Raw genomic sequence first — 230,686 nt, 5'->3', positions numbered from 1 at the left:
TTATGACCAATCTCTGCTTGTTCTGCTAAAGCGACACCGGGTTTAATTTTAATATGTTGCATATGACTTCAACTCCATGTGATGTATATGAATCTGATCAATTCTCTGTTGTAGTTCTGAATCATTAAAAGATGAGACCAAGGCTACATTTTTCTGGTTAGAATAATTGTTTTTACCTTGTGTTCAAAAAACACCCTATCATATTCTGTTTTTTTGAAGCAATTTCTTTTCGATTCTCAACACATCAAATACACACGGATGGCAGCAAATATTTTTCTTTCACTTTAGCGAATTAGCCTTCCTATGTAGCCAAAGACAGTCAAATTTTATACCCTTAGGTAAAGGGTATTTATTTCAACCAGTAACTGAATAAGCAAAAATTACAACAAATGAGCTTCGATCCAAACATACGTCTCCCTTAAGCGATTTAAAGAAATCACATTAGTTAACGTTGGTTTATCAAGTTCTTGCAACAAGAAATACAGTCGATCTTTTTGCTGAGGATAAACCTGTACCGTTTGATCGATGGTGTCATTTAAAGCTAAGGGCCATTCCTCAATATGCCTCATAGTTAGAGGCAGCAGGCGAATCATTCTTTTAATTAAAGATTTTTTTAAGTTGAGCAATTCAGCTTGAGGCTTATCCTTTATTTCCAATAACTCAAAATATGTGTGTATCTCATCATTATAGCCCTGATTGATTGCTTGGATGACCTCTCTGTCAATCGTTATCTCTTGGAAAAAATGCGTTAAATCTCGCCCATAAATATTGGTACAAAAAAATTTAAGCCATACTCCCCAACGCTTCCTATTTTGTTCATGTAAAACATCTTTTAAATAACCAACATTCACATCAATCTTTGGAATAAATGGATAGCGAGTAATAAGCTTTATTTAATTTCAGCAATTTTTTGATCCAAATTCGTAATTTCATGCTTAAAAACCACACATATATCTAAATCAGATTGACCGATGACCGCATTGCCTTTCGCGACACTGCCATAAACATAAAGACTATCAAGCGCCGTCGTGAATTCTTCAGTAAAAGCAGAAACAACATCTTTTAAAATTAACTGATATTCCTTTTGAATCATATCTCTGTCTCTTCGCAGGCATCTATTCAAAAGACCATCACACTCTATTTTGATTGAATACATACCTTGTTTTAGTATGAGTAACTTTAAGCATCGCCCCACCGCTCATCTAAAATCTTTAATTCATTAAAGGCTTGTTCAAATTGTGCAAACTGAAATGTTAACTCTGGCGTAGTTTTAGGGAACTCCCAAATAACTGAAGTCACTATATCCTGAAGATTTCCAAAGGCTTGTCCAAATCTAACCCATTTGACTTCTGTCGCCGTAACAACTTGTTCAACCACAACGACACTGCATATTAAATCGAGATCATCTGGACAGACGAGAAGTGGAACAACGGTTGAAATTGGTCCATATTTACAATAATTCGGCTTTAAGAGCGCCCAAGCATTACTTAATGCAAGCTCATCATTAAATTCGTAAAGCCATCCTTGAGCGGGAACCAGATTATCTGTTCGCTCAAAGATATTCGTATTCTCATTTATCCATAAATTCAAAGGGATATTGTCAATTGCAAGAATCGGAAAAGGCTTTAAATTATTGCTTGCGTCATGTATGCATCCATGAATTGGATGCTCTTGTAAAAAAATAGCTGAAACTGAATGCATATATTTATAAAAAGGAACTTTATAGGATATATATGAAACATTACTTGAATCATGCATGAATTTACAACAAAAACTTAACTTTGGTACATCTAAGAAAATTGCTTGACCACTTCAACTAGCCACCGCGTCTCAAATTTTGTAGAATACATTTTTTAAAACCATGGTGCTTTCTATGACCGCTTGGACACCTCATGTCACAGTCGCCACTGTAGTCGAAAAAGACGGACGCTTTCTGTTTGTTGAAGAGCACAGTGAGGGCTTTGTACATACCGTGTTTAACCAGCCTGCAGGTCATGTAGAATGTGGTGAAACCATTGTGCAGGCAGCGATCCGTGAGACCTTAGAAGAAACAGGCCATCACGTTGAAATCGATCATCTGCTTGGGATCTATACTTATACCCCGCCGATGTTTCCAGATCGTACCTACTACCGCTTTTGCTTTCTGGCGCATGTGACATCAGTTGAAGAAAATGCGCAATTTGATACAGGTATTGTTGCTGCAGTCTGGATGAATCTGGATGAGCTACAAGAATCAGCACGCGCGCGCAGTCCACTGGTTTTAAAAGCTGTTGAAGATGCCCTTGCTGGCAAGAAATATCCCTTATCGCTTATTTATGAGCACCCTTTCTCTCCCTCATTAACTTCTCATTTGGACGCTTAATTAGATGCAACAACGTGTCATCGTCGGTATGTCTGGTGGTGTAGACTCCTCTGTTTCTGCCGCACTGTTACTTCAACAAGGATATCAGGTTGAAGGTCTTTTCATGAAAAACTGGGAAGAAGATGATGGTACGGAATACTGCACTGCACTTGAAGATCTGGCAGATGCTCAAGCCGTTGCAGATAAAATCGGCATCAAATTACATACGGCCAACTTTGCCATGGAATATTGGGATCGAGTCTTTGAGCACTTTCTGGCTGAATATGCTGCAGGTCGTACCCCCAATCCGGATATTCTGTGTAATAAAGAAATTAAATTCCGTGCGTTCCTTGACCATGCCATGACCCTAGGTGCAGATTTCATTGCAACAGGTCACTATGCACGCCGTGGCGCAAGCATGCAAAACTCTCGTGGCGAAACTTACGCCCCCTTACTCCGTGGTGTCGATAACAATAAAGACCAGACCTATTTCTTACATGCAGTGCATGGTCGTGAAATTAACAAGACCCTGTTCCCTGTTGGTGAAATCGAAAAACCGGAAGTTCGTCGTATCGCAGAACAACTGGATCTCGCGACTGCCAAGAAAAAAGACTCAACAGGTATCTGTTTTATTGGCGAACGTCGTTTTACCGATTTCTTAAAGCAGTATTTACCTGCGCAAGCCGGAAAAATTGTTTTGGAATCAGGTAAAGAAGTTGGTGAACATCACGGCTTGATGTACTATACGCTGGGTCAACGTGGTGGTATCGGTATCGGAGGGATGAAAGGTGTACAAGAAGGTGCATGGTTCGTACTCCATAAAGATATTGCCAATAACCGACTGGTGATTGGACAAGGACATGAACATCCGTTGATGCAAAGCACACAGCTCTGGAGCGAAATGATTGACTGGGTGGCTGGCGAACAGGACATCCCGAGTACCGGTTTCCGTTGCACAGCAAAAACCCGTTATCGTCAACCTGATCAGGCATGTACAATTTACCGCGATGAACACACTGAAAATGGTGTGCGTGTTGAATTTGATGAACCGCAACGCGCTGTAACACCAGGGCAAAGTGTGGTGTTCTACTCAGGAGAGGTTTGCTTAGGCGGTGGTGTGATTCACCATACCAATGCACCTGAACCAGATTTTATTTAAGGAAATTGGAAGCGAAGCATGGTCGAGTTACCCTTTCAGCACACGCAAGCGTTGAATGTCAGACAAAACCGTGCTTTGGCATTGGCAGCGGTGTTCCAGGCAACCCAGCTGACGCATATGACGGCGATGGCTGGACAGCAAAGTATTGGCGATAGTGGTAACTTTTATTTCGAACTGCTCATCAAGGCCAGTCTGAATATTCGCCCGACGGCCAATAATGCCACGCAAACTCTCGATTTCTTTAATCAGCTGGCCGATATTTCTCTTGGCTTAAAAACACTGGAAGGCTGCATTACTCAGCCCTTTAATACGGCACCCAAATCCCGTGTTCCCAAAATGTCGACCGCTAAACTGCCAATGTCCTATGCAATGGCCTTATTGCAGCTGGAAAAGAAAGTCTACGGCAATCCTGAATACGTTAAAATCATTGAAACAGCCCAACAGAAAATCCTAAAACAACTCTCCTTTTTTGATAATAATTATTTGCATCCCAGCATTATTGCCAATCTCGCACAAACCTATGTTGAAACTGCGGGCCAAATTAATCCGCGCATTTTAGTCCGTGGTAATGCGGAAGCCTTTAAAGATATTAATCATACTAACCGTATTCGAGCTTGCCTGTTTACAGGCTTGCAGCTGGCCCATTTATGGAAACAGTCCGGCGGCAGCTCATGGAGTATGATCTTTAGTAAACGCAAGTTATTGCAAGATATTCAAGCTCTCGCTCGTTTGCAGTATCAGGTGGTATAGCCGATATGCCAACGATTTTATTTTTATGTTTATTCCAAAATTAAGGAATCTGTATGAATGCTTTAACCGCACTCTCGCCACTTGATGGACGTTACGCTAGCAAATGCGATGCCCTACGCCCTTTTTTGTCTGAGTTTGGTTTAATCCACGCTCGTGTCACGGTTGAAGTGCGTTGGTTACAAGCACTTGCAAATCGTGCAGAAATCATTGAAGTTGCGCCATTTTCAAATGAAACTAATGCCGCACTCGATGCGATTGTTAGCAACTTCTCTGAAGAAGATGCAAACCGCATTAAAGAAATCGAACGCACCACCAACCATGATGTAAAAGCGGTTGAATACTTCCTTAAAGAAAAAATTGCCAACATTGATGAATTGAAAAATGCAGGCGAGTTTATTCACTTTGCGTGCACATCAGAAGACATTAATAACCTGTCTCATGCATTAATGTTGAAAAATGGTCGTGAAGTTCTCGTGGCAAGCATGAAGCAGCTTCTTACTTCAATCTCGGCTTTGGCAACTACCCATGCTGAACAACCAATGTTGTCTCGTACACACGGTCAAACAGCAAGCCCAACTACGTTGGGTAAAGAAATGGCAAACGTTGCTTACCGTTTAGCACGTCAAATCAAGCAATTTGAAAATGTTGAGTTACTTGGCAAAATCAATGGTGCAGTCGGTAACTACAACGCTCACCTCTCTGCTTACCCTGAAATTGACTGGGCTGCGCATGCACAAGCATTTGTTGAGTCTTTAGGCTTGGCATTTAACCCATACACCACGCAAATCGAGCCACATGACTACATGGCTGAATTGTTTGATGCATTACGTCGCTTTAATACGATTCTGATCGACTTTAACCGTGACGTTTGGGGTTATATCTCTCTCGGTTACTTCAAACAGAAGTTAAAAGATGGCGAAGTAGGTTCTTCAACCATGCCGCATAAAGTCAACCCAATTGACTTTGAAAACTCTGAAGGTAACTTGGGTATTGCCAATGCAGTATTGGGCCACCTTGGTGAAAAACTTCCTGTTTCTCGCTGGCAGCGTGACTTAACCGACTCAACCGTATTACGTAATATGGGTGTTGGTTTTGCACAAAGCTTGATTGCTTTTGATGCTTGCTTAAAAGGTGTAGGTAAACTTGAACTCAATGCTGCACGTTTAAATGAAGATTTAGACCAGGCGCAAGAAGTTCTTGCAGAACCGATTCAAACCGTGATGCGCCGCTATAACGTTGAAAAGCCATACGAGAAACTAAAAGCCCTGACTCGTGGTCAAGCCATGACACGTGACATGATGGTCAACTTCGTGAAAGGTGATGAACTAGCTCAAGTTCCAGAAGACGAACGTACTCGCCTTGCTGAGCTTACGCCTGCAACCTACACAGGCAATGCGGCTGAACAAGCAAAACAGATCAACGATTTGATCAGCAAAATCTAAAAACGGATGCCATAAAAAGCAGAGCCTCGGCTCTGCTTTTTGTTTTTAAACGGGGTCAGATTTTATCGCAACTGCGCAACCCTGCTTAAACATAGTCCATAGGTCTGGCTTTTAGCAGGTCCAGCTCCAGCATCTTTTTCTTTTTACGACGATAGGCAATAAATAGACCAAAAAACCAGATGGGTGAAACTGCCAAGGCGATCAAGGTATCATGATCCAAAGCTAGAATAACGATGGTAAACACTAAAAATGACATGGTAAACCAAGCCATAAACAGGCCACCCGGCATTTTAAACTTAGATTGCTGATGCAACTCAGGAAACTTCTTACGATAGCAAATATAAGAAAGAATAATCAGTATAAAGGTAAAGACACATAAGATCGAAGTCAGCGCTGAAATGATGGTAAACGCTGTCATGACATTCGGTACAATAAATAAAATTGAAGTACCGATGGTGACACAAGCCATAGAGAAAACCAAACCGCGAATCGGCACTTTTCTTTTCGATAACTTACTAAAGCTTTTAGGTGCATCATTGTCCAAAGACAAACCATAGAGCATACGACTGGTCGCAAAAATACCGCTATTGGCAGAAGAAAGTGCCGAAGTTGCCACCACAAAATTGACCAGACCCGCTGCAATCGGTAAGCCAATTAGTGAGAACATTTCAACAAATGGACTTTTTTCTGGTGAAATTTTTGCCCAAGAAGTGACCGCAATAATACAGACCAATGCGCCGACATAAAACAACAGGATACGAAACGGAATAGAGTTAATGGCTTTAGGCAGTGATTTATGCGGATCTTTAGTTTCAGCGGCTGTAGTGCCGACCAGCTCAATTCCGACAAAGGCGAAAATCGCGATCTGGAAGCCAGCCAAAAAGCCGGTAAGGCCATACGGAAACATCGATTCAGTTTCAAATACATGACTCATCGACGCTTTGACACCACTTGGAGAAGTAAAGCCTGTACTAATCAGATATATCCCTGCAAGGATAAACAGGATAATGGCAGAGACCTTAATGAGAGAAAACCAGAACTCCAGTTCACCAAACATTCGAACCGCAACAAAGTTCAAAATCGTCAAAATCGCCAGCGAGGTAAATGCCGGAATCCAGACCGGTACATCGGGGTACCAGAACTGCATATACCCTCCAATCACGATCACATCTGCAATGGCGGTAATAATCCAGTTGCCCCAATACGACCAGCCCAGAAAAAAGCCAGCCCAAGGACCGATATATGCGGTTGCAAAATCGGCAAAGGTTTTAAAATTGGTATTGGCTAGCAACAGTTCACCCATTGCCCGCATTACAAAGAAAAAGAAAAAGCCGATAATTAAATAAGTTAAAACAATAGAAGTACCCGAAACACTTAAGGTTTTGCCAGAACCCATAAATAAACCGGTACCAATTGCACCACCAATCGCAATCATTTGAATATGACGATTGGTCAAAGAACGCTGTAACTTTTCCTCATCCTGCGGGTTCCCGGGCAGGTCTTCATCCTGAAGTTGCTTTTCTTTATTTTGACTCATGTAATCCTTACTCCAACTTACAACAACCGTTATAAGCACTTGATAAAAATATAATATTTTTAAACTGCTTTAATATAAAAATTCCATTTCGTTCAATAAAATTATTTTAAAATGAATGTATTAAGTCGTATTCACCTCACCAATCATCCTTTTCCATGTATGTGTTATCAATGCACTAAAATCTATTGTTATTCGCCAAAAGTCCTTTAGGCGCATGCATCATATCCTATTCCCTTGTCACTTGAAGGCGAACGCACATCTTTCTGCTCAATTTACAAGCAATTAAACGTGAAATATATTTAATTATAAGGAGATTTTTTATGTAAATAATCTTTATAAGCCTTTACTGCAAAGAACTTAAAATTTAATACCTACAGATTAAGCTCATAAAAAATGCAATATAAATCAAATAAAATTCACGCTTAAAGATGCTGCAATATGCAAAAAGTCATTCTTTAATGTTTATGATGAACATTGATATTTAATACCCGAACCGAGTCACTATTTTTGACATGCAGCTGACGGGCCTGCTCTTCGGTCAATTTCACCAGACCATGATGTGGAGGGTTATAAATCAGGATTGCGCGATAATTGTCATAATCATCATTGGCAACGATATACGGCTCATCATCTCCCGAAACCGCATCAGATGGCTCAACCTGTACCTGCACCACATGACTGTCCTTAATCGCCCTTAAATTTTCGATATCAGCCTGTAAGGTTGCGCCCCCATCAAAGATATCGACATAACCCTTATAACGCAGCCCCTCTTCAATCAGGAGGTTATATGCAGGAACAGTATTCGGATGTACGGCACCAATCACGGCTTTGGCTTCATCAGGCAGCATATCGACATAAAGCGGATGGCGTGGCATCAATTCTGCAATAAATGCCTTTTTGCCAGTCCCACTGAGATAATCCGCTTTGGTAAAGTCCATATCAAAGAATCTATGACCGACTGCATCCCAAAAGGGTGAACGCCCATTTTCATCCGAAAAACCACGCATTTCGGCAACAATGGTTTCTTCAAAATATTGTCTAAAGGCGGATAGAAATAAAAAACGGACTTTGGACAGAAATTTGCCATTTTTATTTAAGCGATAATCAGGATCGAGGAATAAAGTACACAGCTCACTACAATTGGTATGGTTATTACTGAGATACAAGGTCGGCAGTGCTTTATACACATTCAAAGGCTCGGAGGAATGAACTTGTGTCCCGACATGGAAATTATACCAAGGCTCTTTTAAACCAAGTGCCACCTCAATACCACAAACACCGACCACTTTATCCAGTTCGGTATCTTCCAGTACAAATAAATAGCCCTGCTCCGATTTATCTAATTTGCCCTGTACCGTTTTTACAGCCCGATCAATACGGGCAGCCAGCATTTCCATATCAGGCTGTAAGGAGGTTAAACCAAAGCCTGCTTTTTGTGCTAAGCGGTAAAGATCATGAATATCTTTCTGCTCTATATAACGGATAATCATCATGCGATTGGGTCCTTATTTTTAGAACGATCTTGATGATCTTCATGAATCACCTCATCCCAATGACGCTGTCCTTGCTGAACCATGCACAATAGCAACATTTCTTATTCCTTAATTATTAAATTTTCCCTAGCCAGACCAATTTTCGGCTGAGCTAACTTTCATTATGCAAGTCTTTTTTTGACCACTTTCATCAACCTGAAACCCAATGCAAATAGCATGACGCCAGGTATATTCAGGTTGCTTACTCTATTATTCAAAAACTAATTGCCATACAAAATTTAAAATTAAGCAAAAAATGAGCTGTTTTTTAGCAATTTATTCATTGACAGTGACAATGTGAAAAATTTTTATCATTAGAAAGCCATACCAAAGACCTTGAGCGAAACATCATTAAATCGCTTAACTAAAAATTTCGATCAAGAGCATTAATATCGGGATTGCACACAACATCCAACTCATTTCTATCGCATAATATGCCGATCAGAAATTAAAGGTTCATATGATGGTTGAAAAAGCTGACAGTCAAATACTTGATACTGAAATCGCTCGTTTGCTGCTGAAGCAAAGAAAAAGTAAGGGATGGACGGTTGCTGAATTAGCGCAATATTCAGGTGTCAGCCAAGCCATGATCAGCAAGGTTGAGCGCGGAGCATCCAGTCCCAGTGCAGCCATTCTCAGCCGCTTGGCCAGTGCGCTAGGGATTACCCTATCCAAATTATTTGCAGAAGCTGAACTCAGCCAAAATACACATGTATTGGTCTCTAAAAAATCGCAACAACACTATTGGACAGACACACAATTGGGACTTACCCGCTGGTCAATCTCGCCCGCAGGCGCAAATCCGGAAATGATTAAAGTCGAAGTTCCACCGGCAGGACAATTCAGCATTCCCGCAAGCGCATACCAGCACCTGAATGGTCAAACCATTTGGGTATTAAGCGGACAACTTGATATTCAAGTTGATACACAACGTTTTCATCTGGAAACTGGAGATTGCATCGCTCTCACTCAACCTGCAGATTGCCAATTAACCAATCCTGATAATCAACAACCTTGTGTTTATATGGTGAGTTTTAGCCAGAAACAGAGTTAGCAATAAATGGTCAAAACCAGCTTTTCCCCCATTCAGCTAACCCAATATCAATGATTTAATAAAAATAGCATTAAGCCTTGGGTTTAATCGCAAGATGCAATAATGGATAGGCTCGGCCTTGACTATCAAGTTCTGAGCGTCCTGTTACCTGAAATCCGAGATGTTGATAAAACCCAATTGCCTGCTGGTTCTGCTCATTCACATCAATGGTGAGATTAGGATATAGCGTTAAAGCATGGGACACCAAAAACTTTCCAACGCCTTGTCCACGAGCTGTGGCATCAATGAATAATGCTTCCATATGCCCTTCATGCAAGAACATAAAGCCCAGCGGTTGATCATCCGGATTTACAGCAACCCATACTGGTGTCTCCGAAAAAAAACCAATCACCTCTTTTTCAATTTCAAGACGATCTTCAGGCTTAAGAAATTGGTGAGTTGCATCGACCGAACTTTTCCAGATTGCAACCACCTTAGCGCCCTCATCCGGACGCGACATACGAATGTCTAACATTTTATATCTCTTCACATTAACTTAAAAACTGGGCAAAAAATTCCTCTAGAATGAATCATCCACCATGAATTTAATTTACTATAGTGAATAAATAATTACAATAGTGGATAAAATTAAATAAAAATAGGTTCTCTTAGCTGTCATTTATTGATAGTTGCAAGGTACAAAAAATTTAAATAATAAATCTATTTCTTCTAAGAATCATTTTACAATTATATTGCCTTGACCTGATAAATTATCCTAAATTAGAGGGATTCAGCCTATACCATTCTTCGTGCAGAAAATCTGTTACTACAATATCACCGTTTTTTTCTATAATTAGATCTCTAAATTTATGCTTAAAAGAATACTCATTTGGTGATGTTTCTAAAATTAATTTTGATGCCATAATACACTGATTTTTATTAATAAATTCTAAATATAAATTAAATATTTTTACGTTTAGTACACATCTCAAACGTATTACTCCCCCGCCAAGTTTTTTCTTTTTATGAACCCAAGTACATTCATAATTTAACCTCCTGAACTCTTCCACTCCCTGTAGGATGACTGCAACAATTTCAGGATACTCCTCTTGAATTCGTAACATTCCCTCTTTTAATCTAGAAATTAAATATTCATTGATTTCTCTTGTATTCTCTTTGGCTGGATAGCTTTCTTCGGGAAAATCAATCTCTAAAATTAGTAAGTTATTAACACAATATGGATCTTTGGATTTCTTCGCACTTTTAATATAGATGCCATGAAATGTTTCCGCTTTAATTTTTTCTTCTTTTAGCCTCCTCTCCAGAAAGACTCCCAAGCTTCTAGACTCATCTCGGATTCTTGTATTGTTTTCGTGGTTCCATAAGCCTAATTCAGGTTGTATCAGCAGATATTTTAAATTTTTCATAACGCGCTACACACCTATACAGTATTCTATGAATATTAATTATCTAATTCTTATATCACTATTTTTAAGATTATTATCAATAAGCTTATTACATTGAATCAATTTATTTAGAAAAAATAGATCAAATACTTTGATTCCCCACCTGAGGAATAGACCCATTTTAATAATATATTTTAATATTCCTGCTTTACGTTAACAAATCAATTATTCGCATAGCATATAATAAAAAAGCCCTTGTTTTCACAAGGGCTTTTTTATTTATTTGGCAGAGGATCAAGGACTCGAACCTTGACGAACGGTTTTGGAGACCGTCATGCTACCATTACACCAATCCTCTATAACAGCATGATTAACGCCCGACAGGCTTAACCATAAAAAAAGCAAGATGGCCTTGCTCTTTTAAATTTGGTGGGGGCGAAGAGACTCGAACTCTTACACCTTGCGGCGCTGGAACCTAAATCCAGTGCGTCTACCAATTTCGCCACGCCCCCGATGGGTGTGTATATTAGAGAGAAACTTTGCTCATGACAAGCCCTTTTTATAAAAAAAACATGTCTATGAAACCTAATGCTTTTTTAATATACAACTGAGAAAATAACAGGCATAAAAAAAGGACTTTATAAAAAGTCCTTTTCAGATTTGGCAGAGGATCAAGGACTCGAACCTTGACGAACGGTTTTGGAGACCGTCATGCTACCATTACACCAATCCTCTATAACCGCATGATTAAAGCCTAAAAGACTTAACCATAAAAAAAGCAAGATGGCCTTGCTCTTTTAAATTTGGTGGGGGCGAAGAGACTCGAACTCTTACACCTTGCGGCGCTGGAACCTAAATCCAGTGCGTCTACCAATTTCGCCACGCCCCCGATGGGTATGCATATTAGAGAGAAACGTTCTTCATGACAAGTCTTTCTTTTAAAAAAACCACTCAAATGAACATATAATATTCAAATCAAGGTGTTATGTTTACTTTTAAAGCAAATTTAGCGTATTGAGGCGAGTTTTTATCGCATCAACAGAACCAAATCGATGTTGAACATGTTTTTCCAGCACACCTTTTAACACAGGATAAAAACACTGTAATTGCTCGGGAAGCTGGATCTGGAGTTGCTGACAATGCAATATCGCCCAATCATGATAGCTTTTGGCGTGCAATCTGCTTTGGGTCAACCATTCATAAACAATAATACCGAAAGCATATAAATCGCTTTGCACGCTCTTGCCTGCGCCCTGAAACAGTTCTGGGGCCATATAATGCGGTGTTGCATCCAGCATTGTGGTGGACTGCCCTATCCTAACGGTCTGTTCAAAGTCGATCAGCCTGCAACCGTTATCATATAAGCGAAAATGTTCTGCCTTTAAATCACCATGAATCCAGCCCGATTGATGCAACTCATTTAATGCATCTAAGGCCTTCAGCAGCTTTTGCCGTAGCTCTTCAATATTGCTCAGATCCTGTATAGGTGTAAAAAAATCTTGTGCGGCAAGCGTGATCAAGCCTATTTCATCACCCTCACAATCCAATAGGGGTGTGAACGGGTTAAGCTGAACGATCTGATGCGGTAATAAAAAATGTTGCCCGGCTTGCTGCTTATAAAACTCCAGCTCGTTTAATAAAGCCTGTTTTAAACCGGTATGCGTATTTGAACGATGGAATTTCAGCCAGTATTGCTGCTGGTTAATTTCAAAAGTATATAAACGACGCCCAAAGGCATAGCTTTGGGCTTTGGTCACTAAAGTTAAGTTTTCAAGTTGAATCTTGGGATCACAGATCCACGTAGTAAAACTCATTCTGCTGCTTTTCTTCCTGCTTTCGCAATGATGTTAAACAATGCTCAATGGTTTTACCAATCCGCGCATGGGTTTCAATGGCAGAAACTTTGGGCCAGGTTGCCCGCTCACCTTCTCGCTGCAAGATTTTGAACAGTTTTGGCCGTGGATTTTTCAGCATATAGCTATAGTGCCTTAATCCATATTTGGCAATGATATTCACATCACCATAATAACGTTGTCCCAGAATACCGTAGCCATGATCCAGCGCACGGCGGATCGGGAAAAAGCTTCCCGCATAATTACGTGTCAGATCCATCACTTCCAGTGCAATCGCTTTGCCTTGACGGCGCACAATGCGTTCAGGCCAGCTCAAGACATCTCTACGGAACCGTTCAGAATCACTTTGCATAAACGGCACAATATGCGGATTGACCTGACTGGCGATGGTGTAATTAATATTATACAGCCGTGCCATTTTTTCCTGCGGGAAATCGCTACGCATGCTGCCATCCACCCATTTGGTGTTGGCCAGATATGGGGTATGCTGCCCATCATAACGTTTACTGGTCAAATGCACAGGTGGAAATAACACCGGGACAGCACAAGAAGCCAGTACTGCACTCCATACCAACACATTCGGCGCAGTTAATGCATTCATGATCCGCGGGCTTTGCGCCGTGTTATAGGGAGCAATCACAATATTAATATGACGGTTGGACTGCTGATAAGCTTCAGCAAAGGTGACGTCGCCCAAGTTTTGCATCAGGAACTGTTTTAAATACATGACATCGGCGAAACCGCCACGTCCCTTGACCAGTTCACTTATTTTCCTGAACTTGAATGCATCACTAAAAAAATGCTCTCCTTTGAGCAAGTCGGGCACCTGATCCGAGGTGGAGACGCCTAACATGCCAGTCATGATGGCCCCCGCACTGGAGCCGGACAATACCCGTGGCATTAAATCCTGCTCGAGCAAGGCCTTACAGACACCGGTATGAAACAGTCCCAAGGTAGCGCCACCAGAAAACATCAAGGCTGGCTGTCCATAGGCTTTCTGGCATTCTTCAAAAAACTGGATTTTTTCCTTTAACTGAAAGGTAATACATTCACTAGAGGCAAGATAACGAAAACAGTCACTCATTTCCTCGACATAATTTTCAATAATCTTTTTTGTTCCGATATAGGTTTGCGCAAATAACATTGGATGACCAATATTGGCAAAGTCATAAGACAAGCCTTCTCTTAATACATAAATCAGATCAAGTGTCCGATGCTGAGTGCGATACTTTTTTAATAGGTTATAACGCTTGGATAAAATTTCTGCATCAAAATAAGGCGACTCATTGTCATATTTCCATACTTCATGACCCGATTCCTCGTCCAGTTTTAGTGCAATTTCCTTCCATTCATCATAAGAGTTTGCGTGCCGTAAGTGTTCTTGCAACACATCAACCCTATGCGACTGATATGTATTCTTTTTTTCCTGAACTCTATTGAACATTCGCGATCCTGTTTTTCAGCATATTTTTTGAATTCTTGCACCTATACAATGCAAAAAGCTGCTGTAACAATCAAGGGTAAAATCGATTTATTTCGATATTTCTGATGAGATCTTCTTTCTTTCAGAAATAGCAATGTTAGTATCACTATTCATCATTAAGTTTGGTTTGTATTTATGGCGATCCTTGATTTACCCGAATCTATTCTCCAGTCTTTATCGAATGTCCTAACACAACTGCAGCAAGTTCTTCCTGCACCAAGACAGCCGACTGATTTTTCTGCGACTGCCTTTCGATGGGAAAATCAACAACTGGTCGCCATACAACAGCCCAAGCAGATGTATCTGGAAGATTTAAAAGGGATTGAACGCCAGAAAGAGAAGATTATCCAGAATACCTTACAATTTCTGAATGGTTTACCTGCCAATGATGTATTGCTCACCGGCTCTCGAGGCACAGGGAAATCGTCGATTGTACGTGCCCTGCTTACCGAATATGCAGCGCAAGGTTTACGTTTAATTGAAATTGAACGTGATGATCTGTCAGACTTGCCTAAAATTCAAAAGCTAATTGAAGGGCGACCTGAGAAATTTATTGTCTATTGTGATGATCTGGCTTTTAACGCCGAAGATGAAAACTATCGCAGTCTAAAAAGCGTTCTGGATGGTTCCCTGCAATCGGGCTCAAGCAATTTTATTATTTACGCCACCAGTAACCGCCGTCATTTATTGCCTGAATTTATGCATGAGAATACCCCGGTACGCAAAGTCGATGTGCCGCAATATACGGAACTGCATCCACAGGAAGCCATTGAAGAAAAAATTTCACTTTCGGATCGGTTTGGTTTATGGCTATCCTTCTATCCTATGGATCAGCAGCTTTATTTAGAAATCGTTGAACACTATATCGTGAAAGCCAATCTGGAATATAACGAGCTGGTACGCGGTGAAAGCTTAAAATGGTGTCAGGCCCGTGGCCAACGCTCTGGGCGTGCCGCATATCAGTTCTCAAAACATTGGATTGGTTCACAAAATTTAGAAAAAATTACCTAAAAAGTTAAATAGTGACTTGTCCCCTAAAGCTTTGGTTTTGTCCTTATTTCCGCTTAGCAGGGGCAATTGTTTCTCCTACTCTAGCTTGCACAGCATGGATTGAGTTTAGGAAACAAGATGAAGAAACAATTGCCACCAACCTCCCTGACCAGCAAAATCTTGGGCAAAAGCTTATTACTGGCTCAAGGCTCATTAGACAAAGCCGTAGAATATTCAACAATTCCGTTCTCTACACCTGAAATCATTCGTCCAAGAACAGAAGAAAAATTTTATACCTGGACGCATTATGGAATTTTCTTTCCTTTATTGCCTGAACCACATCGTTATTTAAATATCATGATTTTATTAGGTACGCCTGGTGCATTGGCCTTTGACCATGACGATATTACAGTGGGTGATCCAAGACAAAGTGCAACCTTCTTTTCCAGTACCGCGGCTGTTGATGAACATTTGCTAAAAGCCTATATCATGCCCGAAACTGCCAACATTCAGGAAGATGGGTCCTTGATCGAATTGGGTGAAGAGGTTTCAATTCAAGGCACATTACCGAATATTCAGCTCAAAGGGACTTATCATGGCCTCAGCTTTGAATTTGAGCTGGATGTTACCAATCAAATTTCATGGTTTATCAAAACCCCGATTTACGATCATTTTAGTTTACTGGCTCGCTTTAAAGGCCAACTTGAGTATAAGGGCATAAAAACACCTGCTGAGGGCTTATGTACTTATGAATATGCCCGGGCAACAGGTGCACATGGCGTAGTGAAAAAACTCCTGCCCGAACCCTATAAATTACCGCTTGATTTCTTTACTTATCAGATTATTAACTTAACCGAGACCACGCAATTACTGCTGACTAAAGCCGATATTCTTGGGCAGCCCGCAGCCTATACATTGCATGTTCGCCATACCGATAAGCCGGCTGAAGTCTATACCGATGTTGAGTTCAAGGTGATTACTCATCAACCTGATCGTCATGTTTCACCAAGTGGCAAGAACATGCGTCTGCCCCAACAATTTAGCTGGTCTGTTAAAGATAATGTCAGTCAGAAGATACTTGAGATCATTGCGGAAATTGACAGTCCGTTCCGTTATGGACACGGTGTGGGTTATGCCAGCGCCTATACCTATACAGGTGAATATCTAGGTCAGCCAGTTCAGGGCCGTGGTTATATCGAATATGTGGATGTCGAAGACCAGAAAGCATTTCAATAAACCTTCTATTTAGCAGTTAATATAGCAATAAGCCTTTGAAAATATTAAAAGGCTTATCTACTCTCTGATTTCTTTCGCCGCTTCATCGCTGAAAAAATTGCTGTCTGTTTAAGAATTCATACTTGCGAATAAAATAATTTTTACCTAATATTAGGTAGGTCGGTATACATAAGTAATTTTATGATGAGTTCGAAATCAGCAAAACAAAAAATTCTGGATGCAGCGTCCACCCTGTTCTATAACGATGGCATCAGTAATACAGGCATCAACAGCATTACAGAGAAAGCCAACGTGGCGAAAATGTCTTTGTATAATAATTTTGCCACCAAATCAGATCTGATCACCTGCTATATCGAAGCACGTCATCAGGAATGGCTCGACTTATATGAAAAACGAAAAGTCCAGATTAAAACCCCTCTAGATGGAATTCTGGCCGTGTTTGATGCCTATCAGGATCATGCCGAATTTGCCTATGAAAACGGTTTTCGTGGCTGTGGCTTATTGAATGCGGCAGCAGAATTTCCTGCTTATAGCCCTGAGCGATTAGCTGTCAAAAACCATAAAGACGAAATTGAAGCAATTTTAGCCGGCCATTTAAATCAATTAATTCACGATGCTGAGCGAGTCAAAGAACTGGCATTACTACTCTCTTTTCTTCTTGAAGGATCGATTGCCCGCGCAGGTTTGGAAAGTTCCAGTGACAAGGTATTTGCAGCCAAACACATGGCTCAGCGTTTATTAGAACAAGAGATCACAAATTGAATAGCTCAATCAATATAAAAGCTCATTACGGCTTTATTGCGGTGTTAGTGGCCTCTATTTTATGGGGAACCACAGGTACGGCTGCTTCCTATGCACCGAATTTAAGTCCGTTGGCCATCGGCGCAATTGCCATGGGTGGCGGTGGGTTGTTACAAGCCTTACTTGCCCATAAAGATATTCGCAACCATTTACCCCACATCCGCGCTTACTATCCATTATTATTGATCGGTATGGTCTCAGTCGCGATTTACCCATTAGCTTTCTACTCATCGATGCGTATGGCGGGGATTACCATTGGCACCGTGGTTTCAATCGGTTCAGCCCCTTTATTTACCGCATTACTGGAAAAGTTTTTTGATAAAAAAGCACTTTCTGGCAAATGGTTTATCAGTTTCGTTTTTGGTGTAGCAGGCGTTTTACTATTATCGATTGGCGAATCTCATTCTCAAGGATCAATACAGACCATTGAGACAGACCGGAAAAGCATTGGCATTATTCTCGGACTGATCGCTGCCCTGACCTATTCTCTATATTCCTGGGCTGCAAAAAAGATGATTGATCGCGGCGTCGACTCCAAAGCCTCTATGGGCCTGATTTTCGGTTTTGGGGCCTTAATTCTATTACCGACCCTATTTTTTACCGGCACCAACCTGTTTGATGAACCGGTAAATCTTTATGTGGTAGGTTATATGATGCTGATCCCGATGTTTCTCGGCTACCTATTATTTGGTTATGCGTTAAAAACCATTTCAGCCAGTACCGCCACCACATTGACCTTATTTGAACCCCTAGTTGCAGCACTATTTGCCGTCTTGCTGGTTGGCGAACAACTGGCACCTATTGGCTGGCTGGGGATGGTGTTGATTTTTGTGTGTCTGGCAGTGTTGTCTAAAGCTGATCGTTCAAAACAAACGAGCTAAATCATTTTCTAAACTATTAAAATCACGAATAGGAACATCGTACCAACCAAGTTAAATGCAATGATTTTCCCATTAAAGAACAATGCTGCTTTTGCTGATTCTTTAATGGGAGGTTCATCCCCCATTGCAATCGCCGACAATATCATGCCGATTACATTACAAACGATCGAGACGATCAGCATCAAGAAAAAGAATAAATGAATGGGTGGCATTTCACAGATTCGATCATTTGTACAAGGAATACTGAGAACATAAATTGAAAAAATCACTGCCGCAGCAATCACAATGATACTTAACCATGCACAGCCCTTGGCTGCTTTAATCACCCACATTATTGGTTCCTTTTTATTTATATATTATTAAAAAACACTGAAATTATTTGATCATTAAAAATATTGAGCAATATCGATGCAAAAAAAAATTTCTGCATCGACCATCCAACTGAAAGATTAATACTCTCTTGCTAACTTTTCTAAAGTGGTTAGCATTTTTCTGACCACACTTCTTTTATGATGCAACATATTCTTAATGTTACTTGGATTAAAACCCGTCAATTTTGCGATACCACGACTGGTCATGTATTCACCAGTTTTCGCAAAGTGCTTTTCACTTAACTCGGTTTTCGCATTAGAGAAACGAACTGCCAGCTTATAATCATTAAACTCAGACCATGCACCTGTCTTATATTCATCCGCATCAAAATTGCTCTTCTGCTGAGTCGGTTTCTCGCGCAGAATATTACTTAAACGATTAATGATAATTTTTTCTTCAATTTGTTCAAGCAATTGATAAAGCTCAGTTTCTTCAAATGGTCGGCCTAAAGCGATATCTTTCCGATATTGTTCAACGATTTTTTCTTTTGATGCAACCTTGTCCTCACCTTTTTGAGTGAGGCATAGAATCTTGAATAAAGATTCTAATCGGCCACATGTAAAAATATAAGAAATTTTCAACTTTTGTACTCCACAATGAGTTTTAGCTCATCAAAAATAAATAATATATCCAATACTTTATAGCATAGCGCGGGCCTCAAACCTGTGCCATGTATATCAATCAAGAATCTGATTTTGTAAATATAAGAATAGTCCAGTAAATCCAGAGATCTCTGGATTTACTCATCGCTCCACAACCAATTAAAAGGAAGCGTTTAATTTAAGTCGGTTTTAACTCAGTCATTGGCCAGCGTGGTGTGGTGGTCACCGCTAAACCATCCTGTTGCCCAGCTTTTAAACGTTGATATCCAGCAAAGGCAATCATGGCGCCGTTATCGGTACACAACGCAGGCTCGGCATAATAGACTTGAGCCTTTATCTTCTTCAGTGAGGTCTCTAATTGCTCACGCAAACGCAGATTGGCACTGACACCACCAGCAATCACCAAACGCTTTAAACCTGTTTGTTTTAAAGCTTTCACAGATTTTTTAACCAGTGTATCGACCACCGCTTCTTGGAAAGAGGCAGCCACATCCGCATCCCGATTTTCTTCACCCAGCTTTTTCAGTTGTACCGAAACTGCTGTTTTCAGACCGCTAAAAGAAAAATCCAGACCTTGATGCAAGATTGGGCGCGGGAATTCAAAAGCTTGTGCATCGCCCTGTAACGCCAGTTTCGCAATATTCGGTCCGCCCGGATAAGGTAGCTTCATCATTTTTGCGACTTTATCAAAGGCCTCACCCGCAGCATCGTCAATTGATTCACCGAGTAATTCATACTGACCAATACCATAAGCCGCCATTAATTGGGTATGCCCGCCAGAAACCAGTAAAGCCACAAACGGAAATTCCGGTGGAGTTTCCGAAAGTAATGGTGCCAGCATATGACCTTCCATATGATGTACACCGATCGCAGGCTTATTCAGCGCAAAGGCTAAGGTACGACCAAATAACGCACCCGTCATAAGCGCGCCCATGAGACCTGGGCCACGGGTATAAGCCACTGCGTCAATCTCTTGCTTGGTGACACCACTTTGCTCAAGCAGTTGATTCATCAAGGGAATCATTTTACGAACATGGTCACGCGAAGCCAGTTCAGGCACCACACCGCCATATTCAGCATGCAATTTGATCTGGCTATAGAGAACCTGTCCACGTAAGCCGAGCTCGCTATCATAGAGTGCTAACCCAGTTTCATCACACGAAGTTTCCAAGCCCAAAACAATCATTAAACTGCCTTTACAACGATCAAAAATAATATCCGAGCTATTATAGACTTGTGATCTGAGTTGTAAATGAGTAAAATACTGACCTTCACTTGCGATCTAGTGCATAGTGCGTTAGATCTTATCCATTATCTTAGAGGATTTTACATGCCACAAGTTAAGTTGAAAGAAGGCGAACCAGTAGACGTAGCTATCCGTCGTTTCAAACGTTCATGCGAAAAAGCGGGTGTTTTAGCTGACGTTCGTAAGCGCGAATTCTATGAGAAACCAACTCAAGAACGTAAGCGTAAAAAAGCTGCTGCAGTTAAGCGTTATCAAAAGAAATTGACTCGCGAATCTGTACGTACTACTCGCCTTTACTAATTAATTTGTGATTGACTGCTGAAGACTATGAATACTTTAAAAAACCAGATTACTGACGTGTTAAAAAACTCAATGCGTGCCAAAGATATGGCAACAGTAACGGTGATTCGTGGTGTACAGGCAGCAATTAAGCAAATCGAAGTCGATGAGCGCATAGAGCTTGACGATGCTCAGGTTCTTGCGGTCATTGAAAAGCAAATTAAACAACGTAAAGAATCGATCAAAGCCTTTCAAGGCGCTGGTCGTGATGATTTAGCTAGTAAAGAACAAGCCGAAGTTGAGGTTATTTCTCAATTTCTACCAGAAGCTATGACTGAGGAAGAGCTTGATTCTATCATTGAGCAAACGATTGCTGCTCAAGAAGCTACTAGCATGAAAGATATGGGTAAGGTGATGAATTCTCTACGTCCGATCATAGCCGGGCGTGCCGATCCTGCACAAGTATCTGCTAAAATTAAAGCAAAATTAAGCTAATCTGCTTAATCCCCCCCCTTTATATAATTTCTTCAATTCAAAAATTGGATTCATTTCTACAATGAACCCAAAGCCGCTGTTTTATTTAAAATCACACTGAACATGATATTTCGCGAGCATTTGCATCTCTTTCGATTCTGCAACCTGCTTGATGAGATCCTGTCTGGTCATACTGGCATATTGTGCCGGTAATGATGAGCGATTTTGTTCGATCGCATCCGACATATCCTGAATATAACGCTGATTTATCTGGCAATATTTGGCCTGCTGCTCAGGCGTAAATTGTGAGGTTTGGGGATTCAAGCTGCGTAAAAAACTCCGGATATCCTGTGCATAGCTACTACGAATTTTATCGACTGCATTTACATATTGCTCAACAGAAGCTGCTGAACTCATCCCCACTGCACTTAATGCACAAATTAAAACTAAAATCTTTTTCATAAATGTTCTAAATGCTCAGCCATTGCTTACGCAGGCCATCTTATCTTAATTCAATAAAATTTGGTTTATGCTCAAGAAAAAATTCTTCCTTCGGTGCAGGGATATCACCTTCCGTCACTGTACCCAGACGTAAACGGATGACATTCGGCAAATCAATACGATAAGAATAAAGCGGACTGGCACAGTTTTGACAAAATACACGCGCCTTGTTGGGCGTATGAAAGTATTCTTTCAGTTGCTCACGTCCGGCAATCAGCTCAAATTTACTTTGCTCAAGCGGGCTGTTCCAGCCTGCAATTGCACCTTGAGCCTGCTGGCAATGCATGCAATAACATAAGATGCTGTGTTCAATTTCCCCATGATATTGATACTGCACCGCACCACACAAACATTGCCCTTTGATCATTTTATTTTCCTTGGGATCTTAGCTGGTTTTAGATTTTCATACGCCGTTCATCTTGCATTTGTTTTAGGCGCGAGTCAATTTTGGCCGACATGGCCAGATTTCCTTTTGCCAAGCGCTGGGCATGCAGCATTGATTTAATCGCATTCTCCTCATATCCCGACCAATACTCGGCTTCTGCACGATAGCACAGCACATTAATCGCCTGCAGCGAAGAACTCTTATCCAGATTAGTGGCACGCTGCAATAATTGCCAGCCTTCAATATCTCTTTGGTTCTTATGAATAAAGCGTTGTACCAAAGCTTGTGCCTGCGCGACCTGTCCTTGACGAATCAACACCTCAGCCAGTTTATAAGACAATGCCCGGTTTTCAGGCATGGTTCTTTGTACTGAAACGATACTATTACTGGCCTGCTCTATTTTATTTTGCTCCAGATAAATATCCGTCTGGATCAAAGGAATCAGCACATGATTTTTTAATCTTGATTTAACCAGATCCAGATTTTCCTGAGCCTGCGTATAATCACCGCGCTCTAAATAGAATTTGCTGAGTGCAAGTTGTGCTGCAGTATTGTTCTGGTTGGCCAGTGCCTGTAACTGGATTTCTGTCGCCTGATTAGACACAACCAAGGTATAGAGTTTTAGAATTTCAAAATCGAGATCGTAAATTTTTGATTTAACTTTCGGCAGTTGATTCGCCCGCAATCGTGCTTCGCTCATACGCTCAGTGGTTAAAGGATGGGTAAACCAAAAGTCCGGTAAAAAGCTAACCCGACTGGTTGCACGATGCATGGTTTCAAAATAGTCCGCCATACTTTGCGGATTATAGCCAGCAGCATACATAAACTGCATACCGATACGATCTGCTTCACGTTCCTGATTACGACTATAACTCAGCTGCTTGTCCATTAACGCGGCTTGAGTTCCCAGCATGACCGCCGAACCCGCATTGCTATCTGCCTGAGAGGCAATGGCGGCACCGACAAGAATCCCCGCCAATGCCAGTAAGCCCTGCCCTTTAAATGCTTCTTGTGAACGGCTGTAGTGTCGCTGTGCCACATGCGCGATCTCATGCGCCATAACGCCCGCAATTTCATCCAGATTTTTTGCCGAGATAATCAGACCGGTGTTTAAGGCAAATAAGCCACCCGGCACTGCAAAAGCGTTAATCTGAGGATCTTTCACAATCACCAGCCCAATCGGCTGGCCCAGCTGGGTCTGGCTTAAAATACCTGAGAAAACTTGTAAAAACTGATCTTCCAGCCATGCATCCTGCACGGTTGGCATTTGACGATGGACTTCACGATACACCTTTTCGCCAATAAATTTTTCTTTTTGCTGGTCGAGTAAACCGATACCGCTGCCAATTTCAGGTACTTCCGTTTGCCCAGCCGTCACTGTCGGCAAAAACACCTCTGTATGACTCAATTGAGTTGTGGCCAGTAAGCCACATGCAAGCAGCAACGATCTCAAGGGGTTTCTCTATGATTTTAATAAAGAAATTTAATATAGCACTGAAAAAAGGAGAAATTTGCAACAATGTGTTATAAAAGGCAGAAAAATCCTGCCTTATTTTATGATTTTTGCAAGCAGCTTATTTATTCCGCTGTCATATAACGCTGGTCTACACTGAATTTTTCCGGAAATTTACCTTGAATTCCAGCATAAAAAGCCATGATTTCCGCCATGTCTTTTTCATAATCCCCTGTTGGATAAACAATTTTTCCTACCCCGGTCTTTTTCTTAGCATAGTCCATATAAGCCAAAGCAATCGGCACGCCCGCAGTGGTCGCTACATGATAGAAACCGGTTTTCCATTGTTCCTGTTTTGCTCGTGTTCCTTCAGGGGTCACCAGCATCACCAATTTAGGATGTGTCTTAAACAGATTACTCATGAGCTGAACCATACTTGGGCGCTCCTGACCTTGCTGCTTGACACGACGGTCAATCCCGATTCCGCCCATCGCACGTACAAAAGGACCAAAGGGTAATTTCATATAACTGTCTTTAATGGTGATACGTACATTAACCCCTAAGGCTTTTAGGGCCAGACGTGCATAAAGCGCATCCCAGTTGCTGGTGTGCGGGGCTGCAATCATGACACATTGATCAATATTCAGATCCCAATGATTGTCAATTTCCCAGCCCATTAACCCTAAACTTTGTTCAGCTAATTTCTCAAACACCAGACACCCCAAGACGAAGTCACAAAGGGCGCAAGTGTAGCAATATTCATCAATTTAGAAAGATCGTCCAGTACAATAATCCAGCGATTAAATGCTCAGCATTGTAAGCAATTATTCGAATTTAGGATTGACCAGATAACGTGGTGTACGGCCTTCTAAAGCCTCAATCAGGTTTTGATAAGCAAGATTCACCATCTTCTTGCGTGTCTCTGCGGTTGCCGAGCCCAGATGCGGCACAGTCACGGCATTAGGTAAGTCGAATAAAGGAGAAGTTTGCAAAGGTTCTTTGGTGTAAACATCCAGCCCCGCCGCAAAGATTTTGTTTTGCTGCAAGGCCTCGATCAATGCATTTTCATCGACCACTGAACCACGGGCAATATTGACGAATACTGCATGTTTCTGCATTAAATCGAACTGTTCCGCACCAATCAGGGCTTTAGATTCGGTATTTAAATCAACCGCAACCACAATAAAATCCGACTGTTGTAACAGTTGATCCAGCTCGCGATATTGCGCATTGAAAGCTTGTGCAACTTCAATTTTTTCACGGCGGTTATGGTACAGGATATTCATATTGAAACCATAAAAACCGCGACGGGCAATGGCAGCCCCAATATTTCCCAGACCAATAATACCCAGGGTTTTACCAAAAACATCGACACCAAACTGTTCAGTCGATACGGTCCGTTTCCATTGGCCCTGTTTGGTCCATGCATCCAGATAGGGAATTTGACGTGCCGCACTGAGCAATAAAGTAAAAGCAAGGTCTGCTGTGGTTTCAGTCAATACGTGCGGTGTATTCGCCAGCCAGATTTTTTTCTGATTCAGATAATCGACATCATAGTTGTCGTAGCCCACCGAAACCGTAGAAATCACCTTGAGTTTTTGTGCGGGTGCCAGATTACTTTCATTAAGTAAGCGCCCTGCGCCAATCATAGCATCGGCATCAGCCACTTCTGTTCGAATTTGTTCATTGATATCACCAAGCTTGGGATTTAGTACCACTACTTGATAATCTTGCTGTAACTGTCCGATAACATCCTGGTCGATCTGGCTAAATACAACGACTTTCTTCATTATTAAATTCCGCTCTTTATTGCATGAGCTGCCACAACCGTCTTTTGAGTAAAGGTTGAGCCAGCATTTCTTCCAAACTCGCTAAATGTAATATATTAGAATGCTGGATAAAGTCCAGTTGACCTAAGCATAATATTTTTTTACCAGTGGCGGTTGCATCCAGAAAGCCTTGAATATATGAAGACAGTCCTCGACTTTCCTGAAAAGCCGCCAGAGGAAATGGCCATTTCAGCTCGGCATATTGTCCCAGTCTGGCCTTTTGTATGTTTTGCCATAACTGGCGCTGTGCATCGTTAAGCTGACTGCTTTCCAATAAAATGGCGCAGTTTTCCAGAACATACATTTGCAATTCAAATGCCTGGATCTGGGTGCTAACAACGATCTGTTCTTTTTCAACGACCGCTTCTTTAACTGCAGGTTCTGCAACGACTTCTGCCTGTTGAGGACGTTCAATTTCAGTAACCAGCGCTGTCTGGACAGCTTTGACCTCAATATCTTGAACCATTGGTGCAGGCTCAAACACCCGTGCAGGGGTTTGTTGAAGCTCTTCAAGCACCTGATCCCGCCACAGGCTGGACGCAGTATTTTTTTGACATACGACTTCCCTAGGAATCCAGACATCTATTCCTAAACTTGCCAATATGTTTCTCTGCTGCCCGATCATGCTACCTACTCGTCGTCTCTACTTACAGTCATTTTCGATTCTGTAATGTGCGCTAGTCTAACACAAACCTACCCTGTCTAAATGGCTTCCTTTTGTTCAATCACATTTCTTCTCATGCCATAGAGCGCCAGATAAAAAGAACCGGTTTGATGCTCTGAAGCAAGGTTTCAATCAGAATAGCCCATCGTTCATTCATCGGTTTTCAAGTCTATTTCATCATTTTGTCGCTTTGACTTTTTATTAATGTCGTATCGAATGCTCAAATGAAATGGTTGACTGCATTTATGCTTATTGTTTTTGCGATCGCTGTGATGCTGCTTATTGTGAGCAGTTTTATTTATACGCAACACCCCTTATTTGGTAAAAGTCCCTCTGGCGAACGTTTACAATTAATCGAAAACTCTCCCAATTATCGGCAAGGTCAATTCCGTAATCTGATTGAAAAGTCAGGTATGAGTGAAGGATGTAGCATGGTTGTTGAACTCTATAAAACGTTTATTCAGACCATTCCCCATTGCAATCCAATTGATCCGATTCCTTCGATTAAGACCAATCTAAAAACACTGAATCCCCAACATGATGTCATGGTCTGGTTTGGACATTCCTCGGTATTTATGCAGCTGCAGGGTAAAAAATTCCTGATTGATCCGGTCATGAGCGGCAAAGCCTCACCTTTTCCATGGGGTACACGTGCCTATAAAGGAACCGATATTTATCAGGTTGAAGATTTACCCGATATTGATTATTTACTGATCTCACATGATCACTATGATCATCTGGACTACGACACCATTATCAAACTCAAAGATAAGGTCAAATACGTGATTACCGGTTTAGGGGTTGGAGAACATTTTGAGTATTGGGGCTATCCCAAAGAAAAGCTGATCGAGAGAGATTGGGGTGACCGGATCGAATTTGATGAGGGTATTTGTATTATCACTGAAACTACGCATCACGACTCAAGGCGGGCCTTTGAGGGCGGTAAAAATCTATGGGTATCGTTTGTGATCCAGTCACCAAATAACAAGATTTTCTATACCGGAGATGGCGGTTATGGTCAGCATTTTGCAGCGATCGGCAAAAAATATGGTCCCTTTGATTGGGCCTTGATGGAAAATGGGCAATATGATGCAGCCTGGCGTTCTGTACATTGTCACCCAGATGAAGTCGCTCAAGCAACTGAAGAGCTGAATGCACGCAATATGCTTCCAGTACATCATTCCAAATTTAGCTTAGCCAAACATGCATGGGATGAACCGATTATCCGTATTTCTGAATATTCAAAAACTCGCAATTATCGCCTTGCCACGCCAATGATTGGTGAACTGGTTGAACTTGATAACCAACAGCAAGTCTTTCAAGCCTGGTGGAAAAATATCCGTTAATTTCATCAAGTCATCATGCTCTATTCCAATAGGGTATTTTGTTTCACCTCTAAAAGTTAAAGTCTGTTTTAGTCGTTTGTGGACTTTTTTAGATAAAAAAAAATCGGACAATAGTTGGAACATTGTCCGATTCTGCCAATACGGCAGTAAGGGGATCAAATCATTTAAACAGCCATCTGTTGTGCTTTCAGATGCGCATCTTTCAAGGCATTAGTCTTTAATGCCGAAATATCCAGTCCTTCCGCATAGACAAAATCAACCTCATGAATGCCCATTAGACCCAAGACCGAACGAAGATAAGGTGTCACGGCATCGGTCATTTGCCCAAGATGGATACCCCCGCGACTGCTCATCACAATCGCTTTTACGCCTTCTACCAAGCCTTGTGGATAGGTTTCGGTATAACGGAAGGTATGACGGGCACGCGCTACCAGATCAAACCAGTTTTTCAATTGGGTTGGCACATTCAGATTGTACATCGGTGCACCAATCAACAATAAGTCTGCCGCTTTAAGCTCTACAATCAGCTCATCTGATAGTTGCACGATCTGCTGGACCGTGGCACTGACATTTTCGGCACCACGCAGAGCATGAAAAATCTCGGCATCCAGTACAGGTAAATTCAATGTGGTCAGATCACGAATGATGACTTCATCTTGTATACCGTTTGCTATACGCTGTTTTAAAAATGCATCAATCAAACGGCTAGTCTGTGATTGATCACCCATAATGCTTGATTTCAACACCAATATTTTTGCCATTTTTGTTCTCCATATCTTGATGGAGCTATATTACAATTAATTTTAATCACCAGTCGTGATACTATTTCAATCAATTGATTCCAAAAACTCTACAATAATGCAGACTGAATTAAATACCATTGCGATCTTTGTAGCAGTAGTCGAGGCAGGTAGCTTTAGCAAGGCGGCCGAACAACTGCATCTCACCCGCTCCGCAATAAGTAAAAGTATTGCCCGTCTAGAACAGCGTTTAGGTGTCAATTTATTTAAGCGCACTACCCGCACCCTGAGCTTAACAGCGGAAGGTACATTATTTTATGAACATGGTCAGCGTGCGCTTGCCGAGATAAACAGTGCTGAAAGCTTGTTAGATCAAGGTAAAATCACGGCAACGGGCCTGTTAAGAATCTCAGCGCCAGTGCTGTTTGGACAGCTTTATGTTGCCCCACTCATGGCAGGTTTTGCACAACAGCATGCCGATTTACAGATTGAACTGTCGGTTAATGACCGGACAGTTGACCTGGTTGAAGAGGGTTTTGATCTGGCCATCCGGATTGGAAATCTGCCCGACAGTCATCAACTGGTAGCCAGAAAATTAGGCATGCATCGCATGTTACTGTGCAGCACACCTGAATATCTTCAACGATCAGGGCCTGTCAAGGCGCTGGAAGATTTACAGCGACACACAACTATTGCCTACGCCTCCTCAGGACATCTGCAAAAATGGCAATTACAGGATGAACAGCAACAGCAATATACGGTCAAACCTAAAGCTAAATTTATGCTGAATGACATGCAAGCAATCAAGGATACGGTGTTATCGCATTATGGTATCGCATGGTTACCGGACTGGCTCATCCATAAAGAACTGCAAGAGGGTCGTTTAGTTCAGATATTGGCAGAATTTACCAGTGTGCATTTTCCAATTCACGTGGTCTGGCCTGCTTTACCTTACATGCCACTTAAAACGCGTTTGGCGATTGATCATGTGGTGGCGGCTTTACCTCAACAACTGAAAGCTTAAAACCTATGCCCATTCAAAAGCATTTTACCTATGCAGCCGGCTGATGAAGGTGATCGATATCGCAAGGTCGATTCACATGACTCTCAGAAGCTCATCCCAGCGGGTTAAATAACTCGGAGATTTATGGTTCTGAGTCATACGCCATGTTCGTCCATGCGGCGTAATCAAACGTCCTAAAGTCATGGCGTCCCGACCAAATTTCTGATTGATTTCATCAAAGGCCTGTGAGAGATGACGACGGGCAACCAGTTCATCTGTGTCATGGAATAAATCGACGGCATGACTATGTTGCGGAATAATATCCAGCAAGATGACTTCGGCTTTTTTATAACGATGTCCTGCCTGATAAATCCGATCTAAACCTTGCTGGACTGCTTTCATAATCTCCAGACGGTCATCACTATAATCCGCCAGATATACCACGGTAAAAGGGCGATAATAAGTTTCTTGATTAAAACGATTGGTACGAATCCCGACCCCGACCGCTTTACAGAGTAAGTTTTGTTGACGTAAACGCTCCACCGCCCGCAAGGTAAATTCAGTTAATGCTCCGCTTAGGCTATTTTTATCTTCAATCGGCTGCCCAAAAGAACGGCTACTCAGTACCTGCTGACGGTCGGCTATCACGTCTTCAATCTGCAGGCAGGCCAGACCCTGCAACTCCTTTACGGTATTTTCCATCAGTACGGAAAAATATTTTCCCATCATCTTTGGATCAGCTTGCAGCAAGTCTAGCACCGAGTAGACTCCCATTTTTTCCAGACGTTGCCTGATCTTTCGTCCGACACCCCACACTTCTCCTACCGGCATATGTTGCAGCAGGTCTTCAATTACGCATGGGTCTTCTGCAACGATATTACAGACACTATTAAAACAGGCATGGGTTTTGGCCAGATTATTGGCAAGCTTGGCCTGCGTTTTGGAATAACCAATCCCAATACAACACGGCATTCCCAACCATTGTTTTACGGTCCGTAGAATCTGTTGAGCATATTCATTTAAATCATAGCTGTGCTGATAAGCTGTCAATTCTAAAAAGCATTCATCAATCGAATAAATTTCCTGCTCGCATGGATCTACAAAGTTACCCAATATATTCATAAAACGGCGCGACATTTCCGCATACAAGGCATAATTACTTGAAAAGACTTCAACCTGATGTCGGCGAATAATCTCCTCAATCTGAAACACTGGCGCAGCCATCTTGATCCCGAGTTTTTTGGCTTCATAAGAACGCGAAACCACACAACCATCGTTATTGGACAGCACCACAACAGGACGATTTTCCAGTTTTGGATTGAATACCCGCTCACAACTGACATAACAGTTATTCACATCAATCAAGGCAAAAATACGTTGTGGAGGACTCATCCGCTTATCTCATCGGTTTCAGGTTATAAGTCACTACACCCCAGATCAGCAGCTCTTGCCCTTCTGTAATATAAATATCCTGATAGTCAGGATTCTCTGCCTTTAACCAGACTTTTGGCGGGCTAAAGTGATGGTCAACCATTAAACGCTTCACGGTAAAATCATTGTCGATCAAGGCAATCACAATATCACCCGATTTGGCAGACAAACTACGATCGACCACCAGCGGATCATCAATATCAATGCCTGCATCCAGCATTGACAGAGAGTTTGCCTTAACGATAAAGGTGGAATTTTCATTACGAATTAAAAACTGATTTAAATCCAGGGCTTGTTCAATATGGTCTTGGGCAGGCGATGGAAATCCGGCGGCGACGCGTTCTGTTGCCAGTGGAATATGGTAAATTCGATCATTATTGGCCTGTACATTTTGTATTTTCAGCGAGGGCGTCAAATCGGACCGTGTTCCGGTTTTGACATTATTCAGTAACCAGTTTTTGATGAAATCAACCTGAGACTCCGGTACACGGATCACCTTGGTCGGCTCACTGAACTGTGACTTACGTCCAGCATTGGTTCTAGCCCCACCATGTTCAAATTCCGTTTTTTTGGACATATCTCCCCCTTAGCCAACTCTAAAATGCGTTCAAATAATTTAACTTGAAAAAGTTACAAATTCAAGTTGACGCCTCATTAATTTTGCATAACAATAAATCCCATAGATCAGATTTTGGCTTGTTTAACTAAGACAAGGATGTAAAACAAACCAGATTCATATTTTAAATCAATGATTTAAATCTTTTAAAATTCTTTTTAAAAAATTAAGTAATTGATCTGATTCATGAATATATCTGATTACCCGGCAGTTAGGTTTTATTCAAGTATTTTTGATGTGGAGACATGAAAAATGAACAATCAACGTGATGCTATTTTAGGTTATGCAGACGAACAACATGCTTACTTTATTCGTCTAATTGAGAACAATACCGTGCTTGGCAATAGCTATGGACTGTTTTGCGAAAATCCTGACAGTGAAAATGCAGAGCATATTATGACCACACTTTTCCTGAAGAAATCCTTCTGGTTAAATGGCTCAGAATTTAAAGATATTGTAAAAGGTCTTAATCCAATTACCTGATCAATCCACACCAGAAGATAATGTTTATGTTAGACAAGGCCTAGACTTCTCACTCTAGTTAGTCGGCTATTTAAATTACCTCCCAACCCTAGCAGCAAATATTGATACGATAAAAATAGCCATGAAAAACGATAAATTTTTATGATGCGCAACAACACAACCCACTTATTTCAAGATGATAAGTGGGTTTTTTAGATGAGATGATACGGATGTTATTTAAACAAATCGTTGATCATCCACGGGTGCAACCAGTTTATAAATTTTTCCATCTGCTTCATTTTCAAACAGCCAGTCAATATTTGGATGAATAATCTGTCCTTCGACCTCAATATGTTCTACCCGTTTAAAAAACGGAATATCCTGATCTTCGAGATCATTTAACTGGGCCACGACAATAGACTCATTTTCTTCTTGATCTTTTACAATGACTGTAATTTTATCAATCTTATCCATAACAGTTCTCCCAATAATCTTGTTCATAGGACTATGGGAAATTTTCTATAAATTGTCGATAAAATGGTTGTAACAAGAGTTATAAGTATTATAGTTTTATTTTTTAAACTGCTAACTTATTGAAATTAACACCAAAATCAGCTTTTCCGTTAATCTTGAGTTAACTGTCGAGTTACAATGCACAGCATAAACGTTTCAAAATAATTCCACGCATGTCGGGCATTTAATGGGTAAAGATTGACTTGAATAGCCTGCTTCCCCTCACTGTGACACACAGACAATGTAGGCTCCCCTTCACGGAATAGCAAACAACTATTTACTTGCCACAATTTCCGCTACATTTTTAACTTTGGCTTTTTCTACCGGTAATTGTTGCTGACTTTGTTGTGCATCTTTTTTTAACTCAAGATATTCACGTGCATCCTCTCTACGATGAATTCCGCCTAGCTTTAAAGCCTGAGTGCCTACTTCCTCGTTAATGTCAGCTTTTTTTACCGATTGCTTAATCAGCGATTCTTTGCCTTTATCACTCGATGCTGTAGCACTCGCAACAGGCTCTGAACTCGGTAATTGTGCATCAGCAGCACAAGTCAAAGTTGATGCCATAAAAACAATCCCCAAACATAGCGTCTTTTTCATTCTCAAGCCCCATCGATTTTTAATTTTAGTGATGAATATTATCATGTTATGTTGCATTAAATGGCATAAAATTTAGCCGAATATTTTACGCCACCGAAAGCCTGCACATTGTGCTTTTCACACTCTGGTGTTGCCTTTTACCCCTCATTAGCAAAGCCATACTTTAGCTGAATGATGACCAAGAACAATCCAAAAATTTTCCAACTCGTTTTTGTTATTTTAGATTTTTACTTAACCCTATTATGTGGATAGGATTTTCTAGGAAACCCGATAGGTGGAGCACTCTACTTAAACAGAGCTACACGTTATCCAATAAAATCAAATATTCTTGATTTCGTCTGCAAAATCATCACTTCTAAAATATGAAATGATTCTTTCACCGCTATGCTGGTTACGTATATCTAGCACCACATTTGGATCACTCTGAAAGGTAAATTCAGGTGGGATATCGGTATGCAATGGCGCTAAGCGTTTCCCCCCGCCTTCAGTAATTCTTTCGATAAATCCTGCCAGCCATAACACAAATTCGTCCTTATGCTTATAGCTCGGGATCAAACTGATATCCAGAGTCATGCGTCTATCTTTTACAGGTTCTTCAAATCCTTCAACAAAATCAATATAGTTATAGATTAACTTAAGATCTGTATCGACAAGTTCCTTACGGATTTGTTTGATAATCAGATTCAAACAATCTTGTTTATTATCCGTAAACCGATCATTTTCCTTAAATTTTCTATATATATTTTCAGATATTCGTAAATATTGAGGCATTTCTATTTCCTTTAAGATGCAACCTACTATTCTTATTTTGAAATAAAAACTATTTTTACTTTGTAAGGATTGATACCTTACATGTAATTAGTGTAATTTTTGTGCAACATAGACATCATTGTTAACATTCTGGTTACTTGTCTTTTATCTGCTTTTTAATTCGAACCGGTTCAGCATATTTCTAAAACGATTATTCAGTTGCCTGAAAAACTTAAACTTTCTACTTTTTGTTCTTATCTAAGTATTGCCTATAGCTAAAAGATTTTATTCATCTTAGCTTACACATTAAATCCTTGTTATTTAATATTCTTTTAATACAACAAGAATTTCGTTTATCCTTCCAATCTAAGCTCTTTAACGGTTTAATTTAGATATTGAGACATCAATTTCTGCCACATCGACATTCACCAAAAATTTTATAAACAAATTTAGCTGGAGCATCTACCGGATAAACTTGCGTGCTTTTATAATGAAATATACGCCCCTGATCTAGAATAGTCAGAATATTTTTTCTAATTTTTAATATCACTCCTTTTCTAAATATTTTTCTAACCTTTCCAGCCTGTATATCATACTGGCAGAAGTACACAATTTGTCCTGACCTCAGGGTGTCGGGATAAAATCTTTTATACTTCCCGCAAGCTTTACAAATCCATGTAATCATTAAAAAGCTCTACAAATTAAAAATTATTATTATATAAATATATATATTAAAAAAATAACACTTAAACCACTTTAATTTAACATTTAATGCATTTATTCAAGAATCATGATTTTCAACATCTATGCTTATTAAAATATCAGCGATCAATATTTTTATTATTTAAATTTCAGCTTCAATACACTTTTAAAAAATTAATTTTGACAGAAAAAAAATCCCATCATCTTATGATCATGGGATTCTTTATACAGTCGAACAGGTAAACCCTTAAATAAGGCTATTAAAGTTCCTCTATAAATCGATAGATACGACCATCTTTGGGATTCTCATATAGAAGCTCCATATTAGGCAGCAGGATCTCGCCTTCAATTTCAATATGCTCTATTCTTTTGAATAACGGAATTTCCTGCTCATTTGCCTTCCGAATTAAGGCAAGGGCTATATTTTCAGCCTCAAACTGATCCTTTACTTTGATTTTTATATTGTTCATCAAATAACTCCATTTTAAAATTGGAAAAACAGCTAAATAAATTAGAAAATATCATTGCCGAATAAGCTAAAGGCATTGCAAAAAAGGTTAAAATAAAAGCAGCTATTCGTTGCAATTTTTGTTGATTTAACCAAACGATTTTATTAGAAATCAATATAGCTTCGAAAGCAATTCATAAAAAGGCATTACAGTAATCCCTATCAAAAATATTCCTCTGTAATTAAAATAATGATTCAGGATCAACGTTACTATACGTAAAAAGAATAATCCCAATAATAGTAAATAATGCTTTATCTATTTGTTGGACTAGGTGTAAACACAATCCTTGCACTCAACTCCATAAATAAAATGACGCCATAAGCAAATTCCTTTGCTAAGTTTGCAAGCGAATATCGCAAATAAATATAAAGTTTGTCGATCAAAGGGTTGTAACGAAAAATGTAGATATCTTTTAAAATATTAAAAAACAAAAGGTTATAAAATAAAAATAATAAATTAAAACTTTATGCAATCGAAAAAATATGTGATAAACATCACAATTAAAGAATAGCAAAGACATATATCCCAGTTTTATTTCATCCAATTGTTTGATTAATGAAGAAAATTATCCTTATACAATAACCTCCCCCCTACTTCACCCAGTATTTTATCCACTAAAAACCTATTTCACGCTCACAAAAATGATATCCAGATCTTGGGCTGGAATGAAGTTATGCTTGACCATCTGGAACTGGGTTGGGCTGATCTTTTCAACTTTGCCATTCCAACAGAAAGACACCAGCTCGTTATGATCACGCTCAACTGTCAATTTAAATTTTTCTATCGGTTTGGCCCAGTTTGCACCTGTCGTCAGGATATAGCTCAAGGCACTAAACGGTGAATGTTCTGCACTGGCTTTTTTCAAGCCCTGTTTAAATGATTTATCCATACAGAATTGCTGGTTATATTCATCTGGATAGAGCGCGACAGAACCACCGACCAAAGGTTTATATGCATGATAGATTTTAGTCACACTGTTGGCTTTAAAAGTCTGCTTCCAGCTATAGATCACTTGAGATGACCACGGGATCACATCATCTTTATTGAAGCCCGCCAGAATTTTCTGTATCTGTGGCTGCTTACATTGTCTCAATTTATCTTGATAGTATTCATAATCATCGTTATTTCTAGCCCAGGGATTGAGCATATCAACCTGACTAAAGCCACATTGTTGAAATGCCTCGGTGCTATCTATCAGCGGCCACTTCTCATCCCTTTGAATAAAGGTACGTACATGCATTTCAGGTTTTATATGTTGACCATCGACAATAATCTTAAAACTTTTTAACAGTGCTTCGGTATGGGCAAAATCAGCCTCAAAGAAATTATCGATACGCGGTAAGGGAAATAACACGGTTTCAGTAATATCGTGCTTACTTAAATTTTTATAGACATAATCCACCTTGATCAGCTTTTTGCTAATAAATAAATCTTCACTTTGCATGGTTATCTGCGCGTTTTTAAGATACTGAATACCGCCTGTTCCAATATAACCCGTAGAATCATTGGCTAGACTATAAGTTGATGATGAAGCTAAACAGACCAAAACCACTGTCATTTTTTTCATTTTTAACGGCTCTCACGGAACTTGTTATTATGAGATTTTCATTTATTAGAAATCATAGCGGTTATAACGCCACAATGTGAATTTTTTATTGGGATGGATGTGGGGGAAGCAAGGCCAAAAAAATTATGTTTTTCGAGGTGAAATGATGAGGTTTGTATCTGCTATTTTGGGGATGATACTCGCATTTATGTTGTCGATTTTTGCTCAAATGTTGATGTATAAAATGACAGGTCGTTATTACCCTACTGAAACTGCTTCAGGCACATATAGTTACGTGCATTTTGGCGTAATTTTTCTTACGCTTTTATTCGGGTTATTCTTCGGTTGGAAATATTGGAGTAGCAAACGCATTTCATTCCTATGGTTCTTCCCAACTTATTTTGTTGTAATGTATTTATTTCATTGGTACTCAGCAGTATATGCTGGGTATCCATATATTTCATAATATCAAAATGATAAATCATAACGTTTGCCCGCTTTTCCCCTAACAAAGTTTGGAAGTATAAGGACGTTATTTCGGACATCCCATACAGAAATATAAGGAGACCATTTTTTGGGGAAAATTTAGGAAGGCTATGTATACAGCAGATCAGCAAAATTATGTTTAAATATTTCGCAATTTTCTTTGTATAACTTCGCATTATTTTTAATACTTTCATTAGCTCAGCCACTTTTTAAAGAGACGGGTACATTGGCTATGCTACATAAACCGATTTGTCACCCACTTTGTCCTTACCCACTGATTGCACGTTACAACGGTCAAGGCGATAGTGAAAAAGCTGAAAACTTTAGCTGTAAATAAGTCGATTGCAACTAAAAGAGAGCTTATTTAAGCTCTTTTTTATTTTCAAGAATTATGTCCTTGAACAAAGACTAACTGCTGGTGAAAGAGCTAAATTAAAAATCTTCAAAAACTCAGTGTATATTACTGCGGATGATTACTTTTTTACTGCTGATATGAACTATACATTTTCTGATCACAAGCAAGTCGGTGTGGTGTCTACTTTCTCTGAACTGATTAACACTCATTTTCACGGAGAAATGAATGCGCTTTGCTGGCATAGAAATCCGGTTGGAGATTTTAAAGAAATTGTGACTCAGCTTCAGTTAAAAGAAAATGTTACCGAAATTTCGGCAGAAGACCTTTTGGCACTAAACCTTTCAGAACAAGGAAACCTAGCTAGAACAATGATCTTGCAGGATATACAGTTATTGACTGATCTTGGCGCCTTGCCCACTCTTAACTTAATTGAAAGTTACAAGCGCGATGACGAACTGGATTTCATTTCAACAGATGTCTATTCCTATCATGTCGATCGGTCGCCCATCGCAACGGACACATTTTTATGTACCTATCATGGTGCTGCTAGCGAAATCCTGCCCAATGATCAGGTTGAGCAAAAAATTTTAGTCCCGGAAATCAGAGAACAGCTCAGAAAATTACATGACGGGCCAGAAGCTGAATTTGAGCATTTCTTGCAAGAGTACTTTTTTGATTTGCATTATCAAGCCCGACCTGATGCACAACCAGTCAATTTAGGGATCGGACATCTTTGGCGCTTGGCTGTAGATCACCCAACCCAACAGGTCTTGCCTTGTGTTCATCGCGCACCGATTGAAAAAGAAGGCGAATATCGGTTGCTGTTGATTTGTTAGGAGACTAATGCACTAGATTAGACAGCTATTGTGTAAATATAGTGCATTTTTCATTTAAATTATCCAATAAAATCAAATTCTAGCGTGGCATAAAATTTGCTCTAAACATATCCGTTATTTTTTAAAATTCATTAGGATATGTTTTATGTTTAAGCGCTCGCTCCTCTCTTTTGTCATTCTCAGCAGTTTTGTGACATCAACGGTTTACGCAGAAAGTTTTAATATTCTTAAACAGATCTCAAATAAACCTGTCCAGCTAAAAGATGGTGACTATAAAGGCAATTATTATGTGCCTTCGACGTTACAGACCATCACTTGGGGCTATTTACCCAATAAAGATGCCAAGCCTGTTATTGCTGTTCCATCAGGAAGTGTGGTGACCTTTGATACGGTCTCACATGAAGGCTTGTTGGAGGATCAAGGGCGTGATGCAGAAAAATATTTTAAGTCGAAAGGTGTAAAAGCTGAAAATATTCTCGATGAAGCAAAAACAATTACGAAGTCTAATTTAAAACATGATTTTCATCAGGATGGCCCGCATATCGTCACAGGACCTATTGAAATTCAAGGTGCACAACCCGGTGATATTTTAAAAGTCGAAGTCATTAAAGTTGAACCTCGTGTTCCTTACGGCGTTATTTCCAATCGTCATGGTAAAGGAGCGCTGGTGGGTGAATTTCCTAAAAAACCTAAACAAGAAAATGCATCTACTGCTCACCCAGAACGCTATGGGAATGTTTCAGTATTTACCCCGATAGAAAAGAACGCCAAAGGTGAATACGAAGGTGTACTCAAAACAGAGTCAGGAAAAGCAATTCGTTTCCCGCTTTATCCATTCATGGGCATTATGGGAGTAGCGGCCAATACATCTGAGCCTGTCCATTCTGTCCCGCCTGCAATGTATGGTGGTAATATTGATATCAACGAGTTAGGCGCTGGATCAACCATTTACTATCCAATACAAGTTCCCGGTGCGCTGTTCTATACAGGCGATAGCCATTTTTCACAGGGCGATGGTGAAGTTGCGCTGACAGCGCTAGAAGCATCCGCTCGTGCAACCCTTAAATTTACCTTATTAAAAGCAGGCAAAGATAAAATTCCGGGTAAGGAAATTGTGCAGCCTTTGGCAGAGAATGCGGAATTCTGGATTACGCCAGGACTGGATGAGGATTTAGATGAAGCTATGAAAAAGTCGACTCGTGAAGCAATCCGTTTTTTAAATCAGGAATATGGCATTGATGAAGCGCTTGCTTATGCTTATCTAAGTGCAGCCACAGATTTTGAGGTTTCGCAGGTAGTGGATAAAACCAAAGGAATTCACGCCAAAATACGTAAAGCTGATTTTAAAGAATTTAATCAAGCAGCCAAATAATACAGTTAATTCCCTATTCGTAATTTTGCTCAGAGAGTCAGCGTGTATCGCTTGGCTCTTTGAGCTTTATATTTAATTGATAGGATGAAGATAGTATGGAAATTGATACTTCTACTCACGCTATATATTTATTCTCTACAATGACCAGTGGCAATGGAATAAAACACGTTCAATTGGTGAGGAATATCACCCAATATCTTAATAAAAGATACTAGATTGCTCAATAAAAATGATAATTAGTTAACACTTTATTAACATCAGTTCTTATGATTTCTTTTATGATGAGACTTTTCAATAATTGAGAAAACAAATGAAAAAAATCTTATTTATAGCATTAACAATAATTGCGCTAACAGCTTGTTCAAAAGACGCGAATAAACAGACTGAGACCAAACCCACAACTGAAGATAAATCTGTCACAGCACAAACGAGAGCAGAGCAAATGCCTAGCCGAGTTTCATATCTTGAGATTTCTCCAAAAATTCAAAAATGTGATGCTGGAGCAGGACAAATGGATTGCTTACAAGTTAAACAACTTGATTATAAAGATGGGCAAAAAACATATAAGAGCAAAGATTGGGAAAATTTCTATGCAGGAATCGAAGGTTTTACGCATAAGAGCAATGAACAAGTCCTCATTCGTGTTAAAGAATATGACATCCCGAATCCACCCGCTGATGGCTCAAGTATCCGTTATGTCCTAGATGAAGTCATTGAAACGGTTCCTAGCAAATAAAATTTTTAAAATAAAAAGCACTTGGTTTTAGTACCGAGTGCTTTTTATTTTTAAAACCTGAACTGTTTAGTTGGTGGCTCGCCTACATCTTTCTTATATATGATTTAGAATTTTGCTCGCAAAGACAAGGTTACATTACGGGGTTCTCCCCAATACACACCATTATAAAACCCTATTTCCTGATAGTATTTTTTATCAAATAAATTAGTAACTTGAATATTAGCACTCAGATCTTTACTTAATTCATAGCCAATATTGGCGTTTGCCAGAAAATATGCTTCTTGTCGAATAAAACCATCTGTATTCGATGGTGCTCCACCCCATTTGCGCTTTACTTCACTTTGCCAATTTACCCCAAAGCCTACGTTTACCTTATTTGCACCATCCCATAAATCTTCTGGTAATTTAAAGTTGGTATAAACCTTCGCTAAGTTTTGGGGAATAGAGGTAGAAGCGCTTACTTGTTCTGAACTTATGCTGTTTACATAGGTATAACCCGCTGTAATATTCCAATTAGGTGTGATCTGCCCAATAGCTTCGAGTTCAAAACCTTCAATTTTTAACCCCTCACCTGATGCTTTCATTGGGTCAGCACCATCATCTGTTTTAATACCCGCAGCGACTGCTTCACTATCAAGTATGGCAACATTCGATTTTTTAGACCAAAAAGCAGCAGCTGTTGCCAGTAATTGATTATCTAGCAAACTTGCTTTCAAACCTGCTTCATAACTTTTACCAACTTCTGGCTCCAAGAAACTATTATTACGGTCTTTTTGACTACTTGGATTAAACATATCGGTATAACTGGTATAGGCCGTTATAAAATCATTAAGATCATACGTCACTCCAAAGTAAGGCGTAAATGCATCAGCTTTTACATCACTTTTCGTTCCATTCGTCGCTGAATAATCACTATAGCGCCCACCTACAATTAATTTTAATTCATCGGTAACATTGAGTTTTAAAGTGCTATATACCCCATAATTACGTTGTTTGGCATCTTTGGTTGCTGGCGTAACGGTATAATCTGGTTTAATGGTTGCATTGCCATCCCATGTACGCCAATCATTAATCACGCATGTATCACCAATATTATTAGAAGGTAAAGTGACATCATTCACTTTTTTAGTACAGGTCAATTGGCCACTCGCCAAACCATTGAGCTGACCTGAAGGACTATCTGTAGAACGGTCAAAGCCATTAGCACCAATAATAAGTTCATGTTCGCGATTAAATAACTGAAAAGGACCGCTCGCATACAGCTCTAAACTGGTTTTTTTAGATTCTGATGTTGGATAGACTGTTGACCATACTCCTACTCCAGTCCCATCATTTTGATTCGGGAAACCAGAACCGCCATAGGACATCAACCAAAAACTTTTGGATAGTGAATACGCGGCAGCAGCCTTGATCATCCAATTATTATCAAATTTATAGGTCAAATCGGCAAATGCTGTTTTATCTCGTTGACTAATGGTGTTCCAGCTATTTGCCAAGCTAAAATTTCTTGGTAAATTGGCAAGCGAACCATCTTGATTCCAGTAAGGTACTGTTCCCCATGTCGAACCACGAGGCTGATTGTCTTGATACTGGAAGCCAACACTACCCGTTAATTTTTCTGTAATATCGGCTTCTACCATTGCCATTGCAGCCAAAGTTTCTAGAGAGTAGTAATCCATATATGAATCACCCTCAGTTCGGGCTGCCATCACTCGGCTTCTTACACTCCCGTCTGTAGATAATGGAATCGAAACGTCAACTTCATTACGAATTTTATTCCAACGGCTAAATGAAGTTGCTACATTACCCGACAGTTCTTTAGTTGGTCGTTTACGAATCATATTAATGGTTGCAGAAGGATTTCCCGTACTCCCTGTTAAACCCGTCGCACCCTTCACAACCTCAATACGGTCAAAGAAAAAACTATCTACACGTGGACTGTTTTCACCTATTGGCATTCCATCAATTTGTCGATTTGTAATTGCATAACCTCTCGCAAAATAATTTGAACGCTCGCTATCACTTTTAGTGACCGTTACCCCAGGTGTAGCAGCAAGGACATCATCGATAATATTTAGATTTCGCTGTTCTATTTGTTCTCGTGTAATCACACTGACTGATTGAGGTGTTTCTTTTAAAGAAAGTTTAAGCTTGGATGAACTTCGAGATGAGTTCGCTTTAAAACTTTTATTCCCTTCAGTTTTTTCATCTTCTTCTGCAGTAACTTTTATCGTAGGTAAGATTGAAGATGACTCCTTGGCCAAAGGCTGTTCTTCTGCAAGCGCACTGTTTGATAAAACGCCCCACATTAAGATTGACTTTATCACAATATTTAAAGCAGTTTTTCTGATCTGGCTGTCCATAATATTTTAACAAATAAACAAGAATCATTATTATTATCATTTAACCAACAAAAACAAACAAATTTAACTGATTTCTATTATTTATGAGTGATATAAGCAGCTCTTTATGATCCTTTCCATCTCACTAGGCCTGCTTAGCTCAAGTCTTTAACGCCCTTGCTTCAGCAATATTATGCTGTTCCACCAAAGTACGAATGGTATATTCATGACTGCTTTTCTGATCACAGGCAAATTCACATTTCTGATCCAGCGGCAAAGCACTTCCGCCTAATAATGGACATCCTGCAAACAGCTCCGCCACCCAGTCAACAAAAACCCGAACCTTGTGCGATAAATGTCGACTCTGCAAATATACTACCGAAATCGGCATCGGTGCAGGCGTCCATTTGGGTAATACTTCCTTTAAAGTTCCCGCTTCAAAATGATTGGTCAACATATAGCGTGGGCCTTGAATCAGGCCAAAGCCTTGCAGCGCCAAATCGATATAGGCATCGCCATCATTGACAGATACCTGCCCATTAACACTGACACTCTGGATCAGGTCATCGACCACAAAATCCCAGTCAAAATTACGTCCAGTACGGCTGGAGAAGAAATGAATGGCTTGATGATTTTTTTGTAAATCTTCAAGTGTTTTCGGTTCACCATATTTTTCTAAATAGCATGCTGATGCCGCTGTTGCACACTGAAACGTACCAATACGGCGTGCAATGAGACTGGAATCCTGCAATTCCCCCACCCGTATTGCACAATCTACCGCCTCACCCACCAAGTCGACCGGGCGATCATTCATGCCAATGACCAGATCAATATCCGGATAACGTTGATGAAAATCTCTCAACCTTGGAATCAGAATCAAACGACCAATCGACACAGGTACATCAATCCGTAATCGTCCTCGCGGTCCTCGTTCCTCATCATGGAAAGATGCTTCAATATCTTCCACGTCCGCCAAAATTCTCAAGCTACGGTCATAATAGACTGCCCCATCGGGGGTTAGGCTTAGTTTACGCGTGGTTCGATTCAGCAAGCGAACCTGTAAATGTTTTTCTAAAGCCTGAATCGTGGTCGTCACCGATGCACGTGGCAGCCCCAGACTATCCGCAGCCAGACTAAAGCTGTTGGTTTCAACCACTTTATTAAAGACTTTCATTGCATGAAATAGATCCATGGGCCACTCCCATTGATGCATTTTTTGGATTTTATGCATCAATTATTATAAAAATACGAATAGTGTTATCAAATTTAGTATATTTATTCGTAATTGACAAACTTTTATGCTCCTTCCATTCCATAAACCTGTTTCTCCCATACAGACCACAACAAAAAGTCTGAAAACAGGGATTCAAATAACCAGGAGCATCCCATGTCACTTTCCCGCAAGCAGCTGACGCTGTCTGCTGTCATAATTGCCGTTTTTGCAACAGGTGGCAGTTTTATTCTCTTCCAAGAAAATGCAGATGCCAAAGCGACTTCAACAGCAACTGCACCGCCTGCAGCAACCGTTGATGTGGCCCGTGTCGTCAGTCAGACCATTACCGACTGGCAAGAATATTCGGGACGTCTCGAAGCTATCGATCAAGTCGATGTCCGTCCCCAAGTCTCAGGTAAACTGATTGCCGTGCATTTTAAAGATGGCAGTTTAGTAAATAAAGGCGACCTGCTGTTTACCATTGATCCTCGTCCTTTTGAAGCAGAACTGAATCGCGCCAAAGCGCAACTGGCTTCTGCTGAAGCACAAGTCACCTACACCTCAGCAAATCTAGACCGGAACCAGCGTTTAATTCAAAGTAATGCGATTGCCCGTCAAGAACTTGATCAAGCTCAAAATGAAGCCCGCTCAGCCAATGCCAATTTACAGGCAGCCAAAGCCGCAGTGGAAACCGCCCGTTTAAATCTCGAATATACGCGTATTACCGCCCCTGTCAGTGGTCGTATTTCCCGTGCCGAAGTCACGGTGGGTAACGTAGTTTCCGCAGGTAATGGCGCACAGGTGCTGACCAGTTTGGTTTCGGTATCACGTCTGTATGCTTCTTTCGATGTCGATGAACAAACTTATTTAAAATACATCAGCAATCAACGCAATTCAGCCCAAGTTCCTGTCTATTTAGGTCTTGCCAATGAATCTGGTTTTAGCCGTGAAGGTTATATCAGTTCCATCGACAATAATTTAAATACCACCTCAGGCACCATTCGTGTCCGCGCTACCTTTGATAATCCCAAAGGCGTGATGCTTCCCGGACTGTATGCCCGCATTCGTCTGGGTGGAGGACAACCCCGTGCAGCGATTCTGATTAGCCCGACTGCGATTAGTGTCGATCAGGACAAACGTTTTGTGGTGGTGGTCGATGCCAAAAACCAAACTGCGTACCGTGAAGTAAAACTTGGCGCGCAACAAGATGGCCTACAAATCATCAATAGCGGTCTGCAAGTTGGCGACCGTATCGTGGTGAATGGTTTGCAACGTATCCGTCCGGGTGATCCTGTTAGTCCACATCTGGTCCCTATGCCAAATCCTCAAATCATTGCCGATAACACCGTACAACAACCTCAGCCTACAGATAAAACCCCAACTTCGGCAAAAGGTTAATCCTCATGAATATTTCCAAATTTTTTATTGATCGTCCGATCTTTGCCGGGGTACTGTCCGTCCTGATTCTACTGGCGGGCTTACTCTCCCTTTTCCAACTGCCAATTTCTGAATATCCAGAAGTAGTGCCACCCTCTGTCGTGGTACGTGCCCAATATCCAGGTGCTAACCCCAAAGTCATTGCTGAAACGGTTGCTTCTCCTTTGGAGGAATCCATCAACGGCGTAGAGAACATGCTGTATATGCAGTCTCAAGCCAACAGCGATGGCAACCTGACCATTACCGTCAATTTCAAGCTTGGGATTGATCCCGATAAAGCCCAGCAACTGGTCCAGAATCGGGTTTCTCAAGCTTTGCCACGCTTGCCAGAAGATGTACAACGTCTCGGTGTGACCACGTTAAAAAGTTCACCCACCTTGACCATGGTGGTGCACCTCACCTCTCCTGACAACCGCTATGACATGACCTACTTGCGGAACTATGCCGTGCTCAATGTCAAAGACCGTCTGGCACGCTTACAAGGCGTGGGTGAAGTCGGCCTGTTTGGTTCAGGCGATTACGCCATGCGGGTGTGGTTAGACCCACAGAAAGTGGCGCAACGTAACCTCACCGCCACTGAAATTGTGAATGCAATTCGTGAGCAGAACATTCAGGTTGCCGCAGGAACCATTGGTGCTGCACCCAACAATTCACCATTACAGCTCTCGGTGAATGCACAAGGCCGTTTAAGTACCGAACAGGAATTTGCCGATATTATTTTAAAAACGGCAGCAGATGGTGCCGTGACTCGATTGGGTGATGTGGCCCGTGTTGAACTGGCCGCTTCACAATATGGCTTGCGTTCATTACTGGACAATAAACAAGCTGTTGCGATTCCAATTTTCCAAGCACCAGGTGCCAATGCCTTACAGGTCTCTGACCAAGTGCGTAGCACCATGGCGGAACTGTCCAAAGATTTTCCAGCCTCGATTAAATACGACATCGTTTACGACCCGACTCAATTTGTGCGTTCAAGTATCAAAGCGGTAATTCATACCCTGCTTGAAGCGATTGCACTGGTGGTTGTGGTGGTGATCCTGTTCTTACAAACATGGCGTGCCTCGATTATTCCTCTACTGGCAGTACCCGTTTCAATCATTGGTACTTTCGCCTTAATGCTGGCCTTTGGTTATTCCATCAATGCCCTGTCCCTGTTCGGGATGGTGCTCGCCATCGGGATCGTGGTCGATGATGCCATCGTGGTGGTGGAGAATGTCGAGCGGAATATTGAAACAGGACTTAGTCCAAGGGATGCGACCTATCGTGCCATGCGTGAAGTCAGTGGACCGATTATCGCGATTGCATTGACCTTGGTTGCCGTGTTCGTCCCGCTGGCCTTTATGACCGGTTTAACAGGGCAATTCTATAAACAATTTGCCATGACCATTGCCATCTCCACCGTGATTTCGGCCTTCAACTCACTCACCCTGTCTCCTGCGTTGGCCGCTATGTTGCTGAAAGGTCATGATGCCAAACCAGACGTCCTGACCCGTGTAATGAATCGTGTTTTCGGACGCTTCTTTGCCCTGTTTAACCGCGTATTCTCACGCGCATCGGATCAATATGGTCGTGGCGTCAGTCGGGTTATTTCGCATAAAGCCTCAGCGATGGGTGTGTATGCAGCTTTACTTGGTCTGACCATCGGAATTTCTTATATCGTTCCGGGTGGCTTTGTGCCCGCACAAGATAAGCAATACCTGATCAGCTTTGCACAATTACCCAATGGTGCCTCACTGGATCGAACCGAAACCGTAATTCGGAAAATGAGTGATGCGGCACTGAAACAGCCAGGTGTAGAAAGTGCTGTGGCTTTCCCAGGCTTATCGATTAATGGTTTTACCAACAGTTCCAGCGCAGGGATTGTGTTTGTGACCTTAAAACCTTTCGCTGAACGCAAAGCGGCTGATCTTTCTGCCAATGCCATTGCCGGTGCTTTAAATCAGAAATACGCCGCGATTCAGGATGCTTATATTGCGGTCTTCCCGCCACCACCGGTGATGGGTCTCGGCACCATGGGCGGCTTTAAACTGCAGCTCGAAGATCGCGGTGCTTTAGGCTATGCCGAATTGAATAACGCAGCACAATCCTTTATGAAGGCGGCACAATCTGCACCTGAATTGGGGCCAATGTTCTCCAGTTATCAAATCAATGTACCGCAACTGAATGTCGATCTGGATCGGGTCAAAGCCAAGCAACAAGGCGTTGCCGTGACCGATGTATTTAACACCATGCAGATTTACCTCGGTTCACAATATGTGAATGACTTTAACCGCTTTGGTCGTGTCTATCAGGTACGTGCTCAAGCGGATGCGCCATTCCGTGCCAATCCTGAAGATATTTTACAGCTTAAAACCCGTAACAATGCAGGACAAATGGTGCCGCTGTCTTCTCTAGTCAATGTGACTCAAACCTATGGCCCGGAAATGGTGGTGCGCTATAACGGCTATACTGCTGCCGATATTAACGGCGGTCCTGCACCAGGTTATTCATCCAGTCAAGCCGAAGCTGCGGTTGAGCGCATTGCCGCTGAAACCTTGCCACGAGGGGTGAAGTTTGAATGGACTGACTTGACCTATCAAAAAATCTTGGCAGGTAATGCCGGATTGTGGGTGTTCCCGATCAGTGTGCTGTTGGTGTTCTTGGTTTTGGCGGCGCAATATGAAAGCCTGACCTTGCCATTAGCCGTGATTCTGATCGTCCCGATGGGTATCTTGGCGGCACTAACAGGGGTTTGGCTCACAGGCGGAGATAACAACATCTTTACCCAAATCGGCTTGATGGTACTGGTCGGGCTGGCCTGTAAGAATGCCATCTTGATCGTGGAATTTGCCCGAGAATTGGAAATGCAAGGCGCGACTGCATTCAATGCTGCGGTAGAAGCCAGCCGGTTACGTTTACGTCCGATCCTGATGACTTCAATCGCCTTCATTATGGGTGTGGTTCCACTGGTCACTTCAACCGGTGCCGGTGCTGAAATGCGTCATGCCATGGGCGTTGCGGTGTTCTTTGGCATGATCGGAGTGACCTTCTTTGGTTTGTTCCTGACACCTGCCTTCTATGTATTGATTCGTACCCTGAACAGCAAACATAAACTGCATTCGGCAGCTGTGCATGAAGCACCACTGCACAGTTCACACGATCACTAAGGAGCAGGATATGACAGGACTCAAGCCCCACTGGATACTCTCCTCACTCATAGGAAGCCTGCTGCTTGCAGGCTGCTCATTGGCACCGGAATATCAGCCTGCCAAGGCGGTTATTCCATTGCAATTCAAGGAAGCTGATGCTAAGTTGAACGATCCCAACTGGAGCATTGCCCACCCCGCTGATACACAGTCTCGCGGTGAATGGTGGCGTATTTTTAATGATCCACAATTGAATGATCTGCAACATCAGGCAATTGCGGGTAACCAAAATCTAAAAGCGGCAGCAGCCAATATTCAGGCCTCACGGGCCTTGAGGTCTGCTGCACAAGCTGAACGCTTACCTAGCATCGGCGCAGGTTTTGGGCCAACCCGCCAAAAACCCTCACCTGCGTCTTTAGGACTTGATTCGGATGCATCTACATCTGCACGTACTTTATGGCGGGCACAAGCCAATGTCTCTTATGAACTGGACCTATTTGGACGAATTGCCAGTAGTGTCAATGCGGCGACTGCAGATGTACAGCAACAGGAAGCCTTGTATCATTCGGCATTGTTAGCACTGCAAGCAGATGTGGCACAGGCTTACTTTCTGATTCGTCAATTCGATGCTGAGCAAGCCATCTATGCGCAAAACATCAAGTTACTGACTGAGAATCAAAATTTGATCCAAGCACGTTATCGCAATGGATTGGTCAGTGATCTGGATGTTTCTCGCGCACAAACCGAACTCTCGACCGCCCAAAGCAATGCGCTCAGCATTACACGGAATCGAGCCAGTACCGAACATGCGCTGGCGGTATTACTCGGGAAAGCGCCTGCCGAATTTAGCTTAGCGATTCAACCCTTGTCTGCTACGGTGATTCGCCTGCCTGCGGGTTTACCTTCGAGCCTGCTGGAACGTCGTCCCGATATCGCTGCTGCTGAGCGTGCCATGGCAGCTGATAATGCACGCATCGGTATTGCCCGTGCTGCCTTTTTCCCAAAACTGGATCTCACTGGTGCGTTGGGTTATGAATCAGCAAGTTTAGGAGATTTGGGCAAATGGTCGAGTCGAACTTTTTTACTCGGTCCCGTTGCTGGCACAATTTTGTCTTTACCGTTATTTGATGGTGGGCAACGTAAGGCGGGCATTGCTCAGGCACGTGCAGGCTATGAGCAGAGTATCGCCAATTATCGGCAGACCGTGCTGAATGCTTTCCGTGAGGTTGAAAATGGTTTGTCTGATCAGCGTATTCTGGATCAGCAAATACTGGCACAAGGTCAAGCACTTGCGTCATCCCGACATGCCCATCAGCTCTCACATTTGCGTTATCGTGAAGGCAGCATTAGTTATCTGGATGTGATTGATTCTGATCGGAGTATCTTGCAGCAAGAGCAACTCGCTGCACAGCTTCATGGCAGTCGGATGATTGCTAGTGTGGATCTGATTCGTGCTTTAGGTGGGGGTTGGCATACTGGGCAAGTAGAGTTGGTAAGGCAATAAAACTTAAATTGAGAAAATATACATGGATGTAGATTTTCTCGGTTATATCGGACAACTTAAATTTTATCTCAACCATCCTCAATCCGCATCTAGTCAAGAAAATGATTTGTTAGAAATATTTGAATGGATACAAAGTATAGAAATCTTTAGATATCGTACTCATTGTTTGCTTAAATTTTTCTTGTTCATCTTTACTTAAATTTTCATTTTTATCTAGTTCTTGTTCAAGTGCTTGATAGTGAAATGCCATTGTCAAACAATCAACTAACACTTTTTATCCCACCAACCCAGTAATGTTTCATCATCAAAATCTTCATAATTTTTATAAATATTAGTAAAAGCCCAGTTATTACCTGATATTTCACTGAAGTTTATAAAAAATTATTTACTCTTTGGATACCTTGAGTTGAGGAAACAATAATAGCCATATTATTCTCACTCAAACCATCTATAGTTCCTTCTAAATAGTCTAAAAGTTCATTCTTAAAATCTTCATAATCCTCAAGAGTTAAATTCGCCTCATAATCATGTATATTAAAATCCCCACCTCGATGTATAACCTTTACGGGTTCTTCGCTATTAAAAAATTTAAAAATATCACCTTTTGCTAAATTTAGAGCTAAGCCTAGGGCAGATAGTAGCTTATAAGTGTTTACATCTATATCTTCTACAAGGACTTCCTCTGCTTTAGTATTACCAGAGCTAGTTTTTCCTGCATAAATATTTAATACGTTTAAACTACGACCCATTTATCAAACACTTCCAAGCACACAATAAGAACCCAACAAATATTTACACCTACCTAATCAACATTAGATTTTAAAGCTATAACCCTCTTAAAAAGACCTTCTTTATGTTTCATAAAAAGTATAATTTTTCAGAAAACAACCTAAATAAAAGACTTAACTTTAAAAATAAAAAACAATTAACTTGCAGTATAATTGTTTTTACTCCACCAGTTCACTTTCAATTTAGCTCTAAAATTTTTTTATATATCACATCTGTATGTGGATCAATTGAAATTAATTTAAATGTATATTTTTTTGCTATAATTACAATTTGATAATCATGACTGTTAACAACAAAGCACCTATAATCTTTAATATTAACTTTAGAATATTCCCATTTCTCTCTTTTCTTTAAGTATTTCCTTATCACTTTAGAATCTAAAACCTCATATATAGATGATCTATACTCGGGCTCATCTACTAGGTAACTTCTAATTTTACTTTCAATTTTGACACTTAAGACATCATTAAATAAAATCTCTCCAAGTTTATTTTTTATCAGCTCAGCATTATCATCCCAGCATGTAAAATAGGTAATTAAATCATCCCGATAATGTTGAGTAAAAACATGACATTGGGGATCTTGCCAAAAGGGAATTTCTATTTCAACAATCATAACAACTCTTCTTTAAAACTAGTATTTTGGTAAGTTTGATGTACCTTGGCTCGGTAACCCATTATTTCTCAATCTCGAATTTAGATCTTTTCTTTTATCTAAACATCCTGAGTCATCTATAGCACTTATAGATGTAGCCTTGGTAGACTTTGCAATCAATAAACGACTATTACCATCTCTTGCAACCCATTGACCTTTTACATTAATTACACTAATAGGTGGAAAATTAGCAACTTGAGCTGCACCGTTATTAATTGAGCTTTGAATTGAAATTTTTCCATCTGGTGTATCAAATTTTGGGTTCACTGATCTTTGAGCAAAATTAATATCTTTAGGGTCTAATAGTAATATCCCCCCACAATCATCCTTACAATTATTTGTTTCTGATACATTGTTTTGCTTCTTCTTCTTAGCTAAACCTAAAGGATCAATCCAACTTACAGGATTCGGCGCGTAAGCATAAACGTTATTACCGCCCAACAACCCAATCGGATCTTTAGAAATAAAACGTCCTACATAAGGCGAATAATATCGATAACGGTTGTAATGTAAACCTGTTTCTTGATCCTTGCGCTTCCGACATAGCAATGCTCTGTCTTTGCTCATGCACCTTGAAAGCGGATATTATTGGTGACGATTTTTGAATTTTCAAAAAAGTTAGATACGGGCTTTGCTGCTTTGAACATATGAATCATATGACGCAAGGTCTTGCACTTGTGCAAAGCGTTACTTTGCAGAAACGAGTTAACCTCACGCCTTATATTCAGTTTCTAGATCAATTGACTCTTATAAAGCTAAATTAAACTCCAAAATACCATTCTAAGAAATCATTAAATGACTCCCACTTTTCAATAACATCTACTCCATTTTCAGAGTAACCAATTATTTCGACACTATTTTCCTCTTTATTATAAAAATATGCCCTTTCTCCCTCAAACTCTGAAATTACATAATAATTATCATTTAAACTCAAATCTCTTCTTAAACTATTATTAATAACTCTGTAATCACTATTTTCATACATCCAACATATTTGCCATAATTCAAAATTTTTTGAATAAAAACCTCCTGGATTTTCCTCTGCATGTGTATAGAAAATGCCAAAATCAGAGCTAGTATCCAAATTTAACTCTTTCAGAATCTCTCTATATCTTTCACAATCGATATCTACATCTTCAAACCAAGCATTTTTTTGCTTCAAATAATTAAATACTTTAAAACTTAACATAATTCCACCTTTATAAAGGATAGCCACTATTATTTCGGCTTTCTAACTCTTTATTGAAGTTAAATTATTCATACATAGTAGCTGCTAATAAAATTTTAGCTAAAATTTTCCAATCAATTTGATTTTTTTTAATTTTCTCTAATGCATCAAAATCTTTCATATTCTCAAAATACCCATCCATATCGTCCACCCAACTATTAAGACCTTCAAGATAATCAGCTAAATTGTTATTCTCCCATTTATTTAATGAGAGGTCCTCTATTAGTATTTGTGTAAATTCTAAAAAATCCTCTTTAGTATTGATTTTTTCAACTGTTTCATTCAGATTGTTCACTAGTTCACCACCGTAGATTGACCATTACCAAATTTTAATTTCATTGAAATTCCACCGTTTTTAGTCGACATTTCTCACTATTTCTAGTCTACTTCTTGAGCAAAAGCCCAAGTAATTGGCATACATTTCTTCGCCAAATTAATATCATCCAAAGCTAATGGGACCACTTTCATTTCAGGGTTATCTTTATAGAACTTTAATAATCTATCCAATAAATAGGCGTCCACCACAGCTTCCCTCTTCGATTGCAGGCTATTTGTTGCAAAACCTTAATTAAGCAGACTTTTAAGATTATTGAAATATTCGCTAAAATTATTAAATATCAAATAAAATTTCTTCCAAGATTTCTTTAGATTCTTGATCTAATTTATTGTTACCATTCAACTCAAGATAATATTTAATCAGTTCTTTTTTATCTACAGAAAAACCTATATTCACAGCATAAATATAAACATCATAAATAACAGATAGAGCATCCGATCTATTTTCCTTCTGTGGATTATTAATATATACATATACTAAAACATGCCACAATTTGATTAAAACATCATTTTAAAATATTTCCTCATTCAAATAAGGAGAAAACAGATCTGAAATCTCACCTAGCTCCTAAAATAAAGAATCTGTACTTAAATAACCTCCCACAAGCCTATTTAACTTATTAAGAATATTAAATTTCATCTTACCCCCTAAAATACCAACTTATTTCATGGAATTTTTATACACCCCAATTAAATTAATTAAATCATTCAACACCATTAAAATAAACAGACAACTCTTGAAATATTAAACCATCTATTTCAACAGAAAAAACAAAATCATCTTTATGCACTTTTAAAACAAAATAATTTCCTATATTTTCAAAAATCAACTCACCAAAACTATTTTTAATCTAATTTTCAATAGATATACTCCCCACCAATCGTGCTTTAAACTTTATAACAACAGTATTATAATCCTCTCCCCAAAAACCATATTTTTTAATATCTACATTTGGTCGTTCATTAACATGAAAATCGATATCACAATACCCAGATAGATCAACACTAAAGTGACCTACTTTTACAGGAAAAACAATACCATAAGGATAAAGTTTTTTAAAAAAAATGTTATTATCTATCATTCATATACCATTTTAAAACTTCCATTTTCCACCTCGAACATAACTTAAAAAATCCTCCATATTAGTGGTAGGTTCATTTTTAAATTTTACAATAGAATTAGGTGAACAATATCCTGTGATTATTGTTTGCAACTCATCCAAATAATCGAATTGATCTTGTAATTTCATATTTTTTGAATCATACTTTCTTCCATCAAAAAAATTTCATTTAAAGATTTATAAACTTCATTTCTCGTCACCCCTACATTAATATAGTCAGTTAATACATTATCAACATCCTCATCACCACCATTATTTTCTAACAGCCAAACTATTTTGTTTTTAAAATTTAATACACTCATTTTTTACTTCTAATCAAGTAATATCAATAACATTCAAACTATAAGAAGTATTGAAAAAGACAACCTTATTCCACACACCATCGTCATTAAAGCCCTCTAATTCAACCTTATCATCAGAGATATTTACAACCTGAATTAAAGTAAATAAATCTTTACCTTTATTTATTTCAAGTAAATCAAGTTGTTTGTATTCTTCAATACTACTATCATACATTTCAGCATTGAATGAAGTCCAATTTAGAAAAACCAACTCTACACTTTCTACATATTGTTTTAAACATATATCATAAGCTGCTGAAAATAAAATATAAAACTTATCACCATAAATCTTTATACTTTTTATATCCATATCTGCAGTTTCAATTTGTTCTAGCTTCATAAAAAAAACTCAACCATAACTAGACTAGCTCCACTCTTCATATAGAAAAAAACACAACACATCAATTAATCAACATCAACCAATTACTATTCATTAACAACACCCCCATAAAAGAATATTCCTTCTTAAGAAAAAATAACCTCAATTTTATTAACTAAACAGGCAATACAATTTTCATCACTAGGGTAAAAAAATCACTCCATGATTTTAAAAATACAAATTATGGAACAATTGCACAATTACACCTCCCCCAAAATAATATTAAATATGAAACCCCTTTTAGCTTTTCCTCGAAAAAACTTAAAGCCTCATTCTCATCATCAAAATCAAGTTCTTTTTTCTTTTAAGAAAAAATAATCTCTCCCAATATCCATTAGATTATTAAAAGGAAATAATGAATCCCAAAGTTTTTTTGATTCTTCACTCATTATAAAAAAAATTTCTTTCTTTTCTTTATCTGATAAAGAGCAATCATCAGAGTTAAAATGCTATGCTATTGGATATAGGTTTTCATCAAAAATCATTGAATTTCTACTTGCCATAAAAATTAAAATATTTAAATGAATATCCCTTTGCATGCACTTCAAAACAATGATCATATGTCCACAAAAGATATATATTTAATCCACTACTATCACTATTAGACTGATCAAAATTAAAACCAGAAACATTTGAAAATTTTCTTTCAAAATCATCATATTGAATCAAATTAAAACTCTTTACATTATTAAATCTTATTAAAAAAGGTTCAGATATTCTAAAATTACTCCCATCTTCATTTTTTAACTATACTAAAGTTAATATTAATCTCTAGACTATCCCCATTCACATCAAAAATAAAATTATTTAACAAAAAATCTGTTCTTGAACATAAAATTCCAAATTTTGTTTGTATGGGTAAGAATGTTGATTCGGACATATAGATTTACCTGTGTCTGTTGTTGAAAACCTACGTAAAGTTGCTTCTTTTTGTATCTTTTCGGGAATTGCCCACCTTACGCTCGGCCTTTAAAGGTATTTCTATTTAAAACTCACGAATTAAAATTAAATAAAAATCAAACATTCAGTTCATCCTTAAAAACATTTAATATCTCTAACATTTCATCTGTATTTTTTTCCAAAAAAGTAATACGGTCTACAACAACTTTTTCAAAGGAATTTTCAACACAAAAATTTAAATCTTCAACTAGCAAATCTAAAAACACCTTATCACCTAAAAAAAATAAATACAGATTTTCTTTTATATCAAAACCGAATAACAATCTTATACATGAATAAGAATCAACCCCAACATAACTTCCTTTTAGTAATAGCTTACTTTCACTATCACATTTAAAATCAATAATTTCCAGATAAATTCTTCTATCCTTATTATGAATTACCTTATAAAAAGTTTCCCAATCACTAAAAGGACCTACATAATGAGACAGATAAACATTTCTACCACCTACATCCCTTCTCAGATTTAAACTATTTTTCAAGGAAAAACCTTTAAAATCATTTTGCCCGAAGTAACCAATCTTATTCATAATAAGTTTACTTCTATTATAAACATTATTTTCAAAGCCAAAACCTACAACACTTAAAGCCCCATATTTTTCAATAATTTCTTGCAACAATAAAAAACAATTTTCATATTTTTCACTATCAGACTTTATATAAAAGAAATATTTTGACTGAATTTCCTCACCAGAAATGATTTTAAATAAACTTGATTTTTCTATGCTAGATATAATCATGTTGGGCAACCACCTATGTATTTATTAGTATTTCTAGGGTTTCCATTCTCGTATGAAAAATGCTCCCCATTTTTACCATGATAATGTGGTTTTTCAAATGTCTTATCATCATGAAACTCATGTCCATCTTTATGAACCCCAATTGTACCAACCTTTTGACCATCTCTATATATTTCTTCAACATGTAAACGCCCCGACTGCTTTAAAGATAAAGCCGATTGGGTCGAATCTTTATGTATTTGACTTTGATATGTTTGTGACGTTGGTATATTCTGTGAACGCATTGCTTCTCTTCTAGCTGCCCTTGAAGTTGTTAATGTTTTATCATTACCTGTCGCATTTCTTCTTGTATATATTTCTTTCGACCCAGATGGAGTTATTACTTCTTTTTATTCTTTATCTAAACCTAATGGATCAATCCAACCCACTGGATTCGGCGCGTAAGCATAAACGTTATTACCGCCCAACAACCCAATCGGATCTTTAGAAATAAAACGTCCTACATAAGGCGAATAATATCGATAACGGTTGTAATGTAAACCTGTTTCTTGATCCTTGCGCTTCCGACATAGCAATGCTCTGTCTTTGCTCATGCACCTTGAAAGCGAGTATTATTGGTGACGATTTCTGAATTTTCAAAAAAGTTAGATGCGGACTTTGCTGCTTTGAGCATATGAATCATATGGCACAAGGTCTTGCACTCGTGCAAAGGGTTGCTTTGCTGATACGAGCTCACCTCACGCCTTATATTCAGTTTTCTAGATTAGTTGGCTTTTATAAAGCTAAATTAAACCTCAAAATACCATTCTAAGAAATCATTAAATGATTCCCTATTTTCAACAACATCTACTCCATTATCTGTCAAATATTGACTTGCTTTAAGTGTTTCTTCATAAAAGAATTTCACTATATTTAATAAAAAAGCCAAAAATCAAATTTATGAAAATTTGGCTTGTGTAAAATTTTATGTAAAATATAGGAATTTAATCCCATTCATAACAACCAATATAAGTTAGAGTATTATACCGCTTATCTTTATCAACTTTTATTGGATCATCACCCCAGTAATAAAACATAGCATTAGCATTTTTTATTCCTTTATCCAAAGAGTCTTTTAACATTTTTTCATGATGATCAGGTTCAGGTGTCTCATCTATAATAGATCTTACATCATTAGCCTGCTCATCAAAATGATATCCCATAAAGTCTTGTTCTAACCAATCTAGACCAACCTCTTTGCAAAATTTTGGTAATCCATGTGAATCATCAAAATAATCCCAATACTCTTGTTCAGATATCTCTGTTAAACCCAACCATAGACGTAACTTTGTTTTAAAAGACATTTATAGCTCTCCTATACCAAATCGTTCCATATTGATATATTAATAGTTTAAACCAATGTCTGATCGATATGTTTGAGTATGACTTAATTGACCGCCTTCTGATCTCTGGCACTCTAAAAATTAATTTCCGTTGTCATTAAGTTATACAGTTAATTTCTACTTTTTGATCAGTGTTATAGCCTATAATTTCTTTGACAAGTATAAATATCTCACTACCCGATACTTCGTTGTAATATTTAAGGGTAATTTACTCTATAAGATCATAAACGATATCTATATTGTATTAAACAAAAACCCAGTAACTTATTCTGAGTTTTTGCTTTTTAAGATCAAGACCTAAATAATGGCAATGTAAATTTCAATATTCCATCCTCGTATTCAAGATAACCTTGCAAAATTAAATCAGTTATTTTTGATTTGTTGTATATATTACACTCAACAATAAACTCGCCATCCTCATCGGTATCCTCTATTTCAAAAATAGGTCTATTAGGAGATTTTACTTTTACACTTTCTATCTCGCTAAAGGGTATCAACGATAAAACATACGAATTATTATCAAAGTTCCGTTCTAATTCCTCAATAATTTCTTCATACATTGCTGATGACAACTCAAACTTTTCTTCAAGTTGATGCTGATCCTTTTGATTTAAATAATCTAAGAACTGATTTATCAACTGATATACATCTAACAATTTTTTCTCATTTATACTCATTTTTCAATATTTAACACAACCTGCATCCCATAATCTTACACATATATAGTTTCTCTTCAATAGTTACCACTCATGGAAATTTTCTTCTATTACATCACCCAAAGAATCCCCCAACTTATTATACTCACCATTATCTACATAATAAATATATACTTCTCCATTTACATTTATAAAAATAGGGTTACCTGCACCATCATCCGAAACTACTACTGATTTTAAAATATAGTTATCAACTTTCAAATCATCTAAAAGTTTTCTTGCTCTATTAGTTAATTCAATAACAGTTTCATCCCCCATCATCTCAGCATTTTTCAAACCATATATAGCTAAACCTGCGTATGAACCACCATATGTACTAACAAATAGCTTATAGTCCTCTGGAAGCTTTATTTTTAAGATATTTTCCACATTATTAATATCATCCAAAGTTAATGGAACCCCTTTCATTTCTGGGTTATCTTTATAGAACTTTGATAATCTATTTAACAAATCACTTTTCATTTTAATTTCTCAAAAAAATCTTAGGTTATATTGATGAATTACGCTTCTGTAATTCTCTTTGTGCTGAATCTTTCCAATACTCTTTTCTCCAATTATTAAAATCATCTCTCTCCTGACTTGTTAATCCTCCGCCTTTTTTCTTCCCACAAGGATGTTGTCCAGGATTTGTATGAGGCTTATCGTGGTGCTTTTGAGGCATAGCAACGATTGGACCTTTTGCATTTTGCTTATAATGGTGTAATACAATTGTATTTCCTTGTTTATCTTTACCTGATAAGCCAAAACCAGAGTTATTATTTGCATGATACAATTGTTTCAATTGTTTATCACTTAAATGGCTTAAATCTGTATATCCTGAAACTTGTAATTTTGTTCCACGACTGTCAGTGAATGAAATAGGGTTACGGTTTAAACCTAATGGATCAATCCAACCCACTGGATTCGGCGCATAAGCATAAACGTTGTTACCACCCAACAACCCAATTGGATCTTTAGAGATAAAACGTCCTACATAAGGCGAATAATATCGATAACGGTTGTAATGTAAACCTGTTTCTTGATCCTTGCGCTTCCGACATAGCAATGCTCTGTCTTTGCTCATGCACCTTGAAAGCGAATATTATTGGTGAAGATTTCTGAATTTTCAAAGAAATTAGACTTAGCATTTTTAGATTTACACTTAAAGCACGCTAGTTGATTCGCTTTGTGTAAGAATCACTGCTTCCGATCCTTGCTTGAAGCGACTTCTGCTAATAAATCTATGTCTTCAGGATCTCCATCAAATCTAATAATAGAAAATTTCGAAGTATCTCCTGTGATACCTGTCAAAATATCACTAATATAATAAAATCGTTCTTGATATGAAGAATTTCTTTCTACCGTAATATTCTCTTAAAATCTCCATCAGTGAATTATATGCTTCATAACGATTTTTTTAATAAACTATCAATCTAAAGATTAGTAACTTCTTCATTTTGGTGTAATGCTAATCACTTCATTTTAAAACTTATCATTTTTATCTTCACTACTATGGAATTGAATTTAGACTGATATTAACAAAATTTCATATCTTTAGCAGAATATATTGAAACATGCTTAAATAATCATTTTCGCAACTAAGCCCTGTCGGTAAAGTTGATGCATCAACTTTACCATTTACTTGTCTCATTCTTATCTGAAGCTCTTCTAAACTAGAACTTAGTCCTTGCTTCCCTGTTAAAAATGTCACCTCATGACTTAAACAAAGGATCAAAAAAATGTACATTACCATTAGTCAAATCAACATTCCCTTGAAGTATCAATGAAGTATCTTTTTCATAGTTATACACTTCACACTCTAAAATATATTCACCATCGTCCATTTCATCCAATTCAAATATAGGCATATTTTCCACTTCCTGTAAATGAATTTCATCAAAAGGAATCAATGATAGCTTATAATCACCATCAAAATAATTATTAAGAGTATTCTCTAACTCTTGATACATTTTTAAGGTAACCTCAAACTCAGATAACAAACTATTCTTATCTTTTTCATTAATGCATTTCAGAAAAAAATCTACAGTTTTATAGATATTAAATTCAATATTTTTATCTATCATTCATGTACCATTTTAAACCTTCCATTTCTCACCTCGAACATAACTTAAAAAATCATCCATATTAGTGGTAGGTTCATTTTTAAATTTTACAATAGAATTAGGTGAACAATATCCTGTGATTGTTGTTTGTAACTCACCCAAATAATCGAATTGATCTTGTAATTTTATATTTTTTTGAATCATACTTTCTTCCATCAAAAAAATTTCATTTAAAGATTTATAAACTTCATTTCTCGTCCCCTCTTCATTAATGTAGTCAGTTAATACATTATAAATATCCTCATCACTACCATTATTTTCTAACAGCTGAACTATTTTATTTTTAAAATTTAATACACTCATATTTACTTCTAATCAAGTAATATCAATAACATTCAAACTATAAGAAGTATTAAAAAAGACAACCTTATTCCACACACCATCGTCATTAAAGCCCTCTAACTCAACCTTATCATCAGAGATATTTACAACCTGAATTAAAGTAAATAAATCTTTACCTTTATTTATTTCAAGCAAATCAAGTTGTTTGTATTCTTCAATACTACTATCATACATTTCAACATTGAATGAAGTCCAATTAAAAAAAACCAACTCTACATTTTCCACATATTGTTTTAAACATATATCATAAACTGCTGAAAATAAAATATAAAACTTATCACCATAAATCTTTATACTTTTTATATCCATATCTGCTGTTTCAGTTTGTTCTAGCTTCATAAAAAACTTAACCATACCTAGACTAGCTCTACTCTTCATATCGACAAAAAATACAACACGTCAATTAATCAACATCAACCAATTATTAGTCATTAACAATACTCCCATAAAAGAATGTTTCTTCGTAAGAAAAAATAACCTCACTTTTATTAACTAAATAGGCAATACAATTTTCATCACTAGGGTAAAAAAAATCACTCCATGATTTTAAAAATATATATGGTGGAACAATTGCACAATTACACCTCCCCCAAAAGAATATTAAATATGAAACCCCTTTTAGCTTTTCTTCGAAAAAACTTAAAGCCTCATTCTCATCATCAAAATCAAGTTCTTTTTTTTCTTTTAAGAAAAAAGAATCTCTCCCAATATCCATTAGATTATTAAAAGGAAATAATAAATCCCAAAGTTTTTTTGATTCTTCATTCATTATAAAAAAAATTTCTTTCTTTTCTTTATCTGATAAAGAGCAATCATCAGAGTTAAAACGCCATGCTATTGGATATAGGTTTTCATCAAAAATTATTGAATTCTTATTCACCATAAAAAATATGTCCTTTTCCACTAGTTGGAGCTTTCTTTCCACCACTATAATCCAACCATTTTATATGTTGTAGATTATTTTGAGGTGCATTAATTGTATGAGATTCATTTGGATGATGCTCATATCCAACTTTATATTTTGTATCAGTATAAGTACCATATTCTGGTATATTCTTTTTTGAGTCATTTAAAAGCTTCTCTGCAGTTTCTTTATCCTGTACCCTAAAGTTAGGTTTACTTTTACCATCATTCTTTATACTATCAACGGCTTGTTTCCATTGTGGTGTATTTGGTTTAATAGTTGGTAAATTTGTTGCATCTCCAACTTCTTCTCCCGTCAAACCGCATCTCATCAGCCCTAATGGATCAGTCCAACCCACTGGATTCGGCGCGTAAGCATAAACGTTATTACCACCCAACAACCCAATTGGATCTTTAGAGATAAAACGCCCTACATAAGGCGAATAATATCGATAACGATTGTAATGTAAACCTGTTTCTTCATCAAAATACTGCCCTTGGAAGCGGATATTATTGGTGACGATTTCTGAATTTTCAAAAAAGTTAGATGCTGACTTTGCCGATACGCGCTCACCCCATGCCTTATATTCAGCTTTCCAGACCATTTGACCTAGAGCATCACTCATCTCCTGAGGCGTACCCAAATGATCACAATGATAGAAACAAATATCATCTAAGTTTTTTGCTGGGGCAGTCTTACGCCATAAAGGATCTTTGGCAATATGATAAGGCTGATCTGTCCAATCAGGTGTTTGTACAAGCTCAATCGGTTCACGATAGATTGCTTGCAGTAGAGGGACAAAACTATCCTTCTCATACACATAATGCTTGGTGATCTGTTCATTGGATTCGAATGCCAAAGTATTGCCACCCCAGCCATAAATCACATTCTGCTCTTCACCTGTATGATGGTGTTTACTACGTTTTTGAATACGCCGCCCTAAAGCATCATAACGATACTCCGCAGTGTATTCTGCATTACGACTCTTGATTAACCGCCCACAAGCATCCCACTCAAGGTACAAGTCCCCTTTAGATGACTTTTGACGCACCAATTGACCATAAGTATCGTACTGATATTGCTGATCTAGATATGCTTTAACAACATTATTCACCAAACGGTTATAACCATAAGCATGACTTGCTGTTGGGGCTGCACTCGGTTCTTGATGATGATTTCGATCAATAATGTTACTTGCAGGGTCAAAACTAAAGGTTTCTTTGCCCAGCTTACTATTGACTTCCAGTAAACGACCGACAGGATCGTATTTATACTGGATATTGCCACGGCGAGTATCTGCAATATTGAGCAATTGCCCCGTTTTATCGTACTGATATAAACGCTGAATCAACTGTTCAGTTTCTTGAATGGCATTGTTCTGTATTGCCTGCTGCGGCGATGTATATGCAAATTCATGCCCATTCAGCACGCGCTGCTGAGTCAGACGCCCCAGTTCATCATAATGCTGCTCTTGGCTAATCCCGTTGGCATAGTGGCGAACAGTTTCACGATGTAAATCGTCTCGTTCAAAACTGACAGTATCTTCACCATTCAGGACCAAACCATGAACATGCCCACTGCCATAGGTTAGCCAGTCGACCTGTTGTCCATCTGGACGTATGGTTTTAATCCGGTCATTAATTTCATCATAACTGTGTTTCCACACCGCAGTTTTATGCGTTTGATGATCTTGATGATGCTCTCTCACCAGATTACCGACGACATCGTAATACCACTGGAGATTGCTCTCATTATTTTTAGCCTGAATCAATTGGCCATTATTGTTATAGGCAAATTCTTCAACCTGTTTTTGTTCTAATTCCTGCTCGGTATAGCCATACCCTGCCTGACGCTGTTCCAGTCGTCCCATGCTGTCAAATAGGAATTGTTGAATACGATCTTTCGGTGCAGCCCGATCTTTTAAGTCCTGCCCAAATGCAGAGGCCACCTCAATACTGCTGGATAAATTACTATCTGTTTCATCGTATAGGCATCCGCTACATAGGTTAAACGGATATTTTCATCTCATGCCAATCAGCTTTCACATTTGCGTTATCGTGAAGGCAGCATTAGTTATCTGGATGTGATTAATTCGAATCGGAATATCTTGCAGCAAGAGCAACTCACTTCACAGCTTCATGGCAGTCGAATGATTGCCAGTGTGGATATTATTCGTGCTTTAGGTGGTGGATGGCATACAGGACAAGCAGAGCTGGTACAGCAATAACATACATTTAGAATAGATTAAAGCCCCATATATGATGGGGCTCTTTTAAACTTAAAATTTAATCTTGTTCATTTATTATCTTTCAGCATTGTCAGTATGACTGATTCTATCCCATGTTTTTCCATCAAACCGAATCAAGTGCTTATAGCTAAGGACCCAAAGAACTCCATCTTTTTCCTCAACAGAGATGACCCCTTGTATATCACTTAACTCAGGAACGATGGAGTATTCCGAATCTGCATATTTATATAACCCCTGCTCGCAAGCTATGTAAATCATTTCTTGATAAAAAGCTGCATTATAAAAAGTCGAATTTATACTTCTATTTTTTAGACTTTTAAATCCATCATCTATATTCCCTTTCAGAAGTGCGCCATCTTGCCCAGTAATTAAAATATTTTTCCCATCTGGACATAACGTAATCCCATACAATGCAGAGGTCGCAATTCGATTAACCTCTATCCAATTATTACCATTAAAGAAGGCCATAAACCCAGCTTCTTTTTGTGTTCCACACATATATAAAGCATTGTTATTAAATCCATTTATATCATAAAAGCATCTATTAAAAGCTAAGTCATTTTCATATTCTAAACAGGATAAATCCTGATTTTTCAATTCAATTGGGTCTTCCTCTAACCCTATTCCGATAGATTTCCATTCATTCTGGTTATTCTTATAAACTTGACTTCCATCTCCACAAGCATAAAGATCACCATTAATTACACGGACATGATTAAATTGCCCATAAATTTTTTCCTCTAATTTATACCTAATTTCTTGATGTTCATTATTATTTTGTTGAAATATCCCAACATCCCCTTCTTGATCAAGTGAAATAATGGAAGGTTCACCCTCTCTACTTTGATAAGCAACTGAAATAACTTTCCATCCTTCCAAATCCAAACATGACCAGTTTTGCTGTTCTAAATGTTTATAAATTATTGTTTTACTAAAGCAATCCCATGTATCCAATCCATCAACATTTGCTGATAAACAGAAACTATGGGCGCTAATAGCGCATCCTGAAGTAAATGTAATAGAATTTTTCATATATTTGATCTAATAAATATAACCATATCATTTTTTAAAAATATAAAATGACATAAAAAAAGCCCTTACGGGCTTTAATCATCTTTTCCTAAACCTTGCTCGTCCACAAACTTACCAATATCGAGCATCATTCTTGGCGTATCAAGAGAGGCTAACAATTGTAGATGTGAAATAATTGGTAGCTTGCGTACATTCTCTAGTTTAGCTTCCCCACCTAGAATCAAAGCGGGTTCAAAACCAAACATTTCATTCGGTTTTAATACACCATACTTTTTGACGGCTCTATCAAAAAGAGGTTTGTTCTTCCAATCATTTATATCTAAATTATCTTTTTCTTGTACAAGAATAAATGTTCTAATCAGACTATCCCAGTCCTCTTGAGAACTTGGCTCCATTTTTGGAAAAATCTGCGATGTAGTTGAAGAAATTGTTAAACATCTCCCATGAATTGTTCCCCACACACTTAAATCACCAAAAGCTGTTCGGGCAATCACAAAGTATTCCTCATGAGAAGGCAGTTCTACATGTTCTAACCAAGCATCAAGTACATCTTGATAGTCATCAGGATTAACTAACCAAAACAAGCCATTTCCCCAACCAGAGAAACCAAAAGCTTTCCAATATTCAAGTATCTGATTAGGTAATTTCCCTTTAAACTTAGCTAATATTTCCTCAGAAACAGAAATAGAATCAATAGGAGGGCCAAACCCTTCATCATTATAGAAGTAGTCAAATGCCTCATCCATAACATATTTTTCAGTCATTCTCATTACTCCTTACAATCTGGACTAGAATCTAATTTTACATTCATACCGGTAGTATTTCTTTCACTTTCTGGTATTTGTCGAGCAGCTGTATCTAAAGCTTCAACCTTTGACTTCCATTGACTGCCAATAGAAGAGTTAACATTTTTCAGCCCCACTGCTTTATCTTTAATCTCATTCCGTCCACTAGCAATCTGATCTGGATTATGAAGAGCAGCCATTTCATTCATAATTCGTCCAGATTTGGCTTTTGCTAATCTTCTAGCTTCAACTTCACTAATATTTGGATTTTGTTTTTTATATTCCCCTAAGTATTTTTCTGTCAAATCATTTCCATATTTTTTTCTGGCTGCTTCTGCTGGACCACTACCACCACGTCCTTTATTGTCAAATGCATCTCTCCCCTTTAAATAATCTTCAACAGACATCTCATTCAGACCCTTTTGTTGATTATCTAATTGCCACTGCATTTCTTTATCTAAATAGTCTTTTGATGATAACCCTGCACTACTTTTTGGATAACCTTCATTAGACATTTTAGTTGCACTAGAATGGGCTTTTTTGGTATTAACTGTCTTAAAGCAAATCTTTTTTTCCTTCATCTTTTTAGTGACAGGTTCTTTCACTTTTGGCTGATGTACATTTTCAGGCGTCTTAGTACCTGATGCACTTTTATTAGATGCGCCTGCTGTATGTACTACATTCGCTTTTGCAGTCTGAGGGTATGAAGGTCTAACCGTTTGTGTTGGTGTAGGAACGGGCTTTACCTTGGTTCCAACTGTAGCATAAGCAGGTTCATACTTGACCGATTGCTTTAATAAGTCCTGTAAATGTTCGTCAAACTCTTTAAAGCCCTGTTTAATTTTGATCGCTGATTTCTGAATCATTGAAATTAAAACCGCTTCAAATCGCTCCATTCTTAAGTAAATAGATTTGGCCCATCCTAAGCCCATCCAATTGATCTTTGCGCCGTAACTCAACAATGACTTAACACGTTTGACCAAACCAAGTAATTGATTAAGTATCGAGGTAATAATATTCGTAACAGCGCTAGCGTAATCTGAGTACTTTATCTTCTTCAATGTTGGAACTACATTGCCCTTCATAAAGCCATTGAGCTTAGAAATAATCGTTGCTAAATGAGGCGTTCTTTTAATAAGAAAAAGTCCTACACACTTAACAACATTTCCAATTTCGCTTCCGATAGCCCCACCAAGAACACCACCAGCTCCTGCACCTGGAGCGGCACCAACGCCTCCAAAAAATGCACCTCCAGCACCGCCTGTTGCAGCACCTGTCGCAGCAGTCGCACCAACTAAAACAAACGGTAGCAAATAAACAGCTAAAAGCATCCACTCCTGTACTTCATCTTGTTTCTTTGGATCATTTAGCATCCTCATGATAACCGCGATCGCATCTCGGGCACTAAATACAAGAACCGTCCCGGGAACAAAACCTGCGAGCATTTCAGTTACAATGACAGAAACAGGACGTTCATCTGTATTGAACTCACCATAAATGAAACTTTTAACCCAGCTTTGAGCGCCATCCAATGACTTACCATATTCTGCGATAAGTTCATTCAGCTCCTTCTCTACCCATTGTGCGGTTTGATTAAAATTGGATTGCAAACCATTGATAGATTGATTAAAGCTTCTCTGAAGCTGATTTTGGTAACCACTAAGTGTCTGTAACATATCCATAATTATTCTTCTGATTGATCGTCTACAAGTGGAAGTACAAAAATTTCAGTTTTAAATAAGTTATCTAACTCTTGCTCAAACTTCATTTCTAATGCTGACTCCAATGGATTTCTGTCATCACCATATTCGATAACAGCACGTCCATTTTTTTGATCAGCGTAAAATGCCATACCATTTGAATCCGTTTTACCTTGTTGCGTAGTTCCATCAGGTAAATGAATTGTATAAGGGATGTTAGGGCTAGGTGTCCCATCTGCATATACCTTTCTAAATTCAAGCAGATTCTTAGGCATTGAAAGAGCTGGAAAAATTGGCAAATTCTGTTTTACTGTACCTCCACCCATAAACAAATGCTGCCCCGCCTTCACCTCAAACTTGCCACCTGTGGTCGGAAAAATCCCTGAACCATTCAGCTTGAGTTGCGAACCTTGCGCAGTAAATACTATTTCTTTAGGACTGGTAATTTCTATACGATCTTCGGTCGAAATAATCTGAATCCCTTGCTTGGCAAGTAAGTCCATGCCATCCGATTGAACATGTACCTCAAACTTACCTTTGGCGGCGACCTGCTTGATGCCATTCTGCGCTGCAAACAGGCTAATCCTGTTCTGAACATGAGCAACCAGATTCTTTTGCGTACTCAGGTTAATGCTATCGCCCGCAATCTGATTGATCTGCCCATCTGCTGAAAGATGAATGTCTTCATTAGTGCTGAGGCCAATTCCGGCAGGTGAGTTCAATAGCAATAACGCTTTTTCAAATTTTGCGATCTTGTCCTGAATCTGATCAGCAAAGTCTTTTAGCTGATCAAGTGATTCAATTTCATCGGTTTGCTGGTTCTTGGCAACTTCACTTAAAGCTTTGGCATTGCTTTGGTTGCCTTCGATCTGTTGCTTGGCTGGCTGCGCATCGAGGTGTTCGCCTTGCGCCTGATCCTGTTTCTGCGTACTCAGCAACAAACCTTGCCCTGCACGAACCGCACCCCATTGATCGGTACGCAATTCAAAACCTTCACCACGATCTTCACTCTCAGCCTTGTCTTTGGGATGGCTGAGTTTACCGAGATTCAGTTGAGTGGCAGCATGACTGCTTTGTAGTTGCGCGCTGATTTGACCCGTAGTGTCATCAAAACGCAGTTGGTTAAAGCCTTCGCCTTGATATTCTTTAGATTTAATCCCGGCCAGTTTCTTGGTATCCGGCAGCTTGCCGGCCTTGTCAAATCTGGTTGGACTCCGTTGTGCTTCATGAATCCGCCCCACCACATAGGGACGATCAATATTACCGTCAAAGAAATCAATCACCACGATCTCACCAATTCTTGGCAAGAAACGTGCGCCGTAGCCTTCACCTGCCCACGGCGTCAGTACATCGATCCAGGCAGAATCAGTATCATTATCATTGGCACCTGCGCCACCATCATGACTATGGTCCTCTGTACGGGTAAACAGGAATCGAACTTTAATCCTTCCCCATTCATCGACATGGATTTCTTCGCCACTTGGCCCCACCACTTTGGCGCGTTGCGGATACGCTTCGGGACGATGCTGCTGAGGATTATATGCCGGAACGATCTTGATCTGACGGCGTTGTAGTGTGAGCTGATTGGCTTGGCGTTCTTCTGTGTTACCTGTATTGAACTGTTTAGGTTGCCACTGACTCTGTGCCAAGAGCTGATCAATTTGCTGATGCAGATCTTTAGGCAAGTTGTTTTGATTATAGAAATGCTTGGCTGTAATCAGGAATTCCTTGTCTGCCCCATCATGCTGATCAATTTCAGGATGGTCCTGCAACTCAAACCAGTAGCCCACTTGTGCGTCACGTAGAGTCGATTGGGCAATAAATTGCTTGGCCTGTGCATTATGGTAATGACTGAGATTTTGATTGAAACGTTCAACCTGTTGATTACCTGAAGGTGTTGCACCATCTTCCTTGTTCAGGTCTTGCATCCATGCAGGCGTAAAGTGCCATGCATCTTCCAGCGCCAAGCGGGTTGCATCATGCTGTTCTGAATGTTGCTGCGTGGTAAGGACCGAACCGGTGCCTTCATCCATATCTAAAGCATCAGGCTGCCAACGGTTCACATACACCGAAGTCGGTTGTAAGGAACGGTTGCCGATAAAACTGGTAATCGAGTCGAATTGTTCCGTTGCACTGCTACGATGGTACTGCACCTTGCGCCGATCCAGTGCCTGATACTGGGCATTGTCATCAATCAGTCTTAATCGCTGCGGCTGAATGCTGCTATTTGAATTCGGTACTATCAGTTGCGCTTCATCAATCAGCCAGTTGATCCCTTCACTACGCATCAGGCGGGTCAGAAAATCATAGTCGCTTTCATTCTGTGACATGATAAATGGGCGAATATCGTAGTCTTGACTCAGCCCGCTTAAATCTAATGTCAGACTGGCGGCAAAGAGCGGGCTTTTCTGTTGCCATTCCTTAAACACCAGTTCAACAACGTCCCGCACACTTTTATTCATGAATACACGGGAGTTGCGGCGTTTATGCCACAGTGCCGTCGGATCTTGCAAAGTCAATTTATAGACCGTCAGGCTACCATCCGATTGTCCTTGCAATGCTTGAGTAATAATGCCGGTGGTACGGAATAGTTGGCCTGTATCTGTGACCTGATCAACGGCAACCTGACTGCCAATAAATTGTTTGAGTGGAATGGTAGCATTGGTCGACAGACAGATGAGTTCAGCTTCAACCCCGGCATTGATTTGATGTTGCCCATCGATACGCTGCAAAAAGACTTGCGTATTTAAATCTTGATTGGAAAATAAAATATGTAAGGCACGTTTTTGTGCAGTAAGCCCTAAGCTGTCTAAGGCTTGAAATATATTGTTCAACATCTTGTTATAGGCTTACGCTTAAATTTAGTGCATTTTACAAAGTATCGCGTTGCTCTGTCTATACGGTTCTGTCTATTTGTGACAATTTACGTCACTGAATTCATTATGCCTGAGTCGCTCCAATCAAGATCAAGCTTAAAAATAAACAAGCCCACCATGAGATGAGCTTATTCATCCGATAAAATAAACTAACAGTTGCCCTTTTTGGCTTGTCCCGGAGGACAGAAACGACCATTGCCATGCCCGTCATAATAACGGCCATCATTGAGTCGTCCTTCCGGATCCACCACAATACTTCCTTCACGGGTATGTACAGCACAGGCAGTCAGTCCCAAGCTGCCCAACAAAGTCACGACTAATAAAAAATATTTCATAATCCACTCCTTTTTAATAAAAAAATAAAATTATTTTGTCCACTTTTCAATCCAGATTTTGTTATCAATATTTTTTGTATGATCTGTCACTCAAGTGCCTGTACAGGATACTGCTATTGAGGTAAAAGGGCGTAAGGACGAGACGCTAAGCATGGATGCGAGATCATCCAGTATGTATGTCATCTCCCTGAGATATAAGGCTAACTTACGCGATAAAAAAGTAGATTCTCATCGTGCATTGCCATATTCCTGATTGATGAATATCGGCTTGATTCGCTCTAGACTAGAACTCAGCGGCAACACGCATGCTGCAGCTAAGCGAATGACTTACATCTGGCGTTAAATTTCAATCTGGCTTCCCAACTCGACCACACGGTTGGTTGGAATATGATAAAAATCACTGACAGCACTGGTATTACGTTGCATCGAAATAAATAAACGCTCACGCCAAGGTGACATGCCTTCCCCCACGCTATGTACAATACGGTCACGTGAAATAAAGAAGCTGATTTGCATTACATCATATTCAAACTCTAATTGCTCATAGGCCTGAACCAAGGCTTGCGGTACATCCGGCTCATCTTTAAAACCATAGAAAATCTTGATGCGATAAAAATGCTCATCCAGGGTTTCAACGCTAATCCGTTGCTGTTGGTCAACGAAAGGTACATCTTCAACCACGACCGTTACCAGAATGTTGCGTTCATGCAACACTTTATTATGTTTAAGATTATGCAGCATCGAATGCGGGACTACATTAGGCGTTCCTGTCAGAAACACGGCATCGCCCGGTACACGAGGGACACTATTCCCGATACTTTTCACAAATAATTCCAGTGATAAGGTATCGTGCTCAAGCTTGGCAAAAGTAAGCTCCCGACCTCGCTTCCAGGTCATGAGAATGATCATTGCGACAGCACCAATTAATAACGGCACCCAACCCCCTGAGAATATTTTTAAAGAAGCCGCAGCAACCAGAACCGATTCAAGAATGAAAAATGGAATGATAAGCAGAAATACTTTCGGTAAGCTCCATTTCCATCCATAGTAAATAAAGACTGCCACCAAAATAGTGTCACACAACATGGTCAGGGTAACCGCAAGCCCATAGGCGCTAGCCAGATTTGAACTGGTTTTAAAAATCAAAATCAGCACCACGATGGCAACCAGCAGCAACCAGTTCAGAAAAGGTACATAGATCTGGCCCGCCTCCTGATCAGAAGTGTGCTTGATACTTAACCGAGGTAAATAACCCAACTGGATTGCCTGACGTGCCAGAGAAAATACACCGGAAATAACCGCCTGCGACGCAATCACAGCTGCCATGGTGGCGAGTATGATCATCGGATACAAGGCCCAGCCCGGAACCAGCAGATAAAAAGGATTTTCAATTGCAGTAGGATTACGCAACAGCAAGGCGCCTTGTCCTGCATAGTTTAAAACCAGACATGGAAGAACCACACTAAACCATCCAAAACGGATGGGTTGAGCACCGAAGTGTCCCATATCTGCATACAGCGCCTCGCCCCCTGTCACGGTTAAGACTACAGCGCCCATGATGAAAAAAGACTGTACCGGATGGGTAAAGATAAACTGTATCGCCCAGTGCGGACTAATCATCCCAAGCACCAAAGGCGTCTGTATCACGCTGACAATCCCGAGAATACCCAGTGACAGGAACCATAGCAGTGTAATCGGGCCAAAGAATTTACCCACAAAAGCGGTGCCCTGTTTCTGCATTAAAAATAATGTCAGCACGATGACCAGCGCGATCGGCACAATAAAAGGATCCAGCACATTCGTGGCAATAGATAAGCCTTCAACGGCCGAAAGTACGGAGATGGCCGGAGTAATGATCCCGTCGCCAAAAAATAAAGAGGCGCCGATAAAACCAATCGCAATCAGATAAATCTTTTTATGATCGGAGATTCTGGCCTTGCGAAGGTTCAAGGCCAGTAAAGCCATGATGCCACCCTCGCCATTGTTGTCAGCACGCATCACGATGGCAATATATTTAATGCTAATAATCAGCATCAAGCACCAGAAGATAATTGAAAGAATCCCCAAGACATTGCCGGGCTGAATCGCCAGTCCATGCGCGGCATGAAAAGACTCTTTTAAGGCATATAAAGGACTGGTCCCAATATCCCCGAAAACCACGCCTAATGCAGCTAATGCCGTGGCAGGCAATGCTGTCTTTTTTACAGTACTTTGCATATTCAATGTTCTATATCAGGTTATGGCAGGCAATATTTTTAATGACGCGTGTTGTAACTGAGCTCGGTTTATATGGATTTTGCCAGTGCTCAACTATTTTATTGCTTAAGCATCTGCTGGATTTCGATCGAGCTATAGCCTCTTTCTTTTAGAATCTGAACCATCATTCGTTGTATTTCAACAGATTCCTCAGGATACTTTTCAACCAAAGCCTCGGTTGTATAACCCGTAAAGACACTTTTTTGATTAAGAAGCATGTTATGCAGGTGATTACTTTGACTATCGGTATTAAATAAACCCATTAACCTACCTATAGGAACGATCTTCAAAATGATATTTTAGTAATCTTCAAAACTCGGCGGCGTAAAATTTGCGTAAATTTTTTATTCTATTGACCCTATTCTTAAATCAGCAGCATCTATTTATTATTGTAGCCAGACGACTCTAGGTTTCCATTGACCGACTTAAATTTAACGCTTGTTCGAGACTTCTCAATTCAGCAGAGCCAAATTCATTTAAAGCATGCGTTAAACTCAATCAGCCCAAAAAACGTAAGCCAACCCCTGCAATGGTATAAATATATTTGGGACTGAGGGCTGAATCGCCAATTTTTGTTCTGAGTTTTTTCACCAGGATCCTCAGATAATGAGTGTCTTCTTCATGAGTAATACCCCATAACTCGGTCATGATCTGTTTCTGCGTCACAATCTTGCCTTGGTGACGAATCAACAGCGCCAAGAGCTGAAATTCTTTTTTGGTCAAGGTAATTTCCTGACCTGCCAATTGCGCCGTATGCTCGGCGACATCGACCCAAAGCTGGCCATCATTAAAGACAATATTTTGCTCTAAGTGCTGCGGTTTATTGCGGAACATCACCCGGATACGGGCACACAGCTCCTGAATACTAAAAGGTTTGGTGACATAATCATTGGCACCGGCATCCAGCAACCTGATTTTTTGATTTTCATCCGGCCGCGCAGATAAGACGATCACAGGAATATCCGACCATTGCCGTAATTCTGTCAGCACTTCTTGTCCTTCCATATCGGGTAAACCCAGATCAAGAATCAGCAGATCTGCACCACGGCTCGCCAGACTTTCCAGTCCTTTGCCCCCATTCTCAGCGACATGGACCGAATAGCCTTGCGCGCGTAAGGCAATATCCAGAAATTTTCGAATTTGCGGCTCATCATCAATGATGAGAATAGAGGCATGCTGATTGAATGTGTGTGGCATAAAGAATGATTTTAATCCTGATGAAGTGGTAGGCGTATTCTAATTAAAGTCCCTTGAGCATGAGCTCCCGCTAAAGCTTCTATGCTGCCCATATGCGCCCCAATAATCGCTTTTACAATGGCAAGCCCTAAACCTGTTCCTGTTTTACCACGATCTCCACGTTGCATGGTATAGAACATATCAAAGATTTGTTCGCGTTCTTCTTCAGGAATGCCCACCCCTTGATCCATAATATCAATCTGAAGCGCGTTTTCCTCCTGCCGAATCCGTATTTCAACTGGCACATGATCTGGTGAAAACTTGACTGCATTTTCCAGCACATTAAAAATCGCCTGTTCGATCAAGGCAGGATGCACATACAGTTGCGGCAAGTCTTCCGGAATCTGAACTTCAATACTGACTTGGGGTTGATAGCGTTTCAGTCGCTGGGTCGCTGAACCAATCAGTTCTTCCACCGCAATCCAGTCGCGACTCAAGCTTAATCCCTGGTGTCCGAGCCGGGTCATATCCAGCAGGTTTTGAATATAGCGGTCCAGTCGTTCCCCTTCGACATGAATGGTGTCCAGTAAACTTTCACGATCTTCTGCGGATATCTGTCCGGCATAGTATTTCAGGCTATCCGCCGAACCGATCATCGCTGCCAAAGGCGAACGCAGGTCATGCGAGACCGACGACAATAATGCCGAACGCAATTTTTCAGTTTCGGCGACAATGCGGGAGTTTTCCAACTGCAAAGACAACTGCACCCGCGACGTGGTTTGGGCAATATCATCGATCATCAGTTCAGCCAGCCGCTGCTGCTCAAAACTGATGGTTTCCGTGTTTTGACTGAACCGCAGTGCAATCACACCATAACCGCCGACCAGATTCAGCGGATTAAACCACCAGTCCGATTGGGTTAAGGTATTGGTAAACCGTCCAGAGGCTTTGGCATTTTTCTGGGTCCAGTTTGCTGCAATCTGGTCTTTTTCATTCAATACACTGCTATCGCCTAATTCCTGCTCTCCGATTCTGAGCCAGACCGTCGCTGTTAAACAGCTCTCTAAATGTTGCTTGGCAACATTCATCACTTGCTCAATATCAACACAGCTAGACAGTTTACGTTCCAATTCCTGCATTTGTAAGGAAACCGAATTGGCTGCACGTAAACTCAGCACCTGCGCACGTAATTGATTGGCTAAACGCCCAACCAGCAAGGCTGAAATAATGAAGATAATGATGGTCATGACCCCACGCTCGGCACTAATTCGAAGCGTAAATCGTGGTTCAATAAATAAATAGTTATATAACAAGAAGCAAATCAGTACACTCAGAATGGTAATGAACATTCTGGCGCGCATCGCCACGATCAGCACGGTGACCACAAAGATTAAAGCCAGCTCGCTATAACCGATAAAATGATCACTCACGGTTGCCGCAATCAAGCCAAGTAAAACAATCAAAATGCTTTCGATTATCTCGCGCGGATTGAAAGCCAGCCCCTGTTCAAACCAGGATGAGCGGACATGATCACCCTGTGACCTGGCCTGATGATTTTGAGTTTTTAACGGTTGAACAAAGGTAATCTCAAAAGGATGCTGCTTTTCTAACAGCTGATCGGTAATATGGTCGGAAAACAGGCGTTGCCAGAGCGACTTGCTTTGACTTTTCCCCAACAAAATATTGGATGCACCATAATCATAGGCTGCCTGCAAAATGGCCGATGCAATATGATTGCTATACAGCAAATAGGTATCGGCCCCCAGTTTTCTGGCTAAATTAAAGGCTTTAGTCACTGCAAAGGCTTGGGTATTGGCGTTTTGGCTCTTTTGGATCGAGATTACGCTCCAGCTTGCATTGCGTCGTTCTGCAATACGATGCGCGCGTCGCACCAAATCTTCAGAAAACGCTGAACCGTCAATCGCCAACATGACATGATTTTGAATCGGGATGATCTGTCCCTGCGCAACAAACTTTTCCCGATAATCAATCTCAACCTGCCCTGCAACAGTCTGAATCGCCAAATCACGTAAAGCGGTTAAATGGGCAGGCTTAAAAAAACCCTGTAATGCATGGGGGGCAACATCGGCTAAATAAATCTTGCCATGGTTCATCCGCTCTAATAGCTCAGGTACCGGCAAATCGACCAGACGAATGTCTTTCAATCGCTTGAATAATGCGTCGGGAACGGTCTCAGCCACCCGAATGCCCGTAATCTGGTACACCACATCATTCAGGCTTTCCAGATGCTGAATGTTTAAAGTGCTATAAACATCAATTCCTGCATCCAGCAATTCATTAACATCTTGCCACCGAAATTCATGCCGACTGTTCGGTACATTGCGATGTGCGAGCTCATCCACCAGCACGATTTCAGGCTTTATTTTGAGGATCTGGTCAAGGTCCATCTCTTCCAATCGGCGGCCTTGATATTCTACCGCCTTTCGTGGAATTACATTGAGACCTTGAATCAGGCGTTCGGTATCAGACCGACCGTGGGTTTCAACCACGCCCACCACCACCTGCTGCCCTTGTTGCATCAGTTCATGGGCCCGGGACAGCATGGCATAGGTCTTGCCTACACCTGGTGCAGCTCCCAGGAAAATGGTCAAACGTCCAGACTGTTCACGTTGACTATGCGCCAACCATGCATCTGCTTTGTTATTGCGGTCAATCTGCATAAATATGACTCTATCAACGAGATGTAGATGACAATTGATCTAAGGCCAGATTGAGCTGTAGCACATTGACCCGCGCTTGCCCATAGACACCGAACTGGGCCGGCTGAATCTGTTGTTGCACCAAATCCCGCAATTGTTGCTCTGCCAAATGGCGTTGCCCTGCTACGCGTTTCACCTGTAACAAGGCACTTTCAGGTGAAATGTCCGGATCAATCCCGCTGCCTGATGCAGTGATCATCTCATTTGGCACCTGTTGCTCTGAAATATGATGACGATGAGCAAATTGCACGGTTCTTTGCTTAATCTGTTGTTGTAACTCTGGATTGGAAATTGCCAAATTACTGCCTGCCATTGCATCGACATTGTAACTTACCGCACTGGGCCGGCCATGAAAATATTGTTCACTGTTAAAAGGTTGTCCAACTAAACGCGAACCTACAATTGTTCCATTTAACTCAATCAAACTACCATTAGCCTGCGTAGGAAAAATCAGTTTCGCGATAGAAACACTGGCCGTAGTGTACAAAAGTCCAGCCATTAAAAATCCCACCAAAACAAGCCCCATACCCGGACGTAGCATTGATTGAGCTTCGGTTGATAAGGGCAGATTTTCTAATGTATTCATTTTCATCTCCTAAATCCACAATGACACAACAAGGTCAATCAACTTGATCGCAATAAACGGAAAGATCACGCCGCCTACGCCATAAATCAGCATATTACGGCGCAACAGTTGCAAGGCACTGGCAGGTTTAAACTGTACCCCTCTTAATGCCAAAGGGATTAACATCGGAATAATCAAGGCATTAAAAATCAAGGCTGAAATCACCGCACTGCTCGGACTGCCAAGTTGCAGAATATTCAGCACCGCAAGTTGTGGAATGGCTACCGCAAACAAGGCAGGCAGGATCACAAAGTACTTGGAAACATCATTGGCCAAAGAGAAGGTGGTTAAGGCACCCCGGGTAATCAATTGCTGCTTGCCAATTTCCACCACATCAAGCAGTTTGGTCGGATCGGAATCCAGATCCACCATATTGCCCGCCTCTTTCGCGGCCTGCGTGCCCGAGTTCATGGCAAGACCAATATCCGCCTGCGCCAAGGCAGGTGCGTCATTGGTCCCATCACCCACCATCGCCACCAGTTTACCCGCTGCCTGTTGTTTACGGATACATGCCAGTTTATCTTCAGGTTTGGCCTCTGCAATATAGTCATCCACACCCGCTTCTGCTGCAATCGCGGCGGCAGTCAACGGATTATCACCTGTCACCATGATGGTTTTGATGCCCATCTCACGTAACAGTGCGAAGCGTTGATTAATCCCTGATTTAATCACATCCGAAAGCTCAATCACGCCCAGAATGCTATGATTTGAAGCCACCACAAGCGGTGTCGCCCCTTTAGAAGCCACTTGTTCGACCCGGGTTTTAAGCTCGATGTTGTCTTTGATCTGTTGATGGGTAAAGTTCAGAATGGCGTCGACAGCACCCTTTCGAATCTTTTGCCCATTGGCCAAGTCCACCCCAGATAACCGTGTCGACGCACTAAACTGGATAAATTCTGCATCTTTTGGCTCCTGAATGCTTTCACCCAGTTCTTTCCCTAGGCTGATGACCGATTTGCCTTCAGGGGTGGGATCCGCAAAAGAAGTCAGCATGGCTGCTTGACGCAACTCGGTGGCTGTTACGCCGGCCAATGGATAAAAGGCGGTAGCCTGACGGTCTCCATAGGTGATCGTTCCCGTTTTATCCAGCAACAGCACATCAATATCACCCGCAACTTCAACGGCTTTCCCTGACTTGGCCAAGACATTGGCTTTTAAAGCGCGGTTCATTCCTGCAATCCCGATTGCAGGCAACAAGCCCCCAATCGTGGTTGGAATCAGACATACCAGTAGTGCGATCAGCAATACCATGCTAATTTTAATCCCGACCATAGACCCAATAAAAGGTAAGGTGATGACCACCACAATAAAGGTGATGGTCATGATGTTGAGCAAAATACTCAGTGCAATCTCATTCGGTGTTTTCTGGCGATTGGCCCCTTCAACCAAGGCAATCATACGATCCAGAAAGCTATGACCAGCTTCATTGCTGACACGAATAACAATCTCATCGGACAGAACCTTGGTGCCGCCAATTACCCCTGAACGATCGGTATGGGCTTCACGCAATACCGGTGCGGACTCACCAGTAACAGCCGATTCATTGATGGTGGCAAAACCCTGAATAATCTCACCATCCGCAGGAACAATTTCACCAGCTTTCACGATAACGAGATCATCTTTTTTGAGTAGATTGGCAGCAATGGTATTCGGTACCGCATTTAAATCGAGGATACGATTTGCAGTTAAATTTTCACGCGCCTGCCGTAAAGATGCAGCTTGTCCACGTCCTTTGGCCTCAGCAACAGCTTCTGCATAATTAGCAAATAACACCGTGACCAATAAAATCAGACTGAGGATCAAGCCAAAACCAAGACCGGCATGACCCAGCAAAGTCGCAACAATCGTTAAAATTGTTCCTACCCAGACACAGGCCATTACCGGGTTTTTAAAAGCATATTGTGGCAACAACTTATGAAAGGTCTGTTGAATAATTTCTTTATTCAAAATATCCATTTGTTGTGTCGCATGAGAATGTTTCATTGTGCTTGCTCCACACTTAAACCTTTAGGGATAAATAATCTGCAATTGGCCCGATCACCAACACGGGCATGAATTGCAATACGGTCAGAATCAGTACGATCCCGATTAAAGTTAAAGCAAAGGTTGGGGATTCGATCTGTAAAGAACCTTTATTTTCAGCAGCTTGCACTTTAGTTCCCAAACTGACTGCTATCAGTACAGGAATAATCAGTACGCTATAACGCCCTGCCAATAACGCTACACTGGCACTCAGATTCCACCACAGCGTGTTATCGCCCAGGCCTTCAAAACCTGAACCGTTATTGGCATAGGCCGAGACATATTCATAGAACACTTGGCTAATGCCGTGGAAAGCTGGATTTGAATTCCCTGTAAGGGATGGAAAGGCAATTGCGATTGCGGTCAAGCCCAGGATCACGACAGGTTGTAATAGAATTACCAATGCTAAAAGTTTGATTTCCCTGACTTCAATCTTGCGACCAAATAATTCAGGGGTACGCCCTGTCATCAAGCCTGCGATAAATACTGCAAGGAACAGATAAATAAAGAATTGTAATAGACCACAGCCGATCCCGCCCCAAATGGCATTGATCAGCATATTGCACAGTTCTACCAGTCCCGTTAGTGGTGAAGCCGAGTCATGCATCATATTGACTGAGCCATTATTCACTTGCGTGGTCAAACTTCCCCACAATGCCGATGCTTCGGCCCCGAAACGAACTTCCTTGCCTTCCATTAAGGCAGTATCTGGAATTAAGGAAGATTTTTCAGTCCACAGCGTCAACAAGGTTGAGGCCAGCGACATCAGGAACATGCTGACAAAAATCATCCACATCAATTTCTTACGTTGGATAAAACGCCCCACCATAAACACCACGGACAATGGAATCAGTAAAATCGCAATCATCTCGATTACATTGGACAATGGCGTTGGATTTTCTAAGGGCACACTGCTGTTCGGTCCATACCACCCTCCACCGTTGCTGCCTAATTGTTTAATTGCCACCATCGGAGCAACGGGTCCCAGTGGAAGATGCTGGGTTTTAACGTCTGCCGTTTGTTCCAGAACCTGTGCGGTTGGACCAGCAGATAAAGTTGCTGGAACGCCCTGAAATGTCAGCAACAAAGAAAAAATCAAGCCGAGTGGAATAAAGAACCGAAACAACGGGCGGATAAGATCCATCCAGTAATTTCCTAGATTGATCGTCTGCCAGTCTTTTTTATTTGCTCCGTCCTTAAGCCCCGATTGCAGAAACAAAGCCCTCAACATGGCGACCAGTAAGGCCAGTCCCATAATGGGCGACAAATACTGCAATCCCACAATCACGGTCATTTGCGATAGGTAAGACAGTTGCGCCTGCCCTGAATAATGTTGCTGGTTGGTATTGGTCAGGAATGAAATGCTGGTATGTAAAGCCAGATCCCAATTCATATTCGGAATATGATCCGGATTTAGCGGTAACCATGCTTGAGTCATCAAGATGGCGAGACTGGCTCCTAGCAGTAAAGCATTGCTGAGCACAAAAGCACCCAGATATTGCCGCCAGTTCATGCCGTTACACTTGACACCGAGCACAGCATAAATCGGCTGTTCAATCCAGTTAAACAGCGCATCACTTTTCATTGGCTTGGCCTGCATCACATCGGCAAGATAAGTCCCGAGCGGATAAGCCAGCAGTAATGAAAAGACAAATACAGAGATAAATTCCCACATAGCAGATGCCATTTAATAATAGGTCAGCTTTAGTATGGAAATTGAAGGCGTAAATTCTCTATATTGAAAAAAGCCGAACTCGTAAATTTTGCGTAAATAAAAACCTATTCTGGTTGATGAAAGCAGATCATGCTCTTTGTATTTATTCTGCGATGAGCTCAAGGCAGGTATGGCTATATTCTTGTCATACAACAGCGTAAACTGATCCTACCGATAGTGTTCTCATCCTATTGATAATGCCCATCATATTGATTAAATTGCTTCACTGAATAATCGGATGCCCACATATAAAAGAATATATTTCATGGAAATCAAACAAATAAAGTATTTTTTAACGGTGGTTGAGGCAGGCAGTATTGGTAAAGCTGCGCAAAAACTCGATGTCGGTGCTTCTGCAATCAGCCAGCAAATTAGTAAGCTCGAACAAGAGTTAAGCATTCGCTTATTACAGCGGAATGCTTTTGGCGTCACCCCAACTCCCGCAGGTCTTGCCTTTTTAAAACACTCGCAACTCATTTTGCGTCAAGTAAACTTTGCGGTCGATGCTGCACATTCGGCACGACTTTCAGGCCATGTCAGCCTTGGTTTTCCACCGACCATTACCGCATTAATTGGCATCCCTTTAATGAAACTGATGTCTGAACGCTATCCAGATATACGTTTAGAAATTGTGGAAACGCTGTCAGGCAACCTGATTCAGTCGATTAACTCGCGTCAGCTTGATATCGCCATTATTTTTACCAATGAAATTGATAAGCAGTGGTCGATCCAGCCCTTGGTACGCGAGCAAATGTATTTAATGGCACGTAAGGAAGTGCTCGAGAAATATGGTCTTGCCGACTGTATCAAAAGCGGAATGATTCAGTCGCAGCAAATTGGCGATATTCCTCTGGTGCTGCCGCGGCAGCGTCATAGCTTAAGAAAACTGCTTGAGCACAAGATTGGGCAGCTCAATGTGGTCTATGAAATTGATGGTCTACACTTACTTATGGACAGCCTGGTTCATCTTGAACTTGCCAGTGTCCGCCCCGGAAGTGCCTGCTTGCAAGAATATAAACACAAAATCCAATTACTAAAACTGATTGATCCGGAAGTGGAGCGGATCAATTATCTGGTCAGCCTTGCCGAAGAAGAGCTGTCACCTGCTGCACTTGCTGCAAAATCAGCAATCAAAGCCTGTGTCAAAGAGCTGATTCAAAACCAGATTTGGCCGTGTTCTGAAATTATTTTATAAATAGTCATTAATTTTATTAAATACCTCATTAATTGTGCCCTCTCACTACCACCTGCTTTTTAAGATTACATTTCCTTTCGAATGATAAGTGGATTTCTATTTATCAAATTATAGCTGTGTAGTTTTAACTGGAAACAAGGCATCACATTTTCTACGAAGGACACCTTTAAATCTCATCTCTAACCCATGTGCTATTTAGGTTTATTGAATGAGACGATTTAAAGCCCTCTATTGAAAATCGTGAATGTTTCCATTTTGTCAGGCCAAGGAGGTCTCCAATGGATGTCGTGAATAACCGTAGGGCTACTTTTAAAAAAATATTAAATGTAACGAGTGGCAACTTTTTAGAACAATACGATTTTTTTCTTTTTGGTTTCTATGCCACATATATCGCAGCAAAATTTTTCCACTCTGAAAATGAATATGTCTCTTTGATGATGACCTTTACCGTATTTGCTGCGGGTTTTCTGATGCGTCCTCTCGGCGCTATTTTCTTGGGCGCTTATGTCGACAGAGTGGGTCGACGTAAAGGTCTCATTGTGACTTTAAGCCTTATGGCAATCGGGACCATCTTAATTACTTTCGTACCAGGTTATGAAACCATTGGTATTATTGCGCCAATTTTAGTGGTGATTGGACGTCTATTACAAGGCTTCTCGGCCGGTGTGGAATCAGGCGGTGTATCAATTTATCTGGCTGAAATCGCAACCGATAAAAACCGTGGATTTATTACCAGCTGGCAGTCTGGCAGCCAACAAATTGCGGTTGTTTTTGCCGCATTACTGGGTTATTGGCTTAACACCATCCTAACCACGGCTCAAGTGGGTGAATGGGGCTGGCGTATTCCGTTCTTAATTGGTTGTTTGATTATTCCTTTAATCTTCTTGTTCCGTCGTACTTTAGAAGAAACTGAAGACTTTAAAGCGCAAAAAACGCACCCATCGACCAAAGAAATTTTCAGCACGCTTGCGAGTAACTGGCGCATCGTACTGGCAGGCATGATGATGAGTGCGATGACCACAACGACTTTCTACTTTATTACGGTTTACACCACAGTGTATGCAAAACGTACTTTAGAAATGTCGGTAACCGACAGTCTTTTAGCCACGGTATTTGTGGGTTTATCCAATTTCTTCTGGTTACCAATGGGTGGCTTGCTTTCAGACAAAATTGGTCGCCGTCCAGTGTTAGTCGGTATTACTTCCCTTGCCATCTTTACCACTTATCCGGTTTTAAGCTGGTTGGTCAGTGACATCAGTTTCTCAAACCTACTGATTACGCTTGCTTACTTCTCGTTCTTCTTTGGTATGTATAACGGCACCATGGTGGCAACACTTGCCGAAGTAATGCCGAAACGTGTACGTACCGTTGGCTTCTCTTTAGCGTTCAGCCTTGCAGCCGCGATTTTTGGTGGTATGACGCCAATGGCCTGTACTTTCCTAGTCGAAAACACTGGTAACGCAAGCACGCCGGCGTTCTGGCTGATGCTTGCTGCGGTCTGTAGCCTCATCTCAAGCTTGTATCTATGTCGCGGTTCTCAACAGAAAAATACTGACGCGATTGCTGAGCCTGCCAAGGTGAGCGCTTAAAACAACAACGACTTAACCTGAAATTTTAATGAACAGTACGGCGCATGTTGCAGCCGTACTGTGCTCTCCTATCATTAAAGCGAGATATTATGAAAAAGTCCCCTCTCTTTATGAGCATTTGCTTAGCTGGTGCAGGCTTAGGCTCAACGCTTGCTCACGCAGATACACTCGAAGTGATTAGCTCAGGCGGTTTCTATTCATCTATGGAAAAACTCATTCCAATATTTGAAAAGCAAACTGGTCACACGGTGCATCTTTCATCTGGTTCATCAATGGGCGCATCGCCAACTGCAATTCCAAATCGACTTGATCGTGGTGAACATTTTGATGTGGTGGTGTTGGCTGCTCCTGAACTGAACAAGCTTGCAGAAAAAGGTTATGTAGACCCAAGTTCACAACGTGCTTTAGTCAATTCAAGCATCGGCATGGCGGTACCTAAAGGTGCACCAAAACCAGATATTAGCTCTGCGGCAAAGTTTGAAAAAGTTTTACTCAATGCCAAGCACATCGGCTATTCGGCAAGTGCGAGCGGTACGCATCTTGAAAAAGATGTTTTCCCAAGCTTCCCACCTGTCGAGTACAAAGTGATTGCTGGTAAAGCAGAAAAAGTGGTCGGTGACCGCGTGGCAAAGCGTATTGCTGAAGGACAGTTTGATATTGGGTTCCAGCAAATCAGTGAAATCAAACCGTTTACTGGCCAATATGGTCAAGTTGATTTAGTCGGCCCAATTCCTGCGCCTTATCAAAAAGTCACTGTGTTTGCGGCGGGCATTGGTAAAAACTCTGAACATGCGAAAGTCGCAAAAGAACTCATCAAATTTGTGAAGTCACCACAAGCCACACAAATTATTGAACAACAGGGTCTTGAGCAGGTTAAACAATAAAAGCGTTAACAGGCGACATCTGGAAATGATGTTGCCTGTTCGCTTTGGACGTTTTACTGAGACGATAGAACAGAATCTATGTGACAAAGCAGTGTAGAATTCATCCATAAAGGACAATGTAGTATTTGCCGTGGAACTCAAACAACTCAAGTATTTTATTACGGTGATCGAGACAGGAAGCTTGGGCAAAGCTGCAAAAAATCTCGATATTGGAACTTCTGCATTAAGTCAGCAAATATCAAAATTAGAAAGCGAGCTTTCTATTCGCCTGTTACAACGTACCGCTTTGGGTACGGTTCCCACCCCTGCGGGTTTAGCTTTTTTTCAACAGGTTCAACTGGCACTTAGACACCTAGACCATGCCGTAGATTCTGCACACTCTTCACGTTTAAGCGGTCATGTCACCGTCGGTTTTTCGCCAAGTGTCGCGGCGGTGATGGGGACACACTTTTTAAAATTGATGCGAAACCGTTACCCCGATATTAAAGTCCGTCTCATTGAAGGCTTATCGGGTGACCTTAAGGCATTAGTTAATGCCAGGCAGCTCGATGTGGCCATCATCTTTAGTGACGATGTCGACCCACAGTGGGCCATACAGCCTTTAGTCAAAGAACAGATGTTTTTAATCTCGCCTAAAGAAGTGCTGAGTCAGTACCAGCTTGAAAGCTGTATAGATACTCAAACCATTACACATTCACAGCTTAAACAGCTTCCGCTGATTTTACCGAGTCAACGACATGGACTGCGCTTGTTGCTCGAACAGAAAATTCATCAGCTTAAAGTGGCCTATGAAATTGATGGGCTACACTTGTTAATGCAAAGCATTAGCCAGCTCGAAATGGCAACCATTCAACCTGCGGGTGCATCGTTAAACTCACGGCAAGACTTATGTTTATTGCGCATTGTAGAACCTGCCATTGAACGTATTAACTATTTAATTAGTCTGTCTGAAGAAGAACTCTCGCCTGCTACTTTAGCTACGAAAGTAGTGATTCGTGCTTGTGTGAGCAACCTGATGAATGAAAAACGTTGGCCCGGTGCGAAACTCATAAACACTTAAGCGCTAAGTGTTTATTTTTACTAAACACCCATTCAAGCTTAGCCTCTCACTTCACCCTCCCTTTTAAAGCTACATTAGCCTTAGCTGAGAAAGGGAGAAATCCATGCATGATGTGATTGTAATTGGCGGTGGGAATGCCGCACTGTGTGCCGCGCTCACGGCAAAAGAAAATGGTGCGTCTGTGCTTGTCATAGAAGCAGCGCCTAAAGAATGGCGTGGTGGTAACTCACAACACACGCGTAACCTCCGTTGCATGCATGATGCTCCTCAAGATGTATTGGTCGATGCTTACCCTGAAGAAGAATATTGGCAAGACTTACTTAAAATCACTGCGGGCAAAACTAATGAACATTTAGCTCGTCTGGTGATTCGTAGCACGGCGACCTGTCGAGACTGGATGCGTAAACATGGTGTGAATTTTCAGCCACCACTATCGGGTGCTTTACATGTTGCACGTACCAACGCCTTTTTTATGGGTGGCGGTAAAGCTCTTATTAATGCGTATTACCGGAGTGCCCAAGAACTTGGTATTGAGATTTTATACAACACAAAAATTAAAGAGCTAAAACTAAATCAAGGACATTTTGAAGCTGCAATTGCGGAAGATGGTCGTGTGTTTAAATCGAAAAGCTGTGTATTGGCCGCAGGTGGTTTTGAGTCAAATCTGGAATGGTTAAGAGAAGCATGGGGACAAAATGAAAACGGCGAATGGCCTGCCGATAATTTTATTATTCGTGGAACCCGCTTTAATCAGGGCAACTTACTCAAATTTATGATAGATCAAGGCGCCGATATTATTGGTGATCCATCGCAATCGCATTGTGTGGCAGTAGATGCACGAGCACCGTTATATGACGGCGGCATCTGCACCCGTATTGACTGCGTTTCACTAGGGATTGTGGTCAATAACAAAGCCGAACGTTTTTACGATGAAGGCGAAGACTTCTGGCCCAAACGTTATGCGATTTGGGGCCGCCTTGTTGCCAAACAACCGCAGCAAATTGCCTACTCCATTATCGACTCAAAAGCGATGGGTCGCTTTATGCCACCTGTGTTTGCGGGGGTAAAAGCAAATAGTATTCAAGAGTTAGCCGAAAAAATTGGGCTGGATGCAAAAACCTTCTGTCACACGGTAGCAGAATTTAATCAAGCCTGTGTGCAAGGCAGCTTTAACCATACGGTTTTAGATGACTGCACTACAAAAAATATTGTTCCTAACAAAACCCATTGGGCCGTTCCGCTTGATCAACCACCGTTCTATGCCTATGCGCTTAAACCCGGCATTACCTTTACCTATTTAGGCTTAAAAGTCGAAGACGATGCTGCGGTACGTTTTAACAATAAAGCCAGCCACAACCTGTTTGTCGCTGGTGAAATGATGGCAGGTAACGTACTCGGTCAGGGTTATACCGCAGGCGTTGGTATGTCGATTGGCACAACCTTTGGACGCATTGCCGGAAAAAATGCAGCCCACTATGCACTTTCACAAGGAGTTGAACATGAATGCTCATACTAAAGCCCTAATTCCAGTTGTTCAGCTCTCTGACCATGAGCAGGAAGTTCAAAGAGCGCTACAGATTTGTAATGCTTGTCGCTACTGTGAGTCGTTTTGTGCTGTATTTGCTGCCATGACCAAGCGCCTTGAGTTTAATCAAGCCGATATTCATTACCTCGCAAACCTGTGCCATAACTGTGGTGCTTGTTTACACGCTTGCCAATATGCCCCGCCACATGAGTTTGGTGTCAATATTCCAAAAGCAATGGCGCAAGTCCGTTTAGAAACTTATCAAGAGTTTGCGACCCCTCAGCCTTTAGGTCGACTTTATAAGTCTGTAGGTATTGCTTTTGTCTCGGCATTAACCCTTATTTTCTTTTTTTGCATGTTCGCTGTGGTGTGGTACAAAGGCACCGACCTGTTTGCAGGCTATCAAGGTAATTTCTATGCGATTTTCCCGCATAACTTTTTAGCGCTCCTGTTTGGAGCGACCTTTACAGTTGCGATTGTTCTGCTCGGCATTGGGATTAGTAAATTCTGGCGACAGACGTCTAAAGTTATTCATGGCAAAGTTGAGAAACCCGACCTAGTTCAAGCCACCCAAAATGTTTTAACGCTTAAATATTTAGATGGTGGTCATGGCAAAGGCTGTAATGAACAGGATGACCGTTATACACAAATCCGCCGCGTGTTCCATCACCTGACCTTTTATGGCTTTATGCTCTGCTTTGCAGCCACAGGCGTAGCGACTTTATATCACTATTTCCTTGACCTACATGCACCTTATGCTTTCTTTAGCATGCCTGTGATTTTGGGTACGTTGGGCGGGCTTGGCTTAGTGATTGGGCCATCTGGCTTGCTTTATTTAAACCTTAAACGCCATCCATTACATGGTGACCATGAGCAAAAACCTGTAGATCGGGGCTTTATTTTCCTTTTAATTGTAGTCAGTGCTTCAGGCTTAGCCCTTATGGCATTTCGCAATACACCTTATATGGCACTTTTACTGATTTTCCATTTAGCCACGGTCATGACGTTCTTTATTACCATGCCCTTTGGAAAGTTCGCACATGGTTTTTACCGCAGCGCTTCTTTACTCAAATTTGCCATTGAAAATAGGCTAACAAAACAATAAATCTGTATATGAATATAGGGCATGCATAACACATGTCTTATATTCAGCCATTCAGCGCCAGACCGAGAAGACTGTAGAATTGATTAGCAAGTGCTTAAATTACCTCAAGTAAACGCAAACTGGCAGATAGACCTATCACTTATAAATTTCATTTATTTTAAAATTAATACCGCCTTCAATATAATCTTTTAAGTATTTACCCAGCAAACGATGATCCTTGACGTTGGTCGGCCAGAAATGTTCCAGACCAATATCGCTAATCACGTTTAAAACAATATTAAAAGTAAAAAGAACTTTTAAGGAAAGAACATCAGGATCAGCCTCAGGAAGTGCAATCTGTAATAACGCTACAGCTTTCTTTGAAATAGGAACTAAAGTCTTGGCGACAATGGCACGCCCTTCATCTCCAGCACTTACCGTTTTAGAAAAAAATTTAATATAATGAATTCCATTTTCCTGCAAAAGTATTTGTACCATAGGCTTCGTTAAAGCCTCCACTACATCAGAAACTTTTATATTATTAGGCGGGATCTCATTCAGCAATTTCAAACTTTCCGTCATATAAGGTTGCATGACATGATCAAGAGCAGCTTCAACCAAGCCCCATTTGGACTTAAAGTGATAATAAAGGGCTGACTTATTTGCGACTCCTGCAATTTCATTGATCTTTTGCACAGACATTGTTTCAACATTGTTTTGTGAAAAAAGAACAATCGCTGCTTCTATCAGTTTTTCTTTAGTTTGTTTGCTCATTAAATCCTTCAATACAAAAGTTCAAATAAATCTGGAATTACTCTGGCAATTCAAAAAATAAACCAATCTTTTTAAGGGATTGGTTTATTTCTCTATTCTAGGTTATGCCTTAAGAACAGCCTTTTGTTTCAAAAGCTTCTTTAGAAGTATATTTTATATCTGGCAGATAATCACCCATCACCGCCTTTTCCTCTCCCCAGGCTTTTACATTCTGTACAGCCTGTTTAAATTCTGGATTCGGTAACAGATTACGCATGATGAAAATACCAAAATCAGCATGACCAAATGCCTTACCGTCTTCTGCCATATAGCCTGAACCACGTGGGCTTAATTCAAGGAAATATACCCCGCATTCTTCTCGAGCATTGGCTGGACGGTCTTCTGCCAATGAAGCAACAATGGTATAGAAACCATCTTTATCAACTTTCTGGATGTTCTCATCATATAAACAATAATTGGTTGCCGTACTGATGATTTCATTGCTACAGATAGACCAATACCGCACATCAGTTTTTTGCACAAATTGATCATTATTAAAGGTTTTTTCTGTATTCGGAACTTTACCCCGAAGCTCAATCACTTTACCTAGACGTCGGCTAGTGGTTGCAAAAACATATTCATTGTCAGGCGTGGCCCAATAGTTCAGCTTAGGCGTTACGCTTAGCCCTTCACATTTATCCAGCGGCTGTTTGGTGACCGGATCAAATTTATAAGTACATTTAAAATTGTCCAGCCCACTAAATGCCTTATACCATTTCGGTTCTAGCTGTGCGGGAAAACCGGTATATCTATTTTGGTTAAAAGCAGCCAGAGTGGCGGCCAATGGTAGGCTTGTGGTACGGTCTATCGGACCTTTTTTTACCTGTAAAATATTGCACACCTCTTGCCCGTGTTTAACTTCACCACTTGCAAGCTGTACTTTAAATCGGGGAAAACTGACATTACCTTTTTCATTCATATTTTTATTGGGTACATAAACCCGATATAGAATTGCAACCTTATTGTCAGCAGTTTTAGGTGCATACAGGGTATTTGTAGCAGGCTGTTCTGGTAAGTCTGCCAATTGTAATTGTGTTGAATAAGCACGCTCTTTATCTAAACGGTTATTTCCTACCAAAAATGGATTGGTTGAACCCTGATTCGGTACAATTGCCCGATCCAGCAATGAATTAACACGTTCACCTTGCGCGGTATAACTCACCAAAGAAAAATGACGTGAATATGGGTAATCTCCATCAATCATCACTTTGGCTCCTTCTGGAACGATAAATTCCGATGACCAATAGCTTACATTTGAGTCAGGAAAAGCAAAATTCAACGGGTCTTCCCCAGTATGGGTTTTACTGGTCACCGAATTTTGCCACATACAATCTGTTAATACTGAATCTGTATCAGATGGAGTGCTTACCCTATTAGTATTATCACTCTCGTTACACGCGCTTAGGCTTATTGAACCGAGAACCGCCAGTAATACGCCAACGTTTATTTTTTTTGATCTTTGCATCAGACATCATCCTTTTAAGCCTAATTATCAAACACTTTTTCTATCATTGTTGTTATAGACCTTGCACAATCCTAACAAGGACTAATCTATATAGATTAAATAATAATCCACTTAGATTAAATTGCAAGCATCTTTTAAAAATTCATGATTCACTTCGTGTCAGGGTTTATTTGCTGCAGCACAATATCGATAGGCTTTGAATCGCTCTAAACTGGGAAAGCATAAAAGGAATATAATAAAAAAGAGAATCAAAAACCTTTTTCTTTAGAACTATTTGGTCTTTGTCCAGAATATTTAAAGCTGAGTATTTATGAGCATGGCTGATGGCTGGAACGCTCAACCTATTCTGCTCGATAGCGTAAAAAGGCCAGCCCATTTCCTTTTGTTGCTTATTTCTGCATTCCCCTTGGCAATCCTTTTTGTGAATTTCCATGGATTTGTTAAGATGAGCTATGTGCACATCCAATCTCACCTCATATGCGTTTAACGTCATGTGACATAAAAAAGCTATACTTTTTTAAGCAATTCGGTCAGATTTGCACAGAATAATGAGGATGAATGATCACGCTCACCATCCAGAACAGATTTAACTAATTTTTAAGTTTCAAGGATTTAAAACGAATGAACAGCGCTGAAATCATGGCTGACCTAGATTCTCATACACCAATGATGCAGCAATACCTTAAAGTCAAAACCGACTATCAACATGCTTTGCTGTTCTATCGTATGGGAGATTTTTACGAGCTTTTCTTTGAAGATGCTCACTTGGCCGCCAAACTGTTAGGAATTACCTTAACTCATCGTGGTAAGGCCAGCGGACAACCGATTCCGATGGCGGGGGTTCCGTATCATTCAGCGGAAGGTTATCTAGCACGTTTAGTCAAAGCTGGCCGTACAGTTGCGATATGCGAACAAGTCGGTGAGGTTACTGGAAAAGGGCCTGTTGAGCGTAAAGTTGTTCGTATTTTGACGCCTGGGACCTTGACCGATGATGCCCTGCTGGGCAGTTATCAATCTTCAAATCTGGTGGCGCTGTGCATTCAGCAAAATCAGATCGGTCTGGCTTTACTTGATCTGAGTGCTGGTATTTTTAAAGTCCAGCAGCAAGACTATAAACCAGAGCAACTGGCAATTGAACTGGCACGTTTGATGCCGAGTGAAATCCTGATTGATGAGGATCTGATTGACCAAAATATTATTGAACAGATCAAGAAAAATCTGGACTGCCCGATTGCCAAACGTCCAAATGTCGACTTTAACTTAAATAATGCGCATAAGACGTTATGTGACCAATTTTCAGTATCGACCTTATCTGGATTTGGACTTGACCCATTCCCGCTTGCCAGAGCTGCCGCTGCTGCCCTGATTCACTACGCAAAAGAAACCCAAAAAACCGCGTTACCGCATATCCGCTCCATCCAGATTGAGCAAAGTACTGACTTTATTGCACTTGATCCGATTACGCGCCGCAATCTGGAGATCATTGAGCCATTATTTGAACATGGCACTTCACTGTTTCAGCTCATCAATGATTGCCAAACCGCGATGGGTGGACGTTTGCTGAGCCGAACGCTGATGCAACCGATCCGTGACACAGCCATTCTCGATGCACGTCTTGATGCGACTGAACAGTTATTAAAAGGCTTTCATGAAGCCCCTGTTCGGCTGGTACTGAAAGAAATTGGGGATATTGAACGTGTGCTCAGCCGTGTTGCCTTAGGCAGTGCTCGTCCCCGTGATCTGGTACAACTCCGTCATGCCTGTGCACAGATTCCGTTCTTGCGTCATGCCTTGGCACCTGTATTAAAAACCCAGCAATCTAAACTGCTAACACAGCTTGACCAAGAGCTTGGCGACTTTAAGAGCCTACATCAGCACTTGATGGCAGCGATTGTTGAAAATCCACCAGTGCTATTACGTGACGGCAATGTCATTGCTGAAGGCTATGATGATGAACTGGATGAATTACGAAAAATTCGTGATCATGCAGGTCAGTTCCTGATTGATTTAGAAATTAAAGAACGTGAACGTACCGGCATCAATACCCTGAAAATCGGCTATAACCGGGTTAGCGGCTATTATATCGAATTGACACGTGCACAAGCTGAACAGGCCCCTGCCAATTATATCCGTCGTCAAACCCTGAAAAATGCGGAACGTTACATCACACCAGAACTGAAAGGCTTTGAAGATAAAGTGCTTTCAAGTGAGTCGCGCGCCCTCGCCCGTGAAAAGCTTTTATTTGAATCCTTGCTTGATGAATTACGTCAGAATATTGCGCATTTGCAAATGATGAGTGCGGCGATTGCACATATCGATGTATTGGCAAACTTTGCCCATCAGGCCAGATTAAACAGTTGGGCAAGACCAGAATTTACCGCTGAAACCTGCATCAAGATTCAGTCTGGTCGCCATCCTGTGGTCGAAGCATTAAATAAAGCCCCGTTTACGCCAAATGATACTTTCCTTGATCCACAGCATCGTATGGCGATCATTACCGGTCCAAACATGGGCGGTAAATCGACCTTTATGCGTCAGACCGCCTTGATCAGCCTGCTTGCTTACTGTGGCAGTTTTGTTCCGGCCAAAGCTGCAAAACTGGGTTCGATTGACCGTATCTTTACCCGTATCGGCTCAGCGGATGATTTATCGACAGGTAAATCGACCTTTATGGTTGAAATGACCGAAACCTCACAGATCCTTCATCATGCCACCAGCCAGTCTTTGGTGCTGATGGATGAAGTCGGTCGTGGAACCAGTACCTATGATGGCCTTTCTCTGGCTTGGGCCTGTGTGGTTGACTTAACCAAAAGGGTTAAATGCTTATGCCTATTTGCCACTCACTATTTTGAGTTGACTGAGCTGGGTGGTGAAGCAGGCATTGACAATTACCATGTCACCGCACAGGAACTGAATGGCAATCTGATTTTGCTGCATAAAGTCCAGCATGGCCCAGCCAGCCAAAGTCATGGTTTACAGGTTGCGAAACTGGCCGGGATTCCCGCAAGTGTGATCAAGGAAGCCCAGAAACGTTTAAAAATTCTGGAAAAGCAACAGCATCAACATTTGCCTAATAGCATCCAGAATGACTTATTCAGTTCTGTTGAACATGAAATCGAAACGCAGGTGATTGAGAAAATTGTTGAGGTTGAAGCAAAATCACCAGCCTTAGAGTTGTTACAAAATATTGATGTCGATGACCTGACACCACGTCAGGCACTGGAACAGCTTTATCAACTCAAAGCCTTATTCAAAACCAGTCAGACACTTGAAAGTTAACTGTGCCCCAATCAGCTCTGGTGTTTGTACTAGAGCTGATTTACACAGATACCGTTTAAACAAACAATCCCTCACCCATTGCCTGATCTGATCATGTTATTTCTAATTCAGATCTATCAGTCTATGGAGGAACATGTCATGTCTCGTGGTGATAAAACTGCCTATACTGCAAAACAGAAACGACAAGCCAAACATATTGAAGAAAGCGAGCTAGACCAAGGCCGCTCTCAGGAAGAGGCTGAACGGATTGCCTGGGCAACAGTGAATAAGCAAGACGGCGGCGGTCTCAAGAAAAAGCATAAATAAGCGAATTACGGCTGTAGTTGAGACTTATTATCAACAAAAGTCATATAAATAAGTCCATTTCATTGATACGAATAATAAATATCAATAAAAGGAATTGTTTCTATCGGTATTTTTTGCCTAAAATACGCTATTCAAAATGAAAACCATATTTTTAGGTAGCTGCCGCCATGACCTTTGTTGTCACCGAAAATTGTATTAAATGTAAATATCAAGATTGTGTGGAAGTTTGTCCAGTAGACTGCTTCTACGAAGGTCCTAACTTCCTGGTGATCAATCCGGATGAGTGTATTGACTGTGCACTATGTGAACCTGAATGTCCGGCAAATGCGATTTTCTCGGAAGATGAGTTACCAGAAGGCCAAGAAGTCTTTATCGAGCTCAATGCCGAATTGTCTGAAAAATGGGCGGGCAATAACATCACTCAAATCGGTGAGCAACCTGCTGACCGCGAAGAGTGGAATGGCAAGCCAGACAAGCTGCAATATTTAGAAAAATAATGAAGAAAGGCCAGTTTTACTGGTCTTTTTTATACTTTAATCACACATTTCTTTGCAATTACCTCATTATTCAGGCGCCATTTTGCATTAAAATAATACGCCTATCGATTATGAACTGCGCTTTTTATGATTCGAAATAAATTACAGGGTCTATTATCATTATTTGTCATCCCTGTGATGATGGTGGGTTGCTCGAGTTCAACCCCGAAAGTCAATCAAAACCAAGGTAAAAGAATTTATATTCCTCAAGAACAAGTTACTTTTACCCGCCCTGTTCCTAATAAAGTCGAACCTGCCTCCTATCGCCAATGGCTCGGTCAAGGCGACAATTATGCACGTGTCCGCGAATATGAACAGTTTTTAGCGCGTAATAATGTTGCGCATATTGTGCCAAGTTTTGAATTGTTACGGACGGCACGCGACTGGCAGAAATGTGGCCGTTCTGAATATATGGTGCCAAACCGTGAGTTATGGGGAAATGCCCTGCCAACCTTACGTGTCTTTAAATATCTGGTCGCAGCAAAAGTCTTAACGGATTTTGAAGTTACCTCGGTTTATCGCGATTTACCATTGAACCAGTGTGCTGGCGGCGCAGGTTCATCCAAACATCTGTTTAACTCGGCTATTGATTTCCGCATCGGGCCTGAATATCCGCAGCCTCAAGACTATGCCTTTATTGAACAGACTAAATTCAAGTTATGCCAGTTCTGGGCACAGCATGGACAAAGTCTGGACATCGGCGTTGGTTTATATAGTTCCGGACAGATTCATATTGATACACAAGGCTACCGCACCTGGGGCCCTGACCTGACCCGTAATAGCTCGATGTGTAATTTCTAACAAACCTATATCCACTTAAAAAGAGATCAAATTGATCTCTTTTTTATTTCATTACACCAGATTAATTGAGCAATCAAATTGCACTCTGGTCATAAACGTTTAAAATGCAGCTAACAGATTCATAGGTAAACTTGATTATGCAACAGATGTGGACCGAGATTGATGACTATATCAATTCACATTTAATTCCCACAGACCCAAGACTTCAACATGCATTAGACAATACCGATACCCAGGGTTTTTCTAATCATTTGGCTGTTGCACCTAATCAAGGCATGTTTTTGCAGATGCTGATCCAGATGAACCAATGCAAACGTGTATTGGAATTAGGCACCTTTGGGGCCTACAGTACCATTTGGCTCGCCAAGGCATTACCGGAAGATGGTTATCTGCTCACTGTTGAAGGACGCGATACCCATGTTGTTATCGCACAGGAAAATATTGATTTTGCCAATATGCCCACCACCATCGAGCTAAAAAAAGGCCGTGGTGCAGATATCATGAATCAGTTGATTGCTGAAGGCAGCCAACCCTTTGATTTGATTTTTATTGACGCGGACAAGCAAAGTTATCCTGAGTATTTTGAATTAAGTTTAAAACTGGCTCATTCGGGCACCATTATCGTGCTGGATAACGTGATTCGTGCCGGGGATATTCTGGATCCGAATAACAAGAAGCCGAGTATTGAAGGGATTCGTGAGGCATTCACGGCGTTGAAAGGCCATCCTCAGCTTTTATCTTGCACCGCCTTACAAACGGTCGGCTCAAAAGGTCATGATGGCTTTGCAATTGCCATCGTAAAATAGAGATTAAAAAACAACCTATTTAATTTAGTTGTGTAATATCAACCAATTATATTTATCTCTTATGCTTTTCCATACAGTTATCCACAGGAATTGCGGATAACTATATGGAAAGAAATGAATCACTTAGCGACAAGTAACGGCACATTGGCATTCCGGAAGATCGTAGTGGTAATACTTCCCAGAAAGAACTGATGAATTTTACTATGGCTAAATGCCCCGAGTACAATCAGCTGAATATCGTGTTCCTTTTGATATTCAAGAATATTTTGCGCAACATCACCATAACGGTACACCGATACCACCTCTAAACCGGCATCGGTTAAGTACTTCTCAGGCTCTGCCAGCATCTCTGGATGATCACCGACGTAAAGCAGATGACATTGCAACAGTTTCAACAGATCACTTTTTGCAATCCGTTGCAGCATTTTCTGGCAAGTTGGGGAATATTCATAGGCAAAAATAAACCGTTTTGGTGGCTGGAAATGCTCGCCTACCGTAATGACGGTACAGTTTGCGCCACGGATAAAGTTTTCAACATTACTTCCAATCGGTTTGTTTTTCTCAGCAGCGCGCTCACCCACCCGACCAATAATCACGATATCGTTTTCATCAAGCAGGTTAAAACTTTGTTCAAGAAAATCACCTTTTTCCTGAATCTTGGTACTGGTCAGACCATACTGTTTCTCGATCAGCTCCGAGATATGTTTTAGTAAATTATTACTATAATCCAGGGCCAGCTCACTTTGTTTTTGTTCGAGCTCAGCCAGTTCTTTCAGTAACATGGCATTACTTTCAAAACCAATTACCCCACTGATTTCACCTAAATGATAGCTCGCTGGGTAATAGTCCAGAATTTGCAACAGTACCAATTCTCTTTGTGTCTGTTTAGCTACCCATACGGCCGCTTCAGCCACAGCATCAATGCAGGGTGAAGAATCGATACATGCAATTACACGGTTCATTTTCGCCTCTCTTTAGGTACATACCTTAGGTCTTCTACTTGTTTTTAACTTAACATAGATAAAAGTGAGGAAGGTTAAATTTATGTATCGAATCTCAGATGCTTTTTAATAAACCTTTATTCATTACGATAACGGATTATTTTTGCTGGATTCCCTGCCACAATTGCGTAATCGTCTACATTTTTAGTGACCATACTGTTCATGCCGACTACCGCATGATCTCCGATTTTAATCCCGTCCTTGATGCCCACATGTGCGCCGAGCCAGACATCACGTCCAACTTCAATTCCTTTAGAGCTAACAGGCTGTTGGTAAATGGCACGATCCATTTCCATACCATGATCAAAGGCATATAAATGACTATAGGCTGCGATTCTAACCTGATCATGTAATTTGATCCCTGCACGTCCCCCATCCAGAATACTGTGATGGTTAATCGCGACTTCATTGCCGATCTCTAATGGGCCATGCAAGGTACAATCCGCTGCAATAAAAGTATTATCTCCAATTGAAATCTTACGACCGCGTTCAGCAAAAATATGTGCCAATGGAGAAATGAAGCAGTTCTTACCGATTTCCACCGTCTCCATCTCCATAAGATAGGCCTGATATTCAGCTTGCCATGCTTCTGCCCATTCACGATGTTTCGGCTTGAGTGTCCAATACAGCCACGGCATATAATTAAGGCGCTGTTTATGCTGCTCTCGGTATTTTAATAAAGGATCATTCATTGTCTTGCTCCTCAACCAATACCAATTGCTCTCGACCTCTAGTGACATCTTGGAGTTTTAACCTTAATGGCTCAAGCTGATGCACTTGCAGTCGCGCCTGAACCGTAACACCGGTATCGGTATAAGCTTCCTGATACTCAATCTGTTGCTGCATCAATTCATACTGCATAATGGCCCATTCATTGAACAGACATGCAAAACGTATTTCTTTCTTTTCAATCAGTTCAATTTTTTCTGCTAACAATAAGCACTGGCCTGCGCAACCGCCATAGGCGCGTACCAAACCACCCGTCCCCAGTTTTATACCGCCATACCAGCGATTGACCAGTACAATCACATTGGTGAGTTCATTCCCTTCAATGGTTGCAAGTATTGGGCGCCCTGCCGTACCCGAAGGTTCGCCGTCATCATTAAAACGGACATGATGCCCAATTTTCCATGCCCAGCATTGATGTGTGGTTGAAGTATCTTTGTACTGTTCCAGAAAATCTTTAACCTGCTGTTCATTTTCAACAACAGCCGCAATCGCCTGGAAACGACTTTTTTTAATGTCTTCTTCAAAAGTTACCGTACTGGCAATGGTAAATGGCATAAAAAACAAGATAAAAACTGAAAAACAGATTATAGCTGCTTCACTGGCAAATAAAAAACCTCGCCTGAAGCGAGGTTTTCTCAATCCGCATCCCTTAGCGTTCGCGTAATGCTTCCTTGGCTTTATTAAACGGTTTCAACAGATAATCCATAATGGTTTTTTGACCGGTACGAATATCCACTGTCGCCACCATACCCGGGGTAATACTGAAGGCCTTACCCGCCTTGTTATAGAGGCGATCCGAATCTGTACGGATATAAACACGATAATAAAACTGATCCTGCTTGACTTCATCACGAATAGTATCTGGAGAGATGATGGTAACCTTGCCATCCAGACCACCGTAAATCGAATAATCATAGGCCGTAATCTTTACCAGTGCCTCTTGACCTGGACGAATAAAAGCAATATCTCGCGGTGAAATACGTGCTTCGATCAACAATTTATCTTCCAGCGGCACAATGGTCATCAATTTACCGTTTTGTGGAATCACCCCACCTAAAGTCGTGACATCAATTTCTTTGACCACACCACGTACTGGTGCTTTAAATACCGCACGTTGCAAGCTGTCAGCACGTCCATTCACCACCTGTTGTTGGGTCTGAATATCAGTATTGGCCTTGGAAAGTTCCTCTCGCGCTTTGACATAATATTCGTTACGCGTGTCATTGATCTTATTATTCAAGTCATTGGCTTCACGTTTTAAACGCAATACCTCAACTTCACTGGCTGCACCTTTGGCCACTAATGGCTCGGTCATGGCCAGTTCTTGTCGTACCAGCTTGGCCGCCTGTTCATAACCTGCGATGGATTGCTCCAGATTCTCACGGCGCGAATAATAAAGTGCGGTTTCCTCTTGAACCAGCTTAGGACTTTTCTTGACTTCCTCAGGAAAGGTCAGTGGCGTGCCATTCACTTCGGCACGTAAACGCGCTGCGGTGGCCTGTGCCGAAATCAGTAAAGACTGCGACTCGCCCACATTCGACGCCAACCGTGTCGGATCAAGTTGAGCCAGAATCTGCCCCTTTTCCACCACATCCCCTTCATTTACATCAAGCTTGGTTAGAATGCCCCCTTCAAGTGACTGAATGATCTGCTCTTTTGAAGATGGAATAACTTTACCAGTCCCCGTAGAAACTTCTTCTAAATTAAACAACCATGCCCAGATCAAGAGTACAAGTAAACCAATCCCAATCATCCAAACAACGAGTGTCGAACGAGGTAACTTAGGTTCCTTGTAAGTTACATTCATCGGACGACTACCCGTTTTTTGTTCTTCACTCATAAATTTGCCTCTATGCTCTAAGTATTAAACTATTTTTTGTTTTATTGCTGATTGTTGTAAGACTTGTTCCACTGGCCCATCCATCACGATCTTGCCTTCATTCATGACAATAATCCGGTCCACTAGTTCCAGAACGGCACGGCGATGGGTTGCTACCACCAAAGTCCGATAACCCAGCCAGCTTCTTAAATGGTCAATCAGCTGCTTCTCGGCCACATCATCAATGGCTGCCGTTGGCTCATCCAGCAATAGAATGTTCGGTTGGCGAATCAATAGACGTGCTAACAATAACGCTTGTCTTTGCCCTCCGGAAAAACCGACCCCACCTTCTAACACCAGATGATCCAGTCCTTCTTTCTTCTCATGCACAAAGCTCAATGCACCCGTTACTTTCAGTGCTTTTAAAATGTCTTCATCGCGTGCCAATGGTGCCCCTAACGTCAGGTTTTCACGGATCGTGCCATAGAATAAATGTGCATTCTGATTGAGTAAGCCCATATCACGACGGACATCTGACGGGTCAATCAGGCTAATATCCAGATCATCTAAATGAACTGAGCCTGCATTTGGAAATTGCATGGCAGATAAAATCTGGAGCAGTGTTGATTTGCCTGCACCATTACGCCCAAGAATGGCAATACGCTCACCAGCACGAATCTTCAAATGAGGAATAGACAGACTTGGACGTGGATCATCTTCGGAATATTGGAATACGACTTTCTTCAGCTCATAGTCGCCATGTAGCACTTCTTTATGTACCAGATGAGCCTGATCTGCCTGATCCACCGGCTTTTTCATTAATTCATCCAGACCTTTTTTCGCTACTTTAGCTTGTTGTAAACGCCCGAGAATCCCGGTGATTTGCGAAATCGGTGCCAGCATACGCGAAGACAAAATCGAACAGGCCACCAGTGCACCCGTCGTCATATCCCCTTTCATCACCGCAAAACAGCCCACCAGAATTACCGCGGCATAGGTCAGACCCTGAATCTTTTGTGTCCATGCCGTAAGTACCCCCACAATTTTACGTTGCTGCATACTAATATCGGCAGACACTTCATTCATGTGGTTCCACTGGTTCTGGAAACGCGACTCTGCACGTAATAGTTTGATATCTTCAATACCTTGCACGGCTTCAACCAGAATCGCATTGCGGATAGAGGATTCGCGCATCCCTTCTTGTGCCAGTTGCGCCAGTTTCTTTTGTGCCAAGATTGCAGGCAAAATCATTAAAGGTACGACCAGTAGCATGACCCAAAATAAATTTCCGCCAATCAGCGCAAAAATAACCAGAAATAAGAAGAAAAATGGTAAATCTGCAATCGCGCCCATTGTGGTCGAAGTGACCAGCTCTCGTACACCCTCCAGCTCCCGAATCTGGGAAATAAAAGTACCGGTAGATTTAGAGCGCTCACTATTTTTGATGCGCAGTGCATGACCAAATACACGGTCAGACACTCGTAAATCGGCACGTTTTCCAATAATGTCTGAAATGTAAATACGTGAAAGACGCAGCACAAATTCAAAAATTGCGGCGATAAGTACGCCAGCTGCCAGCACCCACAGCGTCGGAATGGATTGTGAAGGAACGACCCGATCATAGACCTGCATGGAGAAAATAATGGTCGCCAATGCCAGAATGTTGGCAATCATCGATGCCAGCATGATATCGATATAGCGCTTCCAGTCTTGTAAGGCAATCGACCAGAACCAGCTCGGTTGATAAGGCTTGATATATTCATCAACACGCGCATCAGGAACCGACTGTTCAGGACGCAGTACATAGACATTCTTAATGATGTGTCTTAGCGCGCCGACGGCAAATTTCTGTGACAGGCCCTGATCACCACTGAGCTGAATGCTGACATGTCCGGTACCATCCGCCTTATCAATCACACCAACCTGCCCGTCGGCCAGTTCGACCAGTACCGGTAGGCGCCAAGGGTTAATCACGTCATTGCTAAAGGCAACTTTGCGTAAGTTCAGGCCAATCTGCCGACTGATCAGGATCAAAACCTCATCCAGGTTCTGGTTCTGGTTCCAGTCCAGTTGTAAGCGAATCCGTTCTTCAGATGGTTCAATCCGGTAATGTTTGGCGATGGTTAATATTGCCTGTAACCATGGCTGATAATTTATTTTTGTAGTAATCATGGTTGTACCTCAAACCCTTGTATATTTAAATTATTGAGGTCATAGGCCTGACGAGAACGTCCTGTCGCAGCAATGTATTGTGCAATGCTGCTGTAAATATCATAACGTGCTGTTTCAGCCTCTGAGTTCGCACTATGAATCGCTTGTTCAGCATTGAGCAAATCGACTAGAGTCCGTGTTCCCAATTTATATTGTTCTTGATAAAGTTCTCTTGTACGTATTGTTGTTGCTTGTTGTCCTGCCAAAACCTGCATCTGGCGTTGTTTATTTTCAATCTGTTCACGACTGGTACGGATCTGGTCCAGCACCTTGAGATAAACCGCATTCACTTGCGCTCTTGCTGCCTCTTCAGCATAACTGGCGGCGCGTGTTCTGGAAGAAGTCGCTCCCCCTTGGTAGAACTGGCTACTGGCTTCCAGCATGATGGCGCTATCAAAGCCGCCTTCTTTATCATTTCCCGGGTTGCGTCCGTGTAAAGCCTGACTCAGTTCTCCTTTTACCGATAGTGTCGGATAATTACTCACCTGTGTCTGTAATTTTTGATTACGCGCCACTTCAATGCCCGCCTGTGCAGCAATCATTTGTGGAATGGTATTGAACTGTGGTGTTGCGTATAAATCTGATTGTTTTACAAAATCGTCAGGAATGGTCCATTGCACGTTACGGGTATCAAAACCAAGCAAGGTATAAAGATGTTGCTGGTACTGACTGAGTAAAGATTGCTGGGCAATCATCGCCGACTGTGCAGATTGTAAATAAGACTGGGCCTGGATCGGGTCAGCCTGACTACTGATCCCGGCATTGGCACGCAGATTGGCCATTTCCTGAATTCGCTTAATCCCAGCAATCTGCTGATTGGCAATCCGGATAAGCGTCTGATAACGCTGAATATTGATAATAGTTTGTGCCACATCCAAGGAGATATCGTCAATTTTGACCAGCACATTGGCCTGTCCAACCAACACCTTGGCTTTTTCTACATTGACACCCGATTTAACCTTGCCGAAATCATAAAGCATCTGGGTTGCACTCAAGGTCAGTAACTGCTGTCCACGTGTACTTTTCTTCCCCAGATCTCCTGTGCTGACACCACCGCCAATCTGTGGATAGTAGCCTGATTTTGCCACGTCGATATTGGCATTTTGCGATGCCAGTGCCGCGATTCCTTGTGCAATATCCGGATTACGCTGTACCGCTACCTGCACGGCATCTCTCAATACCTTACGCTGATTCTGCCAAAATGCATTTGCGACCGCCGTCTCTTGTGGACGTCCTGATCCAACAACAGGTAAATCATTGCCTAGTGAGGAATCGACCGAGAAGTTGCTCAACTTTTGCATTTGCGCAACTTTAAACTCATCACTACTTTGCGGAACAAACAGTCGAGACAAATTGTTCTTTAAAGTGTGATACTGTTCACTTGGTGTGGTTGCATGTGTCATTGGTACAGATAGCGTTGCTGCATAAAGTAACCACTTAAAACTCATACTTCTTTTCCATGATCCATTATTCACTTTTATATCGTTCTTTAAGTTCATATTTTTTCGTATTGTTATCATTTCAGCATTTTCATTTTAATCATTTTTTTACATAAAACACTATGTTCTAAACACGTTTTCACACATTTATAAGTGTTTATTTTTGTAAAACAGTTCTCATTTTTATAAAATATGCCAAACTAATTAAAAAAATAAAATAAATATTTATCAGCTAATTAGAATAAAATTCTCGCTATTCCCCACTAAATGAGTTGGGATTGAGCAATCTGATTTATATGCAGCCATAAAAAAAGAACCTTTCGGTTCTTTCTTCACATACACAGTTGATTCGAGGTTAAACGACGAAATCATCACCTAAATAGACTTTACGTACCTGTTCATTGTCCAGAATTTCTTGCGGTGTTCCCTCCGCAATGACTGAACCTTCACTAACGATATAGGCTTTTTCACAAATCGCCAGCGTTTCACGCACGTTATGATCGGTAATGAGCACCCCGATACCACGATCTTTCAGCGTCTGGATAATATCTTTAATATCACCTACAGAGATCGGATCGACCCCGGCAAACGGTTCATCCAGCAGCATGAACTTCGGATCTGCGGCCAAAGCACGGGCAATTTCAGCACGACGGCGTTCACCACCAGACACACTCATACCCAGTGAATCTTTAATATGGTTAATTTTAAAATCACTTAACAATTCGTTCAGACGTTGCTGGCGTTGCTGTTTGTTCAAATCTTTACGCGTTTCTAAAATCGCCATAATATTTTCAGAAATGGTTAATTTCCTGAAAATGGAAGCTTCTTGCGGTAAATAGCCGATGCCTTTACGCGCACGTTCATGCATCGCAAGGTCAGACATGTCGAGGTCATCTAAATGAATCTCGCCTTTATCCATCCGAACAAGGCCAACAACCATATAGAAGCTGGTGGTTTTACCTGCACCATTCGGGCCAAGCAGACCCACGATCTGCCCACTTTGCATGGTAAAAGATACATCTTTGACCACCCAACGTTTACTATAGTTTTTCGCTAAATGCTTAATACATAAAGTCTGGGGTTGTTGCACTGCCTGTTCCATTAATCACGTGCCCCTGGGAAGCTTTTAGAGCTTGATGGTGGAATAATGATTTGTACACGGTTACTCGATGAGCCCTGCGCCTCGACATCGCCTTTATTCATACTATATTTCAGGCTATTACCACGGATACTTGATCCATCCTGATACAGGTAAGCATTACCTGTTAGCGTAATAATCCCGGTATCTGCGTTATATACGATATTTTGCGCTTCACCACGTGCCAGACCTTTGTTGGCATCCATTTGTTGCTGGAACTTTGCAGGTCGTCCCTTTGCCGTAATGGTTTGAATTTCTTTCTTGCTATTCAGGTTAGCCACCAGTGAATCTGCTTGCAGTTTCATGGTGCCCTGCTCGATCACCACATTACCGGTATAGGTGGTTACACCAGACTTATCGTTATAGGTTGCGCGATCCGCAACCAGTGAAAGCTGTTGATTGCGGTCTGAAGGCAAGGCAAAGCTGGTGCTTGCAGATAATGCAACCACAGCCACACAGCCGACTTGTTTTAGGAAAGTGAGACGAGATTTAGAATTAAGAGCTTGGCGCATACTTTCCTCGAATTTTGTAAAATTCATATTGACCATTATTCATATTAGCCTTGAGACCTTGACTCACAAACTCGGCAGTCGGTGATTGAACCGTGACCTGATGTTGTGTTTCAAGTTCTCTTGTTTTCGGGTAACCCGTGAGCTCATCGGTATGAAACTCCATTTTACCCTGATCGGACAATTTCGTCGCAACGACATTACCAAGCAAGACAACTTTAGTGTTGTCATCATAGCCATTTGCCTGTTTGGCGTAAAAGGTTGCGTCTGCTTTGCCCTGTTTGTACATCACTGCATTCAGTTGATCAAGCCGAGAGGTTTTCAGTTGCATATTCTGTTGCAACTGTTTCACTTCAGCACGAATATATAAATTACCCTGCTCATCAGTTTGTGTTAAGTGAACACCCTGTGCGGAATAGGTCATATTCTTGGCTGAATCAACATCCAGCTTTTTTGCCTTGCCACTGTAATAATAATAGCCACCGCTCACCGCAGCGACTGCAACAGCAACAACATATAAAACTTTGGTATCCATAAACTGGGTTACCTAACCTTTGAGCAAATCAACACTATATTAATGTGGTACCGCAAGATATTTTTCAAGCAGTTCTTGGTAAACACCTTTTGCCATCAACAACATATCACAGACTTCCCGGACAGCCCCACGACCGCCCATCGCCTGTGTCACCAGATTGGCACGACGACGCACTTCCTCATGACCATTCGGAACAGTGACTTTCATTCCGGCAATTGCAAATGCAGATAAATCCGGCCAGTCATCACCCATATAGATGCAGTCTTCAGGCAATAAACCGAGTTGGGCGCATGCTTCACGTAAGGCCATGCCCTTATCTTCACGTCCCTGATAAACCAGATCGACTCCAAGGTCAGACATGCGTTTTTGAACGATATGGCTTTTCCGGCCCGTGATAATAATCACCTTCATACCCGCTTGCTGGACCAGTTTCATCCCCAGACCATCACGAATATCAAATGACTTAATTTCATCACCCGAATTGGTTAAGGTCACAAAGCCATCGCTTAAGATTCCATCCACATCAAGCACAAGTGCCTGTAAATGACGTGCTTGTTCTTGTAAAGCATAAGATGCCATGGCTTAGTTTACTCCCGCCTGAATAAGGTCATGCATACTGATCACACCAATCACTTTTTTGCTGTCATCCACCACTACAAACTGGTTAATTTTTCTCTCATGCATTTTTTCTAATGCTTCCACCGCACGGGCTTCTTGAGAAATGGTGAACGGATTTTTAGTCATCACTTCAGAAACCGCTAGATTGACATCAAAACCTTGTTGCTGGTCAATCATGCGACGTAAGTCACCATCAGTGAAAATACCCAATAAGGTGTCATGCTCATCAACAATCGTGGTTAAACCAAGACGTTTATCCGAGATTTCATAGAGCACCTTGTTCATCGGTGTATCAGGACGTACCTTGGGTAATTCTGAACCTGTATGCATCAAATGCTTCACATGCAACAGCAAACGTTTCCCCAATGCGCCTGCCGGGTGCGAACGCGCAAAGTCATCTGCGGTAAAGCCACGTGCTTCCAGTAACGCAACCGCCAAAGCATCACCAAGCACTAATGTTGCAGTTGTACTTGAGGTTGGCGCCAATCCGAGAGGGCACGCTTCGTCAGCAGCACCCAGTGTTAATGCCACATCCGCATTTTGTGGCATTGGCCCTTTATCATCACGACTAATCGTGATTAATGGCACACCTAAATGCTTGATCAATGGCATCAACATCATGATTTCATCACTCTTGCCCGAGTTTGAAATCGCAATAAGTACATCGCCACGCACCAGCATGCCCAGATCGCCATGCCCCGCTTCACCTGGATGCATAAAAAATGAAGGTGTACCTGTCGATGCAAATGTAGCTGCCATTTTACGACCGATATGACCCGATTTCCCCATCCCCGTGATGACCACACGACCTTGGCATTGCAATAATATTTCACATGCACGATCAAAATGTTGATTAATCTGGGTGGCAAGCACTTCAATCGCTTGCTGTTCAATACGCAGGGTTTCGAGTGCGCTTTTCTGGAAATTTATGGCGTGTGACATATGAGTTTGACTCAAAATAATACTCTATCTACCAATCGGCAGATGATTTTAATCAAAAGAATGAAGGCGATTCTAACATAACTGTGAATTCTGCACGTTTCTAAATGTATAAGTTTTCATGAAAAATGGAGAGACTTCTAGCAGCGTTCTTGCCTTGCCTTGTGCTATTCAATTTAAAAATTCAGCCTTATGCATCTATATAGAAACCTTGGCTAAATCAAAAATCTGGAATTTACCTTTTTTAACACAAATAAAATTGCTCACATATAAACCTAGTTGTATATACATATTCATATCAATATATACATGATCGTATTTTAATACTGCATGTATTTTTAGTGACAATCAATGCTCCAGGGATAAGGCGTATAAAAATGAGCTCATTGGATGAGAGAGAAAAACATCAATTTATTGAAAACCGCAGTATTGATTTCATTCCCGAACAAGAAAGACATGGCAGTGTTTTTGGGCAATTCACTTTATGGTTCGGCGCCAATTTACAAATCACGGCAATCGTTACCGGTGCTTTGGCTGTGGTTCTTGGTGGAGATGTTTTCTGGTCGATTATCGGTTTGTTGATTGGACAGTGCTTCGGTGCCATCGTGATGGCATTGCATGCAGCTCAAGGTCCTAAACTCGGCCTTCCACAAATGATCTCAAGCCGTGTTCAATTTGGTGTATATGGTGCCTGCATTCCAATCCTGTTGGTTTGCCTCATGTATATCGGTTTTACAGCCACGGGTGAAGTCCTTGCAGGTAAAGCGATTGCGCAACTTATTCATGTCAGCAATAGCACCGGGATTTTAATCTATGCGGTCTTTATTGTGATCTTTGCCACCATTGGCTATCGTTTAATTCACTGGGTTGGAAAAGTTGCAAGTATTATCGGGCTAATTGCCTTTGTCATTATTTTGACTCAAATTTTAACTCATTCAAACATTTCAGAGTTAATTGCTGTTCAAAAATTTAGCTGGTCCTCATTTTTACTCGCGATTTCCCTTTCGGCCTCATGGCAAATCTCATTTGGCCCTTATGTCGCTGACTATTCAAGATATCTACCCTCAAACCCCTCCTCCAGCCGTGTCTTTCTGGCTGTTGGCCTAGGTTCGCTGCTCAGTTCGCAAATCTCCATGACCTTAGGTGTATTGATTGCACAAATCTCACAAGGTGGCTTTGTTGGAAATGAAGTGCAATATGTCGTGGGGATGAATGCAGCCGCACTGATCATTACTTTCCTCTATTTCAGTATTGCCTTTGGTAAAGTGACCCTGTCCACCCTGAATGCTTATGGTTGTTTTATGTGTATTGCAACCATTTGGAATAGTTTCAAACCTGAATATCACATTTCAAGAATGACCCGTTTAGGTGTGGTACTGGCTATGGTTGCCATTTCTACCATCATCGCAATTCTGGGTGAACATACTTTTTTAAATACCTTTAAAGCATTCATTCTGTTCTTGCTCACCTTTTTCATTCCATGGAGCGCAATCAACCTTGTAGACTACTATTTCATCTCTAAAGAACAATGTGATGTTGCGGCACTCTACGACCCCGATGGAAAATATGGTCACTGGAATCGAATCGGCATTGGCTGTTATGTCATGGGCGTGTTATTACAACTCCCCTTTATTGACAGCAAGGTTTATACGGGTAGCATCGCGACTATGCTAGGTGGTGTCGATATCTCCTGGCTGGTGGGTATCTTGGCAACTGCTATGATCTACTATTATTTTGCCAAAAAGGCCCAACTTCGAACGCCCCGTCAAATCCGTTTTGAATAAAGAAAATATTGCAAACTAAAGCCATCTTTTTTCTGCTGATAACTTTATGAAATATGGTGCATACGTTATGATGAATAACGATTTTTGTAGAGTGTTTGAAAACCCTTATGCAACCTTTTGTTCTATATAACTCTGAGCAACGTAAAAAAGTTGAATTTGTCCCACGCAAAGAAGGTCAAATCGATATGTATGTCTGTGGTATGACGGTTTACGATTACTGTCATATCGGGCACGCTCGGGTTATGGTTGCATTTGACTACATCATTCGCTTCTTACGTAGCCAAGGCTGGAAAGTTCGCTATATTCGCAACATTACCGACATTGATGACAAGATCATTGCACGTGCCAATGAAAATGGTGAAAGCATTCAACAGCTCACCGCACGTTTTATCGATGCCATGAATGAAGATGCAGCCAACCTGGGCTGTGCGGCACCAGATGAAGCACCCAAAGCAACTGAATATATTGATCAGATGCAAAGCATGATTAACACCTTGGTGGATAAAGGTGCTGCTTACCCTTCCAGTAATGGCGATGTTTATTTTGAAGTCAGCAAATTCGATAAATACGGTCGTCTATCTGGCCGTAAACTGGACGACATGCAAGCGGGTGCATCTGAACGCGTTGATGTCGAAGTGGAAAAGAAACATCCCTTTGACTTTGTGCTGTGGAAACATGCCAAAGAAAATGAACCTGCATGGGCTTCACCTTGGGGTAATGGCCGTCCAGGCTGGCATATTGAATGTTCTGCAATGTCGACTTGCTGCCTAGGCAATCATTTCGATATTCATGGTGGTGGTTCAGATCTGATGTTCCCACATCATGAAAATGAAATCGCACAAAGTGAAGCCTCAACTGGCGAACAATATGTCAATTACTGGATGCATGTCGGTTTCATCAATGTCGATGGCGAGAAAATGTCTAAGTCTTTAGGCAACTTCTTTACCATCCGCGATGTGATGGAGAAGTTTCATCCGGAAGTGATTCGCTACTTCATTGTGTCGTCGCATTATCGCAGTCCAGTTAACTTTTCTGATGTGGCCTTAAAAGAAGCAAAAACCGCGCTCAGCCGTTTCTATCATTCTTTCAAAGCCTATCAGCAAGTCTATGGTCAAAAAACGATTGAGACTTTAGAACAAAACTTTGTTGAACGCTTTAACAATGCAATGTGCGATGATTTCAATACTGCTGAAGCCATGGCGGTGCTATTTGAACTCAATAAAGAACTCAACCGTGCGGTGAAAGAAGAGCAAGCGGAGCAGGCAACGGCTCTTTACTCTACCCTGCGTCATTTAACTCATATTCTGGGTCTGGTTCAACATGATGTAGATGAGTTCCTGAAATCGGATATTGGTCAGGAAGCCTTAAGCCTCTCTGATGCTGATATTGAAGACTTCATTCAGCAACGAGTTGATGCGAAAAAAGCCAAAGACTTTGCCAAAGCTGATGGTATTCGCCAGTCTTTACTTGATCAGGGTGTAGTTTTGGAAGATACACGCCAAGGTACAATCTGGCGACGTGCTGATTAATTCAACACTTAGCATTATAGAGAGTTGACACTTGAATGAAACTCTCTATAATGCGTCCTATTGCGGGAATAGCTCAGTTGGTAGAGCATAACCTTGCCAAGGTTGGGGTCGCGAGTTCGAGTCTCGTTTCCCGCTCCAAATTCAAAAAAGCCCTTATCGAAAGATAAGGGCTTTTTTATTGATATATTTAAATGCCCAGCCCCCATAACCAACCATGTATACATACTTTTGATCCAATACTATTGAAATCCGGATTTCAACAGTGCCTAGAGCATAGATATTAATTTTTATGTTTAGAGAACCGGTAACCCTGATCACATAACGCGGCAACCACAACAAAGACTGCTGCCGTAATTAAAATCATGATAACACTGGCTGTTGAATGTGTTGGCGATGCTGCAACCATGCTCAACGCACCTAATGGGGCCAATCCACCCGCAATAGCCGTACCAATTTCCCGGCTAGAACTCACGCCGGTAGAGCGGTTCTCCACTGAAAATTGTCGGCATAAAAATGAGCTCTGCGAAGCAAACATCATGGGCGCCAAAATACCGGTTCCTATCGCAATTGCCACATAAATAAAGATATCCTGACCTGTCTCCAGTAGTTTCATAAATGGATATGCAAATAATAGTGATAAAAGCCCACCTAAGATCAGAACTTTTTTACTACTCCAGTAATCGCATAGCCACCCAAACAATGGCACAGTAACAATGGCAACCAAACTGGCAATGGTAATCGACAAGGAGGTAACATGGGCTGTTACCCCTTTAAACTGTGTCAAATAAGCCAATGAGAAGGTTTTAAAAATATAGCTGAGCGCGTTATATCCAATTGCGACAATCAAAACCACCAAGATGCCTTTTAGATTCGCCTTCAGTAAACTTTTAAAAGGATTTTCAGTTCTAATTTCTGAATCATCATTAATTTTTTGTTCAAAATCTGGCGTTTCAGGTAAATTTTTTCTGACCCAAATCCCGACAAGTACCAATACAAAGCTGAGTAAAAATGGAATACGCCAACCGCCATTTAATAAAAACTCATCCCCGTTTAAAGTGAGTAGGAAAATAGTGAGTGAGGATAATAATAAGCCTAAATTCAGACCCAATGCTGGCCAGGCGCCCTGACGACCACGTTTTTCATCTGATGCATGCTCATAGGAGGTAATTGCCGCTCCGGCAAACTCAGCTCCTGCACCAAGCCCCTGAATAATCCGGAAAAAAACCAACAGGATCGGCGCCCAAATCCCGATCGTGTCATAACTGGGAATTAAACCGATAAAAACGGTACATAAACCCATAAGCAAAAAGGTAATGTAAAGCATTTTCTTACGACCATAACGATCGCCAAAAAAACCAAAAAATATACCGCCAAATGGTCGGGCAATAAATCCGATTGCAAAGGTTGCAAAGGCCGCGATTGCTGCTGTACTCGGATCAGATTTATCAAAAAAAACTTTACTAAAAACAATAGAGGCCATCGTGGCATATAAGTAGAAGTCGTACCATTCCAACATTGAACCCACAATGGTCGCTGTGGCCACTTTCTTCAGACGTTTGGCTTTTTCTTGTTCTGTTTCATAAACATTTTGCATATTGATAATCCTTTATTTAAGGCACATGACCCCTATCGCCTATAGTTTCCATCTATAAGACAGGTCATCATTCAAGCGGATAATTAAAAAATAAAAAGACGCGCTAATCTGGAGATCAACAATGGATAAGCATATCGGGATTCAGCTCATCACAACGATTAACACCTAACATTGCCATATTGCGATCGACTTCATCACGTAACAGGTTAATCGCATGCTCAACTCCCGCATCCCCTGCCACAGCAGCTGCATAATTAAAAGGTCGTCCAACGAAGACCATCTTTGCTCCTAATGCGATGGCTTTGAGCACATCTGATCCCCGTCTGAAACCACTATCAATCATGACCGGATAATCGGAACCTAATGCCTGAACCACATCTGGTAAAATTCGCATCGGTGAAGTGGCACCATCCAGCTGACGACCACCGTGATTAGATAAAATGATGCCATCTGCCCCCATGTCTTTGGCAAGACGGGCATCTTTAACACTGAGCACGCCTTTAATCACTAAATGTCCTTGCCAATACTCACGGATCTGCTTGAAATGTTCCCAGTTCAAATGATCTCTGGCAGAAAAATCACGAAGCACATTTGCAGATAAGATCGGCGCACCTCTTGTCGCAAAGGAGTTTTCAAAATGAGGCATTCCATGCTGCATCAATGTCCGGCAGAAAGTCCCAAATAACCAGGAAAGCCGGGTCAGCCCATCCCAAGCCAAACGTAAACTTGGGCGCAGAGGCGTCGAAAAACCTGTACGCACATTATTTTCACGATTGGCAGAAACAGGGATATCCACCGTGATCACCAAGGTCTGAAAACCTGCATGCTTTACCCGCTCCAGCAAGGCCAAAATACGTGCGGTATCCCCGGGAAGATAAGCTTGAAACCATGTATCTGGTGCAGCTTTTGCTACAGTTTCCAACGGAATCAAGGATGAACCACTCATAATTGAAACAATATTGGCAGCCTGTGCAGCCCGTGCTAACACCACATCTCCCCGATAAGTTGACAATGCATTTAAGCCCATGGGTGCGATGCCAAACGGAGCATGATAGGTCTTTCCAAACAGTTCTACTTTTTGATCTCGCCGAGAAACATCTGTCAAGACCTGCGTGATAAAACGATAATCTTTAAAAACTATACGATTATCCTGCAGGCTCGTATTATCTTCTGCCGCGCCAGCAATATAACCAAAGATCGGTCGAGGCAGTTTTCGACGTGCTTTTGCCTCAAAATCTTGTAAACATAAAATATCGTCCAGAATTTTAGGCTGGTGCTTAGAAGGCATCGCTCCTGCCTGAATATTTTGCTTATTTACGTCCATACATCGCTCATCCATATTCCACTATCTACTTTATAGTGATAGAACAACATAAAGAAAAGCGATATTATTTAAACAAGGTTATTCGGAAAAATCGAACAATGTCATCTCCGACCATCAAGCAACTGGAAGCTTTTTACTGGGCTGCGACATGTGATAATTTTGCAATCGCAGCACAACGCCTGCATATCTCTGTTTCATCGTTATCTCAAAGAATTCATGAATTAGAGTGTATTTTAGATCATCAACTGTTTGATCGACGTGGCCATCGAGCGGTTTTAACTGAGGATGGAGAGCGTCTTTTAAGCATGGCCAGTAATGTGCTTGAAGCCGTCATCACCCTACAAACCACCTTTACGAATCAACACAAAGGCTTGAATGGAAGATTGAAGTTTGGTGTGGGCGAATTATCTGCACTGACCTGGTTACCTAAATTTATTGCCATTGCCCAGAAACAGCATCCCCTATTACATTTAGAACCCTATGTAGATGTAGGTGCAGTGCTTGAACAGAAATTAGATGCAGGAGAACTCGATTTTGCCATCATGGCGGGCCGGGCTTCTAAAAGCAGTATTCTCTCTCAGTCTATTACCAAAGCTGATTTTGTATGGATGATCGCCGAGTCTTTACTCGATCAGGGCTCACCCCAAGATTTAATCAGTCTATTAACTCAACATACACTGGTTACACTCCCCGCCGGTGCGGGAACAACCCGTATTCTGGATGACTGGCTATTAAGCCAGAATATTCATGAAATTAAACGTATTACCTGTAATAACTGGAGTGCTGTTGCCGGCATGATTCGAGAAGGTGTTGGGATTGGTTTTTTACCCCAAGGCTGGATGGAAAATGGTGCAGATTCCACACTGATTCAACTTGAAAGTCATCCTCCACTCCCCTCACTGCATTATGCCTTTCAGTGGAGACGTGGCGATATTCGAAATATTATTCCAACCATGCAAATATTAGTACGTGAACACATCAATTTTTCGCTAAGACCGAATGATATTTTATAACACCTGTTCGCCTCCAAATTATGGATAAGAATTCAATATAGAGGCTCTATCAATTTATCTATAGCAATTTAAAAATAGCTAGTCCCCTTGCCAAACTTGGGGACGCGAGTTCATCGCTTGCTCTAAATTCAAAAAGCCCGTATTAAACGATAAGGGCTTTTTATTTCCAAGCTCCCTTTATTTAGACTTTCGACAATGAGATCAACTTTACAACACAAATCAAATGTAATATTATAACATTACATTAAATATAGAGAACCACAATGAAAGTCTGCTCATCCCTTAAAAGTGCCAAACGTCGTAGTGCTGATTGCCAGCTTGTAAAGCGTCGTGGCAAGTTATTTGTGATCTGCAAATCAAATCCACGCTTCAAGGTAAGACAAGGTTAAGCTTGTCTTGCTTTACCAAAGGTTAAACAACCCTTACATTCCCTTACTTCCATTTCTTTTTAAAATCTAATAACTTGGATATCAATACTTTCCAATAAGGTTCTATCCAAGATGAAAAAATCAATTATTGCCATTTCTCTAGCATCGGTTTTCCTTGTAGCGTGTAACAAGGCAGAAACACCAAAAACTGACGAGCAAACCCCTCCAGCTGCAACCACAACAGAAACAACGCATGAAGCTGTTGACAGTGCGCACACAGCGGAAAACTCACTCGACTGGAATGGTACTTATAAAGGTGTCCTTCCATGCGCTGACTGCGAAGGTATTGAGACTGAGCTCGAACTAAATCTAGATAAGACTTATGAATTAAAAGAAAAATATTTAGGCAAAGGTGATGGTAAAGCCTTCGAAAGCAAAGGTAGCTTCACCTTTGATAGCAAAAATACCTCAGTCATCACATTGGATAAAGCCGGTGATGGCCGTAAATATTTCGTTGCTGAAGGTTACCTGAAAGCTTTAGATACCGAAGGTAAAGAAATTACAGGTGAATTGGCAAGCAAATACGAGCTAAAAAAAGAAGCTGAATAAGCCTTAAATAATATTAAAAATGCCCATTTGATGAAGTGGGCTTTTTAATAGACAATAAAAAAACCCAGTCAAAATGACCGGGTTTTTTTTAGAAGATACAAATTACTTCGCAGCAGCCTGAGCAGCGGCAACTTCTTCTGCAAAGCTCATTTCAGCTTTCTTCTCAATACCTTCACCCACTTCGAAACGAACGAATTGAGCGACAACAGTACCAGTCGCTTTCAATACATCAGCAACTTTCTTGTCATTGTCGATAACATACATTTGACGATCAAGAGCAACTTCGTTCAAGTATTTTTCAACTGAACCAGTTACCATTTTCTCAACGATGTTCGCTGGTTTACCAGATTCTAATGCTTTCGCTTCAGCAATTTCTTTCTCTTTAGCGATCAAGTCAGCTGGAACAGCTTCTGCATTTACCGCAACTGGGTTGAACGCAGCAACGTGCATTGCAATACCTTTACCAGTGTCAGCATCACCTGTGTAAGAAACAACAACACCGATTTTTAAACCGTGCTTGTAAACAGCCAAGTTTTCGCCTTCAACGATTTGAGCACGACGAACCTGAATGTTTTCACCGATTTTTTGAACAAGTGCAACACGCGCTTCTTCTACAGTTGAACCGTCTTCAAGTTTAAGTTCAGCAATTTTCGCAGCATCAGTTTCGTTTGCAGCAAGTGCAGCAGCAGCAACTTTATCAGAGAAGTTTTTGAAGTTTTCGTCTTTTGCAACGAAGTCAGTTTGACAGTTAACTTCAACAAGAATCGCTTTGTTGCCTTCCTGGATGATTGTGATCGCGCCATCAGCTGCAATGTTACCTGCTTTTTTAGCAGCTTTTGCTTGACCTGATTTACGAAGGTTGTCAATCGCAAGTTCGACGTCACCACCAGCTTCTGTTAATGCTTTTTTGCATTCCATCATTGCAAGACCAGTACGGTCACGTAATTCTTTTACCATGCTTGCAGTAATTGCAGTCATGTTGTTCTCCTAAAATCGGTAGAAAATAAATCTGTTCAACAAAAACGGCCCAAAGAATCTCTGGGCCGTTTGCAATCTCGACGCTTTAATTTGCCACCATTACATGTCGCAAAAATGACAAGCTTGCGTCAAAACGCATTAAGCCTCAGAAGCGTCTTTAGCAGCGTCGTCGCCTTTTGCTTGTGCATTTGCTTGTGATTGAGCATATTCTTTACCAGCAAGAATCGCATCAGCCATAGCAGAAGCATACAAAGTTACTGCACGGATCGCATCGTCGTTACCCGGAATAACGTAATCAACGTTGTCTGGGTTAGAGTTTGTATCAACGATACCGATTACAGGAATACCTAAGTTTTTCGCTTCTTTGATTGCAATCGCTTCGTGATCTACGTCGATTACAAATAATGCGTCAGGTAAACCACCCATGTTTTTAACGCCGCCTAAAGCACGTTCAAGTTTTTCCATCTCACGAGTACGCTCTAAAGCTTCACGTTTAGTAAGCTTAGCAAAAGTACCATCTTGAGATTGAGTTTGAAGATCTTTTAAACGGTTGATAGATTGGCGAAGTGTTTTCCAGTTCGTCAACATACCACCTAACCAACGGTGATCTACATATGGTTGACCAGCGCGTTGAGCTTGTTCACGGATGATGTTAGAAGCAGCTCGTTTTGTACCAACGAATAATACTTTGTTCTTTTTGCTCGCCAGGTTGTTAACGAAGTTCAAAGCATCATTTAACGCAGGAACAGTGTGCTCAAGGTTGATGATGTGAATTTTGTTACGCGCGCCAAAAATGTATTGACGCATTTTTGGGTTCCAGAAACGAGTTTGGTGACCAAAGTGTGCGCCTGCTTGAAGAAGGTCGCGCATGCTTACGTTGTAATCTGCCATTTTCTTTACCTTAAAGTTTGGGTTAGGCCTCCATATATCCGCATTCTCCACCTATTGCTAGGCACCCAGAGTAATGTGTCGATATATGTGCGGATTTTTTTACGACTATAATTATCAGATAATTTCGTAAAATATATTCACGAAAAGCATTTGATAAAATAGGCGGCTATTTATACCATAGACGCTTGCAAATTACCAAAAGTTTTTAGAGATCATGAATACAACTTATACAGCCCCTCGTCGATTAATCAAAACACCTGAAGAAATTGAAAAGATGCGTGTTGCTGGCAAATTGGCGGCTGAAGTTCTAGACATGATTAAACCGCATATTAAAGCGGGCGTGAGCACACTAGAACTCGATACCATCTGTCGCAATCACATTGAAAATGTTCAGCAAGCAATCCCGGCCTGTGTCGGCTATGGCGCAGCACCAGGTCGCCCTGCGTTCCAGCATTCTATTTGTACCTCGGTCAACCATGTGGTTTGTCACGGTATTCCGTCTGAAAATAAAATCTTAAAAAACGGCGATATTCTTAATATCGATGTAACAGTCATTAAAGATGGTTATCACGGCGATACCAACATGATGTATATCGTGGGCGGTGAAACCTCTATTCTTGCAAACCGCTTGTGTTCAGTGGCCCAAGAAGCCATGTATCGCGGCATGGCCACGGTAAAAGACGGTTCATATCTGGGTGATGTCGGTTATGCCATTCAGCAATATGTGGAATCTGAACGTTTTAGTGTCGTCCGTGAATATTGTGGTCATGGTATCGGCAATGTCTTCCATGATGAACCACAAGTTTTGCATTATGGACAAAAAGGTACCGGTATGCGTCTGGAAGCAGGCATGACCTTTACCATTGAACCAATGGTCAACGCAGGTGTTTGGCAAACCAAGCTTTTAGGTGATAAGTGGACCGTTGTCACAAAAGATCACAAATTGTCGGCCCAATATGAACATACGATTTTGGTAACCAAAACTGGTATTGAAGTATTAACCGCGCGTCCTGAAGAAGATTTATCTCGTTTTATGTAATTTATTTTCTTTAATTTTTTTAGAAAAAAGTCACTTCGGTGACTTTTTTTGTATCTTCATAATTTCTTCATCAATTTATCTAAATCAAACAATTTTTTTCATAAGCATAACAATTATAAATTTTAACTAAACAAAGTAGGTCAAAAAAAGAGTTATCGTGGGCGCAAGAAAAATCCTTACAAACTTTAGGACATGGAGTCCCAAGATGATGAAGAAGTCATTTGCTTGCCTGCTTACAGGCTTATGTGCCCTACCAACAATTACTTTTGCAGACTCACCTTATTTCAGTCTAAAAGATGGTGATGGGTTTAAACGCTTTTCAGTTTCTGCTGGTTGGTTGCATGCCATGCCACAAGGAAAAGGCAATCCAATTGATATCAATACTGGTGTTGCTGAGGGAACAAAATCAAAAATTGGTGATATTTCAATAAAATCTGTTAAGGGTGCAATTGATCGAAGTACAACGAGTGGACAAGCTTGGTATAATCTAATTAATTTAGGTGAAAATCTGGGGATAAAAACCTTACCAGGCAGTATTGCTGGTACAGGTACCTTGAATGGATTATCAAATTGGCAAGCAGAAGGTACGGGGCTAGAAGCAGATGATGTAGATACTCTGGGTATCATGGCCAACTATCATTTTACCGATAACGTTTCTTTAGAAATTAAAGCAGGTATTCCTCCTAAAGTAGATATCCTCGGTAAGGGTAACATTTATGCCCCGTTATCAGGACATGCCACTCCTATTGACGATGGATCAAATTTGGGGAGTTGGCTTGGAAACATTATTAGTGAAGCTGGGGCCGATATTCCTCTAAAAAAAGATATCCCTATCACTAATTTATCACAAAGCAAAAAAGCGGCCTCCGCAACTGCATGGTTACCCGCTGCAGAAATTCATTACCAATTTGGTAAAACAGGCGTTAATAAATTTAGACCTTACGTTGGTGTAGGTGTCATGTATGCTCATTTCACCCATTTAAAACTTGATGATAATGTGAGTAATGATCTCGTTGCTGCGGGTCATATGATTCAGAATGTTCTCGATAATAAAGCGGGCGCTGCACTTGATGGCAAAACCTCCTCAGCCAATCCTAAAATTAAAGTTGAAGCAGATGATGCATGGGCTCCTATGGCAACACTAGGCGCAACTTATGATTTTAATCCAAACTGGTTTGCTGTCGGCTCTGTTACATATGCACCAATGAGTAGTGATGCAAAAATTACTATCTCGGACTCTAATACCGGTAAAGAACTCATTCGTGCCAATACCAAAATTGATATCGATCCATTAATTACCTATGTCGGTGTCGGCTATCGTTTCTAAGCATCCTAGTTCATAAAAAAAGCAGCCTTCGCTGCTTTTTTTATTTCCTGATATTTCTAATAGTAAAGAAATTACTCAAACAAATAGAACGCTAATCATTTTTTTAGAATCGAAATATAGACAGAAGTATTTTAAAATACTTTTCACTTATTCCTTGATCATAACAACAATGTCAAAGCCACAATTCTCAAAACAGTTGACCTATATGCTGATAGGAAGTGCACTGATCCTTGCACTTTCGCTGGGCGTACGTCATGGCTTCGGTTTATACCTGGTCCCGATGAGCGACGCATTTGGCTGGGGACACCATATTTTTAGTTTTGCCATTGCCTTACAAAACTTGATCTGGGGTGCGGCCCAACCTTTCACAGGTGCAATTGCCGATAAATATGGTACCAAGAAAGTGGTTGCAGCAGGCGGCGTGCTCTATGCGATTGGCTTGGTAATGATGGCATTCAGCTCAACCGGAGTTCTGCTAAATCTTAGTTTAGGGCTTGTCATTGGTCTGGCTTTATCTGCGACCTCATTTACAGTACTGCTTTCAGCCGTTGGTCGTGCAGCTCCGCCAGAAAAACGCAGTATGGTAATGGGGATTGCCAGTGCAGCAGGATCATTCGGTCAATTTATCATGTTGCCATCCACCCTACTGTTACTCAAAAGTATAGGCTGGTCCTCCGCACTACTCGTCAGTGCATTCGCGATTGCATTCATTATCCCGTTGGCATGGTTATTAAAATCCCCTACTTCGACCGCACCGAAGGCACTGAATCAACCCAGTCTCGGCTTTAAACAGGTTCTTAACATTGCCCGCAAACATAAACCGTTCTGGTGGTTATCCCTAGGCTTTCTGGTCTGCGGCTTTCAGGTGGTATTCTTAGGAGTGCATTTACCGGGTTATTTAATTGATCATGGCTTTGATGCCACCACAGGCACCATATTTTTAGCACTGGTAGGCCTGTTCAATATTGTGGGGACCTATGGGGCTGGCTGGTTAGGCGATCGTTATTCAAAACCGAAACTGCTGATGTTGCTGTACGGCTTACGTGGCGTCGCCATCATTGCCTTCCTGTTATTACCCCTGAGTATATTTACCGTTTATAGTTTTGGCATCATCATGGGATTGCTCTGGCTTTCAACGGTACCATTAACCAATGGTATTGTTGCGAATATGTTTGGCGTAAAATATTTATCGATGCTGAGTGGCATTGTGTTTTTTACTCATCAAATCGGTTCATTTTTTGGAGGCTGGTTAGGGGGTATCAACCACGACATGACCGGCAACTACAATATGATCTGGCTTGCCTGCTTGCTATTAAGTGCTTTTGGCGTGGTGATTCATCTGTTCGTCAATGAAGAGGCCATTATTCATGACTAATCTTGAACGAAATTTTAAAATTTTACTGATGGGCTTTATTCTTGGTTTAATTAGTCTTTCAATCTTGATCTGGTTTCAAACGCCTGATCTATTTGAATATTTCAATCAGGCATTTTGTGCCCACTAATTACGTATTTCCAAGTTTCACACTTGTCATTGAATCATCAAAAATTTGTCATAAAACGATAAAATTTGCATGATTTAATGAAAAATAAAAACACCTATAAAATGTAAAAAAGCTTGTTGGCCTTATCGTCAACAAGCTTTTTTATTGCAGCCATAAAAAGGGCCGCTTTAAGCGACCCTCTCTGGTAAAACCATCTTGATTAAGGATGTTTCGGTAAAGGTATATATTGAGATTGCGTATTTTGCTGTACTTTGCGCTCTCCCACCTTCACTTGGAGCGTTTGCTGCTTGCCTTCTCGCTCCACAATCACATCAATCAGACTACCCGGCGCTTGCAATGCCACATAATTAATTAAATGCGAAGCGGAAGAAATCTGTTCATTATTGACCTGGATAATTTTGTCACCACGTTTAATGCCTGCCGTATCCGAAGGTCCGTCACGCAATACATCAGCCACGGTAACCCCAATCGGTTTTGTTGCCAGAACATCCTCTTCAATGGTATTTGGAATCAGGCTAATCCCCAACCAGCCTCGTACCACACGGCCATCTTTCAAGATGGAATTAAGCACTTGCTGACAAACCTTGGCTGGAATAGCAAAGCCAATTCCCAAGGAACCGCCAGATTGAGAGAAAATTGCAGTATTGACACCGATCAGATTGCCCGCAACATCAATCAATGCACCACCCGAGTTACCCGGATTAATGGCAGCATCGGTTTGAATAAAGTCTTCGTAGGTATTGATTCCCAAGTCAGAACGACCTGTGGCAGAAATAATCCCTTGAGTTACGGTTTGACCGACACCAAATGGATTACCAATCGCAAGTACTACATCACCTACTTCGTTACCACTCAGCTTAAATGGTAGCACTGGCAGATTATCTAATTCGATCTTGATTACAGCCAGATCTGTATCTGGATCAGTACCAATTACTTTGGCTTCAGCACGACGGCCATCATGCAATGCCACCACAATATGTTCAGCCTGAGCAATCACATGATTATTGGTGAGAATATAACCGTCTGCACGTACAATCACCCCTGAACCCAGACTGTTTTCATTTTGAGGCTGTTGCGGCATTTGATTGCCAAAGAACTCGCGAAATACAGGATCATTCAATAATGGATGATTCATCTGTTTGACTTTCTGCGTGGTAAAAATATTCACCACAGCAGGTGCAGCCACTTTGACTGCAGCACTATAGGAAACCACCCCACCGGCACGTGATGTATCAATGAGAGGCTCAACCTTTTCTGCCGGCATTTTTACCCCATCAGCCGCAACAGTCGGTTTCGGTTGATGTGATTTCTGCCAAGCCAGAAAACTAACGATAACAAGAATGAGTAATACCCAAGGTAACCATGTAAATGCACGGCGCACGTCTATTATCCTCTAGGCGAAATTATGTAATGTACGTAATTTATTGAAGAACTGGAAGTTTCCACTATTGTAAAGTAAATTGCTTAAAATCAATGCAAAAGTTAAAAAAGTTTTGTCTAGCTTTAGTTACATTTAAAAATATGTTTTTATTGAGCTCTAACAAGCTGTTAATCATTTGAGGAATCGCATGGCAAATGTGCAAGATATTGTGCACTGGTGTAATCAGACTTTAAAAGCAAACGAGTTTAAAGACTACGCACCAAATGGCTTACAAATTGAAGGCAAAGCTGAAGTCAATAAAATTTTATGCGCCGTGACCGCTTCTGAAGATGCGATTGATGCCGCGATTGCTCAACAGGCGGACGCCTTACTGGTGCATCATGGCTACTTCTGGAAAGGCGAACCCTATCCGATTACCGGTATGCGTGGCAATCGCATTAAAAAACTGATCCAGAATAATATTTCCCTAATTGCCTATCACCTGCCACTAGACGCGCATCCGACTTTAGGCAATAACGTCGCCATTGCCGATTTGTTGGAGCTAAACGATCTGGAAGCATTAGATCCAAGTGAAAAGCACCCTATCGGCAACATTGGTTATTTAGACCATGCACTGAGCCCTGAGCAATTTAAAGCAAAGTTACAAGCTGTCTTTGATTTTAATGTAATTCATTTACCGAGTACTAAAACTACAATCAAAAAAATAGGCTTCTGCACAGGCGGCGCACAAGACTTTATTGCCAAAGCTGCTCAAGCAGAATGCGATGCTTATATTTCAGGTGAAGTCAGTGAACGCACTTTCTATGAAGCCAAAGAGTTAGGGGTTCACTATTTTGCTTGTGGTCATCATGCCACTGAACGTTATGGCGTACAGCGCTTGGCACAAGCCATTGCAACACAGTTTGCCATTGAATCTGAGTATTTTGAGCTCAACAATCCAATTTAAGCCGATGCACGGATAAAGGAGTGAAATTCATTTCATTCCTTTATCTGATTTTTATTTTCCAATTTTCTGCCTCCCCATCGATTCTTTCTGGTCGCTTAATGATGCAGGGTTCTCATTGCCTAGCTGCTCATCTCTATAGCCATAATTTTAAATACATAACCACTTCTAGATTCCTCACTCTTAATCAACTGATAAATAAAATTTATTTTTTAATTCATATCACATAGATAAAAGCAAATTAAAAGATATTGATTCTCATTTGCTTTTATATCAATAATGAAAGCGCTTAATTTCATCCTCATAAAACCACATTGATTACAAAAGGAATCAAACACATGGCTTATTCTTTACCTGCGCTGCCTTATGCCTATGATGCACTTGAACCCAATATCGATACCAAGACCATGGAAATTCATCATAGCAAACACCATCAGACCTATATCAATAATATTAATGGCGCAATTCAAGGCACGGTATGGGAAAAATTTCCTGTAGAGGAGCTAGTCGCCAAAGTGAATGAAGTTCCAGCCGAACTTAAACCTATGGTGATCAATAATGCTGGCGGACATGCCAACCATTCACTATTCTGGACCGTTATGAGCCCACACGGTGGTGGCGAACCGACAGGTGATATTGCAAAAGCCATTGACCAGCAACTCGGTGGTTTTGATGCATTTAAAGAGGCATTTACCAAAGCCGCGATTAGCCGTTTCGGAAGTGGCTGGGCATGGCTGAGTGTCACACCTGAAGGTAAAATTGTGGTGGAAAGCAGTGCCAATCAGGACTCGCCACTAATGCATGGTCATACCCCTATTTTAGGACTGGATGTATGGGAACATGCCTATTACCTAAAATATCAAAATCGTAGACCTGAATATATTGCGGCTTTTTATAATGTGGTGGACTGGGATGAGGTCAATCGCCGCTACCATGCGGCTTTAACAGCAATAAAAAATTGATTTTAAATAATAAAGTTAAAAACTTCTGCTTGATCAATGTAGATTAGAGCCAGCTCAAAGATAATCTAAAATAATCATTGGCTCTAATTCTATCTTGTGTATGGTATATGTCTCAGATGGAAATTTTTTGCATATTTTGTGTATTAAAAGACTGCCCTATTGCATGCAGAATCATTTACAATAAAAACACTTAATGTAAAACCCAGCAAATTTGCAAGGAATGAAACATGACAACCATTACTTTACCTGCACTTCCATATGGCTATGATGATCTAGCGCCACATATCACTCGCGAAACTTTAGAATACCATCACGACAAACACCACAATACTTATGTTGTTAACTTAAACAACTTAATCAAAGGTACTGATCTTGAAGGTAAAACTTTAGAAGAAATCATCAAGGCTTCTGCTGGTGATGCATCTAAAGCTGGTATCTTCAACAATGCTGCTCAAGTATGGAACCACACATTCTACTGGAACAGCATGAAGCCAAACGGTGGTGGTAAACCTACAGGCGCGATTGCAGCGAAAATTGACGAAGCGTTTGGTAGCTACGAAAAATTTGCAGAAGAATTCACTGCTGCTGCAACAACTCAATTCGGTTCAGGTTGGGCTTGGTTAGTTGCTGACGAAGTAAACGGTAAATTATCAATTACTAAAACTTCAAATGCAGACACGCCGCTTGCGCATGGTCAAATCGCTGTATTAACAATCGACGTTTGGGAACACGCTTACTACATCGACTTCCGTAACTTACGTCCAAAATACATCGCGACTTTCTTAGAAAGCCTGGTTAACTGGGACTATGCAAATGCAAAACTTGCAGGTCAACCAGCAGGTGTTGAGAAATAAGTTTTTATTTCTGCAATAAAAAAACTGCTCTTGATGAGCAGTTTTTTTATATCTGTTGATTGAATGATCGGTCTGCTGAACAGTTGATTTCAAAGAGTTCTATCTGAGACTTGAGTCTGCTGAACACCAGGTTAATCAACCATGCAAATAATAGAAATGGTTAAATAGATCCTACTCAATATAATTAAAAATAGAACAGTTTATTTTTTAGAGAGCCGGACATTTATCTGGCCTTAAGCAATGATTTAAACAATAAAAAACCCTGCTTGCGCAGGGTTTCCTTTTAAATCAGTTCAGTGCTTAGTGAGCAGCGAATTGGTTCATTGTGTTTTTAGCATCATCATGTGCTTTAAGCGCATTGTCACCAGAGAAGATTTCTTTGTGATCATCACCGATGTCAGACCCCGCCATTGCTTGGTGTTTAACACAAGCGATACCGCCACGGATTTCTTTACGTTGTACGCCAGCAACATAAGCCAACATACCTTCAGAACCGAAGTAACCTTGTGCAAGCTCATGTGTAGAAAGAGCAGCAGTGTGGTAAGTCGGAAGTGTGATCAAGTGATGGAACACACCTGCTTCACGAGAAGCATCTGCTTGGAAAGTACGGATCTTAGCATCAGCATCAGCAGCTAATTCAGTATTGTCATACTCAGCGCTCATTAATTTAGCACGGTCGTATGCAGAAACGTCTTTACCTTCAGCAACCCAACGGTCATAAGCTTGTTGACGGAAGTTTAAAGTCCAGTTGAATGATGGGCTGTTGTTATAAACAAGCTTCGCATTTGGCACAACTTCTTTAACACGGTTAACCATGTGAGCGATTTCTTCTACGTTTGGAGTCGCAGTTTCGATCCAAAGAAGGTCAGCACCATTTTGAAGGCTAGATACACAGTCAAGTACCACACGGTCAATTTGAGTGTCAGGACGGAACTGATATAAACCAGAAGCTAAACGCTTAGGACGGTGTAATTTACCATCACGCTTGATCAGGATTTCATCTTCTTGAGCATCAGCGATGTCAATTTCAGTTGTATCCAAGTAGCTGATGTATTGAGAAGCGATGTCGCCTGGCTCTTTAACCACTGGGATTTTTTGAGTCAAGTCAGCGCCTTCAGAGTCAGTACGTGCAACGATGATACCGTCATCAAGACCCATTTCTAAGAATGCATAACGTAATGCATGGATTTTAGCGATGAAATCTTCGTGTGGAACAGTTACTTTACCAGCTTGGTGACCACATTGTTTTGCGTCAGATACTTGGTTTTCGATTTGAAGTGCACATGCACCCGCTTCGATCATTTTCTTCGCAAGTAAGTAAGTCGCTTCTTCGTTACCGAAACCAGCGTCGATGTCCGCAATAATTGGCACAACGTGAGTTTCAAAGTTGTCGATTTGAGCAGTGATTTCAGCTGCTTTAGCAGTATCACCTGCTTCTTGTGCTTTTTTAAGTGCACGGAATAAATCGTTTAGTTCTTTTGCGTCAGCTTGACGTAAGAAAGTGTAGATTTCTTCGATCAACGCAGGAACAGAAGTTTTTTCATGCATTGATTGGTCAGGAAGTGGACCAAATTCTGAACGAAGTGCAGCAACCATCCAACCAGAAAGGTAGATATAGCGACGTTCAGTTGTACCGAAGTATTTTTTGTTCGCGATCATTTTTTGTTGAGCGATGAAACCGTGCCAGCAACCTAATGATTGAGTATATTTGCTAGAATCGGCATCATAAGCAGCCATATCACGACGCATAATCGCAGCTGTGTATTTCGCAATGTCTAAACCAGTTTTGAAACGGTTTTGTAGTTGCATGCGAGCAGCATCTTCAGGACTAATATCTGCCCAAGTGTTGCCAAATTTTGCTTTTAATTCGCGGATTGCATCAATCGCTGTTTGATATGTAGTCATGATCTATTCCTTTGAGGATTGGCATCGAACGGGGGCTAAAAATCCTGATTTTATTTAGTCTAGATTTCAAGCACCTCATCAACATGTCTCAAAGCTTAGTCTTTGGCAAGCGATTTAGCCAATATTCTAGCTTAATCTTCGGTATTTTCTTAGAAAATGTATGTATAGGCTTTTATCAAAAACTTCAAAAATAAAACATAAGCAATTGTATTTAATTAATTTTCAAAATACACTGAAATGCGTAAAAACCCTATTTTAGGCCATTTTTCTAGACTGGTCAGTTCAAAAAACACGGTAAAATAAGCGTTCAAATACTCAAAATATTTAATTTTTTAGCGTGTCTTACTGGTGTTACAAACAACAATTGTATCAAAGTTGAGCATGACCAGATCAATAAGTGCACCCGATATTTCAAGCGATGTTATATGCCTTGGCGCTGTTGCTTTTATGTAGGATTAAGTTACACAAAAGGCTTTATATATGTCATAATTCAACACAATTTAAGGATTTTATTTTCGGTATTTTTTTTATGAATCTGGAGCGGGTCGATCTTAATTTATTAATTTATCTTGACGTACTTCTTCGTGAAAAAAATGTCACACGCGCCGCAGAGCAACTCGGTGTTACCCAGCCTGCGATGAGTAATATTTTACGTCGTTTACGTAATCTGTTTAATGATCCCCTCCTGATTCGCTCTTCTGAAGGCATGACGCCGACTGAGCGTGCATTAGAATTACAACCACGTATTCGCGATGCGCTCTCAGATCTTTCCATGATTCTGGAGCCACGTACCGAATTCCGTCCTTATACCAGTACGCGCGTGTTCCGTATCATGACCTCGGATTATGCCGAAGCAACCTTAGTGCCTCGCCTGGTCAAGGCATTGCGTTCAGAAGCACCCAATGTGGTACTGGATTTCTTGACGCCGAGTGATGTGTCTTATCGGGACATGGAGCAAGGTAAAGTAGATCTTGCCATTAACCGCTTCAATGAAATTCCACAAAGCTTCCATCAGGTTCTGGTTTGGCGTGATAGCTTTAGCTGTATTTTAAATGACAAACACCCTGCTGTGACTCACTTAAACCTGAAAAGCTATTTAGATGCGCAGCATATCTGGGTCTCAAAAACCGGTATGGGGGTTGGTTTCGGTGTGAATCCGGATAAACAGGCGGGACTCGGCTGGATCGATCAGGCGTTGGAGCGTATTGGTCAACGTCGTAAAATTTCAGTGTTTACCCGTCATTATCAGATGCCAGCATTGTTAGCGCAAAATGTAGATTTGATTGCGACATTGCCAACCCGTATGGCGCGTTTGCAAACCCAAAATCCAAAGCTGGTTATAAAGGATCCTCCATTTTATATTCCTGAGTTTGAATTAAAAATGGCATGGTGTCCGTTATTACATCATCATCCTGCCCATCGCTGGTTAAGACAGCTGATCCTGTTTGTGGCACGCCAGATGATTGAAGAAGAGAATCGTGAATTTCTCTTAAATAACTCACAATTTTCACAATACTAAAAATATTGCTCTATAATCATATTTAATTTCGAATGGATATGCTTGTTTGCTCAGCAAAACTGTTATTACGAGGTAATGATTTGATTACCTCTGTTCTTTTTTGTGTTACAACATATTCATAATAATATGCAACACAGGTGATGTGTGAGTCTCTTCCAGAATATTATTGTTATCGCCCTGCTGATTTCAGCAGCAGGCTTTTTATCACTCACAGAAATTGCTCTCGCTGGCGCTAGAAAAGTTAAATTAAAAATTTTGGCCGAATCTGGCGAAACCCGCGCTCAAAAAGTTTTAGATCTACAAGAACAATCCGCTGATTTCTTCGCAGCCTCGCAAATCGGTTTAAATGCCGTTGCAATCCTCGGTGGTATTCTCGGTGAAGCTGCCTTCCGGCCATTCTTTGTTGATCTGATTGTGAAGTTTTATGCAGGTCCTTGGCTAGAAACCATTGGTTTTGCTCTCTCCTTTACCATGGTCACCTCTTTGTTCATTCTGTTTGCTGATCTGATGCCAAAACGTTTGGCCATGATTGCGCCAGAAAAAATTGCCATTAGCGTCATCGAGCCGATTCAGATTTTTATTAAAATCTGCAAACCTTTGGCTTGGGGCATCAATGCGATTGCCAATCTGTTATTCCGCTTATTCAAAGTCAATACCATCCGTGACGACAATATTACCTTTGATGATATTTCAGCAGTCATGGACGCAGGCGCACAAGCCGGGGTGCTACAAAAGCAGGAACATCATTTCATTGAAAACGTATTTGAACTGGAGGAACGTACTGTTCCTTCAAGTATGACCACCCGTGAAAATGTGGTGTTTTTCACCCTGACAGAACCTGAAGACAGTATTCGTCAAAAACTGGGTGAATACCCTTATTCAAAATTTCTGGTCTGTAATGAACATATTGATCAGGTGATTGGCTATGTCGATGCCAAAGATATTCTAGTGCGTATTCTGAATAAACAATCTTTTACACAACTGAATGAATCGACCATTCGTAATGTGTTAATGATTCCAGATACCCTAACCCTGTCAGAATTACTCGACCGCTTCCGCTCGACCAAAGAAAAATTTGCGGTCGTGATTAATGAATATGCGCTGGTAGTCGGGGTGATTACACTAAGCGACATCATGATCACCGTCATGGGCGACTGGGTAACGCCAATGGATGAAGAACAGCAGATCATTAAGCGGGACAATCATTCCTGGCTCATTGATGGGGGTACACCGATTGAAGACGTCAAACATGTTCTGGAAATTGAAGAGTTTCCTGAAAATGAGAATTATGAAACCATTGCCGGCTTTATCATGTATCGCCTACGCAAGATCCCGCGTCCTGCAGATGCCGTAGAATATGCGGGCTTCAAGTTTGAAGTGGTCGATATTGACCATTATAAAATTGACCAGTTATTGGTGACACAAGTTTTACCGAGTCAGGAAAATGATACGATTATCCAGTCTGAAGACTAAGTAAAAGTCAAAAAAAAGCCCGTTTAACGGGCTTTCTTTATTTCATAACAAACCAAATCAGAATGATCAGTAACACCACAATAAAGACCACAACCTTTACGCCACCACGGCTACGCTGTGCCACCTGCTCCTGCACACGTGCCTGTTCTTGTGGATGGGCTTGCAAATACTGGTCAATTAAATCCTTTGATTCCTTTAACCCCAACCCGGTTTTCTCACGGGTAATCTTGATGGCCTCAATCAGTTGCCCTTCACGTAACACTTCTAATGCTTCAGGTGGAATATGAGGTAATGAACTCATAAACTAACATTCCTTGTTATGTTTGATTGATGAGTAGAACTGGCGTTTATCCGCGCTTAGTTTCCACCTAGTTGTGCCAATAAGGTATCTAATGCCGCCTGATAATGGATGCTAATATCTTCGGCTAGAATCTTGTATGCATTGTCAAATTGAACCATTGGCCAGCCCTCTTTCCAGAATGGAAAAATATTGTGCAAGTCATGGGTCACCGTTGCATCTTCACGACCAATGGCCTGTGCAACCTGAGCCAATACCTGTGCTGTTTCTGCACCATCAATCGCTAAATAATCAATGCCACGGGCTTTTAAAATACGGATACGGTCTTTTTTATAACGAATTTTTTTAGCCTGACCTGAATTCAGACCCAATGCCAAAGTCACAGCTTCGACAAACTTGTCCTCAAAGCTGGCATTCAGTGCCACCAAAGCCTGTTTATGTGCTTCTTGACGCCCAGCTTTCCCCCCATTACGGATGATCTCATTTGCTTCCGTATCCAGCTTATCTTTTTTCATAGACTGTAAAATGTCTAAAATTTCGATATCGCTTAAAGATTCAGGAGATTGCTCAATCATGGGAGTCCTAATACACAAAAATAAAAAAACATTGTCTCATAAAAGCGCGATCAACGCAGAATAAAAATGAAAATTGGCATTCTATCTGCGTTATTTTTTAGATCAGTTTTCCAGAATTTAGCCTAACTGGCTTAAATCCCTTTTTAGAAAATGGGTCAATATGTTTGCTAATTTATTTTTACCCTGGTAATATTATTTTACCCGTATAAAAATATGTGAATAAAATGAATACTCAATCAACCTATACTGCTTTTTCAGGCTATACGCTGATTGCTCAAGCGCAACTTGCTGACATTGCATTAAAGCTCAAACAACTTGGTGAAACTGCCGAGACGATCCTGATTTTTAACGATCAAACAGGTCGACAAATCGACCTTGACCTTTCAGGTGCTGAGCAAGAGATTCAGCAGCGCTACAGCGAACCTGAACCGGAAAAGAAAGTTGGCCGTCCAAAACTCGGTGTGATCTCTCGTGAAATTACCTTACAGAAGAAACACTGGGACTGGTTAGATCAACAGAGTGCCAGTGCATCTGCAGTGATTCGCAAACTGATTGATAAGGAGCTGAATGATCCAGCCTCTGAAAGTAATATCATGCTGGCTAAACAAGCCACTGATCGCGTTATGTCGGCAATGTTAGGCAATATGCCCAATTTTGAAGAAGCAACCCGCGCGTTATATCAAGGTGATCAGGCGGTTTTCTTAAAATTAATTAAAGACTACCCTTTAGATCCGCAGCAATATATTCGTAGATTATCCATGCATGCCTTTTAAAAAAGCAGCCTTTATGTATTGAGAAGCCCCTATTGCAGGGGCTTTTTTTAAACTAGATTTTTCTTTTCTTTATATTCTTTTACCTTGCGGTCACTGACATCTTCCGGATAACAATAAGGTGTGTATCCGCCAGCACGGTTATAAGCACTACGTTTTCCACAGCGACTACCATTACGTGCAGTGTTATAGGGACACGGACAGTTACCTGGATAGCTCTCAATAGATTCTTGAATAATTTTTCGCTTAATTGCCGCTGTACTATTTTCTCCCTGTTTGGCCTCAACATTAAAAGCCAGACATAACCCCATTAAAAATAATATTTTTTTCATACACACCTCTCTAAGGAAGGCATTGTATAAGGAAATATTTTATGTGAAATATCACATATATTTTAAATGCTTCATTATTATGCGATTAAATCTGTAAGCATAAAAAAAACCCGCTTACGCGGGTTTTTTCAAATCAGTTCTGCCTATTAAAGACGAACCAACTCCACAACTTTCTCAGCTGCTTCTTCAACCGTTTCAGCCGTGATTTCTGTATCCGTACCTTCAACAGTTGTGGTAACAATTACCACACCTGTTTCACGTAATAATGCAATTTGCTCAGCCGTTAAATTGGCTTTCGCAATCGTAACCACACCTTGCTGAATCAATAAACTCTCTAAAGCTTGCGCTTTCTCGATCAATGATGCAGACACACCAATCACCGCAGGCTTTTGACCTAAACGGGCAGCACGATCTTCTGCAGTCACAGGATTGCTATGAGCCGTCCATTCAACTGCCGCTTCAACCATACCTGCACCAACCGTGACATTGCTTAAACGGTCAATAAAGATAAATGAACCGGTATAACGGCTTTCTTGATATTGGTCAAAGACCACGGGTGCATCAAACTCAACCACAACATCTGCAATGGCATTCAGCTCAAGTTCCTCAACCTGAGTATGCTCTAATGTGTTGACATTGACACGGAAATTAATCGCAGTGACTTTGGCAGGAACCGTCTGTGTACCAATTTTGACGTTGTACAGCTTGCCTTTCACCAATGGATGTTCATTCATCCAGACCACGGATGCACGTACACTACGTGAAATCAAAGGCTGCTCGCCCGCACGGACTAAAACGTTACCACGAGAAATATCAATTTCATCGTTTAAGGTTAAAGTCACGGCTTGTCCTGCAACGGCTTGCTCAAGGTTGCCATCAAAGGTGACAATCTCTTTTACCGTTGATTTCTTGCCTGATGGCAATGCAACAATCTCATCCCCCACATTGATTGCACCCAATGCAACCGTTCCGGCAAAACCACGGAAATCGAGGTTTGGACGGTTTACATACTGAACCGGGAAACGAAATTCATGTTTATTTGATTCACGTTTTATTTCCACAGACTCAAGAATGCTCATCAAGGTTTGACCCTTGTACCATGGCGTACTTGCAGAAGGGTTCACCACGTTATCGCCATTCAATGCCGAGATTGGCACGAACAGAATATTCTCAGGGCGACGATCACCGAGTTGGCTGACGAAAGCATCATATTCAACCTGAATTTCGTTGAAACGCGCTTCCGAGAATTCAACCAGATCCATTTTATTGATCGCAACAACGATATTTTTAATCCCGAGCAAGCTTGCAATAAATGAATGACGGCGGGGTTGGGTTTGCACACCATAACGCGCATCAATCAGGATAATGGCAAGATCGGCAGTGGAAGCGCCCGTCGCCATGTTACGGGTGTATTGTTCATGTCCAGGTGTATCGGCAATGATGAACTTACGCTTTTCAGTCGAGAAATAGCGGTAAGCGACATCAATGGTAATGCCCTGCTCGCGCTCAGCCTGTAGACCATCAACCAGCAAAGCAAGGTCAGGTGCATCACCTGTCGTTCCGACTTTCTTACTATCACGTGTTACGGCTTGCAACTGATCTTCATAAATCAATTTTGAATCGTAAAGTAAACGACCAATTAAGGTACTTTTACCATCATCGACGTTACCACAAGTCAAAAAACGCAATAAGTCTTTTTGTTCATGTTGTTTTAAATAACCCAAGATATCTTGGCTAATAAGATCTGATTGATGAGACATTGCTCAAAACTCCACATATTCTTTAGAAATCGCTTTTAATCTCCCTAAATCCCTCTTTAAAAAAGAGGGACTTGCTTAAGGAAATTAGAAATAACCTTCTTGCTTTTTCTTTTCCATCGAGCCCGCTTCATCGTGATCGATCATACGACCCTGACGCTCAGAACTGGTCGCTAAAAGCATTTCCTGAATGATTTCAGGCAAGGTATCTGCTTCAGACTCAACTGCACCCGTTAACGGATAACAGCCCAGCGTACGGAAACGTACCGATTTCATTTGTGGAACTTCGCCCTCTTTTAAGCGCATACGTTCATCATCGACCATGATCAACGTACCACTGCGTTCAACCACAGGACGAACTGCAGAGAAATAAAGAGGAACAATCTGGATATTTTCCAGATAGATATATTGCCAGATATCCAGCTCGGTCCAGTTCGATAACGGGAAAACACGAATACTTTCGCCTTTGTTCACTTTACCGTTGTAAAGGTTCCAAAGTTCTGGACGCTGGTTTTTAGGATCCCAACGGTGTTTACTATCACGGAACGAATAGACACGTTCCTTGGCACGTGATTTTTCTTCATCACGGCGCGCACCACCAAAAGCGGCATCAAACTGGTATTTATCCAAGGCCTGTTTTAGACCTTGGGTTTTCATGATGTCGGTATATTTTGAACTACCGTGATCAAACGGATTAATCCCCGCATCACGACCCTCTACATTTTGATGCACGATCAAATCGAAGCCGTGGGTTTTTGCCATGCTGTCACGGAACGCAATCATGTCTTTAAACTTCCAGCCCGTATCGACATGCAATAGCGGAAATGGAAGTTTTGCCGGATAGAATGCCTTAAGTGCCAGATGCAGCATCACGGCTGAGTCTTTACCAATCGAGTAAAGCATTACCGGGTTTTCAAATTCAGCTGCAACTTCACGAATAATATGAATACTTTCTGCCTCAAGTTGCTTGAGGTGCGTTAATCTATTTTCAGTCATGTACAATTCCTCCTTTATCCATGCTATCCATAAAATCTATAAGTGGTATCAAACCACCACTTTGAAGACTGTGTGGAGGAACGAGTGCCATAACAACTCCAATTTTTCATGATATCGAGATTCTTACTCGTGTTACTTTCACGATCGAGTAAAGGATATTCATTATAATAATTTAGATGCAGTTCTTTAGCTTGTTTTTTCATATTGATATGCAAAATTATGATATGAAAATAACAATCTGGAATATCAAAACAATCCATTTCACATGAATAAATAAAAAAAGAAGCCCATCAGGACTTCTTTTTTTAATAGCTCAGCTTTGTTTAGAAGCGGAACATTTTGGTTTCCAATGGAATTTCAACGCCTACAGAAACACCACCATCACGTCCATCACGATCTGAGTCGCTGACCCAGCCATTCACTTTTAATGGAATGGTTGGTTTTAGGTAGTGGGTCCAGGTTAAATCCAGACCTTTGATAGTATCGGCTTCAGGGAATGCAGCATTATTATCTTGAACGCGTTGGGTCTGGCTTACTTTAGCGTAGATCACGCGCCCACCTAGGCGATTCATCACATCAAAACGAATATCACCACCCACCGAATACATCTGACCATCACCGCCCATGGCATGTCCTAATGGGAATCCATGCTGATAGTAACCATCTTTATAGGTGGTATGGCTATATGAAATGCCTTTTGCTTCGCCATTGGTACGGGTATCTGCCCATTCCGCATAAAGCTGGTACGGCATATTGTTATAGCTTGATGAGTAATCAGCACCAGCAAGGTACATATATTTTGCAGGTAGACCACCCGCTTCATCTTCACCAACAAATTGCGTATACAAACTGACAGGTACATTAAATAAAGGTTGTAAGAACAAACGCCCATCAAAGCCTGCAATCTGGTTAGATGGATCTGCTTTACCTGTACCGCCATTGTCTTTGGTTCCTGTCCAGGCATCCCATAAAGAGCTTAAGCTTTCAGGACGTCCTTCACCACCCCACTGAATCGCGCGTGAAGCACCGAGTTCTAAAGCCGGGAATGGTCGTGCTGTTAAACGCAAACCAATCAATTTAGTGTCTGGAACGGCTTTATAGTCATCTAACTGTCCAGCAAAAGCCTGGTACTGCCACGGCCCGATCCAAGAGAGCCACTTGGTCTCAAATGCATTTTGTACTGCACGTTGCACGGTCACGCCATACACGGGACGACTGGCATCACCACGAATCAAGCTACCATCATGCCCAGGTCCCCAATAGGTTGGAATCTGACCGGCAATCACCCATTGGTTCCACAGTTTACCTGCGATATATGAACCTTCGACATTGGCATCATGACCATTATCAATCAATGGATCTTTCTCACCATTGACACGTAGTTTGGCGTCCCAGTTCTCGCCACCCGCATTAAATTCAGCAGCGATTTGATATTGGGATTTCTGATTATCACCAAAAGCTTGAGGAACCGTTTTAAGATCAGTACCTGCATGCAAGCCGACTTTGACGGTGGCATTATCTGCCTGTAATGCATTCAATACAGAATTAATTACTTTCTGCTGCGTATTATTGCTTACTTTTGCTTGGGATAATGCACGTTGAATCTCATCACCGCTCATTGGCCAAGTCGATGTGCTGATTTGAATGACACCTTGCTGGTTCAACCAGTTTAAATCTGTTCTTAAATTTTCATCGTTGAGTACAAGACCCTGAGCAAATACCGGGGAAGAAAGAGCAGCAAATAATGCGATACAAAGCGATTTTTTTAAAAACATGTCCAGACTGTTCTCAAATTTATTTATGCAGACATGATCGTTGGTTTAAACATACTTTTCAATCACCAAACGGAACAATTACATTTTTTAACATGCAAGATCAAATTGACAAAAATTATGAGTGATCAGTACCATTCATTTTACTTATAACATCAACGAAATTAAATCATGAAAAAATTGTTTATAACCTTTATTCTAGGCACTGTAATTTCCATACCCGCGTTTGCGCAACCGGCTTCAAAAGATTCTATAAAGCAGTTATTAAAAATCACCAAGTCAGAACAGTTTCTGGGCCAAATGAGTCCACAGATCAGTAACATGATGCATTCAAGTATTGAGAAATTCACTCAAGGTAAACAGCTCACCACAAAACAAGAGCTTGCTCTAGTCAATTATTCTCAGGAACTCGGCAAAATTATGCAAGAGGAATTGACCTGGGCAAAACTAGAACCAGAAATGATTAAAATTTACGCCGAAGAATTTACCCAAGAAGAAATTGACGGCATGATCCAATTTTATAAAACACCTGTAGGGCAATCGACTATTGATAAAATGCCAATCGTGATGCAAAAAAGCATGCAAGTGGGCTATAAACAAATGGATGCGATTACGCCTAAAATTATGCAGGCCGCAGAAAAATTTGCGAAAGAAATGCAAGCTGAATAACACATTCAAGCATAAAAAAAGCCACGCTAAACGTGGCTTTTTTAGAAAGAGGATTAGTCTTTACGGCGCATATGCGGGAATAACAATACATCACGGATACTTGGTGCGTTAGCAAACAACATCACCAAACGGTCAATCCCAATCCCCTGACCTGCTGTCGGTGGCAAGCCATATTCCAAGGCTTCAATAAAGTCAGCATCGTAATGCATGGCTTCATCATCACCGGCATCTTTTTCAGCAACCTGTGCCTGGAAACGCTCAGCCTGATCAATCGGGTCATTTAACTCCGAGAAGCCATTGGCTAACCCACGACCACCGATAAAGAATTCGAAACGATCGGTAATATGCGGATTGTCGTCATTACGGCGCGCAAGTGGTGAGGTTTCAGCGGGATATTCAGTAATGAATGTTGGCTGACGTAACTTGGTTTCTACCGTTTCTTCAAACACGATGGTTTGCAACTTACCTAAACCGAAACCAGGTTTCACCTGTTCTTTTAACACGTCCTGAGTGAATTTCGCCAAGAACTCACGGTCGTTGACATTTTCAGGCGTGAAGTCCGGGTTATGTTCAAGAATTGCATCAAACATTGAAATTTTCTTGAATGGACCTTTGAAGCTATACACTTCATCACCATACGGCACATCAGTAGTACCCAAAATATCAACTGCCAGCTTCTCAAGCATGTTTTCAGTCAATACCATCAAGTCTTTATAGTCAGCATAAGCCTGATAGAATTCAATCATGGTGAATTCCGGGTTATGACGTGTTGAAACCCCTTCATTACGGAAGTTACGGTTAATTTCGAACACACGCTCGAAACCACCCACAACTAGGCGTTTTAAATAAAGTTCAGGTGCAATACGGAGGTAAAGCTCCATATCCAGTGCATTGTGATGGGTTACGAATGGTTTTGCAGATGCACCACCCGGAATCACATGCATCATTGGCGTTTCAACTTCCATGAAACGTTCATTGGTTAAGAATGCACGGATACCTGCGACTACTTTGGCACGAATTTCAAAGGTCTTACGGGTTTCTTCGTTTACAATCAGGTCGAGATAACGTTTACGATATTTCGCTTCAGTATCGGTTAAACCATGGAATTTGTCTGGCAGTGGACGTAGTGATTTGGTCAGTAATTCAAAGCCTTCAAGGTGTACATATAAGTCACCTTTACCAGAACGGCCGATATAACCTTCAGCAGCAATAATATCGCCAAGATCCAGACTCTTGATCGTTTCTAAAACGTCTGCTGGTAAACCTTTACGATCGACATAAAGCTGGATACGGCCGGTCATGTCCTGAATCACGATAAATGATCCACGGTTCAACATCACACGACCCGCAACCTTGACATAAACTTTTTCAGCACCTTCGATTTGTGCTTTATCTTGATCTTTAAATTGTTCTTGCAAATCAGCTGTATAGTGTTCACGTTTAAACGTGTTTGGCCATGGGCTCTTACCCGTTTGTTTTGCAGTCTCTTGGATTTGCTTTAACTTGGCATGACGCTGTGCGATTAAATCGTTTTCGGAAAGTGTTTGTTCAGAAGTCGATTGAGCGTTTTGTTGCGTCATCTCTGCCTCGATTAAGTAAAAAATGAAGTGACATAGAATAGCAGATCACAACCCATTTTCGTATTATTTCAATCAGACAATTCAAAAAAATGAATATTTATCAATTTTGAATCGAGATTACGCGACAGTTGACCTTGTTAAATCAACCTCCTCAAGGCTTATTTTTCAGCCAGATGCTTGACCATTGCCAATCCCTGATCAAAGCCTTTATTCATGAATTCGGCATGCTCTGGCTGAATATCCACTTCAACATGTAACTGGGTTTCGCCGTTAAAATCAAACAGCATATATTTTTCCAAGGCACCCGCCCAAGTCTTGATCTCTTCACTTTCCAGATCTTCCTGACCATTCTGGATCATTCCCAGATGCTTAAACACAACTTGTTTCGGTTCATCCAGACTTTCAATGGTAGAGACCATGCCATTGCCCTTGCCATCACCAAAATAGGTTTTTCCCCCCACTTTCCAGTCGCTTTGCATAGTGGAGTCGCAGGCAAAAAATTTTGTCCATTCCGGATAGCTGTCAGGGGACCAAAGAACCTCCCAGACTTTTTCAGGGGTCGCATAAATTTTAATATTATAAGATAAGGTTTCCATGCGTTATTCTCCTTCCATCATTGTTTTCTTCATCATAACTTGATTTTGAATGTTTGTTTTTTATACATACTATTTTTATACGATTGGCTTTTTTCATTATATAAGTCCTGAACTTTCGATAAAATTTTAGAGCAATTGCTCAAATAACAAGACTTTCAGATAGAATTGCCATATCGCTTTTTGAATAAATGATTAAACTCTTGCATTTACTTTACTTAAATGTCGTTCTGCGTAAAAATCTAATTCCCGATTAACATAAGTTAGTTCCTCTTGCAGCGATCATAGCGACATTACGGAATAGTTTTACTGAAAGGCAACTTGAGCATACCGATCAGTTTGGAGAGTCACATGAAAAAATATCAATGTATCGTTTGTGGTTGGATTTACGACGAAGCAGAAGGTTGGCCACAAGACGGCATTGCAGCAGGGACCAAATGGGAAGATATTCCTGATGACTGGACTTGCCCAGATTGCGGCGTTTCAAAAGCTGATTTTGAAATGGTTGAAATCTAAAGATTAAAGAAAAAAAGACTATGAAAATCATGGTCTTTTTTTCTGAGCATTCATTTTTAAATAAGAAAATACTGGAGAATATAATGCACCCTATCGTCATCATCGGATCAGGTATGGCTGGATATACCGTTGCACGAGAATTTCGCAAATTAAGCCCAGAGCAAGAGCTGGTCATGATCTGCGCGGACGATGCGGTAAATTATGCGAAACCAACCTTATCCAATGCCTTTGCAGGTAAAAAAGCACCGGAACAGATCGCGCTCGGTGATGCGGCAAAAATGGCCACCCAATTGAATATGCGCATCGAAGCGGAAACCTGGGTCAAACAAATTCATGCCGAAAAACATGAAATTATTTTAGAAAAAAATGGCGAAAGCATTGCCCAGCCTTATTCAAAATTGGTCCTTGCAGTCGGTGCCAATCCCATCCGTTTAGCCATCGCTGGTGATGGTAGCGAAGACATTCATGTGGTGAATTCACTGATTGACTATCGTACTTTCCGTGAAAATCTGTCGAAACGTAAAGACAAACGTGTAGTGATTCTGGGCGCAGGTCTGATTGGCTGTGAATTTGCCAACGACTTACTGCACAGTGATTATGAAGTGACGGTGATTGACCTTGCGCCACAGCCTTTAGGTCGCTTACTGCCTAATCATGTCGCAAATGCATTCAGAACCAATCTGGAACAGGCAGGCATTAAATTTGCGCTATCAACCACGGTTGAAAAAGTCACGAAAATCAATGATGGCGAAGACTATGCAGTCACTTTAGCCAACGGCCAGACCTTGGTTGCAGATATTGTACTTTCGGCCATCGGTTTACAGCCAAATATTGCTTTAGCGAAAGCTGCGGATATTCAGACCAGTCGTGGCATTATTACCAATACCTTGTTAGAAACCAGCCAGGCGGATATTTATGCCGTGGGTGACTGCGCTGAAGTGAATGGTACTTTGCTCCCATTCGTCATGCCGATCATGCAACAAGCCCGTGCTCTAGCCAAAACACTGAGTGGTCAAACCACTGCCGTTCACTCCCCGGCTATGCCCGTTGCAGTAAAAACCCCTGCCGCACCATTAACCGTATTACCAGCGCCACTGGATGTTGAAGTGAACTGGGAAACTGAAGAGTTCGATGATGGTATGCTCGCGAAAGCAGCAGATGGCGAAGGCACCCTAAGAGGATTTGTGCTGTTAGGTGCAACTGCGGGTAAACAGCGTTTAACCTTGACCAAACTGGTTCCGGACTTGATTCCAGCACAGGTTTAGGGTTTAAATACGAGAGCTTGCTGAGAAAAGAATGTCCGGCAAGCCCTTAAGTTATAAAAAGAATTCAATTCGGAACCAAGATCATGAACAGTGCCCTCCAGTTTAATGTGTCGCCATACGCTTCCTTTATGCAAGAAACCAAAGTGACTTTGGGCAATGGCATTGAATTGCATGTTGAAATTGGCGGTAATCCTGAACACCCAACGATTTTACTGATCATGGGTTTAGGCGCACAAATGTTATTCTGGCCTGATTTTTTCTGTAAAGCACTGATTGATCAAGGCTTCCGAGTCATCCGTTTTGATAACCGTGACATCGGTCTCTCTTCTAAAATCCGCAATAAAGGCAAACGGCTCAATACCATGAAATTGATGAGTCGCTTTATGTTTGGTCTGGGGAATGAAGGTGCACCCTACACGCTGTATGATATGGCGGATGATGTCGCAATGCTGATGGATCAGCTTGGCCTGGAGAAAACCTATATTCTTGGCGCTTCCATGGGTGGCATGATTTCACAGATTGTTGCAGCAAAATATCCCGAAAAAGTAGAAAAAGTTGGATTATTATTTACCAGCAACAATCAACCGCTTTTGCCACCGCCCTACCCGAAACAACTTTTCAGCCTGCTCGGCAAGCCTGCCGCACACGATGAAGAAACCATTATCAATCACAGCCTGAATGTTTTCCGTATTATTGGTTCGCCAGGTTATGTCAATCCAGTTGAATCAATTCAAACCATTCGCAAATTATATCGTCGTAGTTTTTATCCAGCGGGTGTACTTCAACAGTTTTTAGCAATATTATGTACGGGTTCTCTGTTACCATTGAACAAAACGATGACTCAGCCGACGCTGGTTGTACACGGATCAAAAGATCGACTGTTACCGCCAAGTCACGGGAAAGCTGTTGCAAAAGCAATTTCTGGTGCTAAGTTTGAATTAATCCAAGGAATGGGGCATGATATTCCTGCACATTTCATTCCGCAACTTAGTGGTTTGTTTGCTCACCACTTTAGATCATCACACTAGGACTCTATGGCTGCATTACCCTCATTAAGACAGCTATCATATTTAGTTACGTTGTCAGAAACTTTACATTTTACTGAAGCAGCGCGTCGTTCCTTTGTCACCCAGTCGACGCTGTCTGGCGGCATCATGGAATTAGAGCGCTTATTAGGTGGCGTCTTAGTTGAGCGTGATCGTCAAAACGTCCGTTTAACACCGTTAGGTGAACAAGTGGTAGCGCGTGCGCGTGTACTGCTTGCCGATGCTCAGGATTTGATGCGCTTAAGTCGTGAAATGAGCGAACCGCTCACAGGTGATTTGCATCTTGGTATTATCCCAACCATTGCACCCTTTATCCTGACGCAGCTATTGGAAGAAGTCCATCAGCAACTGCCTAAAATTCAGCTGCATTTGCATGAAGCGCAAAGCGAGAAGATTGTAGAAAAGCTGGAACATGGCAATCTGGACATGATTGTACTGGCGCTTCCTTTCGATACACGCAGCCTTAAAGTTGCCGAAATCGCGAAAGAACATTTGTTCCTGGTGTACAACAAAAAAGATACCAATGCGGCGAATGCAAACTCTCTTGATGACCTTGATTTATCACGTCTGATGTTGCTTGAAGAAGGACATTGTTTACGTGACCATGCCTTAAGTGCCTGCCCGGTCGGTGAGCGTAAAAATGATCACCGCTTAAAAGCAAGTTCATTGCCAACACTGGTGGAAATGGTATCGTCAGATCTTGGCTTTACCCTGTTACCTGAGATTGCCTTGAAAAACAGCATGATTCACTTTAATGAAGACATTGATGTGAAATCAATCGAAGCTGCACCAAGCCGTACATTGGCTTTAGTGACTCGTAAAAGTACGCCGTTACAAAGTGAATTTGATGTGATTCTGCAAATTCTGCAAAAAATCACGGCTCACTTAGAATAATCAAATAAAAAGCCTGTAATTGATTACAGGCTTTTTTACACCAAACAAGAATAATTATTTGATATCCAGTAAATTGACCTGCTCAACCTGCACATCACTCATCCGCTGTCCCTGATCCAGTAATTGATCAAAATAGCTTTCAACGACTTTTGCCTGATCTGTGGTATTTTCTACTTTGTACATGTTCTGGCGGAACTCGTTACTTGAACGTAAACCTTTGGTGTACCAAGCAATATGCTTACGCGCGATACGACAACCCGAATATTCACCATAGAATGCATACAGTTCAGCCAGATGTCCCAATAACACTGCTTTGACTTCTGCAATATCTGGTGCAGCCAGATGTTCACCGGTTTTGAGGTAATGGGCAATTTCCCGAAAGATCCATGGTCGGCCCTGAGCAGCACGCCCAATCATAATGGCATCTGCACCAGTGTAATCCAGCACATATTTGGCTTTTTCAGGACTATCAATATCACCATTGGCAATCAATGGAATATCTATCAGCTGTTTCACCTGCTTGATAAGTTCATAACGTGCCGTATTTAAATACATATCTTCACGGGTACGACCGTGTAAGGCTAAGGCAGCAATTCCTGATTCTTCGGCACGTTTGGCCACACGTAAAATATTTTCATGACCATTTAAAAAGCCCAAACGGGTTTTCAAGGTGACAGGCACATCAACGGCTGCAACCACGGCATCCAGAATACGGGCGACCAGATCTTCATCTTGTAATAAAGCCGAACCTGCCAGTTTATTGCAGACTTTTTTGGCCGGACAACCCATATTGATATCAACAATTTGCGCCCCATTTGCCACCTGATAACGTGCCGCTTCCGCCAGTTGTTCAGGATCAGAACCCGCGATTTGTGCAGAGATTGGCGCCAGCTCACCGTCGAAATTGGCCCGATAAAGGCTCTTCTTGCTCATGCGCAAAGTCTTGTCTGCAGTCATCATTTCACTGACCGCATGTCCTGCACCAAAGTACTTACAGAGTGTTCTAAATGGACGGTCTGTGACGCCGGCCATAGGGGCAACAATCAAATTATTTGACAGTTGATATGAACCAATATACATATATTTTCTTACAATTTCTGACCAACATAGTATACTTCATTCGCCCGTTCGGCTCATCTTTTTGTGCGGTGTTGTCTTCATTATGAACAAATCTGTTTCGACTCGTCCTCTACTCAAAACATTTAGCCTGTTGGCAATCAGCATAAGCTTAACTGCTTGTGGGGATAGTTCATGGTGGTCAAATAATAAAGAGCCTGAAATGAAGGTAGAACAGATTAAAAAAGTTCTTCCACCACGGGTAAATGATCGGGAATCCTGGTCGCAAGATATTTTTGATATCATGCAACAATTAAGCATTCCAAAATCCAAGCAAAATGTATGTAGCATTGTGGCGGTCGTTGATCAGGAATCGAACTTTGTTGCCGATCCTGCTGTCCCGGGTTTAGGGCAAAAAGCAGTTCAGGAAATCAATACCCGACTTAAAGAGAAATTTGAAGCCAAATTAGGTGAAACCATTGGCGGTACGGTGGCAGGTTATTTTGAAGATGTGTTGAAAAATCAGCCCTCTCCTGAAAATAATTACATGAGCCAGATGCGCAGGGTAAAAACCGAACGTGAGCTGGATTTGCTTTATCGTGAAATTTTTGACTATATGTCAAAGCATTATCATGTCAGTGCTTTGACTGGTGCTGCAAAATTAATCGGCCAGGATATTGGCGAGAAAATGAATCCGATCACCACACTGGGTTCAATGCAGGTCCATATTAACTATGCCAAAGAGCATAAACGTCAAAGTGGCAATATTGCAGAATTACGTGATGACCTGTATACCCAATACGGCGGCTTATATTATGGCATTCATCGTCTGATGGAATATTCGGCGGATTATGACAAAGCCATTTACCGCTTTGCAGACTATAATTCGGGCATGTATTCCAGCCGTAATGCTGCTTTCCAGAAGATGCTTGAAGTGATACAAGATAAAGATCTTGATTTAGATGGTGACTTATTACTTTATAATAAAGATGGTAATCCGCAATCCGCCCTGAGCCAGTCAGAAAAAGAAATTATTGCTGCATTTACCAGCAATCGGGTGCTGGTCACGCCACGTCAGATCCGTGCGGATTTAAAGAAAGAAAAAGAGAGAAAATTTGAAGATACACAGACTTACCTAGCGGTTCAAAAACTCTATCAAACTAAAACCAATAAAGAACCAATTTATGCAATTATGCCAGAGGTGGTTATTTCAGGACCTAAACTCAGCCGTGATTACAATACCAATTGGTTCGCAAGTCGTGTAAATGGAAGATATGAAGCATGCATGCAAAGAGCGAAACGTATAAAACTATAAATCTTGCCTTATTTGATTTTGATGGAACACTTTATCCCAAAGACAGTTTTACGGGATTTATTTTCTTTGCGCTATCAAAACGTCATATTGTAAAACGAGGCCTGAAAATCCTGCCGTGGATTCAGGCCTACTATTTGCGTCTATACCCTGCGCATGCCATGCGGCCACGTCTATTCGAAACCATGTTTAAGGACACGCCGATCAACGTTGTGGAAAAATTAGCGCAGGAATATACTCAAAAACTATTCAAAAAATTAGATCCGGATTTACTTAATCAACTTCGGCAGCATCAACAATGCGGTGATCATGTGGTACTGGTCTCCGCTTCGGTTGACCTCTATCTCGCTCCAATCTGTGATGTGCTCAAGATTGACGTAATCTGCACCCAGACCGAAACCAAAGATGGACTGTTAACAGGAAAATATCGCTCCGAAGACTGTAGTTGTGAACAGAAGAAAATCCGCATTTTAGAAAAGTATAATTTAGATGATTATCATGCGGTTTATGCTTATGGCAACAGTGAAGAAGATGTAGAGATGCTTTCACTGGCAGATTATCCTTATATGATGGGCGAACAAAAAGGATTACCCATCCTAGATGCCAAATACGCAAAATCAGTCGACATAAAAAAGCCCGCCTAAAGCGAGCTTTTTTATCGGGGCCATTTAATAAATCGCCATATGGTCCCGATGAATCATTTCTAGCGAACGTGCTTCACCTAACACCTGATAGACTTTTTCTGATGATAAACCTTTGATCATTTCTGCCGAACGTGAACTGAAATTGACACGTCCAACCGCAATACGAGCACCGTTTTTATCAACACATTCCACCACATCACCACGATCAAAATGTCCTTCAATCGCTTTTACGCCGACCGGTAATAGACTACGGTGCTTGCGCTTGATCGCTTCAACCGCGCCATCATCAATCACTAAACGTCCAGCCGTTTGCAAATGCGCTGCCAGCCATTGCTGATGTGCCGTGACACGGTCATTGTCTGTGGTAAATAACGTGCCCAACATCTCGCCCGCCATTAAGCGTGCCAGTACATTGTCACTTTCACCACTGGCAATTAACGTTGGGCAACCTGATCTCGCTGCGAGACGTGCGGCACGGACCTTGGTGACCATACCGCCACGACCCAGCACACCACCGCCACCTGCCATTTCGAACAGGCTATCATCAAGCGCCCGAACAGCTGAAAACAGTTTCGCATTCGGGTTACTACGTGGATCAGAATCAAACATCCCCTGCTGATCAGTCAGGATAATCAGTAATTCTGCATGCACCTGACCCGCAACCATGGCCGCTAAAGTGTCATTATCTCCAAAACGGATTTCATCCGTAGAGACGGTGTCATTTTCATTAATTACCGGAATCACATGCCAGTCAATCAGGTTCTGCAAAGCGTCACATGAGTTGAGGTAACGACGACGATCTGCAAGGTCATCATGCGTGAGTAAAACCTGTGCGGTCTGGATACCATGTTGATCAAGTACACTTGACCAAGTATGGATCAGGCCCATTTGGCCAATCGCTGCACAAGCTTGCAAACTGGGTAGATCGGTGGGTCGACTCGCAAGTTTCATGCGTACCATCCCTTCTGCAACTGCACCTGAAGACACCAGAATAATCTCATGTCCGGCATTGTGTAGATCTGCAATCTGTTTCGCCCAGTGCGAAATTGCATTTAAATCTAGACCTTGCCCATTTGCAGTGAGTAAAGATGATCCGATTTTAACAACGATTCGTTTACACGCATTGAGCTGACGTTGCCCATCGACCACTTCTATCATTTTTCCCTCGGTTTACTAGTCACGAATGTAGATACTTTCTACATCGCCTTCATCCTCATCGTCATCAAAGTCTTCGTCATCGTCCAGACCAGCTTCACGCTGAGCTTTACGCATGGCACGATAGGCTTCTTTAGCTGCGATGGTTTGTTCACGTGTTTCAGCTTCAAGCTGCTCACGGAATGCTTTAACTTCTGCTGCGTATTCTGGATCTTCAACTTCGCGTTCACGTTGTTGTTCGATCTGATCCATTAAATAGTACACCACCTCTTTGGTGCCTTCAGACATCAAACCTGAGGTTTTAAATACAGGGCCTTGCCATTGCAATTCATCCAGAATGTGCTGACACCACTCTTCTTTAGATTCTTCAGGAAGCTGGTCAAGTTTGTTTAAAACCAGTACCACTGGAAGTTTTGCCAAGGTTGGTGAGAATTTAACCAATTCGCCCAGAATCGCTTTGGCATTATGTGCAGGATCTGAACCATCAATTGGTTGAACATCAACGATATGCAACAGGATACGGGTACGTGCCAAATGCTTAAGGAAGCGAATCCCTAGACCTGCACCTTCTGCCGCGCCTTCGATCAGCCCTGGAATATCCGCCATCACAAATGAACGGTGACGGTCGGCATCGACCACACCTAGGTTAGGTACCATTGTGGTAAACGGATAATCAGCAACTTTTGGTTTTGCCGCACTGACTGCACGGATAAATGTCGATTTACCTGCATTCGGCATACCCAATAAGCCTACGTCTGCGAGTACTTTTAACTCTAGACGGACTTCGCGGTACTCACCTTTAATCCCGTGTGTACATTTACGCGGGGAACGGTTGGTTGACGATTTAAAGTGAGTATTGCCTAAACCACCATCACCGCCTTGGGCAACTTTGACACGTTGACCATCAGCAACCAGGTCACCAATAATGTCGCCAGACTCAGTATCAACAATGGTTGTACCGACTGGTACTTTTAAAATAACGTCTTCACCGCCACGGCCTGAACAGTTTGCACCCGAACCATTTTTACCGCGTTCTGCGCGATAACGACGGGTATAACGGTAATCTACAAGTGTGCTGGTATCATCATCCGCCTGGATGTAAATACTTCCGCCACGTCCCCCATCACCACCATCCGGGCCACCAAAAGGGACAAATTTTTCACGGCGAAAACTGGCTACGCCATTGCCACCGTCGCCAGCCTCTACGGTAATGACTGCTTCATCAACAAAGCGCATGTGCCAATCCTCTGAATTCTTTAAAACGGGGTATTTTGCCACATTTTAAGAAAATTCTCGAATAGAAAAATCAGCAAATTGATTTTTTTAAATTTATTCTGGGTTGAATATTCAAATTGAACAATTCAGCACCGAAAAATATCAATTTAGGCAGAAGATTTACCACCTGATTTTTTAACAACTGGAAAATATCGATTACGGTTTTACATTTTTTAAAGGTAAGGCCATTTGCATATCCAGATTGGCTTTGGTCTGCTGTACCGAGTTATACATGATGGCATCAAAAGACGAAATTTTACTCATATTAATCGCATCATTCATATAGAGGCTGGGTTTAAACTGATGTTTGACCGGTAAGTTAATTGTTTCATCAAAGGCAAAATGCACCGGACCATCGAATACGATTTTTACCGGTACGGTATAGGTGCGTTTCAATTGAAACGGGATGTCCAGCTTTACTGGAATATTCAGGCTCAAAGGAAATTTCGGCAATAATTTATTTTGATAGATCAGATCGGTATTGGTCTCAATCGGTACCACATCATCAACTTTCAGAACGGTTTCATAGTTAATATCGACGGTAATCGGCGTTTCAACTTCAAAACTGAGATCAGCCAGATATTTACCTGATAAAGGCAAGCTTAAACTGCGATCAATATCCAGCACAGTATCCAGTTGGCCTTGAGACTTGGCGCTTAAATGATCTCCGACCTGAATTTTGGTCGCTAATGATTCAGGCAAGCGAATATCCGCCTGCTGGGCAGATACAATTAATGAAGCCTGAATATTCAGATAAAACCAGAATAAGATCGCCACCAAGGTCGTCACGATCACAAAACTGATCAGCATACTTTTTACTGACTTGGTGATATCCATCACTCACCTACCTTGACGTCAGTTGGCGTTGCGGGTTCATCAACCGCTTGGGTTTTTACACGTCCCAGATACATGCTGGATAGAGGAATCTTGAGTTCTCCCTGCGCAATTTTGACAGGCAAGGTATTTTTTACATCCACAGAAGCATTCAGTTCCGAAGTAATCGGTACATTTAAATTGCCCTGAATGGGAATATTGGCATTCAGTTGTGCTTTTAACGGAATATTTAAATTTTCCTTGAGCACTGTGCGCACTGGCGCATCAAACTTCAAATGTACCTTTTGTTGTAAAGGCACCTGAATATCAATCGGCACATCCAGTTGCAAAGGAATCGAGCCTTTTAAAGGCAACGTCACGTCCTTACCCAGAATTTTAACCTGTACCTTGGTATCGATCGGCAAACTTTGATTCACCTTGATGGTTTCTTTGACAGGAATGGTGGTACTGATTGGAACCTGACTATCGAAGTACACCCGTGGCGTCAGGGTCTGGGTCAGCGGTACATTCAGTTGTTCGTTAATTGGAATCTGGGCATTTACCCGCCCATTCACATCGACATTAAGCGCATCTTTCACTTTGACGCGAACTTGCAGCGGCTCTTGCAGATCAATCGCCACATCCTGATTCTTTAAGGGGATATAAATATTAAAATGCTTGAACACCCACATTGCGATATACACACCACACAAGTTGGCCACCACAATCAGAGCAAATACCACGAATAAACGTCTAAACTGCAACAATGATCTATCCTTTGTTTAATTATGTCCCTTTTCCTGCATTCTCATCGATTTTTATGTTTTATTCAGCATATATTCTGTACAGTCATTAAAAAAGCCCAGTTTAAAACCGGGCTTTTTTTATTGCGATGCAAACAAATTATGCATTTGTTTCAGCAGGAACTTTGGTATAGCTTACGCCACACATTTGTTCAGCAATACGTAATACCTGACAGCTATAACCGACTTCGTTATCGTACCAAACATAAGCAGTTAAACGTGTACCAGAAGCGATGGTTGCTTGCGCATCAAACACACCTGCTGTACGTGAACCGATAAAGTCACTTGATACCACTTCAGTTGAGTTGGTATAACCGATCTGACCTTGTAACTTCGAGTTGATCGAGATTTGACGAATGTATTCGTTCACTTCTTCACGATCAATTTCTTTCTCTAAGTTTAAGTTCAAGATGGCAAGCGAAACGTTTGGTGTTGGAACGCGAACAGAGTTACCTGTTAACTTGCCTTTTAAGCCAGGTAAAGCTTTCGCAACCGCTTTCGCAGCACCAGTTTCAGTGATGACCATGTTCAACGTTGCAGCACGGCCACGACGGTCAGCTTTATGATAGTTATCAATTAAGTTCTGGTCGTTTGTGAAAGAGTGAACGGTTTCAACGTGACCATTCAATACTTTGTATTTGTCGTCTAAAACTTTTAATACAGGGGTAATTGCGTTGGTTGTACAGCTTGCAGCAGAGATGATTTTATCTTCATCCAGGATATCGCCGTTGTTCACACCAAATACAACGTTCTTCATTTCGCCTTTACTTGGTGCTGTTAATACAACACGTGCAACTCCTGCACATTGCAAGTGTTGGCTCAGGCCTTCAGCATCACGCCATTTACCGGTATTGTCGATCAAAAGTGCATTTTCGATACCATACGCCGTGTAGTCCACTTCACTTGGGCTTGATGCATAAATCACTTTGATGAACTGACCATTGGCAATGATTGCTTCGTTTTCTTCATCTACAGAAATTGTACCGTCAAAAGTACCGTGAATAGAGTCACGACGTAATAATGAAGCACGTTTCGCCAAGTCACCATCAGATGATTTACGCACAACGATAGCTTTAAGGCTTAAACCACGACCTAAACCAGACTGGCTGATGATTAGACGAGCCAAGATACGACCGATACGACCAAAACCGTAAAGTACAACATCTTTAGGCGCGCCAGCAGTTGGGTTACCTTGAATTGAAGCAACAGCGTTAGCAACAAAAGCGTCTACATCACCACCTGCATTTTTATATTCAACCGCAAGTTTACCGATATCCACTTCAGCAGAACCGATGTTTTCAACTTTCATTAATGCTTCCAGAATCGGGAAGGTATTCACCACAGAAAGTTCAACATCAAGCATACGTGTACGACGATGCGTTTTTAAAATCTGGATCACTGAACGGTTAATTAAAGAACGGCCGTAAACAGAAACAACAATATTTTTCTCACGGTATAATTGACCGATTAAGGTAATCATACGTTCCGCGATTTCTTCACGGTTTTTCCAACGACCTTGGTGTTCTGCGTGTAGGGCAATGATAGTGTCTTTGCTCACTGTTACGTCCTCTAATTTATATATACTGGGCGTGAATTTTTAAAACGCCATAATTGTAATAGAATTATCATCAAGATTGAATCAAAAGCTGCTCAACGAGCTAAGATTTTGTCCTAATTGACTATAAATTCATAAAATACCTATAATTATTTTTGTGAATTTAGGTAAAAATCTTTTTCTTTCATCATAATAGCTGTGATTTACATCACAGCCATAACAGTTTTACTGATAATTCCTGTCGTATTCGCGGATTTTTTAGCTCTTATCGTTCAAATCGATACGTTTCGAATACTGCTGCAGATTGAGGGCCAACTGTTTCTTACGCTGATTTTGCTGATAAAGATGGACTGCACCCTCTATCACCAATACCAGCACCGCTAACCAGATGGGGATATAAGTCAGCCACTCTTCTGCGCCAATTTTCTCCCCCATGACCAAAGATGCCAGCGCCAGCAGCACCGGTTCCAGATAGCCCAACAAACCAAAAATAATCAGTGGCAAATAACGGCTGGCGAGAATATAGCTGCCTAGACCAATGGCACTTAACAATCCCAAACCAATCACGACAAGAATCAGACCTGGATGTTCGAGAAACTTGGCAAAAGAAGCATCGCCAGTTTGGGTCAAGAAGATGGCGACTGGAAGAATAATCAACAGATCCCACCAGAAGCCGCCCAGGTTATCTGTCTGGATTTTTTTACGCAGAATAAAATAGGCTGCATAACCCAGCGCAACAAGTGCAGTTTCCCAGGCCATGCTGCCTAGACGCCAGATCTCATGCCCCACTCCAAATACCGCAAAAGACACAGCGACATACTGGAATTTAGAAAGTTTCTCTCCGTACAGGAAACTTCCAGCAAGGACCAACACCAGTGGCAAAAGAAAATAACCTAATGACACCTGCAAACCCCGTCCATGCATCGGTGCCCACAGGAACAGCCATAACTGCGCTGAGGTCAGGACCGAAGTGGTCATTAGAAAAAGTAATAAAATCGGCTTTTTTAAAATTCTTTTAAAGATGGTTTTGATATGGATCAAATCGCCAGTCAACCACATAAACAGGGTTAAAACCGGCAAGGTCGCAATAATCCGCCAGCCAAAGGTCTGCTCACTGTCCAGTGCGCCCAGCAGTTGGGTATAAAAATATAACACCCCAAATGTAATAGAAGCCAAAACTGAATAAGCGATACCTTTAACCACTTTGAACCTCTATATGGGAAATTAAAAAAATACGTGATTTATCCACTATCTAAAAATAAAAAAACCATGCATGCATGGTTTTTAAACAAGTCTATCTTATTCTAACGATGTTCAGGATAAATCACATCACTAATATTATAGCCCAGTGATTTCGCGTAATTTAAATATTCATGAATGGTGTCTTTATGGGGGTTCGGTGTTCGCGACAATACCCATAAATATTTACGGCGCGGCTCTCCCACCAGCACGGTTTGATAATCATTATCCAGTTTCAAAATCCAGTAATCGCCACGTGCCATCGGCACCCAGCGCACCACCTCAGGTAAAAAACTGACCCGTAACTTGGTATTAAATGGTGCATTGGCAACAAAAGCTTCACCCACACTTTGCTGTAGATTTCCTTCACTGTCATAGCATTTATTATCAACCACAATATTGCCATTTTCATTGAGGGTATAAGTGGCAGTAATGTTATAGACACACTTTCGTTCGAAGAACATCGGTTTTCGGGCGACTTCATACCAGACACCCAGATATTTATCCAATTCTACTTTTTCAACAGTCGGTAAAGGTTTTGCCTGTGCATAAGCAATGGTCCCAACCGCTAACCCAGTTAAAACCACCCCACCCACTGCAATCTTTGTTAAACGCCAACTAGCTTTCGGGAAATTCTTAATCAATGGCATGAGAAATCCTCAAAACAAAATTTGTTATCAATAGTCATATACTTAGCACTTCAAAATAGCCTATTTAATAAACAAAAACTGTTGCGATATGTATCACTTTTGAGGGTTTCTCTGCGCAATTAAGATTGCAACATGTGTGCTTTTAAACGCACAATTTCATCACGCAATCGTGCTGCCTGCTCAAACTGTAGTTCTTTCGAGGCTTTCAGCATTTCCTTTTCCAGTTTGCTGATATGTTTTGCAAACAGTTTTGGATCAGACAATAAATGTCGTTCATCCGCACTGATCGCTTGCGCCTGCTCAAGTACATTTTCATCTATTTCTTCATCAGTCAGCACTTCACCGGTATCAATTTCCTTAATCGCCTGACGGACTGCACTACGCGGGGTAATGCCATGTGCTTCATTAAACTCGATCTGCTTGTTCCGACGACGTTCGGTTTCATCCATGGCCTTACGCATGGAGTCGGTAATCCGGTCTGCATATAAAATTGCTTTACCCTTCACATTACGTGCAGCACGCCCAATGGTCTGGATCAAGGATCGTTCTGAACGCAGGAAACCTTCCTTATCGGCATCCAGAATTGCCACCAGAGAAACTTCGGGCATATCCAGACCTTCACGCAACAAGTTAATCCCGACCAGTACATCATGCACGCCGGTACGTAATTCATGGATAATCTTGACCCGTTCCACAGTATCGATATCCGAATGCAGATAAGCGACTTTAATGCCGTACTCTTTGAGATAGGAGGTTAGATCTTCTGCCATACGTTTGGTTAAGGTGGTCACCAGCACACGTTCATTCAGCTGTTTACGAATATTGATCTCGGACAAGACATCATCGACCTGGGTCAACACCGGACGTACTTCAATCTCGGGATCAATCAGCCCCGTCGGACGAACCACCTGCTCCACAATTTGCTCGGATTTTTCCAGTTCATAATGTGCTGGCGTTGCGCTCACAAACACGGTGGTCGGAACGATTCGCTCCCACTCTTCGAATTTCATTGGACGGTTGTCCAAGGCGCTCGGCAAACGGAAACCATAATTGACCAGATTTTCTTTACGTGAACGGTCACCTTTATACATTGCACCAATCTGAGGTACCGTCACATGCGACTCATCAATAATCAGCAAGGCATCTTCGGGCACATAATCAAATAAAGTTGGCGGCGCCTCACCTGCGGTACGACCAGACAAATGGCGTGAATAGTTCTCGATCCCGTTGGTATAACCGAGCTGTTGCATCATTTCCAGATCATAACGGGTCCGTTGTTCAATACGTTGCGCTTCCAGTAATTTGTCATGATCCTTGAAAAATTTCAGTTGACCTTTCAATTCATCTTTAATGGTATCAATGGCACGGGTTAAATGGTCCTTCGGCGTAACATAGTGACTTTTTGGATAAATCGTTACCCGCGGAACTTTACGTACCAGTTTTCCGGTCAATGGATCAAACCAGCGAATCGAATCGACCTCATCATCAAATAATTCGACCCGAATTGCATCCTTATCCGATTCCGCAGGGAAAATATCAATAATTTCACCGCGAATACGATATGTACCGCGCAAGAATTCCAGTTCATTGCGGGTGTATTGCATTTCCACCAGACGGCGAATAATGTCATCGCGGCTGACCCGATCACCTTGCACGATATGCAACAGCATTTGCATATAGGCATTTGGATCGCCCAGACCATAAATCGCAGAAACCGAAGCCACAATAATGGCATCACGGCGCTCTAATAAAGCACGTGTTGCTGACAAGCGCATCTGGTCAATGTGGTCATTAATCGCCGAATCTTTTTCAATAAAGGTATCTGAGGATGGCACATACGCTTCAGGCTGGTAGTAATCGTAGTAACTGACGAAATACTCTACCGCATTGTTCGGAAAGAAGGCCTTGAATTCACCATACAGCTGAGCTGCAAGGGTTTTGTTGTGTGCCATCACAATGGTTGGACGTTGGGTTTGGGCAATCACATTGGCCATGGTATAGGTTTTACCTGAACCGGTTACCCCAAGCAGCAACTGATTACGAAAACCCTGGTTAATACCACTGACCAATTTCTCAATGGCCTGAGGTTGATCGCCCGCAGGTTGATAATTGGTGACTAACTCAAAAGGCTGGTTTTCGCTCACAAGCTCATTCCTACACTAAAACTTAATCTCTATTTATGGGGGAAAATGTTATTGATTTAAAGTGTTGCATCGATGATTTTATGAAATCTTTTGTGCCATGCAATTTGGTAGATTTTACTTGACCATCTGCCTAATCAACTGCAACATGAAGTTATACTCGATTTCAATGGTAAAAATATGTCTTACCAATACCACGACGAAACAATTGTAACGGAACTCCCAGAAGATACGGTCTTTGTTTTTGGCAGTAATCTGGCGGGTATACACGACAGCGGCGCCGCCCGTGTTGCAGCACAACACTTTGCAGCAGTCACAGGGGTTGGTCGTGGTTGGGCTGGACAAAGCTTTGCAATACCCACCCTGAATGAACATTTACAACAAATGCCACTCGCCCAGATCGAGCATTATGTGGATGATTTCAAAATCTATGCCAAGAACCATGCAAAAATGAAATACTTTTTGACGGCTCTAGGTTGTGGTATCGCCGGTTATAAAGTCTCTGAAATCGCACCATTATTTAAAGGCATCCATTCCAATGTGATTTTCCCCGAATCTTTCCGTCCTTATATTGAAGAAGATGCAGTTTCCCAGTTCCCCAACCTCACCTCAGCCACGGTGCAGGCCTTTATCAATGATGAGGTGATTTTCTACTTCAATCATGGTTATGAATCTTTTGAAGAGGCACTGGATAAAACCACTTTAACGGCAGCCGAAAAAGCCATTGCCCTGGTAGTTTTAAATGAAGAGCTTTATCCACGTGACCGCTATGGTCGTGGCCGTGAACATGAAATCAGCGATATTCTTGGCAAGCTCAACGGCAAGATTTTTAATTTCCATGACAAGTCAGAAGGTGCAATGATTTTTGTCAGTGTGATTATTGCCTTGATGGAGCTTTACGATATTGATGAATATGATTTTATCAAGCTGTGGCGTGGTGAACTAGAAATACAACATCCATTAAATCGCCATTAAAAACAAAAAAGCCAATCAGATTGATTGGCTTTTCTCTTAACGCTTCCCCATCGAACGGCGTGTGCCGCGTGGTGGCATCCAGGTACGATCTGCGTATTGCTCAGGTTTTGGACGAACCTGATTATGCGCCGCATCCTCAGAATCATCCTGAGCAGATGGCATCGGGAAGGGTAATTTCACTAAAGCTTTTTTTGCTTTAGGTTGCTGGGTACTCATTGAAATTCTCTCGAAATCTAGATTTCTAGCCGCTATTGTAATGGATTTTTAGGCATTTGATAAAAATAAAATATGTAAAAAAATAGAAAGCCTGCAAGAACTAAATTTTGGTAACTTTTTATGCGATTAAGGCAAGTTTCGGCCACAATGAAGTCTAATTAGGCTAAGATAAGCTGCTTTTTATTTTTTAATCCCATAAGAAGGAATAATGCCGTGGACGTACGTCTCTCTGATCGTGTCAATGCTATCAAACCGTCCCCTACACTTGCAGTAACCAACAAGGCTGCTGAGTTAAAAGCTGCAGGTAAAAACGTGATTGGTTTAGGCGCAGGCGAACCAGACTTCGATACACCTCAACACATCAAAGATGCTGCCATTGAAGCCATTAATAAAGGTTTCACCAAATATACAGCGGTAGACGGCACTCCAAGCTTAAAAAAAGCAATTATTGCAAAACTTAAACGCGATAATAATCTCGATTATCAAGCCAACCAGATTCTGGTGTCTTGTGGTGGTAAACAAAGTTTCTTCAACCTTGCACTGGCTTTGTTAAACAAAGGCGATGAAGTGATTATTCCTGCGCCGTTCTGGGTTAGCTATCCAGATATGGTAATCATTGCGGAAGGTACGCCTGTCATCGTGAAATGTGGTGAAGAACAACGTTTCAAAATCACCCCAGAACAACTAGAAGCGTCAATTACTCCAAATACACGTTTAGTGGTCTTAAACAGCCCATCGAACCCGACTGGCATGATCTACACCAAAGCTGAACTGGAAGCTTTGGCTGAAGTATTACGTTGTCACCCACAAGTATTCGTTGCCTCTGATGACATGTATGAACCAATTCGCTGGGAAGATGAGTTCTACAACATCGCAACAGTTGCGCCAGACTTATATGATCGCACCATCGTTTTAAATGGTGTATCTAAAGCTTATGCAATGACAGGCTGGCGTATTGGTTACGCAGCGGGTCCTGCAAAAATCATTGGTGCAATGAAAAAAATCCAGTCTCAATCAACGTCTAACCCAACTTCGATTTCACAAGTTGCGGCTGAAGCGGCATTGAATGGTCCACAAGACGTTTTACAACCGATGATTGAAGCATTCAAACGCCGTCATGACTTAGTCGTAAATGGCTTAAATGACATCAAAGGTATTTCTTGCTTACCTGCTGATGGTGCGTTCTATGCCTACGCCAACATTCGTCCATTGATTCGTGCCAAAGGTTTAAAATCTTGCACAGAATTCTCTGAATGGTTACTTGAAGAAACTGGTGTTGCCGTAGTTCCTGGCGATGCATTCGGTTTAGGCGGTTTTATGCGTATCTCTTACGCAACTGCGGATGAAGTACTGGTAGATGCTTTAGCCCGTATCAAAAAAGCAGCTGATTCAATTGAGGGCGTAGACGCTGCCATTGCCTCAATCGAAGCTGAAAAAGCGGCAAAATAAGTTCTGCTGTAAAAAAGCTTCCAGATGGAAGCTTTTTTTCTATGTGATTCTTTTATCCAAATATTCCGCCCAAGCTATTTTGAGGGCTCTTCATTAAAGAGTGCAATGACCTCTGCCTCTGTCATCTTCTTGGTCGGATTCTGAAACATATAAAAATCCGGTTTGCAATCAATATAAATTTCCAGATCCAAATTCAGATCTTGTGGTGGTTCATTCAGAGAAAATGCATTGATATTGCAATAACTTTGATCTTTAGTACGCCAAAACAAATTTGTTCCACACGCATTACAAAAACCACGCTCTCCCCATGCCGATGAGTTATAGATAGAGAGATGGTCTTGTTTTAAAAATTTTAGACTGCCCTGTTCGACATCAAGCGTCATAATCACGCCACTGGTCTGTCTACGACAAATGGAGCAATGGCAGGCATGTACATCATGATTACTTAATTCAACTTCAAAAGTGGTTTCGCCACATACACATTGTCCGTTCATTATAAATTTACCTTTTATTCAAAATTTTTATAAAGACATTTATAAACATCATAAAACAAAGCATTTCGCGAGTAACTTAGAATTTACAAAATACTCAGCGAATAGATGCGCAATATTGACAGCCTGATCTCTCAAGGCTATGTTATCAACAAGTTCTATTTTAGAACTCCAAAAGGAAATATAAGATGAAACATCCAAAAGAAATGAATGGACTTGAATTTTTAACTGCCATGTGTGAAGGAAAAATTCCCCCCGCCAGTATTAGCCAAACCATTCCCATGCAACCCATTGAAGTTGAGGAAGGTTATATCAAATTTGAAGTACAGGCCGATGAACGACACCTGAATCCTCTCGGAGGTGTGCATGGAGGTTTTGCTGCAACGGTTCTGGACTCGGTAACCGGTTGTGCTGTGCATACTCTTTTAGAAGCGGGTGTAGGCTACGGCACCATTGATCTCAATATTAAAATGTGCCGCCCTGTTCCAAGAAATCAGAAGCTCATTGCCACTGGAAATATAATTAATATCAGTAAAAATTTAGGCCTTTCCGAAGGCAAAATTGTTGATGCAGAAGGCAAGCTCTATGCCCATGCGACTGCAACCTGCATGATTATTCGCCCATAAACCGAAATAAAAGCCAATGGGCTATTTCATCATAGCCCTATGCAATGGCTTTGTTTTGTTTGAACAGCTTTGGTCGAATGCACAAATGGCTGAACACCGCATATTGCCAGATACTTTTCACTTGTACGCTAACCACCTTCTGTTCTGCGACCGACCATGCCAATGCGGTATTTGCGCCTAAAAAGAGTTCGCCACCCAATTGAAATAAATACAGGGGGGAATTCTGATCAAGTGTGGAGGTATTTTTTTGGGCTATCAGGTTATTAACATTCTGAATTTTCCATTTATTACCAAACCATAATTGCAATAAATCACCCAAATACAAGGCCTGTTGCTTAAAAGGAAAGGTATTTAAGAATGCATGTTCGACTGGCGTATAATACTGCGCCGGATCCTGAATGATTTCGAGATAATGGTCTTGATAAAAAGAAAAGTTTGAAAAAATAGATTGAATATTAAGAATAGTCATTTCGACCTCCGGTTTAGCCATTTTAGTGCTGGCAAGTAGGGTTAAATCCACACTGTTTAGATGAATATCTAAACGTTCTTTCTAATTCGAATCTAGCAACAGCCTGATCAAAGTTCAAGTTATTTTTCCTACTTTCGCGTAATTGTGCAAATAAAAAGCATACGACACAAAAATGAAGGAAACATGACATTTTTAGCTTGACCGATTTTAAAAGCTGCCTATAATGGCACTCAGATTCTCCCATAGCTCAGTCGGTAGAGCGACGGACTGTTAATCCGCAGGTCCCTGGTTCGAGCCCAGGTGGGAGAGCCAAGATTCTAAAAGCCCAGATCATTGATCTGGGCTTTTTATTTTTAAGTCTATAAAAAAATAATGCTTCATTTGAATTACGGTGAATCTGTTCATTTCATGTTGAATATCGTACAAATTTAAGCCATAGCTCTTTTTTTAATCTAAAATAAAATTTCATTATTATATTAGGGATAGCAAATAATGAAAAAAATCCTGTTGTGCGCAATATTTTTCTGTAGCCCGGCGATGGCAGCTCAAACCACCTGGTATGCTGGTTCCAGCTACAAAGGTACCGTAACCGTTTCGATTGAGAATGGTCCCAATGTGGTCTGGAAGTGTAATGGAAAGGTATGTAGCATGTCTGGCCCTTGGGGCAATGCTTTATCGGTAGATTCTTGTCAAAGCCTTGTGCTGCGTATTGGCAAGATTAGTTATTATAAAAACTCGGCAGGTGCAAGCTGGGATGCACGCTCTCCTGAACTGGCACAATGTAATCAGGTTGCCCGCTAATCCACAATATTTTTGTTAAGCGATTATTATTCATACTCATTTTACTTGACGGACCTGCATTTAAGCCCTAGAATTCGTTCCAGATTCTCCCATAGCTCAGTCGGTAGAGCGACGGACTGTTAATCCGCAGGTCCCTGGTTCGAGCCCAGGTGGGAGAGCCAAGATTCTAAAAAACCCACTCTTATCGAGTGGGTTTTTTCTTTGTACGCTATTAAATTTATGTTTCAATCGAATCATCTCCTGTTCCTGACTATTGGCTTGATCAGCACAGCTTGGCTGCTTTATAGCTGCCTACGCCCCTTCTTTCCCAAACAGAAATTTTTTGCACGTCCTGTCATTACAAATTTCGAATCACGGATGTTTATTCGTCTGCAACAAGCCTTTCCACAGCATCACGTACTTGCTCAAGTGGCCTTTAGTGCCCTGATTACCAGCGATCATTATAAAATTCGCAGTAAATTCAATCGTAAGGTCACCGACTTTGTGGTTTTAGATCAGGGTATGAAAGTACTGGCGATTATTGAACTGGATGACCCGAGCCATATAGGTAAGGAATCAGAAGATAAAAAACGTGATCAGATGTTGCAAGAGGCTGGTTATCAGGTTCAACGTTATACCCAAATTCCATCTGTAAAACAGTTACAGATGGATATTCGATAACAAGATATCTGGAAAGAAATTATTCAGCTTTTTCTGCTTGCTCAGCACTTTTCTGCTGTTCAAACTTTTTGGCGATTTCTGCATGTTGCTGATCATATTTCTTCTTGGTCTGTGCATCACTTTTTGCTGCCAGGAAAGCCATACCTACAATAAAAATAGGGATCAATAATCCTAACCCCATCAATAACCATGGGACTGATTTTTTTTCAACAGGTTGCTGGCTCATAGCGGTTTTAAACTCAAACGACATCAATTTTAAGAATGCAACAATATAACAAAAAAGAGCCTCGATAAAGAGACTCTTTTTTTTAAAGCAAATTTCTAGCTAAATGAAATTCTTAGAATTTACCCGTACAGTGAGGGCTTTGGCTGGCATCTTTCTGGGCATCCGTCAGTACAATACCCGTACCTGCCGACATATTCGCTTGAATAAATCCATATGCTTGAGCATTTTTGCATACAATAGCCTGTGTATGACTTGCTCCATCAACCCCTAAGAATTCAACTTTTGTACCTAAGGCTTTTAATCCATTTTGCAAAGCATTTGTCACGTCATAAGGAACAGCCATATCTAGCTTACCTTGAATAATCATGACAGGCGTATTAATTTTCTTGGTCGCAGGTTGGTTATCTGCTAGAAATTTTTTCACGGTTGGATTTTCTTGGAAGTTGCCTGCTAAGCCTGGATAATCTAAAACGGTCTTAGTGGTATCCTTACTGATAAAGTCACGAATATCCGCTGCAAACTTATTATGTAAATCTTCTAAACAGATGCCATTTTCACCTGTAGTACCTTCAGCAAACTCAGCAATTGCACGAGAGCGCTCCTGAAAAATTTCTCTATAGTTAAATTTAGGTTCATAAGCTGTAATACCAACAGTGGTATATGCAGCGTAAGCAAGTAGTTCCGCATATACTTCAACAGCTGTGCCTACTGGTGCAAGACCAGCTTGTTCCTGCTTAAGAATATTTGCAATTGCCTGTGGCGCCACAACAGAAATGATATAGCCAAGGCTAGAAGCAGGCGCCCCAGCGACAGCGCCTTTATAGTTGGCATCATTATTGGCAAACTCAGCCGTACCTAATGAAGCATGGCCACCTTGGGACTGACCAATAGACATCCATTGTCCGTTAAGTTTCGTTCCATAATGATCTTTGGCTGCTTTTACCGCTGCAATGGCAGACTTAGCTTCACTGCCTAAATTCAGATAAGGATGAATACCAGGGGTGCCTAACCCCTCATAATCAGGTGCAATGACGACATAACCTGCCGCCAATAAAGTATCAGCGAGGATTTTAAACCGCGGATTCACAGTATTGTTACTTGGGGCGCAGCTATCTCCTACCCCAACCGTACCATGCTCCCACACCACCACACGATAACCGTCAGCAGGCTGAGCTACTTTCGGAAACATTACCAATGCTGTTGCTTTGGCAGTCCGCCCTTGGACATTGACCATGTTATAAGTCATGATTTTGATTGATGAGGCATTATCCACTTTATCCTTGGAATAAGTGGTTTCCGATAAATATGTTTTGTTTGAATCCCCGCCCGTATAACTATCATTATCGTCATTACATGCGGTTAAAAATAATGCAGAAATTGAGAACGTCATTGCCAATGCAATCTTCGACCGTTTCATAAAATATCCTTTTAATGTTCGTGTTATTTTTGTGCATGAAACTACATGCCAGCTTATTAAGGCATAAAAAAAGTGCCCTGCATAGGACACTTTTCAACTATACAGTCAGATTAAGCTATTAATTCTAAAAAAATTCCAATAAAGATAACCAACCCGACCCAGCGATTGTGACGGAATGCCCAAAAACAGATTTGTGGATCACGATCTTTGGTTTTCATCGCCTGATAAATAAAATCAACGGCAACAATACCCAAGGCAATCAAGCCAAAAGGCAACAAAAGATTTTCGAGATATAAGGCACTGCCAATCAAAATCAGGCTCATTAACTGGAGCAGACCGATCATCTGGATATCATAGCGACCAAATAAAATAGCCGTCGATTTCACCCCAATCTTTAGATCATATTCACGATCGGTAATCGCATATTGGGTATCGTAGGCCACTGTCCAGGCCAGATTACCAAAATAAAGCAACCAGCAGGTTAAATCAGGCGTTTGCCCAACAGCCGTATACGCCATGGGAATGGACCACGAGAATGCTGCACCTAAAAATACTTGCGGTAAATTGGTATAGCGCTTCATAAAAGGATAGATAAACGCCAGGAATAAAGCCCCAAAAGACCAGTAAAATGATTCAATCGGCAGAAAAAATAACAAGGCAGCACTTGCCAGTACCAAAGCCAGAAAAACAAAGATAGCCTCTCTAGCACGGATCACTCCTGTTGCTAAAGGGCGTGTTTTGGTTCGCTCCACATGCGCATCTACCTTACGGTCAGCAAAATCATTAATGGCACAGCCTGCTGCACGCATAAAAATGACACCTAAAATCATCACAAGCAGGATTTTAAGGTCAGGCACTCCTTTAGATGCAATCCATAATGCCCACATGGTTGGCCAAAATACCAGCTCTGTGCCAATTGGCTTATCAAAACGACAAAGGTAGTAATAAGCCTCTAAACGTTGTCGCCAAGTCGTATGCTGCACTGTTTCCATGATAATCCTTAGCGTCAATGCTGTTGAATAAACTGTTCAAATGCGGGTAAAAAGGTTTCCTGCACGATAAATTTACAACCATGCCAAGTATAACAACTCTGACGCGTCCATCCCTCGTCAAGATAAATGACCCGTCTTTCACAAGCTGGACTGGTTCTGTGAAACAGGAACCAGCCAATCGGTTTGTTACCAATATGCTGAAATAATCTCGCCTTTTTTTGCAGGCTTAAGATGGGAAAAATACTTTTGGCTTTTACCCAGGCTTGCTCTTCGCTGCCATAAAGATGGGTTTCTCGCACCCATGCCACATGCTGGGGCGGCATTTTCATCCACTGACTATCATTCAAAGTCATTCGCTGATAATGCTCTTTAATACGTTCAACATGAAATTGACCTTGCCCTAAATCGGTCAATTGTTGGGTCAGTGATCCCGATGCATACAACCATTTTTTTAATACTGCAGGAAGCTCTTTTCCTTTTATTCTGTTTGGTCGTAAATTTCGCATGCTTGGCTCACTAAAAACATCGCGATTAGTTTACATTAATTTCTTACGAAAAAGAGTACGACTTTCAATCGAACCAAAAACATAAAAAAAGCTCGCCGAAGCGAGCTTTTCTGAATCAGGGATGTATTACAGGCTGTAGTACATATCAAATTCAACTGGGTGAGTTGTCGTGTTAAGACGACGAACTTCTTCAGTTTTAAGTTCGATATATGCATCAAGCATTTCTTTAGTGAACACGCCACCTTTCAACAGGAACTCATGGTCATTTTGAAGTGCTTCAAGTGCCATATCCAAGCTGTGAGCAACAGTTGGGATTTTTGCTTCTTCTTCAGGAGGAAGGTCATATAAGTTCTTATCAGCAGCTTCACCTGGGTGGATCTTGTTTTGGATACCGTCAAGCCCAGCCATTAACAATGCCGCGAAACCTAAGTACGGGTTCATCATTGGATCTGGGAAACGTGCTTCAATACGCTTGCCTTTCGGGCTAGAAACGTAAGGAATACGGATCGAAGCAGAACGGTTACGTGCTGAGTAAGCAAGCATGATTGGTGCTTCGAAATGTGGAACCAAACGCTTATACGAGTTTGTAGAAGGGTTGGTAATCGCATTCAATGCACGAGCGTGCTTGATTACACCACCAATGAAGAACAATGCCATTTCTGATAAACCAGCATATTCATCACCAGCAAACAGGTTCTTGCCATCTTTAGAGATTGACATATGCACGTGCATACCAGAACCGTTATCGCCTACCATTGGTTTAGGCATAAAGGTTGCTGTTTTTGCATATTGGTGTGCAACGTTCCAAACTGCATATTTGAACTGTTGTACTTCGTCCGCTTTACGAACTAAAGTGTTGAAGCTTACACCAATTTCTAACTGGCAAGATGCAACTTCGTGGTGATGTACTTCTACACGACCTGGGCCCATGATGTCTTCGATTTTTGCACACATGTCAGCACGCATGTCTTGTGAAGAATCAACCGGAGGAACCGGGAAGTAACCACCTTTCACACGTGGACGATGACCAGAGTTACCTGCTTCATAATCTTTACCAGTCGACCAAGCCGCTTCTTCAGCGATCAATGTGTGGCGCGCGCCAGACATGTCGATGTCCCATTTCACTTCGTCAAAAACGAAGAATTCTGGTTCTGGACCAAAGAATGCAGTATCACCGATACCTGTAGATTTTAAGTATTCTTCAGCGCGACGAGCAATTGAACGTGGGTCACGCTCGTAACCTTGACCAGTTGATGGCTCGATAACGTCACAAGTCACAACAACAGTCGGTTCAGCAAAGAACGGGTCAATAAAACCAGTTTCAGCATCTGGACGTAAGATCATGTCCGAAGCTTCAATGCCTTTCCAGCCAGCAATTGAAGAACCATCAAACATTTTACCGTCTTCAAAGGTATCTTCATCAATGGTATCAGCCGGGTAAGTTACGTGCTGCTCTTTACCCTTAGTATCAGTAAAGCGAAAATCGACCCATTTTGCGCCACTTTCTTTGATGAGTTGAAGGACCTTGTTCGCCATGCTCATTTGCTCCAATGAAATTTTTATGCACTTGTTAAGTGCGTGTTAGGTGTTGATGTATAATTAGCAATTATCATACCAACAATTTTAAATCCTACCTAAAATATTGAATTACTTATAAGTAATCATGATTTAGGTTCCTTGACTTGAACGCATTATACTGTTTGCTTATGTAAATGCACCATATTCACACATTTTCAAATTATGGCATATTTAAATAGTTCATTACCGCCCCAATTTGGTGCAAAATTGTTGCACTGATATAACGCACTGCATCAATTTCAAACAGCTGTTCATGATCATAATACTTTCTTATATAGAATGCTGAGATTCTTATCGGATGACCTGAAAGTAATCATATCTTTGATAATGGCTTACTCAATAAATTTTCGGGGTTGATTTGCACAACTGTAATCTGTTTCCAAACCTATTTATCAGTAGGCATTATGCTTCATTTAAAAAGGCAACCGATATCTTTCATTTTTATGAATTTTTCTAAATAGTTACACGATTTAAACACTGTCTGGCCAGCCGCTCAGAGCTATTGGCTTAGATCGGCCCCTCTTGAATACTCAACAAATTTTACTATTCATGTTCTTTTTCATTCACTTTTTTTATACAGGCTAAACTTGCTTTTACGATTAAAAAAACTAAAAATCGTATACATAAATTTTTATTATTAATAAACAAACCCAAAGTTATGTTTATAAAAACTTAAAATCATTCAAGGATTTGATTAATGAAATATGACTTTGAACGAGCGGATAAGGCTTTTTTTGGCCATCCTAAACCCTTACAAACGCTTTTTTTCACAGAGCTTTGGGAAAGATTTTCCTATTATGGCATCCGGCCTTTACTGATCCTTTATATGATTGCTATGGTCAATCAAGGTGGTCTGGGCCTTGATCGACCCACTGCTGCCGCGATTGTCGGATTGTTTGCAGGTTCGATGTATTTAATGACCGTTTTTGGTGGCTGGATTGCAGATAACTGGTTAGGTCAAGCGCGCGCTGTCTGGTATGGTTCTATTATTATTGCCTTGGGTCATCTTTCCATTGCCCTTACCCCTGTATTTAATCAGTCTTTCTTCTATTTAGGGTTAGTACTGATTGTTTTAGGTTCCGGCCTGTTTAAAACATGTATTTCGGTGATTGTTGGAACCTTATATAAAGCCCAGGATGCAAGACGTGATGCAGGCTTTTCCATTTTCTATATGGGCATTAATATGGGCTCATTTATAGCCCCGCTGATTACAGGACTATTGGTCAGAGATCATGGCTGGCATTTAGGCTTTGGTATTGGTGGCCTCGGGATGCTGATTGCCTTATTAATTTTCCGTTTTAGGGCAATTCCCCAGCTCGAAACTTTTAACGCGCTACGTCAAGAAAACAATAGCTGTAGCAAACCGGTGGTAGAAAATAAAAATGCACCTAAAATTGTATTTGGCTTTTTATTCACAGTTGCAGTCGTTATTGCACTAACGTTCGTGGGCATCATTCACATCAACCCTGTCGCTGTCGCCGCTTATTTAACCGTCGGAATTGGGATTGGAATTATTGCCTATTTTGCTTATTTATTGCTTTTCCTTAATTTAGACCAAAATGAAAAATTCAAAGTTATTATTTGTTTTGTGCTGTTGATTACTTCTGCCCTGTTCTGGTCAGCCTTTGAGCAGAATCCCACCTCCTTCAATTTATTTGCACAAGATCATACCAACCGCAATGTTTTAGGTTTTGAGATTCCAACGGTATGGTTTCAATCTATTAACGCGATTTTTATTATTATTTTTGCGCCAATCGCAGCTTGGCTGTGGGCAAGACTAGGCAAAGCGAACAAAGATCCAAGCTATATTTCAAAATTTATTATTGCACTTTTACTGGCAGCAGGCGGATTTTTACTGATGTCGTTGGCGAGTCATTTTGCCATTAGCGATGGTCTGGTTTCTCCTTTCTGGTTGGTTGGAGCTTTATTTCTGCTGACTTTAGGAGAACTCTGCCTCAGCCCGATTGGGTTATCGACCATGACCAAACTTGCGCCAAATGTTATTCGTGGACAAATTATGGGGCTATGGTTCACGGGTTCGGCTTTAGGCAACCTCATGGCAGGCTTGATCGGCGGTCAAATCGCCGCAGATGCTATCGAAAATTTACCCACCCTGTTTATGCGCTGCGTATTGGCCTTGGTTATTGGGGCAATCGTGTTATTTTTATTAAAGAAACCAATGAACAAATTAATGGGCAAAAGTACCAGCAAAGTTCAACCTGATTTGGAAACCATATGAACGACTTAACTGTTCCAGAAAAACTAGTTCAACTTCGTGAACTCATGAATAATCAACATGTTGATGCTTTGGTTGTCATGAGTGCAGATCCGCATATGTCAGAATATTTACCTGACCACTGGAAAGCAAGGCAGTGGTTAAGCGGTTTTAATGGCTCGGTTGGCACGTTGGTTGTGACCCAAAACTTTGCAGGACTCTGGGCTGATGGGCGTTATTGGGTACAAGCCGAACAACAACTCGCTGCAACTGGCTTTCAATTACAAAAACTGACCAGTGATGAATCTTCGACACATCTTGCCTGGATGGAGAAAAATCTACAGCCTGGTTCGGTCATTTCAGTGAATGGACAAACGCTTTCAATTCAGCAGTTTAAGGCATTGCAAAATACGGCAAAACAACGCGACTTTAAACTTGAAACACAGCAAGATTTAATCGGCTTAATCTGGTCTAATCGTCCAGAACTGCCCTCAGAAAAAATCCATTTGATGCCTGAAGGCTTAAATGTTCTATCCCGTAAAGAAAAAATCCAGGCAATACGGGAAACTTTAGATACTAAGGCGATTGAAGGACATTTTATTTCATCTTTAGATGATATTGCCTGGGTCTTAAATGCACGTGGTCAAGATGTAGAGTACAACCCCGTATTCCTTTCACACTTATATATCAGTGCTCAACAGGCTGTTGTATTTGTTGATCGCAATAAGGTAGATCTAAGCACACAAGAGGCATTCAAAGCTGATGGTATTGAGATTTGGAACTATCAGGATACAGCTCAGTTTTTAGCCAATATTTCTGATGCATCTGTCCTGTTAGATCCAGCCAAAGTATCGATTCACCATGAACAAGCGATCGCAAAGGATATTCAGGTTGTCTACGACATCAACCCAAGTACACTTTTTAAATCCCGTAAGCATGAAAGCGAAATTGCGCATATCCGCCATGCCATGCTTAAAGATGGGGTTGCCCTTTGCCATTTCTTCCACTGGTTAGCAAAAGCACTTGATCATCAAGAGAACATTTCAGAACTGACTATTGATGAGAAAATTACCGCCTTCCGAGCTCAACAAGACGGTTTTATAGGTCCAAGTTTTGCCACGATTGCAGGCTTTAATGCCAATGGCGCATTGCCTCACTACCGTGCAACGCCAGAACACTACTCATTCATCGAAGGTGATGGTCTACTACTGATTGACTCTGGCGGGCAGTACGTCGATGGCACCACGGATATCACCCGTGTTGTTCCCGTTGGGACACCGACAGAACAACAAAAACGTGACTATACCCTGGTTTTAAAATGTCATATTGCTTTGGCAAAAACTATTTACCCAGAAGGTTTGGCTGCACCGCTCCTGGATTCAATTTGTCGCCAGACTTTATGGCAGCAGGGTCTGGATTATCGCCATGGCACAGGACACGGCGTAGGTTTTGCGCTGAACGTTCATGAAGGACCGCAAGTGCTTTCGTATTACGCGCCAATACATGCCTATAGCAAATTGCGTGAGGGTATGATTATTTCCAATGAACCGGGACTCTATCATGAAGGGAAATATGGCATTCGCATCGAGAATCTGGTTGCAAACCAGCTGCATGCTGGCTTTGAAAAAACCTACGGTGAATTTCTAGAGTTTGAAACACTCACGCTTTGCCCCATCCATTTAGATTGCGTCGTTGTGGATATGCTCACGCAGGAAGAGAAAGACTGGTTAAATCGCTATCATCAAACTGTACAGGAAAGATTGGCCAAACATCTGTCTGGAGAGGTTTTAGACTGGCTGATTGATAACACCCGTAAGATTTAATCTTCTTCCATGACTGAGGCAGAGTGGTTTTTTATGTCTAAAGAAAAGCTGATTCTGCCTTGATTGGCGTGATCTGTGTGAATAATCATATGTGGCCCCCGTTAAACTTTTTTCTACAAAGTTTTAATGAATGAAATAGTTAAACTGGCCACTTCATTTTTTGTTATATTAGCCGCTTAAATAGCGGCTTTATTTTTACCAATGTTTTGGGGCACTTGATTCAAAACGGGTAACCAAACGGGTAACCTAAGAGACGAAATTTAAAAACACCTTAAACATCAAGAGGTTTATCTCAAAATGCTTCTAATGATCGACAATTACGACTCTTTTACCTATAACATCGTCCAGTATTTTGGCGAGTTAAATCAGGACGTAAAAGTAGTTCGCAATGACCAAGTCTCATTAGAGGATATTGAACGATGGCAGCCAAAATATTTAGTGATTGGACCGGGCCCATGTTCGCCAAGTGAAGCAGGAATTTCTATTCCAGCGATAAATCACTTTGCAGGAAAAATTCCTTTACTGGGGGTGTGCTTAGGTCATCAAGCCATTGGACAGGCGTTCGGTGGCAACATTATTCGTGCGAAAACCGTGATGCATGGTCGCTTATCCGACATGTACCATACCGATAAGGGAATTTTTAGCAACCTCCCTTCTCCATTCGCAGCGACACGTTATCACTCCTTGGTTATTGAGCAGGAAACACTACCAGAATGTCTGGAGCTCACTTGCTGGACCAATCAGGCAGATGGCACGATTGAAGAAATTATGGGTGTTAAACATAAAACCCTTCCTGTAGAGGGTGTCCAGTTTCATCCCGAATCAATTTTAAGCGAACATGGACATCAGATTTTTAAGAACTTTCTAGAGCAGTATGCTTAAAACCAAAACCTGATTTCCCATTTCGGCCTGTAAACAGCTTATTGCTTCCCAATAGGCTGTTTTTATTTTGAACATATAAAAACAATATACAACTTATACAAACTGCCTGTTTTTTAAGCTTTAAAATTAAATGATGAGCTATACCATTAACACAAATCATTCTTTTTCAATAATTAATCCACTTTTCACAGATTATAAAAAGTAAACCTGCGACGGGATTTCAGATTGAACAGCTCCCTTTTTACTTTTTTAGATTAACTATAGTCATAGGAATGATTAAGTTTCAGGGCAGCTGGATGGTAGAATCTATGCCATTATTTTTTAGCATCCCCCTGAAATATCAATCAGGACAACCTATAGTGAATACCTTGGTTTTATTGAATATTATTATTTTTGTCCTGCTTATGGCCGGATTGTTCTTTTCCTACCGAAAAGATTGGAGTCTTTCCAAGAAAGTTCTGATCGGTATGGTGGTGGGTATCATTTACGGCCTGGCGCTGAAAACCATTTATGGTGACGGTCAGATCATTGAACACTCAGTCGCGTGGTTCAACCTGGTAGGTAATGGTTATATCCAACTGTTACAGATGGTGATCATGCCACTGATTTTCGTTTCAATCGTCAGTGCCGTAGTGAAATTGCATCAGACCACGTCGCTTGGAAAAATTAGTGTTCTGGTCATTGGTATCCTGTTAGCCACCACGGCAATTGCCGCGCTCGTAGGCGCCACTATTACCAACCTGTTTGGTTTAACCGCTGAAGGTCTGGTACAAGGCACTCAAGAAGCTGCACGTTTAGCTGCGATCCAAAGTCAATATATTGGGCAAGTCACAGATCTCGACGTACCAAAACTTCTGCTTTCCCTACTGCCTCAAAATCCATTTGCTGATTTAACCGGTATTCGTCCTACAGCCATTATCAGTGTGGTGATTTTCGCTGCATTTTTAGGTGTTGCCGCTTTAAAGCTGATGGATAAAGACACGGTCAATGGTGAAAGAATCAAACATGGCATTGAAGCATTACAAGCTTTGGTGATTAGCCTTGTGCGTCTGGTGATGCAATTTACACCTTATGGTGTGCTGGCATTGATGGCCAAAATGGTTGCCACTGCTAATCTTGCCGATATCGTAAAACTTGGCGAGTTTCTGGTGGCCTCTTATCTTGGTCTTGCGATCATGTTCCTGGTTCACGCCCTGATTCTGGTCTTCGTACGCATCAATCCGGTCGATTTTTTCAAGAAAGTCTTTCCGGTATTGAGCTTTGCCTTTATTAGCCGTTCAAGTGCTGCCAGTATTCCGCTAAATATTGAAGCGCAAACCAAGCAATTGGGTGTACCCGAAGGCATTGCCAGCTTCTCGGCTTCATTTGGTGCGACGATTGGTCAGAATGGTTGTGCAGGTTTATACCCGGCAATGCTTGCCGTCATGGTTGCGCCTACCGTTGGTATCAATCCTCTTGATCCCTTATGGATTGCCCAACTGGTGGTTGTGGTCACACTGAGTTCAATCGGTGTTGCTGGTGTGGGTGGCGGTGCAACCTTCGCGGCTTTAATTGTACTGCCTGCGATGGGTTTACCGATTACCCTGGTGGCCTTGCTGATTTCAATCGAGCCATTGATTGATATGGGCCGTACCGCATTAAATGTGAACGGTTCAATGACGGCGGGTACAGCAACCAGTCAGTTATTGGGGGTCAGAAATCCTGACGCTGCGGATGATGCCTAAATTATCCTGAAAATAAAAAAAGCCAACTTTTCATAGTTGGCTTTTTTATGACGAGTAAATTACAACTTCAATTGCTGCACGATTGAACCATCCTGTTTTGCAACTAAGGATTCACACAGCTGAATTCGCTCTTTGGTCTGATTCAAACCTCGCTCGACTCCAACCAGCTCTTTGGTACGTGGCGCAAAGAAAGTGTTGAGCTGTGTTGCTTCCTGTTGCGTACATGCCGCGCCACTAAACAAGGCCGGAAAACGTCCAGCAGAAGACTTGCCCAAGCGATCAAACACTGCCTCATGATTGTCCTCAAACCATGCCCATAAACCGCCTTGTTCTCCGCTATAGTTATTGATGGCGTTAATCACGGTACGTACTTCACCGACTTTCACCCGCGGATCTAAAACCAGTTGCTGTGCCAATGGACGTGTTTCAGTCTGGTTGGCTGCACCTAAAGCAGACAGGATGGCCAGACGTTGTGTCGGTTGGGTGACACGTTGTAATTCCCCAGCTAAACGATCAAACGCAGGCTTGCCCTTTTCTTGCACACGGACTGCCAGAATCGTCGGTAATAACTCTGGCGTCAGCTGAGCAAAATTCAGTTGCTTCTGTTCAAATAAAGCATCAGATTGCTTTAACAGTTGCTGGCGTACTTCTAGTACCTGAATATCCAGTGCGAGAAACTGCGCCAACTCACTCCGCCATAAACTGTCTTCGGCAGACTCACCTGATTTACTGCTATAGCCCAATTGCTTCAACTTGGGCAGATATAAATTCGTGAGTACTTTTCTAAAATGTTCACGTTCCGTCGCGGTTTTTAACACATGCCGATGAATCGTACTTAATTGCGGGAATAATGCAGTACTGATTTGCCGGCTGTCTGAAGCAGCGAATTTCTTGGCGACATCCACCACTGCCAATAAATTAATATCACCATGATTAAACGCGGCTGAAACTGCATAGGCATAGGCCAATTGTTCGCTGTTAGATAATTTCCCTGTCGCAGCGGTTAAACGTGCCAACTCTTTTTCCGGCAAGCTGAACTGGTAATAGCCTGCCGCTCCGGCATTTGGAATATACCAGCTATTCACGGTTGCGCCTTTGAGCTCAATTTTGGCATGGGCCTGATCAATTAACTCACACTGAACGTTACTTGAACCATTCGGCACCTCGTAACGTACACATAAAGGTACGCCCCAAAGACTGTTGGCATCACCTTTAGAACCGACTGGGAGATAACGCGTTTGCTGCACATTTAAAAAGACTTTGTTCCCTTGTTGTTGTAATGAGGTGCTCAACAATGGCACCCCAGGTTGGTCAATAAAACTTTTCACCGCTTTGCTAAAGCGCTCGCCTTGACCCGACTGCTCTGCTAACGCGCTGATTAAATCATTGGCGGTAGCGCTGCCATATTGATGCTTTTTAATATAATTGCGCACCCCTTGTTTAAATTTTTCTTCTCCGAGATAGCTTTCAAACATATTTAAAACCGCTGCGCCTTTTTGATAGGTGATTCCGTCAAAAGCGGTTTGAATATCAGCATTGCTTAAAATCGGCTGGCGGATACGGCGTACACTGACCAGACTATCGCTCTTCATGGCACCCGCAGTATCAACAACGCGTTCCAGATCTGCATTAAATTCAGGGTGTAATTGTTGAGTGATTTTACTTTGCATCCAAGTGGCAAAAGATTCATTCAACCACAGGTCATCCCACCACGGCATCGTTACCACATCCCCAAACCATTGATGCGCCAACTCATGTGCATTGACATTAAATGAACTTTGTACAAATGACACAGGAGAGTCTTTATCCAGCAGCATCAGATAATCTCTGAAGGTGATCAGCCCCGGATTTTCCATCGCCCCAGCAGCAAAGTCAGGTGCAGCAAGTAAGTCCAGCTTGTCGAACGGATAAGCAAAGGCAAAATAATTTTCTAATGTTGTTAAAATTGCTGGCGTTTCAGACAAGGCATGCTGCATTTTTTCAGCCTTGCCATCAGGTGCCAGTCCACGTAATTTGATCGCTTCTTTACGCCACGCTGTTGCACCAATATCAGGGCCTTGTTGTACTTGCCATGGTCCAACTGCCAGTGCCAGTAAATAGGTTGGTAAGGGTTTTGTTGGAGCAAAACTGAGGGTTTTCCAACCTGATTTTTCGGTCTGTTCAGCAACCTGATTGGTATTGGCGAAGCCTGAATATTTACTTGGAATGGTTAAACTAATATTAAAGGGCGTTTTAAAACGTGGTTCATCAAATGAAGGAAAAGATTGACGCGCACTGATCGCTTCCATTTGAGTCATGACATAAGGTTTACCCTCAAATTCAATTTTATAAATACCATCCAGTTGCTGGTCATAATCGGCATTAAAATCCAGTACCAAGCTGTACTGACCTGCAGGTACAGCCTTGGCAAATTTAATTACACTCACCCCATCGACTTCTGACGCCTGCTCATATTGGGCCGGGGTTTTCTGTCCAGTTGCCGATAGGATATGGGCGTCTTTTACCGACAAAGATTTACCATGAATCCAGACATGATCGGTGGCTTGGGTCAGCTTTAAATGAATGGTGGTTTTACCGGTATAACTTTTTTGTGCAGGGTCAATTTTAAAATCCAGATCATAAGATTCCGGTATGGCCCATTCAGGTAATTTGCCGATTGGAATCTGTTCATTGCTGTTTGATGCAAAAATCTGTGTGACAGATAAAGAAAGTAATGTTGTCAGTAGCAATTGTTTTTTAAATGAAGGTTTGACCAACATAGGAGATCTGTCCTCTGTAGTTTTTAAAATAAAAAGATGCAGCAAATGCTGTACCACTTCGCTGCATCCGTAGATCGTTGTTAGAATTTGTAGTTAAACTCCAGCCAGGCCTGACGGCCGAATGGTGAATAAGATCCTACTGGATAATATGGCCAGCCGCCTGTGTCATCGTGTTTCACTTTATCAAACAGGTTATTCACAATGATTGATGCAGAGGCTTGGGATGAGATTTGATAGCTTCCACTCCAGTTCACTAAATAAGTCGGGCTTAGATAAGCCGTTTGATTACCGTTTGGAATCTTGCCATAACGATTGACGAGCACCGTTGATGACCAATCACCACGACTCCAGCCCAGACTGGTGTTAAAGCGGTCGCGCCAATCTGGAATGGTCAAATCTTTTAAATAGTTATCTTTCTCGCCATCTTTGGACTGTTGATATTCACGTTCAAGCACACGGCTATAATTCACAGTCCACAGGAAGTTACCCAGACGCTCTGTTTTCCAGCGCCATTTACTGGTGAAATCAATCCCGCGGGTATGGTCTGAAGCCGCATTGATCGGAACAATATTGATATTGTTGATTACATTTGGATCAACAACGGCATTTGCAGGGTTGCGCTCAACTCGTGCTAATGCATCGATACATGGCGCAGAATTGATATCTTGCGTCCCTAAACGACACGCAGCTTCTTGACGTAGAATTTTATCTGGGCTGAGATTGGTCACCAGATTATCAATTTTGATATCCCAGTAGTCGACAGAGAGGTCAAATTTATTACTTGGTGACCAGACGAAACCTGCCCCATAAGATTTACCCTCTTCAGGTTTTAAATCTTTATTGCCTGTTAAGGTGTAATTGGCACCCGGCGAATAATCTTTAAAACTACATTTGTCTAAAGGCTGGCCTGTTTGACTGCAACGTAAATAGTCGGTGGTACTTGGAAAATATCCCTTCTGTTTATTTAAAAACAGATAATTCATATCTGGAGCGCGGAAACTGGTCGCATAGTTACCGCGAACCAATAAGGTTGGATGGGGCCTAAATTCTAGTCCCGAACCGAAAGTGAACTTATCAATACTGTTATCTGACAAGGCATAGCGGTCGTAACGTCCAGATAAGGTTAAATTTAATGGCTTGGCTAAAGGTAAGAACAACTCTGCACCCAAGGCTTGACGGGGACGTGCCCCACCATATTCACCACTGGACGTCGCATTATAAAATTCACCATTTTCCACCGCTTTATCCGGTTTAATAGAAAAACCTTGACGACCAATTTCTGCCACTGCCGCAAGCTTGGCAGTTCCGGCAGGTAATTCAAACACGTCGCCATTTGCACTCAGGGTTAAACTTTGTGCCCATGACTTATCATTTTCCTCAGTCGTGCCTGAAATAGCTCTAAATTCACTGGCGCTCAGTGGTCGACTGATACGATCTAAATGCGGTGAATATATCGGAATGCCATCGGCATCTGTCCCCAATTGCCGGCCTAAGAAATACTCATCAACATTTGAACGGACCAGACCTTGTTTGCGTAATTGACTGGTATAAATCGAGCCATTATAGGCTGCTTCATAGCTCCAACTGCTGTCCCCAATATCGCCACGGATACCAAAGTTTAAATTGGAGGAGAGTTCCTTCCATTTTTTATTGGCTTGCTCAACGCCACCGAGTTCTTCTGGCGCAAAGCGTCGCGTCCAGATTTCATAATTTCCTGTGTCTTGATTGAGAAAATATCCACTACTCGCACCTAAAGAAGTCCATGTCGGTCCACGGGTATTGTTTTCAATTTGGTTGGCCCCAATCAGCACATCTGCGAATAACTGGGTTTTCTCATTGAGTTCATAATCCAGACCGAGATAGCCATTCTGGCTGCGATTCTTGGTCTGCACTGTCCAGTAGGTTGGTCGTGCCAGACCACTGGCACAATTATCAGCTCCCGCTTTTCCGATATTTTTTACTGAACCTTTAAATAGTCCATCAAATGCGTCACACCCCCCAATAGAAAGATACTGGCCAGTGTTGGCATTTTTACGCCCAACAATCGTGTCGGGCTTTTCTCCTCGACGGGTTCGGCTGGTCATAAAGTCCCGGTCTGCTGCCCAGATCGGTTCGCGTCCACTCAGCTCAAGTCCGTACACCAGATTGAGCTTATCCAGTGTTTTACTGCCACTCAGTTGTAGGCGTAGGTTCTCCCCACCTTCTTTGGTCCCACCTGCCTTGATATTGAATTGTGTGCCATCGGTTTTCTTTTTCAGGATGATATTCACGACTCCCGCAATCGCATCCGATCCATAAATCGCGGAAGCACCACCATTTAAGATCTCAATCCGATCAATAATCGCCGTGGGAATATTGGCTAAATTGACAAAATTGACCGCACCATCATAAGGTACAGGATAGTCAGCAACACGATGCCCATTAATCAAGGTCAAGGTATGGTTCGGTCCTAACCCGCGTAAACTGATCGCATTGGCTGCAGGTGTAAAGGTATTGCCATAGTCAGCCCCTTGTACAAAGCCGGTATTTTGGGTCAGGTTATTTAATGCGTCGAAGGCATTGCTATAGCCGTGTTTTTCAATATCGGCCGCAGTAATCACCGTCACACTGGTCGGACCATCCTTTTGAGCTTTGGAAATACGTGAACCTGTAACTGCAACACGTACCACTTTATCCGACGTCGTCTGGGTTTGTGGTTTTTCTACATTGGTCTCAGCATAGCTTTCTAATGGATGAAGGCATGCAAAAAAGACAAAAACAAAACAACCTTTGTTTTTCACGGCCCCAAGATATTTCAAGTAATTTAGATACATATTTATGGATGCATAAAATGAAGACCGACCTAATATATCCACTTTTATTTAGTTGATTTATACTCATTTTTTCTAGTGATATGTAGGATTAAGATATACCAAAAGGTTAATTCCTTATCATAAAAACTCAGAATAAATTAAAGCCTTTTTCCATAAAAAATTGGAGTGAACGCAACATACTCGATTGGTAAACCAGCAAATTTTTTAAAACTCTGATCGAACAACAAAAATCTTTGTTTATTTTCTGATAACATAGCTCACAACTTGTGAATCATGGATCACAAAAAGCCAATCCACCCAGACAACTGACCTCACTCAAAATTTCAATCATTAATGCTATAACTCATGACTATGAATATCCAACAGGCGCTGAACCACATTACCAAAAACATTCATCTGACCCAGTCTCAAATGGAAGATGTCATGCGTAGCATCATGCAAGGCGAAGCAACTGAAGCCCAGATTGGTGCGCTGATGATGGGCCTGCGCATGAAAGGTGAAAGTATCGATGAAATGACGGCGGCTGCACGGATCATGCGTGAATTTGCCATCAAGATCGATGTCAGTGATCTGCCTCATCTGGTGGATATCGTAGGTACGGGGGGTGACGGCCAAAACCTGTTTAACGTTTCTACCGCTTCAAGCTTTGTGATTGCTGCCGCTGGTGCAACCATTGCCAAACATGGTAACCGTGGGGTGTCGAGCAAATCAGGTTCTTCAGACCTGCTCGAGCAGGCCGGTATCCATCTTGACCTGGACATGCAACAAACTGAACGCTGTATTCGTGAAATTGGTGTCGGTTTCCTGTTTGCACCGAATCATCACAAAGCCATGAAATATGCCGCAGCGCCCCGTCGTGAATTGGGGATCCGCAGTATTTTCAACTTGCTTGGACCATTGACCAATCCGGCAGGGGTCAACCGCTTTGTAATTGGTGTGTTCTCCGATGAATTATGTCGCCCGATTGCCGAAGTATTAAAACAGCTGGGTGCAGTGCATGTTCTGGTGGTGCACTCTAAAGATGGTCTGGATGAAATCAGTCTGGCTGCACCAACCACTGTTGCTGAACTGAAAGATGGTGAAGTGACCGAATGGACACTCAATCCGGATGATGTCGGTATTCCTTCTCAAACTTTGTCAGGTTTAGTGGTCAATAGTTCAGAAGAAAGCTTAAAGCTGATTAAAGATGCATTAAGCCGTGATAAATCAGAGATTGGCGAAAAAGCAGCAAATATGATTGCATTGAATGCAGGTGCAGGAATTTACGTGGCAGGGATTACCAAAACCTATAAACAAGCGGTTGAGCTGGCTCAGGATATTCTTTATGGCGGACAAGCGCTCGAAAAAATGAGTATCTTGGCTGAATTTACCAAAACATTGAAACAATATCAGGCAGACTAAGGACTTCTCATGATCGATATTCAAAATACCATTTTAGGTAAAATTGTTGACCGCAAACATGAGGAGCTGGCAGCACGTTTAAAACAACGTAGCTTGCACGATGTTGAACAATGGGCAAGACAGGCAAGCCCTGTGCGTGGTTTTGCCAAGGCCTTGCAACATAAACGCCCGGCTGTGATTGCTGAAATTAAAAAAGCATCGCCGTCTAAAGGTGTGATTCGGGCGGATTTTAATCCGGCAGAAATTGCCCAGCAGTATGAACAAGCGGGTGCTGCTTGCCTGTCTGTATTAACGGATGTGGATTTCTTTCAGGGCGCCGATGAAAATATTGCAATTGCCCGTCAGCATTGTGCCCTGCCAGCTTTGCGCAAAGACTTCTTGGTTGATCCTTATAACGTGGTTGAAGCACGTGCTTTACAAGCCGATTGTATTTTATTGATCGTGGCCTGCTTATCCGATCAACAGCTGGAGGAAATGTCGAAAACGGCATTTGAACAACAGCTGGATGTGTTGGTTGAAGTACATGATGAATATGAATTAGAACGTGCTTTAAAGCTGTCTGAGCAATGTATTTTGGGTGTCAACAACCGCAATCTTAAAACCTTTGATGTAGATTTAAATACCTCATTGCGTTTAAAGAAATTATTGCCTGCTTCTCGTATCTTGGTCACTGAAAGTGGCATCGCTACACCTGCAGATATAGACATGATGCAAGCCAATGACATTTATACTTTCCTGGTCGGTGAAAGCTTTATGAAACAGCCTCGGCCAGATCAGGCATTTAATGAATTGTTTGGTCAGCCTGAACAGATTTGACTTTAAACAACATGAAAGCCCAATTCTTGATAATTGGGCTTCCTCTTTAAGACATATAAAGTTTAATAAATCTTTCCAATTAATTAGATGTTTCAAATTTAAAGCTCAGGAGTTCATTTGATCCATATCGGTAAGGAAGATTTTTCATTTTCTATTCTCAATATAAGTTGTCATAAAGATTTACTCTATCTTACCGTCAACATCAATGGCATTCCTTTTGGAACACTAGATTCTCCTACATATATGCCTAGCTTCATTGGAGCGTTCAAATATCTACTAACAAGCCCTTCATATTTTAATAATAATCTTACAATCGAAAACTTTCTTGAAAATTTATATCCCAATAATCAATTTATAAACTATTATCATTTAACATTAGAGGAAACATTTGATGATTTTACAAACCTTGCGGTAAGGAACAAGAAATCTATTTTTTTCATATTTCTTTTAAATACAAACCCTTTTTTCACTTATGAAAATCTGAAAGAAAATACTCTATATGCTGAATATGTACCAATTACTTCTGTAGAATTTGCCTTACAAGAATTAATAAAATATATAGATTCTCTTTCATAAGAATGTCTTTTTTATTAATTAGATAAGGCTTGATCAACTCGATAAATGCAAGACAGTTCAAATCATCACAGATTCAGACTATAATTTCACACCTCTCTGGTATCTTGCCTATTGTTCTAAAATTATGAGTAAACATGATTCATCGCTTTCTAAAGATCAGTTTAATTTACTGAAAGCCTTTAAAAAGCAAATCTCTAATCCTCAATCCAGCGCGATTGCGAAGCAAGCCGAATCAAAAAAAGCTCAAGCTGCTGAAGAGCTGGAAGATACAGAACTGTTTAAAAAAGCCCTGCTTGGGGTCAAACCGATCGACAATAACAATATTGCCGATACCAAAGTGACGCGTAGCAAAAAAGTTGATGCCCAAACGCTGGCAAAACGTGCTGCGGCAGAAGGTGGTGCTGAGCAAGAGCTGACCGAAATTTCGGATACCCAAGCGATCTTGAATCCGGTTGCAAGTCAGGCTGCTTTAAGCTATCGCATCGCCACCTTACAGCACAAAGTATTTGAAGATTTAAAAGCCGGTAAAATCCGTTGGTTTGAAGCAGTGGATCTACATGGTTGTACTGTTGAACAGGCACGTGCAGCGGTTCTGCAAATCATTCAAATGGCCAAAGACGAAAACCAGAATGTCATCAAGATCGTGCACGGTAAAGGCCCCGAAGCGATTTTAAAAACCTATGTCAACGGCTGGCTCAGACAACACCGTGATGTATTGGCTTTTGTCAGCGCACCTGAAAATCAGGGGGGAACAGGAGCAGTTTTAGTCTTGCTCAAACGTGCTGAAAAGAACCCTAAATTCAAACAGTAATCGGCATTTATATCAAAATTAAGATTTTTAATCGTTTTCTGATACAATTGCCGTTTTTGTTCAACCCACCTAAGTGAACATTGTTATGTCTATGCAGCAATCGTACGCAAATATCTTAACTGCCGTTGGCGAAGACCTGAATCGCCCGGGCTTACAAGATACACCGATGCGTGCGGCGAAAGCTTTTTCTTTTTTGACTTCTGGTTATAGCAAAACGCTTGAAGAAGTTACGAATAGCGCACTCTTCCCTTCCGATAACCATGAAATGGTATTGGTTAAAAATATCGAATTTTATTCGCTTTGCGAACACCATTTATTGCCATTTTATGGCCGTGTGCATATCGCCTATTTACCTGAGGGTCAGGTACTGGGTCTATCAAAATTTGCCCGTATTACTGAAATGTTTGCACGTCGCTTACAGGTTCAGGAAAACCTGACCCAGCAGATTGCTGAAGCTGTTGCTCAGGTCACTCAGGCACGTGGTGTTGCTGTGGTGATTGATTCTGCACATATGTGCATGATGATGCGTGGTGTGGGCAAGCAAGAATCGACTACACGTACGGTTTCTTTTATTGGTGATTTTAAAACTGATAAAGACACACGTCGTGAGTTCTTGAGCGCTGTACCAGAAAGCTATTAATCCGGATTTTGCATATGTCATCCATTCAGCTCGCCGGCTTCGGTCATTTAATACAAAGTGAAGCCAGCATTGATTATCCTCGGCCAGATCGTCTGGTTCAGGGTAATCCTGAACGGCTCACCTATGACCTGTATCAACATCCGCATATGGATTGTGGCATCTGGCAGTGTGAAGTCGGTGCCTGGAAAATTCAATTTGCTGAAAACAAGCAAGAATTTTTTCAGATCATTGAAGGCATTGTGCGTATCCACGATGCAAAAACCAATTCTTTTATTGAAGTCACTGCGGGAAATGCAGGCATTATTCCACCTGCATTCGCCGGAACATTTGAAGTGGTTGAAGCTGTGAAAAAATACTATGTGATTGTAGAAGTCTGATCAGTTATTTTTGAAAATAACTCTGGAAAACTTTGATATTGCGTCATTTCATTCAGGTCGATTTGATAAAGTTTACATAGAATTAAGGCCTCAAAGCGCCACTTTCCAAATAATGCAATGTGATGAAAAAATTTCTTTGACCAATACTTACCTTGTTGCTGGTCCCGTTCGATCTGTTCTACATACTCCCCTATGCTTGAAGCATCTACCTCTGTATTTAGGAGCTGATCGAGCTGTTGAAATGGATAACTGACCGCATAATCAGGACTTATTGATTCCACCTCAAGGTAAGGATAACTGATCAGGTCAATTAAACAATCTGAGGGATAACCCAGTAACCCATCAATGATTTTTACTATGTCGGTTTCATCGCCATAACAGATTGCACAGCACAGCAATAACAAGGCATGTGCATAGTCAGTGGTAAGTTGAATTGCAGTGATACCAGTCGAATGTCCCTGCTGTTGAATCAGAGAAAGTAAGTTTGCATAGGCCAACCAGAACGCATAGACAGACTGATAAATATCGCGGATCTGGTCAGCTGTCAGACCAAGGTCATAACCGAGACGAATCAGATAAGTGATCTCGAGACAGAAATTTTTAAAATAGATGTCCAGTTCTAATAATTGATAAATATCGATAGCTACTGAGGGAAAAAAATCAAAGAATAAATATTCGTTCTGTTTATATTCAATAATTTGCTCTTTAATACTATTCCAGTGATCTAAACAACCTGGCTGTGGCACTCGCCAGTTCTGTGCATCAGAAACTATGCCGTTTAGCACTTCAAGGCATTGTTGTAATTTTTCAAATTCATTAGCTTGATCAATATGATACATGATTAGAAAAACCGTATATAAGCTAAACCTACTTTATTCCAGTCTTTATGATCCTGCTGCTCAAAATCCCAATTCAAACGCATAGCATGATTGGCATTCAAACTATATTGCAGCTGGGTACCGACTCTTAGATTCCACTGACTTAAATCTTGCCAATAGGGTAATTCTACCTGTACCACACTGTTGATATTGTCTGACCATACATTCATACACCCCACTGTAGGCCCGACACCAACGCGCCAGCCTTTATCCAGCGCTTTGCCACCTTGAATATGACTTTGCAGCTGACCATAGCATATATGTCGACGGTCATAATCAGCCAGACTATAGCCGGCTTGCATATTCAGGTTCATCACGCCATGTTGTTTATCTTCACTAAACTTTCCGTTTTCAATAGCTTCCTGTTTCCAGCCCAGATTAAATCCCCAGCTTAAGGGCGATTTAAAAGGTTGAACCGGATTATATGAATTGACCGATAAAAAATCTAAGTGCTCAAGTTTAAGCTTGTCATCGCGATACTGCACGCTACCATCCAGAAACAGTAATTGAGTACCCGTGCGATAGCCTGCTTGTGGATCAATCAAATCGTGATAGGCCTGACGATGCCCAAGTTCGACAAAGCTCTGGCCTTGTATTTCACCCACATTGACTGAAATATTGCGTGCATGATGCCCTTCAACAGGCTGTTTCTGTGGTCGGGTCGGTTCCTGACGTTGTTTATCCACCTGAATCTGACTACGCTCAGCAAGGAGCTGGCGCAGTTGCGGTTGGGCAAAATCAGTATCAACTTTACGGCTAATAAATTGCAGATATAAATCGTCATAGGCCATTTCAAGAATTTTGGCCTGCTCAGACTGACTGTAATTTTTGAGAATTGGCTGTGTCTGTTCAACCTCGGTAAAGGCGACTTTATGTGCAACTTTAGCCAGAGCTGTACCATGCTGTTTGGCTTGAGCAAGTAACTGGGTTTCCAGTGCAGGTCGATAGACCACCTCTTTGACCAGATGTTGCTGATCAACCACCTTCAAGGTTTCAATCGGAATCGCAGCATAATTAAACTGCTGTTTTAAGTTTAAATTCGGACGTACCAGATCAATCAAGCCAAGCAAACGGTAAGCACAGTTATCGCTGACGAAATAGTAGGGAAAACTGACGTGCTGCATTTCCCAGATATGCTCGACCAGAAAGCGGGTTTCTTCTGGTGTCAGATTGAGTTCATATTCCCACAAATCACGGCTTTCAAAATCACCATATTCTTTGACTTTGCGGTAATACGGCATTAATGAATATTCACCGGGATACTGTCCGGTTAAGCCTTTCCATGCATAGGACCAGTTGTCCTCACCTTTCACGGTTGCGGCATAATTGACTGCGTATGACACCAGATTCAGCTGCTTCTGGTCTTTTGGGTCTAGGCGTAACAAGGTATGCCCAAACATCGAACTGGGATTACCCATAAAATCTGTTGCGTAAATCAGGGTGGCTTTATGCGGTTTAATTTGATTAATCCATTCATCAAATTCCACACAATTTACTTTCGGCAGTTGTTGAGGGTCAATCTGAAGCTGCTGCATCAACCAACGGCTGCGTGCAGGGAATTTACAGCGGATCGACTGATTATCTGCAGCTTGCTGAAATAAGGCTTTAATATCAGCTTGTAATTCGCTATTTAAATTTTTTTTACCGTCTTTGGCATAAAAATAACTGGCATAACTGACTTCACTATTTTGTTTTTGATCGGCATACATCAGACGTTGCCATGTAATGTTTTGATCTAATTGTTTTTTTTGAGCAAGGTCCAAATATTGCTGTAAATCCGTTTCAATCGAGGCATGTGCAAAATGACACATTAAAGACGCTATCGTAAAAGTTATTAATTTCATTCAGCAGCAAATATTTTTAAGTATAAGGAAAATAACGATAACAAAACCCTGCCATCAAGACAGGGTTTTATCATGCAGCAAATTAAACGTATGCTTTTAACACCGCATCTTTTGCCATTACACTTTGTAAAGAGTCTAATACCTGAAGGGTATTTTTGTTTTTGCTTGAGTAGATTTCAGCAAAGTTTGCTTTAGATACTGCAAAGAAACGTGCTTTATCATTGGCTTTGATCTGCATTAATTCAGCAAGTACATTCAGGCTCTCACCTTGACCAACTGACATATCACGCGCTAAAGATTCAGCATTTTCATTGGTAAACGTGACCACCTGAGCAGTCACTGTTCCACCCTGACGGCAACCTAAAGTACCAAATGTGATACCGAGTAACTGGTTAGTAAAGATACCATTAGTGGTAGCCGCAAGAATTTTCGGCACTACACCCTTTTGACCCGCCCAAACCTGTGTACCCACACCACAACCTACATCGTTATCAGCCATTGCTACACTTGAACCAGCGGCCAATAATGCAGCTAATGCAATTTTCTTTAACATAGGAACGATCTCCAGCATAAATTATTTAAATATTTGTTATCACTATTGTGTTGTGTAATTGTTTTACACACAAATTAAAATAACCAGCTTGGCTTGTTTTAGCAAATAAATTTTGAAATATATGTGAAATATTCATAATAAAATTTCAAATAATCGAAGATGGTGCTTTTAATTCAGCTGCCACGTCCCATTTTTATCACGATTACCCAAAATTTTTAACACTAAAACCAGACTGAGTAATAATAATAAATACCAAGACCCTAACTTACCCCACCCCACCATATGCCATGCATCCACCTGACTTGGATACAGCCAGATTTGATAGAAAGTACTAATATTTTCAGCAATCCAGATCAGGAATGCCAACAGCAGCAGAACCGGTAACATCGGCACTTTAAAACGATGCTGATGGAGCTGGAAATATAGTCGGGTCTTCCAGAAAATCAACACACTCCAGATAAATAAAGCCACCCGGATATCTGGAATAAAAAACTTAGTCATAAAGTTTAAATACGATAAAACCGCCAGACACAACATTGTGCTAAAACGTGGCAAATCTACCATTGAAACCTGATATAACCGTAACGAGCGCGCAAAAAAACTGCCCACAGCCGAATACATAAATCCTGCGAAAAGCGGAACAGTCCACAATTTAAATACGGCAGGCTGCGGATATTGCCAGGATGCAATTGCAGGATGGGTCAGAAAGATTTCCATCCCCATGGCCATGATATGAAACAAGGCAATGACCTTGGCTTCTGCCCATGACTCTAGTTTTAAATAGATCAGACAAACCTGAATGAGCAAGGCGTAAAACAGCAAATAGTCATAGCGAAAGAAGCCCCAGTATTCATGACTTCCCATCGGTGCCGTGACTGCAAATGCAATCAGCAGCAATAACCCAAATAAGGCAGCCGAAGCTGCCTTAGTGATAAAACTGAGTGGTAATACAATCAACTGCACGAAACTGATCCTAGCCTGTTTAACTTTAAATATCTGTTCAATATCAGCCTAGATATTTCGCACTGTATTCATGTACGGTATCCACAAAAATCTTCGGACGTGCCGGGTCAACCCACTGGGTAATACCATGCCCCAGATTGGCGATATACCCTGTTTTCTCACCATTGGCATAAGCATCATCCAGCATGGCTTTGACCGATTTCTCAATTGAAGCGGCTGAACCATAAAGCACAGCTGGATCTAGGTTACCCTGTAAAGCAGCACGTCCTGCAATAACCTCACGTGCAGTATAAAGCGGAGTGGTCCAGTCCAGTCCAAATGCATCTGCCCCCGTAGTCAGCATATTTTCCAGCCACTGCCCGCCACCTTTGGTAAAGACAATAATCGGAATACGGCGACCATCTTTTTCTCGCTGCAATCCGGCAATGATTTTGGTCATATAGTTCAATGAGAACTCAACATATTCTCTATGCGCCAGTGCGCCACCCCAACTGTCAAAAATCTGGATCGCCTGAGCACCCGCATCAATCTGTGCATTGAGGTAATCAATCACTGAATCTGCCAGATGATCCAATAACGCATGCAAGACTTCTGGCTGTGCATACATCATATGCTTAGTAAAACGAAACTCTTTACTTGAGCCACCTTCAATCATATAAGTCGCTAAAGTCCAAGGACTGCCAGAAAAGCCGATTAATGGTACCTGACCGCCTAAAGCAGATCGGATCGTCGATACCGCATTCATGACATAGGCCAAATCGGACTTGGCATTAAGTTTAGGCAGATTGGCAACGTCTTGTTCAGTACGTACTGTTTTATGAAACTTTGGGCCTTCACCAGTTTCAAAATACAGACCTAATCCCAAAGCATCGGGAACCGTTAAAATATCCGAGAATAGAATCGCCGCATCTAACGCATAACGGCGTAGGGGCTGTAAAGTCACTTCACAAGCAAAATCAGTATTTTTGCATAAAGAAAGAAAATCACCTGCCTGTGCACGCGTTTCCCGATATTCTGGTAAATAACGTCCTGCTTGACGCATCATCCATACGGGCGTGGTGTCTACAGGTTCACGTAATAAAGCTCGTAAAAAACGATCATTTTTCAACGTTGTCATTACCAATCTCTAAATTTTTTCATATAACGCGCATGATAACAAAGTTAGGCTGGAATTTATAATTTGAATTCCCTACAAAAATCCAGCCTTAAAATAAATTTTCGCTTTGACACAAAACTGCTACTGCAAGCGCGCTCATTTTCTGTAATACTTGCAATATCTTATATCTCAATATGAATAATTCATAAGGTTGAATTACATGTTTGTTCGCTCATTACTCGCTATGAGTTTAAGTTGTATTCTTGCTAATGTTGCTTTCGCTGCCCCAACAACTGAGCAACCATTAAATCCAAAAAAAATCGCTGGTTCAGTACAAGATCCGATTGATCCTCTGGCTATCGAGCGTCCAGCTTCAAGTGTTACGGCCCAGCCTGCTTCGAGTGTTGTCGCACAAGCGGCATCAGAACCACAGGTAAATACCGGGGCTGCTTCTGCTGTATCGCAAAAATTAGAAAACACCCCGGATTCAACGACAGCAACTCCCGCTCCCCCTGCCGCTAAAGTGTCATGGACACTGGACAGTATGAATAATGCCGAATGGCCTGAAGGTTTACCGAAAGGACAACTTCCGGCCTATGCACGTGCACATGTCATGCTCAACAATGCCCATGCTTCTCCTGGCGCGATTGATGGTTCAAATGGTAAAAACACCTTAAAAGCCATCGCTTCATTCCAGCAAATGAACGGTATTACCCCAACAGGTCAGCTGACCAAAGAAACATGGGATGCGCTCGTTGCCAAGCAAACCAAGCCAGCCTATGTAGAATACACGCTGACCGATGCTGACTTTAAAGGCCCTTATGCGGATTCAATCCCGTCAGACTATGCCTTACAAGCAAAAATGAAAGGTTTGTATTACACCCGCGTCACAGAAATGCTGGGTGAAAAATTCCATATGGATGAAGGGTTCCTGAAAAAACTGAATCCTACAGCAACCTTTAAAAAACCGGGTGAAAAAATTATTGTGGCCAATGTCCGCAATGATTTACCTGAAGATATTCATTTGATCGTGGCACACAAAGGCGCACGTCAACTGTATTTATTCAACAGCAATAACCGGATGATTGCCTCATTTCCTGCAACAATTGGCAGTACTGATACGCCTTCTCCGACAGGTACCTATAAAGTAGTGGGCGTAGCGAAAAACCCTTGGTATAGCTACTCTCCTTCAAACTTTGTACAAGGTAAGAACCTTAAACCGCTTTCTTTACCACCAGGTCCTAATGCACCTGTCGGTAATATCTGGATCGGTTTAAGCAAGAAATCGTTTGGTATCCATGGTACGCCTAATCCGTCTTTGATTTCTAAGACAGCATCACACGGTTGTATCCGTTTGACCAACTGGGATGCCAATGATCTGGGTGCAAAAGTACGTTCAGGTGTAACTGTAAAATTCCTGGAATAATTCAGAATCGTTCTAAACTTAAAAAACCGGCTATCAGTTTTGATATCCGGTTTTTTTATTGCTTAAATATTTTCTTCTACATGAGGTAAAGGCTGATAATAGATCTGGTTACGTCCAAGCTGCTTGGCTCGATATAACGCTTTATCAGCAGTATGGATCAGCATTTCCTGACTGATTTTTGCATTGCCGTTAAACACCGTAATCCCCAAACTAATAGTGACATAATGGGAAACCATCGATTTTTGATGCGGGATCATTAAGCGGTCAATCGCGCGATAGATATTGGTCGCCACCGCATAGGCCCCTTGAGCTGAGGTTTCAGGAAGCAACACCACAAATTCTTCGCCACCATAACGTGCTACAAAGTCCATATGTCGAATCGAGCCTTTGATCGTTTTGGCAATTTCAGAAATGACCTGATCCCCCATTTGGTGACCATAAAAATCATTATAGTTTTTAAAATAATCAATATCGATAAACAGCACCGACAAGGCGGTAAGCTCTTTACAGGCCTGCTGATAATAATAAGTACACATTTCCTCAAAAGTACGGCGGTTTGAAACATTGGTCAGTTCATCATGCTGACTGAGATGTAACAGTTCAGAGGCCTGCAGGCGTAAAATCTGCTCATCAATTTCCGAAATTTTTGACTTGATAAAGATTTTTCTCTCTTTGGAGGTCAGCATCACACTAATTGAAAAACCCAATAATAAACTGCCAATCAGGGTCCTGCCGATCATGAGAAAATCACAGGGAATATTCAATACATATAGAAATACAACAATGCTTAAGGCCGCAAAAGAACCGATCCACAGCATATGTACCGGTCGAATGCCACTCAGGATAAAACCTAACATGTACAGGAATGCCACCAGCACCATGGCCTGATTTTGCAAGACCACATTGGAGACACTCATCATTAACAATGAGGTCAATACGATGGTCAGAAAAACAATCACACAAACAGCCAGATAGAATACGGAACCTACTTGTTTAAAACGGGACACGGCCCAAAACAGGAACAGCGCAGTACCGACCACAATCAGGCTAAGGATGCTATAAATAAAATCCAGAACAAAATTTTCACTGTTACGAATTACAATGAAATTGGTGGGTAAAATCAGTAATACGAAAATCGTATAGGTAATGACACCCTGACCGAAAAATTGAATAGCATTCATCCGGGTCCGGTCGATATTGAAGTTCCAGAATTCATTTTCCAGATTTTGGGGTAAAGTTTGATGGGCATTTTTGGACTGGACATGTTGGGCAACAAGCTGCTCTAGATCTTCTTTTGACCTCCTTAATTGATCAAGATCATATTGCTTATCCATCCCGACGACTCTTTTTATAATGCACTGTTCTTGTGCCGCATAAAAATAACACAATTTCTCATTTTGTCATGTGCTTTGCTTAACCACTTATCCGTAATTGTAGTTACCATTTTCGCGGTTTATGCATTATTATTTGTATTATTTTTAAGTTTGAAGTAGACCTTGAATACTCTTACACTTTTACAACCCGATGATTGGCACGCACACCTGCGTGATGGTTTAGCTTTAAAACGTACTGTCCCTGATTTAGCCAAACAATTTGCCCGCGCAATTTGCATGCCGAATCTTGTTCCACCCGTTAAAACTGTCGAAGAAGCTTTGGCATACCGTGAGCGTATTCTGGCTCATGTACCGGAAGGCCTGAATTTTGATCCACGTATGGTGCTTTATTTTACCGATCACACCTCTCCGGATGAAGTTCGTAAAATCAAAGAATCTGAATTCGTCAATGCAATCAAGCTCTATCCTGCCGGTGCAACCACCAACTCCGATAATGGTGTCAGTGATATCCGTAAGGTATATGGCGTGATTGAACAACTTGAGGAACATCAGGTTCCTTTATTGCTCCATGGTGAAGTAACCCATAATCACGTCGATATTTTTGATCGTGAAAAAAGATTTCTGGATGAAGTCCTGTCACCGCTGCTCAAGCAATTCCCGCAATTAAAAGTCGTGCTAGAACATATTACAACAAGCGATGCGGCTAATTTTGTGCTTGAACAGGATCGTAATGTTGCTGCAACAATTACCCCGCAACATTTACTGTTTAACCGTAATGACATGTTGGTTGGCGGTGTTAAACCGCACTTCTACTGTTTGCCAATTTTAAAACGTCAAACTCACCAAACCACGTTATTAGAAGTGGCGACCAGCGGTAATCCAAAATTCTTCCTCGGCACAGACAGCGCACCGCATGCGCAAAATGCCAAAGAGAATGCATGTGGCTGTGCGGGCTGCTATAGCGCACCCAATGCCATTGAGCTGTATGCACAGGCATTTGACCAGGTCGGCAAGCTGGAACGTCTGGAAGGTTTTGCCAGCATGTTCGGTGCTGATTTCTATGGTTTACCACGTAATACTTCAACCATCACCTTGGTGAAAGAAGAAAATACGGTTGCCGAGTCTTTTGATTATCTTGAAGATCAAAAAATCATTCCACTTCATGCAGGTAAAACGCTGCAATGGAGAAAAGTGTGACACAAGAAGAAAACAAAGCGCCTGTAATTGGTCAGCGTTTTCGTGGATTTTTGCCTGTTGTGGTCGATGTCGAAACCGCAGGTTTTAACTCACAAACCGATGCACTGCTTGAAATCGCGTGTATTCCAATTGTTTACGATGAAAACGGTCAATTTGTACCGGGCCCATCGTTTCAAGCGCATATCAATCCGTTCGAAGGTGCCAACCTGGATCGCCGCTCGCTGGATTTCATTGGTATTGACCCTTCTAACCCAATGCGTATCGCCATGGCTGAAGATGAACGTACTGCTTTACGCCGTATTTTCAAATCTTTAAATGAAGTCCGCAAAGCGCAACATTGTACCCATGCCGTGTTGGTGGGTCATAATGCACACTTCGATTTAGGTTTCCTGCAAGCTGCGATTGCGCGTTCTGGAACGAAGAACCAGAATCCGTTCCATAGCTTTTCAGTCTTTGATACGGTGACGCTAAGCGCGGTGATGTTCGGTCAAACCGTGTTGGCACGTGCCTGTATTCAGGCTGGAATCGAGTTTGATGGTAAAGAAGCGCACTCCGCGTTATACGATACCCAGAAAACTGCTGAACTGTTTTGCTATATTTTGAACAAACTGTCTCCTCACCTTCTTGACACTTTGGTGACAGAGCCCTAATATACACCCACCTCAAGAAGTCCCTATCGTCTAGAGGCCTAGGACATCGCCCTTTCACGGCGGTAACCGGGGTTCGAATCCCCGTAGGGACGCCAAATTTGAAAAAGCCACTGCATCTTAAGACAGTGGCTTTTTTATTGCCCTAATAAAAAGGACTCCGAAGAGCCCTGACATAAATTACGCTGACTTACGCGAATTGACACGCCCTTTTACCACTGCCTTGATATTTCCTTTGGCATAATTCAAAAATACCAATAATGGAGACAGTTTTGGATTTGGTTTTTTGCCTTGTCCAATCGCCTTAAATTGTGCTGCATACCAGATGATTTCCATGATGGCCATTTTATCGACAAATGGAATTCCCGTTTTAATCTGATTCACTGCATAACGGACATCATGTCCTGCGATTAAACGTTCAGGTAAATCAACTTCAACCGCCAATGGACGCGCAATTCCAATAAAATCACATGCGCCACTTTGCAATGCAGCATTCATTCCTTCCACGGTACGGAAGCCACCAGTTACCATCAGCTTACATGACACATGCTCACGGATCTTTTCGGCAAATTCCAAGAAATAGGCTTCGCGGGCAATGGTACTTGCTTTGCGTTTTTCTGCTTTTGCACCTGCCATCGCAGGCGCTTCATAGGTACCGCCAGAGATTTCAATGATATCAACGCCAGCTGCATCAATTGCCTTAAATACGGTAATTACATCTTCTTCGGTAATTCCACCACGCTGGAAATCAGCGGAATTTAATTTGACCGAAATGATGAAGTTTTCGGAAGTGACTGCACGTACGGCCTTGTAGATTTCCAACAAGAAACGCATCCGGTTCTCGATGGAACCACCCCATTGATCAGTACGTTTATTGGTTAAAGGTGATAAAAACTGGCTGATTAAATAACCATGCGCACCATGGCATTGTACCCCTTCAAAACCCGCCTTTTCACACACTGCAGCAGCAGTTGCAAATCGCTGGATAATATCCAGAATTTCTGCATGCGTCAGCTCACGTGGCGTACCAAACATGGTGGCCAATACAGGGCTAAAAGGCACAGCTGAAGGTGCAACCGTTTCTTTATTTAAACCTTTAGGACACTGGCGACCAGGATGTGACAGTTGAATCAATTGCACCATTCCGTGTTTTTTACCCACGGCAGCCCATTGCTTTAACTTTTCCAGATCACGTTCGCTTTCAATTGCCACCACACCCGGCTCATTCTTGGCCCCGATATTGACCATCACATTGCCTGTAATGGCACAGCCTAAACCACCTTTCGCCCAGGCTTCATATAATCCAATCAGCACATCATTGGGTTGTCCTGCATCATTGGCAAGCGCTTCACTCATTGCCCCTTTAATGATGCGATTCTTAAATGTGGTATTCCGTATCTGGATACTGTCTGCAATCTGACTCATGGTCATCCTCTGCCTTAATTAGAGTGTTTGCTCTAATTTAATCTGATTATTATGGCTGTCAAGAGTTGTTCCGACAAATTGACAATATCACATGTCAGTTTATTTACAATGCTCGTATTGGCTGGCAGCAATGAGCTGACGGGTGTATTCAGTTTGAGGATGGGCAAATAAGGTCTCGGTTGCCTGATATTCCAAGGCTTTCCCTGCATGCATCACTAGCACTTGCTGACACAAGGCTTTTATGACTTGCAAGTCATGACTAATGAATAGATAACTGATCTGCTCTTGCTGTTGCAAACGCCGCAATAACTGAATGATGGCAAGCTGGGTAGATCGATCCAGCGCTGAAGTAGGTTCATCCAGAATAATCAGTTTCGGCTGCACCACCAGCGCACGTGCCAGTGCGACCCTTTGTCTTTGCCCGCCCGAAAGCTGATGTGGATATTTATGTTTATCCTCTGGCGACAATTCAACCTTGAGCAAAACTTCTGCAATTTTTGCAGCGTATTGTTGTGGGGATATGGACTGTAATTCAAGTCCTTCGGCAATACTCTGCCCAACCGTCATTCGCGGATTTAAACTACTCAAAGGATCTTGAAAGACGATTTGCAAGTCACGACGAACCGGTCGAAGCTGTTTCTGGTTAAGCTGGTTCAGGTCTTGGCTCTGAAAACTGATTTCACCTGTACTGGGAAGTAAACGGGCGATTGCCAAGGCAATCGAAGATTTGCCTGAACCACTTTCCCCGACAATGCCTAGCGCCTCACCTTGCATGAGCCGGAAGCTGATGGATTCAGCGGCAATTTTATAAGACTGAATCCGGTTCAATAAACCTCGTTTTAATGGATATTTTACTGTGACCTGTTTGAGTTCAAGCACAGGCTCTGTCGCTTGCAAGGTTAAAGCTTGCCCAAAATCGTGATTCAATAAATTTTGTGTATAGACGCTCTGAGGACAGCTAAAGATTTCCGCGCTACCGCCCTGCTCTTCTACACGCCCTTGATTCAGCACCAGCACATGATCTGCATATTGCTGAACCAGACTAAGATCATGGCTAATCAAAATCATTGCCATCTGTCGTTGTTGCTGTAGTTTTTTTAATAAGCTCAAGACTTGTGCCTGTAACACCACATCTAAAGCCGTGGTCGGCTCATCTGCAATTAAGATCTCGGGCTCTAAAGCCAAAGCCATGGCAATCATCACACGTTGACGTTGACCACCAGACAATTCATGAGGATAACGCTTTAAAATATGTTCTGCTTCTGGCAGACCCACCTCATGTAATAAGTGTAGCGTGTGCAGTCGTAGCGTAGCTTTTGTCTCACCCTTTAAAAGCAGGCTTTCGCCAAGCATTTTTTCCACGCTATGCAAAGGATTCAATGCCGTCATCGGCTCCTGAAAAATCATGGCAATTTTTTTGCCACGTATGTGCTGCAACTGCGGTTGGCTCAGTTTCAGTATGTCCTGACCCTGGAATTGAACGACTCCTGTCACTTGCAAGGTCTTCGGCAACAACCCCAACAATGCCAGCCCCGTGATAGATTTACCGGAACCACTTTCCCCCACGATGGCAAGCGTCTGTGTAGGGTAAATTTCAAAACTGACCTGCTCAAGCAGCGTTTCTGAACCATGACTAATACTGAGCTGCTGTACGTTGAGTAAAGGTTGCTTTAGAGGAAAATTATCGTCTTGGGTCAAATGCATCACGTGCCGCCTCCCCAATATAAATCAGTAAAGACAAAACCATCGCCAAGCTAAAAAATCCCGACAACACCAGCCACGGTGCATCCAGATTATTTTTCCCTTGTAATAATAGTTCGCCAAGCGAAGCCGAATCTGGTGGCAAGCCATAACCCAAAAAATCCAGTGCAGTTAAGGCAATAATATTGGCTGTCAGCATAAAGGGAATTTGGGACAGGCTAGAACTCATCGCATTGGGTAAAATGTGTTTAAAGATAATCTTATGCTGACTGACACCCAAGGCTTGCGCTGCACGAACATAATCCAGATTGCGGGCACGCAGAAATTCGGCACGTACCAATCCTACAAGCTCGGTCCAGCCAAAAAGCAGCATGATCACAAACAGCCAATACACACTCGGACTAAACATACTGACCAGAATCATCACAATGAAAAGCATCGGTAATCCTCCCCACACTTCCAGAATGCGTTGTCCAATCAAGTCAACCCAGCCACCATAGTAGCCCTGTATTGCCCCCATCATCATCCCGAGCACCGCAGAACAGAGTGTGAGTGCAAATCCGAACAGCAGCGAAATCCGCAAACCGTACAGGATTCGGGCAAATACATCCCGTCCCTGATCATCGGTGCCAAGCCAGTTCTGTGTGCTTGGGGCAGAAGGTACGGGTACAGCAAGGGAAAGATTCGGGGATTGATAGGAAAAAGCCACGGGGGGAGAAATCATCCAGCCCTGCGCCTGTATCAACTGCTTGACCACGGGGTCTTGATAATCCGTAGCTGTTTCAAATTCCCCGCCAAAGGTGGTTTCCGGATAATCTGTCAGAATCGGAAAATAGAATGACTGCTGATAACGCACCAGCAAAGGTTTATCGTTAGCAATCAGTTCCGCCAGCAAAGACAGTACGAAAATAATCAAGAACAGAATCAGGCACCGAAAGCCCAGCTTATTTTGCCGAAAACGATCAAATCGCGCTTGCATCAACGGTGATATCATTGCCCACCTCTTGATTCAAAATCAATTCGCGGATCAATGAACTGATAAAGTAAATCACCCAGTAAACGTAAAAGCATGCCGAATAGGGTAAATAAAAATAAAGTGCCAAAAATAACCGGATAATCACGTTGGGTAATTGCCTCAAAGCCTAATAATCCGATCCCATCCAGATTAAAAATGATCTCGATAAATAAATTACCGACAAAGAAAATCCCCACCAGCGTTTCTGGCAAAGCAGCAACCACAATCAGAATGGCATTACGAAAGACATGTCCATACAGCACCTGATTTTCACTTAATCCTTTCGCTCGGGCTGTTAATACATAAGGCTTGTTCAGCTCTTCTACAAATGCATATTTTGTCAGGTAAGTTCGTGCGGCAAAGCTACCGAGCAGCATACTCAAAATCGGCAAACACATGTGCCACAGATAATCTTTGATTTTTGCCAGGAAGCTTAACTGGGAGAAATTTTCAGACACCAGCCCTTGCAATGGAAACCATTGCAAATAACTGCCACCTGCAAAAAAGACAATCAATAAAATGGCAAAAACAAATGATGGAATGGCATAACTGACCGCCAATAATAACGATGTGGATTGATCAAACAGCAAGCCATTATTTTTTGCTTTTTTAATCCCGAGTGGAATGGCAATCAGATAAATCAGGAAAGTACTCCACAACCCCAAAGACAAGGTCACAGGCAGCTTTTCATAGAGCAGTTGCGTGACAGGTTTATCTTTAAAAAAACTGCTGCCAAAATCCAGATGCATATAGCCCTTCAGCATCAGCCAGAAACGTTCTGCAACAGGACGATCAAAGCCATACTGAGCTTTGATTTTTTCAATCATTTCGGGGCTTAAACCCCGTGCACCCTGATATTGTGCCAGATTCGCCAAACTCGTCTGTCCGCTTGCTCCTGCACCTAAACCTTGTGCATTTTGAATGTGCTGAATCGCCTGTTCAACCGGCCCGCCAGGCGCAATTTGTACAATCAAAAAATTAATCAATAAAATCAAAAATAATGTCGGGATCATCAACAACATTCTTTTTAGAATATAGTGCATCATTGAAATCGAACCCTTATTCATTAATTTACTCAGTTTTTATGAAATCTAACATGAGATAAAATACGCGGAAATGTCATCCACAAGCTGCGTGGTTTAAACAAGATCATGTTGTTGCGAAATAATAAAAGAGGTCCAATAAGTAAACAGGTTTTGTGGTGAGCTGCGATTATAGCAGCGTAACTTGTTATGAGGCGAAACCAAAGTCAATCCAGCTGAAAGCTTATCCTGAAATTAAGATGAGAACTCGGTAAGACACCGCCATATTAATCTAACAACTTCATCAAACGCTAGTCAAAAGCATGCTAATTAATGCTTTTGAACAGACTGCCCCTGTTTCTTAGCCTGATCTGCATCCACCCACCAATATTCCCATCCCACAGAAAGCTTTGGCTTCACGGACGGTTGCTGATAAATATCCCAATAGGCAAACCAGCGTTCAGGTTTTCCATAGGTCAGAATCTGGTAATAACCTGCACGTAACAAACGATCAAGCACACGGGTATACAGCACAACTTCTTCACGTGTTTTGGCCCTGACAATTTTTTCAATCATCTGATCAATGACAAGATTTTTAATCCCTGAATAGTTATAGTTACCCGCTTCATCTGCTGCTGCACTCCCCCAGAATTGCGCCTGTTCTTTACCCGGCGTTAAGGTCTGCGGCAATTTCAATACCATCATGTCAAAATCCTGACGGCGAATCCGTTCCATGTACTGAGGAACATCGACCTGTCTCAGATTAACCTGAATTCCCAGTCTTTTTAGGTTCCGTACAAAAGGCATCAGCTCACGTTGCGGATTTTCCTGCTGCATCAACAGTTCAATTTGAACGGCTTTGCCCGTGCGATCATATAATTTTCCGTCACGAATCACATAACCCGCAGCTTTTAAGAGCTTTTGCGCGATCAATAAATTGTTTCGGTTAAAGCCACTGGCATCGGAAACCGGATAGCGCCAGTCTGCCAATACCCCTTGTTGCATCAGCGGATTCAATTGTGCCAAATAAGGTTTGAGTATGTTTAACTCAGCGACACTCGGACGACCTGTGGCAGCCAGATCGGTATTGTCAAAATAACTTTGTAAGCGCTGATTTTGATTAAAAAATAACGCTTTATTCTGCCATTCAAAATCATAGGCATAGGTCAATGCCTGACGTAGATGAATGTCATTTAAAGGCGCGCGACGGATATTAAACACCAGACTTTGAATATCAAGCGGTGTGGCTAACCGTGCTTTGTACTTTTTTACCAAGCCGGCTTTCGCAGCCGGGAAACCATAGGAGGTGACCCAATTTCGGATATTTTTTTCTTCGTATAAATTAAATTGCCGTGATTTAAAGCCTTCAAAACTGACCTCTAAATTTCGGTAATACACGTATTTCAATCGATCAAAATTATAACGGCCTTTATTAACCGGTAAATCTTTGGCCCAATAGTTCGGGCTGCGTTTATAGGTAATACTGCGTCCGGCATCAATACGTTCCAGCATATAAGGCCCGGAGCCGACTATGGGGTGCAGCGTGACACGGCTAAAATCTTTATTTTTCCAGTCCAGTTTTGAATAGATCGGTAAGCTCGCCACGATCAGGGGCATTTCGACATTATGTTTAGATTTAAAAATGAATTTCACCTGATGCCGAGACAACACTTCCGTTCTGGCCAGATCAGACAAATACATTTGAAAGCCAAGATTGGCTTTGCTTTGGTAGGTGTCAAAGGTAAATTTAACGTCCTCTGCCGTTAACGGCTGTCCATTATTAAAACGGGCTTTTGGATTTAGATGGAAGGTGATCGACTGTAAATGATCCGGATCATAACTGACCTTTTCTGCCAGTAAGGGATACATCACCCGAGGTTCATCCAACGAACGATCCATCAGGCTATCAAACAGGTAATTCACTCCTTCAGTGGAACTGCCCTTGCCATTCATGCTATTTAAATTATCAAAGGTTCCCAGACTGGACTGACTCAGCACTCCACCTTTGGGCGCATTGGGATTGGCATAAGGCATTGCCTTGAGCTGGGCATATTTAGGCTGCACATGCATGGCCAAATAAGGGGTGGTGTGGATGGCGGCAAATGAAAGCGGAGCAAAAAGGCTTAGTCCATAGCATAGACTAAGCCTTTTTATGCAAAGCAATGAATTCATGCTGAATTACAGGCTAGGCACTTTAATCACATCACCAATGCGTAACTGAGTACTTGGGGTTAAGTCATTCATTTCTGCCAATGCATTGGTTTCCATGCCATAACGACTTGCTAAACCAATCAGCGTATCACCCCGTTTAACTTTGTACTCGGCAATGGTTTTCGGTACCAAGATATTTTGTCCACGTTGCAGACTGGTATTGGCTTTCAGATTATTTAAATCTGCCAACTCACGGCCCGACATACCAAAACGATTGGCAATACTGTTCAGTGACTCGCCTGCTTTTACACTATAGCGCTCGGTATTGCGGCCTGGTGCTGCAGCTTTAGGTGCTGTTTTCGCTGTGTCTACGCTTGCTGATTCAGCCTTAGGCGCATCTCCCGTAAGTTTCAAGCGTTGTCCGATACGCACGTTACTGCTACGGGTTAAACCATTTAGGCCTGCCACATAATCCAGCTGTAAATTATAACGGCTGGCAATATTGCCTAAGGTGTCACCCGACTTCACGGTGTAGACTTCTGGTGTGCTGTCCTCTCTCGTCTTGGTATTGCTGCCAGTCGCTGTTTTTGCAGGAACATCGCCTGTTAATTTCAAGCGCTGGCCTACACGTACGCCCGCAGTTCGTTCCAGACCATTCAGATCAGCCACATAGCTCAATTGCAGGTTATATTTGGCAGCAATCGCATTCAGGCTATCACCCGACTGAACCACATACTGGTCAGGCACGGTTGAACCTGCCGGAATCTTCAGGCTTTGGCCTAAACGCACACCGCTATTTGCCTTTAAATTATTAAGTTCGGCCAGTTCACTCAAGCTGATTTTTGACTTGGTCGCAATACTGGATAAGGTATCACCCCGTTGCACGGTATAGTTTTCAGTTTTATAACTGGTCGATGCCGTTACATTTTCATATTTAACCGTGTTTTTAGTCGGCTCGGCAGCTTCTTCTGTTTGCGAAACTTCATGTAATGGAACATTGATTTTCTGTCCCACAAATAAACTGCTGCCCGCAGTTAAGCCCGAGGTTAAAGACGCCAGCTCCTGATTCGATAATGCATAACGATCAGCAATCAGTTTCAAGTATTCGCCACGCTTAACTGTATAAGATTTTGTTGCGACCTTGGCTGTAGCAGACGCTTTGCTCTCGTTATTACGGGCGCTTTGCTGAGTCGTACGTGCATTATTTTTAGGCTCAAGCAACGTAAGTCGTTGGCCAACGAATAAACCATCCGTCACTGACAGGTTATTGTAATCGGCAAGCTGCTTCAGACTTAAATCAAAACGTGAAGCCAGATTGGTTAAGCTATCGCCCGATTGCACCACATAGCTGTCGGGTTTCTCTGCGGCTTTCGGTGCTTCCGCTTGTGGTTTGGCATTGTATAAATACAAACTTGCGCCAACAAACAAGGTTCCATTTGGATCAATCTGGTTCCATTGTGCGATATCGCGCCAGTTCACACCATTTTTCTGGGCAATAACCGCTAAGGTATCCCCAGGTTGTACCACATAGGTACTGCGTTTACCCTTCGGTGCGGTCACCACAACGTCAGTATCGGTCTTGATATAGGGCTTGCCCTGGTTACGTTTAGCATCTTCGCTATTTGCCGTGGCACTGTCTTCAAGCAGATTCTTTGGATACGCAAAGCCCTTACTGACTTCCTGCCCTTTTTCATCTGCAACCGATTGGCTGGTTTGAATCGCAGTTAATTTGATTTTGCCATCAAATGGATCGACAATCTCGGTCCCTTTCGGCGCAATTGCCTTAATTTCTGCAACCACCTGATCCCGTTCAGCCTGAGTCGCTTGTGGCTCTAAAGCCTGAGCAACGGTTTCCTTCTTGCCCTCTTCCTTGATCGCAGCCGTGATCTGCTCACGCTCTTTCAGTGAAATTGGTGGCTCTGTTTTCACAGGTTTGACATTTGCAGCAGGCGTAATTGCCACAGGAATACGTGGTGCACTTGGCACATCTGCGGCGGCTGCAAATGAAGCCAGCGCATCCGATCCTCTAGGCGTATTGACCTTTGACTTTGGAATGGTTGGCGTGGTGGTACGCGTGCTATTACTGGCTGTTAAATTCGGTGGTGTCTTGGTCGACGGACTCACGTTTTGTGGCGTGCTGGTTGTGGTCCGAATAGTGGTCGATGTACTCGACGAACTGTTTGCCATTGGCGGTGGTGTTTTATTGCTGGCCCAGAAACCACCTGAACCTGATTTGCCTGAACGTAGCTTGGCATCAATTGATGGGCTCAAATCCGCTGGGATTAAAATACGCATCGGGCTCATTGGATCAACCATTTCGCCACGATAGCCTGGGTTCAATGCATATAATTCGGCACGACTCAAACCGGTAATCGAAGCAATCTGATTTAACTCGAGTGGTGCTGACAAACTGACTTCACGGAAGTGAGGACGGTTGGCAATCGGCGGTAAACTCACACCATACGCCCCCGGATTTTTAATAATTTGAGCAACTGCCAAGAAACGCGGCACATAGTTCATGGTTTCTTGCGGCAGTTTTAAGGACCAGTAATCGGTTGGCAGGCCAGCGGCACGGTTACGGTTAATCGCCTGCTGAATACGGCCAGGGCCAGCATTATAAGCAGCCAGCGCGAGTTCCCATGAACCAAACTGGTTATACAGGCTTCCAAAAAACTCATAGGCAGCACGGGTTGACTCTACAACGTCACGGCGACCATCATACAGGCTGGGTTGTTGTAAACCATAAATACGTCCCGTACTTGGAATAAACTGCCATAAACCTGCAGCCGCAGCACTACTGGTTGCTGCCGGATCGTAAGAACTTTCAATAATCGGAAGTAAAGCTAGCTCGGTCGGCATACCGCGACGTTCTGCTTCTTTGACCGTATGATATAAATAACGACTGGCACGGGCGCTCAAACGGTCCAGGTAAGGTTGACGTGAAATAAACCAGCTACGTTGTGCTTCAATACGGGAATCCCAATGATTCAGGTCCATCTTGAAACCGACCGTCATGCGTTTCCACACATCACCATGTTTTAACACCAGTAAACGATCCCCTTCCACAGCACGCATATCGGTTGCAGAAAGCAAGTCTTCCAGTGAATCTAAACTGCTTGCGTCCAGATAGCCTGAACCGACCTGTTTAGAAGATGAGGTTTTTCCTGATTGAGGTGTTGAAGAACAACCCGTGGTAATTCCCAACGCGGCTAGAGCAGAAGTGAGTACAGTGATTTTGAATAATGATGTTGCAGATGTTTGCGACATCAATTTGCCCGATTTATACATAAAAACTTCCAGTCAACTCACGCTAGTTTTACTTTAGATTTGCCATTGTATTAAAGCATGTCACTTAGACAAGGTAATAATTTAACGTGATTTGCATGGAAATGTTACAAGAAATTAAAAAAGATGAGTTTTGTAACGTTCAAAAACAGAATTTGGCTTTACAATACCCCTTCGGGCATGGGGATGCTAAAATTCTCAAATGATCTGAACTCAAGTAAAAATCTGGGTTCTGGTTCATTTGCTTAATCCGCAATTGAAGATTAGCTTTCATTTTCGGATTCTAAAACTCAGATTTTTCACGCTGCTTATTTTATTGTTCAGGTTCAGATATGTCACAAACAATCACGCTTTATGTTGATGGCGCATGCAAAGGAAACCCAGGTCTCGGTGGTTGGGGTGCGTATGTCATTACCGAACAAGGTGAACACAAGCTTTGTGGCGGTGAAGCATTAACAACCAACAACCGCATGGAACTGCAAGCGGCTATTGAAGGTATTTCCTTTTGCCCGGTAGATGCGCATCTGATTATCTGGACAGACTCCAACTATGTCAAACAAGGCATTACCGAGTGGATTCATGGCTGGAAAAAGAAAAACTGGAAAGATGTTAAAAATCCGGATTTATGGCAAAAACTGGATGCAGTCTGTGCCAATCGAAACATCGAGTGGAACTGGATCAAGGGACATGCCGGCCATGAAGGCAATGAAATGGCCGATCAGCTGGCAAATTTAGGCGCAGAACAGACGGCTCAGCAATTAAAAAATGCAACGCAGGCTAACGCTGATACAAAAAAGCCTGAAGCTGACTGGCTCTTAAATGATCCTTTTGGCTTGGATATAGATGCAGAAGCGGATGAGCTTGAGATGCTTGAAGACCTTGAAGATGATGTTGCAGATGAAATTGAAACTTCAGAAGAGACATCCCCGGCACCGGTTTCCAGTCAACATCCACAGATTGTGGTCACTGAAGCAAAATTAAAGCTGCAAGGCCCCCGTCAACTGATTCTGGATACCGAGACCACCGGTTTTTACTTTCAGGACGGCGACCGGATTATCGAGGTCGGTGCGATTGAGATGATCAACCGTAAACTGACCGGTAGCTCGATTCATATTTATATCAATCCGGAAAAACCGGTTGGTGACTCTGAAAATGTCCACGGTATTAGTGATGACTTTCTAAAGGACAAGCCGAAGTACGCCGAAATTGCCGACGTTCTATTTGCTTACCTGAAGGGCGCTGAAATTATTGCGCATAACGCGACCTTCGATATGAACTTCCTGGATATGGAGTTCAAACGCACGGGATTACCTGCACTTTCAGAAGTCTGCGACGTCACCGATACCTTGGCAATGGCCAAAAACAAGCATCCAGGACAAAAGAACTCTCTGGATGCGTTAGTACGCCGTTATGAAATTCCGGCACGCGATCGTACTTTCCATGGTGCGTTACTCGATGCTGAGATTCTGGCAGATGTATACCTTGCCATGACCGGTGGGCAGGTCTCTTTTGATATGGATGCCCTGTCCCAGACTGAACAAAATCAGAATAAAACCACCCGTCAACGCGTGGAAGTCGATTTACCTGTCATCGAGCCTTCTGAACATGAGTTAAATGAACATGAGACCTGGGTCAAACAATTCGAGCAAAAACATGGCGAACCTTGCCTTTTCGCAAAATAAATTTACTGCTCAATGTAACTTTTTGTATTTCAAGTTTTAAAACTTACGTTATATTAACTCTTAAAGAATCAGGCCTTCTTTTTCAGAAGGCCCATGGATATAACAACTCAGGAAAGGTGTAGGTCATATGTCTTACCAAACCTCGATTCACTTCGACCCAACGGCATTATTAATAATAAAAAATGAGATCGATAATTCGATTAAATTGGTAGAAACAGCCGTCAATACCCTTGCCGAAGAACAAGCCTTACCCTTCGGGATTGATGATGCACTCAACCAGTTTGAACAATGTACTCAAGTACTTGCTCTGATTGATATGCCTCACTTATCACAAATTACTCAATATTCTGCTGAGTTGATGCGTAAAATCATGGCTCAGCCGCAACAGGTTCAGACCAGTGATGTGGTTGCCCTCAGTGAAGGCACCACCATGTTGAAGCGTTATATTGAGTTTATCTGCCTGCGCGAAGTGAAAGTGCCACAGTTCTTACTGGACACACTCAATCGTCTGGAAAAAGCATTAGGCAGACCGCTTACCAAAGAAGGTCAGACCGTTCAGCCATTGCTGGAATTGATTACCCCAAGTTTTAATTTGCCGCAGGCACCTACACTGGAGCAATCGCAATATATTCATCAGTTATATAAGCTTTGCCTGAACAAACTGATCAAACAATCTGAAACAGCACTTGACCTGCAAGGCATTAAATTAGTGGGTGTTTATCTTGCTGGTTTAGCAGCGGGCCAACCTAGCCAGCAGTACTGGCAACTGGTCAATGTCGGCTTAGGTCATATTGATGAGCTTTCGATTACCGAAGCTCGTTTACGCACCCTCATCCAGATCGAAACCAATATGGGTCAATTTCTGGCACAACCCCATGCTTTCAAAAATAGCATTGCTGATCTGGCCGATATTTTATGTATCTGTATCAGTCAGGAAGATGAGATTTCTGAACATATTCGCGAACAGTTGAATATTGGTGATGAGTTACTCAGCGATACCCAGCTTCAGGTGCTGAGCCGCCATCTATATGGTCCTGACTATGAAACGGTGCATACCATTAGCCAGTTAATGACCAGCGAAATGGTGCAAATCCGTAATGAAATTGAATACAACCATCAGAATATGTCGCCTGAAAAGACGCAGGAAATTCAGCAAAAGCTGACGCAGCTTTGCAATGTTTTCAAGGTATTGAATCTCAACGAAGCCGCAAGAGAATTAACCCAGCAGGCGGAAAAACTGAGTTTGCCAAATACCTTAACCGATGCAACTTCAGTGCAACAGCTCATGAACAGCATTCTGGCATCAATGAACTCGATTGGGATTCTGGAACGGAATTACACCTCAAGCCGTTTACAGTTACGGGTCAACAATATGCAGATCTCGCTGGACCGTTTGGATGAAGCGCATCAGGCCTTATTGACTGAAACCAAAACACTAGTGGAAACCTTGACACAAACGTTAAGCTTGTATGTTCAAGACCCGGCCTCCCATAGTCTAGAGGCTTTGCCAGGCTATTTGAAAGAGCTTGCGGGTGCTGCCCTGTTCCTGGGAAGTTCGGCGCAACAAAATGCCTTAATCGGAGCTGCACAATTTGCCCAGCATCGTCTGGATCAACATCAGGCCTTCTCTGCGGACGAAATTAATTGTGTTTTAAATGTTGTTGCCGGTCTGGATTTACTGGTGGATAACTTGAAGAACAAGCAACCCGTCTTGCAATCTATGTTTAATGTGGCATTATCGAACAGTCAGCAATTACAATCTAAAGCCGCATAATGACTCAATTATCACTTGCTTATATTTTTCAACACCAGAAACTTTTAGTAGACGAAAACTTTCAACTGCCTAAGGTTGAAAAGTTGGCAAGTGACCTCCCCATCCACCAGAATGATCAAGTCATCGCACGTGATCTTCTGGAAGATGAAGCCATTCCAGAAGGCTATCAACTGATTCCAATTCGGGAACTCATTCAAAGCTGGTCAAGCAGTGATTTTTTGCAAGCCAGCCGCGCCGTGCAATTACTGGAGTGGCGACGTAACCACAAGTTCTGTAGCCACTGTGGTCATGCAACCGAAGTGCATGCTAAAGAATATGCCATGGTCTGTCCTGCTTGCGCTTATCATCAATATCCACGTGTTCAGCCGTGTATCATCACGATTATCACCAAAGGTGACAATGAAGTGCTGCTGGCTAAATCAGCGCACAATAAAAGCAATATGTATGGACTGATCGCAGGCTTTGTTGAGGTCGGCGAAACCTTGGAAGAAGCCGTACAACGTGAGGCTTTTGAAGAAGTCGGTCTGAAACTGAAAAATATTCGCTATATGTCGAGCCAGCCTTGGCCATTTCCAAGCAACCTGATGATTGCCTTTCATGCTGAATATGAATCGGGTGATATCCAGCTACAGCTTGAAGAAATCAGTGATGCACAATTCTTTAAATTTGATCAGCTGCCAGAAATTCCATTCAAAGGCAGTATTGCGCATAACATGATCATGCAAATGATCGACAATAAAAAAGCATCTTAAACGATGCTTTTTATCCCTATATATTTTATTCATTCCTCTCCACACGATGCCCCATACCAAAACCATAATCTTTAGCCCGATATACTAAAATTAGTGCAATGACTGACAAGATTAACGCACTCCACGCAAAAGACTGAATACCCCATCAGTTAAAGAAAAGCCCCCCCACTATTCCACCTCCCGCAACAGCAATATTAAAAATGGTCACTAACATAGATTGGGCAGCATCAGTTTGTTCTTTTGCAATATCCGCCAGTGCCGTTTGTAATAGTATAGGAGCACCACCAAATGAGATTCCCCATGCAATCACTGCGGCACAAACAATCCAGATGGAATGCATAAAGATGCCAAAGCATAATGCTGAAAAAGCAAATATAACAAGACTCATCAAGGTTAAGTGGCGTAGATATTGATCAATAAAATGCCCAGTGACAAAAATACCAACAATCGCTGCCACACCAAAAACCAAGAGCATGACATCAATATGTTCTCCTAAATCAACTGCTATTAAATATAAAGAGATATAGGTATATAGAATATTATGTGCCAAGATCCAGACAAACAAAATCAATAAAATTAGGCCGACACCTTTTATTTTAAATGTTTGCCTAAATGCGACTTTTTGCTGTGTAGTATTGACAATAAAACGGGGAATAAACACTCTAACCCAAATTACCAAGATTAATGCCAAAACCGACATAATCCAAAAGACACTACGCCAATCAAATAAAGTTCCGAGAAAGGTTCCCAGTGGTACACCAAAACACAATGCTAATGGTTGTCCAATACCTGCAACGGCTAAAGCACGACCTTGTAAATGTGGAGCAACCAGATAACGAACATAGCTCACAAATATTCCCCAAATGACACCTGCTGCCATCCCTGCGCAAAAGCGTACAAACAAAGTCAAAATATAATGTGTTGAGATCGCAGCCAGCGCATTAAAAACACATAAGCTTCCTAAAGTGAATATCAATAAGCCACGTCTATCCCAATGCTTCGTAAGCGCGATAATAGGTATCGCAGCACAGACAGAACCTAAGGCATAAAAACTGACTAATTGTCCAGCCCACAGCTTTGATATCTGCAAATCATGGCTAATCTGAAGTAATAGGCCAACAGGCATGGTCTCCGTCATGATCGTAATAAATCCGATCCATGAAAAAGCCAATAATTTCCAAATAGGAAATTGTTCTGCTGATTTCTGAATGGCTAAAGTCTGTATAGATTGATTTGTATTGATTGTAGATGGACTTTTCATATAGCTACTCGAATAAAGGAACGATCATTCCAAAATAAAACAAATAAAAACTCACTAGTGGATGAAAGTAGTGAGTTTCTGGTTAATTAAAAAATGCGAAGCGCAATCTCAATAACATCCAATAAACACTGTCTACGCTGATGAGCTGGTGTTCCTTTTGCCAGAACTCTCATCCCCTGTATGGTATTTACGAAAAAAAATGCCAATGCTTGAGCATCGATTTCTTTTGAGATATCTCCTTGCTGCTGTGCTTTTTGCAATACTTGCAAAATCGCTTTTTGAATACGTTGTAAATTCGATGCGACTTTTTCTGCGATCAACTCATCTTGTCCTGCCAACTCCAGACTAGCATTGGCAATCAGACATCCTCGATGTAAAGGATCAGCCAACTCATCTTCAGCAATCTTCATGAGCAAGCTTTTAATTGCTGCTTGAGCACTATGTTCTTGTTGCAAGCAATATATATTGGCCGTTGTCACTGCATCGTATCGGTCTAATGCTTTTTGATATAAGGTATACTTATTTTCAAATGTTCCGTACAAACTACTTCTAGATAAGCCCGTACCATCAACCAGATCCTGAACCGAGGTTCCTGCATATCCTTTTAGCCAGAAAATCTGCATAGCTGCATCAGTCACTTGATCTGGGTCAAACTCTTTTGTACGCATTATAAAAGCATCCGGAATAAACGTTCCAATAAAAATAAGCAATATTTAACAAAAAGTCAAATGAGACTAAATCATAGGTCTGTAAATATGATCCTTTAAATTCCATTCAAAGGCAGTATTGCGCATAACATGATCATGCAAATGATCGAAAGTAAAACCGAAGCCTAATGGCTTTGATTAGGTTCAAACCCATGCACATTATCTAATCAATGGATGTCCTTCATTCCGGCAATAATCCGCTGCATGTGCGCTGAATCAATCTGTAATGCTTGTGATAAATGCTTCAGCACATCACGCACCTGTTCATCTGACCATTGTCGGAAAAACATCAGACTCAGGGTCTGCTGAATTAACCAGCAATGCGCCTGCTGATCGAGTAGATGTGAAATACTCAATAATTGCGGGCCAATATGTTGCAATCGCATGCTGGAACTTGATTGAAGTATCCGTTGAACCAGCTTCTGCTGTGCATCAGGATAATGCTTAAACAGGCATTGAATGACTGGCACTAGTCTAGCCTCACATTGCCCTTTTTCATTACGGATCAAATAATGAAATAGATTTGCCAATGTTGCAGGCACAACTTCTGGGGGAAATATCTCCGGATCAAGTGGTTGCGGCACTAACGACAACAGCTTCGGGGTAGACTCCTCTTTTAGCAACGCTTGAGCCCAATGTTGTATATCATTATTGCAATTCATGTCCGCCATACCATTGCTCCTGTTCTCGCGCTCCCTTTGCCCTCCAAGAAAACTCGCGGTAATGGCGGTTTTTTATAGCGACTGCCTAACATTCAATCCCCCTCAACCTGTGTAAATTTTTATTGATCTATGTCGCAACTTCAGATTTTTTTATGCCCAACCCGACATTAGATTTGTACCTATTTTGGGTAATTGAGTTAATTTACCATAAATAGGTACAATGACAAGTAGTATTCATACCGATGAAATGAACATTTTGTGCCATTGGCTTAAACAGCAGCGCACAATGCAACAATTGACCATGCGTGAACTGGCCTCACGCATGGCTAAGCCACATTCGTATGTACAAAAAGTGGAGCAAGGGGAACGACGGCTGGATGTGGTGGAATATGTCTGGTACTGCACAGCGCTGAACATTGATCCACACACAGGGATTCATCTCATTCTGGATGCCATGCAATCACACAAAAAATAAAGGCAGATCACCGAGTTTCAGTAATCTGCCTTGAATATCCAATGGATTGATCAGATGATTCCTGTTTTAAGGCTCCAGTGCCTCATCCAGAAAATGCAGGATAGTCCGCTTGGTCTTGAAATAATGGCTCATTAAGCTCGCCAGCGTCGCCACTATCGTGATATGACCTGTCTTTGGAATCACGGCGATATGACTATGGTTCCCCTTCGCTCTTAACGCCTTATCCAGATCAAAGCTATTTTCCTTCGCCACCAGTTGATCCTGTTCGGCCATCAATAAATAATGTTTAATCTGGTTCGGCTCAATAAAGTAATAAGGCATGACTTGCTGATAGGAAACTTTCTGGTCAAAAGCATGCTCTGCCAGCGGATCGCCCTTATAGTCGAAATGATAAGGACCAGCCATGCCGACAATGGCACGGATCTTATCTTTATATTTAAAATTTTGTGAGTAAGCAGAATACACCACAGACATCACATTAAAAGCGCCCGCCGAGTGCCCCATCAAAATGATATTATCGGTAGAAATATTGAGCTTGTCCTGATTCTGGCTCAGGTAGTGAATTGCTTGCGCAATGTCATCGATAAAGGTGGGAAAGATATGAGCCGGAGCAAGATGATAATTGATCACCGCAACATCATACCCCTCTCTGGCAAAACTTTCTCCAACAAATAAATAATCACGCTTATTGCCATGCTGCCACGAGCCACCATGCACAAAAACAATCAGTGGTCTTTGCTTTTTCGGGGTTTTGGTCCGATACAAATCCAGCCGCTGTCTTGACTTGAGCCCATAGGCCAAATGCTCGTGTTTTTCAAACGTATCTTTCGGGGTTAGATAATTAATCGAATAACTGGCAAAATCATAAAGGCGAAACTCCTGATAGAACGTTTTCGCCTTGATGACATTTTCTTGTACTTGTTGGATGAGTTGCTTCATAAATTAAGGATTAGTTGGAGTAATGGTCGCAGGGTCCGCCTGATCTGGATCAATTGCAACAGGTGTCTCAACTAAAGGCTGTGTCGTCGCAGTATCCACCATTGGTGTTGCTGCTGTTGAACTGGCGACAGTACCTGAAGGCTGGTCCACATTGTCAATGAGCGTCACAATTTTAGTCACATTTCCAACTTTTTGTAAGACGTCATCCAAATCTCGTGATTCAGCTGTATTTAAACGCCCCATCACATACAGCACACCATTTTCGGTATGTACCAGTACTTTGCTATCCGACACTACTGGCGCTTTCATTAACAGGCCACGAGTATTTGCAGTAACCGTCGCATCTTGCATGATGGTGTTATAGCCGACTTTGTCGCCCACCGTAATATAGTTGTGTACTGCTTTAACATCCGTCATTGAGCGCAAGTTGTCTTCAGCCAACTGTTTTAAATACGGATCAGGAACCTGTCCTGTCAATAAAACATTGCTGTGAAAACTTTCAATGTTGATACGTGACTGTTTAAAACGGTGATCTAATTTATACAAATTGATATTTGCAGTACGCTTGATTGAAGAATCAATAAAAATCTGCCCCAGACTACGCTCACCACTATTTGTTCCGACTGGTGACGTTCCCGTACCCCCAGAAATAAAACTCGCACATCCCGATAAACTTGCAGCGCAAAGCAACGTAATCGTTAAACGTTTTAACACTTGGCAAGACTCCCTAACTACAAACACATTTGTTCAATTTCAATATTCAGCTTCAGACCCGTGCATTCACCCGTCTAAAGTAAATGCATGTTCAATCCATTGCTGATCATACTGCAATTTTGAAAAATCTGGTTGTACTGTTTTTGCAAATTTCCGTGGAAAATCAAAACAAATCACATCAAAACGACAGTCAAAGTCATAATATTTAGGATATTTCTGTAAAAACAGCTGAGCCGTTTTAATAATTTTTTGTTGTTGAGCTGGGGAAATCCCCTCACAGGCTGCAGCATAACCCCCCGCCGATCTGGCTTTGACTTCGACAAAGACCAGTTCATGCTGGCGCTGTACAATCAGGTCAATTTCACCATAACGGGAATGATAATTTCGCGCGACACACTCATAGTGATGGGATTGGAGCAAGGCAAGTGCTGTCTGTTCAGCCCATTGCCCTAGATCCTGACATGACGGTTGCATGGATGAACCGTCTACTTCAATACCTGAATGCCATTTTTCTGTTGTTGATAACAATACGGCTGTCGGTAAATTTTACCGTCCTTCACCTCAATTGCCCCAGTACGACCTTCAAAATTAAATTTCCGGTCCGGACTATTTAGGAATTGCTGACTGATGCTCCAGGCATCTCCACCGAATGCCAGTAAGCGCTGGAACGCCATATTTTCAGGCTGCTCTTTATAAGCCTTGATGACATCAGCCCACTGTCCATTATATAAGGCCGGTGTATCACAAAAGCTGAGTCCTTTAGGTATCGGTTTATCCTGCTCTATACTTAGCGCTGTGGCATAAATATTCTTTTCTGGCAGTGGGCCCAGTTGTTCCAGCCATGGCTGGTCTCCGAGCAATAATAACCCTTCTTTACGTGCCAGTTTTTTCGGCAGTTCATTCACGACATGAATATCTGAACCAAACTCGGACATCAACGCCATCATAAACAGTTCTGTTGCAGACTCGGTTCCTGCCTGACGCAGCACCAATAGCTTTTTGATTTTATCTTTTTTCAACAATTGATTCAGTGCCAGTGCATCATGCTGTTTGGCCAGACTGAACTGCCAGACATTGGTCGCTTGAGTATTCATATCATTCAAGGCCAGCACCGGAATCGCCGGATTACGCTGCATCACATTTTCAATATCAGGTCGGGCCAATGGTCCAACAATCAAACGGGTCTTGTTATTAATCCGCTTTTTGAAAATGGTATCGATGTTATTTTTGGCGGAATCTACAAAAATGATTTTTTCTTTGCTACCAGATGCTGTATAAGCACTCAAGAAACCGCGTTTGATGTTCTGACCGGCTCGCGCCATCGCACCAGATTCGGGGAGAATCACCAGTACGTCCGCATAAACCGGACTCACAATTGCTGCCAAACTGAGTAGCAGCCAATATTTTTTGTAATACATGAGGGAGTTACCTTTTATGAGTGCTCAATTATTTGTTGTAGCAACCCCGATTGGGCACTTAGATGACATGACCTTTCGTGCAATTGATATATTAAAATCCGTTTCGGTGGTTGCCGCAGAAGACACTCGTCAATCTGCTCAATTATTCAAACACTATAATATCTCAACTCCACTAACCGCGTGTCATGATCACAACGAAAGTAACAAAATTGATCAACTTCTCCAAAAAATGTTAAATGGTGAAAGTGTTGCCTTAATTAGTGATGCTGGAACGCCCCTGATTAGCGACCCTGGTTTTAAACTGGTGCGTGCTGCACAAGAGCACGGCATTCGCGTGATTCCTGTACCTGGTGCCTGCGCTGCGATTGCTGCATTAAGTGCAGTGGGTTTACCCAGTGACCGTTTTAGCTTTGAAGGCTTTTTGCCATCGAAAGCGTCGCAACGGATTAGCCAGCTGGAAAAACTCAAAGATGAAACCCAGACCCTGATTTTCTATGAAGCCCCACACCGTATTCTGGCCTGTATTCAGGATATGGTTCAGGTCTTTGGTGAAGAACGTCCGGTCGGTTTTGCCCGTGAAATTACCAAGACATTTGAAACCATCAAGAAAATGACCTTAAAACAACTGGTCACCTTGATTGAAAATGATCACAACCAGCAAAAAGGTGAAATCGTGGTGGTGGTCGGCGGTGCTTCTGCCGAAAAAGATATGGAACAGGATAAACTGGATGAGTTATTAAAGCGCTTATTACAGGACTTATCCGTCAAAGCGGCATCACAACTGGCTGCTGATTTGACCGGTATTAAAAAGAAAGTGGCTTATCAACGTGCTTTGGAACTGACCCAACACGATCAATAAAACATAAGCGGGAGATTACAAAAAATCTCCCCCTTAACCGTTAAATATGAAATACCAACACTGTGTTTTAAGCCTTGGTAATGAGGTGAGCTTGATCCATTTTCCTCTCTGCTCTAGCCTGTTTAATCACGCTTAAACCCGAAGACACACCGAGATAAGCAATCACAAAAGCGACCAATAAATCAGGGAACATGGTGCCTGTACCAAAAACGCCAACAGCGGCGATAATAATCGCAATATTGGCAATTGCATCATTCCGGCTGCATAGCCACACTGAACGCATATTGGCATCACCGTCACGGAATGCATAAAGCATCAATGCTGAAACCACATTCACTGTCAATGCCAGTATACCGATTGCCCCCATGAGCATCGGCTCAGGGGTGATTCCCAGCCACCATGACCAGAACACTTTCACAATTACAAAAATACCAAAGGCCGCCATGGTCATCCCTTTCACCAAAGCTGCGGTCGCGCGCCAATACAAGCTCATAGAGAGTACGGCTAGAGAGATGGCATAGTTTGCTGCATCACCGGCAAAATCTAGCGCATCGGCCCATAAAGAAACCGAGCGTGCATGCGAACCACCAATAATCTCGACAAAGAACATCAGTGCATTGAGTACCAAAGCAATCCACAACGCTTTGCGAAACTTGGGGCTAATCTTTTGTGTTGGGGAACATGTTGTATTGCAACCACATCCTGCCATGACTTTTCTCACTTAATCTTTTATAGTGATTTAAAACCCTAGAGTAACTCCAGAGTCAAGCATGATAAATCTTACCATTGGACAACTGGCAAAAAGGACGGGCGTATCAGTAGATACCATCCGTTATTATGAAAAAATTGGGCTGCTTGAGAAAGCCAAACGCACGGCGGGCAATTATCGGCATTATTCTGAACAGATGCTGTCCGAACTTCTGTTTCTCAAGCATTGCCGCGAACTGGGCATTACCTTACAGGATATCCAAAAGCTCAAGGATATGTCAGAGAACCCCAATCAAACCTGCATGGAAGTCGATCATCTGATTGATCAATATCTGGCTGAGGTTTCCCAGAAAATTAAAAATCTGGAACATCTCAAACAGGATCTAACCCATTTAAAACAGCAATGCTCACAACATCGTACCATTGAACAATGCGGAATTTTAAAAGAACTCCATCAGCCACTGGAGTGCGAACACGAATCACACCAGCACAAAAAAGCACCACAATCGTGATGCTTTTTTGCTGTCTTTATTCGACTTAATCTTGATGTTCATCGGGTGGGACTTCGGTAATGCGTCCACCACGTGCAAGGAACGCAGCAACTTCATCTTCTAAAGCCTGGCGCTGTTTCTGCTTTGCCGTTACCGTTAAGGTTTCAGCCTCGGCAAGGTCAGCATCATTGGCGCTCGATTCTTCGCTATCTGCACCAGTTTCTGCTGCTTTCGCCTCATCATCGTCTACAGCAGAATCTTCTGTGTTGTCGTCGTAATCATTCATTTCCGTCATATTAATCTCCCCACAATGACTAAACTTCTCATCATCGCTATTTGGTCATCAGAACTTGATGAAATTTAGCAAGCTCTTTTCATTTCGCAAAGTACAATATTGCTAAAATCGTATTTTTTGCGACCAAATTCACTCTGATTTATAAATGATTGTTTAAAAAATATCTACTCTTTTTTAGCAAGCGTAACGGGTGTCTTTTAACACACCTAATCCGTTGGCCTGTTGCATGAAACGATCCTTAAACCCGTCAAATTGTTCGACCTGTTTTAAGCCAAAATTTCGCGCCCAGACCAAAGGAAACAACTCCGAACTTTCCAGCCAGCCAATCGCAGACATGCTATGCATCATGGCATCATTCTGACCTTTACGTTGGTGCTCGTAACGCAACAAGGTCTGTTCATTGGCCCATGCACCACGTTTTAAATCATGCAGTAACACATCACAAAGCACCGCGGCATCCAGACAACCTATATTCACGCCTTGTCCTGCCAAGGGATGAATCACATGTGCTGCATCACCAATCAATGCCAGCCCTGATTTAATATAGCGCTGTGCAGCACGTGCCTTGAGTGGAAATTGTGCTCTGGAACGCACCTCAACCACCTCACCCAGCATTTGCAGACTTTCCTGAGTCAGCAATTGCATAAAGTCTTGATCACTGAGTATCGAATATTCATCGGCATAGTCATCGGGCAATGTCCAGACGATCGATTGCCAGTAACCATTGTCCTGTGCATCCAGACTGGCCATCGGTAAATAAGCCAATGGGCCTGTTGGCAAGAAAATCTGGCGAGCCACATACTGATTCGGTTGTGTGGTTTTAATCGCACAACTGATGGCAGCCTGTTTGTAATCCAGTACATCTAGATCGATATAGGCTTGCTCACGTACAAATGAGTTTGCGCCATCTGCACCAATCAGTAATTTGGTTTTTAAGGTCGTACCATCCGCCAGCTGAATCGACCAGCCTTGGGGAATCTGTTCAATCCGAATGACTTTGACCTGGGTACGGTAGTCTTTAAGCTGCTGCAACATCTTTTGTTGAATGGCAACATTGAGGACACTCGGCTCGACCATTGAACCCAATGCTTGATCTGAGTGTGGTGGCTGCTCAGAAGCATGGCCAAAATTGATTTCGCCATAGCCATTTTTATTCCAGACCTGCATGCCTGAATAAGGCATTTGTCGTGCCAGATCATTCCATACATCAACCGTTTTGAGTAAATGAATGGTTGCCTGACTGAGTGCCAATACACGCGGATTCATGACCGCTAAAGTCTTGTCCTGATCAAGCACAGGCGCAGCATCCAGTACTGTGGCTTGTACGCCACCTTGGGCCAATAATAAAGCGCTTAGGCCACCTACCAATCCACCACCGACGATGACCACATCTAACAGTTCACTCATGCTTTTAGCCCCATCGCATAATTGGCAACCAAAGGCTTAACCCCCGGAATCACATCAAATGCAATCAGCCCAGTATTACGTAATAATTTAAGGATCGGATTCTGATTACTAAAACCACGCACCACCGAATCACAGAATTTGATCACACGTTGCTGATCCTTTAAACGGGATTGCTCATAGGCCAGTAAATTTTCAGGCGCGCCAATATCATCGGACTTCGCCAGTTGCTCCATCAGAAAACGAACCAGCACATCGGCATCACGCAAGCACAGGTTAAAACCTTGTCCTGCTACTGGGTGAATGGTATGTGCAGCATTCCCCATCAGCACGACACGTCCAACGGCCTGCTTATGCGCCAACACTTGTGACAATGGATAACTAAACCGCTTGCCGGTTTTTTCAAATTTACCCGCACGATCGCCATAAGTTTCCTGTAAAGCATCGAGGAAGTGCTGGTCGTTTTCTTCACCTAACCATTCTGCTTCTGTGCCCTTCTTCACCGGCCATACCACTGAACGACGGTATTCCCCCGGTAAAGGCAACAGTGCCAATGGCCCTAATGCGCTAAAACGCTCAAAACCAACGTGCTGATGCGGTTTAGAGGTTTGTACGGTCGTGACAATCGCGACCTGGTCATAATCATGCTCATCCACACCGACACCGATGGCTTGTCGACAGAAAGAATCTCGACCATCGGCTGCAATCACCAACTTGGATTTCAAGGAATGTATATACTCCCCATTGCGCATCGCTTCGATGTGAACCTCATCTTCATTTTGTGTGAGTGAGGTCACCTGCACCCCGTCAATCAGCTCGATTAAAGGCTGCTGACGCACTTGGGTCAGTAACACGCGTCCTAACCATGCATTCTCGATCACTTGTCCAAAGCTTTCTACTTTTTCTTGTTCAGCAACGAGGCGTGCCTTACCAAAACTGCCCTGCTCAGTAATATGCACTTGCAGAATTGGGGTGGCATGTTGCTGTAAAGCTTCCCACAGGCCTAATTTTTGGTAAATCTGTACGCTACGACGTGACAATGCGGTATTACGCGCATCAAAGCTGGAATGATAAGGGGCAACATTTTCATCGTCATAATTCGGATATTTCACAGCTTCTAATAGCTTTACCGCGATATTAGATTTTGCCAACATTAAAGCAAGGCTGAGTCCAACCATGCCTCCACCGACAATGATGACTTGTTGCTGCATAATATTATTCCTTATCAGTTTTTCATGACTTGCGTTTCGGGACTATCTTACTCTAACTCAAATCAGGAATGGAATTTGTACTTTGTTTGGTCTGTGTTTTTCAAATCACCCGAAAATAAAATGCAATATACACCACACTTATTTATTATTTTGTGATTACTATTGCAATTTAAGCTTTTAGTATTTTAGATGAAAAGAAATTTTATGATAGGAGCTTGAAAACATGAGATTGTTCCAATTCGAAACGCCCAATATCCACCTTATCTTAAGTATTTAGCGATTATTAGTATCGTTACAGCCAATTTATTTAAATTTCTTTAAAAATCAAATAAAGTAGACTATAGTTCACGTTTCAAAAGGGGGAATGACATGCGCTTTTTATTTTTATTAATCTTATCATTTTCAATTATTGGTTGTAGCTCGACTCATTTAAGACCTACAAAAATGTATAGTGGCGAAATTAAGCCAAAAAATGAAATAGCTATGGTTTATATCGACTGGTTAGGTGCTGGTCAGTATTTTAAGGCGGGTAGCGCAACAATACACGAAGTTAACGGTCAAAAAGTTTATAAAAATCATCATTTTTTGGAAGCAATCAATTAATAAGTGTAAACCCTGAAGAAATAAATATAACGGTACATTCACTAATTATAGGTAGTTTTTTTAGATATATACAGAGGATATGAAGCTTGGAATGTCTATACTCCAATTCCTTCTTTTAAAGCAGATGCAGGAAAAATATATATTTTATGTCCTCAGGGAAAAATAAGTAAAGGTCCAGAAGATATTAAATTTAATGTTCACCTATACCCATTTACAGAATATGAAATTTTCCAAAACAAAGGTTTGCCGGATTTCACTGCACGCCCTTGTAAAAACAGTGAAGAATTAAAAAACACTTCTAACAACAAGTAATTTTTATTTTATTAGATAGGATTAGCCAACAGTTCGACTAATCCTATCTAAACTCTTTTATCTAAATAAATATTTTCTATTTTACTGTATTCCACTATTTATATAATGGAACAAAATCGATTGAAGCAACTATTTTGCTTAAGTTTCAGCCATCAAGCTTTCAATCTCTTCAACAGTTTTAACAACATTTTTGGTCAGAACCAATGGACCATTTTCTGTCACGACAATATCATCTTCAATACGAATACCAATACCACGCCATTTTGCATCAACCGTTTCATCATCTGGCGCAACATACAAGCCAGGCTCAACGGTCACCACCATACCGGCTTCATAAGCACGCCAGTCTTCGCCATTCTTATAAGCGCCGACATCATGCACATCCATACCGAGCCAATGCCCTGTACCATGCATATAGAATTGACGGAATGCCTCATTTTCAACCAGCTCATCCACATTACCGTGTAGTAAACCAAGATCAACCAACCCTTGGGTTAAAATCTTTACCGCCACTTCATGCGGATATTTATAGTGATTGCCGATACGGGTTGCATCAATCGCAGCCAGTTGTGCTGCAAGCACCACGTTATATAACGCTTTTTGTTCAGGGCTAAATTTACCATTTACCGGAAATGTACGGGTAATATCCGATGCATAGAACTCATATTCACAGGCCGCATCGATCAGCACTAGATCACCATCTTTTAACGGCTTATTATTCTCAACGTAGTGCAAGATACAGGCATTTTCACCACCGCCCACAATACTGTTATAGGCTGGCACACAGCCATTTTGACCAAAGATATAATTCAGTTCCGCTTCAAGTGCATATTCCATCATCCCAGCTTTAACCGTTTGCATGGCACGGGTATGCGCTTCTGCACTGATATCCGATGCAATCTGCATCAACTCAATTTCTTGTGCTGATTTTTTTAAACGCATTTCATCAACAATACGATCAAGCTGTACGACTTCTGCGGGCGCAGTCCCCCCGCGATGTGCATCCGCCTTTTGCATCCATTGACTTACACGTGCATCAAATTCAGCATTCTGAGCAATACGATAGTAAAGACGGTGTTTACTTAATAACTTGTCGATGATTTCTTCATCAAGCAAATCAATTGCATAAGCTTCATCAGCTTCATAGATTTCAATCGCGCCATCAATTCCGGCACGATAGCCATTCCAGATTTCCATTTCACGATTGCGTTCACGACAGAATAAGCTATAGCTATATTCCTCACCCTCTTCAAAGGTTTCGATCACGGCAACCGCTTCTGGCTCTGCAAATCCGGTCAGATAATAAAAACTACTGTCGGCACGATATTTATAATCCGCATCGCGGTTACGATACATTTCTGCCCGCGTCGCAATAATTGCAATGCTATTGCTGCCTATATGTTGAGCGAGTAGATCACGACGTTGTTTAAAATCGGCCTGACTTAATTTCATATTGTCCTTCTGATGAAGATGAATGATTGTAAGTATCTTTATTTATAAAAGTTTAAGGCACCGCCCGAGTTAACTCGGACGATGTGGGGTAAACATTTCTACCACGGTTTGCGGATCGGAAGGGTTGTCTGAATTTCTGCTTTTAGCATGAAAATTTTGTAACAAAGAACTTTCAGCCACAGCAATCTTTTTACGGCCAATCGACAAGCTCACAGGAATCAGGCGTACAAACTCATACAACTCCTGATAGCTTTCTTCGCCTTCTTCATCATTGTCTGAATCTTCAAACTCAACCGCTGCAACATCTTGTAAATGTTCAATCAGCTCTTGCTCCTCGCCACGAATATGACCCGAAGCCAAACCGAAACCCAGCACCACTCCGGCACACCAGTCAGCCAATGCCTGCACACGATCGACCAGTAAATGACTGTCATCCGGGAGCATTGGTAAATAGTCTAATTCATCATCAGATAAAGCATGCGCCACATCCTCTGCTTCATCCGTCAAACTGTCCAGTGCTTGGGGTTGTAAAGCAGGTACATTAAGGGTGTTTAAGATTTGTGACCATTCATCTGCGGTTGGCGCTTGTGTCACACAAACTATACCAGTGAGTAAACCATGTAACTCACTTGGACTTGAAATTTCTTCAATCCCATCAAAATGGGCATTCCATTCCGTCCAACCTGAAATATCGTCTTGCATTCGTTTATCCAATCTCTATACTGCTGTATATATTACCTTTGATTGCAACTCTGTGCGACCTTCGTTATGTTAGAACAATTACAGCGTCTACAAGCGCATATTGGTGTTTTAAAAACACGCCTACATCACTTTGAGCGAGAAAATACATCGCTCACTGAAGCTAAACAATTAGCTGAAACTGACCATCATGCACAAGTTGTGCAGAAAAATAGCATCATCACGCAAAAGCAGGAAGAAGTTGATAACTTAACTGAACAACTGACTCAGTTACAAGATCAATTTAAACAACTGAATCAAGATGCAACAACTTTAGCGGAACGTTATAGCCGTTTAGAGAAAAGCACCACCGATTTAAAAAATCGTTTTCAGGAAATCTTGGCCGAGCGAAATGACTTGCGTGTCAACAAAGAAAAATTACAGGCACAGCAACGTCATAGCCAACAAGAAATTCAGGATTTACAACAGGATCGCGATCGTTTGTTGCAAAAAAATGAACTTGCAAAATCTAAAGTGGAAGCCATTATCCAGCGTCTTTCTATTTTAGGTACTGCCCAAGATCAACATGCACAAGAAATTCAGCAACTCGCTCATCCCAATGCTGAAACTCACGAGGAGACCTGATCATGAGTGAATCCATTGTTGTCGAACTTCGCTTGATTGAACAGACTTTCCGTTTAAATACGACTGAAGATAAACGTGAAGAGCTGGAACGTGCGGCTGAATTGCTGAATCAGAAGTTTCATGACATGCGTCGCAATGCGCCACGTGTAGAACATAACAAACTGGTGATCATGGTGGCCCTGCAAATGGCGCAGGAAGTGTTTAGCCTGAATAAGTCTTTACAGGAATATGCCCACTGCGAACGTCTGCTCCAGACCATTTTGGAAGATGTCGAACAAACTGTTGAGTAAAATTGCACAAAGCCCCATCAATTAGTAAGTATCTTTACAGATAACTGCCTTGCAAGGATTGTCATCGCGTAAAGATCAGTTATACTAAAACTGTCTCTAGGGTGTTCGCCAGTACGTCTAGTCCCCTGCCGATACTTATATTTATGGATGTGTTCTGTGTATTTTGAGTGTATGCCTGCCTCGAGTAGGAAACCCATTAAGTACGCGTCACCTCCACCTTGAACTCATCGGGTTCAGGGTAACGACCATGCAGCGGCACCTCTGGAGCATTATTTTAAGTATTCAATACTTAACCCATATAAAAACGATAATCTGGATTAAATCCTAACTCTCTTTTTGCTTTTTCATTCAAGTATAACTGTTCATTTTCCACAATCTGATAAACTCCATGTCCTTTCTCGATCGCGAGATAAGCAGCATGTGCAGCCGCATCAACATGAATTTTACAGAAATCCGCTGCGGTACATCCTGTCGCCTCTCCATATAATTTTCCATATCTTAGAATCACGTGATTTAGCCCACTGCTTTGAATCTGCTTTTCCAGTCCATCAATACTTTCTGCATTCAATCTCGATATAGGATTGGCTGAATTTAAATCTAATTCTGTTTGCTCATTATAGTATGGCTGGGCAGGGACACAGGCAAAAGCAATACTTTGGACAATCAGCTTACAGGCCTTGTTTGTAATAGCCTGAACAAGATTGTCAGTCCCTATTTTTCTGATTTTTGCATTTCTGATACGTGCCTGTTGCATGAACTTAGGCTGTAAACCATAAGGCAAATCCGTGAGTTGATGAATCACCACATCTGGCTCAATTTCACTTATGATCTGTTTTATTACTTCTCCATCGTAAATATCGGCAATCCGCGGTTCTACACCAATTGCTTGCAAAAACCTGGCCTTATCTACAGAACGCGTCATCCCATATACTGTAAAGCCCTTTTGCTTGAGAATAAGACAAAGCTTATAACCAATGGCGCCTGTTGCCCCTGCAATAAAGACAACAGGTCGATCTGGATGATGATTTTTCATTTAAAAAGTTTTTTAGTCAAAGGAGTAATAAAATAATGCCGATATTTTCGACACTATTCTACACTCTGGTTTTCTCAATTAAGCTTAATCACTCATCATTTAAAGCACATTCATAATTGCTTGGCTCTTGCGAACAACGCACCTGCTTCAACAACTTCATCATATCCTTGTCATAAAAACCTTCTTTGGTCATTTGAATCCGCGCTTCACGCATCAAACGCACATAACCTGGCTTATCACTTTCATTCAGTTTTAACCAGAACTTGCCTGGAATCTTGGCTTCGATTTTATCGACAAATTCAAAGGCTGGATTCAACTGTTTGGAAATCACTTCACGAGCAATCGATCCCATCCCTGCCGGAAACTTATTACGCTGCATAATCAAGGTTCCTGTCACCTGTATCACAGGAAATTTAATAATACCGCCAACCGCTTTACCTGATTTATCGGTCATGCCTTTTTGTAGTTCCAATGGCTCAAATAAAATCGCTGGTCCAGCCATGATATCGACTTCTTTATTATTAAACTTTCCGCCCACCGTCACCAGATCGACAGAAATCGGTTGTGCACCGACATTCTGTACCAGTTTCTTTTGCGTTTCATCAAACTGGAATACCGCGACCTTTTTACCCGCAGCTTTTGCCAAGGTATTAATATTACGATCGGTCACCATGATATAGGCGGCACCCAAAGGTACGATTCCCACGACTTCATAATCTTTATTGACCATCTTTTCATCGAATTTTGGATTGGCCAAAACCTGAATGACAGAACTGAGCTGCTTATAGGTTTGCAATGCACCAATCGCATCGATACTGCCGACGAATTTATTAAATTGTTTGGCACGGAGGTTACTGATTCCTGCCCCATCACAGCGCTTGCTACGGAAATCCTCAGTAAGCACCGCTTCATTGGTATAAACCTTGAGATTGACTAAGGTTGAGGCCTGTTTTTTTAATTTGGGATAATCAAAATCCAGTTTAAATTGTAAATGCGAAGGCCGGGTCACATTCATATTGACGCCGAACTGTTTTGCAACACGAACCATGCGCGGGATTTCAGTGATATAACTGGTGGCCTGCTCAAAGGCTTCGCTATGCTCGCCATTAGGTGAAAACACACATAAAGTGACTTGCTTGGGAATCTGTTGCCAGGTTTTCGGATCATTGAGCAACTGTTTGATCTTATTCTGTGAATGTGTCGAAAGCGTCAAGTCCAGTTTGCCTTCGGGTGCTGCATAAGCTGTATTCATCAGCAGAATTGAACTTGCCAAAGTACAATGCACCAAAAAGGATTTTGTAAATTTGATAAATTTATTATTTTGCATAGTCCGATCCATTTTTAGCTATTTCCCAACAGTTTTATTCAAGTTAAGGAGAAAAGATAAAAATAGAATTGACTGTATTTAGTTAGCCGATGTCAATTGAGTCAACATAAATCAGGCGCTTAAATCTAAGCGCTAAAAGATGCTTGGCAATGCAAGGATGTAGTCTTGAAACAGGAATTGCGCGTTTATCGGATATTTTTATAAATCGGTAGATTTAACTGAAATATGGTAAATAAGCTGCTCTTTAGCGCATTGAAACCAGCAGCTTATCCAAGGCTTTTTAAATTAAATAAATGACCAGAGCACATTTTCATCCTGAGGTTTTAATAAAAAGCTGGTCTGAGCATCATCTTCTACCACGATATGCTGATTCGAAATCATTTTGACCTTGAGCAAAGTATCATTTTCATAAACCAGATCACGTTTACCTTCTTTTTTTAAGACAAGCATTTGATCCAGAACAATGAGATTTTTTGATTCAAACATGTTTTTCCCCTCGTAAGCGATACCCGGTGAAACATTTTCACAAGCAACTATTTTCACATCGTGCATTTTAGATCATTAATTAAGCACAATTATGTATTTTGTCTAACAGTTCACAAAAATTTAACTTTTTGCCTTATCTGAAGCAAAAGTAATTCTGTTTGACTTAAAATGCTTGATGGCATCTAGCTGACTGATTTCATATAGAAATAAAAAATGGCCACTATTAAAGCAGCCATTCTTTTAAGATGAACTGTATTACCAGCTTACGTTAACGCGTCGGTTTGGTGCCAAACAACCCACAAGTTTAGCGTTGGCTTTGCTGCCTGCACATTGCTGATATAGGTCTGTCTGGCTATTTGCCTGGATCTGGATACGGTTTGCATCTACACCTTCATTTACCAGCAACTTCGCGACTGTATTGGCACGTTGTGCTGATAATTGATGGTTATACGCAAATTTACCTAATGGATCAGCAAAGCCAGAGACAAGGATTGGACCTGTCACATTACTTTGTTTAATACGTTGTGCAATTGCTGATACTGAAGCCGAACCTTGTTCAATGGCATTGGCATTGAATCGGTCAAAGGCAAAGAATACGCTACCAGAACGTGCCGTATTTACGTTTGCATCGCTCGGCACCTGATTATTTGCACCCCAAGCCATTAAACCCTCACAGGCTTCACCTTTCCATGACAATCTTTCTGACAAATATTTTTTGTCAAAATCGACGCGGAGTTGGCAACGTAAATAGTCTTGGCTATTTGGCTGGCGAATATCTAAAACATAGTTCCAGGTTTTTACCAAGAATAGGCCTTCGCTAAATTGAGGATTGCCCAATAAATGACGGATCTGGTCTTTGGTTAAACCTGTATCTAAACGGGCAACGTCATCATATTCATAACGCTTTACCTGTTTTAAATAACTGTTTTCAACCGCAGGAAACTTGATTTCTTCCTGTTGAACTACCGCTGTATCTTCATCTGCATAAGTCGCTACCGAGAAACCGGCAAGAGCTGCTACTGCCAAGCATTGAATCGTTTTTTTCATTTCATAACTCTCTTGATATGTTGAGTAAGGAGAGCCTGCGCTCCCCCCGCCAGTTTCTTAGTTAATGACACCACTTACACCGATACGTACGCTTGGCTCACCTTGCGATGCTGCAGCAACACCACCGGTAATTGACCAGCGACCATTATCCGAGGTTTTACGCAAGGTAACGCCGACTGCATTTTCACCGCCATGGTAAGCAGCACCCGCAGCATAGGTATATTTACCTGCAACGAACGGAGCTGCTTCCAATGCCATTGCTGCTGCAATACCCGCATTGGCTTTTTTCTCTACGCTATCAATACGCTGGTTCGTGTCGTAGAAGGCTTGTTGTAACTGATCACCCAAGTTCGTAATACGGTTACCCAATTCCTGATTTGACTGATTCAAGGTACCAATCGCATCATGGATATTGTCCTTACCTGTACCACCAATGTTGTTGGTTTTGATCGTACCGTCTTGGTTAACCGTGGTGTTACCGCCAATGCTGTTCTTGATGCTGTCAGAGATATTATGGATCTGACCACCATTCACAGCCTCTTTAGAGTCTTTGGCAATGGTTCCATTATCGACGCCCTTAATGACACGGTCGCCATCTTTACCTGCCATATTGACACTCTTACCGCCAGTGTCTTTACCAACCGTGATTTCGCCCTTCGAATCCTGTTGCTGAACAAGACCAGACTTACCATTGTTGATGTTGTTGATATTGTTCTGGATGTTCTGGATATCATTGGTGTTCTTGTCAACATTCTGTTTGACATCCCACAATTGACCACCATTCACCGCATCTTTAGAACCTTGCTCAACCTTACCATCAGCAACATTCTTCAAGTTCGTGCCCTTATCGCCACCACCTAAAGTCACTGAGTTTTTATCAACATTGCCATCTTTGTCTTTGTCATACTTCACAGCATTATCAGACAAATCACCAATCTCTTTACCGATTTGGTCTTTCACATCATTGATTTGCTTGTCCAGCTGGCCTTTATTCACAGCATCTTTCGCATTGACACCATCAGCAACATTGGTAATTTTCTTACCCCCAGCATCAACACCATTGATGGTGATACTTGGGCCACCTTTAATTACCAAGCCATTGTTGTTCAATACTGTATTACCTGTGGTAATGCTGTCGAATTTCGCGTCTTTCAACAATTCAATCTTGATGCCATCTTCAGTCGTACGGGTAATGACATTTTCACCACTGGTCTTGTCTTCTGCTGTTGCAGCATCAGCACCACCCACGATGTTTAACTTGTCACCCAACTTACGATGAACGTCTTTACCCGCATTGCCAGCAAAGTTTAGACCTTTATTGGTCAGGTCATTTACACCATTAGTCACCTTGTCATCGACTGACTTGATCGCATCATTGATGTTGTTTTTACCTGTACCACCAATGTTATTCGTGGTGATGCTACCGTCCGGATTAACCGTGGTGTTACCACCGATGCTGTTCTTGATGCTGTCAGAAATATTCTTGATCTGACCGCCATTCACGGCATCTTTAGAACCATTGGCAATTGAACCGTCAGCAACGTTAGTAATAACTTTATTACCTGCATTAATGCCATCTTTAGTGATGCTTGGGCCATCTTTGATGGTCAAGCCATTGTTGTTGAGTACGCTGTCGCCAGTCGTTACGCTGTCTAAGGTCAGGTCTTTCTTGGTCGATACTTCGTAGTTGGTACTGCCATCTTTATTAGTCGTTTCTTTAACAACAATGTTGTCACCTTCAGTCACTGTGGTTTTCGCTTTGGTTGCAGCGTCTTTCACATTGCTGATTGCATCATTGATGTTGTTTTTACCTGTACCACCAATGTTATTCGTGGTGATGCTACCGTCCGGATTAACCGTGGTGTTACCACCGATGCTGTTCTTGATGCTGTCAGAAATATTCTTGATCTGACCGCCATTCACGGCATCTTTAGAACCATTGGCAATTGAACCGTCAGCAACATTGGTAATGACTTTATTACCTGCATTGATGCCATCTTTAGTGATGCTTGCACCATCTTTGATAGTCAAGCCATTGTTGTTGAGTACGCTGTCACCAGTGGTGATGCTGTCGAACTTCGCATCTTTCAACAATTCGATCTTGATGCCATCTGCCGTTGTACGGGTAATGACATTTTCACCGCTGGTCTTGTCTTCTGCTGTTGCAGCATCAGCACCACCTACGATGTTGAGCTTGTCACCCAACTTACGATGAACGTCTTTACCTGCATTGCCAGCAAAGTTTAGACCTTTATTGGTCAGGTCATTTACACCATTAGTCACCTTGTCATCGACTGACTTGATCGCATCATTGATGTTGTTTTTACCTGTGCCACCAATGTTATTCGTGGTAATGCTACCATCCGGATTCACCGTGGTGTTACCACCGATGCTGTTCTTGATGCTGTCAGAAATATGCTTGATCTGACCGCCATTCACGGCATCTTTAGAGCCATTGGCAATTGAACCATCAGCAACATTGGTAATGACTTTATTACCTGCATTGATGCCATCTTTAGTGATGCTTGGGCCATCTTTGATGGTTAAGCCATTGTTGTTGAGTACGCTGTCGCCAGTCGTTACGCTGTCTAAGGTCAGGTCTTTCTTGGTCGATACTTCGTAGTTAGTACTGCCATCTTTATTGGTCATTTCTTTAACAACAATGTTGTCGCCTTCAGTCACTGTGGTTTTCGCTTTGGTTGCTGCGTCTTTCACATTGCTGATTGCATCATTGATGTTGTTTTTGCCTGTGCCACCAATGTTATTCGTGGTGATGCTACCGTCCGGATTAACCGTGGTGTTACCACCGATGCTGTTCTTGATGCTGTCAGAAATATGCTTGATCTGACCGCCATTCACGGCATCTTTAGAACCATTGGCAATTGAACCGTCAGCAACATTGGTAATGACTTTATTACCTGCATTGATGCCATCTTTAGTGATGCTTGCACCATCTTTGATGGTCAAGCCATTGTTGTTGAGTACGCTGTCGCCAGTGGTAATGCTGTCGAACTTCGCATCTTTCAACAATTCGATCTTGATGCCATCTTCAGTCGTACGGGTAATGACATTTTCACCGCTGGTCTTGTCTTCTGCTGTTGCAGCATCAGCACCGCCCACGATATTGAGCTTGTCACCCAAATTACGGTGAACGTCTGCACCTGCATTACCAGCAAAGTTCAAGCCCTTGTTTTGCAACTCGGTCTTGGTGTTGTCAATCTTGCTGTTTAGCTCAGTCTTGGTGTTATTGATCGTGTTATTTAACTCAGTTTTAGTATCAGTAATCTTGTTATCCAGACCATCTTTGGTTTTGGTTAACTGGTCAACATTGACTGCATCTTTA

Annotated in this window: 208 protein-coding genes, 8 tRNA genes, 1 other RNA gene and 10 pseudogenes (1 of these 227 cut by a window edge); 86 read left to right on the top strand and 141 right to left on the bottom strand. The window is 41.7% G+C overall.

Features of this window, described 5'->3' with window-relative positions:
- The 3 genes and pseudogenes from fmdA to J699_RS13835 form a co-directional block, all read right to left on the bottom strand.
- Positions 1–62, bottom strand: the beginning of a protein-coding gene (fmdA, locus tag J699_RS13830) for a formamidase (protein ID WP_005243017.1). Its footprint begins 1,114 nt before the window's first position; only the first 62 of its 1,176 coding nucleotides appear in the window; the start codon lies at positions 60–62; its stop codon lies off the left edge, out of view.
- Positions 63–380: 318 nt separating this feature from the next.
- Positions 381–1,093 (bottom strand): annotated as a pseudogene (locus tag J699_RS0218485) (nucleotidyltransferase family protein).
- Between the two features lie 86 nt (positions 1,094–1,179).
- Positions 1,180–1,701, bottom strand: a complete 522-nt coding sequence (locus J699_RS13835) for a hypothetical protein (RefSeq protein ID WP_005243019.1) — start codon at positions 1,699–1,701, stop codon at positions 1,180–1,182.
- A gap of 172 nt (positions 1,702–1,873) precedes the next feature.
- Between J699_RS13835 and J699_RS13840 the strand changes: the two genes are divergently transcribed.
- Genes J699_RS13840 through purB form a run of 4 tightly spaced genes read left to right on the top strand, consistent with a single transcriptional unit; the run spans position 1,874 to position 5,692 of the window.
- Positions 1,874–2,362, top strand: a complete 489-nt coding sequence (locus J699_RS13840) for an NUDIX hydrolase (RefSeq protein ID WP_032866564.1) — start codon at positions 1,874–1,876, stop codon at positions 2,360–2,362.
- A gap of 4 nt (positions 2,363–2,366) precedes the next feature.
- Positions 2,367–3,500, top strand: coding sequence for a tRNA 2-thiouridine(34) synthase MnmA (gene mnmA, locus J699_RS13845; RefSeq protein WP_032866562.1), 1,134 nt, complete (start codon positions 2,367–2,369; stop codon positions 3,498–3,500).
- A gap of 18 nt (positions 3,501–3,518) precedes the next feature.
- Positions 3,519–4,250: a high frequency lysogenization protein HflD gene (gene hflD / locus J699_RS13850; protein WP_005231407.1), complete on the top strand. Its 732-nt coding sequence runs from the start codon at positions 3,519–3,521 to the stop codon at positions 4,248–4,250.
- Between the two features lie 53 nt (positions 4,251–4,303).
- Entirely contained in the window at positions 4,304–5,692 is a 1,389-nt protein-coding gene (purB, locus tag J699_RS13855) for an adenylosuccinate lyase (RefSeq protein WP_005287287.1), read from the top strand.
- Between the two features lie 85 nt (positions 5,693–5,777).
- Here the strand turns inward: purB and J699_RS13860 are convergent, their stop codons facing one another.
- The gene (locus J699_RS13860) at positions 5,778–7,229 is read right to left on the bottom strand and encodes an amino acid permease (RefSeq protein WP_005231409.1); all 1,452 of its coding nucleotides are present in this window, start codon (positions 7,227–7,229) and stop codon (positions 5,778–5,780) included.
- 455 nt (positions 7,230–7,684) lie between these two features.
- Entirely contained in the window at positions 7,685–8,722 is a 1,038-nt protein-coding gene (gene astA, locus J699_RS13865) for an arginine N-succinyltransferase (RefSeq protein ID WP_005287293.1), read from the bottom strand.
- A 502-nt stretch (positions 8,723–9,224) separates the two neighbouring features.
- On the opposite strand from astA, the gene J699_RS13870 reads away from it, so the two are divergent.
- Positions 9,225–9,815, top strand: a complete 591-nt coding sequence (locus J699_RS13870; protein ID WP_032866559.1) for a helix-turn-helix domain-containing protein — start codon at positions 9,225–9,227, stop codon at positions 9,813–9,815.
- Positions 9,816–9,885: 70 nt separating this feature from the next.
- On the opposite strand, the gene J699_RS13875 is transcribed toward J699_RS13870, so the two are convergent.
- The 8 genes from J699_RS13875 to J699_RS13910 all read right to left on the bottom strand — a co-directional run bounded on the left by J699_RS13875 (position 9,886) and on the right by J699_RS13910 (position 14,497).
- On the bottom strand, positions 9,886–10,329 hold the full coding sequence (locus J699_RS13875; RefSeq protein ID WP_032866557.1) for an acetyltransferase: 444 nt from the start codon (positions 10,327–10,329) through the stop codon (positions 9,886–9,888).
- 235 nt (positions 10,330–10,564) lie between these two features.
- Positions 10,565–11,221, bottom strand: a complete 657-nt coding sequence (locus tag J699_RS13880) for a hypothetical protein (RefSeq protein WP_032866555.1) — start codon at positions 11,219–11,221, stop codon at positions 10,565–10,567.
- A gap of 263 nt (positions 11,222–11,484) precedes the next feature.
- Positions 11,485–11,558: transfer RNA gene (locus J699_RS13885), tRNA-Trp, on the bottom strand.
- 69 nt (positions 11,559–11,627) lie between these two features.
- Positions 11,628–11,712: transfer RNA gene (locus J699_RS13890), tRNA-Leu, on the bottom strand.
- Between the two features lie 149 nt (positions 11,713–11,861).
- Positions 11,862–11,935: transfer RNA gene (locus tag J699_RS13895), tRNA-Trp, on the bottom strand.
- A gap of 69 nt (positions 11,936–12,004) precedes the next feature.
- A tRNA-Leu gene (locus J699_RS13900) sits at positions 12,005–12,089 on the bottom strand.
- Positions 12,090–12,195: 106 nt separating this feature from the next.
- Positions 12,196–13,014 carry a protein kinase domain-containing protein gene (locus J699_RS13905; RefSeq protein ID WP_032866553.1) on the bottom strand — a complete coding sequence of 273 codons (819 nt, stop codon included), beginning with the start codon at positions 13,012–13,014 and terminating at the stop codon, positions 12,196–12,198.
- Positions 12,989–14,497 carry a DUF3336 domain-containing protein gene (locus tag J699_RS13910; RefSeq protein ID WP_032866551.1) on the bottom strand — a complete coding sequence of 503 codons (1,509 nt, stop codon included), beginning with the start codon at positions 14,495–14,497 and terminating at the stop codon, positions 12,989–12,991. The genes J699_RS13905 and J699_RS13910 overlap by 26 nt, the downstream gene beginning before the upstream one ends.
- A gap of 174 nt (positions 14,498–14,671) precedes the next feature.
- Between J699_RS13910 and J699_RS13915 the strand changes: the two genes are divergently transcribed.
- The 4 genes from J699_RS13915 to J699_RS13930 all read left to right on the top strand — a co-directional run bounded on the left by J699_RS13915 (position 14,672) and on the right by J699_RS13930 (position 18,444).
- Entirely contained in the window at positions 14,672–15,547 is an 876-nt protein-coding gene (locus tag J699_RS13915) for an ATP-binding protein (RefSeq protein ID WP_032866548.1), read from the top strand.
- Positions 15,548–15,664: 117 nt separating this feature from the next.
- Positions 15,665–16,762: a DUF6670 family protein gene (locus tag J699_RS13920; protein WP_032866547.1), complete on the top strand. Its 1,098-nt coding sequence runs from the start codon at positions 15,665–15,667 to the stop codon at positions 16,760–16,762.
- A gap of 183 nt (positions 16,763–16,945) precedes the next feature.
- Entirely contained in the window at positions 16,946–17,524 is a 579-nt protein-coding gene (locus tag J699_RS13925) for a TetR/AcrR family transcriptional regulator (protein WP_009514874.1), read from the top strand.
- Positions 17,521–18,444, top strand: a complete 924-nt coding sequence (locus J699_RS13930; protein WP_032866544.1) for a DMT family transporter — start codon at positions 17,521–17,523, stop codon at positions 18,442–18,444. The genes J699_RS13925 and J699_RS13930 overlap by 4 nt, the downstream gene beginning before the upstream one ends.
- Before the next feature lie 8 nt (positions 18,445–18,452).
- Here the strand turns inward: J699_RS13930 and J699_RS13935 are convergent, their stop codons facing one another.
- The 3 genes from J699_RS13935 to tsaD all read right to left on the bottom strand — a co-directional run bounded on the left by J699_RS13935 (position 18,453) and on the right by tsaD (position 20,604).
- Positions 18,453–18,776, bottom strand: coding sequence for a hypothetical protein (locus tag J699_RS13935; protein WP_032866542.1), 324 nt, complete (start codon positions 18,774–18,776; stop codon positions 18,453–18,455).
- 117 nt (positions 18,777–18,893) lie between these two features.
- The gene (locus tag J699_RS13940) at positions 18,894–19,397 is read right to left on the bottom strand and encodes a hypothetical protein (protein ID WP_032866539.1); all 504 of its coding nucleotides are present in this window, start codon (positions 19,395–19,397) and stop codon (positions 18,894–18,896) included.
- A gap of 199 nt (positions 19,398–19,596) precedes the next feature.
- The gene (gene tsaD / locus J699_RS13945) at positions 19,597–20,604 is read right to left on the bottom strand and encodes a tRNA (adenosine(37)-N6)-threonylcarbamoyltransferase complex transferase subunit TsaD (RefSeq protein ID WP_032866536.1); all 1,008 of its coding nucleotides are present in this window, start codon (positions 20,602–20,604) and stop codon (positions 19,597–19,599) included.
- A gap of 144 nt (positions 20,605–20,748) precedes the next feature.
- Between tsaD and rpsU the strand changes: the two genes are divergently transcribed.
- Entirely contained in the window at positions 20,749–20,964 is a 216-nt protein-coding gene (gene rpsU / locus J699_RS13950) for a 30S ribosomal protein S21 (protein WP_004652785.1), read from the top strand.
- Positions 20,965–20,991: 27 nt separating this feature from the next.
- Positions 20,992–21,438 carry a GatB/YqeY domain-containing protein gene (locus J699_RS13955; protein ID WP_004652784.1) on the top strand — a complete coding sequence of 149 codons (447 nt, stop codon included), beginning with the start codon at positions 20,992–20,994 and terminating at the stop codon, positions 21,436–21,438.
- Positions 21,439–21,519: 81 nt separating this feature from the next.
- On the opposite strand, the gene J699_RS13960 is transcribed toward J699_RS13955, so the two are convergent.
- The 6 genes from J699_RS13960 to J699_RS13985 all read right to left on the bottom strand — a co-directional run bounded on the left by J699_RS13960 (position 21,520) and on the right by J699_RS13985 (position 26,210).
- On the bottom strand, positions 21,520–21,879 hold the full coding sequence (locus tag J699_RS13960) for a hypothetical protein (protein ID WP_005231428.1): 360 nt from the start codon (positions 21,877–21,879) through the stop codon (positions 21,520–21,522).
- Positions 21,880–21,919: 40 nt separating this feature from the next.
- A complete protein-coding gene (locus J699_RS13965; protein ID WP_032866534.1) occupies positions 21,920–22,285 on the bottom strand; it encodes a GFA family protein in 366 nt (121 codons plus the stop codon).
- Between the two features lie 28 nt (positions 22,286–22,313).
- Positions 22,314–23,726: a M48 family metalloprotease gene (locus J699_RS13970; RefSeq protein ID WP_416202130.1), complete on the bottom strand. Its 1,413-nt coding sequence runs from the start codon at positions 23,724–23,726 to the stop codon at positions 22,314–22,316.
- Positions 23,727–23,881: 155 nt separating this feature from the next.
- Positions 23,882–24,469 (bottom strand): 1-acyl-sn-glycerol-3-phosphate acyltransferase, encoded by a 588-nt coding sequence (locus J699_RS13975; protein WP_005231431.1) that lies wholly within the window; start codon positions 24,467–24,469, stop codon positions 23,882–23,884.
- Positions 24,470–24,580: 111 nt separating this feature from the next.
- On the bottom strand, positions 24,581–25,546 hold the full coding sequence (locus tag J699_RS13980) for a 2-hydroxyacid dehydrogenase (RefSeq protein ID WP_032866530.1): 966 nt from the start codon (positions 25,544–25,546) through the stop codon (positions 24,581–24,583).
- Positions 25,547–25,562: 16 nt separating this feature from the next.
- The gene (locus tag J699_RS13985) at positions 25,563–26,210 is read right to left on the bottom strand and encodes a hypothetical protein (RefSeq protein ID WP_032866527.1); all 648 of its coding nucleotides are present in this window, start codon (positions 26,208–26,210) and stop codon (positions 25,563–25,565) included.
- Between the two features lie 284 nt (positions 26,211–26,494).
- Between J699_RS13985 and J699_RS13990 the strand changes: the two genes are divergently transcribed.
- On the top strand, positions 26,495–27,595 hold the full coding sequence (locus J699_RS13990; RefSeq protein ID WP_032866523.1) for an MBL fold metallo-hydrolase: 1,101 nt from the start codon (positions 26,495–26,497) through the stop codon (positions 27,593–27,595).
- 164 nt (positions 27,596–27,759) lie between these two features.
- On the opposite strand, the gene J699_RS13995 is transcribed toward J699_RS13990, so the two are convergent.
- Entirely contained in the window at positions 27,760–28,356 is a 597-nt protein-coding gene (locus tag J699_RS13995) for an FMN-dependent NADH-azoreductase (protein ID WP_032866521.1), read from the bottom strand.
- 97 nt (positions 28,357–28,453) lie between these two features.
- Here J699_RS13995 and J699_RS14000 point away from each other — a divergent pair, with 97 nt between their 5' ends.
- Entirely contained in the window at positions 28,454–29,359 is a 906-nt protein-coding gene (locus J699_RS14000; protein WP_005231441.1) for a LysR family transcriptional regulator, read from the top strand.
- 72 nt (positions 29,360–29,431) lie between these two features.
- Here J699_RS14000 and J699_RS14005 read toward each other — a convergent pair whose 3' ends face one another.
- The gene (locus J699_RS14005) at positions 29,432–30,730 is read right to left on the bottom strand and encodes a Y-family DNA polymerase (protein ID WP_032866518.1); all 1,299 of its coding nucleotides are present in this window, start codon (positions 30,728–30,730) and stop codon (positions 29,432–29,434) included.
- A 4-nt stretch (positions 30,731–30,734) separates the two neighbouring features.
- Entirely contained in the window at positions 30,735–31,346 is a 612-nt protein-coding gene (locus J699_RS14010; protein ID WP_005231448.1) for a LexA family protein, read from the bottom strand.
- 291 nt (positions 31,347–31,637) lie between these two features.
- On the opposite strand from J699_RS14010, the gene J699_RS14015 reads away from it, so the two are divergent.
- On the top strand, positions 31,638–31,868 hold the full coding sequence (locus J699_RS14015) for a hypothetical protein (RefSeq protein ID WP_032866516.1): 231 nt from the start codon (positions 31,638–31,640) through the stop codon (positions 31,866–31,868).
- 216 nt (positions 31,869–32,084) lie between these two features.
- Here the strand turns inward: J699_RS14015 and J699_RS14020 are convergent, their stop codons facing one another.
- The 5 genes from J699_RS14020 to J699_RS14040 all read right to left on the bottom strand — a co-directional run bounded on the left by J699_RS14020 (position 32,085) and on the right by J699_RS14040 (position 36,488).
- Positions 32,085–32,312, bottom strand: a complete 228-nt coding sequence (locus J699_RS14020) for a hypothetical protein (protein ID WP_032868186.1) — start codon at positions 32,310–32,312, stop codon at positions 32,085–32,087.
- 321 nt (positions 32,313–32,633) lie between these two features.
- Positions 32,634–32,927 (bottom strand): hypothetical protein, encoded by a 294-nt coding sequence (locus J699_RS14025; protein WP_005231451.1) that lies wholly within the window; start codon positions 32,925–32,927, stop codon positions 32,634–32,636.
- A 351-nt stretch (positions 32,928–33,278) separates the two neighbouring features.
- Positions 33,279–33,731: a hypothetical protein gene (locus tag J699_RS14030; RefSeq protein ID WP_032866512.1), complete on the bottom strand. Its 453-nt coding sequence runs from the start codon at positions 33,729–33,731 to the stop codon at positions 33,279–33,281.
- A gap of 941 nt (positions 33,732–34,672) precedes the next feature.
- Positions 34,673–34,882, bottom strand: a complete 210-nt coding sequence (locus tag J699_RS14035) for a hypothetical protein (RefSeq protein ID WP_005231455.1) — start codon at positions 34,880–34,882, stop codon at positions 34,673–34,675.
- A gap of 661 nt (positions 34,883–35,543) precedes the next feature.
- Positions 35,544–36,488 (bottom strand): DUF4424 family protein, encoded by a 945-nt coding sequence (locus tag J699_RS14040; RefSeq protein ID WP_032866508.1) that lies wholly within the window; start codon positions 36,486–36,488, stop codon positions 35,544–35,546.
- A gap of 721 nt (positions 36,489–37,209) precedes the next feature.
- On the opposite strand from J699_RS14040, the pseudogene J699_RS19930 reads away from it, so the two are divergent.
- From J699_RS19930 to J699_RS14055, 4 genes and pseudogenes are all read left to right on the top strand, one after another.
- A pseudogene (locus J699_RS19930) lies at positions 37,210–37,290 on the top strand (hypothetical protein); the annotation flags it as partial.
- Positions 37,291–37,445: 155 nt separating this feature from the next.
- On the top strand, positions 37,446–38,144 hold the full coding sequence (locus J699_RS14045; protein WP_032868180.1) for a DUF1826 domain-containing protein: 699 nt from the start codon (positions 37,446–37,448) through the stop codon (positions 38,142–38,144).
- A gap of 145 nt (positions 38,145–38,289) precedes the next feature.
- Positions 38,290–39,516: an acetamidase/formamidase family protein gene (locus J699_RS14050; protein ID WP_005231477.1), complete on the top strand. Its 1,227-nt coding sequence runs from the start codon at positions 38,290–38,292 to the stop codon at positions 39,514–39,516.
- Positions 39,517–39,826: 310 nt separating this feature from the next.
- The gene (locus tag J699_RS14055; protein WP_032866506.1) at positions 39,827–40,252 is read left to right on the top strand and encodes a DUF4377 domain-containing protein; all 426 of its coding nucleotides are present in this window, start codon (positions 39,827–39,829) and stop codon (positions 40,250–40,252) included.
- 104 nt (positions 40,253–40,356) lie between these two features.
- Here J699_RS14055 and J699_RS14060 read toward each other — a convergent pair whose 3' ends face one another.
- Positions 40,357–42,615, bottom strand: a complete 2,259-nt coding sequence (locus tag J699_RS14060) for a TonB-dependent siderophore receptor (protein WP_032866504.1) — start codon at positions 42,613–42,615, stop codon at positions 40,357–40,359.
- A gap of 139 nt (positions 42,616–42,754) precedes the next feature.
- On the bottom strand, positions 42,755–43,786 hold the full coding sequence (locus tag J699_RS14065; RefSeq protein ID WP_032868171.1) for a LysR family transcriptional regulator: 1,032 nt from the start codon (positions 43,784–43,786) through the stop codon (positions 42,755–42,757).
- A 195-nt stretch (positions 43,787–43,981) separates the two neighbouring features.
- On the opposite strand from J699_RS14065, the gene J699_RS14070 reads away from it, so the two are divergent.
- From J699_RS14070 to J699_RS14080, 3 genes are read left to right on the top strand one after another with little or no spacing between them, the layout of a single operon-like run.
- On the top strand, positions 43,982–45,205 hold the full coding sequence (locus J699_RS14070; protein WP_032866502.1) for an efflux RND transporter periplasmic adaptor subunit: 1,224 nt from the start codon (positions 43,982–43,984) through the stop codon (positions 45,203–45,205).
- Positions 45,206–45,210: 5 nt separating this feature from the next.
- Entirely contained in the window at positions 45,211–48,390 is a 3,180-nt protein-coding gene (gene adeG, locus J699_RS14075) for a multidrug efflux RND transporter permease subunit AdeG (RefSeq protein WP_032866500.1), read from the top strand.
- A gap of 10 nt (positions 48,391–48,400) precedes the next feature.
- Positions 48,401–49,873, top strand: a complete 1,473-nt coding sequence (locus tag J699_RS14080; RefSeq protein WP_032882731.1) for an efflux transporter outer membrane subunit — start codon at positions 48,401–48,403, stop codon at positions 49,871–49,873.
- 264 nt (positions 49,874–50,137) lie between these two features.
- On the opposite strand, the pseudogene J699_RS0218470 reads toward J699_RS14080, so the two are convergent.
- The 21 genes and pseudogenes from J699_RS0218470 to J699_RS0218425 all read right to left on the bottom strand — a co-directional run.
- Positions 50,138–50,622 (bottom strand): annotated as a pseudogene (locus J699_RS0218470) (DUF4265 domain-containing protein).
- Between the two features lie 217 nt (positions 50,623–50,839).
- A complete protein-coding gene (locus J699_RS14085) occupies positions 50,840–51,277 on the bottom strand; it encodes a hypothetical protein (RefSeq protein WP_032866495.1) in 438 nt (145 codons plus the stop codon).
- An 18-nt stretch (positions 51,278–51,295) separates the two neighbouring features.
- Positions 51,296–51,957, bottom strand: a pseudogene (locus J699_RS19320) (RHS repeat-associated core domain-containing protein); the annotation flags it as partial.
- A 119-nt stretch (positions 51,958–52,076) separates the two neighbouring features.
- Positions 52,077–52,505, bottom strand: a complete 429-nt coding sequence (locus J699_RS14090) for a hypothetical protein (RefSeq protein ID WP_032866493.1) — start codon at positions 52,503–52,505, stop codon at positions 52,077–52,079.
- A 64-nt stretch (positions 52,506–52,569) separates the two neighbouring features.
- On the bottom strand, positions 52,570–52,839 hold the full coding sequence (locus J699_RS0218460; RefSeq protein WP_032866491.1) for a hypothetical protein: 270 nt from the start codon (positions 52,837–52,839) through the stop codon (positions 52,570–52,572).
- Between the two features lie 892 nt (positions 52,840–53,731).
- Positions 53,732–53,962: a hypothetical protein gene (locus tag J699_RS19735; RefSeq protein WP_050441667.1), complete on the bottom strand. Its 231-nt coding sequence runs from the start codon at positions 53,960–53,962 to the stop codon at positions 53,732–53,734.
- A 164-nt stretch (positions 53,963–54,126) separates the two neighbouring features.
- A complete protein-coding gene (locus J699_RS19470) occupies positions 54,127–54,303 on the bottom strand; it encodes a hypothetical protein (protein WP_165569283.1) in 177 nt (58 codons plus the stop codon).
- A gap of 13 nt (positions 54,304–54,316) precedes the next feature.
- On the bottom strand, positions 54,317–54,682 hold the full coding sequence (locus J699_RS14095; RefSeq protein ID WP_032866489.1) for a hypothetical protein: 366 nt from the start codon (positions 54,680–54,682) through the stop codon (positions 54,317–54,319).
- A gap of 1,055 nt (positions 54,683–55,737) precedes the next feature.
- On the bottom strand, positions 55,738–56,421 hold the full coding sequence (locus tag J699_RS14100) for a hypothetical protein (RefSeq protein ID WP_032866488.1): 684 nt from the start codon (positions 56,419–56,421) through the stop codon (positions 55,738–55,740).
- A complete protein-coding gene (locus J699_RS19465) occupies positions 56,418–56,705 on the bottom strand; it encodes a hypothetical protein (RefSeq protein ID WP_079281771.1) in 288 nt (95 codons plus the stop codon). The genes J699_RS14100 and J699_RS19465 overlap by 4 nt, the downstream gene beginning before the upstream one ends.
- Positions 56,706–56,816: 111 nt before the next feature.
- Positions 56,817–57,088, bottom strand: a pseudogene (locus J699_RS19460) (RHS repeat-associated core domain-containing protein); the annotation flags it as partial.
- Between the two features lie 316 nt (positions 57,089–57,404).
- Positions 57,405–57,764 (bottom strand): immunity 22 family protein, encoded by a 360-nt coding sequence (locus tag J699_RS14110; protein WP_032866487.1) that lies wholly within the window; start codon positions 57,762–57,764, stop codon positions 57,405–57,407.
- A gap of 329 nt (positions 57,765–58,093) precedes the next feature.
- On the bottom strand, positions 58,094–58,459 hold the full coding sequence (locus J699_RS14115) for a hypothetical protein (protein WP_228129744.1): 366 nt from the start codon (positions 58,457–58,459) through the stop codon (positions 58,094–58,096).
- An 84-nt stretch (positions 58,460–58,543) separates the two neighbouring features.
- Positions 58,544–58,981, bottom strand: coding sequence for an SMI1/KNR4 family protein (locus J699_RS14120; protein ID WP_032866486.1), 438 nt, complete (start codon positions 58,979–58,981; stop codon positions 58,544–58,546).
- Between the two features lie 25 nt (positions 58,982–59,006).
- Entirely contained in the window at positions 59,007–59,378 is a 372-nt protein-coding gene (locus J699_RS19730; protein WP_416202129.1) for an HNH/ENDO VII family nuclease, read from the bottom strand.
- A 3-nt stretch (positions 59,379–59,381) separates the two neighbouring features.
- A pseudogene (locus J699_RS0218440) lies at positions 59,382–59,686 on the bottom strand (RHS repeat-associated core domain-containing protein); the annotation flags it as partial.
- A gap of 524 nt (positions 59,687–60,210) precedes the next feature.
- Complete coding sequence (locus J699_RS14125) at positions 60,211–60,582, bottom strand: hypothetical protein (protein WP_032866485.1); 372 nt, start codon at positions 60,580–60,582, stop codon at positions 60,211–60,213.
- A gap of 12 nt (positions 60,583–60,594) precedes the next feature.
- Positions 60,595–60,924, bottom strand: coding sequence for a hypothetical protein (locus J699_RS19455; protein ID WP_165569282.1), 330 nt, complete (start codon positions 60,922–60,924; stop codon positions 60,595–60,597).
- Positions 60,925–60,936: 12 nt separating this feature from the next.
- A complete protein-coding gene (locus J699_RS14130; RefSeq protein ID WP_032868165.1) occupies positions 60,937–61,302 on the bottom strand; it encodes a hypothetical protein in 366 nt (121 codons plus the stop codon).
- An 85-nt stretch (positions 61,303–61,387) separates the two neighbouring features.
- A complete protein-coding gene (locus J699_RS0218430) occupies positions 61,388–61,846 on the bottom strand; it encodes a hypothetical protein (RefSeq protein ID WP_171070829.1) in 459 nt (152 codons plus the stop codon).
- Positions 61,836–63,854: pseudogene (locus J699_RS0218425) on the bottom strand (RHS repeat-associated core domain-containing protein); the annotation flags it as partial. The pseudogene J699_RS0218425 and the gene J699_RS0218430, both read right to left, overlap by 11 nt.
- Before the next feature lie 33 nt (positions 63,855–63,887).
- On the opposite strand from J699_RS0218425, the pseudogene J699_RS14135 reads away from it, so the two are divergent.
- A pseudogene (locus J699_RS14135) lies at positions 63,888–64,094 on the top strand (RND transporter); the annotation flags it as partial.
- A gap of 75 nt (positions 64,095–64,169) precedes the next feature.
- Here the strand turns inward: J699_RS14135 and J699_RS14140 are convergent.
- The 12 genes from J699_RS14140 to kdpA all read right to left on the bottom strand — a co-directional run bounded on the left by J699_RS14140 (position 64,170) and on the right by kdpA (position 81,317).
- Positions 64,170–65,147, bottom strand: coding sequence for a hypothetical protein (locus tag J699_RS14140; RefSeq protein ID WP_032866481.1), 978 nt, complete (start codon positions 65,145–65,147; stop codon positions 64,170–64,172).
- A gap of 74 nt (positions 65,148–65,221) precedes the next feature.
- Positions 65,222–65,911: a GAD-like domain-containing protein gene (locus J699_RS14145; RefSeq protein WP_032866479.1), complete on the bottom strand. Its 690-nt coding sequence runs from the start codon at positions 65,909–65,911 to the stop codon at positions 65,222–65,224.
- Positions 65,912–65,916: 5 nt separating this feature from the next.
- Positions 65,917–67,614 carry a polymorphic toxin type 15 domain-containing protein gene (locus J699_RS14150; protein WP_032866476.1) on the bottom strand — a complete coding sequence of 566 codons (1,698 nt, stop codon included), beginning with the start codon at positions 67,612–67,614 and terminating at the stop codon, positions 65,917–65,919.
- A 2-nt stretch (positions 67,615–67,616) separates the two neighbouring features.
- Entirely contained in the window at positions 67,617–70,469 is a 2,853-nt protein-coding gene (locus tag J699_RS14155) for a type VI secretion system Vgr family protein (protein ID WP_032866472.1), read from the bottom strand.
- Between the two features lie 188 nt (positions 70,470–70,657).
- On the bottom strand, positions 70,658–70,843 hold the full coding sequence (locus tag J699_RS14160) for a hypothetical protein (RefSeq protein WP_009514884.1): 186 nt from the start codon (positions 70,841–70,843) through the stop codon (positions 70,658–70,660).
- 339 nt (positions 70,844–71,182) lie between these two features.
- Complete coding sequence (locus tag J699_RS14165) at positions 71,183–73,060, bottom strand: potassium transporter Kup (protein WP_032866469.1); 1,878 nt, start codon at positions 73,058–73,060, stop codon at positions 71,183–71,185.
- Positions 73,061–73,158: 98 nt separating this feature from the next.
- Positions 73,159–73,362 carry a hypothetical protein gene (locus J699_RS14170; protein ID WP_032866467.1) on the bottom strand — a complete coding sequence of 68 codons (204 nt, stop codon included), beginning with the start codon at positions 73,360–73,362 and terminating at the stop codon, positions 73,159–73,161.
- A 235-nt stretch (positions 73,363–73,597) separates the two neighbouring features.
- Complete coding sequence (locus J699_RS14175) at positions 73,598–74,296, bottom strand: response regulator transcription factor (RefSeq protein ID WP_032866466.1); 699 nt, start codon at positions 74,294–74,296, stop codon at positions 73,598–73,600.
- 11 nt (positions 74,297–74,307) lie between these two features.
- Complete coding sequence (locus J699_RS14180) at positions 74,308–76,956, bottom strand: sensor histidine kinase (RefSeq protein ID WP_032866463.1); 2,649 nt, start codon at positions 76,954–76,956, stop codon at positions 74,308–74,310.
- A 13-nt stretch (positions 76,957–76,969) separates the two neighbouring features.
- Positions 76,970–77,581, bottom strand: coding sequence for a potassium-transporting ATPase subunit KdpC (gene kdpC, locus J699_RS14185; RefSeq protein WP_032866461.1), 612 nt, complete (start codon positions 77,579–77,581; stop codon positions 76,970–76,972).
- A gap of 9 nt (positions 77,582–77,590) precedes the next feature.
- Positions 77,591–79,603: a potassium-transporting ATPase subunit KdpB gene (gene kdpB, locus J699_RS14190; RefSeq protein WP_032882730.1), complete on the bottom strand. Its 2,013-nt coding sequence runs from the start codon at positions 79,601–79,603 to the stop codon at positions 77,591–77,593.
- Between the two features lie 16 nt (positions 79,604–79,619).
- On the bottom strand, positions 79,620–81,317 hold the full coding sequence (gene kdpA, locus J699_RS14195; protein WP_032866457.1) for a potassium-transporting ATPase subunit KdpA: 1,698 nt from the start codon (positions 81,315–81,317) through the stop codon (positions 79,620–79,622).
- 304 nt (positions 81,318–81,621) lie between these two features.
- Between kdpA and J699_RS14200 the strand changes: the two genes are divergently transcribed.
- The 6 genes from J699_RS14200 (at position 81,622) to tcuB (ending at position 88,714) form a co-directional block, all read left to right on the top strand.
- Entirely contained in the window at positions 81,622–82,551 is a 930-nt protein-coding gene (locus J699_RS14200; RefSeq protein WP_032866454.1) for a LysR family transcriptional regulator, read from the top strand.
- 278 nt (positions 82,552–82,829) lie between these two features.
- Positions 82,830–84,140: an MFS transporter gene (locus tag J699_RS14205; protein ID WP_032866452.1), complete on the top strand. Its 1,311-nt coding sequence runs from the start codon at positions 82,830–82,832 to the stop codon at positions 84,138–84,140.
- Positions 84,141–84,229: 89 nt separating this feature from the next.
- Positions 84,230–85,024, top strand: coding sequence for a substrate-binding domain-containing protein (locus J699_RS14210; RefSeq protein WP_032866449.1), 795 nt, complete (start codon positions 84,230–84,232; stop codon positions 85,022–85,024).
- A gap of 130 nt (positions 85,025–85,154) precedes the next feature.
- Entirely contained in the window at positions 85,155–86,084 is a 930-nt protein-coding gene (locus J699_RS14215; RefSeq protein WP_032866447.1) for a LysR family transcriptional regulator, read from the top strand.
- A 103-nt stretch (positions 86,085–86,187) separates the two neighbouring features.
- Positions 86,188–87,600 (top strand): FAD-dependent tricarballylate dehydrogenase TcuA, encoded by a 1,413-nt coding sequence (gene tcuA / locus J699_RS14220; RefSeq protein ID WP_032866445.1) that lies wholly within the window; start codon positions 86,188–86,190, stop codon positions 87,598–87,600.
- Positions 87,584–88,714 (top strand): tricarballylate utilization 4Fe-4S protein TcuB, encoded by a 1,131-nt coding sequence (gene tcuB / locus J699_RS14225; RefSeq protein WP_032866443.1) that lies wholly within the window; start codon positions 87,584–87,586, stop codon positions 88,712–88,714. The genes tcuA and tcuB overlap by 17 nt, the downstream gene beginning before the upstream one ends.
- A 135-nt stretch (positions 88,715–88,849) precedes the next feature.
- Here tcuB and J699_RS14230 read toward each other — a convergent pair whose 3' ends face one another.
- Positions 88,850–89,467 carry a TetR/AcrR family transcriptional regulator gene (locus tag J699_RS14230; RefSeq protein ID WP_032866439.1) on the bottom strand — a complete coding sequence of 206 codons (618 nt, stop codon included), beginning with the start codon at positions 89,465–89,467 and terminating at the stop codon, positions 88,850–88,852.
- 109 nt (positions 89,468–89,576) lie between these two features.
- Entirely contained in the window at positions 89,577–90,971 is a 1,395-nt protein-coding gene (locus J699_RS14235; RefSeq protein WP_032866437.1) for a hypothetical protein, read from the bottom strand.
- Between the two features lie 621 nt (positions 90,972–91,592).
- Here J699_RS14235 and mutS point away from each other — a divergent pair.
- The 5 genes from mutS (at position 91,593) to J699_RS14255 (ending at position 96,699) form a co-directional block, all read left to right on the top strand.
- Complete coding sequence (gene mutS, locus J699_RS14240) at positions 91,593–94,250, top strand: DNA mismatch repair protein MutS (RefSeq protein WP_032866433.1); 2,658 nt, start codon at positions 91,593–91,595, stop codon at positions 94,248–94,250.
- A gap of 138 nt (positions 94,251–94,388) precedes the next feature.
- The gene (locus J699_RS19315) at positions 94,389–94,556 is read left to right on the top strand and encodes a hypothetical protein (protein ID WP_032866431.1); all 168 of its coding nucleotides are present in this window, start codon (positions 94,389–94,391) and stop codon (positions 94,554–94,556) included.
- A 167-nt stretch (positions 94,557–94,723) separates the two neighbouring features.
- Positions 94,724–95,053, top strand: coding sequence for a ferredoxin FdxA (fdxA, locus tag J699_RS0218415; RefSeq protein WP_004652744.1), 330 nt, complete (start codon positions 94,724–94,726; stop codon positions 95,051–95,053).
- Positions 95,054–95,179: 126 nt separating this feature from the next.
- On the top strand, positions 95,180–95,893 hold the full coding sequence (locus J699_RS14250; RefSeq protein WP_005231517.1) for a D-Ala-D-Ala carboxypeptidase family metallohydrolase: 714 nt from the start codon (positions 95,180–95,182) through the stop codon (positions 95,891–95,893).
- A gap of 137 nt (positions 95,894–96,030) precedes the next feature.
- Positions 96,031–96,699 carry an O-methyltransferase gene (locus J699_RS14255; protein WP_032866429.1) on the top strand — a complete coding sequence of 223 codons (669 nt, stop codon included), beginning with the start codon at positions 96,031–96,033 and terminating at the stop codon, positions 96,697–96,699.
- Between the two features lie 119 nt (positions 96,700–96,818).
- Here the strand turns inward: J699_RS14255 and J699_RS14260 are convergent, their stop codons facing one another.
- The 11 genes from J699_RS14260 to J699_RS14310 all read right to left on the bottom strand — a co-directional run bounded on the left by J699_RS14260 (position 96,819) and on the right by J699_RS14310 (position 107,640).
- On the bottom strand, positions 96,819–97,661 hold the full coding sequence (locus tag J699_RS14260) for a universal stress protein (protein WP_005231519.1): 843 nt from the start codon (positions 97,659–97,661) through the stop codon (positions 96,819–96,821).
- 116 nt (positions 97,662–97,777) lie between these two features.
- On the bottom strand, positions 97,778–98,392 hold the full coding sequence (locus J699_RS14265; protein WP_032866427.1) for an acyltransferase: 615 nt from the start codon (positions 98,390–98,392) through the stop codon (positions 97,778–97,780).
- On the bottom strand, positions 98,385–98,984 hold the full coding sequence (locus J699_RS14270; RefSeq protein ID WP_005231521.1) for an IMPACT family protein: 600 nt from the start codon (positions 98,982–98,984) through the stop codon (positions 98,385–98,387). Before J699_RS14270 ends, J699_RS14265 begins: the two co-directional genes overlap by 8 nt.
- A gap of 94 nt (positions 98,985–99,078) precedes the next feature.
- On the bottom strand, positions 99,079–100,269 hold the full coding sequence (locus J699_RS14275) for an HlyD family type I secretion periplasmic adaptor subunit (protein WP_005231522.1): 1,191 nt from the start codon (positions 100,267–100,269) through the stop codon (positions 99,079–99,081).
- A gap of 24 nt (positions 100,270–100,293) precedes the next feature.
- The gene (locus J699_RS14280) at positions 100,294–102,417 is read right to left on the bottom strand and encodes a type I secretion system permease/ATPase (RefSeq protein ID WP_032868162.1); all 2,124 of its coding nucleotides are present in this window, start codon (positions 102,415–102,417) and stop codon (positions 100,294–100,296) included.
- Positions 102,417–103,907, bottom strand: coding sequence for a TolC family outer membrane protein (locus tag J699_RS14285; RefSeq protein ID WP_005231524.1), 1,491 nt, complete (start codon positions 103,905–103,907; stop codon positions 102,417–102,419). Before J699_RS14285 ends, J699_RS14280 begins: the two co-directional genes overlap by 1 nt.
- A gap of 346 nt (positions 103,908–104,253) precedes the next feature.
- The gene (gene lptB, locus J699_RS14290; RefSeq protein ID WP_032866424.1) at positions 104,254–105,000 is read right to left on the bottom strand and encodes an LPS export ABC transporter ATP-binding protein; all 747 of its coding nucleotides are present in this window, start codon (positions 104,998–105,000) and stop codon (positions 104,254–104,256) included.
- Positions 105,000–105,548: a lipopolysaccharide transport periplasmic protein LptA gene (lptA, locus tag J699_RS14295; protein WP_005231525.1), complete on the bottom strand. Its 549-nt coding sequence runs from the start codon at positions 105,546–105,548 to the stop codon at positions 105,000–105,002. The genes lptB and lptA overlap by 1 nt, the downstream gene beginning before the upstream one ends.
- The gene (gene lptC / locus J699_RS14300; protein WP_032866421.1) at positions 105,532–106,080 is read right to left on the bottom strand and encodes an LPS export ABC transporter periplasmic protein LptC; all 549 of its coding nucleotides are present in this window, start codon (positions 106,078–106,080) and stop codon (positions 105,532–105,534) included. Before lptC ends, lptA begins: the two co-directional genes overlap by 17 nt.
- 39 nt (positions 106,081–106,119) lie before the next feature.
- Positions 106,120–106,659 carry a KdsC family phosphatase gene (locus J699_RS14305; RefSeq protein WP_032866418.1) on the bottom strand — a complete coding sequence of 180 codons (540 nt, stop codon included), beginning with the start codon at positions 106,657–106,659 and terminating at the stop codon, positions 106,120–106,122.
- A 3-nt stretch (positions 106,660–106,662) separates the two neighbouring features.
- Positions 106,663–107,640, bottom strand: a complete 978-nt coding sequence (locus tag J699_RS14310) for a KpsF/GutQ family sugar-phosphate isomerase (protein WP_005287734.1) — start codon at positions 107,638–107,640, stop codon at positions 106,663–106,665.
- Between the two features lie 374 nt (positions 107,641–108,014).
- Between J699_RS14310 and J699_RS14315 the strand changes: the two genes are divergently transcribed.
- From J699_RS14315 to J699_RS14325, 3 genes are all read left to right on the top strand, one after another.
- Positions 108,015–109,421: a purine-cytosine permease family protein gene (locus J699_RS14315; protein ID WP_032866415.1), complete on the top strand. Its 1,407-nt coding sequence runs from the start codon at positions 108,015–108,017 to the stop codon at positions 109,419–109,421.
- A gap of 107 nt (positions 109,422–109,528) precedes the next feature.
- Positions 109,529–110,950, top strand: a complete 1,422-nt coding sequence (cysS, locus tag J699_RS14320; RefSeq protein ID WP_032866409.1) for a cysteine--tRNA ligase — start codon at positions 109,529–109,531, stop codon at positions 110,948–110,950.
- Between the two features lie 62 nt (positions 110,951–111,012).
- Positions 111,013–111,088, top strand: a tRNA-Gly gene (locus J699_RS14325).
- A 142-nt stretch (positions 111,089–111,230) separates the two neighbouring features.
- On the opposite strand, the gene J699_RS14330 is transcribed toward J699_RS14325, so the two are convergent.
- Together J699_RS14330 and J699_RS14335 are read right to left on the bottom strand one after the other, a co-directional pair.
- Complete coding sequence (locus J699_RS14330) at positions 111,231–112,544, bottom strand: MFS transporter (protein WP_005231536.1); 1,314 nt, start codon at positions 112,542–112,544, stop codon at positions 111,231–111,233.
- A 115-nt stretch (positions 112,545–112,659) separates the two neighbouring features.
- On the bottom strand, positions 112,660–113,868 hold the full coding sequence (locus J699_RS14335) for an alpha-hydroxy acid oxidase (protein ID WP_032866406.1): 1,209 nt from the start codon (positions 113,866–113,868) through the stop codon (positions 112,660–112,662).
- 98 nt (positions 113,869–113,966) lie between these two features.
- On the opposite strand from J699_RS14335, the gene J699_RS14340 reads away from it, so the two are divergent.
- The 3 genes from J699_RS14340 (at position 113,967) to J699_RS14345 (ending at position 115,858) form a co-directional block, all read left to right on the top strand.
- Positions 113,967–114,881 carry a LysR family transcriptional regulator gene (locus J699_RS14340; RefSeq protein ID WP_032882729.1) on the top strand — a complete coding sequence of 305 codons (915 nt, stop codon included), beginning with the start codon at positions 113,967–113,969 and terminating at the stop codon, positions 114,879–114,881.
- A 263-nt stretch (positions 114,882–115,144) separates the two neighbouring features.
- Complete coding sequence (gene ykgO, locus J699_RS19050; RefSeq protein WP_079281770.1) at positions 115,145–115,270, top strand: type B 50S ribosomal protein L36; 126 nt, start codon at positions 115,145–115,147, stop codon at positions 115,268–115,270.
- Positions 115,271–115,381: 111 nt separating this feature from the next.
- Positions 115,382–115,858 (top strand): copper resistance protein NlpE, encoded by a 477-nt coding sequence (locus J699_RS14345; protein WP_032866401.1) that lies wholly within the window; start codon positions 115,382–115,384, stop codon positions 115,856–115,858.
- A 102-nt stretch (positions 115,859–115,960) separates the two neighbouring features.
- Here the strand turns inward: J699_RS14345 and tsf are convergent, their stop codons facing one another.
- Both tsf and rpsB read right to left on the bottom strand, forming a co-directional pair.
- Positions 115,961–116,836, bottom strand: coding sequence for a translation elongation factor Ts (gene tsf / locus J699_RS14350; RefSeq protein ID WP_005287814.1), 876 nt, complete (start codon positions 116,834–116,836; stop codon positions 115,961–115,963).
- Positions 116,837–116,974: 138 nt separating this feature from the next.
- Positions 116,975–117,727, bottom strand: a complete 753-nt coding sequence (gene rpsB / locus J699_RS14355) for a 30S ribosomal protein S2 (protein ID WP_004652723.1) — start codon at positions 117,725–117,727, stop codon at positions 116,975–116,977.
- A gap of 214 nt (positions 117,728–117,941) precedes the next feature.
- On the opposite strand from rpsB, the gene map reads away from it, so the two are divergent.
- From map to J699_RS14370, 3 genes are all read left to right on the top strand, one after another.
- On the top strand, positions 117,942–118,766 hold the full coding sequence (map, locus tag J699_RS14360) for a type I methionyl aminopeptidase (protein WP_004773623.1): 825 nt from the start codon (positions 117,942–117,944) through the stop codon (positions 118,764–118,766).
- A 205-nt stretch (positions 118,767–118,971) separates the two neighbouring features.
- Positions 118,972–120,093 (top strand): OmpW/AlkL family protein, encoded by a 1,122-nt coding sequence (locus tag J699_RS14365; RefSeq protein ID WP_032866398.1) that lies wholly within the window; start codon positions 118,972–118,974, stop codon positions 120,091–120,093.
- A 169-nt stretch (positions 120,094–120,262) separates the two neighbouring features.
- Positions 120,263–121,468, top strand: coding sequence for an MFS transporter (locus J699_RS14370; RefSeq protein WP_032866395.1), 1,206 nt, complete (start codon positions 120,263–120,265; stop codon positions 121,466–121,468).
- A 326-nt stretch (positions 121,469–121,794) separates the two neighbouring features.
- On the opposite strand, the gene J699_RS14375 is transcribed toward J699_RS14370, so the two are convergent.
- Complete coding sequence (locus J699_RS14375; RefSeq protein WP_005231547.1) at positions 121,795–122,976, bottom strand: trypsin-like peptidase domain-containing protein; 1,182 nt, start codon at positions 122,974–122,976, stop codon at positions 121,795–121,797.
- A gap of 187 nt (positions 122,977–123,163) precedes the next feature.
- On the opposite strand from J699_RS14375, the gene J699_RS14380 reads away from it, so the two are divergent.
- The 3 genes from J699_RS14380 to J699_RS14390 all read left to right on the top strand — a co-directional run bounded on the left by J699_RS14380 (position 123,164) and on the right by J699_RS14390 (position 125,735).
- Entirely contained in the window at positions 123,164–123,922 is a 759-nt protein-coding gene (locus J699_RS14380) for a Nif3-like dinuclear metal center hexameric protein (RefSeq protein WP_032882727.1), read from the top strand.
- A 335-nt stretch (positions 123,923–124,257) separates the two neighbouring features.
- Positions 124,258–124,881, top strand: coding sequence for a superoxide dismutase (locus J699_RS14385; protein WP_032866390.1), 624 nt, complete (start codon positions 124,258–124,260; stop codon positions 124,879–124,881).
- A gap of 227 nt (positions 124,882–125,108) precedes the next feature.
- Positions 125,109–125,735, top strand: a complete 627-nt coding sequence (locus tag J699_RS14390) for a superoxide dismutase (protein ID WP_005231550.1) — start codon at positions 125,109–125,111, stop codon at positions 125,733–125,735.
- Positions 125,736–126,035: 300 nt separating this feature from the next.
- On the opposite strand, the gene J699_RS14395 is transcribed toward J699_RS14390, so the two are convergent.
- Positions 126,036–127,640: an isocitrate lyase gene (locus tag J699_RS14395; protein WP_005231551.1), complete on the bottom strand. Its 1,605-nt coding sequence runs from the start codon at positions 127,638–127,640 to the stop codon at positions 126,036–126,038.
- 529 nt (positions 127,641–128,169) lie between these two features.
- Between J699_RS14395 and J699_RS14400 the strand changes: the two genes are divergently transcribed.
- On the top strand, positions 128,170–129,159 hold the full coding sequence (locus J699_RS14400; RefSeq protein ID WP_004773639.1) for a LysR family transcriptional regulator: 990 nt from the start codon (positions 128,170–128,172) through the stop codon (positions 129,157–129,159).
- Positions 129,160–129,303: 144 nt separating this feature from the next.
- Complete coding sequence (locus J699_RS14405; protein ID WP_005231552.1) at positions 129,304–130,632, top strand: hemolysin family protein; 1,329 nt, start codon at positions 129,304–129,306, stop codon at positions 130,630–130,632.
- Between the two features lie 37 nt (positions 130,633–130,669).
- Here the strand turns inward: J699_RS14405 and J699_RS14410 are convergent, their stop codons facing one another.
- A complete protein-coding gene (locus tag J699_RS14410; RefSeq protein ID WP_032866387.1) occupies positions 130,670–130,933 on the bottom strand; it encodes a ribosomal protein L7/L12 in 264 nt (87 codons plus the stop codon).
- 56 nt (positions 130,934–130,989) lie between these two features.
- A complete protein-coding gene (locus tag J699_RS14415) occupies positions 130,990–131,505 on the bottom strand; it encodes a hypothetical protein (RefSeq protein ID WP_032866385.1) in 516 nt (171 codons plus the stop codon).
- Between the two features lie 224 nt (positions 131,506–131,729).
- Between J699_RS14415 and J699_RS14420 the strand changes: the two genes are divergently transcribed.
- Complete coding sequence (locus tag J699_RS14420; protein ID WP_032866382.1) at positions 131,730–132,278, top strand: DUF2239 family protein; 549 nt, start codon at positions 131,730–131,732, stop codon at positions 132,276–132,278.
- 47 nt (positions 132,279–132,325) lie between these two features.
- Here the strand turns inward: J699_RS14420 and J699_RS14425 are convergent, their stop codons facing one another.
- From J699_RS14425 to J699_RS14440, 4 genes are all read right to left on the bottom strand, one after another.
- Positions 132,326–132,607: a hypothetical protein gene (locus J699_RS14425; RefSeq protein WP_032866380.1), complete on the bottom strand. Its 282-nt coding sequence runs from the start codon at positions 132,605–132,607 to the stop codon at positions 132,326–132,328.
- Positions 132,608–132,753: 146 nt separating this feature from the next.
- Complete coding sequence (gene cysN, locus J699_RS14430) at positions 132,754–134,367, bottom strand: sulfate adenylyltransferase subunit CysN (RefSeq protein WP_032882725.1); 1,614 nt, start codon at positions 134,365–134,367, stop codon at positions 132,754–132,756.
- 84 nt (positions 134,368–134,451) lie between these two features.
- The gene (gene cysD, locus J699_RS14435; RefSeq protein WP_032866376.1) at positions 134,452–135,360 is read right to left on the bottom strand and encodes a sulfate adenylyltransferase subunit CysD; all 909 of its coding nucleotides are present in this window, start codon (positions 135,358–135,360) and stop codon (positions 134,452–134,454) included.
- 323 nt (positions 135,361–135,683) lie between these two features.
- Positions 135,684–137,135 (bottom strand): capsule assembly Wzi family protein, encoded by a 1,452-nt coding sequence (locus tag J699_RS14440; RefSeq protein ID WP_005231560.1) that lies wholly within the window; start codon positions 137,133–137,135, stop codon positions 135,684–135,686.
- Between the two features lie 168 nt (positions 137,136–137,303).
- Between J699_RS14440 and J699_RS14445 the strand changes: the two genes are divergently transcribed.
- Positions 137,304–137,801 carry a DUF2059 domain-containing protein gene (locus tag J699_RS14445; protein ID WP_009510851.1) on the top strand — a complete coding sequence of 166 codons (498 nt, stop codon included), beginning with the start codon at positions 137,304–137,306 and terminating at the stop codon, positions 137,799–137,801.
- 53 nt (positions 137,802–137,854) lie between these two features.
- Here J699_RS14445 and lysS read toward each other — a convergent pair whose 3' ends face one another.
- Positions 137,855–139,381 (bottom strand): lysine--tRNA ligase, encoded by a 1,527-nt coding sequence (lysS, locus tag J699_RS14450; protein ID WP_032882724.1) that lies wholly within the window; start codon positions 139,379–139,381, stop codon positions 137,855–137,857.
- Positions 139,382–139,539: 158 nt separating this feature from the next.
- Complete coding sequence (locus J699_RS14455; protein WP_032866367.1) at positions 139,540–139,977, bottom strand: SRPBCC family protein; 438 nt, start codon at positions 139,975–139,977, stop codon at positions 139,540–139,542.
- Between the two features lie 348 nt (positions 139,978–140,325).
- Between J699_RS14455 and rubA the strand changes: the two genes are divergently transcribed.
- From rubA to oxyR, 4 genes are all read left to right on the top strand, one after another.
- A complete protein-coding gene (gene rubA / locus J699_RS14460; RefSeq protein ID WP_004678010.1) occupies positions 140,326–140,490 on the top strand; it encodes a rubredoxin RubA in 165 nt (54 codons plus the stop codon).
- Positions 140,491–140,573: 83 nt separating this feature from the next.
- A complete protein-coding gene (rubB, locus tag J699_RS14465) occupies positions 140,574–141,755 on the top strand; it encodes a rubredoxin reductase RubB (protein ID WP_032882723.1) in 1,182 nt (393 codons plus the stop codon).
- Between the two features lie 83 nt (positions 141,756–141,838).
- Positions 141,839–142,783 (top strand): esterase EstB, encoded by a 945-nt coding sequence (gene estB / locus J699_RS14470; RefSeq protein WP_032866363.1) that lies wholly within the window; start codon positions 141,839–141,841, stop codon positions 142,781–142,783.
- A gap of 6 nt (positions 142,784–142,789) precedes the next feature.
- Entirely contained in the window at positions 142,790–143,695 is a 906-nt protein-coding gene (oxyR, locus tag J699_RS14475; protein WP_004773664.1) for a LysR family transcriptional regulator OxyR, read from the top strand.
- A gap of 54 nt (positions 143,696–143,749) precedes the next feature.
- On the opposite strand, the gene dusB is transcribed toward oxyR, so the two are convergent.
- Positions 143,750–144,775 (bottom strand): tRNA dihydrouridine synthase DusB, encoded by a 1,026-nt coding sequence (dusB, locus tag J699_RS14480; protein WP_032866362.1) that lies wholly within the window; start codon positions 144,773–144,775, stop codon positions 143,750–143,752.
- 82 nt (positions 144,776–144,857) lie between these two features.
- Here dusB and J699_RS14485 point away from each other — a divergent pair, with 82 nt between their 5' ends.
- The gene (locus tag J699_RS14485; protein ID WP_032866361.1) at positions 144,858–146,066 is read left to right on the top strand and encodes a DUF1615 family protein; all 1,209 of its coding nucleotides are present in this window, start codon (positions 144,858–144,860) and stop codon (positions 146,064–146,066) included.
- Positions 146,033–146,707, top strand: coding sequence for an HAD family hydrolase (locus J699_RS14490; RefSeq protein WP_032866360.1), 675 nt, complete (start codon positions 146,033–146,035; stop codon positions 146,705–146,707). The genes J699_RS14485 and J699_RS14490 overlap by 34 nt, the downstream gene beginning before the upstream one ends.
- Before the next feature lie 24 nt (positions 146,708–146,731).
- Here J699_RS14490 and proB read toward each other — a convergent pair whose 3' ends face one another.
- From proB to uvrB, 8 genes are all read right to left on the bottom strand, one after another.
- Positions 146,732–147,865 (bottom strand): glutamate 5-kinase, encoded by a 1,134-nt coding sequence (proB, locus tag J699_RS14495; RefSeq protein ID WP_005231634.1) that lies wholly within the window; start codon positions 147,863–147,865, stop codon positions 146,732–146,734.
- A gap of 15 nt (positions 147,866–147,880) precedes the next feature.
- Positions 147,881–149,098, bottom strand: coding sequence for an Obg family GTPase CgtA (cgtA, locus tag J699_RS14500; protein ID WP_005231635.1), 1,218 nt, complete (start codon positions 149,096–149,098; stop codon positions 147,881–147,883).
- Between the two features lie 195 nt (positions 149,099–149,293).
- Positions 149,294–149,974 carry a hypothetical protein gene (locus J699_RS14505; protein WP_032866359.1) on the bottom strand — a complete coding sequence of 227 codons (681 nt, stop codon included), beginning with the start codon at positions 149,972–149,974 and terminating at the stop codon, positions 149,294–149,296.
- Complete coding sequence (locus J699_RS14510) at positions 149,974–150,717, bottom strand: hypothetical protein (RefSeq protein WP_032866357.1); 744 nt, start codon at positions 150,715–150,717, stop codon at positions 149,974–149,976. The genes J699_RS14505 and J699_RS14510 overlap by 1 nt, the downstream gene beginning before the upstream one ends.
- A 136-nt stretch (positions 150,718–150,853) precedes the next feature.
- A complete protein-coding gene (locus J699_RS14515; RefSeq protein WP_005231638.1) occupies positions 150,854–152,311 on the bottom strand; it encodes a glyceraldehyde-3-phosphate dehydrogenase in 1,458 nt (485 codons plus the stop codon).
- A 255-nt stretch (positions 152,312–152,566) separates the two neighbouring features.
- A complete protein-coding gene (gene rarD, locus J699_RS14520) occupies positions 152,567–153,511 on the bottom strand; it encodes an EamA family transporter RarD (protein ID WP_032866354.1) in 945 nt (314 codons plus the stop codon).
- A gap of 101 nt (positions 153,512–153,612) precedes the next feature.
- Complete coding sequence (locus J699_RS14525; RefSeq protein WP_005231640.1) at positions 153,613–154,197, bottom strand: lipocalin family protein; 585 nt, start codon at positions 154,195–154,197, stop codon at positions 153,613–153,615.
- A 119-nt stretch (positions 154,198–154,316) separates the two neighbouring features.
- Positions 154,317–156,341 carry an excinuclease ABC subunit UvrB gene (gene uvrB, locus J699_RS14530; RefSeq protein WP_032866352.1) on the bottom strand — a complete coding sequence of 675 codons (2,025 nt, stop codon included), beginning with the start codon at positions 156,339–156,341 and terminating at the stop codon, positions 154,317–154,319.
- 177 nt (positions 156,342–156,518) lie between these two features.
- Here uvrB and J699_RS14535 point away from each other — a divergent pair, with 177 nt between their 5' ends.
- A complete protein-coding gene (locus tag J699_RS14535; RefSeq protein WP_032866349.1) occupies positions 156,519–157,313 on the top strand; it encodes a hypothetical protein in 795 nt (264 codons plus the stop codon).
- 36 nt (positions 157,314–157,349) lie between these two features.
- Here the strand turns inward: J699_RS14535 and J699_RS14540 are convergent, their stop codons facing one another.
- Positions 157,350–157,529, bottom strand: coding sequence for a hypothetical protein (locus J699_RS14540; protein WP_005231643.1), 180 nt, complete (start codon positions 157,527–157,529; stop codon positions 157,350–157,352).
- 213 nt (positions 157,530–157,742) lie between these two features.
- Between J699_RS14540 and J699_RS14545 the strand changes: the two genes are divergently transcribed.
- Entirely contained in the window at positions 157,743–158,978 is a 1,236-nt protein-coding gene (locus J699_RS14545) for a pyridoxal phosphate-dependent aminotransferase (protein WP_032866346.1), read from the top strand.
- A gap of 74 nt (positions 158,979–159,052) precedes the next feature.
- Here the strand turns inward: J699_RS14545 and J699_RS14550 are convergent, their stop codons facing one another.
- On the bottom strand, positions 159,053–159,472 hold the full coding sequence (locus J699_RS14550) for a GFA family protein (RefSeq protein WP_032866343.1): 420 nt from the start codon (positions 159,470–159,472) through the stop codon (positions 159,053–159,055).
- A 185-nt stretch (positions 159,473–159,657) separates the two neighbouring features.
- On the opposite strand from J699_RS14550, the gene J699_RS14555 reads away from it, so the two are divergent.
- Positions 159,658–160,095: a PaaI family thioesterase gene (locus tag J699_RS14555; RefSeq protein ID WP_032866339.1), complete on the top strand. Its 438-nt coding sequence runs from the start codon at positions 159,658–159,660 to the stop codon at positions 160,093–160,095.
- A 37-nt stretch (positions 160,096–160,132) separates the two neighbouring features.
- Here J699_RS14555 and J699_RS14560 read toward each other — a convergent pair whose 3' ends face one another.
- The gene (locus J699_RS14560) at positions 160,133–160,564 is read right to left on the bottom strand and encodes a hypothetical protein (protein WP_032868160.1); all 432 of its coding nucleotides are present in this window, start codon (positions 160,562–160,564) and stop codon (positions 160,133–160,135) included.
- Between the two features lie 236 nt (positions 160,565–160,800).
- On the opposite strand from J699_RS14560, the gene J699_RS14565 reads away from it, so the two are divergent.
- From J699_RS14565 to J699_RS14580, 4 genes are all read left to right on the top strand, one after another.
- Positions 160,801–160,876, top strand: a tRNA-Asn gene (locus J699_RS14565).
- A 180-nt stretch (positions 160,877–161,056) separates the two neighbouring features.
- Positions 161,057–161,365 carry a hypothetical protein gene (locus tag J699_RS14570; RefSeq protein WP_005287919.1) on the top strand — a complete coding sequence of 103 codons (309 nt, stop codon included), beginning with the start codon at positions 161,057–161,059 and terminating at the stop codon, positions 161,363–161,365.
- A gap of 85 nt (positions 161,366–161,450) precedes the next feature.
- Positions 161,451–161,526 (top strand) — tRNA-Asn (locus J699_RS14575).
- 58 nt (positions 161,527–161,584) lie between these two features.
- A complete protein-coding gene (locus tag J699_RS14580) occupies positions 161,585–162,025 on the top strand; it encodes a DUF2726 domain-containing protein (protein WP_005231649.1) in 441 nt (146 codons plus the stop codon).
- Positions 162,026–162,044: 19 nt separating this feature from the next.
- Here the strand turns inward: J699_RS14580 and J699_RS14585 are convergent, their stop codons facing one another.
- The 5 genes from J699_RS14585 to glnA all read right to left on the bottom strand — a co-directional run bounded on the left by J699_RS14585 (position 162,045) and on the right by glnA (position 166,708).
- Positions 162,045–162,251, bottom strand: coding sequence for a hypothetical protein (locus tag J699_RS14585; protein ID WP_005287925.1), 207 nt, complete (start codon positions 162,249–162,251; stop codon positions 162,045–162,047).
- A gap of 112 nt (positions 162,252–162,363) precedes the next feature.
- Positions 162,364–163,668 (bottom strand): alpha/beta hydrolase family protein, encoded by a 1,305-nt coding sequence (locus J699_RS14590; protein ID WP_032866335.1) that lies wholly within the window; start codon positions 163,666–163,668, stop codon positions 162,364–162,366.
- Positions 163,669–163,778: 110 nt separating this feature from the next.
- Positions 163,779–164,660, bottom strand: a complete 882-nt coding sequence (gene ubiA, locus J699_RS14595; protein WP_032866333.1) for a 4-hydroxybenzoate octaprenyltransferase — start codon at positions 164,658–164,660, stop codon at positions 163,779–163,781.
- Between the two features lie 14 nt (positions 164,661–164,674).
- Positions 164,675–165,166 carry a chorismate--pyruvate lyase family protein gene (locus tag J699_RS14600; protein WP_005231653.1) on the bottom strand — a complete coding sequence of 164 codons (492 nt, stop codon included), beginning with the start codon at positions 165,164–165,166 and terminating at the stop codon, positions 164,675–164,677.
- A gap of 126 nt (positions 165,167–165,292) precedes the next feature.
- The gene (gene glnA, locus J699_RS14605) at positions 165,293–166,708 is read right to left on the bottom strand and encodes a type I glutamate--ammonia ligase (RefSeq protein ID WP_171062179.1); all 1,416 of its coding nucleotides are present in this window, start codon (positions 166,706–166,708) and stop codon (positions 165,293–165,295) included.
- Between the two features lie 733 nt (positions 166,709–167,441).
- On the opposite strand from glnA, the gene J699_RS14610 reads away from it, so the two are divergent.
- From J699_RS14610 to J699_RS14625, 4 genes are all read left to right on the top strand, one after another.
- Positions 167,442–168,983 carry a peptide MFS transporter gene (locus J699_RS14610; protein WP_032866328.1) on the top strand — a complete coding sequence of 514 codons (1,542 nt, stop codon included), beginning with the start codon at positions 167,442–167,444 and terminating at the stop codon, positions 168,981–168,983.
- Entirely contained in the window at positions 168,980–170,782 is a 1,803-nt protein-coding gene (locus J699_RS14615) for an aminopeptidase P family protein (protein ID WP_032866326.1), read from the top strand. Before J699_RS14610 ends, J699_RS14615 begins: the two co-directional genes overlap by 4 nt.
- Positions 170,783–171,079: 297 nt before the next feature.
- Positions 171,080–171,664 (top strand): anthranilate synthase component II, encoded by a 585-nt coding sequence (locus J699_RS14620; RefSeq protein WP_005287941.1) that lies wholly within the window; start codon positions 171,080–171,082, stop codon positions 171,662–171,664.
- Positions 171,665–172,023: 359 nt separating this feature from the next.
- Positions 172,024–173,388, top strand: a complete 1,365-nt coding sequence (locus J699_RS14625; RefSeq protein ID WP_005287944.1) for an L-cystine transporter — start codon at positions 172,024–172,026, stop codon at positions 173,386–173,388.
- A gap of 59 nt (positions 173,389–173,447) precedes the next feature.
- Here J699_RS14625 and J699_RS14630 read toward each other — a convergent pair.
- A pseudogene (locus J699_RS14630) lies at positions 173,448–176,214 on the bottom strand (M1 family metallopeptidase).
- Positions 176,215–176,227: 13 nt separating this feature from the next.
- Positions 176,228–178,960: a TonB-dependent receptor plug domain-containing protein gene (locus J699_RS14635; RefSeq protein ID WP_032882722.1), complete on the bottom strand. Its 2,733-nt coding sequence runs from the start codon at positions 178,958–178,960 to the stop codon at positions 176,228–176,230.
- A 351-nt stretch (positions 178,961–179,311) separates the two neighbouring features.
- Between J699_RS14635 and trpD the strand changes: the two genes are divergently transcribed.
- From trpD to J699_RS14665, 6 genes are all read left to right on the top strand, one after another.
- The gene (gene trpD, locus J699_RS14640) at positions 179,312–180,361 is read left to right on the top strand and encodes an anthranilate phosphoribosyltransferase (protein WP_009511060.1); all 1,050 of its coding nucleotides are present in this window, start codon (positions 179,312–179,314) and stop codon (positions 180,359–180,361) included.
- Between the two features lie 9 nt (positions 180,362–180,370).
- Positions 180,371–181,177: an indole-3-glycerol phosphate synthase TrpC gene (gene trpC / locus J699_RS14645; protein ID WP_032866316.1), complete on the top strand. Its 807-nt coding sequence runs from the start codon at positions 180,371–180,373 to the stop codon at positions 181,175–181,177.
- 117 nt (positions 181,178–181,294) lie between these two features.
- Entirely contained in the window at positions 181,295–181,753 is a 459-nt protein-coding gene (locus tag J699_RS14650) for a hypothetical protein (RefSeq protein WP_005231663.1), read from the top strand.
- 124 nt (positions 181,754–181,877) lie between these two features.
- Positions 181,878–182,564 carry a Smr/MutS family protein gene (locus tag J699_RS14655; protein ID WP_005287961.1) on the top strand — a complete coding sequence of 229 codons (687 nt, stop codon included), beginning with the start codon at positions 181,878–181,880 and terminating at the stop codon, positions 182,562–182,564.
- Positions 182,565–182,655: 91 nt separating this feature from the next.
- Positions 182,656–183,204: a GTP cyclohydrolase I FolE gene (gene folE / locus J699_RS14660; RefSeq protein WP_171062185.1), complete on the top strand. Its 549-nt coding sequence runs from the start codon at positions 182,656–182,658 to the stop codon at positions 183,202–183,204.
- A 14-nt stretch (positions 183,205–183,218) separates the two neighbouring features.
- Positions 183,219–183,581 (top strand): cupin domain-containing protein, encoded by a 363-nt coding sequence (locus J699_RS14665; RefSeq protein ID WP_032866313.1) that lies wholly within the window; start codon positions 183,219–183,221, stop codon positions 183,579–183,581.
- Here the strand turns inward: J699_RS14665 and J699_RS14670 are convergent.
- The 5 genes from J699_RS14670 to hemE form a co-directional block, all read right to left on the bottom strand.
- Positions 183,560–184,420, bottom strand: a complete 861-nt coding sequence (locus tag J699_RS14670; protein WP_032866311.1) for a PoNe immunity protein domain-containing protein — start codon at positions 184,418–184,420, stop codon at positions 183,560–183,562. The two genes, J699_RS14665 and J699_RS14670, sit on opposite strands and share 22 nt — an antisense overlap.
- 2 nt (positions 184,421–184,422) lie before the next feature.
- A complete protein-coding gene (locus J699_RS14675; RefSeq protein WP_032866308.1) occupies positions 184,423–186,303 on the bottom strand; it encodes a DUF4105 domain-containing protein in 1,881 nt (626 codons plus the stop codon).
- 82 nt (positions 186,304–186,385) lie between these two features.
- Positions 186,386–186,856 carry a DUF3015 family protein gene (locus J699_RS14680; protein WP_005231668.1) on the bottom strand — a complete coding sequence of 157 codons (471 nt, stop codon included), beginning with the start codon at positions 186,854–186,856 and terminating at the stop codon, positions 186,386–186,388.
- A gap of 168 nt (positions 186,857–187,024) precedes the next feature.
- The gene (locus tag J699_RS14685) at positions 187,025–187,819 is read right to left on the bottom strand and encodes a DUF817 family protein (protein ID WP_032866307.1); all 795 of its coding nucleotides are present in this window, start codon (positions 187,817–187,819) and stop codon (positions 187,025–187,027) included.
- A 43-nt stretch (positions 187,820–187,862) separates the two neighbouring features.
- Positions 187,863–188,936 (bottom strand): uroporphyrinogen decarboxylase, encoded by a 1,074-nt coding sequence (gene hemE / locus J699_RS14690; RefSeq protein WP_032866303.1) that lies wholly within the window; start codon positions 188,934–188,936, stop codon positions 187,863–187,865.
- Between the two features lie 199 nt (positions 188,937–189,135).
- On the opposite strand from hemE, the gene J699_RS14695 reads away from it, so the two are divergent.
- Entirely contained in the window at positions 189,136–190,341 is a 1,206-nt protein-coding gene (locus J699_RS14695; RefSeq protein ID WP_032882721.1) for a L,D-transpeptidase family protein, read from the top strand.
- A gap of 62 nt (positions 190,342–190,403) precedes the next feature.
- Here the strand turns inward: J699_RS14695 and J699_RS14700 are convergent, their stop codons facing one another.
- On the bottom strand, positions 190,404–191,675 hold the full coding sequence (locus J699_RS14700) for a GGDEF domain-containing protein (protein ID WP_032871507.1): 1,272 nt from the start codon (positions 191,673–191,675) through the stop codon (positions 190,404–190,406).
- A 162-nt stretch (positions 191,676–191,837) separates the two neighbouring features.
- Between J699_RS14700 and pyrC the strand changes: the two genes are divergently transcribed.
- The 3 genes from pyrC (at position 191,838) to J699_RS14715 (ending at position 193,617) form a co-directional block, all read left to right on the top strand.
- On the top strand, positions 191,838–192,872 hold the full coding sequence (gene pyrC / locus J699_RS14705; protein WP_004773730.1) for a dihydroorotase: 1,035 nt from the start codon (positions 191,838–191,840) through the stop codon (positions 192,870–192,872).
- Positions 192,857–193,522: a ribonuclease T gene (gene rnt / locus J699_RS14710; RefSeq protein WP_032871505.1), complete on the top strand. Its 666-nt coding sequence runs from the start codon at positions 192,857–192,859 to the stop codon at positions 193,520–193,522. Before pyrC ends, rnt begins: the two co-directional genes overlap by 16 nt.
- A gap of 19 nt (positions 193,523–193,541) precedes the next feature.
- Positions 193,542–193,617: transfer RNA gene (locus J699_RS14715), tRNA-Glu, on the top strand.
- Positions 193,618–193,699: 82 nt separating this feature from the next.
- Here J699_RS14715 and J699_RS14720 read toward each other — a convergent pair.
- The 6 genes from J699_RS14720 to J699_RS14745 all read right to left on the bottom strand — a co-directional run bounded on the left by J699_RS14720 (position 193,700) and on the right by J699_RS14745 (position 204,121).
- The gene (locus tag J699_RS14720) at positions 193,700–194,944 is read right to left on the bottom strand and encodes an NADH:flavin oxidoreductase/NADH oxidase family protein (RefSeq protein WP_032871503.1); all 1,245 of its coding nucleotides are present in this window, start codon (positions 194,942–194,944) and stop codon (positions 193,700–193,702) included.
- Between the two features lie 99 nt (positions 194,945–195,043).
- Positions 195,044–196,648, bottom strand: a complete 1,605-nt coding sequence (locus J699_RS14725) for an ABC transporter ATP-binding protein (protein WP_032871501.1) — start codon at positions 196,646–196,648, stop codon at positions 195,044–195,046.
- Positions 196,626–197,639, bottom strand: coding sequence for an ABC transporter permease (locus tag J699_RS14730; protein ID WP_416202128.1), 1,014 nt, complete (start codon positions 197,637–197,639; stop codon positions 196,626–196,628). The genes J699_RS14725 and J699_RS14730 overlap by 23 nt, the downstream gene beginning before the upstream one ends.
- The gene (gene yejB, locus J699_RS14735; RefSeq protein ID WP_032871513.1) at positions 197,636–198,706 is read right to left on the bottom strand and encodes a microcin C ABC transporter permease YejB; all 1,071 of its coding nucleotides are present in this window, start codon (positions 198,704–198,706) and stop codon (positions 197,636–197,638) included. Before yejB ends, J699_RS14730 begins: the two co-directional genes overlap by 4 nt.
- Before the next feature lie 306 nt (positions 198,707–199,012).
- Positions 199,013–200,854, bottom strand: coding sequence for an extracellular solute-binding protein (locus tag J699_RS14740; protein ID WP_032871499.1), 1,842 nt, complete (start codon positions 200,852–200,854; stop codon positions 199,013–199,015).
- A 6-nt stretch (positions 200,855–200,860) separates the two neighbouring features.
- Entirely contained in the window at positions 200,861–204,121 is a 3,261-nt protein-coding gene (locus tag J699_RS14745; RefSeq protein WP_032882720.1) for a lytic transglycosylase, read from the bottom strand.
- A gap of 329 nt (positions 204,122–204,450) precedes the next feature.
- Here J699_RS14745 and dnaQ point away from each other — a divergent pair, with 329 nt between their 5' ends.
- From dnaQ to nudC, 3 genes are all read left to right on the top strand, one after another.
- Positions 204,451–205,800, top strand: coding sequence for a DNA polymerase III subunit epsilon (gene dnaQ, locus J699_RS14750; RefSeq protein ID WP_032871495.1), 1,350 nt, complete (start codon positions 204,451–204,453; stop codon positions 205,798–205,800).
- A gap of 127 nt (positions 205,801–205,927) precedes the next feature.
- The gene (locus J699_RS14755; protein ID WP_032871493.1) at positions 205,928–207,574 is read left to right on the top strand and encodes a hypothetical protein; all 1,647 of its coding nucleotides are present in this window, start codon (positions 205,928–205,930) and stop codon (positions 207,572–207,574) included.
- Positions 207,574–208,326, top strand: coding sequence for an NAD(+) diphosphatase (nudC, locus tag J699_RS14760; RefSeq protein WP_032871490.1), 753 nt, complete (start codon positions 207,574–207,576; stop codon positions 208,324–208,326). Before J699_RS14755 ends, nudC begins: the two co-directional genes overlap by 1 nt.
- A gap of 25 nt (positions 208,327–208,351) precedes the next feature.
- On the opposite strand, the pseudogene J699_RS14765 reads toward nudC, so the two are convergent.
- The 3 genes and pseudogenes from J699_RS14765 to J699_RS14775 all read right to left on the bottom strand — a co-directional run bounded on the left by J699_RS14765 (position 208,352) and on the right by J699_RS14775 (position 210,965).
- Positions 208,352–209,587: pseudogene (locus tag J699_RS14765) on the bottom strand (MFS transporter).
- 86 nt (positions 209,588–209,673) lie between these two features.
- A complete protein-coding gene (locus J699_RS14770) occupies positions 209,674–210,255 on the bottom strand; it encodes a TetR/AcrR family transcriptional regulator (protein WP_032871488.1) in 582 nt (193 codons plus the stop codon).
- Between the two features lie 206 nt (positions 210,256–210,461).
- Positions 210,462–210,965, bottom strand: coding sequence for a hypothetical protein (locus J699_RS14775; RefSeq protein WP_032871487.1), 504 nt, complete (start codon positions 210,963–210,965; stop codon positions 210,462–210,464).
- A 211-nt stretch (positions 210,966–211,176) separates the two neighbouring features.
- Between J699_RS14775 and J699_RS14780 the strand changes: the two genes are divergently transcribed.
- Positions 211,177–211,431: a helix-turn-helix domain-containing protein gene (locus J699_RS14780; protein ID WP_005288014.1), complete on the top strand. Its 255-nt coding sequence runs from the start codon at positions 211,177–211,179 to the stop codon at positions 211,429–211,431.
- A gap of 66 nt (positions 211,432–211,497) precedes the next feature.
- On the opposite strand, the gene J699_RS14785 is transcribed toward J699_RS14780, so the two are convergent.
- From J699_RS14785 to J699_RS14800, 4 genes are all read right to left on the bottom strand, one after another.
- A complete protein-coding gene (locus J699_RS14785; RefSeq protein WP_005288016.1) occupies positions 211,498–212,370 on the bottom strand; it encodes an alpha/beta hydrolase in 873 nt (290 codons plus the stop codon).
- 3 nt (positions 212,371–212,373) lie between these two features.
- The gene (locus J699_RS14790) at positions 212,374–213,084 is read right to left on the bottom strand and encodes a BON domain-containing protein (protein WP_005288019.1); all 711 of its coding nucleotides are present in this window, start codon (positions 213,082–213,084) and stop codon (positions 212,374–212,376) included.
- A gap of 66 nt (positions 213,085–213,150) precedes the next feature.
- The gene (locus tag J699_RS14795; RefSeq protein WP_032882719.1) at positions 213,151–213,558 is read right to left on the bottom strand and encodes a YraN family protein; all 408 of its coding nucleotides are present in this window, start codon (positions 213,556–213,558) and stop codon (positions 213,151–213,153) included.
- An 11-nt stretch (positions 213,559–213,569) separates the two neighbouring features.
- Positions 213,570–214,502, bottom strand: coding sequence for a penicillin-binding protein activator (locus tag J699_RS14800; protein ID WP_032871483.1), 933 nt, complete (start codon positions 214,500–214,502; stop codon positions 213,570–213,572).
- Positions 214,503–214,518: 16 nt separating this feature from the next.
- Here J699_RS14800 and rsmI point away from each other — a divergent pair, with 16 nt between their 5' ends.
- On the top strand, positions 214,519–215,361 hold the full coding sequence (gene rsmI / locus J699_RS14805) for a 16S rRNA (cytidine(1402)-2'-O)-methyltransferase (protein WP_032871480.1): 843 nt from the start codon (positions 214,519–214,521) through the stop codon (positions 215,359–215,361).
- A 67-nt stretch (positions 215,362–215,428) separates the two neighbouring features.
- Here rsmI and J699_RS14810 read toward each other — a convergent pair whose 3' ends face one another.
- Positions 215,429–216,070: a cation transporter gene (locus J699_RS14810; protein ID WP_032871478.1), complete on the bottom strand. Its 642-nt coding sequence runs from the start codon at positions 216,068–216,070 to the stop codon at positions 215,429–215,431.
- A gap of 61 nt (positions 216,071–216,131) precedes the next feature.
- Between J699_RS14810 and J699_RS14815 the strand changes: the two genes are divergently transcribed.
- The gene (locus tag J699_RS14815) at positions 216,132–216,581 is read left to right on the top strand and encodes a MerR family transcriptional regulator (protein WP_032871476.1); all 450 of its coding nucleotides are present in this window, start codon (positions 216,132–216,134) and stop codon (positions 216,579–216,581) included.
- 25 nt (positions 216,582–216,606) lie between these two features.
- On the opposite strand, the gene J699_RS14820 is transcribed toward J699_RS14815, so the two are convergent.
- The 3 genes from J699_RS14820 to ubiH all read right to left on the bottom strand — a co-directional run bounded on the left by J699_RS14820 (position 216,607) and on the right by ubiH (position 219,470).
- A complete protein-coding gene (locus J699_RS14820; RefSeq protein ID WP_005231697.1) occupies positions 216,607–216,855 on the bottom strand; it encodes a hypothetical protein in 249 nt (82 codons plus the stop codon).
- Between the two features lie 174 nt (positions 216,856–217,029).
- Entirely contained in the window at positions 217,030–218,262 is a 1,233-nt protein-coding gene (locus J699_RS14825) for an FAD-dependent monooxygenase (RefSeq protein WP_032871473.1), read from the bottom strand.
- Entirely contained in the window at positions 218,259–219,470 is a 1,212-nt protein-coding gene (ubiH, locus tag J699_RS14830) for a 2-octaprenyl-6-methoxyphenyl hydroxylase (RefSeq protein ID WP_032871471.1), read from the bottom strand. Before ubiH ends, J699_RS14825 begins: the two co-directional genes overlap by 4 nt.
- 369 nt (positions 219,471–219,839) lie before the next feature.
- On the opposite strand from ubiH, the gene J699_RS19725 reads away from it, so the two are divergent.
- Entirely contained in the window at positions 219,840–220,073 is a 234-nt protein-coding gene (locus J699_RS19725; RefSeq protein WP_228131953.1) for a hypothetical protein, read from the top strand.
- A gap of 450 nt (positions 220,074–220,523) precedes the next feature.
- On the opposite strand, the gene J699_RS14835 is transcribed toward J699_RS19725, so the two are convergent.
- Positions 220,524–221,837, bottom strand: a complete 1,314-nt coding sequence (locus J699_RS14835) for an aminopeptidase P N-terminal domain-containing protein (RefSeq protein WP_032871469.1) — start codon at positions 221,835–221,837, stop codon at positions 220,524–220,526.
- 69 nt (positions 221,838–221,906) lie between these two features.
- On the bottom strand, positions 221,907–222,539 hold the full coding sequence (locus J699_RS14840) for a UPF0149 family protein (protein ID WP_005231702.1): 633 nt from the start codon (positions 222,537–222,539) through the stop codon (positions 221,907–221,909).
- A 66-nt stretch (positions 222,540–222,605) separates the two neighbouring features.
- Here J699_RS14840 and J699_RS14845 point away from each other — a divergent pair, with 66 nt between their 5' ends.
- The 3 genes from J699_RS14845 to ssrS all read left to right on the top strand — a co-directional run bounded on the left by J699_RS14845 (position 222,606) and on the right by ssrS (position 223,722).
- Positions 222,606–223,160 (top strand): hypothetical protein, encoded by a 555-nt coding sequence (locus J699_RS14845; RefSeq protein WP_004773773.1) that lies wholly within the window; start codon positions 222,606–222,608, stop codon positions 223,158–223,160.
- A 2-nt stretch (positions 223,161–223,162) separates the two neighbouring features.
- The gene (locus tag J699_RS14850; RefSeq protein WP_009511386.1) at positions 223,163–223,450 is read left to right on the top strand and encodes a cell division protein ZapA; all 288 of its coding nucleotides are present in this window, start codon (positions 223,163–223,165) and stop codon (positions 223,448–223,450) included.
- Between the two features lie 90 nt (positions 223,451–223,540).
- A non-coding RNA gene (gene ssrS / locus J699_RS19045) (6S RNA) lies at positions 223,541–223,722 on the top strand.
- A 17-nt stretch (positions 223,723–223,739) separates the two neighbouring features.
- Here ssrS and J699_RS14855 read toward each other — a convergent pair.
- The 5 genes from J699_RS14855 to J699_RS14875 all read right to left on the bottom strand — a co-directional run.
- On the bottom strand, positions 223,740–224,483 hold the full coding sequence (locus J699_RS14855) for an NAD-dependent epimerase/dehydratase family protein (protein ID WP_032882718.1): 744 nt from the start codon (positions 224,481–224,483) through the stop codon (positions 223,740–223,742).
- A gap of 88 nt (positions 224,484–224,571) precedes the next feature.
- Positions 224,572–225,810 carry a putative solute-binding protein gene (locus J699_RS14860; protein WP_032871464.1) on the bottom strand — a complete coding sequence of 413 codons (1,239 nt, stop codon included), beginning with the start codon at positions 225,808–225,810 and terminating at the stop codon, positions 224,572–224,574.
- Between the two features lie 285 nt (positions 225,811–226,095).
- Positions 226,096–226,296 (bottom strand): hypothetical protein, encoded by a 201-nt coding sequence (locus J699_RS14865; RefSeq protein ID WP_005231707.1) that lies wholly within the window; start codon positions 226,294–226,296, stop codon positions 226,096–226,098.
- Between the two features lie 255 nt (positions 226,297–226,551).
- Positions 226,552–227,343, bottom strand: coding sequence for a trimeric autotransporter adhesin/peptidogylcan-associated protein TpgA (gene tpgA, locus J699_RS14870; protein WP_032871462.1), 792 nt, complete (start codon positions 227,341–227,343; stop codon positions 226,552–226,554).
- A 57-nt stretch (positions 227,344–227,400) separates the two neighbouring features.
- On the bottom strand, positions 227,401–230,686 hold a 3,286-nt coding region (locus J699_RS14875; protein ID WP_032882717.1), incomplete at its 5' end, for a YadA-like family protein.

It is taken from the genome of Acinetobacter sp. 1000160 (assembly GCF_000588715.1).
Lineage (GTDB): Bacteria > Pseudomonadota > Gammaproteobacteria > Pseudomonadales > Moraxellaceae > Acinetobacter > Acinetobacter courvalinii.
Note: the sequence above shows the minus strand (reverse complement) of the source record. Positions and strands in the feature narration are given on the sequence as shown.

Coding starts and splice junctions, on each gene's coding strand:
- J699_RS14210 (WP_032866449.1), top strand. CDS start 84,230: ATGAAAAAGTCCCCTCTCTTTATGAGCATTTGCTTAGCTGGTGCAGGC.
- J699_RS14255 (WP_032866429.1), top strand. CDS start 96,031: ATGCAACAGATGTGGACCGAGATTGATGACTATATCAATTCACATTTA.
- J699_RS14070 (WP_032866502.1), top strand. CDS start 43,982: ATGTCACTTTCCCGCAAGCAGCTGACGCTGTCTGCTGTCATAATTGCC.
- J699_RS13935 (WP_032866542.1), bottom strand. CDS start 18,776: ATGTGGGTGATTAAAGCAGCCAAGGGCTGTGCATGGTTAAGTATCATT.
- J699_RS14150 (WP_032866476.1), bottom strand. CDS start 67,614: ATGGATATGTTACAGACACTTAGTGGTTACCAAAATCAGCTTCAGAGA.
- rsmI (WP_032871480.1), top strand. CDS start 214,519: ATGAGTGCTCAATTATTTGTTGTAGCAACCCCGATTGGGCACTTAGAT.
- J699_RS14485 (WP_032866361.1), top strand. CDS start 144,858: ATGAACAAATCTGTTTCGACTCGTCCTCTACTCAAAACATTTAGCCTG.
- J699_RS14400 (WP_004773639.1), top strand. CDS start 128,170: ATGAATCTGGAGCGGGTCGATCTTAATTTATTAATTTATCTTGACGTA.
- J699_RS14620 (WP_005287941.1), top strand. CDS start 171,080: ATGCTTCTAATGATCGACAATTACGACTCTTTTACCTATAACATCGTC.
- J699_RS14045 (WP_032868180.1), top strand. CDS start 37,446: ATGAACTATACATTTTCTGATCACAAGCAAGTCGGTGTGGTGTCTACT.
- J699_RS14840 (WP_005231702.1), bottom strand. CDS start 222,539: ATGCAAGACGATATTTCAGGTTGGACGGAATGGAATGCCCATTTTGAT.
- J699_RS14065 (WP_032868171.1), bottom strand. CDS start 43,786: ATGGATCTATTTCATGCAATGAAAGTCTTTAATAAAGTGGTTGAAACC.
- J699_RS13905 (WP_032866553.1), bottom strand. CDS start 13,014: ATGAGTTTTACTACGTGGATCTGTGATCCCAAGATTCAACTTGAAAAC.
- rnt (WP_032871505.1), top strand. CDS start 192,857: ATGGAGAAAAGTGTGACACAAGAAGAAAACAAAGCGCCTGTAATTGGT.
- J699_RS19455 (WP_165569282.1), bottom strand. CDS start 60,924: ATGAGTGTATTAAATTTTAAAAATAAAATAGTTCAGCTGTTAGAAAAT.
- glnA (WP_171062179.1), bottom strand. CDS start 166,708: ATGAGCATGGCGAACAAGGTCCTTCAACTCATCAAAGAAAGTGGCGCA.
- yejB (WP_032871513.1), bottom strand. CDS start 198,706: ATGATGCACTATATTCTAAAAAGAATGTTGTTGATGATCCCGACATTA.
- kdpB (WP_032882730.1), bottom strand. CDS start 79,603: ATGAAACATTCTCATGCGACACAACAAATGGATATTTTGAATAAAGAA.
- J699_RS14160 (WP_009514884.1), bottom strand. CDS start 70,843: ATGAAATATTTTTTATTAGTCGTGACTTTGTTGGGCAGCTTGGGACTG.
- lptC (WP_032866421.1), bottom strand. CDS start 106,080: ATGGATACCAAAGTTTTATATGTTGTTGCTGTTGCAGTCGCTGCGGTG.
- J699_RS19735 (WP_050441667.1), bottom strand. CDS start 53,962: ATGATAGATAATAACATTTTTTTTAAAAAACTTTATCCTTATGGTATT.
- J699_RS14635 (WP_032882722.1), bottom strand. CDS start 178,960: ATGTATCTAAATTACTTGAAATATCTTGGGGCCGTGAAAAACAAAGGT.
- adeG (WP_032866500.1), top strand. CDS start 45,211: ATGAATATTTCCAAATTTTTTATTGATCGTCCGATCTTTGCCGGGGTA.
- lysS (WP_032882724.1), bottom strand. CDS start 139,381: ATGACGCAACAAAACGCTCAATCGACTTCTGAACAAACACTTTCCGAA.
- J699_RS14025 (WP_005231451.1), bottom strand. CDS start 32,927: ATGGCATCAACTTTGACTTGTGCTGCTGATGCACAATTACCGAGTTCA.
- J699_RS14780 (WP_005288014.1), top strand. CDS start 211,177: ATGACAAGTAGTATTCATACCGATGAAATGAACATTTTGTGCCATTGG.
- J699_RS14095 (WP_032866489.1), bottom strand. CDS start 54,682: ATGAAGCTAGAACAAATTGAAACTGCAGATATGGATATAAAAAGTATA.
- J699_RS14820 (WP_005231697.1), bottom strand. CDS start 216,855: ATGACGGAAATGAATGATTACGACGACAACACAGAAGATTCTGCTGTA.
- J699_RS14180 (WP_032866463.1), bottom strand. CDS start 76,956: ATGCAGATTGACCGCAATAACAAAGCAGATGCATGGTTGGCGCATAGT.
- J699_RS14040 (WP_032866508.1), bottom strand. CDS start 36,488: ATGAAAAAAATGACAGTGGTTTTGGTCTGTTTAGCTTCATCATCAACT.
- J699_RS14270 (WP_005231521.1), bottom strand. CDS start 98,984: ATGCCATTTACCATTGCCAGTACGGTAACTTTTGAAGAAGACATTAAA.
- J699_RS14855 (WP_032882718.1), bottom strand. CDS start 224,483: ATGAAAAATCATCATCCAGATCGACCTGTTGTCTTTATTGCAGGGGCA.
- J699_RS14720 (WP_032871503.1), bottom strand. CDS start 194,944: ATGAGTCAGATTGCAGACAGTATCCAGATACGGAATACCACATTTAAG.
- hemE (WP_032866303.1), bottom strand. CDS start 188,936: ATGACAACGTTGAAAAATGATCGTTTTTTACGAGCTTTATTACGTGAA.
- J699_RS14085 (WP_032866495.1), bottom strand. CDS start 51,277: ATGATTGTTGAAATAGAAATTCCCTTTTGGCAAGATCCCCAATGTCAT.
- J699_RS13870 (WP_032866559.1), top strand. CDS start 9,225: ATGGTTGAAAAAGCTGACAGTCAAATACTTGATACTGAAATCGCTCGT.
- ubiA (WP_032866333.1), bottom strand. CDS start 164,660: ATGGAAACAGTGCAGCATACGACTTGGCGACAACGTTTAGAGGCTTAT.
- J699_RS14590 (WP_032866335.1), bottom strand. CDS start 163,668: ATGAAACGGTCGAAGATTGCATTGGCAATGACGTTCTCAATTTCTGCA.
- J699_RS13915 (WP_032866548.1), top strand. CDS start 14,672: ATGGCGATCCTTGATTTACCCGAATCTATTCTCCAGTCTTTATCGAAT.
- J699_RS14755 (WP_032871493.1), top strand. CDS start 205,928: ATGTCTTACCAAACCTCGATTCACTTCGACCCAACGGCATTATTAATA.
- tcuA (WP_032866445.1), top strand. CDS start 86,188: ATGCATGATGTGATTGTAATTGGCGGTGGGAATGCCGCACTGTGTGCC.
- J699_RS14455 (WP_032866367.1), bottom strand. CDS start 139,977: ATGGAAACCTTATCTTATAATATTAAAATTTATGCGACCCCTGAAAAA.
- J699_RS14090 (WP_032866493.1), bottom strand. CDS start 52,505: ATGTTAAGTTTTAAAGTATTTAATTATTTGAAGCAAAAAAATGCTTGG.
- J699_RS13875 (WP_032866557.1), bottom strand. CDS start 10,329: ATGTTAGACATTCGTATGTCGCGTCCGGATGAGGGCGCTAAGGTGGTT.
- trpC (WP_032866316.1), top strand. CDS start 180,371: ATGATCGATATTCAAAATACCATTTTAGGTAAAATTGTTGACCGCAAA.
- map (WP_004773623.1), top strand. CDS start 117,942: ATGAATACAACTTATACAGCCCCTCGTCGATTAATCAAAACACCTGAA.
- J699_RS14235 (WP_032866437.1), bottom strand. CDS start 90,971: ATGCAAAGATCAAAAAAAATAAACGTTGGCGTATTACTGGCGGTTCTC.
- fdxA (WP_004652744.1), top strand. CDS start 94,724: ATGACCTTTGTTGTCACCGAAAATTGTATTAAATGTAAATATCAAGAT.
- J699_RS14810 (WP_032871478.1), bottom strand. CDS start 216,070: ATGGCAGGATGTGGTTGCAATACAACATGTTCCCCAACACAAAAGATT.
- J699_RS13960 (WP_005231428.1), bottom strand. CDS start 21,879: ATGAAAAAGATTTTAGTTTTAATTTGTGCATTAAGTGCAGTGGGGATG.
- J699_RS14010 (WP_005231448.1), bottom strand. CDS start 31,346: ATGTCCAAAAAAACGGAATTTGAACATGGTGGGGCTAGAACCAATGCT.
- J699_RS14230 (WP_032866439.1), bottom strand. CDS start 89,467: ATGAGCAAACAAACTAAAGAAAAACTGATAGAAGCAGCGATTGTTCTT.
- J699_RS14815 (WP_032871476.1), top strand. CDS start 216,132: ATGATAAATCTTACCATTGGACAACTGGCAAAAAGGACGGGCGTATCA.
- ubiH (WP_032871471.1), bottom strand. CDS start 219,470: ATGCAGCAACAAGTCATCATTGTCGGTGGAGGCATGGTTGGACTCAGC.
- J699_RS14250 (WP_005231517.1), top strand. CDS start 95,180: ATGATTCGAAATAAATTACAGGGTCTATTATCATTATTTGTCATCCCT.
- J699_RS14420 (WP_032866382.1), top strand. CDS start 131,730: ATGAATACTCAATCAACCTATACTGCTTTTTCAGGCTATACGCTGATT.
- J699_RS14345 (WP_032866401.1), top strand. CDS start 115,382: ATGAAAAAATCAATTATTGCCATTTCTCTAGCATCGGTTTTCCTTGTA.
- nudC (WP_032871490.1), top strand. CDS start 207,574: ATGACTCAATTATCACTTGCTTATATTTTTCAACACCAGAAACTTTTA.
- hflD (WP_005231407.1), top strand. CDS start 3,519: ATGGTCGAGTTACCCTTTCAGCACACGCAAGCGTTGAATGTCAGACAA.
- J699_RS14130 (WP_032868165.1), bottom strand. CDS start 61,302: ATGAAGCTAGAACAAACTGAAACAGCAGATATGGATATAAAAAGTATA.
- J699_RS14050 (WP_005231477.1), top strand. CDS start 38,290: ATGTTTAAGCGCTCGCTCCTCTCTTTTGTCATTCTCAGCAGTTTTGTG.
- J699_RS14035 (WP_005231455.1), bottom strand. CDS start 34,882: ATGAACAATATAAAAATCAAAGTAAAGGATCAGTTTGAGGCTGAAAAT.
- J699_RS14265 (WP_032866427.1), bottom strand. CDS start 98,392: ATGAATGATCCTTTATTAAAATACCGAGAGCAGCATAAACAGCGCCTT.
- J699_RS14110 (WP_032866487.1), bottom strand. CDS start 57,764: ATGTCTTTTAAAACAAAGTTACGTCTATGGTTGGGTTTAACAGAGATA.
- J699_RS14030 (WP_032866512.1), bottom strand. CDS start 33,731: ATGCCTCAATATTTACGAATATCTGAAAATATATATAGAAAATTTAAG.
- folE (WP_171062185.1), top strand. CDS start 182,656: ATGCAGCAATCGTACGCAAATATCTTAACTGCCGTTGGCGAAGACCTG.
- J699_RS14125 (WP_032866485.1), bottom strand. CDS start 60,582: ATGATAGATAAAAATATTGAATTTAATATCTATAAAACTGTAGATTTT.
- rpsU (WP_004652785.1), top strand. CDS start 20,749: ATGCCACAAGTTAAGTTGAAAGAAGGCGAACCAGTAGACGTAGCTATC.
- J699_RS14775 (WP_032871487.1), bottom strand. CDS start 210,965: ATGGCGGACATGAATTGCAATAATGATATACAACATTGGGCTCAAGCG.
- J699_RS13860 (WP_005231409.1), bottom strand. CDS start 7,229: ATGAGTCAAAATAAAGAAAAGCAACTTCAGGATGAAGACCTGCCCGGG.
- kdpA (WP_032866457.1), bottom strand. CDS start 81,317: ATGTGGGAATTTATCTCTGTATTTGTCTTTTCATTACTGCTGGCTTAT.
- J699_RS13965 (WP_032866534.1), bottom strand. CDS start 22,285: ATGATCAAAGGGCAATGTTTGTGTGGTGCGGTGCAGTATCAATATCAT.
- J699_RS14505 (WP_032866359.1), bottom strand. CDS start 149,974: ATGGATATCACCAAGTCAGTAAAAAGTATGCTGATCAGTTTTGTGATC.
- J699_RS14365 (WP_032866398.1), top strand. CDS start 118,972: ATGATGAAGAAGTCATTTGCTTGCCTGCTTACAGGCTTATGTGCCCTA.
- trpD (WP_009511060.1), top strand. CDS start 179,312: ATGAATATCCAACAGGCGCTGAACCACATTACCAAAAACATTCATCTG.
- J699_RS14000 (WP_005231441.1), top strand. CDS start 28,454: ATGCAGACTGAATTAAATACCATTGCGATCTTTGTAGCAGTAGTCGAG.
- J699_RS14585 (WP_005287925.1), bottom strand. CDS start 162,251: ATGAGCCAGCAACCTGTTGAAAAAAAATCAGTCCCATGGTTATTGATG.
- J699_RS14310 (WP_005287734.1), bottom strand. CDS start 107,640: ATGTCACACGCCATAAATTTCCAGAAAAGCGCACTCGAAACCCTGCGT.
- J699_RS14445 (WP_009510851.1), top strand. CDS start 137,304: ATGAAAAAATTGTTTATAACCTTTATTCTAGGCACTGTAATTTCCATA.
- J699_RS14745 (WP_032882720.1), bottom strand. CDS start 204,121: ATGTATAAATCGGGCAAATTGATGTCGCAAACATCTGCAACATCATTA.
- astA (WP_005287293.1), bottom strand. CDS start 8,722: ATGATGATTATCCGTTATATAGAGCAGAAAGATATTCATGATCTTTAC.
- J699_RS14335 (WP_032866406.1), bottom strand. CDS start 113,868: ATGGACGTAAATAAGCAAAATATTCAGGCAGGAGCGATGCCTTCTAAG.
- estB (WP_032866363.1), top strand. CDS start 141,839: ATGAACAGTGCCCTCCAGTTTAATGTGTCGCCATACGCTTCCTTTATG.
- J699_RS14370 (WP_032866395.1), top strand. CDS start 120,263: ATGTCAAAGCCACAATTCTCAAAACAGTTGACCTATATGCTGATAGGA.
- J699_RS14145 (WP_032866479.1), bottom strand. CDS start 65,911: ATGACTGAAAAATATGTTATGGATGAGGCATTTGACTACTTCTATAAT.
- dusB (WP_032866362.1), bottom strand. CDS start 144,775: ATGTATATTGGTTCATATCAACTGTCAAATAATTTGATTGTTGCCCCT.
- rpsB (WP_004652723.1), bottom strand. CDS start 117,727: ATGGCAGATTACAACGTAAGCATGCGCGACCTTCTTCAAGCAGGCGCA.
- J699_RS14165 (WP_032866469.1), bottom strand. CDS start 73,060: ATGCAAAGTACTGTAAAAAAGACAGCATTGCCTGCCACGGCATTAGCT.
- J699_RS14770 (WP_032871488.1), bottom strand. CDS start 210,255: ATGCGTACAAAAGAGTTTGACCCAGATCAAGTGACTGATGCAGCTATG.
- J699_RS14680 (WP_005231668.1), bottom strand. CDS start 186,856: ATGTTAAAGAAAATTGCATTAGCTGCATTATTGGCCGCTGGTTCAAGT.
- J699_RS14600 (WP_005231653.1), bottom strand. CDS start 165,166: ATGCGAAATTTACGACCAAACAGAATAAAAGGAAAAGAGCTTCCTGCA.
- J699_RS14835 (WP_032871469.1), bottom strand. CDS start 221,837: ATGAAATTAAGTCAGGCCGATTTTAAACAACGTCGTGATCTACTCGCT.
- tsaD (WP_032866536.1), bottom strand. CDS start 20,604: ATGATTGTTTTGGGCTTGGAAACTTCGTGTGATGAAACTGGGTTAGCA.
- J699_RS14655 (WP_005287961.1), top strand. CDS start 181,878: ATGAGTAAACATGATTCATCGCTTTCTAAAGATCAGTTTAATTTACTG.
- J699_RS14425 (WP_032866380.1), bottom strand. CDS start 132,607: ATGAAAAAAATATTATTTTTAATGGGGTTATGTCTGGCTTTTAATGTT.
- lptA (WP_005231525.1), bottom strand. CDS start 105,548: ATGCGCCAAGCTCTTAATTCTAAATCTCGTCTCACTTTCCTAAAACAA.
- J699_RS14740 (WP_032871499.1), bottom strand. CDS start 200,854: ATGAATTCATTGCTTTGCATAAAAAGGCTTAGTCTATGCTATGGACTA.
- tpgA (WP_032871462.1), bottom strand. CDS start 227,343: ATGAAAAAAACGATTCAATGCTTGGCAGTAGCAGCTCTTGCCGGTTTC.
- J699_RS14175 (WP_032866466.1), bottom strand. CDS start 74,296: ATGCCACACACATTCAATCAGCATGCCTCTATTCTCATCATTGATGAT.
- J699_RS14525 (WP_005231640.1), bottom strand. CDS start 154,197: ATGCCATTGATTAAGAATTTCCCGAAAGCTAGTTGGCGTTTAACAAAG.
- J699_RS14340 (WP_032882729.1), top strand. CDS start 113,967: ATGTCATCTCCGACCATCAAGCAACTGGAAGCTTTTTACTGGGCTGCG.
- J699_RS14795 (WP_032882719.1), bottom strand. CDS start 213,558: ATGCAACCGTCATGTCAGGATCTAGGGCAATGGGCTGAACAGACAGCA.
- J699_RS14285 (WP_005231524.1), bottom strand. CDS start 103,907: ATGAGTTTTAAGTGGTTACTTTATGCAGCAACGCTATCTGTACCAATG.
- J699_RS14015 (WP_032866516.1), top strand. CDS start 31,638: ATGAACAATCAACGTGATGCTATTTTAGGTTATGCAGACGAACAACAT.
- J699_RS14200 (WP_032866454.1), top strand. CDS start 81,622: ATGGAAATCAAACAAATAAAGTATTTTTTAACGGTGGTTGAGGCAGGC.
- J699_RS14395 (WP_005231551.1), bottom strand. CDS start 127,640: ATGACTACATATCAAACAGCGATTGATGCAATCCGCGAATTAAAAGCA.
- J699_RS14580 (WP_005231649.1), top strand. CDS start 161,585: ATGTTTCAATCGAATCATCTCCTGTTCCTGACTATTGGCTTGATCAGC.
- J699_RS13840 (WP_032866564.1), top strand. CDS start 1,874: ATGACCGCTTGGACACCTCATGTCACAGTCGCCACTGTAGTCGAAAAA.
- cysS (WP_032866409.1), top strand. CDS start 109,529: ATGCAACCTTTTGTTCTATATAACTCTGAGCAACGTAAAAAAGTTGAA.
- J699_RS13920 (WP_032866547.1), top strand. CDS start 15,665: ATGAAGAAACAATTGCCACCAACCTCCCTGACCAGCAAAATCTTGGGC.
- J699_RS14845 (WP_004773773.1), top strand. CDS start 222,606: ATGTTAGAACAATTACAGCGTCTACAAGCGCATATTGGTGTTTTAAAA.
- oxyR (WP_004773664.1), top strand. CDS start 142,790: ATGGCTGCATTACCCTCATTAAGACAGCTATCATATTTAGTTACGTTG.
- J699_RS14615 (WP_032866326.1), top strand. CDS start 168,980: ATGAACGACTTAACTGTTCCAGAAAAACTAGTTCAACTTCGTGAACTC.
- J699_RS19465 (WP_079281771.1), bottom strand. CDS start 56,705: ATGCGTTCACAGAATATACCAACGTCACAAACATATCAAAGTCAAATA.
- rubA (WP_004678010.1), top strand. CDS start 140,326: ATGAAAAAATATCAATGTATCGTTTGTGGTTGGATTTACGACGAAGCA.
- J699_RS19470 (WP_165569283.1), bottom strand. CDS start 54,303: ATGAGTGTATTAAATTTTAAAAACAAAATAGTTTGGCTGTTAGAAAAT.
- tcuB (WP_032866443.1), top strand. CDS start 87,584: ATGAATGCTCATACTAAAGCCCTAATTCCAGTTGTTCAGCTCTCTGAC.
- J699_RS0218430 (WP_171070829.1), bottom strand. CDS start 61,846: ATGGTGAATAAGAATTCAATAATTTTTGATGAAAACCTATATCCAATA.
- J699_RS14550 (WP_032866343.1), bottom strand. CDS start 159,472: ATGAACGGACAATGTGTATGTGGCGAAACCACTTTTGAAGTTGAATTA.
- J699_RS14540 (WP_005231643.1), bottom strand. CDS start 157,529: ATGAGTACCCAGCAACCTAAAGCAAAAAAAGCTTTAGTGAAATTACCC.
- J699_RS14330 (WP_005231536.1), bottom strand. CDS start 112,544: ATGCAAAATGTTTATGAAACAGAACAAGAAAAAGCCAAACGTCTGAAG.
- J699_RS14205 (WP_032866452.1), top strand. CDS start 82,830: ATGGATGTCGTGAATAACCGTAGGGCTACTTTTAAAAAAATATTAAAT.
- J699_RS14535 (WP_032866349.1), top strand. CDS start 156,519: ATGTCTTACCAATACCACGACGAAACAATTGTAACGGAACTCCCAGAA.
- J699_RS14385 (WP_032866390.1), top strand. CDS start 124,258: ATGGCTTATTCTTTACCTGCGCTGCCTTATGCCTATGATGCACTTGAA.
- cgtA (WP_005231635.1), bottom strand. CDS start 149,098: ATGCGCTTTGTTGATGAAGCAGTCATTACCGTAGAGGCTGGCGACGGT.
- J699_RS14410 (WP_032866387.1), bottom strand. CDS start 130,933: ATGAGTTCATTACCTCATATTCCACCTGAAGCATTAGAAGTGTTACGT.
- J699_RS14555 (WP_032866339.1), top strand. CDS start 159,658: ATGAAACATCCAAAAGAAATGAATGGACTTGAATTTTTAACTGCCATG.
- J699_RS14785 (WP_005288016.1), bottom strand. CDS start 212,370: ATGAAGCAACTCATCCAACAAGTACAAGAAAATGTCATCAAGGCGAAA.
- J699_RS14120 (WP_032866486.1), bottom strand. CDS start 58,981: ATGAAAAGTGATTTGTTAAATAGATTATCAAAGTTCTATAAAGATAAC.
- J699_RS14380 (WP_032882727.1), top strand. CDS start 123,164: ATGGCAAATGTGCAAGATATTGTGCACTGGTGTAATCAGACTTTAAAA.
- cysD (WP_032866376.1), bottom strand. CDS start 135,360: ATGACTGAAAATAGATTAACGCACCTCAAGCAACTTGAGGCAGAAAGT.
- J699_RS14560 (WP_032868160.1), bottom strand. CDS start 160,564: ATGACTATTCTTAATATTCAATCTATTTTTTCAAACTTTTCTTTTTAT.
- J699_RS14055 (WP_032866506.1), top strand. CDS start 39,827: ATGAAAAAAATCTTATTTATAGCATTAACAATAATTGCGCTAACAGCT.
- J699_RS14005 (WP_032866518.1), bottom strand. CDS start 30,730: ATGAGTCCTCCACAACGTATTTTTGCCTTGATTGATGTGAATAACTGT.
- J699_RS14140 (WP_032866481.1), bottom strand. CDS start 65,147: ATGAAAAATTCTATTACATTTACTTCAGGATGCGCTATTAGCGCCCAT.
- J699_RS14675 (WP_032866308.1), bottom strand. CDS start 186,303: ATGAAATTAATAACTTTTACGATAGCGTCTTTAATGTGTCATTTTGCA.
- J699_RS14670 (WP_032866311.1), bottom strand. CDS start 184,420: ATGTATCATATTGATCAAGCTAATGAATTTGAAAAATTACAACAATGC.
- J699_RS14260 (WP_005231519.1), bottom strand. CDS start 97,661: ATGAACCGTGTAATTGCATGTATCGATTCTTCACCCTGCATTGATGCT.
- J699_RS14060 (WP_032866504.1), bottom strand. CDS start 42,615: ATGGACAGCCAGATCAGAAAAACTGCTTTAAATATTGTGATAAAGTCA.
- J699_RS13980 (WP_032866530.1), bottom strand. CDS start 25,546: ATGAAGAAAGTCGTTGTATTTAGCCAGATCGACCAGGATGTTATCGGA.
- ykgO (WP_079281770.1), top strand. CDS start 115,145: ATGAAAGTCTGCTCATCCCTTAAAAGTGCCAAACGTCGTAGTGCTGAT.
- proB (WP_005231634.1), bottom strand. CDS start 147,865: ATGATAGAAGTGGTCGATGGGCAACGTCAGCTCAATGCGTGTAAACGA.
- lptB (WP_032866424.1), bottom strand. CDS start 105,000: ATGGAACAGGCAGTGCAACAACCCCAGACTTTATGTATTAAGCATTTA.
- J699_RS14730 (WP_416202128.1), bottom strand. CDS start 197,639: ATGATATCACCGTTGATGCAAGCGCGATTTGATCGTTTTCGGCAAAAT.
- J699_RS14155 (WP_032866472.1), bottom strand. CDS start 70,469: ATGTTGAACAATATATTTCAAGCCTTAGACAGCTTAGGGCTTACTGCA.
- J699_RS13995 (WP_032866521.1), bottom strand. CDS start 28,356: ATGGCAAAAATATTGGTGTTGAAATCAAGCATTATGGGTGATCAATCA.
- J699_RS14315 (WP_032866415.1), top strand. CDS start 108,015: ATGAGCTCATTGGATGAGAGAGAAAAACATCAATTTATTGAAAACCGC.
- J699_RS14825 (WP_032871473.1), bottom strand. CDS start 218,262: ATGAGTGAACTGTTAGATGTGGTCATCGTCGGTGGTGGATTGGTAGGT.
- purB (WP_005287287.1), top strand. CDS start 4,304: ATGAATGCTTTAACCGCACTCTCGCCACTTGATGGACGTTACGCTAGC.
- J699_RS14390 (WP_005231550.1), top strand. CDS start 125,109: ATGACAACCATTACTTTACCTGCACTTCCATATGGCTATGATGATCTA.
- J699_RS14725 (WP_032871501.1), bottom strand. CDS start 196,648: ATGCATTTGACCCAAGACGATAATTTTCCTCTAAAGCAACCTTTACTC.
- J699_RS13910 (WP_032866551.1), bottom strand. CDS start 14,497: ATGTTCAATAGAGTTCAGGAAAAAAAGAATACATATCAGTCGCATAGG.
- J699_RS13880 (WP_032866555.1), bottom strand. CDS start 11,221: ATGAAAAATTTAAAATATCTGCTGATACAACCTGAATTAGGCTTATGG.
- J699_RS13955 (WP_004652784.1), top strand. CDS start 20,992: ATGAATACTTTAAAAAACCAGATTACTGACGTGTTAAAAAACTCAATG.
- J699_RS14700 (WP_032871507.1), bottom strand. CDS start 191,675: ATGGATAAGCAATATGATCTTGATCAATTAAGGAGGTCAAAAGAAGAT.
- J699_RS14275 (WP_005231522.1), bottom strand. CDS start 100,269: ATGAGTGAAGAACAAAAAACGGGTAGTCGTCCGATGAATGTAACTTAC.
- mnmA (WP_032866562.1), top strand. CDS start 2,367: ATGCAACAACGTGTCATCGTCGGTATGTCTGGTGGTGTAGACTCCTCT.
- J699_RS14100 (WP_032866488.1), bottom strand. CDS start 56,421: ATGATTATATCTAGCATAGAAAAATCAAGTTTATTTAAAATCATTTCT.
- J699_RS13835 (WP_005243019.1), bottom strand. CDS start 1,701: ATGCATTCAGTTTCAGCTATTTTTTTACAAGAGCATCCAATTCATGGA.
- J699_RS14440 (WP_005231560.1), bottom strand. CDS start 137,135: ATGTTTTTAAAAAAATCGCTTTGTATCGCATTATTTGCTGCTCTTTCT.
- J699_RS13985 (WP_032866527.1), bottom strand. CDS start 26,210: ATGATCGGGCAGCAGAGAAACATATTGGCAAGTTTAGGAATAGATGTC.
- J699_RS14695 (WP_032882721.1), top strand. CDS start 189,136: ATGTTTGTTCGCTCATTACTCGCTATGAGTTTAAGTTGTATTCTTGCT.
- kdpC (WP_032866461.1), bottom strand. CDS start 77,581: ATGAATACATTAGAAAATCTGCCCTTATCAACCGAAGCTCAATCAATG.
- J699_RS14570 (WP_005287919.1), top strand. CDS start 161,057: ATGAAAAAAATCCTGTTGTGCGCAATATTTTTCTGTAGCCCGGCGATG.
- J699_RS14850 (WP_009511386.1), top strand. CDS start 223,163: ATGAGTGAATCCATTGTTGTCGAACTTCGCTTGATTGAACAGACTTTC.
- J699_RS14865 (WP_005231707.1), bottom strand. CDS start 226,296: ATGTTTGAATCAAAAAATCTCATTGTTCTGGATCAAATGCTTGTCTTA.
- dnaQ (WP_032871495.1), top strand. CDS start 204,451: ATGTCACAAACAATCACGCTTTATGTTGATGGCGCATGCAAAGGAAAC.
- J699_RS14305 (WP_032866418.1), bottom strand. CDS start 106,659: ATGGCATCTTATGCTTTACAAGAACAAGCACGTCATTTACAGGCACTT.
- J699_RS14665 (WP_032866313.1), top strand. CDS start 183,219: ATGTCATCCATTCAGCTCGCCGGCTTCGGTCATTTAATACAAAGTGAA.
- J699_RS14490 (WP_032866360.1), top strand. CDS start 146,033: ATGCATGCAAAGAGCGAAACGTATAAAACTATAAATCTTGCCTTATTT.
- J699_RS14080 (WP_032882731.1), top strand. CDS start 48,401: ATGACAGGACTCAAGCCCCACTGGATACTCTCCTCACTCATAGGAAGC.
- J699_RS19725 (WP_228131953.1), top strand. CDS start 219,840: ATGCGCTTTTTATTTTTATTAATCTTATCATTTTCAATTATTGGTTGT.
- rubB (WP_032882723.1), top strand. CDS start 140,574: ATGCACCCTATCGTCATCATCGGATCAGGTATGGCTGGATATACCGTT.
- J699_RS14610 (WP_032866328.1), top strand. CDS start 167,442: ATGAAATATGACTTTGAACGAGCGGATAAGGCTTTTTTTGGCCATCCT.
- J699_RS14415 (WP_032866385.1), bottom strand. CDS start 131,505: ATGATTGAGCAATCTCCTGAATCTTTAAGCGATATCGAAATTTTAGAC.
- J699_RS14860 (WP_032871464.1), bottom strand. CDS start 225,810: ATGCAAAATAATAAATTTATCAAATTTACAAAATCCTTTTTGGTGCAT.
- cysN (WP_032882725.1), bottom strand. CDS start 134,367: ATGTCTCATCAATCAGATCTTATTAGCCAAGATATCTTGGGTTATTTA.
- J699_RS14170 (WP_032866467.1), bottom strand. CDS start 73,362: ATGGGTTTATTTAATACCGATAGTCAAAGTAATCACCTGCATAACATG.
- J699_RS13925 (WP_009514874.1), top strand. CDS start 16,946: ATGAGTTCGAAATCAGCAAAACAAAAAATTCTGGATGCAGCGTCCACC.
- tsf (WP_005287814.1), bottom strand. CDS start 116,836: ATGACTGCAATTACTGCAAGCATGGTAAAAGAATTACGTGACCGTACT.
- J699_RS13990 (WP_032866523.1), top strand. CDS start 26,495: ATGCTTATTGTTTTTGCGATCGCTGTGATGCTGCTTATTGTGAGCAGT.
- mutS (WP_032866433.1), top strand. CDS start 91,593: ATGAACAGCGCTGAAATCATGGCTGACCTAGATTCTCATACACCAATG.
- J699_RS19315 (WP_032866431.1), top strand. CDS start 94,389: ATGTCTCGTGGTGATAAAACTGCCTATACTGCAAAACAGAAACGACAA.
- J699_RS14800 (WP_032871483.1), bottom strand. CDS start 214,502: ATGTATTACAAAAAATATTGGCTGCTACTCAGTTTGGCAGCAATTGTG.